The sequence below is a fragment of the Delftia lacustris genome, assembly GCF_040267515.1.
GTDB classification, from domain to species: Bacteria; Pseudomonadota; Gammaproteobacteria; order Burkholderiales; family Burkholderiaceae_C; genus Comamonas; species Comamonas tsuruhatensis.
Window position 1 is genome coordinate 5,709,347 of sequence record NZ_CP141274.1, and the last position, 222,862, is coordinate 5,932,208.

The 222,862-nt window shown below is 67.6% G+C and carries 211 protein-coding genes and 1 tRNA gene (2 of these 212 cut by a window edge); 109 read left to right on the plus strand and 103 right to left on the minus strand.

The features are described 5' to 3' along the window. A protein-coding gene (locus U6958_RS27635) for a tripartite tricarboxylate transporter substrate binding protein (protein WP_074923081.1) crosses the window boundary here: on the plus strand, positions 1-539 show its 3' portion. Its footprint begins 457 nt before the window's first position; the window shows 539 of its 996 coding nt (coding positions 458-996); its start codon lies beyond the left edge, outside the window; it ends in the stop codon at positions 537-539. Between the two features lie 16 nt (positions 540-555). On the opposite strand, the gene U6958_RS27640 is transcribed toward U6958_RS27635, so the two are convergent. Then, positions 556-1,512, minus strand: coding sequence for a DMT family transporter (locus U6958_RS27640; RefSeq protein ID WP_074923080.1), 957 nt, complete (start codon positions 1,510-1,512; stop codon positions 556-558). A gap of 72 nt (positions 1,513-1,584) precedes the next feature. Here U6958_RS27640 and U6958_RS27645 point away from each other — a divergent pair, with 72 nt between their 5' ends. Continuing rightward, positions 1,585-2,469, plus strand: coding sequence for a LysR family transcriptional regulator (locus U6958_RS27645; RefSeq protein ID WP_017406361.1), 885 nt, complete (start codon positions 1,585-1,587; stop codon positions 2,467-2,469). Here the strand turns inward: U6958_RS27645 and U6958_RS27650 are convergent. Genes U6958_RS27650 through U6958_RS27660 form a run of 3 tightly spaced genes read right to left on the minus strand, consistent with a single transcriptional unit; the run spans position 2,466 to position 7,849 of the window. After that, complete coding sequence (locus tag U6958_RS27650) at positions 2,466-2,708, minus strand: formate dehydrogenase subunit delta (RefSeq protein WP_013803888.1); 243 nt, start codon at positions 2,706-2,708, stop codon at positions 2,466-2,468. The two genes, U6958_RS27645 and U6958_RS27650, sit on opposite strands and share 4 nt — an antisense overlap. Continuing rightward, a complete protein-coding gene (gene fdhF / locus U6958_RS27655) occupies positions 2,708-5,644 on the minus strand; it encodes a formate dehydrogenase subunit alpha (protein ID WP_074923079.1) in 2,937 nt (978 codons plus the stop codon). The genes U6958_RS27650 and fdhF overlap by 1 nt, the downstream gene beginning before the upstream one ends. 12 nt (positions 5,645-5,656) lie before the next feature. Continuing rightward, positions 5,657-7,849 (minus strand): formate dehydrogenase subunit gamma, encoded by a 2,193-nt coding sequence (locus U6958_RS27660; protein WP_074923078.1) that lies wholly within the window; start codon positions 7,847-7,849, stop codon positions 5,657-5,659. Positions 7,850-8,148: 299 nt separating this feature from the next. On the opposite strand from U6958_RS27660, the gene U6958_RS27665 reads away from it, so the two are divergent. Further along, positions 8,149-8,592 carry a MarR family winged helix-turn-helix transcriptional regulator gene (locus U6958_RS27665; protein ID WP_016449026.1) on the plus strand — a complete coding sequence of 148 codons (444 nt, stop codon included), beginning with the start codon at positions 8,149-8,151 and terminating at the stop codon, positions 8,590-8,592. Positions 8,593-8,653: 61 nt separating this feature from the next. Here U6958_RS27665 and U6958_RS27670 read toward each other — a convergent pair whose 3' ends face one another. The 6 genes from U6958_RS27670 to U6958_RS27695 form a co-directional block, all read right to left on the minus strand. Beyond that, complete coding sequence (locus U6958_RS27670; RefSeq protein WP_074923077.1) at positions 8,654-9,088, minus strand: hypothetical protein; 435 nt, start codon at positions 9,086-9,088, stop codon at positions 8,654-8,656. A 5-nt stretch (positions 9,089-9,093) separates the two neighbouring features. Further along, positions 9,094-9,726: a peptidoglycan recognition family protein gene (locus U6958_RS27675; protein ID WP_043790601.1), complete on the minus strand. Its 633-nt coding sequence runs from the start codon at positions 9,724-9,726 to the stop codon at positions 9,094-9,096. A 245-nt stretch (positions 9,727-9,971) separates the two neighbouring features. Beyond that, positions 9,972-11,288, minus strand: a complete 1,317-nt coding sequence (locus U6958_RS27680; RefSeq protein ID WP_026062635.1) for an MFS transporter — start codon at positions 11,286-11,288, stop codon at positions 9,972-9,974. Between the two features lie 353 nt (positions 11,289-11,641). Then, positions 11,642-14,650: a cytochrome c gene (locus tag U6958_RS27685; protein ID WP_074923076.1), complete on the minus strand. Its 3,009-nt coding sequence runs from the start codon at positions 14,648-14,650 to the stop codon at positions 11,642-11,644. Beyond that, a complete protein-coding gene (locus tag U6958_RS27690; RefSeq protein WP_047474625.1) occupies positions 14,647-15,204 on the minus strand; it encodes a (2Fe-2S)-binding protein in 558 nt (185 codons plus the stop codon). Before U6958_RS27690 ends, U6958_RS27685 begins: the two co-directional genes overlap by 4 nt. Before the next feature lie 108 nt (positions 15,205-15,312). Beyond that, a complete protein-coding gene (locus U6958_RS27695; RefSeq protein WP_016449030.1) occupies positions 15,313-16,470 on the minus strand; it encodes an FAD-dependent monooxygenase in 1,158 nt (385 codons plus the stop codon). Positions 16,471-16,793: 323 nt separating this feature from the next. On the opposite strand from U6958_RS27695, the gene U6958_RS27700 reads away from it, so the two are divergent. From U6958_RS27700 to U6958_RS27720, 5 genes are all read left to right on the plus strand, one after another. Then, positions 16,794-17,582: an Asp/Glu racemase gene (locus U6958_RS27700; protein WP_043824574.1), complete on the plus strand. Its 789-nt coding sequence runs from the start codon at positions 16,794-16,796 to the stop codon at positions 17,580-17,582. 11 nt (positions 17,583-17,593) lie between these two features. After that, the gene (locus U6958_RS27705) at positions 17,594-18,439 is read left to right on the plus strand and encodes an alpha/beta fold hydrolase (protein WP_074923075.1); all 846 of its coding nucleotides are present in this window, start codon (positions 17,594-17,596) and stop codon (positions 18,437-18,439) included. Positions 18,440-18,489: 50 nt separating this feature from the next. After that, entirely contained in the window at positions 18,490-19,575 is a 1,086-nt protein-coding gene (locus U6958_RS27710) for a hypothetical protein (protein WP_012203775.1), read from the plus strand. Further along, positions 19,572-20,249, plus strand: a complete 678-nt coding sequence (locus tag U6958_RS27715; protein WP_016454168.1) for an N-carbamoylsarcosine amidohydrolase — start codon at positions 19,572-19,574, stop codon at positions 20,247-20,249. The genes U6958_RS27710 and U6958_RS27715 overlap by 4 nt, the downstream gene beginning before the upstream one ends. Positions 20,250-20,356: 107 nt before the next feature. Continuing rightward, positions 20,357-22,681 (plus strand): molybdopterin cofactor-binding domain-containing protein, encoded by a 2,325-nt coding sequence (locus tag U6958_RS27720; protein WP_046238960.1) that lies wholly within the window; start codon positions 20,357-20,359, stop codon positions 22,679-22,681. Here the strand turns inward: U6958_RS27720 and U6958_RS27725 are convergent. Further along, positions 22,678-23,646: a LysR family transcriptional regulator gene (locus U6958_RS27725; RefSeq protein ID WP_016454166.1), complete on the minus strand. Its 969-nt coding sequence runs from the start codon at positions 23,644-23,646 to the stop codon at positions 22,678-22,680. The genes U6958_RS27720 and U6958_RS27725 overlap by 4 nt on opposite strands. 192 nt (positions 23,647-23,838) lie before the next feature. Next, a complete protein-coding gene (gene apbC, locus U6958_RS27730; protein WP_012203771.1) occupies positions 23,839-24,930 on the minus strand; it encodes an iron-sulfur cluster carrier protein ApbC in 1,092 nt (363 codons plus the stop codon). A gap of 138 nt (positions 24,931-25,068) precedes the next feature. On the opposite strand from apbC, the gene U6958_RS27735 reads away from it, so the two are divergent. From U6958_RS27735 to U6958_RS27750, 4 genes are all read left to right on the plus strand, one after another. Further along, a complete protein-coding gene (locus U6958_RS27735) occupies positions 25,069-25,629 on the plus strand; it encodes a restriction endonuclease (protein WP_016454165.1) in 561 nt (186 codons plus the stop codon). Positions 25,630-25,685: 56 nt separating this feature from the next. After that, a complete protein-coding gene (locus tag U6958_RS27740; RefSeq protein ID WP_070080626.1) occupies positions 25,686-26,924 on the plus strand; it encodes a patatin-like phospholipase family protein in 1,239 nt (412 codons plus the stop codon). Positions 26,925-27,062: 138 nt separating this feature from the next. Beyond that, positions 27,063-29,129 (plus strand): methionine--tRNA ligase, encoded by a 2,067-nt coding sequence (metG, locus tag U6958_RS27745; RefSeq protein WP_046238958.1) that lies wholly within the window; start codon positions 27,063-27,065, stop codon positions 29,127-29,129. A gap of 150 nt (positions 29,130-29,279) precedes the next feature. Then, positions 29,280-29,576 (plus strand): hypothetical protein, encoded by a 297-nt coding sequence (locus tag U6958_RS27750; protein WP_046238957.1) that lies wholly within the window; start codon positions 29,280-29,282, stop codon positions 29,574-29,576. 2 nt (positions 29,577-29,578) lie between these two features. Here U6958_RS27750 and U6958_RS27755 read toward each other — a convergent pair whose 3' ends face one another. Then, complete coding sequence (locus tag U6958_RS27755) at positions 29,579-30,229, minus strand: YitT family protein (protein WP_016449041.1); 651 nt, start codon at positions 30,227-30,229, stop codon at positions 29,579-29,581. A 173-nt stretch (positions 30,230-30,402) separates the two neighbouring features. Next, positions 30,403-30,900, minus strand: coding sequence for an outer membrane protein assembly factor BamE (bamE, locus tag U6958_RS27760; RefSeq protein ID WP_016449042.1), 498 nt, complete (start codon positions 30,898-30,900; stop codon positions 30,403-30,405). Positions 30,901-30,946: 46 nt separating this feature from the next. Between bamE and U6958_RS27765 the strand changes: the two genes are divergently transcribed. The 10 genes from U6958_RS27765 to U6958_RS27810 all read left to right on the plus strand — a co-directional run bounded on the left by U6958_RS27765 (position 30,947) and on the right by U6958_RS27810 (position 38,002). Next, a complete protein-coding gene (locus tag U6958_RS27765) occupies positions 30,947-31,150 on the plus strand; it encodes a DUF3460 family protein (protein ID WP_016449043.1) in 204 nt (67 codons plus the stop codon). Between the two features lie 75 nt (positions 31,151-31,225). Then, complete coding sequence (locus U6958_RS27770; protein WP_026062089.1) at positions 31,226-32,092, plus strand: segregation/condensation protein A; 867 nt, start codon at positions 31,226-31,228, stop codon at positions 32,090-32,092. Positions 32,093-32,151: 59 nt separating this feature from the next. Further along, positions 32,152-32,790, plus strand: coding sequence for a 7-carboxy-7-deazaguanine synthase (gene queE, locus U6958_RS27775; RefSeq protein WP_016454161.1), 639 nt, complete (start codon positions 32,152-32,154; stop codon positions 32,788-32,790). Positions 32,791-32,798: 8 nt separating this feature from the next. Beyond that, a complete protein-coding gene (locus U6958_RS27780) occupies positions 32,799-33,164 on the plus strand; it encodes a 6-carboxytetrahydropterin synthase (protein WP_016449046.1) in 366 nt (121 codons plus the stop codon). A 150-nt stretch (positions 33,165-33,314) separates the two neighbouring features. Beyond that, a complete protein-coding gene (panD, locus tag U6958_RS27785; RefSeq protein ID WP_016449047.1) occupies positions 33,315-33,695 on the plus strand; it encodes an aspartate 1-decarboxylase in 381 nt (126 codons plus the stop codon). Between the two features lie 27 nt (positions 33,696-33,722). Then, positions 33,723-35,045 carry an adenosylmethionine--8-amino-7-oxononanoate transaminase gene (gene bioA / locus U6958_RS27790; protein WP_074923074.1) on the plus strand — a complete coding sequence of 441 codons (1,323 nt, stop codon included), beginning with the start codon at positions 33,723-33,725 and terminating at the stop codon, positions 35,043-35,045. Further along, positions 35,042-35,743: a dethiobiotin synthase gene (gene bioD, locus U6958_RS27795; RefSeq protein WP_046984872.1), complete on the plus strand. Its 702-nt coding sequence runs from the start codon at positions 35,042-35,044 to the stop codon at positions 35,741-35,743. Before bioA ends, bioD begins: the two co-directional genes overlap by 4 nt. Then, the gene (gene bioF / locus U6958_RS27800; protein ID WP_017404246.1) at positions 35,740-36,957 is read left to right on the plus strand and encodes an 8-amino-7-oxononanoate synthase; all 1,218 of its coding nucleotides are present in this window, start codon (positions 35,740-35,742) and stop codon (positions 36,955-36,957) included. The genes bioD and bioF overlap by 4 nt, the downstream gene beginning before the upstream one ends. A 31-nt stretch (positions 36,958-36,988) precedes the next feature. Beyond that, positions 36,989-37,348: a 5-carboxymethyl-2-hydroxymuconate Delta-isomerase gene (locus U6958_RS27805; protein WP_012203756.1), complete on the plus strand. Its 360-nt coding sequence runs from the start codon at positions 36,989-36,991 to the stop codon at positions 37,346-37,348. A gap of 15 nt (positions 37,349-37,363) precedes the next feature. Beyond that, complete coding sequence (locus tag U6958_RS27810; RefSeq protein ID WP_046239506.1) at positions 37,364-38,002, plus strand: tRNA-uridine aminocarboxypropyltransferase; 639 nt, start codon at positions 37,364-37,366, stop codon at positions 38,000-38,002. A 48-nt stretch (positions 38,003-38,050) separates the two neighbouring features. Here U6958_RS27810 and U6958_RS27815 read toward each other — a convergent pair whose 3' ends face one another. From U6958_RS27815 to U6958_RS27835, 5 genes are all read right to left on the minus strand, one after another. Continuing rightward, positions 38,051-39,034, minus strand: a complete 984-nt coding sequence (locus U6958_RS27815) for a tripartite tricarboxylate transporter substrate binding protein (protein ID WP_017404244.1) — start codon at positions 39,032-39,034, stop codon at positions 38,051-38,053. Positions 39,035-39,172: 138 nt separating this feature from the next. Then, on the minus strand, positions 39,173-39,793 hold the full coding sequence (locus U6958_RS27820; protein ID WP_236884696.1) for an aminotransferase class IV: 621 nt from the start codon (positions 39,791-39,793) through the stop codon (positions 39,173-39,175). A 29-nt stretch (positions 39,794-39,822) separates the two neighbouring features. Beyond that, the gene (gene pabB, locus U6958_RS27825; RefSeq protein ID WP_074923073.1) at positions 39,823-40,980 is read right to left on the minus strand and encodes an aminodeoxychorismate synthase component I; all 1,158 of its coding nucleotides are present in this window, start codon (positions 40,978-40,980) and stop codon (positions 39,823-39,825) included. A 190-nt stretch (positions 40,981-41,170) separates the two neighbouring features. Then, on the minus strand, positions 41,171-41,482 hold the full coding sequence (locus tag U6958_RS27830; protein ID WP_016449055.1) for a DUF4148 domain-containing protein: 312 nt from the start codon (positions 41,480-41,482) through the stop codon (positions 41,171-41,173). Positions 41,483-41,703: 221 nt separating this feature from the next. Then, positions 41,704-42,432, minus strand: a complete 729-nt coding sequence (locus U6958_RS27835; protein ID WP_016449056.1) for a Crp/Fnr family transcriptional regulator — start codon at positions 42,430-42,432, stop codon at positions 41,704-41,706. 165 nt (positions 42,433-42,597) lie between these two features. Between U6958_RS27835 and U6958_RS27840 the strand changes: the two genes are divergently transcribed. From U6958_RS27840 to U6958_RS27860, 5 genes are all read left to right on the plus strand, one after another. Further along, positions 42,598-43,827, plus strand: a complete 1,230-nt coding sequence (locus tag U6958_RS27840) for an ABC transporter ATP-binding protein (RefSeq protein ID WP_074923072.1) — start codon at positions 42,598-42,600, stop codon at positions 43,825-43,827. Positions 43,828-43,830: 3 nt separating this feature from the next. After that, positions 43,831-45,393, plus strand: coding sequence for a hypothetical protein (locus tag U6958_RS27845; protein WP_074923071.1), 1,563 nt, complete (start codon positions 43,831-43,833; stop codon positions 45,391-45,393). 87 nt (positions 45,394-45,480) lie between these two features. Beyond that, positions 45,481-46,362 (plus strand): 3-methyl-2-oxobutanoate hydroxymethyltransferase, encoded by an 882-nt coding sequence (gene panB / locus U6958_RS27850; protein ID WP_012203749.1) that lies wholly within the window; start codon positions 45,481-45,483, stop codon positions 46,360-46,362. Positions 46,363-46,444: 82 nt separating this feature from the next. Continuing rightward, positions 46,445-47,296: a pantoate--beta-alanine ligase gene (panC, locus tag U6958_RS27855; protein WP_016449059.1), complete on the plus strand. Its 852-nt coding sequence runs from the start codon at positions 46,445-46,447 to the stop codon at positions 47,294-47,296. Positions 47,297-47,341: 45 nt separating this feature from the next. Then, on the plus strand, positions 47,342-47,554 hold the full coding sequence (locus tag U6958_RS27860; RefSeq protein WP_017404237.1) for a DUF3079 domain-containing protein: 213 nt from the start codon (positions 47,342-47,344) through the stop codon (positions 47,552-47,554). A gap of 16 nt (positions 47,555-47,570) precedes the next feature. On the opposite strand, the gene U6958_RS27865 is transcribed toward U6958_RS27860, so the two are convergent. Further along, positions 47,571-48,500 carry a LysR family transcriptional regulator gene (locus U6958_RS27865; protein ID WP_074923070.1) on the minus strand — a complete coding sequence of 310 codons (930 nt, stop codon included), beginning with the start codon at positions 48,498-48,500 and terminating at the stop codon, positions 47,571-47,573. Positions 48,501-48,602: 102 nt separating this feature from the next. On the opposite strand from U6958_RS27865, the gene lysA reads away from it, so the two are divergent. Continuing rightward, complete coding sequence (gene lysA / locus U6958_RS27870) at positions 48,603-49,856, plus strand: diaminopimelate decarboxylase (protein ID WP_016454154.1); 1,254 nt, start codon at positions 48,603-48,605, stop codon at positions 49,854-49,856. 190 nt (positions 49,857-50,046) lie between these two features. Here the strand turns inward: lysA and U6958_RS27875 are convergent, their stop codons facing one another. The 4 genes from U6958_RS27875 to U6958_RS27890 form a co-directional block, all read right to left on the minus strand. Beyond that, positions 50,047-51,057 carry an NAD(P)H-dependent glycerol-3-phosphate dehydrogenase gene (locus U6958_RS27875; protein ID WP_016454153.1) on the minus strand — a complete coding sequence of 337 codons (1,011 nt, stop codon included), beginning with the start codon at positions 51,055-51,057 and terminating at the stop codon, positions 50,047-50,049. A gap of 120 nt (positions 51,058-51,177) precedes the next feature. Continuing rightward, positions 51,178-51,633, minus strand: coding sequence for a protein-export chaperone SecB (secB, locus tag U6958_RS27880; protein ID WP_013803924.1), 456 nt, complete (start codon positions 51,631-51,633; stop codon positions 51,178-51,180). Between the two features lie 129 nt (positions 51,634-51,762). After that, positions 51,763-52,020 (minus strand): glutaredoxin 3, encoded by a 258-nt coding sequence (gene grxC, locus U6958_RS27885; RefSeq protein WP_016449064.1) that lies wholly within the window; start codon positions 52,018-52,020, stop codon positions 51,763-51,765. 88 nt (positions 52,021-52,108) lie between these two features. Continuing rightward, complete coding sequence (locus U6958_RS27890; protein WP_016449065.1) at positions 52,109-52,516, minus strand: rhodanese-like domain-containing protein; 408 nt, start codon at positions 52,514-52,516, stop codon at positions 52,109-52,111. 98 nt (positions 52,517-52,614) lie between these two features. Here U6958_RS27890 and gpmA point away from each other — a divergent pair, with 98 nt between their 5' ends. The 4 genes from gpmA (at position 52,615) to U6958_RS27910 (ending at position 56,258) form a co-directional block, all read left to right on the plus strand. Next, positions 52,615-53,358 carry a 2,3-diphosphoglycerate-dependent phosphoglycerate mutase gene (gene gpmA / locus U6958_RS27895; protein WP_016449066.1) on the plus strand — a complete coding sequence of 248 codons (744 nt, stop codon included), beginning with the start codon at positions 52,615-52,617 and terminating at the stop codon, positions 53,356-53,358. Positions 53,359-53,479: 121 nt separating this feature from the next. Further along, the gene (locus U6958_RS27900) at positions 53,480-54,916 is read left to right on the plus strand and encodes a S41 family peptidase (RefSeq protein WP_016449067.1); all 1,437 of its coding nucleotides are present in this window, start codon (positions 53,480-53,482) and stop codon (positions 54,914-54,916) included. Between the two features lie 71 nt (positions 54,917-54,987). Continuing rightward, entirely contained in the window at positions 54,988-55,740 is a 753-nt protein-coding gene (locus tag U6958_RS27905) for a HesA/MoeB/ThiF family protein (protein WP_074923069.1), read from the plus strand. A 119-nt stretch (positions 55,741-55,859) separates the two neighbouring features. Then, a complete protein-coding gene (locus U6958_RS27910; protein ID WP_013803928.1) occupies positions 55,860-56,258 on the plus strand; it encodes a response regulator in 399 nt (132 codons plus the stop codon). A gap of 89 nt (positions 56,259-56,347) precedes the next feature. Here U6958_RS27910 and U6958_RS27915 read toward each other — a convergent pair whose 3' ends face one another. Beyond that, positions 56,348-56,980, minus strand: coding sequence for a response regulator transcription factor (locus U6958_RS27915; RefSeq protein WP_012203736.1), 633 nt, complete (start codon positions 56,978-56,980; stop codon positions 56,348-56,350). 143 nt (positions 56,981-57,123) lie between these two features. Between U6958_RS27915 and U6958_RS27920 the strand changes: the two genes are divergently transcribed. The 5 genes from U6958_RS27920 to U6958_RS27940 all read left to right on the plus strand — a co-directional run bounded on the left by U6958_RS27920 (position 57,124) and on the right by U6958_RS27940 (position 61,057). Continuing rightward, positions 57,124-58,473, plus strand: a complete 1,350-nt coding sequence (locus U6958_RS27920; protein ID WP_074923068.1) for a CHASE3 domain-containing protein — start codon at positions 57,124-57,126, stop codon at positions 58,471-58,473. Positions 58,474-58,717: 244 nt separating this feature from the next. Next, positions 58,718-58,879, plus strand: a complete 162-nt coding sequence (locus tag U6958_RS27925) for a DUF1328 domain-containing protein (protein WP_013803930.1) — start codon at positions 58,718-58,720, stop codon at positions 58,877-58,879. Positions 58,880-58,991: 112 nt separating this feature from the next. Beyond that, positions 58,992-59,381 (plus strand): hypothetical protein, encoded by a 390-nt coding sequence (locus U6958_RS27930; RefSeq protein ID WP_016449070.1) that lies wholly within the window; start codon positions 58,992-58,994, stop codon positions 59,379-59,381. Positions 59,382-59,452: 71 nt separating this feature from the next. Then, positions 59,453-59,773, plus strand: a complete 321-nt coding sequence (locus tag U6958_RS27935; protein WP_012203732.1) for a BON domain-containing protein — start codon at positions 59,453-59,455, stop codon at positions 59,771-59,773. A 165-nt stretch (positions 59,774-59,938) separates the two neighbouring features. Then, positions 59,939-61,057: a putative zinc-binding metallopeptidase gene (locus tag U6958_RS27940; protein ID WP_047217964.1), complete on the plus strand. Its 1,119-nt coding sequence runs from the start codon at positions 59,939-59,941 to the stop codon at positions 61,055-61,057. A 53-nt stretch (positions 61,058-61,110) separates the two neighbouring features. On the opposite strand, the gene coaD is transcribed toward U6958_RS27940, so the two are convergent. From coaD to U6958_RS27960, 4 genes are all read right to left on the minus strand, one after another. Continuing rightward, on the minus strand, positions 61,111-61,611 hold the full coding sequence (gene coaD / locus U6958_RS27945) for a pantetheine-phosphate adenylyltransferase (protein WP_016449072.1): 501 nt from the start codon (positions 61,609-61,611) through the stop codon (positions 61,111-61,113). Positions 61,612-61,741: 130 nt separating this feature from the next. After that, on the minus strand, positions 61,742-62,449 hold the full coding sequence (rsmD, locus tag U6958_RS27950; RefSeq protein WP_016454148.1) for a 16S rRNA (guanine(966)-N(2))-methyltransferase RsmD: 708 nt from the start codon (positions 62,447-62,449) through the stop codon (positions 61,742-61,744). Further along, positions 62,446-63,807, minus strand: a complete 1,362-nt coding sequence (locus U6958_RS27955; protein WP_046985885.1) for a pitrilysin family protein — start codon at positions 63,805-63,807, stop codon at positions 62,446-62,448. Before U6958_RS27955 ends, rsmD begins: the two co-directional genes overlap by 4 nt. Before the next feature lie 26 nt (positions 63,808-63,833). Further along, positions 63,834-65,312, minus strand: a complete 1,479-nt coding sequence (locus U6958_RS27960) for a pitrilysin family protein (protein WP_016449075.1) — start codon at positions 65,310-65,312, stop codon at positions 63,834-63,836. Between the two features lie 28 nt (positions 65,313-65,340). Here U6958_RS27960 and ftsY point away from each other — a divergent pair, with 28 nt between their 5' ends. Next, positions 65,341-66,561 (plus strand): signal recognition particle-docking protein FtsY, encoded by a 1,221-nt coding sequence (ftsY, locus tag U6958_RS27965; protein WP_074923067.1) that lies wholly within the window; start codon positions 65,341-65,343, stop codon positions 66,559-66,561. 238 nt (positions 66,562-66,799) lie between these two features. Then, a complete protein-coding gene (locus U6958_RS27970; RefSeq protein ID WP_074923066.1) occupies positions 66,800-67,789 on the plus strand; it encodes a tripartite tricarboxylate transporter substrate binding protein in 990 nt (329 codons plus the stop codon). Here the strand turns inward: U6958_RS27970 and cutA are convergent. From cutA to U6958_RS28010, 8 genes are all read right to left on the minus strand, one after another. After that, positions 67,776-68,174 carry a divalent-cation tolerance protein CutA gene (gene cutA, locus U6958_RS27975; protein ID WP_074923065.1) on the minus strand — a complete coding sequence of 133 codons (399 nt, stop codon included), beginning with the start codon at positions 68,172-68,174 and terminating at the stop codon, positions 67,776-67,778. The two genes, U6958_RS27970 and cutA, sit on opposite strands and share 14 nt — an antisense overlap. Before the next feature lie 52 nt (positions 68,175-68,226). Further along, a complete protein-coding gene (locus U6958_RS27980) occupies positions 68,227-69,252 on the minus strand; it encodes a 2-dehydropantoate 2-reductase (RefSeq protein ID WP_074923064.1) in 1,026 nt (341 codons plus the stop codon). An 18-nt stretch (positions 69,253-69,270) separates the two neighbouring features. Then, positions 69,271-70,104 carry a class II aldolase/adducin family protein gene (locus U6958_RS27985; protein WP_277849470.1) on the minus strand — a complete coding sequence of 278 codons (834 nt, stop codon included), beginning with the start codon at positions 70,102-70,104 and terminating at the stop codon, positions 69,271-69,273. Next, positions 70,097-70,642 (minus strand): MarR family winged helix-turn-helix transcriptional regulator, encoded by a 546-nt coding sequence (locus U6958_RS27990; RefSeq protein WP_074923063.1) that lies wholly within the window; start codon positions 70,640-70,642, stop codon positions 70,097-70,099. Before U6958_RS27990 ends, U6958_RS27985 begins: the two co-directional genes overlap by 8 nt. 150 nt (positions 70,643-70,792) lie before the next feature. Then, positions 70,793-72,028: a dienelactone hydrolase family protein gene (locus U6958_RS27995; RefSeq protein ID WP_016449084.1), complete on the minus strand. Its 1,236-nt coding sequence runs from the start codon at positions 72,026-72,028 to the stop codon at positions 70,793-70,795. A 59-nt stretch (positions 72,029-72,087) separates the two neighbouring features. After that, a complete protein-coding gene (locus U6958_RS28000) occupies positions 72,088-72,615 on the minus strand; it encodes a flavin reductase family protein (RefSeq protein ID WP_074923062.1) in 528 nt (175 codons plus the stop codon). 14 nt (positions 72,616-72,629) lie between these two features. After that, the gene (locus tag U6958_RS28005; RefSeq protein ID WP_074923061.1) at positions 72,630-73,913 is read right to left on the minus strand and encodes a styrene monooxygenase/indole monooxygenase family protein; all 1,284 of its coding nucleotides are present in this window, start codon (positions 73,911-73,913) and stop codon (positions 72,630-72,632) included. 36 nt (positions 73,914-73,949) lie between these two features. Continuing rightward, on the minus strand, positions 73,950-74,741 hold the full coding sequence (locus U6958_RS28010) for an SDR family oxidoreductase (RefSeq protein WP_047326039.1): 792 nt from the start codon (positions 74,739-74,741) through the stop codon (positions 73,950-73,952). Positions 74,742-74,933: 192 nt separating this feature from the next. Here U6958_RS28010 and U6958_RS28015 point away from each other — a divergent pair, with 192 nt between their 5' ends. After that, positions 74,934-75,941 (plus strand): AraC family transcriptional regulator, encoded by a 1,008-nt coding sequence (locus tag U6958_RS28015; protein WP_016449087.1) that lies wholly within the window; start codon positions 74,934-74,936, stop codon positions 75,939-75,941. Positions 75,942-75,959: 18 nt separating this feature from the next. Here the strand turns inward: U6958_RS28015 and U6958_RS28020 are convergent, their stop codons facing one another. The 4 genes from U6958_RS28020 to U6958_RS28035 all read right to left on the minus strand — a co-directional run bounded on the left by U6958_RS28020 (position 75,960) and on the right by U6958_RS28035 (position 78,867). Then, on the minus strand, positions 75,960-76,730 hold the full coding sequence (locus tag U6958_RS28020; protein ID WP_013803947.1) for an SDR family oxidoreductase: 771 nt from the start codon (positions 76,728-76,730) through the stop codon (positions 75,960-75,962). Positions 76,731-76,868: 138 nt separating this feature from the next. Further along, positions 76,869-77,672, minus strand: coding sequence for a 2-oxo-hept-4-ene-1,7-dioate hydratase (gene hpaH / locus U6958_RS28025; protein ID WP_074923086.1), 804 nt, complete (start codon positions 77,670-77,672; stop codon positions 76,869-76,871). 10 nt (positions 77,673-77,682) lie between these two features. Continuing rightward, complete coding sequence (locus U6958_RS28030) at positions 77,683-78,369, minus strand: flavin reductase family protein (RefSeq protein ID WP_034390731.1); 687 nt, start codon at positions 78,367-78,369, stop codon at positions 77,683-77,685. Positions 78,370-78,408: 39 nt separating this feature from the next. Further along, positions 78,409-78,867: a VOC family protein gene (locus tag U6958_RS28035; protein ID WP_012203712.1), complete on the minus strand. Its 459-nt coding sequence runs from the start codon at positions 78,865-78,867 to the stop codon at positions 78,409-78,411. 151 nt (positions 78,868-79,018) lie between these two features. On the opposite strand from U6958_RS28035, the gene U6958_RS28040 reads away from it, so the two are divergent. The 14 genes from U6958_RS28040 to ssuD all read left to right on the plus strand — a co-directional run bounded on the left by U6958_RS28040 (position 79,019) and on the right by ssuD (position 94,077). Then, a complete protein-coding gene (locus U6958_RS28040) occupies positions 79,019-79,591 on the plus strand; it encodes a MarR family winged helix-turn-helix transcriptional regulator (protein ID WP_074923060.1) in 573 nt (190 codons plus the stop codon). A 267-nt stretch (positions 79,592-79,858) separates the two neighbouring features. Further along, entirely contained in the window at positions 79,859-80,674 is an 816-nt protein-coding gene (locus U6958_RS28045; protein WP_167368421.1) for a MetQ/NlpA family ABC transporter substrate-binding protein, read from the plus strand. 48 nt (positions 80,675-80,722) lie between these two features. Next, the gene (locus U6958_RS28050) at positions 80,723-81,529 is read left to right on the plus strand and encodes a MetQ/NlpA family ABC transporter substrate-binding protein (RefSeq protein ID WP_016454128.1); all 807 of its coding nucleotides are present in this window, start codon (positions 80,723-80,725) and stop codon (positions 81,527-81,529) included. A 23-nt stretch (positions 81,530-81,552) separates the two neighbouring features. Further along, complete coding sequence (locus U6958_RS28055; RefSeq protein ID WP_074923058.1) at positions 81,553-82,746, plus strand: methionine ABC transporter ATP-binding protein; 1,194 nt, start codon at positions 81,553-81,555, stop codon at positions 82,744-82,746. Then, positions 82,718-83,380, plus strand: a complete 663-nt coding sequence (locus tag U6958_RS28060) for a methionine ABC transporter permease (protein WP_012203707.1) — start codon at positions 82,718-82,720, stop codon at positions 83,378-83,380. The genes U6958_RS28055 and U6958_RS28060 overlap by 29 nt, the downstream gene beginning before the upstream one ends. A gap of 83 nt (positions 83,381-83,463) precedes the next feature. Continuing rightward, positions 83,464-84,756 (plus strand): SfnB family sulfur acquisition oxidoreductase, encoded by a 1,293-nt coding sequence (locus tag U6958_RS28065; protein ID WP_047217975.1) that lies wholly within the window; start codon positions 83,464-83,466, stop codon positions 84,754-84,756. Between the two features lie 5 nt (positions 84,757-84,761). After that, positions 84,762-86,039: an SfnB family sulfur acquisition oxidoreductase gene (locus U6958_RS28070; protein ID WP_046988047.1), complete on the plus strand. Its 1,278-nt coding sequence runs from the start codon at positions 84,762-84,764 to the stop codon at positions 86,037-86,039. A 25-nt stretch (positions 86,040-86,064) separates the two neighbouring features. Continuing rightward, positions 86,065-86,889 (plus strand): MetQ/NlpA family ABC transporter substrate-binding protein, encoded by an 825-nt coding sequence (locus U6958_RS28075; RefSeq protein WP_012203704.1) that lies wholly within the window; start codon positions 86,065-86,067, stop codon positions 86,887-86,889. Positions 86,890-86,914: 25 nt separating this feature from the next. Then, entirely contained in the window at positions 86,915-88,279 is a 1,365-nt protein-coding gene (locus U6958_RS28080; protein ID WP_074923057.1) for an LLM class flavin-dependent oxidoreductase, read from the plus strand. 87 nt (positions 88,280-88,366) lie between these two features. Then, on the plus strand, positions 88,367-89,677 hold the full coding sequence (locus U6958_RS28085; RefSeq protein ID WP_074923056.1) for an acyl-CoA dehydrogenase family protein: 1,311 nt from the start codon (positions 88,367-88,369) through the stop codon (positions 89,675-89,677). Between the two features lie 271 nt (positions 89,678-89,948). Then, positions 89,949-90,578, plus strand: coding sequence for an FMN reductase (gene msuE / locus U6958_RS28090; RefSeq protein WP_074923055.1), 630 nt, complete (start codon positions 89,949-89,951; stop codon positions 90,576-90,578). Further along, positions 90,575-91,756 (plus strand): acyl-CoA dehydrogenase family protein, encoded by a 1,182-nt coding sequence (locus U6958_RS28095; RefSeq protein ID WP_034390714.1) that lies wholly within the window; start codon positions 90,575-90,577, stop codon positions 91,754-91,756. Before msuE ends, U6958_RS28095 begins: the two co-directional genes overlap by 4 nt. Positions 91,757-91,765: 9 nt before the next feature. Further along, entirely contained in the window at positions 91,766-92,926 is a 1,161-nt protein-coding gene (locus U6958_RS28100; protein ID WP_016450171.1) for a sigma 54-interacting transcriptional regulator, read from the plus strand. After that, positions 92,923-94,077 (plus strand): FMNH2-dependent alkanesulfonate monooxygenase, encoded by a 1,155-nt coding sequence (gene ssuD, locus U6958_RS28105; RefSeq protein ID WP_046988041.1) that lies wholly within the window; start codon positions 92,923-92,925, stop codon positions 94,075-94,077. The genes U6958_RS28100 and ssuD overlap by 4 nt, the downstream gene beginning before the upstream one ends. 23 nt (positions 94,078-94,100) lie before the next feature. Here the strand turns inward: ssuD and U6958_RS28110 are convergent, their stop codons facing one another. From U6958_RS28110 to U6958_RS28125, 4 genes are all read right to left on the minus strand, one after another. Next, complete coding sequence (locus U6958_RS28110) at positions 94,101-95,438, minus strand: MmgE/PrpD family protein (RefSeq protein WP_047326045.1); 1,338 nt, start codon at positions 95,436-95,438, stop codon at positions 94,101-94,103. Positions 95,439-95,510: 72 nt separating this feature from the next. Beyond that, a complete protein-coding gene (locus U6958_RS28115; protein ID WP_074923054.1) occupies positions 95,511-97,613 on the minus strand; it encodes an acetate--CoA ligase family protein in 2,103 nt (700 codons plus the stop codon). 4 nt (positions 97,614-97,617) lie between these two features. Beyond that, positions 97,618-98,409 (minus strand): enoyl-CoA hydratase/isomerase family protein, encoded by a 792-nt coding sequence (locus U6958_RS28120; protein WP_074923053.1) that lies wholly within the window; start codon positions 98,407-98,409, stop codon positions 97,618-97,620. A 33-nt stretch (positions 98,410-98,442) separates the two neighbouring features. Next, entirely contained in the window at positions 98,443-99,420 is a 978-nt protein-coding gene (locus tag U6958_RS28125; protein WP_016453777.1) for a tripartite tricarboxylate transporter substrate binding protein, read from the minus strand. 274 nt (positions 99,421-99,694) lie between these two features. On the opposite strand from U6958_RS28125, the gene U6958_RS28130 reads away from it, so the two are divergent. From U6958_RS28130 to U6958_RS28140, 3 genes are all read left to right on the plus strand, one after another. Next, on the plus strand, positions 99,695-100,483 hold the full coding sequence (locus U6958_RS28130) for an IclR family transcriptional regulator (protein ID WP_074923052.1): 789 nt from the start codon (positions 99,695-99,697) through the stop codon (positions 100,481-100,483). Positions 100,484-100,598: 115 nt separating this feature from the next. Beyond that, on the plus strand, positions 100,599-101,441 hold the full coding sequence (locus U6958_RS28135; protein ID WP_189354077.1) for an alpha/beta fold hydrolase: 843 nt from the start codon (positions 100,599-100,601) through the stop codon (positions 101,439-101,441). A gap of 73 nt (positions 101,442-101,514) precedes the next feature. Then, on the plus strand, positions 101,515-102,507 hold the full coding sequence (locus U6958_RS28140) for a tripartite tricarboxylate transporter substrate binding protein (protein WP_017406504.1): 993 nt from the start codon (positions 101,515-101,517) through the stop codon (positions 102,505-102,507). A 29-nt stretch (positions 102,508-102,536) separates the two neighbouring features. Here the strand turns inward: U6958_RS28140 and U6958_RS28145 are convergent, their stop codons facing one another. Beyond that, positions 102,537-103,436, minus strand: coding sequence for a LysR family transcriptional regulator (locus tag U6958_RS28145; protein WP_016450162.1), 900 nt, complete (start codon positions 103,434-103,436; stop codon positions 102,537-102,539). Between the two features lie 118 nt (positions 103,437-103,554). Here U6958_RS28145 and U6958_RS28150 point away from each other — a divergent pair, with 118 nt between their 5' ends. Next, positions 103,555-104,352, plus strand: a complete 798-nt coding sequence (locus U6958_RS28150; protein WP_074923051.1) for an SDR family NAD(P)-dependent oxidoreductase — start codon at positions 103,555-103,557, stop codon at positions 104,350-104,352. A gap of 112 nt (positions 104,353-104,464) precedes the next feature. Here U6958_RS28150 and U6958_RS28155 read toward each other — a convergent pair whose 3' ends face one another. Further along, entirely contained in the window at positions 104,465-106,423 is a 1,959-nt protein-coding gene (locus U6958_RS28155; protein WP_074923050.1) for a sigma-54-dependent Fis family transcriptional regulator, read from the minus strand. 320 nt (positions 106,424-106,743) lie between these two features. On the opposite strand from U6958_RS28155, the gene U6958_RS28160 reads away from it, so the two are divergent. From U6958_RS28160 to U6958_RS28200, 9 genes are all read left to right on the plus strand, one after another. Beyond that, complete coding sequence (locus tag U6958_RS28160; RefSeq protein ID WP_074923049.1) at positions 106,744-108,546, plus strand: NAD(P)/FAD-dependent oxidoreductase; 1,803 nt, start codon at positions 106,744-106,746, stop codon at positions 108,544-108,546. 69 nt (positions 108,547-108,615) lie between these two features. Then, complete coding sequence (locus U6958_RS28165) at positions 108,616-109,683, plus strand: 2,3-butanediol dehydrogenase (RefSeq protein WP_074923048.1); 1,068 nt, start codon at positions 108,616-108,618, stop codon at positions 109,681-109,683. 272 nt (positions 109,684-109,955) lie between these two features. Next, positions 109,956-110,900 carry an RNA polymerase sigma factor RpoH gene (rpoH, locus tag U6958_RS28170; RefSeq protein ID WP_016450157.1) on the plus strand — a complete coding sequence of 315 codons (945 nt, stop codon included), beginning with the start codon at positions 109,956-109,958 and terminating at the stop codon, positions 110,898-110,900. 112 nt (positions 110,901-111,012) lie between these two features. Beyond that, positions 111,013-112,005, plus strand: coding sequence for a tripartite tricarboxylate transporter substrate binding protein (locus U6958_RS28175; protein WP_074923047.1), 993 nt, complete (start codon positions 111,013-111,015; stop codon positions 112,003-112,005). Positions 112,006-112,038: 33 nt separating this feature from the next. Continuing rightward, on the plus strand, positions 112,039-112,785 hold the full coding sequence (locus U6958_RS28180) for a sterol desaturase family protein (protein ID WP_016453752.1): 747 nt from the start codon (positions 112,039-112,041) through the stop codon (positions 112,783-112,785). Beyond that, positions 112,782-113,717 carry a fatty acid desaturase gene (locus U6958_RS28185; RefSeq protein ID WP_074923046.1) on the plus strand — a complete coding sequence of 312 codons (936 nt, stop codon included), beginning with the start codon at positions 112,782-112,784 and terminating at the stop codon, positions 113,715-113,717. Before U6958_RS28180 ends, U6958_RS28185 begins: the two co-directional genes overlap by 4 nt. 15 nt (positions 113,718-113,732) lie before the next feature. Next, complete coding sequence (locus U6958_RS28190; RefSeq protein WP_074923045.1) at positions 113,733-115,685, plus strand: StlD/DarB family beta-ketosynthase; 1,953 nt, start codon at positions 113,733-113,735, stop codon at positions 115,683-115,685. Then, positions 115,685-116,662 carry a DUF6999 family protein gene (locus tag U6958_RS28195; protein WP_016453749.1) on the plus strand — a complete coding sequence of 326 codons (978 nt, stop codon included), beginning with the start codon at positions 115,685-115,687 and terminating at the stop codon, positions 116,660-116,662. Before U6958_RS28190 ends, U6958_RS28195 begins: the two co-directional genes overlap by 1 nt. Positions 116,663-116,889: 227 nt before the next feature. Continuing rightward, positions 116,890-117,555 carry a Crp/Fnr family transcriptional regulator gene (locus tag U6958_RS28200; protein ID WP_016450151.1) on the plus strand — a complete coding sequence of 222 codons (666 nt, stop codon included), beginning with the start codon at positions 116,890-116,892 and terminating at the stop codon, positions 117,553-117,555. Between the two features lie 111 nt (positions 117,556-117,666). Here the strand turns inward: U6958_RS28200 and U6958_RS28205 are convergent, their stop codons facing one another. The 5 genes from U6958_RS28205 to U6958_RS28225 all read right to left on the minus strand — a co-directional run bounded on the left by U6958_RS28205 (position 117,667) and on the right by U6958_RS28225 (position 123,557). Further along, positions 117,667-119,532, minus strand: coding sequence for a bifunctional diguanylate cyclase/phosphodiesterase (locus U6958_RS28205; protein ID WP_074923044.1), 1,866 nt, complete (start codon positions 119,530-119,532; stop codon positions 117,667-117,669). Continuing rightward, the gene (locus tag U6958_RS28210) at positions 119,529-121,124 is read right to left on the minus strand and encodes a methyl-accepting chemotaxis protein (RefSeq protein WP_074923043.1); all 1,596 of its coding nucleotides are present in this window, start codon (positions 121,122-121,124) and stop codon (positions 119,529-119,531) included. Before U6958_RS28210 ends, U6958_RS28205 begins: the two co-directional genes overlap by 4 nt. A 160-nt stretch (positions 121,125-121,284) precedes the next feature. After that, complete coding sequence (locus U6958_RS28215) at positions 121,285-121,899, minus strand: SCO family protein (protein WP_016453745.1); 615 nt, start codon at positions 121,897-121,899, stop codon at positions 121,285-121,287. A 208-nt stretch (positions 121,900-122,107) separates the two neighbouring features. Further along, positions 122,108-122,797 carry a transmembrane protein gene (locus U6958_RS28220; RefSeq protein WP_047326130.1) on the minus strand — a complete coding sequence of 230 codons (690 nt, stop codon included), beginning with the start codon at positions 122,795-122,797 and terminating at the stop codon, positions 122,108-122,110. Continuing rightward, positions 122,784-123,557 (minus strand): SURF1 family protein, encoded by a 774-nt coding sequence (locus tag U6958_RS28225; protein ID WP_074923042.1) that lies wholly within the window; start codon positions 123,555-123,557, stop codon positions 122,784-122,786. Before U6958_RS28225 ends, U6958_RS28220 begins: the two co-directional genes overlap by 14 nt. 29 nt (positions 123,558-123,586) lie before the next feature. Here U6958_RS28225 and U6958_RS28230 point away from each other — a divergent pair, with 29 nt between their 5' ends. Continuing rightward, positions 123,587-123,829, plus strand: a complete 243-nt coding sequence (locus U6958_RS28230) for a twin transmembrane helix small protein (protein WP_016450145.1) — start codon at positions 123,587-123,589, stop codon at positions 123,827-123,829. A 70-nt stretch (positions 123,830-123,899) separates the two neighbouring features. Here U6958_RS28230 and U6958_RS28235 read toward each other — a convergent pair whose 3' ends face one another. The 7 genes from U6958_RS28235 to U6958_RS28265 form a co-directional block, all read right to left on the minus strand. After that, positions 123,900-124,781 carry a cytochrome c oxidase subunit 3 gene (locus U6958_RS28235; RefSeq protein WP_016450144.1) on the minus strand — a complete coding sequence of 294 codons (882 nt, stop codon included), beginning with the start codon at positions 124,779-124,781 and terminating at the stop codon, positions 123,900-123,902. Between the two features lie 70 nt (positions 124,782-124,851). Beyond that, complete coding sequence (locus U6958_RS28240; protein WP_016450143.1) at positions 124,852-125,064, minus strand: DUF2970 domain-containing protein; 213 nt, start codon at positions 125,062-125,064, stop codon at positions 124,852-124,854. Next, positions 125,061-125,681: a cytochrome c oxidase assembly protein gene (locus U6958_RS28245; protein WP_016453742.1), complete on the minus strand. Its 621-nt coding sequence runs from the start codon at positions 125,679-125,681 to the stop codon at positions 125,061-125,063. The genes U6958_RS28240 and U6958_RS28245 overlap by 4 nt, the downstream gene beginning before the upstream one ends. Positions 125,682-125,709: 28 nt before the next feature. Further along, complete coding sequence (locus U6958_RS28250) at positions 125,710-125,817, minus strand: cytochrome oxidase small assembly protein (RefSeq protein ID WP_016450141.1); 108 nt, start codon at positions 125,815-125,817, stop codon at positions 125,710-125,712. Positions 125,818-125,922: 105 nt separating this feature from the next. Then, positions 125,923-127,593, minus strand: a complete 1,671-nt coding sequence (gene ctaD, locus U6958_RS28255; RefSeq protein ID WP_016450140.1) for a cytochrome c oxidase subunit I — start codon at positions 127,591-127,593, stop codon at positions 125,923-125,925. A 35-nt stretch (positions 127,594-127,628) separates the two neighbouring features. Continuing rightward, positions 127,629-128,810 carry a cytochrome c oxidase subunit II gene (coxB, locus tag U6958_RS28260; RefSeq protein ID WP_016450139.1) on the minus strand — a complete coding sequence of 394 codons (1,182 nt, stop codon included), beginning with the start codon at positions 128,808-128,810 and terminating at the stop codon, positions 127,629-127,631. A 706-nt stretch (positions 128,811-129,516) separates the two neighbouring features. Then, positions 129,517-130,419, minus strand: coding sequence for a trans-aconitate 2-methyltransferase (locus U6958_RS28265; RefSeq protein ID WP_074923041.1), 903 nt, complete (start codon positions 130,417-130,419; stop codon positions 129,517-129,519). An 89-nt stretch (positions 130,420-130,508) separates the two neighbouring features. Here U6958_RS28265 and U6958_RS28270 point away from each other — a divergent pair, with 89 nt between their 5' ends. From U6958_RS28270 to U6958_RS28280, 3 genes are all read left to right on the plus strand, one after another. Further along, positions 130,509-131,252 (plus strand): ComF family protein, encoded by a 744-nt coding sequence (locus tag U6958_RS28270; RefSeq protein ID WP_074923040.1) that lies wholly within the window; start codon positions 130,509-130,511, stop codon positions 131,250-131,252. A gap of 52 nt (positions 131,253-131,304) precedes the next feature. Then, positions 131,305-131,802 (plus strand): tRNA (uridine(34)/cytosine(34)/5-carboxymethylaminomethyluridine(34)-2'-O)-methyltransferase TrmL, encoded by a 498-nt coding sequence (trmL, locus tag U6958_RS28275; protein WP_016450136.1) that lies wholly within the window; start codon positions 131,305-131,307, stop codon positions 131,800-131,802. A gap of 183 nt (positions 131,803-131,985) precedes the next feature. Then, positions 131,986-132,291 carry a DUF4148 domain-containing protein gene (locus U6958_RS28280; protein WP_016453737.1) on the plus strand — a complete coding sequence of 102 codons (306 nt, stop codon included), beginning with the start codon at positions 131,986-131,988 and terminating at the stop codon, positions 132,289-132,291. A gap of 154 nt (positions 132,292-132,445) precedes the next feature. Here U6958_RS28280 and U6958_RS28285 read toward each other — a convergent pair whose 3' ends face one another. Both U6958_RS28285 and U6958_RS28290 read right to left on the minus strand, forming a co-directional pair. Continuing rightward, positions 132,446-132,910 carry a MaoC family dehydratase gene (locus U6958_RS28285; RefSeq protein WP_074923039.1) on the minus strand — a complete coding sequence of 155 codons (465 nt, stop codon included), beginning with the start codon at positions 132,908-132,910 and terminating at the stop codon, positions 132,446-132,448. A 341-nt stretch (positions 132,911-133,251) separates the two neighbouring features. Continuing rightward, a complete protein-coding gene (locus U6958_RS28290) occupies positions 133,252-133,881 on the minus strand; it encodes a LysE family transporter (protein WP_012203595.1) in 630 nt (209 codons plus the stop codon). A 297-nt stretch (positions 133,882-134,178) separates the two neighbouring features. On the opposite strand from U6958_RS28290, the gene kefC reads away from it, so the two are divergent. Then, a complete protein-coding gene (gene kefC, locus U6958_RS28295; RefSeq protein ID WP_047217502.1) occupies positions 134,179-136,062 on the plus strand; it encodes a glutathione-regulated potassium-efflux system protein KefC in 1,884 nt (627 codons plus the stop codon). 10 nt (positions 136,063-136,072) lie between these two features. Here kefC and U6958_RS28300 read toward each other — a convergent pair whose 3' ends face one another. Further along, positions 136,073-136,963 carry a LysR family transcriptional regulator gene (locus tag U6958_RS28300; RefSeq protein WP_074923038.1) on the minus strand — a complete coding sequence of 297 codons (891 nt, stop codon included), beginning with the start codon at positions 136,961-136,963 and terminating at the stop codon, positions 136,073-136,075. A 107-nt stretch (positions 136,964-137,070) separates the two neighbouring features. Here U6958_RS28300 and U6958_RS28305 point away from each other — a divergent pair, with 107 nt between their 5' ends. Further along, a complete protein-coding gene (locus U6958_RS28305; protein ID WP_034347952.1) occupies positions 137,071-137,670 on the plus strand; it encodes a short chain dehydrogenase in 600 nt (199 codons plus the stop codon). A gap of 77 nt (positions 137,671-137,747) precedes the next feature. After that, entirely contained in the window at positions 137,748-138,206 is a 459-nt protein-coding gene (locus U6958_RS28310; protein ID WP_016453732.1) for a DUF1841 family protein, read from the plus strand. Between the two features lie 75 nt (positions 138,207-138,281). Here the strand turns inward: U6958_RS28310 and U6958_RS28315 are convergent, their stop codons facing one another. Continuing rightward, positions 138,282-138,956: a cytochrome c gene (locus U6958_RS28315; RefSeq protein WP_016450129.1), complete on the minus strand. Its 675-nt coding sequence runs from the start codon at positions 138,954-138,956 to the stop codon at positions 138,282-138,284. A gap of 116 nt (positions 138,957-139,072) precedes the next feature. Here U6958_RS28315 and U6958_RS28320 point away from each other — a divergent pair, with 116 nt between their 5' ends. From U6958_RS28320 to U6958_RS28345, 6 genes are all read left to right on the plus strand, one after another. Then, on the plus strand, positions 139,073-139,927 hold the full coding sequence (locus U6958_RS28320; RefSeq protein ID WP_016450128.1) for a MoxR family ATPase: 855 nt from the start codon (positions 139,073-139,075) through the stop codon (positions 139,925-139,927). A gap of 8 nt (positions 139,928-139,935) precedes the next feature. Next, on the plus strand, positions 139,936-140,670 hold the full coding sequence (locus tag U6958_RS28325) for a GNAT family N-acetyltransferase (RefSeq protein ID WP_046987466.1): 735 nt from the start codon (positions 139,936-139,938) through the stop codon (positions 140,668-140,670). Between the two features lie 31 nt (positions 140,671-140,701). Next, entirely contained in the window at positions 140,702-141,889 is a 1,188-nt protein-coding gene (locus U6958_RS28330) for a VWA domain-containing protein (protein ID WP_016453729.1), read from the plus strand. 4 nt (positions 141,890-141,893) lie between these two features. Next, on the plus strand, positions 141,894-143,816 hold the full coding sequence (locus U6958_RS28335) for an autotransporter assembly complex family protein (RefSeq protein WP_374725853.1): 1,923 nt from the start codon (positions 141,894-141,896) through the stop codon (positions 143,814-143,816). A 2-nt stretch (positions 143,817-143,818) separates the two neighbouring features. After that, a complete protein-coding gene (locus U6958_RS28340) occupies positions 143,819-148,138 on the plus strand; it encodes a translocation/assembly module TamB domain-containing protein (protein WP_074923037.1) in 4,320 nt (1,439 codons plus the stop codon). Between the two features lie 77 nt (positions 148,139-148,215). Beyond that, a tRNA-Arg gene (locus U6958_RS28345) sits at positions 148,216-148,290 on the plus strand. A 275-nt stretch (positions 148,291-148,565) separates the two neighbouring features. Here U6958_RS28345 and U6958_RS28350 read toward each other — a convergent pair. The 3 genes from U6958_RS28350 to U6958_RS28360 form a co-directional block, all read right to left on the minus strand. Beyond that, positions 148,566-149,374 (minus strand): IS5 family transposase gene (locus tag U6958_RS28350; protein WP_156815040.1). Its coding sequence is split into 2 segments (ribosomal slippage): positions 148,566-149,044 and positions 149,044-149,374, totalling 810 coding nucleotides; the frame shifts between segments, so codons are not numbered across the junction. A 168-nt stretch (positions 149,375-149,542) separates the two neighbouring features. Beyond that, entirely contained in the window at positions 149,543-149,839 is a 297-nt protein-coding gene (locus U6958_RS28355) for a YciI family protein (protein WP_017405392.1), read from the minus strand. Positions 149,840-149,873: 34 nt separating this feature from the next. Beyond that, positions 149,874-150,677 (minus strand): SDR family oxidoreductase, encoded by an 804-nt coding sequence (locus U6958_RS28360; protein ID WP_017405393.1) that lies wholly within the window; start codon positions 150,675-150,677, stop codon positions 149,874-149,876. Positions 150,678-150,694: 17 nt separating this feature from the next. Here U6958_RS28360 and U6958_RS28365 point away from each other — a divergent pair, with 17 nt between their 5' ends. From U6958_RS28365 to U6958_RS28375, 3 genes are all read left to right on the plus strand, one after another. Then, positions 150,695-150,838, plus strand: a complete 144-nt coding sequence (locus U6958_RS28365; protein ID WP_156815064.1) for a hypothetical protein — start codon at positions 150,695-150,697, stop codon at positions 150,836-150,838. A gap of 103 nt (positions 150,839-150,941) precedes the next feature. Beyond that, positions 150,942-151,379 (plus strand): helix-turn-helix domain-containing protein, encoded by a 438-nt coding sequence (locus U6958_RS28370; RefSeq protein ID WP_016454547.1) that lies wholly within the window; start codon positions 150,942-150,944, stop codon positions 151,377-151,379. Beyond that, positions 151,376-152,605, plus strand: a complete 1,230-nt coding sequence (locus tag U6958_RS28375) for a multidrug effflux MFS transporter (RefSeq protein WP_143044731.1) — start codon at positions 151,376-151,378, stop codon at positions 152,603-152,605. Before U6958_RS28370 ends, U6958_RS28375 begins: the two co-directional genes overlap by 4 nt. Positions 152,606-153,005: 400 nt before the next feature. Here the strand turns inward: U6958_RS28375 and U6958_RS28380 are convergent, their stop codons facing one another. Continuing rightward, positions 153,006-154,166 carry an IS30 family transposase gene (locus U6958_RS28380; RefSeq protein WP_016448150.1) on the minus strand — a complete coding sequence of 387 codons (1,161 nt, stop codon included), beginning with the start codon at positions 154,164-154,166 and terminating at the stop codon, positions 153,006-153,008. Between the two features lie 175 nt (positions 154,167-154,341). Continuing rightward, entirely contained in the window at positions 154,342-155,295 is a 954-nt protein-coding gene (locus U6958_RS28385) for an aromatic alcohol reductase (RefSeq protein WP_074922799.1), read from the minus strand. 94 nt (positions 155,296-155,389) lie between these two features. Here U6958_RS28385 and U6958_RS28390 point away from each other — a divergent pair, with 94 nt between their 5' ends. The 4 genes from U6958_RS28390 (at position 155,390) to U6958_RS28405 (ending at position 161,356) form a co-directional block, all read left to right on the plus strand. After that, positions 155,390-155,803 carry a helix-turn-helix domain-containing protein gene (locus U6958_RS28390; protein WP_034347780.1) on the plus strand — a complete coding sequence of 138 codons (414 nt, stop codon included), beginning with the start codon at positions 155,390-155,392 and terminating at the stop codon, positions 155,801-155,803. Between the two features lie 886 nt (positions 155,804-156,689). Further along, a complete protein-coding gene (locus U6958_RS28395; RefSeq protein WP_244160496.1) occupies positions 156,690-158,762 on the plus strand; it encodes an IPTL-CTERM sorting domain-containing protein in 2,073 nt (690 codons plus the stop codon). Between the two features lie 329 nt (positions 158,763-159,091). Continuing rightward, positions 159,092-160,588: a tyrosinase family protein gene (locus U6958_RS28400; RefSeq protein ID WP_227468446.1), complete on the plus strand. Its 1,497-nt coding sequence runs from the start codon at positions 159,092-159,094 to the stop codon at positions 160,586-160,588. A 9-nt stretch (positions 160,589-160,597) separates the two neighbouring features. Further along, positions 160,598-161,356 (plus strand): DUF2182 domain-containing protein, encoded by a 759-nt coding sequence (locus tag U6958_RS28405; RefSeq protein ID WP_074922798.1) that lies wholly within the window; start codon positions 160,598-160,600, stop codon positions 161,354-161,356. A gap of 19 nt (positions 161,357-161,375) precedes the next feature. Here U6958_RS28405 and U6958_RS28410 read toward each other — a convergent pair whose 3' ends face one another. Next, positions 161,376-161,948, minus strand: coding sequence for a helix-turn-helix domain-containing protein (locus tag U6958_RS28410; protein WP_225971056.1), 573 nt, complete (start codon positions 161,946-161,948; stop codon positions 161,376-161,378). A gap of 106 nt (positions 161,949-162,054) precedes the next feature. Here U6958_RS28410 and U6958_RS28415 point away from each other — a divergent pair, with 106 nt between their 5' ends. Then, positions 162,055-162,714: a hypothetical protein gene (locus tag U6958_RS28415; RefSeq protein WP_074922797.1), complete on the plus strand. Its 660-nt coding sequence runs from the start codon at positions 162,055-162,057 to the stop codon at positions 162,712-162,714. A gap of 407 nt (positions 162,715-163,121) precedes the next feature. Here U6958_RS28415 and U6958_RS28420 read toward each other — a convergent pair whose 3' ends face one another. Next, positions 163,122-163,760 (minus strand): hypothetical protein, encoded by a 639-nt coding sequence (locus U6958_RS28420; RefSeq protein WP_143044609.1) that lies wholly within the window; start codon positions 163,758-163,760, stop codon positions 163,122-163,124. 707 nt (positions 163,761-164,467) lie between these two features. On the opposite strand from U6958_RS28420, the gene yfcF reads away from it, so the two are divergent. Together yfcF and U6958_RS28430 are read left to right on the plus strand one after the other, a co-directional pair. Next, the gene (gene yfcF, locus U6958_RS28425; protein ID WP_074922796.1) at positions 164,468-165,091 is read left to right on the plus strand and encodes a glutathione transferase; all 624 of its coding nucleotides are present in this window, start codon (positions 164,468-164,470) and stop codon (positions 165,089-165,091) included. Positions 165,092-165,112: 21 nt separating this feature from the next. Beyond that, on the plus strand, positions 165,113-165,337 hold the full coding sequence (locus U6958_RS28430) for a hypothetical protein (RefSeq protein ID WP_016453212.1): 225 nt from the start codon (positions 165,113-165,115) through the stop codon (positions 165,335-165,337). 32 nt (positions 165,338-165,369) lie between these two features. Here U6958_RS28430 and U6958_RS28435 read toward each other — a convergent pair whose 3' ends face one another. Then, on the minus strand, positions 165,370-165,903 hold the full coding sequence (locus U6958_RS28435; protein ID WP_074922795.1) for a DUF2939 domain-containing protein: 534 nt from the start codon (positions 165,901-165,903) through the stop codon (positions 165,370-165,372). Positions 165,904-166,345: 442 nt separating this feature from the next. Between U6958_RS28435 and U6958_RS28440 the strand changes: the two genes are divergently transcribed. Continuing rightward, positions 166,346-167,953, plus strand: coding sequence for a methyl-accepting chemotaxis protein (locus U6958_RS28440; protein WP_016447912.1), 1,608 nt, complete (start codon positions 166,346-166,348; stop codon positions 167,951-167,953). A 103-nt stretch (positions 167,954-168,056) separates the two neighbouring features. Here the strand turns inward: U6958_RS28440 and U6958_RS28445 are convergent, their stop codons facing one another. From U6958_RS28445 to U6958_RS28475, 7 genes are all read right to left on the minus strand, one after another. Then, entirely contained in the window at positions 168,057-169,088 is a 1,032-nt protein-coding gene (locus U6958_RS28445; RefSeq protein WP_016453209.1) for a sensor domain-containing diguanylate cyclase, read from the minus strand. A gap of 168 nt (positions 169,089-169,256) precedes the next feature. Beyond that, a complete protein-coding gene (locus U6958_RS28450) occupies positions 169,257-170,717 on the minus strand; it encodes an ATP-binding protein (RefSeq protein WP_074922794.1) in 1,461 nt (486 codons plus the stop codon). Next, on the minus strand, positions 170,714-171,388 hold the full coding sequence (locus tag U6958_RS28455; protein ID WP_017405435.1) for a response regulator transcription factor: 675 nt from the start codon (positions 171,386-171,388) through the stop codon (positions 170,714-170,716). Before U6958_RS28455 ends, U6958_RS28450 begins: the two co-directional genes overlap by 4 nt. Before the next feature lie 197 nt (positions 171,389-171,585). Then, positions 171,586-171,990 (minus strand): hypothetical protein, encoded by a 405-nt coding sequence (locus tag U6958_RS28460; RefSeq protein WP_012203525.1) that lies wholly within the window; start codon positions 171,988-171,990, stop codon positions 171,586-171,588. A gap of 35 nt (positions 171,991-172,025) precedes the next feature. Continuing rightward, positions 172,026-173,567 carry an ATP-binding cassette domain-containing protein gene (locus tag U6958_RS28465; RefSeq protein WP_244160495.1) on the minus strand — a complete coding sequence of 514 codons (1,542 nt, stop codon included), beginning with the start codon at positions 173,565-173,567 and terminating at the stop codon, positions 172,026-172,028. Positions 173,568-173,854: 287 nt separating this feature from the next. Beyond that, positions 173,855-175,408 (minus strand): Do family serine endopeptidase, encoded by a 1,554-nt coding sequence (locus U6958_RS28470; RefSeq protein ID WP_016447917.1) that lies wholly within the window; start codon positions 175,406-175,408, stop codon positions 173,855-173,857. Between the two features lie 74 nt (positions 175,409-175,482). Continuing rightward, positions 175,483-176,406, minus strand: coding sequence for a LysR family transcriptional regulator (locus U6958_RS28475; protein ID WP_074922792.1), 924 nt, complete (start codon positions 176,404-176,406; stop codon positions 175,483-175,485). 202 nt (positions 176,407-176,608) lie between these two features. On the opposite strand from U6958_RS28475, the gene U6958_RS28480 reads away from it, so the two are divergent. From U6958_RS28480 to iaaH, 6 genes are all read left to right on the plus strand, one after another. Then, a complete protein-coding gene (locus tag U6958_RS28480; RefSeq protein ID WP_016453205.1) occupies positions 176,609-177,925 on the plus strand; it encodes an NAD(P)/FAD-dependent oxidoreductase in 1,317 nt (438 codons plus the stop codon). Then, positions 177,925-178,374 carry a RidA family protein gene (locus U6958_RS28485; RefSeq protein ID WP_074922791.1) on the plus strand — a complete coding sequence of 150 codons (450 nt, stop codon included), beginning with the start codon at positions 177,925-177,927 and terminating at the stop codon, positions 178,372-178,374. Before U6958_RS28480 ends, U6958_RS28485 begins: the two co-directional genes overlap by 1 nt. Before the next feature lie 10 nt (positions 178,375-178,384). Next, positions 178,385-179,062, plus strand: a complete 678-nt coding sequence (locus tag U6958_RS28490; RefSeq protein ID WP_074922790.1) for a DUF1028 domain-containing protein — start codon at positions 178,385-178,387, stop codon at positions 179,060-179,062. After that, positions 179,055-180,272, plus strand: coding sequence for an acetylornithine deacetylase (argE, locus tag U6958_RS28495; protein WP_016453202.1), 1,218 nt, complete (start codon positions 179,055-179,057; stop codon positions 180,270-180,272). The genes U6958_RS28490 and argE overlap by 8 nt, the downstream gene beginning before the upstream one ends. A 118-nt stretch (positions 180,273-180,390) precedes the next feature. Then, positions 180,391-181,782, plus strand: a complete 1,392-nt coding sequence (locus U6958_RS28500) for a cytosine permease (RefSeq protein ID WP_074922789.1) — start codon at positions 180,391-180,393, stop codon at positions 181,780-181,782. Positions 181,783-181,790: 8 nt separating this feature from the next. Beyond that, the gene (iaaH, locus tag U6958_RS28505) at positions 181,791-183,275 is read left to right on the plus strand and encodes an indoleacetamide hydrolase (protein ID WP_051139111.1); all 1,485 of its coding nucleotides are present in this window, start codon (positions 181,791-181,793) and stop codon (positions 183,273-183,275) included. Positions 183,276-183,304: 29 nt separating this feature from the next. On the opposite strand, the gene arsC is transcribed toward iaaH, so the two are convergent. From arsC to U6958_RS28530, 5 genes are all read right to left on the minus strand, one after another. Beyond that, positions 183,305-183,673 carry an arsenate reductase (glutaredoxin) gene (gene arsC / locus U6958_RS28510; RefSeq protein WP_016447918.1) on the minus strand — a complete coding sequence of 123 codons (369 nt, stop codon included), beginning with the start codon at positions 183,671-183,673 and terminating at the stop codon, positions 183,305-183,307. 31 nt (positions 183,674-183,704) lie between these two features. Further along, positions 183,705-185,021, minus strand: a complete 1,317-nt coding sequence (locus tag U6958_RS28515) for a nucleobase:cation symporter-2 family protein (protein ID WP_074922788.1) — start codon at positions 185,019-185,021, stop codon at positions 183,705-183,707. Positions 185,022-185,227: 206 nt separating this feature from the next. Continuing rightward, entirely contained in the window at positions 185,228-186,613 is a 1,386-nt protein-coding gene (locus tag U6958_RS28520) for an 8-oxoguanine deaminase (protein ID WP_074922787.1), read from the minus strand. Positions 186,614-186,725: 112 nt separating this feature from the next. Further along, entirely contained in the window at positions 186,726-187,634 is a 909-nt protein-coding gene (locus U6958_RS28525; protein WP_074922786.1) for a LysR family transcriptional regulator, read from the minus strand. Between the two features lie 57 nt (positions 187,635-187,691). Further along, the gene (locus tag U6958_RS28530; protein ID WP_074922785.1) at positions 187,692-189,338 is read right to left on the minus strand and encodes an iron ABC transporter permease; all 1,647 of its coding nucleotides are present in this window, start codon (positions 189,336-189,338) and stop codon (positions 187,692-187,694) included. Between the two features lie 212 nt (positions 189,339-189,550). On the opposite strand from U6958_RS28530, the gene U6958_RS28535 reads away from it, so the two are divergent. The 4 genes from U6958_RS28535 (at position 189,551) to U6958_RS28550 (ending at position 193,236) form a co-directional block, all read left to right on the plus strand. Further along, the gene (locus U6958_RS28535) at positions 189,551-190,648 is read left to right on the plus strand and encodes an ABC transporter ATP-binding protein (protein ID WP_061288097.1); all 1,098 of its coding nucleotides are present in this window, start codon (positions 189,551-189,553) and stop codon (positions 190,646-190,648) included. A gap of 97 nt (positions 190,649-190,745) precedes the next feature. Then, the gene (locus U6958_RS28540) at positions 190,746-192,185 is read left to right on the plus strand and encodes a SpoIIE family protein phosphatase (protein ID WP_074922784.1); all 1,440 of its coding nucleotides are present in this window, start codon (positions 190,746-190,748) and stop codon (positions 192,183-192,185) included. Then, entirely contained in the window at positions 192,182-192,814 is a 633-nt protein-coding gene (locus U6958_RS28545) for a DUF6272 family protein (protein ID WP_074922783.1), read from the plus strand. Before U6958_RS28540 ends, U6958_RS28545 begins: the two co-directional genes overlap by 4 nt. Before the next feature lie 35 nt (positions 192,815-192,849). Further along, complete coding sequence (locus U6958_RS28550) at positions 192,850-193,236, plus strand: DUF1987 domain-containing protein (protein ID WP_016447926.1); 387 nt, start codon at positions 192,850-192,852, stop codon at positions 193,234-193,236. A 25-nt stretch (positions 193,237-193,261) separates the two neighbouring features. On the opposite strand, the gene U6958_RS28555 is transcribed toward U6958_RS28550, so the two are convergent. From U6958_RS28555 to U6958_RS28585, 7 genes are all read right to left on the minus strand, one after another. Next, positions 193,262-193,738, minus strand: coding sequence for a GNAT family N-acetyltransferase (locus tag U6958_RS28555; RefSeq protein WP_017406130.1), 477 nt, complete (start codon positions 193,736-193,738; stop codon positions 193,262-193,264). A 14-nt stretch (positions 193,739-193,752) separates the two neighbouring features. Further along, positions 193,753-194,502, minus strand: a complete 750-nt coding sequence (locus U6958_RS28560) for a 1-acyl-sn-glycerol-3-phosphate acyltransferase (RefSeq protein ID WP_074922782.1) — start codon at positions 194,500-194,502, stop codon at positions 193,753-193,755. 178 nt (positions 194,503-194,680) lie between these two features. After that, positions 194,681-195,976: a dihydroorotase gene (locus U6958_RS28565; RefSeq protein WP_016447929.1), complete on the minus strand. Its 1,296-nt coding sequence runs from the start codon at positions 195,974-195,976 to the stop codon at positions 194,681-194,683. Between the two features lie 244 nt (positions 195,977-196,220). Further along, positions 196,221-197,183 carry an aspartate carbamoyltransferase catalytic subunit gene (locus U6958_RS28570; RefSeq protein ID WP_012203510.1) on the minus strand — a complete coding sequence of 321 codons (963 nt, stop codon included), beginning with the start codon at positions 197,181-197,183 and terminating at the stop codon, positions 196,221-196,223. Positions 197,184-197,185: 2 nt separating this feature from the next. After that, positions 197,186-197,704 (minus strand): bifunctional pyr operon transcriptional regulator/uracil phosphoribosyltransferase PyrR, encoded by a 519-nt coding sequence (gene pyrR, locus U6958_RS28575; RefSeq protein WP_013804027.1) that lies wholly within the window; start codon positions 197,702-197,704, stop codon positions 197,186-197,188. Further along, a complete protein-coding gene (ruvX, locus tag U6958_RS28580) occupies positions 197,701-198,159 on the minus strand; it encodes a Holliday junction resolvase RuvX (RefSeq protein ID WP_016447930.1) in 459 nt (152 codons plus the stop codon). Before ruvX ends, pyrR begins: the two co-directional genes overlap by 4 nt. Continuing rightward, a complete protein-coding gene (locus U6958_RS28585) occupies positions 198,156-198,755 on the minus strand; it encodes a YqgE/AlgH family protein (RefSeq protein ID WP_012203507.1) in 600 nt (199 codons plus the stop codon). The genes ruvX and U6958_RS28585 overlap by 4 nt, the downstream gene beginning before the upstream one ends. A gap of 24 nt (positions 198,756-198,779) precedes the next feature. Here U6958_RS28585 and U6958_RS28590 point away from each other — a divergent pair, with 24 nt between their 5' ends. Continuing rightward, entirely contained in the window at positions 198,780-200,261 is a 1,482-nt protein-coding gene (locus U6958_RS28590) for a deoxyribodipyrimidine photo-lyase (RefSeq protein WP_074922781.1), read from the plus strand. 89 nt (positions 200,262-200,350) lie between these two features. Here U6958_RS28590 and U6958_RS28595 read toward each other — a convergent pair whose 3' ends face one another. The 6 genes from U6958_RS28595 to U6958_RS28620 are packed head-to-tail and all read right to left on the minus strand — an operon-like array spanning position 200,351 to position 210,550. Then, positions 200,351-206,722: an Hpt domain-containing protein gene (locus U6958_RS28595; protein ID WP_074922780.1), complete on the minus strand. Its 6,372-nt coding sequence runs from the start codon at positions 206,720-206,722 to the stop codon at positions 200,351-200,353. 50 nt (positions 206,723-206,772) lie between these two features. Then, entirely contained in the window at positions 206,773-209,025 is a 2,253-nt protein-coding gene (locus tag U6958_RS28600) for a methyl-accepting chemotaxis protein (RefSeq protein WP_016447934.1), read from the minus strand. Positions 209,026-209,043: 18 nt separating this feature from the next. Next, the gene (locus tag U6958_RS28605) at positions 209,044-209,571 is read right to left on the minus strand and encodes a chemotaxis protein CheW (protein ID WP_016447935.1); all 528 of its coding nucleotides are present in this window, start codon (positions 209,569-209,571) and stop codon (positions 209,044-209,046) included. Between the two features lie 15 nt (positions 209,572-209,586). Next, a complete protein-coding gene (locus U6958_RS28610; protein WP_016447936.1) occupies positions 209,587-209,952 on the minus strand; it encodes a PleD family two-component system response regulator in 366 nt (121 codons plus the stop codon). Next, the gene (locus tag U6958_RS28615; RefSeq protein WP_016447937.1) at positions 209,952-210,350 is read right to left on the minus strand and encodes a PleD family two-component system response regulator; all 399 of its coding nucleotides are present in this window, start codon (positions 210,348-210,350) and stop codon (positions 209,952-209,954) included. The genes U6958_RS28610 and U6958_RS28615 overlap by 1 nt, the downstream gene beginning before the upstream one ends. Before the next feature lie 47 nt (positions 210,351-210,397). Further along, positions 210,398-210,550, minus strand: coding sequence for a rubredoxin (locus U6958_RS28620; RefSeq protein ID WP_017406135.1), 153 nt, complete (start codon positions 210,548-210,550; stop codon positions 210,398-210,400). A 115-nt stretch (positions 210,551-210,665) separates the two neighbouring features. Here U6958_RS28620 and U6958_RS28625 point away from each other — a divergent pair, with 115 nt between their 5' ends. Further along, positions 210,666-211,625, plus strand: coding sequence for a bifunctional hydroxymethylpyrimidine kinase/phosphomethylpyrimidine kinase (locus U6958_RS28625; protein ID WP_016453190.1), 960 nt, complete (start codon positions 210,666-210,668; stop codon positions 211,623-211,625). 74 nt (positions 211,626-211,699) lie between these two features. Beyond that, on the plus strand, positions 211,700-213,016 hold the full coding sequence (hemL, locus tag U6958_RS28630) for a glutamate-1-semialdehyde 2,1-aminomutase (RefSeq protein ID WP_373681038.1): 1,317 nt from the start codon (positions 211,700-211,702) through the stop codon (positions 213,014-213,016). A gap of 50 nt (positions 213,017-213,066) precedes the next feature. Here the strand turns inward: hemL and U6958_RS28635 are convergent, their stop codons facing one another. The 6 genes from U6958_RS28635 to U6958_RS28660 all read right to left on the minus strand — a co-directional run bounded on the left by U6958_RS28635 (position 213,067) and on the right by U6958_RS28660 (position 217,864). Next, positions 213,067-213,666, minus strand: coding sequence for a DNA-3-methyladenine glycosylase I (locus U6958_RS28635; protein WP_074922779.1), 600 nt, complete (start codon positions 213,664-213,666; stop codon positions 213,067-213,069). A 2-nt stretch (positions 213,667-213,668) separates the two neighbouring features. Then, entirely contained in the window at positions 213,669-214,145 is a 477-nt protein-coding gene (locus U6958_RS28640; protein WP_017406137.1) for a c-type cytochrome, read from the minus strand. Next, a complete protein-coding gene (purH, locus tag U6958_RS28645) occupies positions 214,145-215,743 on the minus strand; it encodes a bifunctional phosphoribosylaminoimidazolecarboxamide formyltransferase/IMP cyclohydrolase (RefSeq protein WP_016447942.1) in 1,599 nt (532 codons plus the stop codon). The genes U6958_RS28640 and purH overlap by 1 nt, the downstream gene beginning before the upstream one ends. A gap of 44 nt (positions 215,744-215,787) precedes the next feature. Beyond that, complete coding sequence (locus U6958_RS28650; protein ID WP_016447943.1) at positions 215,788-216,021, minus strand: Fis family transcriptional regulator; 234 nt, start codon at positions 216,019-216,021, stop codon at positions 215,788-215,790. Beyond that, positions 216,018-217,088: a tRNA dihydrouridine synthase DusB gene (gene dusB, locus U6958_RS28655; RefSeq protein WP_017406139.1), complete on the minus strand. Its 1,071-nt coding sequence runs from the start codon at positions 217,086-217,088 to the stop codon at positions 216,018-216,020. The genes U6958_RS28650 and dusB overlap by 4 nt, the downstream gene beginning before the upstream one ends. Before the next feature lie 143 nt (positions 217,089-217,231). Then, positions 217,232-217,864 (minus strand): hypothetical protein, encoded by a 633-nt coding sequence (locus U6958_RS28660; RefSeq protein WP_074922778.1) that lies wholly within the window; start codon positions 217,862-217,864, stop codon positions 217,232-217,234. 107 nt (positions 217,865-217,971) lie between these two features. Between U6958_RS28660 and U6958_RS28665 the strand changes: the two genes are divergently transcribed. Further along, a complete protein-coding gene (locus U6958_RS28665) occupies positions 217,972-218,493 on the plus strand; it encodes a YqaA family protein (protein ID WP_016447946.1) in 522 nt (173 codons plus the stop codon). 39 nt (positions 218,494-218,532) lie between these two features. Here U6958_RS28665 and U6958_RS28670 read toward each other — a convergent pair whose 3' ends face one another. Beyond that, on the minus strand, positions 218,533-219,456 hold the full coding sequence (locus U6958_RS28670) for a LysR family transcriptional regulator (RefSeq protein WP_034364263.1): 924 nt from the start codon (positions 219,454-219,456) through the stop codon (positions 218,533-218,535). Between the two features lie 102 nt (positions 219,457-219,558). Here U6958_RS28670 and U6958_RS28675 point away from each other — a divergent pair, with 102 nt between their 5' ends. From U6958_RS28675 to U6958_RS28690, 4 genes are all read left to right on the plus strand, one after another. Next, a complete protein-coding gene (locus U6958_RS28675) occupies positions 219,559-220,263 on the plus strand; it encodes a pirin family protein (protein ID WP_016447948.1) in 705 nt (234 codons plus the stop codon). Between the two features lie 108 nt (positions 220,264-220,371). Further along, the gene (locus U6958_RS28680; protein WP_016447949.1) at positions 220,372-221,070 is read left to right on the plus strand and encodes a hydrolase; all 699 of its coding nucleotides are present in this window, start codon (positions 220,372-220,374) and stop codon (positions 221,068-221,070) included. Positions 221,071-221,408: 338 nt separating this feature from the next. Then, positions 221,409-221,642, plus strand: coding sequence for a XapX domain-containing protein (locus U6958_RS28685; protein ID WP_074922777.1), 234 nt, complete (start codon positions 221,409-221,411; stop codon positions 221,640-221,642). Positions 221,643-221,766: 124 nt separating this feature from the next. Beyond that, a protein-coding gene (locus U6958_RS28690) for an amidohydrolase (RefSeq protein ID WP_074922776.1) crosses the window boundary here: on the plus strand, positions 221,767-222,862 show its 5' portion. It continues 803 nt past the right edge of the window; only the first 1,096 of its 1,899 coding nucleotides appear in the window; it begins with the start codon at positions 221,767-221,769; its stop codon lies beyond the right edge, outside the window.

The following is a 222,862-nucleotide window of genomic DNA, read 5'->3' on the forward strand; positions in this document are numbered from 1 at the left end:
AGGCAGGCAAGACCAAACCGCTGACCTATGGCTCATCGGGCGCGGGCGGCATCGTGCACCTGCCGCTGGCCATGTTCGCCAAGCAGGAAGGGCTGGAGATGGTGCACGTGCCCTACAAGGGCGCCGCACCGCTGATCCCCGAAGTCATCGCCGGCCAGATCGACGCAGCGGTGCTGGGCGTGTCGGTGATCGAGCAGCACATCAAGTCCGGCAAGCTCAAGGCCCTGGCCGTGTCCTCGGAGACACGCAGCATCGCCCTGCCGGATGTGCCCACCTTCAAGGAAGCCGGCGTGCGCGACATCCAGGCTGTCTTCAACATCGGCCTGCTGGCACCGGCTGGAACGCCGGCGCCCCAGGTGGAGAAGATCGCCGCCGATGTGCGCCGCGTGCTGCTGGAGCCCGAATTCCGCAAGACCCAGGTGGACGCGTTCTCCTACGTGGCCGTGGCCTCCAGCCCCGCCGAATACCGCGACTTCCTGGCGCGCGACTACCAGGTGCAGGGCGAGCGCGTGCGCACCTCGGGCGCCTCGCTGGATTGATCCGGACGGAGTCCGTTCAGCTCTGGACTGCGGTGCGCTTGGCAACCACGTGCACCCCAGCCGCAGGCCTGCGCCCCCAGTTCATCAGCGCCGTGCCGGCCACGGCCATGCCGCCGCCCAGCACGATGCTGGCATCGATGCTCTCGCCCAGCCACAGCGCCGACAGCGCCACGCCGATCACGGGCACCAGGGTGATGTAGCCCGAGGCCGCGCCCGCGCCCAGCGCCTTGACGCCGTCGAAGTACCAGGCATAGGCAAGCGCCGTGGCGCCGAAGGCCAGGAAGGCCAGCGCGCCCCAGGCAGTGCCGTTGCCAAGCACGGCAGCCTGTAGGCCGGCCGGCCCCTCGACCACCAGGCTGGCCACCAGCAGCATGGCCGCGCCCATGGTCGAGGTCACGGCCGTGGCCGACAGCGCATCCACGCCCGTGAGCAGCCAGCGGCCGATCAGGGTGTAGGTCACCCAGCACACCACGCAGCCCAGGATCAGCAGCTCTCCGGCGCCCACCGATCCCTGCAGCAGCGCCAGCGGCTGGCCATGCGAGATCACCACCACGGCGCCGCAGGCCGCCAGGGCCATGCCCAGGGCAATGGTGCGGTTGAGCCGCTCGCCGAACAGCCAGACCGCCAGCGCCAGCGTGAGCACGGGGTTGAGCGTGATCACCAGGGCCGCCTTGCCGGCCGGCACATGCTGCAGCCCCATGAGGAAGAAGGCCGCATAGCCGAACACGCCCGTGGCGCCGGCGGCCGCCATGCCCAGCCAGCGTTTGGCACTCCATTGCCGCAGGCCCGCCATGCCACCGGCCCAGTACAGCCAGGGCAGCAGCACGGCTGCGGCCAGCAGGAAGCGCAGGCTGGCGGCTGCCAGCGGCGGCATGTTCTGTGCCACCACGCGGCCCGCAGGCCAGGAAGCGCCCCACAGCAGGGCCATGCCGACAAGCCGCAGGTGGGGACCGAAGAAGCGTTGAAAATTCATGGCGCGTACTATGTGCTCATATCGATTCATAGACAAATGAGCGAATGCTCATGACCTGGACAACGTGATCCCATGACCTTCACCCAGCTCGAAGTGTTCGCGGCGCTGGCCCGCGCCGGCAGTTTCTCGCGCGCGGCCGCTCTGCTGGGCATTACCCAGAGCGCCGTCAGCCATGCCCTGCGCGCGCTGGAAGGCGAGCTGCAGGTTCAGCTGGTGCGGCGCGAAGGCCCCCACTCCCCGCTGACCGACGCAGGCACGCGGCTGCTGCAGCGCGCCAACGACATCCTCCAGCAAAAGGAGGCCTTGCGGCAGGAGGCCGATGCCGAGCGCGGCATGGCGCGCGGCACGCTGCGCGTGGCCTCGTTCGGCGCCACCTCTTCGCTGCGGCTGCTGCCCCCGCTGATCACCGAGTACCGGCGCCGCCAGCCCGCCGTGCTGGTGCAGATCGACGAGCAAAACGACGACACCGTGGTCAAGTGGCTGCTGGAGCGGCGCGTGGAGATCGGCTTCGTCGTGCTGCCCGACGAGCGCTTCGAGACCGTGCCCCTGGTGGAAGACGAACTGGTGGCGCTGCTGCCCGCCGCGCACCGGCTGGCGGCCCAGCGCAGCATCCGCGCCGCCGACCTGCAGGGCGAGGCCTTTGTGCGCACCTCGGCCGGGTCGGGCGCGCACATCGACCGCTTCCTGGCCGAGGCCGGCGCCCAGCCTGCGGCCATCTACCACTTCGAGCAGATGTCCTCCATGCAGGGCTTCGTGGCCCAGGGCCACGCCATCGCCATTGCCGCACGCCTGGCCGTGCCCGAGCAGGCGCCCGAAGGCATGGTCTACCGCAGCCTCTCGCCCCGCCAGCGCCGCGTCACCGGGCTGGCCGTGCGCAGCATGGAACGCCTGTCGCCGGCCGCTGCCGGCTTTGTGGAGCTGGCGCGGGAGATGGCGAAGAAGAAGCAGTTTGGCTAAGCCTGCGCCGCCGACGGCAAGGTCAGCGGATGCAGCACCAGCGCCTCACGCACGATGGGCTTGAGCGCCTGGGCCTCGTCGGGACTGGCCAGCACGCGGGCCAGTTCGGCGCGCATGCGGGGCTCCCAGAATTTGCGGATGTGTTCGGCAATGCCCTGCAGGGCCTCGTCGCGCTCGGGCATGGCCTCGAAGAACTCGCCGATGCGGTTGGCCATGCGGACCAGGTTCGCGCTGTCCATCACTTGCCTCCCGCCACGGCCATGCTGCCTGCCTGCGCGGCTTGCAACAGGCCGATCTGCTCTTCATGCATGCGCGCAAAGCCGCGCTGCCAGTCGGACGGCTGGGCGTGCTGGGGGACGGGCAGCACCTGCACGGCCGTGACCTTGTATTCGGGGCAGTTGGTGGCCCAGTCCGAGCTGTCGGTGGTGATGACGTTGGCGCCCGATTCGGGAAAGTGGAAGGTGGTGTAGACCACGCCGGGCTGTATGCGCTCGGTGACGGTGGCGCGCAGCACGGTCTCGCCCGCGCGGCTGGCGATGCCGACCCAGTCTCCGTCGCGTATGCCGCGGTCCTCGGCGTCATGCGGATGGATTTCCAGCCGATCCTCGCTGTGCCAGTGACTGTTGTGCGTGCGCCGGGTCTGGGCGCCCACGTTGTACTGCGACAGGATGCGGCCCGTGGTCAGCAGCAGCGGAAAGCGCTGGGTGACCTTCTCTTCGGTGGCCACGTACTGGGTGATGATGAAGCGGCCCTTGCCGCGCACGAAGCGGTCCCTGTGCATGATGGAAGTGCCGGCCTCTTCGGTGCTGTCATTGCAGGGCCATTGCACGCTGCCCAGCCGGTCGATCTTGTCGTAGTTCACGCCCGCGAAGCTGGGCGTGAGCGCGGCGATCTCGGCCATGATCTCGCTCGGGTGCGTGTAGTGCATGGCATAGCCCAGCGCATTGGCCAGCAGCTGGGTGACTTCCCAGTCGGCATGGCCGGCCAGCGGCGCCATGACCTTGCGCACGCGCGAGATGCGGCGCTCGGCATTGGTGAAGGTGCCGTCCTTTTCGAGGAAAGAGGCGCCCGGCAGGAAGACATGGGCGTACTTGGCGGTTTCGTTGAGGAAGATGTCCTGCACCACCACGCATTCCATGGCCGAGAGCGCGGCCGTCACATGCTGGGTGTTGGGGTCGGACTGCACGATGTCCTCGCCCTCGCAGTACAGGCCCATGAAGCTGCCGGCCAGGGCCGCCTCGAACATGTTGGGAATGCGCAGCCCGGGCTCGGGGCTGAGCGCCACGCCCCAGGCCCCCTCGAACTCGGCGCGCACCGTGCTGTCCGAGATGTGGCGGTAGCCGGGCAGCTCATGCGGGAAGGAGCCCATGTCGCAGGAGCCCTGCACGTTGTTCTGGCCGCGCAGCGGGTTCACGCCCACGCCCTCGCGGCCCACGTTGCCCGTGGCCATGGCCAGGTTGGCAATGCCCATGACCATGGTCGAGCCCTGCGCATGCTCGGTCACGCCCAGGCCGTAGTAGATGGCCGCGTTGACGGGGCGGCCCGCTGGGTGGTCCTCGGCGCCCAGCGCATACAGGCGCGCGGCGCCGCGCACGAGTTCGGGAGCGACCCCGGTGACCTCGGCCATGGCCTCGGGCGAGTTCTCGGGCCGGGCCACGAATTCCTTCCACTGCGCGAAGGACTTGGCATCGCAGCGCTCGGCGATGTAGTCCTCGGCCAGCCAGCCTTCGGTGACGATGACATGGGCCAGCGAGGTGATCATGGCCACGTTGGTGCCGGGCCGCAGTTGCAGGTGGTAGTCGGCGCGGATGTGGGGCGACTTGACGAGCTCGATCTCGCGCGGGTCGATGACGATGAGCTTGGCGCCCACACGCCGGCCGTCGCCGCGCAGGCGCTTTTTCATGCGCGAGCCGAACACCGGGTGCGCGGCCGTGGGATTGGCGCCGATGACCATGACCACGTCCGTGTGCTCGATGGACTTGAAGGTCTGCGTGCCGGCCGAGGTGCCATAGGTCTGGCCCAGGCCATAGCCCGTGGGCGAGTGGCACACGCGCGCGCAGGTATCGACGTTGTTGTTGCCGAAGGCCGTGCGCACCAGCTTTTGCACCAGGTAGGCCTCTTCGTTGGTGCAGCGCGAGGAGGTGATGCCGCCAATCGAATCCTTGCCGTGCTTGGCCTGGATGCGGCGGAACTCGCTGGCCGTGTGGGCAATGGCCTCTTCCCAGCTCACTTCGCGCCAGGGGTCGGTGATCTTCGCGCGGACCATGGGCCGGGTGATGCGGTCCTTGTGCGTGGCATAGCCCCAGGCAAAGCGGCCCTTGACGCAGGCATGGCCCTCGTTGGCCTGGCCGTCCTTCCAGGGCACCATGCGCACGACCTGCTCGCCCTTCATCTCGGCCTTGAAGCCGCAGCCCACGCCGCAGTAGGCGCAGGTGGTGATGGCGCTGTGCCCGGCCTGGCCCAGCTCGGTCACGGTCTTTTCCTGCAGCGTGGCCGTGGGGCAGGCCTGCACGCAGGCGCCGCAGCTGACGCAGTCGCTGTCCATGAAGCTGCCGCCCTGCCCCGCCGTGACGCGCGAGTCGAACCCTCGGCCCGAGATGGTCAGCGCAAAGGTGCCCTGCGTCTCCTCGCAGGCGCGCACGCAGCGGTTGCAGACGATGCACTTGCTGGGGTCGTAGCTGAAGTACGGGTTGGAGTCATCGACCTCGGCGCGCGCCTGGCCCTTGAAATGGTTGGCGCCATCGAAGCCGTAGCGCACCTCGCGCAGGCCCACCGTGCCGGCCATGTCCTGCAGTTCGCAGTCGCCGTTGGCGCTGCAGGTCAGGCAGTCCAGCGGATGGTCGGAGATGTACAGCTCCATCACGCCGCGGCGCAGCTCCTGCAGTTGCGGGCTTTGCGTGCGCACCTTCATGCCGGGCTCGGCCGGCGTGGTGCACGAGGCCGGAAAGCCCTTGCGGCCTTCGATCTGCACCAGGCACAGGCGGCAGGAGCCGAAGGGCTCCAGGCTGTCGGTGGCGCACAGCTTGGGCACGCTGACGCCGCCTTCCATGGCAGCGCGCATCAGCGAGGTGCCCTCGGGAACGCAGACCTCGCGTCCGTCGATCTCCAGGGTGATCAGGCGTTCGGACGGGCTGGCGGGCGTGCCCCAGTCGGCTTGCTTCAAATGGTCGAGCATGGTGTTCTCCGGTCAGGCAGCCGTTGCGGCCGTGGTGGACTCGATGCCGAAGTCCTGGGGGTAGTGGTTCAGCGCCGAGCGCACGGGATACGGCGTCATCCCGCCCATGGCGCACATGGAGCCGTGCTGCATGGTGTCGCACAGGTTCTCCAGCAGGGCCACCTGGCTGGCGTGGGCGGCAGGGTCGCCGCCGGCACGCACGATGCGGTCGATGACCTCCACGCCGCGCGTGGAGCCGATGCGGCAGGGCGTGCACTTGCCGCAGGACTCGATGGCGCAGAACTCCATGGCGTAGCGCGCCAGCTGCGCCATGTCGGCCGTGTCGTCATGCACGACGATGCCGCCGTGCCCCACCACGTTGCCCTTGGCGGCATAGGCCTCGTAGTCCAGCGGCGCATCCCAGTCGGCCGGCGCCACATAGCTGCCCAGCGGGCCGCCTACCTGTACGGCCTTGATGGCGCGGCCGGTGGCCGTGCCGCCGCCGAAGTCTTCCACCAGCTCGCGCAGGCTCAGGCCGAAGGCCTTTTCCACCAGGCCGCCGCGCGCAATGTTGCCGGCCAGCTGGAACGGCAGGGTGCCGCGCGAGCGGCCCATGCCGAAGCCCTGGTAGAAGGCCGCGCCGCGCGCCAGGATCAGCGGCACCGTGGCCAGCGTGATCACGTTGTTGATCACCGTGGGCCGGCCCCACAGCCCCGCTATGGCCGGCAGCGGCGGCTTGGCGCGCACAATGCCGCGCCGCCCCTCGATGCTCTCCAGCATGGCCGTTTCCTCGCCGCAGACATAGCTGCCCGCGCCCTTGCGCACCTCCATGTGGAAGGCCCGCCCGCTGCCGGCCACGTTGCGGCCCAGCCAGCCTGCGGCCTCGGCGCGCGCAATGGCTTCGCGCAGGGTGGCGATGGCATGCGGATACTCGCTGCGCACATAGACCAGGCCCTGCGTCGCGCCCACGGCCAGGCCAGCGATGGCCATGCCTTCGATCAGCGTGTAGGGATCGCCCTCCATCAGCAGCCGGTCGGCGAAGGTGCCCGAGTCGCCCTCGTCGGCGTTGCAGGCAATGTACTTTTGCGGCCCCGCTGCGGCGGCCACGGTCTTCCACTTGATGCCGGCCGGAAACGCCGCACCGCCACGGCCGCGCAGGCCCGAATCCAGCACCTCCTGCACGATGGCCGCGGGCTCCATGCGCGCCGCGCGCTCCAGCCCCTGCCAGCCGCCATGGGCTGCGTAGTCGGACAGGTCCAGCGGGTCGATGACGCCCACGCGCGCAAAGGTCAGGCGCTCCTGGCGCGCCAGGTAGGCAATGGCCTCGGTCAGTCCATGGCACAGCGCATGGCTGCCGCCCTGCAGCATTCCGGCATCGATCAGGCCCGGCACCGCATCGGCCGTGACCGGGCCGTAGGCCACGCGGCCTTCGGGCGTCTCGACCTCCACCAGGGTTTCCAGCCACAGCAGGCCGCGCGAGCCGTTGCGCACGATCTGCACCTGAAGGCCGCGCGCCGCGCACTCGCGCTGCAGGGCACCGGCCACGGCGTCAGCGCCCACGGCCAGCGCGGCGGCATCGCGGGGCACATAGACGCGCACGCCGGGGCCTGCCCCTGCTCCTGCCTCTGCCCCTGCCCCTGCATGCGCAGGCTGGGCCACCGGCTCGCCGGCCTGCTCCGGCTGGCGGCATTGCGCGATGAGTGCATCCAGGCCGTTGGCCGTGACATGCGCATGGGGCTGACCATCGAGCATCACGGCAGGCGATGACGCGCACAGGCCCAGGCAGTAGACCGGCTCCAGCGTGACGGCGCCATCGGCACTGGTTCCATGCCCATGCCCGTGCCCACTCGATCCGCAGCCCAGCGCCTGGCCTGCGTGGGCCAGCAGCGCGTCCGCACCGCGCGACTGGCAGGCCTCGGCGCGGCAGACCTGCAGCACATGGCGGCCCGCTGGCGTGCTGCGGAAATGGGGGTAGTAGGAGATGACGCCATGCACCTCGGCACGCGAGAGGTTCAGCGCATCGGCGATGCGCGGCACGGCGGCTTCGGGGATATGGCCCAGCATGTCCTGCACGGCGTGCAGCAACTCGATCAGGGGGCCGGGGCGCAGGGCGTGGACGGCAATGGCGTGCTCGACGGCCTCGCGCTCATGGGCGCCGAGTGCGCTGCCGGCAACAGCGGCATTGAGGACGGCAATGGGAATGATCTTCCCTTGTGTGGCTGGCATGGGTGTCCCTGCTGGCTTTCGTTGTGGGGAGCGGCGCGGTCCGGTCCGCTGGCGCTTTGTCTCTGATGCCCATTTCAAGCCTTGCCGGGCAAGCCGTCAAATTCAAACGGATGATTGCGCCATTCAATCGGCAAATGAGCCGCCGGGCAGTGCTGCGCCTGCTGCCCGGGCCTTGCGGATGCCGCAGCCAGCGCGGGTTTGCGCCACTTGGCAAATGCGCCCGGCTTGTCGCAAATCACACGGTATTTGGTGTGAATTTTGATAAGCTCACGCGCACCATGAACCACCCGCCATCAGCCATGACGCCACAGGATGGCTATCATTTTTCAGACCAGATCGGCCACCTGCTGCGGCGTGTCTATCAGCGCCACACTGCACTCTTCCAGCAATACATTCCCGACTCGCAGCTCACCGCTGCGCAATTCGTGGTGCTGTGCTCCGTGCGCGACAACAGCGGCAGCTCGCTGGCCGACATCGTCAAGGCCACCGTGATCGACCAGGCCACCATCCGCGGCGTGGTGGACCGGCTCAAGCAGCGCGAACTGGTGCAGGTGGACCATGACCGCATCGACCGCCGCAAGGTCGTCATCAACCTCACCGAGGCCGGCCAGGACCTGGTGCGCGACATGGAGCCCTTCGCCAAGCAGATCACCGAAAGCACCTACGGCAAGCTCAATCCGGCCGAGCGCCTGGCGCTGGATTTTTTGCTCAAGAAGATGCTGGAAGGTGGCGAGGCGGATTGAAGAGCCCCTGTTTTCATGAGGATGGCTGCCAGGCGATCTCAAAGGGCTTGGGCCCTCGCCGTCAAAGCCCCATCAACCCAGGCAGTGCCTTTGCGCACGACCTGTAGCAAAGAAAAAACAGATTCTCACGCCCATCTTCCGGATAGAGATACCCGGCGCCTGCTGCATTGATGCTCCACCCATAGACCACGCCATTGCGCCGCAGCTTCCCACTGAAGGCGCAAGGCAGAATGATCGATTCATAGTGGAAGGTGGAGAAGGAAACCTCGGTTGCCGTGGAGAAATAACGGATGACATCCTTGGGCCGCAGCGTAATTTTCTCGCAGCCCATTGTTTGCCCTTCTCCAATGGATCGCTGAATTCCACCGATCAGCGTCACAGAATTCTTCTGCCTTGATGCAGCACCGAAAGAGACGATCAACATGAGAAGCCCCAGAGCAACAATGAGCACTCTGATTGATTTCATTTTCATCCGTCGGCTATTTTTCAAGAACATATGAATCAGGCTCCACTGAATATATAGCGCAGCAACTGGCTTCCTTCTGCGGGCTGCTTTCTTGCAATGGCTCCGTGGGCGTAGACATCGCTCAGAATCCTCAACCCATAGATACCCACCAGCAGGCGTACCAGCCATTGCGTCTGGTACAACTGCGCCTGTGTCGGCACTTCGTAGTCCTGGGTATGGCGCTGAAACATGCCTACCACCTCAATCCCAAGCGACTCTGCATTGACAGGATACCTCAAAGGGTAGGGCTTTTGCTTTTCATGCTCCGAGACCTTCCTCACTCTTTGCCCGAATCCCATCCCCTTTTGATGCAGCAGGGCATTGATATTCTCAAAATCGGCAGTTTCGCAATTGCTTTCGTTGAGGCAGCGAACCTGCAATATTCCCACATGCCAGCAAACTCTCTTCAGATTGGCTGTCTGATGGATTTTTCCATCTTTCCCCACCAGAAAATGGGCTCCCGTCTTCTGGCCGGCCTTGTAGCTGTTCAACACACTGGCTGCCGTTGGTGAATTCGTCCTGTGAAGCACAATGGAATTCACCTTCAGCAAATCGCCATGCTGTATGGAAGGAAATATTTTCACCTCGACATTTCTATCGACAAGAAGTCCGTTCTCAATAACTTTCATGCATCCCTCCGAGTTTTCTGGCCCATGGCAAGGTCTCCAGCAATTCAAGCCGAATGACAGACAAGCATGGGATTTACAGAGCGGGCTTGGCGATTTTGACGTGATTGCCGGCCTCGATCCGGCTCATACCATAGAGGATAGAAACAGCCGCGTCTCTAGGAATGATCTGAATCTGGATTGGAATATTTGCCATGAAAAAAGGCCTGCTTGCGCAGGCCTTTTCCATTCGAAGTTCTTTCTCGGCGTCAATCCAGCGCCCGGTTGCGCGATTCCACATCCACGGCCCAGATCGACAGGGCGCCGCCCACCAGCATGGCGGACAGCACGGCCAGGGCCAGGGTGAAGTGGGTGGCCATGATGGGCGCAATGATGGCCGGGGCGAACAGGCCGCCGAAGCGCGCCACGGCGCCGGCCATGCCCATGCCGCTGGCACGCAGGTCGGTGGGGTAGACCTCGGGGGTGAACGCATACAGCGCGCCCCAGGTGCCCAGCAGCGAGAAGCTCATCAGCAGGGTGGAGCCGATGACCACGAAGGGCGACGAGCCCAGGCTGTAGAACATGCAGCCGACGGCGCTGAGCAGCAAAAAGCCGATCAGCGTGGGCTTGCGGCCCCAGCGCTCCACGCCATAGGCCGACAGCGCAAAGCCGGGCAGTTGCACCAGGGCCAGCACCACCAGGAAGACCTGGCCGCGCATGAAGGCGAAGCCCTCGCTGCTGAGCTTGACGGGCAGGTAGACGAAGACACCGTAGTAGGCGATGGAGATCAGCGCCCAGGCCAGGAACAGCGAGAGGCTGCGGCGGCGCAGGCCGCCGTTGAACAGCGCGAGGATGGACTTGCGCTCCTGCTTTTCAGGCTGCAGGGCGGGGATGTCCGCCGTGGTGCCGTTGACCTTGGCCACCCGCTGCAGCACCTTGCGCGCTTCCTCGGACTTGCCGTTGCGGTTGAGGAACATGGGCGACTCGGGGATGTAGAAGCGCAGCACCACGCCGATCAGCGCCGGCAGTCCGGTCACGAAGAAGATCACGCGCCAGGCATCGTCACCCCAGGACACGGCCACCAGCGCCAGGATGGCCAGGAAGATGGTGCCCACGGCCCAGAACGATTCCAGCAGCACCAGCCAGCGGCCGCGGCGGTCGCTGGGCAGGAACTCGGCCATCATGGTGTAGTCCACGGGCAGCGTGCCGCCCACGCCGATGCCGGTGATGAAGCGCAGCACCAGCAGCCAGGCGAACTCGGGCGCAAAGGCCGAGGCCACGCCCGCAAAGGCATCGATCACCACGGCCATCATCAGCACCGGGCGGCGCCCGATGCGGTCGGCCAGGCGGCCGAAGACGAAGGCACCGATCAGCATGCCGATGAAGAAGAAGGTGCCGGTCTGCAGCGCCTCGGGCACGGTCTTGCCGAAGGTCTTGGCAATGGACGGCGCGCTGAAGCCGATGGACAGCACCTGCATGGCGTCGGCCAGCCAGACCAGCCCGAAGATGACGAACAGCCGATATTGGAACTTGCCGACACCCGCTGTCTGGATGCCTTTTTCCACCGAAATGTATGTAGATGACATGCAGGGACTCCTTTTCTAGCCATCGCAATTGTTGAATCTGTCTTTTCCCAGGCAAGGCCGTTCAGCTTGTGTTGCCGTCTCCTGCCGTGCCTTCCACCCTTCACACATCCGGAGCGAACCGCTCCCTCGGCGCCATCTCCATGGCCCGATGAAAAAATTCAGGATGTCGGTCTCTGCATCCGGGCGATGGGCGCATTGCGGACAGGCTGCACATCGACAGCGCCGTCCGTTGTTGCCCATCACCCGTCCCCAGCATCAGATGTCAGGACCCAGGCCCTGGAGAGATTCCAGGGCAAGGTGTCCATATCCGCGGCATCGCCCATGCCGCCGCCCATTGCTGCCCATTGCCGCCCTCAGTGCGCATGCGCCTGTGCCTGCATGCGCAGCCGGTTAATCGTCTTCGTGTCGTCTGGCCAAGCTTTTTCCTCCGGTGCAAATCGTTCGCGCAAATATCCGAGCAGGTCCGCGATCTGCCTGTCGTCCAGGCTGTCCCCGAAGCCGGGCATGTAGCCCAGCGCATCGTCGGCCGGCGCCTGTATGCCGTTCAGGATCACCTGGACCAGGTTGTCGGGGCTGGCCGCGTGCAGGTTGGTGTTCAGGGCCAGCTGCGGCTTGACGCCGAACAATGTGGGACCGCTGCCCGCCTCATGGCAGACCGCGCAGGCGTTCTGGTAGATGCGCTCGCCATTGGCGTGGCGGTCCAGGACCCTGGCAGGTGGGGCCGCAGGCGCCGCCGCCTGCACGGCGGCCGGCGCCGGTGCCGGCATGGCCGGGGCGGCCTGGGCGGCCTGTGGTGCCTGTGGGACCTGGCCCGGCAACTCCATCAGATAGGTGGCCATGGCGCGCACATCGGCTTCGGGCAACTGGGCCAGGCCGTGGATGACGGGCGCCATGGGGCCGGCCGCCACGCCGTGGCGGGCCGAGAAGCCGGTGCGCAGGTACTGGTATAGCTCTTCGCGGCTCCAGGGCAGCTTGCCCCCGGCCAGTTGATTGAGCGCGGGCGCCGTCCAGCCTTCGGCCTCGCCGCCGCCCAGGTAGTGGATGCCGGTCTTTTCCGCACCCAGCGCATTGCGCGGCGAGTGGCAGGCCGCGCAGTGGCCCGCGCCTTCGACCAGGTAGGCGCCCCGGTTCCATTCGGCGCTGCGCGCGGGGTCGGCCTTGAAGGGCGTGGCGTCGTGGAACAGCAGGTTCCAGCCCGCCATGGCCGGGCGCAGGTTGTAGGGGAAGGCCAGCTGCGTCTCGGGCGCCTTGGCCTTCACGGCAGGCTGGGACATCAGGTAGCCGTAGAGGGCCTGCAGGTCGCCATCGCTGAGCTTGGCGAAGGCCGTATACGGGAAGGCCGGGTACAGCTGCCTGCCATCCTGGTGGATGCCGTGGCGCATGGCGCGCTCGAAGGCCGCGTAGGACCAGCGGCCGATGCCGGTTTCGTTGTCGGGCGTGATGTTGGTGGAGTAGATGGTGCCGAACGGCGTCTCCAGCCCGAAGCCGCCGGCATTGGCCGCGCCGCCCGGGGCGGTGTGGCAGACCACGCAGTCGCCCGCAGCCGCCACCAGGCGGCCGCGCTCCAGGGCCTGCGGCGAGTACAGGGACACATCGGGCCCGTCGGTCAGCGGCAGGGCCGGCTTCAGTGGCCAGGCCATGGCCGCCATGCCGGCAAGGCCTGCGGCGCCTGCGGCCAGCCAGCCCCAGCCACGGCCGGTCCGCGCCGCACCGGGCCTGCCGGCACCCTCGCCCGCCAGGGCCAGGCGCAGCTGCTCGGGCTGGAAGGGCACTTCGCGCAGGCGCACGCCTGTCGCATGGTGAATGGCGTTGGCAATGGCGGCGGCGGCGGGCAGCGTGGCCACGCCATCCAGCGCCAGATTGCCCTGGCGGACGACCGCGACATCGCCAGGCGCACGCTGCGCCAGGCCGGAGCCGGGCTTGGCGATCACATCGAAAGAAGCAGCGGAAGCTGTGGACCCTGCCCAGTCGTCAAAAGCGGGGGCCGCGCCCAGCAGCCGGCGCGCGTCGGCCAGCAGTTGCGGGTCCTGCTGGACGATCTCGGGCCGCGTGCTGGCGGCCTGCGCCGCCTGCATGCTGCGGCTGTCATGGCCGGCCACGACGCGGGTCACTTCGATCTCGCCCGTTTGCGGGTGCACGGCCACCTCGGCCACCCAGGCGCTCCAGGCATGGAGGTCGGCGCCCTGCGCATCCAGGGTCTGCAGCTGGGCGGTGGCAAAGCCCCGGCCCAGCAGGCGGCCGTCGGCCCCCTGGTGGGATGGCGCCTGCTGCGATGCCTGCGCACGCTCGGCCACCTGCCGGGCCAGATCGCGCACCGGGCCTTCGGGCAGGTGCTGCAGCCGCCATTGCAGCGGGTCACGGCCCTGGTCCAGCGCCTGCTCATGCCAGTGGCTTTCGCGTGCAAAGACCTGGGCGGCATTCAGATCATCGACGCCGGCATGCCGCAGGCTGGCGGCCAGCCTGCGCTCTTGCACTTCGCCGGCATCGAGCACGGTGGCCAGGGCTGCGGCGCGCGCCAGCTCGGGCTGGCTCAGCAGGCGCGCCATGCTGGGGCGCACGGCCCAGGGCGTGTCGGACAGCAGCAGGTCTGGCTGCGGCGATGCATTGCCCGGCTGAGGCTGCACCACCGTGTCGGCCTCAAGCCCTTGCGAAGGCCGCGCATCCACGCGCAGCACCAGCTCCCGGCTGTCTGCGCTGCCCGCAGCAGTCCAGGCCTCGCAGGCCACGCTGACGGGCCGGCCCACGGCCTGGGACAGCAGGGCCGCATCGGCCGCTGCGTCCATGAGATCCAGCACATGCGGGGTGCCGGCCGCCGTGGCCGGCAGGCTGAACAGCCGCAGCGCGGACTCGGGGCATTGCAGCAATGCGGCCAGTTCTCGGCCGATCATCTGCCGCACATCCGCGTCGCAGGGCGGCAGCCAGACGCTGGCATGGCCGTCCAGGCACCACACGGCTGCGCGTGCGGCACCCTCGCAAGACGCGGGCGCCGCCATGCGCCAGACATAGCGGCCGGCATCGGGCAGGTCGGCCTTGCCAGCCTTGTCGGCTCTGTCGGCTCTGTCGGCTCTGTCGGCAGCACGGGGCGCGCTGGCGGCCCTGGCTTCCTGCCGGTCATCCCAGGCAGGGGCCAGGCTGGCAGCGGCCTGCCGGGCATGGACAGGCGCCACGGCCACCACGCCCAGAAAATGCCCGCGCTGCACCGCGGCCACCACGCCAGCCATGGCCTGGGCGTCCTGCAGCCGTGCATGCAGGGGCACGCTGCCCCGGTAGCGCAGACCGTCCCAGGCCGCGACGGGCGGGCGCAGCGCCAGGCCGTGCAGCAGGTCGGAAGGCAGGGCGGGTGTGTTGCCGGCCGGGCTCATGGCTGGACCTCGCCCGCGCTGGAAGATGGAAAACCGGAGGGTGCCTGCAGCGCGGCGCGTTGCGCCCGCAGCTGCACGGCGCGCAGGGCGGCCTGCATGATTTCCACATGCGTGCCGCAGCGGCACAGGTTGTGGTGCAGCTCGTTGCGCAGCTCCTGCTCGGTGGGATTGGGGTTGCGGCGCAGCAGGGCCTCCACGGTCATGATCATGCCGTTGAGGCAGTAGCCGCACTGGGCCGCCTGGCAGTCGATGAAGGCCTGCTGCGTGGGGCCGGGGCACTGGCGCGAGCCCAGGCCTTCCAGCGTGGTGACCTCGCGGCCCACGGCCGCCCGCACGGGGATCACGCAGGAACGCGCGGCCACGCCATCGATCAGCACCGTGCAGGCGCCGCATTCGCCCAGGCCGCAGCCGTACTTGGGCCCGTTCAGCTCCAGGTCATTGCGCAGCACATGCAGCAGCGCCGTCCCGGGCGCTGCCGGCACCTCGCATGCGCGTGCATTGACCTGCAGGCGGATGGGGTGGGGGGTACTGCTTGGATGGACTGGGGTTCCCATGGGACGAGGCTCTTGCAACTTGGCTGCGGTTCAGGATGTCGGCGTTCTGCGGCCGGACAGGAGTGGGGGGATTCCCTCCCCTCCCCTCGTCCGGCAAGGCAGCGAGTATCAGGCCGCTGCCTTGACCTTGGGCTCGACCAGGGGCACGTTGAACACGTCGTAGCCGAAGCACCAGGACGGATCTTCGTTGGTGCGCAGCCAGGTGTTGTCGTGCGAGATGCGCTGCACCTTGCTGGCGCGCTCGGCACGGTTGGCTTCGTACAGGGCGAAGGCCAGCTCATGGTTGTGCGCGCCGACTTCCTTGAGGCAGCGCGCCAGCATGGCGCCGTCCTCGATGGCCATGGCGGCGCCCTGGGCCATGTGGGGCTTCATGGGGTGGCAGGCATCGCCCAGCAGCACCAGGCGGCCACGGCTCCACAGCGGCAGCGGATCGCGCTCGAGCAGCGACCACTTGGTCACTTCCACGGTGGCGTCGATCAGTGCCTGCACGGTGGGATGCCAGCCCGAGAAGGCCTCGCGCATCTCTTCCTTGCTGCTGGGCAGCCAGCGGTCGTTGAGGTCCCACTTCTCGACGGGCACGCCGGTCACGTAGTACAGCTCGTCGGCCTTGCCGGTGACGAAGTAGGTCATCATGTGGCGGTCATCGCTCCACCACTTCACGCAGGCGTCGAAGGGCAGCATGCCGGCCTTGACCTCGGGCGTGGGGAACACGGCGCGGTGGGCCAGGTAGCCCGCGTACTTGGGCAGCTCGGGGCCCAGCAGTTCCTCGCGGATGCGGGAGTTCACGCCATCGGCGCCGATGACGATGTCCGCCTCCTCGGTCGTGCCGTCGGCAAAGTGCATGACGACCACATTGCCGCGGTCCTCCACCTTGGTCAGGAACTTGCCGTAGGCCATCACGCTGTCGGGCAGGGCCTCGACCAGCAGCGCATGGAAGTCGCCACGGTGCACGGTCAGGTAGCTGGCGCCGTATTCCTTGACGGCGTAGTCGCCCAGCGGGATCTGGGCCAGCACGTCGCCCGTCTGCCAGTGGCGGCTGTACCAGTAGTCGGGATGCGAGCCCTGCTCGTTGAGCGCGTCCTCGATGCCGATGCGGCGCAGGATCTTCATCACATTGGGCCCGACGTGGATGCCGGCTCCCAGGCGCGAGAAGCTGGGCGCCTGCTCATAGACGCGGACATTGAAGCCTTCCTGGAGCAGCAGCTTGGCAGCTGCAGCCCCGCCGAGACCGGCGCCGACAACGGCGATTCGAGGGGATTGAGACACAGTTTTCTCCTTGCAGGAATGTTGAAAGCCAGACGGGGCAACCGTTGCTTCGGCGCGTCCTTGCAGGGTGTAGAGCAGGAAGCGTGCCAGGCAACAAAACACTTAATTCAGGTGTATGCGCTTGAATTTTTCAAATCGACGCATGCACCATAGGGCGGCAGAATAAATTGAAGTTCGCCATTTTTGGTGCAATTTCTGCACCAAATAAGTACAAACCCCGAGAAAATTCTCATTTGCAAGGCGGCACGTCTTTTGCAAGAATAAAGCGTACACACTCAGTTGATTCTGATCAGAAACCCTCGAAACTTCGCAAAGGCAAGTCCATGACCAAAACGTTCCGCATCGGCCAGATCGTCCCCAGCTCCAACACCACCATGGAGACCGAGGTGCCGGCCATGCTGCAGGCCCACTCCACGCTGCGCCCGCAGGACCGCTTCACCTTCCACTCCAGCCGCATGCGCATGAAGAAGGTCCAGAAGGAGGAACTGGCCGCCATGGACGCCGAAAGCGACCGCTGCGCGCTGGAGCTGAGCGACGCGCGCGTGGACGTGCTGGGCTATGCCTGCCTGGTGGCCATCATGGCCATGGGCAAGGGCTACCACCGCGTCTCGCAGCAGCGCCTGACCGAGCGCACGGCCAGCAATGGCGCCACCGCCCCGGTGATCACCAGCGCCGGCGCGCTGGTGGAAGCGCTCAAGGTCATGGGCGCCAAGAAGATCGCTCTGGTGGCGCCCTACATGATTCCGCTGACCCAGCTGGTCATGGACTACGTGGCCGCCGAAGGCTTCGAGATCGTGGACTGGCGCGCGCTGGAGATCCCCGACAACCTGGACGTGGGCCGCCACGACCCCGCCAAGCTGCCCGGCATCGTGGCCGGCATGAACTACGCCGACGCCGACGTGATCGTGCTGTCGGCCTGCGTGCAGATGCCCTCGCTGCCGGCCGTGGCCCAGGTCGAGGCCCAGACCGGCAAGCCCGTGCTGACCGCCTCCATCGCCACCACCTATGCCATCCTCAAGGAACTGGGGCTGGACCCCGTGGTGCCGGGCGCGGGTGCGCTGCTGTCGGGCGCCTACCCCTACGACACCGGCAACAGCGCAGCCAAGGCCTGAGGAACACACGCATGACCAGCACCTCCAGCACCCCCAGCACATTCCGCTACGGCGGCAACGTCCATGCCAACGGCATCCGCCAGCACTACCTGCGCTACGGCGGCGCCGAGGGCGAACGCGCGCAGCGCGACGCCGTCATCCTGATCCCCGGCATCACCAGCCCGGCCGTGACCTGGGGCTTCGTGGCCGAGCACCTGGGCCGCCAGTTCGACACCTATGTGCTGGACGTGCGCGGGCGCGGCCTGTCGTCCTCCGGCCCGGGCCTGGACTACAGCCTCGATGCCCAGGCCGCCGACGTGGCCGCCTTCGCCCAGGCCCTGGGCCTGCAGCGCTGGGCGCTGGTCGGCCACTCCATGGGCGGGCGCATCGCCGTGCGCGCCGCGCGCAGCCAGCCGGTGGGGCTCACGCGCCTGGTCATCGTCGATCCGCCGGTCTCCGGCCCCGGCCGCCGCGCCTACCCGGCCGCCCTGCCCTGGTATGTGGACTCCATCCGCCAGGCCACGTTGGGCATGGATGCCGAGGCCATGCGCGCCTTCTGCCCCACCTGGACCGAAGAGCAGCGCCAGCTGCGCGCCCAGTGGCTGCACACCTGCCACGAGCCGGCCATCGTGCAGAGCTTCGAGGACTTCGGCCGTGACGACATCCATGCCGACCTGCCCCGCATCCAGCACCCGCTGCTGCTGGTCACGGCCGAGCGCGGCGACGTGGTGCGCAGCGAGGACGTGGCCGAGTGGCAAGGCCTGGCACCCCAGACCGAGCATGTGCGCGTGCCCAACGCCGGCCACATGATCCCCTGGGACAACGAGGCCGGGTTCTACGTGGCCTTGGGCGATTTCCTCGGCGCGCGGGTGGACTGAATGTCCAACCGCAGCCCACTCCCATCCATCGCGACACCAAGGAGCCGACCATGTCCGTCAGCGATATCGATCTGATCCACGCCTGGAAGCAGGTGCTCACGCTGTCCCGGCTCGAAGCCGGCCAGACCGTCACCGTGCTCACGGGCGCCGACACGCACCCGCAGACGCTGCGCTGCGCCATTGCCGCCTCCAGCGAAATGGGTGCGCGCGTCAACCGCCTGGACCTGCCGCCCGTCAATGCCGAAAAATCACTGAGCCGCGACTCGCTGGCCTACCTGGGAACCACGCCACTGACCGGCAACCCCGCCGCCATCGCCGCGCTCAAGGCCAGCGACCTGGTGCTGGACCTGATGACGCTGCTGTTCTCGCCCGAGCAGCACGAGATCCTGCAGACCGGCACCAAGATCCTGCTGGCCGTGGAGCCGCCCGAGGTGCTGTGCCGCCTGGTGCCCACCGAGGGCGACCGCGCGCGCGTGCAGGCCGCATCCAAGCTGATCGAGGCGGCCGGGCAGATGCACATCACCTCGGCCGCGGGCACCGACCTGCGCTGCCGCCTGGGCAGCTTCCCGGCCATCTGCGAATACGGCTTCGTGGACCAGCCCGGCCGCTGGGACCACTGGCCCAGCGGCTTCGTGCTGACCTGGCCCGACGAGGGCGAGAGCAACGGCCGCGTGGTGCTGGACCGGGGCGACATCCTGCTGCCCATGAAAGACTACGTGACCGAGCCCATCGAACTCGTCATCGAAAAGGGCTACGTCACGCGCATCAGCGGCGGCCTGCAGGCCGACATCCTCAAGGAGTACATGGCCTCCTACGAGGACCCCGAGGCCTATGCCGTTTCCCACATCGGCTGGGGGCTGCAGCCGCGCGCCCACTGGTCCATGCTGGCCCACTACAACAAGGAAACCCACATCGGCATGGACGCCCGTGCCTTCGAGGGCAACTTCCTGTGGTCCATGGGCCCCAACAACGAGGCCGGGGGCAGCCGCACCACGGCCTGCCACATCGACATCCCCATGCGCCACTGCTCGGTGGCGCTGGATGGCAAGCCCACGGTCATCGACGGCGTGGTGCAGGACGAGGAAGGACTGGCGCGCGCCGCCAAAAGGTCCAAGCAAGGAAAGGACATCGCATGACAACCGCCACCACCAGCACGCAGAGCGTTCCCACCGAGGGCGTGCAGGGCGACATCTCTGCCTACGCACGCCAGGGCTTCGGCACACCGCTGCCGCTCAAGGCCCCGTTCGGCCTGCTCATCATCGACTTCGTCAACGGCTTTGCCGACCCGGCCGTCTTCGGCGGCGGCAACATTCCCGAAGCCATCGCGCAGACGCAGCACCTGCTGGCCCATGCGCGCGAGCGCGGCTGGCCCGTGGCGCACAGCCGCATCGTGTTCTCGGACGACGATGCCGACCACAACATCTTCTGCCTGAAGGTGCCCGGCATGCTGACCCTGAAGGAAGACAGCCCCAACAGCGCCATCGTGCCCCAGCTGGCCCCGGCCGCTGGCGAATACGTGGTGCGCAAGAGCACGCCCTCGGCCTTCTTCGGCACCATGCTCGCACCCTGGCTGGCCCAGCGCGGCGTGCAGACCCTGCTGGTGGCCGGCTGCGTGACCAGCGGCTGCGTGCGCGCCAGCGTGGTCGATGCCATGCAGTCGGGCTTTCGCCCGCTGGTGGTGGCCGACTGCTGCGGCGACCGCGCCCTGGGCCCGCACGAGGCCAACCTGTTCGACATGGCCCAGAAGTACGCGGCCGTGATGCCGCTGGGCCAGGCCATCGCCGACACCGACGCCCTCGCCGCAGGTTGATCCCACCGCGCCAACGCGCCTATGGAGCCGGCCCTGCGCAGCCGGCCCCGGAGTGCATAACATGCACAGGGCACGCCTGAAGGCGTGCCCGCGAAGAACACCGCCCCATGAACCTGCCCCAGCCCCAAGCCCTGCACGCACAGCTGCTCACGCGCGCCGACACCCTGCTCGTGGTGCGCCAGCCCGTGGCGCCGCCGCGCCCTGCGCCCGGCCAGCCCGGCACGGCCTCCGACTATGTGCAATCCACGCCCGAGGTCTTCGTGGCCGTGCTGGCCGACGAAGCCGCGCCCCAGGGCTGGCGCGCCCTGGCCTTCAACGGCCATGTGGACCTGGGCACGGGCATACGCACGGCGCTGGCGCAGATCGTGGCGGAAGAACTCGAAGTGCCTCTGGAGCGCCTGGACATGGTGCTGGGCCACACGGCCGCCGCACCCAACCAGGGCCCGACCATTGCCAGCGCCAGCATCCAGATCTCGGCCGTGCCGCTGCGCCGCGCCGCCGCCCAGGCGCGCGAGCAACTGCTGGCACTGGCCGCGCAGCAATGGAGCGTGGCGGCAGACCGGCTCCAGGCGCGCGAAGGCCTGGTGCGCTTTGCCGATGGCAGTGATGCCCGTGAACTCGGCTATGGCGATCTGCTGCGCGGCCAGCAACTGCAGCTGACGCTGGCCCCGCCCGATCAGGAGGTGAAGCTCAAGCCCGCCAGCGAATACCGGCTGGTCGGCCGTGGCGCGGCGCGCGTGGACATCCCCGCCAAGGCCACGGGCGAGCTGAGCTTTGTCCATGATGTGCGCGTGCCCGGCATGCGCCATGGCCGCGTCATCCGCCCTCCGCACCCGGGCCGCGACGGCGGCAGCTTCATCGGCCGCTGCCTGGTGGCCGTGGAGCGCGACTCCGTGGCCCACCTGCCCGGCAACGTGCAGGTGGTCACCGAAGGCGACTTCGTCGGTGTGGTCGCCGACCGCGAGGAACAGGCCATTGCCGCCATGCGCGCGCTGCGCGTGCAATGGCAGGCCGTGCCGCCGGCGCCTGACTTATCCGATCTGGCTGCGGCGATACGAGCCAATCCCGCCCAGCAACGCTCGCTGGTGGACCAGGGCACTGTGGACGATGCCTTCGCGGGCGTCGGCACGGGTGCGGCCACCGAACTGCGCCGCAGCTACGTCTGGCCCTACCAGATGCATGCCTCCATCGGCCCGTCCTGCGCCGTGGCCGATTTCAGCGAGGGCCGTCTCAAGCTCTGGGCCGGCACGCAGAACCCCCACATGCTGCGCACCGACCTGGACCGCCTGCTGCAACTGGGCGAGGACCGCATCGAGATCGTGCGCCTGGAGGCGGCCGGCTGCTACGGCCGCAACTGCGCCGACGATGTCTGCGCCGACGCCGCCCTGCTGTCCATGGCCGTGGGCGCGCCCGTGCGCGTGCAGCTCACGCGCGAGCAGGAACACCAGTGGGAGCCCAAGGGCACGGCCCAGCTCATGGACGTGAGCGCGGCCATCGATGCCCGGGGCGAACTGCTGGCCTATGACTTTGCCGTGCGCTACCCCTCCAACGACGCGCCGCTGCTGGCCCTGCTGCTCACGGGCCGCATCCCGGGCGAGCCGCGCACGCTGGAGATGGGCGACCGCACGGCCGTGCCGCCCTACCGCTATGCCAGCCAGCGCATCACCTGCCATGACATGGCGCCCATCGTGCGCTCGTCCTGGCTGCGCGGCGTCTCGGCCCTGCCCAACTCCTTTGCCCACGATTGCATGATCGACGAGCTGGCCCATGCGGCCGGCGCCGACCCCGTGGACTACCGTGTTCGCCACCTCGATGACCCGCGCGCCGTCGAGCTGATCGAGGCCACGGCACGCCACGCAGGCTGGCAGCCAAACCAGCCGGGAAGCCGGGGCCGCCCCGGCGCCGACGGTCTGCTGCACGGGCGCGGCGTGGCCTATGCGCGCTACATCCACAGCCGCTTTCCCGGCTTCGGCGCGGCCTGGGCCGCCTGGGTCATCGACATCGACGTGGACCCCGCCAGCGGCCGCATCGCCGTGCGGCGCCTGGTCGTGGGCCAGGACACGGGAATGATGGTCAACCCCGACGGCGTGCGCCACCAGATCCACGGCAACGTCATCCAGACCCTGAGCCGCAGCCTGATGGAGAAGGTCGCCTTCAACGAGCAAGGCGTGGCCAGCCGCGAATGGGGCAGCTACCCCATCATCGGCTTCCGCGACCTGCCCCCCATCGAAGTGGTGCTGATGCCACGCCAGGACGAGCCCCCCATGGGCGCAGGCGAATCAGCCTCGGTCCCCGGCCCGGCCGCGCTGGCCAATGCGCTGTTCGACGCCACCGGCCGGCGCTTCTATGCCGCGCCCTTCACGCCCGACGTGGTGCGCGCCGCACTGAATGCCGCGCCGAACGCCACGCCAGAGACTGCACAGCCCGCCTAGTCTTTCAGCGCCCCCGCATGCCGCAGGCACTGCGCACGCCAACCGGCGTCGTCCTGCAGTTGCAGCGCGGCCTGCAGCGCGCGCGTGGGCGCCACGCCCTGCTGGGCCATGAAGCCTATGGGGGTGACCAGTTCGGGCGAGCGCAGCGGCCGCGCCACCAGGCCCGGCATGTGGCGCACCGTGGCCACCATGGCGCCGGGCAGCACGGTGGTCATGCCATCCGTTCCTTGCGCCACGGCCATCACCAGGGTCAGCACGGAGTTGGTTTCCATGGCGGGCTGCACGGCCATGTCCACGGCGGCGAAGGCCTCGTCGATCACCGTGCGGTTGTGCATGTCGGGGGTGAGCAGGCACAGCGGCATGCCGGCCACTTCGCGCCAGGCGATGTCGGCGCCAAAGGCAAAGGGCCGGCCCTCGCCCTGCCCATCGCGGCACTCGCGACACTCGCGGCACAGCAGGTAGTAGTGCTCCTCGTACTGGGGCCAGGACTGCAGGCGCGGGCCGCGTGGCGGCATGCGCGCGCTGTAGCCCAGGGCCAGGTCCAGCGACAGGTCTTCGAGCCCGCTCTCGATCTCGGCCGAGCTCATGGACAGCACCACGGGCGTGATGCCCGGATGGTGCTCGCGCAGCAGGGCCGCAAAGCGCGTGAGCATGGGCATGGCCGTGGGCACGGCCGCCATGCGCAGTTGCCCCCGCAGCGCGCCGGCGGCGGCGCTCAGTTCCTGGCGCAGGCCTTCCTCGGCCCGCAGCATGGCCAGGGCGGTGGCCAGCACCTGATCGCCCTCGGGCGTGAAGCCCGCGAACGAGCGGCCCCGGCGCACGATGACCGTGCCGAACTCCTCCTCCAGCGCGCGCAACGCATTGGACAGCGCCGGCTGGGTGATGTGGCATGCCAGCGCCGCGCGGCCGAAATGGCGGTGCTCGTTGAGCGCCGCCAGATACCGCATCGAGGTCAGCAGGTTCATGCGCAATAACCTGAGTCGATTACCATGCCACCGATTTCGGCACAAATCAGATCGACATGGACAGTGCGAGAAAAACTGGCGTAATCCAACCCAGGGACGCCGAGGAAGGGCCGCCCCGCCCCGAGGGCGTCGTCCCCCTCCCGCGCAGCGAGAGAGGGGGAAGCGGCGCAGCCGCTCAGGGGGCGCAGCATTTCAGGTTCCCTGGCTCACCGTGATGGTGGGGAACTTGCTCGTGAAATCGCGCGCCTTGAGCGCCACCTTCACGGCCAGGTCGCGCGCCACCTTCTTGTAGATCTGCGCGGCTTCGCTGTCGGGCTCGGCCACCACGGTGGGCTTGCCGCTGTCGGCCTGCAGGCGGATCTGCAGCGACAGGGGCAGGGCGCCCAGGTAGTCGATGCCGTACTCGGCCGCCATCTGCTTGCCGCCCTCGGCGCCGAAGATGTGCTCCACATGGCCGCAGTTGGTGCAGACGTGGGCCGCCATGTTCTCCACCAGGCCCAGGATGGGCACGCCCACCTTCTCGAACATCTTCACGCCCTTCTTGGCGTCGATCAGGGCGATGTCCTGGGGCGTGGTGACGACCACGGCGCCCGTCATGGGCACGCGCTGGGCCAGCGTCAGCTGGATGTCGCCGGTGCCGGGCGGCATGTCCACCAGCAGGTAGTCCAGATCCTTCCAGTTGGTCTGGCGCAGCATCTGCTCCAGCGCCTGCGTGGCCATGGGGCCGCGCCAGATCATGGCCTGGTCGTTGTTGACCAGGAAGCCGATGGACATGACCTGCACGCCGTGGCTTTCCATGGGCTCCATGGTCTTGCCGTCGGGGCTTTCGGGGCGGCCCGAGATGCCCATCATCATGGGCTGGCTGGGGCCGTAGATGTCGGCGTCCAGGATGCCCACGCGCGCGCCCTCGGCGGCCAGCGCCAGCGCCAGGTTGGCCGTGGTCGTGCTCTTGCCCACGCCGCCCTTGCCGGACGAGATGGCGATGATGTTCTTGACGCCCGGCAGCAACTGCACGCCGCGCTGCACCGCATGCGCGGCGACCTTGGACGTGATGTTGACCGAGACATTGCCCACGCCCTCGACGGTCTTGGCCGCCGCGACGAACTGGCCGCGCAGCGCCGGCACCAGGCTTTGCGCCGGATAGCCCATCTCCACGTCGAAGGCCACGTCGGCCCCAGTGACCTGCAGGTTGCGCAGGGCGCGGGTGCTCACATAGTCCTTGCCGGTGTGGGGGTCGAGCACGCTGGAGAGCGCGGCCAAGAGCGCTTGTTCTGTGACTGCCATTGCTTTGATTACTCCTAGAGCCGGATAGTCTATCCAAGGCACCATCCCCTCGCTCACGCGAGACAATGCGGGCCTTGCTGCCTTTGCGGCCCCTGTTCCCGCCTTTTTCCGCGAAAGATCCGCCCCGTGAAATTCAAGATGGCCCACAACTCCCTGTTCGCGATCCTGCTGCGCTCGCGCTGGTGGATCAGCATCGCGCTGGCCGCGCTGGTGACCCTGGTGTCCACGGCGCTGCTGCCCAAGGACATCGCGCCGTTCGCCGCCATCACCGCCCTGCCCTTCTTCGGCATAGGCTGCGTTGCCGCCTGGCGCCAGCTGCGCGCGCCCAGCCCCGCCAAGGTGGAGCAGGCCCTGGAGATCGCCGCCCAGCAAAGCTGGCGCGAGTTCGCCGATCGGCTCGATCGCGCCTGGCAGGCCGAGGGCTACACCGTCACCCGCCTGTCCGACAAGGAGGGCGCCGACTTCGTGCTGGAACGCGAAGGCCGCACCACCGTGGCCAGCGCCAGGCGCTGGAAGGCCGGCGTGCACGGCATGGAGCCGCTGCGCGCCCTGCTGGCCGCAGGCCAGGCGCGCGATGCGGCCACGGTCTGCTACCTGTCGCTGCAGCCGCCGGCCGAGAATGCAGCCGCCTGGGCCAAGCAGCAGGGCATCGCCCTGATCTCCGGCAAGGACCTGGGCTCCCTGCTGGCCAAGGCCTGATCCCTTCGGGGTCATCCCCTGATCTGATGACGGCCGGCGCGCGGCACACTCCAGGCATGCCCGATGCCGCGCCCTCACCCGACTCCAGCCTCCCTCCCCCCAGCACCGGACTGCTGCTCAGCGGCGGGGGCGCCCGCGCCGCCTACCAGGCCGGCGTGCTGGAGGCCATTGCCGAAATACGCCGCGCCTGCGGCCAGCAGCATGGCCCCAATCCCTTCCCCATCCTGGTCGGCACCTCGGCCGGCGCCATCAACGCCGCGGCCCTGGCCTGCGGCAGCGACCATTTCGACCGGGCCGTGCGCCGCATGTCGCGCATCTGGCGCAACCTGCGGCCCGAGGACATCTACCTGTCCGACTCGCTGAGCGTGCTGCGCAGCGGCGCGCGCTGGCTGACCCTGCTGTCCCTGGGCTGGGCCCTGGCGCGCTGGGGCCGCATGCGCCCGCGCTCGCTGCTGGACAACCAGCCACTGTGCCGCCTGCTGTCGTGTGGCCTGGTTCCGCTGGAACGCCTGCCGCAATTGATCGCGGACGGCCACCTGCGCGCGCTGGCGGTCTCGGCCTCCAGCTACACCACCAGCGAGCATGTGACCTTCTGCCAGGCGCAGGACCGGCTCCAGCCCTGGGTGCGCAACCAGCGCAAGGCCGCCGCCGCCCAGATCACGCACGCGCACCTGCTGGCCTCCTCGGCCATTCCCTTCATCTTTCCGGCCACGCCGCTGCCGCTGGACGGCGCCACCGAATACTTCGGCGACGGCTCCATGCGCCAGACCGCACCGCTGGCGCCCGCCATCCACCTGGGCGCAGAGCGCATCCTCGTCGTGGGCGCGGGCCGGCGCACCGAGCCGCCGGCCAGGCCTCCGCCGGAAGGCGCAAGCTACCCGTCGCTGGCCCACATCGCGGGCCACACGCTGTCGAGCATCTTCCTGGACGCCCTGTCCCTGGACGTGGAGCGCGCCGAGCGCATCAACCAGACCCTGGCCCTGATCCCGCCCGCCGACCGCGAACGCAGCCGGCTGCGCCCGCTGCAGTTGCTGGTCATCTCGCCGTCCGAACGCATAGACGCCATCGCCGCGCGCCATGTGGGCCAGCTGCCGCTGCCCATGCGCACCCTGCTGGGCGCCCTGGGCGTGCGCCAGGACGCCAGCGACCCGCGCGGCGCCGCCCTGGCCAGCTACCTGCTGTTCGAGCGCAGCTTCACCCGCGAACTCATGGCCCTGGGCCGGCGCGACGCGCTGGCGCGGCGCAGCGATATCGAGCAGTTCCTGGGCTGGCAGCGCCCGCTGGTCGCCAACTGATGCCTGCAGCCAACAGGCCTGGCGCAGCGAAGGCCCTCAACAACTCCCCGTATGTCCGCCTGCACGGAAAAGCCATCGCCGCCCCACAACCGCCCAGCCCTTCTAGAATGTCAGGTTCCCCCGAGAAAGCCGCCATCCATGACCGCACGCAAACTCTTCGTCACCACCGCCCTGCCGTACGCCAACGGCAACTTCCACATCGGCCACATCATGGAATACATCCAGGCCGACACCTGGGTGCGTGCGCAGCGAATGCAGGGCAACGCGGTCAACTTCGTGGGTGCCGATGACGCCCACGGCGCGCCCATCATGATTGCGGCCGAGAAGGCCGGCAAGACGCCCCAGCAGTTCGTGGCCGACATCGCCGCAGGCCGCAAGCAGTACCTGGACGGCTTCCACATCGCCTTCGACAACTGGCACAACACCGATGCGCCCGAGAACCACGCGCTGGCCCAGCAGATCTACAGGGACCTGAAGGCTGCCGGCTTCATCGAGACGCGCACCATCGAGCAGTTCTTCGACCCCGAGAAGAACATGTTCCTGCCCGACCGCTTCATCAAGGGCGAATGCCCGCGCTGCCACGCCAAGGACCAGTACGGCGACAACTGCGAGGTCTGCAGCGCCGTCTACGCGCCCACCGACCTGATCAACCCCTACTCGGCGCTGTCCGGCGCCAAGCCCGTGCTCAAGAGCTCGGAGCATTTCTTCTTCAAGCTGTCGGACCCGCGCTGCGTGGAATTCCTGACCGAATGGACCCAGGACGGCCAGCACGTGCAGCCCGAGGTGGCCAACAAGATCAAGGAATGGTTCAGCGTGCGCACCAACCCGGACGGCACGACCAGCGAGGGCCTGGGCGACTGGGACATCTCGCGCGACGCGCCCTACTTCGGCATCGAGATCCCCGATGCGCCGGGCAAGTACTTCTACGTCTGGCTGGACGCGCCCGTGGGCTACCTGGCCTCGCTCAAGAACCTGCTGGACCGCCGTGGCGAGGACTACGAGGCCTACATGGCCGACCCCGCGCTGGAGCAGTACCACTTCATCGGCAAGGACATCATCACCTTCCACACGCTGTTCTGGCCCGCCATGCTCAAGTTCAGCGGCCGCAAGACGCCCACCAAGATCTGCGTGCACGGCTTCATGACCGTGAACAACGGCGAGAAGATGAGCAAGAGCCGCGGCACCGGCCTGGACCCGCTCAAGTACCTGGGCCTGCAGATGAACCCCGAGTGGCTGCGCTACTACCTGGGCGCCAAGCTCAACGGCAAGAATGAAGACATCGACTTCAACCCCGATGACTTCATGGCCCGCGTCAACTCCGACCTGATCGGCAAGTACGTGAACATCGCCTCGCGCGCGGCCGGCTTCATCGCCAAGCGCTTCGACGGCAAGCTGGGCACGGTCAGCGAAGACGGCCAGGCCCTGCTGGCCCAGCTGCGCGGCCAGAGCGAGGCCGTTGTCCAGGCCTTCGAGAACCGCGACACGGCCCGCGCCGTGCGCGAGATCATGCAGCTGTGCGACCGCGTCAACGAATACGTGGACGCCAACAAGCCCTGGGAGCTGGCCAAGCAGGAAGGCATGGACGCCCGCCTGCAGGACGTGTGCACCACCTGCATCGAGGCCTTCCGCCTGCTGACCATCTACCTGAAGCCCATCCTGCCGGCCGTGGCCGAACAGGTGGAAGGCTTCCTGAACGTGGCGCCGCTGCAGTTCGCCGACGCACAGAACCTGCTGGGCGCCGGCCATGCCATCGGCCTGTACAAGCACCTGATGCAGCGCGTGGACGTCAAGCAGCTGGAGGCCCTGTTCGAGGCCCCCGAGCCCGTGGTCGAGAAGGTCCTGCCCGGCGGCGAGGAAATTGCCGAAACCATCAGCATCGACGACTTCGCCAAGGTGGACCTGCGCATCGCCAAGATCGTGGAATGCAAGCCCGTGGAAGGCTCGACCAAGCTGCTGCAGCTCACGCTGGACGTGGGCGAAGGCAAGACACGCAACGTGTTCTCCGGCATCTCCAGCATGTACCAGCCCGAGCAGCTGCAGGGCAAGCTCACCGTGATGGTGGCCAACCTGGCACCGCGCAAGATGAAGTTCGGCATCTCCGAAGGCATGGTGCTGGCCGCCAGCCACGCCGATGAGAAGGCCAACCCCGGCATCTACGTGCTGGAGCCCTTCCCCGGTGCCACACCTGGCATGCGTATACATTGAAATGCCCCCTGAGTCGCTTCGCGCCTTCCCCCTGAAGGGGGGCATACGGGCACCCGGCGACACCCTCGGTGCGGGGCGGCCCTTCCTCGGCGTCCCTGACTTGGGCTCTGCCGGTTTCAAAGATTGCGCACAGTGTGTTGGACGACAATCATGAAGTCTGCAAAGTCCCGCAAGCCCTCACGGTCCCCGGCCCTGGGGGCTTTTCTTTGCCTCTGCGCCACCGCCCTGCTGTCCGGCTGCACCGTGGTGGCCGTGACGGCCACGGCGGTCAGCGTCACGGCCTCGGCCGTGGGGCTGGCCGCGGATGCGGCCGTGGGCACGGCAAAAATCGTCGGCAAGGGAGTGGGCAAGGCCGTCGATGCGATGAGCGATGACGGGGCAGCCGCAGACAACAGCGGCATCACGGTCCGCTACCGCACGCCCGATGGGCAGCCCCTGACGCCCTGAGGCTACTGCCCGGCGTAGCGCCCGGGCCGGTGGCTCACGGCCAGGAACACGCCCATGATCACGGCCGCCAGCACCGACCAGGCCACGCGCTCGAAGGGCACGACCCACAGCGCCAGCAGCACCACGCAGCAGTCGATGGCCATCTGCACCTTGCCGGCGCGGATGCCGTACCGGTCCTGCAGGTAGAGCGAGGCGATGGTGGCGCCGCCCAGGCTGGAGCGGTGGCGCGCCAGGAACAGCAGGCCCGAGCCCATGAGCAGGCCGCCCGCAATGGCGGCAAAGGCCGGGTGCAGGTAGTCTATGTGGATGAGGCGCGGCCCCATTTCTGTGATCAGCGACAGCGCGCCCACGCAGATGAAGGTCTTGACCGTGAAGGTGCGGCCCACGCGCGTCCAGGCAAACCAGTAGAACGGGATATTGATCGCGAAGAAGATGAGGCCGAACGGCCAGCCCGTGGCGTAGTGCAACACGAAGGCCAGGCCCGCCGTGCTGCCCGTCAAAAGCCCCGCCTGGGCGAACATCATCATGGCGATGCCCACGAACAGGGTTCCGGTGAAGAGGGCCTGGACATCCTCGAAGAGGCCATGGCGCAGCGAAGCGGTGGCCGAAACAGGCGCAGCGGGCGCGGCAGCGGGTAGGGAGGGCGTGGACATTGTCGGGGTGATGACAGATCTATCGTCGCAAAGGCCCCGGTTCGGGGCCTTCACCGTACCCATGGGGTGTCATAGGTACAAACCCGGATTCTAGAGACTGTTGCCCCGGCGCGCTGTGGCGTGCAGGGTACAGCGCGCCGCAGGGGCTTGCAGGAGCTTGCAAGGGCCTGTTGTCAGGCTCCGCCGTGCAGTTTCTCGCGGCCGGCGCTGCGCAGCACGCGGCCGTCGGGGCCGAAGGTCACGGTGAACTCCATGTCGCGCGTGGGGGGATCGATGTAGTTCCAGTCCCAGTCGGTTTCCTGCTTGAGCTGGTAGGTGGTGACCTTGGCAGGCTTGCCCAGCATGCGGCGCACCTGCTCCTCGTCCATGCCGGGGCGGATTTTCTCGAAGTTGTGCGGCGCCAGCACCTGGCGCAGCGCGCTCATGCGGCCATCGGTGCCGATGGTGATCATGTAGTTGCGGCTGCCGGCGGGCTGGCGGTTGTACTCGAAGGTGCGCGAGCCGTCCGGCTCGGTCCAGATGCGTTCGGGCTCGCCAAAGCGGGCGCGGACGTCGGCCTCGGTGGACAGGCCTTCTTCGAGTTCCTTGATGTTTTGGGGATCGCAGCCGGGCAGCCCAAGCATGCCCATCACGGCCACGGCAACGCCCAGAAGACGGGAGACTAGGTTCATCGGCGGTGTCCCGGTAAAATCACGCGATTCAAGAGGTTATCAGACTATGTCATTCTTTCGCCGCCCCGATTACCGTTCCGACGCCACGAACTTCATCAACGAGCTGAAGAAGCAAAAGCCCGAGCTGCCCAGCCAGCAGCTGGCCGGCCGCTCGCTGCTGTGGGACAAGGACGTGAACCACGAAGTCTGGGAAGACCTGCGCGCCGGCCGCGTGGACCAGAAGCCCTACGTCTACCAGACGAACTCCTGATTTCGGCTGCAATGACACATCAGCCTGTTTCGCTGTGGCACCGTGCGCATGCAGCTGATGCCTGCGCAGCAAGGCATGGCCGAGGCTGAGTCCGCACTGGCGCCTGCGGGCGCCGGCGCCGCATCCCCCGCTCCTGGCGACGATTCACCGGTCGTGATCGACCAGGTGGCTTTGGCGCGCCTGTACGGCGAGCCGCTGTTCGCCCTGCCGCAGGACCTGTACATCCCGCCCGATGCGCTGGAGGTCTTCCTCGAAGCCTTCGAAGGGCCGCTGGACCTGTTGCTGTACCTGATCCGCAAGCAGAACTTCAACATCCTCGACATTCCCATGCTGGACGTGACGCGCCAGTACATGCGCTATGTCGACGAAATCCGCAGCCGCAACCTCGAGCTGGCGGCCGAGTACCTGCTGATGGCGGCCATGCTTATCGAGATCAAGTCGCGCATGCTGCTGCCGCCCAAGAAGCAGGACGATGGCGAGGAAGCCGAGGACCCGCGCGCCGAACTGGTGCGCCGCCTGCTGGAGTACGAGCAGATCAAGCTCGCTGCCCAACAGCTGGGCCAGGTGCCGCACTACGGGCGCGACTTCCTCCGGGCCCAGGTCCATATCGAGCAGAACCTGCAGCCGCGTTTCCCCGATGTGGACGTGGCCGAGCTGCAATCGGCCTGGCGCGACATTCTCAAGCGTGCCAAGCTTGTGCAAAGCCACAAGATCACGCGCGAGGAACTCTCGGTGCGCGAATACATGAGTCAGGTGCTCAAGGCCCTGCAGGGCCGGCGCTTCGTCGAGTTCGAGACCCTGTTCCAGCCAGAGAAAGGCTCGACCGTGCTGGTCGTGACCTTCATCGCCCTGCTGGAGCTGGCCAAGGAAACGCTGATCGAGATCACCCAGGCCGAAGCCTTTGCGCCCATCTACGTGCGCCTGGCCTATACGCCCGTCTAGCGGGCACGGACACAGGCACGCGCACACCGACAGGCCGGCACCACCGGCCTCCATGCACCATGACTTACAGCGTCAAAGAAATCTTCTACACCCTGCAGGGCGAGGGCGGCCAGGCCGGCACGCCGGCCGTGTTCTGCCGCTTTGCAGGCTGCAACCTCTGGACCGGCCGCGAGCAGGACCGCGCCAGCGCCATCTGCCAGTTCTGCGACACCGACTTCGTGGGCACCGACGGCACGCTGGGCGGCAAGTTCGCCACGGCCGACGCCCTGGCAGAACGCATCCTGTCCCAGTGGCCGGCCGGCGACAGCCGGCACCGCATGGTGGTGCTGACCGGGGGAGAGCCCCTGCTGCAGGTGGACGCGCCCCTGATCGCGGCCCTACATGCGCGCGGCTTTCGCATTTCCGTGGAAAGCAACGGCACCGTGGCCGCGCCCGAGGGCATCGACTGGCTGTGCATCAGCCCCAAGGCGGGCGCCGACTGGGTGCAGCGCAGCGGCCAGGAGCTCAAGCTGGTCTGGCCGCAGCCCGGCTTCGATCTGCAGGCCATCGAGGCCGGCACCCGTTTCGACCACTATTTCCTGCAGCCCATGGACAACGTCCTGCAGGCCGACAACACGGCCGCCTGCATAGCGCAATGCCTGCAGCACCCGGCCTGGCGCCTGAGCCTGCAGACCCACAAGCTCACCGGCATCCGCTGATTTTTGCCATGCAGTTCACCGTTCACCAGCGCTTTTTCTTCGACGCCGCCCACACGCTGGAGCGCGCCATCGAGACCGAGAGCAGCCGCCGCATCCACGGCCACACCTACTACGCCGAAGTCAGCGTCACCGGCCCGCGCAACCCGGACAACGGCATGGTGATCGACCTGGGCTACCTGCGCTCGCGCCTGAAGACCCTGGGCGACGCGCTGGACCACCGCTTCCTCGACGAAATCCCCGGCCTGGGCAAGCCCACGCTGGAAAACCTGTGCCTGTTCATTGCCGATTCCCTGGCCGACCTGCAGCCCGCCCCCAGCCGCATCCGCGTATGGCGCGACAGCATCGGCGATGGCTGCGTGCTGGATCTGGGCTGACCTCAAGCCAGACCTGCCAGAGAGCCGCCCCCGAAGAGCAACTCCACGGCCATCATGGGTTTGGCGGTTCGCAGATAGACTTGGTGGCTTTTTTTGCCAGTATCCGCCACCGTCAAGATCGCGCCCAAGCGCCCCCTCGAGAGACAAAACATGTTCCGCACCCTGCTCAAATCCAAGATCCACCGCGTCAAGACCACGCAATGCGAGCTGCACTATGAAGGCTCCTGCGCGATCGACGAGGACCTGCTGGACGCCGCCAACATCGTCGAGAACGAGCAGGTGCACATCTGGAACATCGACAACGGCGAGCGCTTCGTCACCTATGCCATCAAGGGCCAGCGCGGCAGCGGCATGATCTCGGTCAACGGCTCGGCCGCGCGCCGTGCTGCCGTGGGTGATCTGCTGATCATTGCGTCCTTTGCCCAGGTGCATGAGACCGACGTGGCCGAGCACCGGCCCCAGCTGGTCTTCGTGGACGATGCCAACCGCCAGGTCGAGCTGCGCCACCACGTGCCCACGCAGCAGCTGTGAGCTGCGCTGCGGTGTGACAATCGCGCGATGACTCAATCGCTTGCCGCCCGCAGCCTTGCGGCTGTGTGGCACCCCTGCACCCAGATGAAGCGGCACGAGGCCGCGCCCCCCATCGCCATCGCGCGTGCCCAGGGCCCCTGGCTCCACGACACCGAAGGACGCCGCTACCTGGATGGCGTCAGCTCCTGGTGGGTCAACCTCTTCGGCCACAGCCATCCGCACATCCAGGCCGCGCTCACCGACCAGCTCGCCCGGCTGGACCATGTGATGCTGGCCGGCTTCACGCACGCGCCCGTGGTGGAGCTGTCCGAACGACTGGCCACGCTCACCGGCCTGGGCCATGCCTTCTACGGCAGCGACGGCGCATCGGCCACCGAGATCGCCCTCAAGATGAGCGCGCACTACTGGCGCAACCTGGGCCGCCCCGCCAAGAGCCGCTTTGCCGGCCTGGCCGGCGGCTACCACGGCGAAACCGTGGGCGCGCTGGCCGTGACCGATATTCCCATCTTCCGCGAAGCCTATGCCCCCCTGGTGCGCCTGGCCGACACCGTGCCCAGCCCCGATGCACGCGGCGCGCAAAGCGGCGAAAGCCCGGTCGATGTGGCACGGCGCGCCGCCGAAGGCCTGCGCCAGTGGCTGGAGCAGCACCACGAGACCACGGCCGCACTCATCGTCGAGCCGCTGGTGCAGTGCGCGGCCGGCATGGCCATGCACGACCCCGAATACCTGCGCCTGGCGCGCGCCCTGTGCGACCGCTACGAGGTGCACCTGGTGGTGGACGAGATCGCCGTGGGCTTCGGCCGCACGGGCAGCATGTTCGCCCACCAGCAGGCCGGCATACGGCCGGACTTCATCTGCCTGTCCAAGGGCCTGACGGGCGGCACGCTGGCCCTGTCGGCCGTGCTGACCACCGAGGCCGTCTACGCCGCCTTCTACGACGATTCCGTGGCGCGCGGCTTCCTGCACTCGCACTCGTACACCGGCAACCCGCTGGCCTGCCGTGCGGCCCTGGCCACGCTGGAGCTGTTCGAGCAGACCGATGCCATCAACGCCAACCTCGCGCTGGCGCAAACGCTGGACGGCGCCTTCGCCCCTTTGAACCAGCACGCCCGCGTGCGCCACGCACGGCGCCAGGGAATGATCTGGGCCTGGGATGTGCAGACCTCGCTGCCCGACTTCTCGCGCCGCTACAGCGCAGCCGCGCTGGAGCGCGGGCTGCTGCTGCGCCCTATCAGCAACACCCTCTACGCCATGCCTCCCTATTTGCTGGACGAAGAAGCCGTGCTGCACCTGGCGGCCAGCGCGCTGGCGGCCCTTGAAGACACCCTGGCCCAGGAGAACCATTCGTGAACGCCCACCGCACCATTGGCTGCTTTGTCACCGGCACCGACACGGGCGTGGGCAAGACCCTGGCCTCCTGCGGGCTGCTGCATGCGCTGGCCCGCCACCATGCCCGCGTGGTGGGCATGAAGGCCGTGGCCGCAGGCGCCGAGCCCGACGGCCAGGGCGGCTGGGCCAACGAGGACACGCTGGCGCTGCGCGCCGCCTCCACCCTGGCCGTGCCGCCCGAACTCGACAACCCCGTGCTGCTGCCCGATCCCATGTCGCCGCACATCGCCGCGCAGCGCGCGGGCCGCTCCATAGAGATCGCACACATCGTGGACAGCTACCGGCGCCTGGCCGAACAGGCCGACGCCGTGGTGGTGGAAGGCGCGGGCGGCTTTCTCGTGCCGCTGTCCGACCAGCTCTCGGGCGCCGACCTGGCCTGCGCGCTGGACCTGCCCGTGGTCATGGTCGTGGGCCTTCGGCTGGGCTGCCTGAACCACGCCGCCCTCACGGCCGAGGCCATCCGCGCGCGCGGCCTGCGCCTGGCCGGCTGGATTGCCAGCCGCGTGGACCCCGCCATGCTGGTGCCCGAGGAAAACATGGCCTGGCTGCGCCAGCACCTGGACCGGCAACTGCAGGCGCCGCTGCTGGCCGACATCCCCTTCCAGCAGCACCCCGACCCGCGCGCCACCACCTACACCCTGCCGGAGCAATGGCAATGAGCGGCTCCTGGCTGGACGACATCCCCGCGCGCATCGCCGAGCTCGACGCAGCCCACCTGCGCCGCCGCCGCCGCGCCACGGCGCCGCTGCAGGGCGCCGCCAGCGGCGCCCACATGGAGGTGGACGGCCACCCCATGCTGGCCTTTTGCAGCAACGACTACCTGGGCCTGGCCGGCCACCCCACCCTGGTGCGCGCCGCCTGCGCGGGCGCCCAGGCCTTTGGCGTGGGCTCGGGCGGCTCGCCCCTGGTCAGCGGCCACAGCACGGCCAACGCCGCGCTGGAGGAACAGCTGGCGCACTTCGTGCAGCTGCCGCGCGCGCTCTACTTCTATGCGGGCTACGCCACCAATGCCGGCATCGTGCCGGCCCTGGTGGGCGCGGGCGATGCCCTGTTCTCCGATGCGCTCAACCACGCCTGCCTGATCGACGGCGCACGCCTGTCGCGCGCCCAGGTCCACCGCTATGCCCATGCCGACCTGGGCGACCTGGCCGCGCAACTGGCCGCCAGCACGGCCCGGCGCAAGCTGGTCATCAGCGATGCCGTGTTCAGCATGGATGGCAACGTGGCCGACATCCGCGGCCTGCTGGCGCTGTGCGAGCAGTACGACGCGCTGCTGCTGCTCGACGACGCGCATGGCTTCGGCGTGCTCGGCCCACAAGGCCGGGGCAGCCTGGCCGAGGCGGGACTGACGGGCGCAAACGCCTCGCCGCGCGTGCTCTACATGGCCACGCTGGGCAAGGCCGCTGGCGTGGCCGGCGCCTTTGTCGCGGGCAGCGACATGCTGGTCGAGTGGCTGCTGCAAAAGACGCGCAGCTACATCTTCGCCACGGCCGCGCCGCCCATGCTGGCCAGCGCGCTGCAGGCCAGCGTGGCCCTGATCGAGGCCGAGGACGAGCGCCGCGAGTCCCTGGCCGAACGCATTGCCGAGCTGCGCGCCGGCCTCACGCCGCTGCTGGCGCGCACGGGCTGGCAGTTGCTGCCTTCGCGCACCGCCGTGCAGGCCCTGGTCATAGGCTCCAACGCCACGGCCCTGGCCGTGATGGAAGGCCTGCGCGAGCGCGGCCTGTGGGTGCCCGCCATCCGCCCGCCCACCGTGCCCGAAGGCACGGCGCGGCTGCGCATCGCGCTGTCGGCCTCCCACACGCGCATCGACGTGCAGCTGCTGCTGACGGCGCTGGACGAGGTCTCGCGCCTGGCCCCACCCCTGCCCTGAATCCCTCTTCACCACCGGAACGGAGACATCCATGCCCCATCTCTACGTCGAATACACCGACAACCTCGCCGGCCTGCCCGGCCAGCAACTGCTGACCGAACTCAACGCCTTCGTCTGCGGCCACCCCAGCATCCTGGACGAGGCCGACGTCAAGGCCCGCCTGCTGCCGGTCAGCCAGTTCGAGATCGGCTCGGCACCGGCCAATCGCGGCTTCGTCCACGTGCAGCTGCGCCTGCTGGCGGGCCGTACCGACACGGCCAAGAAGGAACTGTCCGAAGGCATTGCCGCGGTGCTGCGCCGCCTCACGCCCCAGCCGGCCGGCATGATGGTCCAGCTCAGCGTGGAAATCGCCGACATGGACAAGCCCAGCTACTACAAGGGTCGCCTGTAAGGCAGGCGCCAGGCCTTGTCCGCCGTGAGCACCCGCGCACGCTGCGCACAATGCCTGCGCCCTGAGCGCACCTGCCTGTGCCCCCTGGTGCAGCCGGTGCCGCATGCGGTGCAGCTGCTGGTGCTCCAGCATCCCGAGGAAGAACTGCAGGCCAAGGGCACGGGCCGGCTGCTGCACCTGTGCCTGCCCGCCAGCCGCCTGGCGGTGGGCGAGGCCTTCGAGCCAGCGCAGTTGCAGGCACTGCTGCACGCGCCCTGGCAGTCGGGCGACGCCCCGCGACAGGCCGTACTGCTCTATCCGGAAACACCGCACGGCGACCAGCTGGGCCTGGCCAGGCAAGCGCCCTGGCCGCAGCCCGCGCCATGCCCCGAGGACCTGCGCCTGGTGGTGCTGGACGCCACCTGGCGCAAGAGCCGCAAGATGCTCTACCTCAACCCCGGTCTGCAGGGCCTGCCGCGCCTGGCACTGCAGGGCGACCTGCCCGCCTCGCGCTACGGCGTCCTGCGCAAGGCCCATGCGCCGGGCCAGCTGTCCACGCTGGAGGCAGCGGCCTGCGCGCTGCAACGGCTGGCGCCTGCCGGCCCGTCTCTGCAGCCGCTGCGCGATGCGCTCGAGGGGCTGCTGGCCCTGCATGCCCGGCACAGGCCCGAATGAAAAAACGCCTCGGGGAACGAGGCGTTTTTCATGGCAGCCGGCCGTGCTTCAGTTTTCCGGCGTGATCCTGGCGAACTTGACCAGTTCGGCGTACTTGCCCATGTCAGTACGGATGATCTGGGCCAGGTTTTCGTCGCCCGTGGGGGCAATGATGCCCGCCCCTTCCAGGCGCGCGCGCATCGCAGGATCGGCCAGGCCCGCCTTCAAGGCCTTCTGCAGGCTGGCCACCACATCGGCAGGCAGGTCCTTGGGCCCCGCCAGCCCGAACCAGCCGCTCAGCGCGTAGCCCTTAAGCGCTGCGTTCTCGCCCAGTGCGGGCACGTCCTTCATCATGGCGATGCGGTGGGCCGTGGTCACGCCCAGGGCCTTGATCTTGCCGCTCTGGATGAACGGAGCCGCCACCGAGGGAGAGACGATGGCGAAGTCCAGGTTGCCGCCCGCCAGGTCGCTGGTCATCGCGGCCGAGCCCTTGTAGGGCACATGGACGATGTCCACCCCGGCCATCTTCTTGATCAGCTCGCCCGAGAAATGCGGCGTGGACCCGATGCCCGGGCTGCCGTAGCTGTACTTGCCGGGATGGGCCTTGGCCAGGGCGATGAACTCGTCGAGGGTCTTGGCCGGCATCTTGGTGCCGGCCACCCACAGGTTGGGCAGCACGCCGGTCAGCGCGATGCCGGTCAGGTCCGTGGCCGGGTCGTACTTCTGCGCGGCGTTGACGAACTTCGTGCCCGCCAATTCGTTGCTGGAGCCTGCGAGCAGGGTATAGCCGTCGGCCTTGGCACCGACCACGCGCTGCGCGGCCACCACGCCGGCGGCACCGGGCACGTTGTCGACCACGACGGTCGCATTGAGGTGCTTGGCCAGGATGTCACCCACCACGCGCCCCACCAGGTCGACCGAGCCGCCTGCCGCGTAGCCGACGACGACGCGAATGGGCTTGTTGGGATAGGTGGTCTGGGCGCACAGCGGGCCCGCCGCCAGGACAGCCGCGGCGCTGATCAGCGCGCGGCGGGAAATATGGAATTCATGCATGGATCGATCTCAGGGGAGGCAGGCATCAGCCAACAATCAAAATGATATTGCTCAACAATATGCAACGATTGTCTGACATTACCTTGTGGAATCCATCCCTGAAAACCATGAGTTCCACCCGTGGCCCTAGCCTGCAATTCAGCGCAGAACTGCCGGCAGCCAACCGCGCAGGCTGTTGACGAAGGCCCAGCCCTGCACGCGCGGCAGATCGTCCAGCCGCACCGGGTGCTCCACCACGCGGCCCTCGTCCAGCGCCACAGCGCGGCCCACGCCGGGCAGCAGGCCGCTGGACAGCGGCGGGGTCACCCAGCGGCCCGCCAGCAGCACGGCGATGTTGCCGCGCGTGCCCTCGGTGATCTCGCCGTCCTCGTTGTGGAGCACGGTGTCGAACACCGAGGCATCGGTGGGCTGCAGGCTGTCGTAGTGCGCGCGGCGCGAGGTCTTGAAGCGCACCCAGTCGCCATGCGCCACCGCATTGGCGATGGGCCGGTCGGCCAGCGCCAGCCGAACAGGCGTGGCGGAAGGCGGCAGCGGCGCCGCCTGGGTCTGTATCCGCCCCGCGGCATCCAGCGCCAGGCGCACGCGCCAGTGGCCGCTGGCATGCGCCTGGCGCAGCTGCTGCAATGCCTGCTCCAGCACGGCATCCGTGCAGGGCCGGCCGAAATGCCGCGCCGCGTCCTGCATGCGCGTCACATGGCGCTGCAGGTGGATGAAACCGCCATCCCGCAGGGCCAGGGTTTCCAGAATGTCGAAATCCAAGTCCGTATCCGCCATGGCTGCACGCCCTTTCACACCTTGTCCAGAAAAGCCCTCTTGTGGCGCCATTCCTGCCATTCGGCAGGCGCCTCGGCGCCCGAGGTGATGCCGCTGCCGATGCCGCAGCGCAGTTGCGTGCCACGCGCCACCACCGTGCGTATGGGCACATTGAAGGTGGCGTGCACGCGCCCCGCTGCGATGCCGGGCCGCACCACGCCCACGGCGCCGCAGTACACGCCGCGCGGACCCGATTCCAGCTCGTGGATGAGCCGCATGGCCTGGCGCTTGGGCGCGCCCGTGATGGAGCCGCAGGGAAACAGCGCCGCAAACACGTCCGCCAGGCCGGTGCCGGGCCGCGTGCGCGCCTGCACGTCGGACGTCATCTGCCACACGGTGGGCAGGGGTTCGGCATGGAACAGGCGCGGCACCTGGACGCTGAAAGGCTCGGCAATGCGCGAGACATCGTTGCGCAGCAGGTCCACGATCATCACGTTCTCGGCCCGCTCCTTGGGCGAGGACCGCATGGCCTGGACATTCGCCTCGTCCTGTGCAGGCGTGGCGCCACGGGGCGCCGTGCCCTTCATGGGGCGCGTGAGGATGCGCTCGCCATCCCAGTCGAAGAACAGCTCGGGCGAGACGGACAGCACCTGCTCGTCGCCGCTGTCCATGCAGGCCACGTAGCCGCCGGGCTGGGCGCGTCGCAGCGCGGCGAACAGCGATGGGATGTCGCCCAGCAGCCGGCCCATGAACTGGGCCGTGTAATTGATCTGATAGCAGTCACCGGCCGCAATCGCCTCGTGGATGCGCGCAATGGCGGCATCGAAATCGGCACGCTCCAGGCCGGACTGCCATTGCACCTGAGATTGCACCTGAGGGCCGGTCTCGACCGCGTCCGCGTCTTCAGGCCAGGGCCGGGGGCCGTCGAAGACGGCAAACCAGGCCAGCGGCTCGCCTGGCGGCGTGGCATGCAGGGCGCCGGCGTAGGCCGCGTCAAACGCCGCCGCCGCCTCGTAGCGCACCCAGCCCAGGCACCACAGGCCGGCCTGGGCGGCCTGCTGCACGGCGTCAAGCACACCGCGCACCTGCTCGGGCGCATGGGCTGCCAGGCTGCGCAGCGGCGGCCCGAAGCCATGGCGCAGCCGGGCGGCCGAGCCGTCATGGGGGTTGGGAAAATCGATCAGAAACTTCACAAAACGGCCGTCAACGCATTGCTGTACTTGCATCAGCAGCTTCGCTATCGATAGCAGCCACTGACACGGGGCCGCCCAGTGTAGAGCGAGGGAAACAAAAAAGCGCCCCGAAGGGCGCCAAACCAAGCGTCCCGAAAGGACGCTTTCCACCAACAGGCCCGGCACCATGCCGGACCCATATCCATTCACATCACTTCTGGGTGACGGTGTGCTGGCCTTCCAGGCGGGCCACGGCCTCGCGGTAGGCGGGGCCGCTGCGCAGTTGCTGGTAGCGGGCCAGGCCGCGCTGGTATTCGGCCGAGTTGTAGCCGATTTCGCGGTCAGCCGAGGGCGAGGGCAGGTAGGTCATGCCTGCCTGGTGCCACATCTCGAGGTCGGCCAGCACTTCGGCGCGGCTCAGGCCTGCGGTGGCGGAGGACGAGGGGGAAACGGCTTCTTGGGCCATTGCAGTGCCGGCGAGGCCCAGGGTCAGGGCGGCCAGTGCAGCGGAGAGGGTACGCATGTCAGATCCTTTCAAAAGGCCGCTCGGCATTCATTTCCTCACGGCATGGACGTTCTATGCGGCGCTGCAGCATTCTTCGTCTGTGCGTTTTCTCACGTGTTTTCGCATCCGGGCTGGCCAACGTGCCGCCTTTTCCCCCGTGTTCCCCTCGACAGAAGGCGAATTCACGCGTTCCTGAAACAGTGTTTTTCGCGGCTTGAAACAGCCGCGGCAGACAAGGCTCAGCGCGCTTCCTCGAGCAGCACGCGCAGGCCTTCGACATGGCAGATGCGCAGGTTGCGGCCTTCGCGCCGCAGCAGGCCCAGGCGCACCAGGCGCGACATCTCGCGCGCCACTTCCTCGCGGCTGGAGCCCAGCATCAGGGCCAGATCGGTCTGCCGGGGCGCGGGGGCGAGCAGGGCCTGCCCCTGCTCCTCCCCGGCCAGTTCGGCGCGCTCCAGCAGCAGGGCATGCAGTCGGCTGCGCACGCTGAGGGTTCCCAGATTGACCATGCGCCGCGCCAGCGTCACGGCCAGGCTGCTGAGCCGCACGATGAAGGCGCGCAGCACCAGGGGCTCGCTCATCAGCAGTGCTTCCACATCCTCGGGCGCGAGCGAGGCCACCAGGCTGGGTTCTCCCGCCTCGACGACCAGTGGTATGCCCCCGCATTCGTTTTGCTGCTGCTGCATCTGGCCGCCGACGAACATGCCTGTGGCAATTTCACCGAGCGTCAGCCCGCGTCCGTTCGCGGCATAGCTGCTGACGCGCAGGCTGCCGTGGACGAGCATGTACATGCGCTGGTCGGCATAGGCGCCCTCCAGCCTCTGGTGCGTGGCCAGTTGCTGCCAGCGGCATTGCGCCGCCAGTTCGGCCAGGCGCTCGTCGGACAGGCTTTGCAGCACATGGACCTGGCGCAGGCCCTGCCAGGCCACGGCGGGAAGAAGCGGAGATGTCTGTAAGGAACCGGACATGGTGCAACACCGTTGAAGCGCATCCGCAGGGCCTGTGCGGGCCCTGTCGTCCGTCGCGGGAAGTACAGCATAGCGGGATCGCATAGACTCGTCGCGCGCCGGGAATCGCACTGTCCGGCTCCCCGGATGGCCGCACCGCGCAGCACAGAAAAAAGGGAGGGCTTCATGGAATCGAGCATCGAATCGGCACGACCACCCGCGCGCCCGCAGGCCACCGTGGCGGCCTGGGCGCAATCCGTGGAACAGGCGATCGCCAGCCAGCAATGGCATGGCGCGTGGCGTGCACTCATAGACGCCGCCCTGCCGGCCGAAACCGCCGTGCAGCAGAGCCTGCTGACTGCGCTGGACGCCTGGGATGGCCTCGCGGCCGATTCCGGCGCAGAGCCCCGCCACGCGCTGGTGCAGCAGGTTTTCGACGCCCTGCATGCCGCCCATGCCCCGGGCCAGGCGCTGCAGGCCGATTCCGCACCTCCCAGCGCGCACCGTGCATACCGTGCGCACCGCATACTGGGACGGCAACTGGTCAAGCGCTACCGGCGCGGCGGCTTTGCGCTGGGGCCGGTGGATGTGGCCGTGGAGCCCGGCACCATCCTGGGACTGGTGGGCGAGAACGGCAACGGCAAGACCACCTTGCTGCGCCTGCTGGCCGCCGATCTGGCGCCCGACGCAGGGCAGCTGGACTGGGGTGTTCCTGCCGCCAATGCCTACCTGCTGCGCACCCAGCTCGCCTATATCCCCCAGCGCCCGGCCGTCTGGGGCGGGCGCCTGATGGACCATCTGCAATTCGCCGCGCGCAGCCATGGCGCCGTGGGCCCACGCAACATCTGCCTGGTACAGCTGGTCATCGCGCAGCTGGGGCTGCGCGCCTTCCGGGGCCACCAGTGGAAACAGCTGTCCTCGGGCTACAAGATGCGCTTCGAGCTGGCGCGCGCCCTGCTCTGCCGGCCGCGCGTGCTGCTGCTGGACGAGCCGCTGGCCAATCTGGACATCAACGCCCAGCAGACCCTGCTGACAGATCTGCAGTCGCTGGCGCGCTCGCCCTGGCAACCCATGGCCCTGGTGCTGAGTTCACAGCAGCTGTACGAGGTGGAAAAGGTGGCCGACCAGGTGCTGTTCCTGGAGCAAGGCCAGCCGCGCAGCGTTCAGCAGAGCTTTGCCGCCATGCAAGGCTGCGCCATCGAGTTCGAGACCGGCTGGGCCATGGCGCAACTGAAACCCTGGCTGGACCGGCTGCCATCCCATACGCACCAGCTCAGCGGCCAGACCCACATCGTGAGTTTTCACGTGCCCTTCACGGCAGCGCAGTTCCTGGCGCAGGCCGTGCAGGCACAGATGCCCGTGCGCTATTTCCGCGACATCACCGCATCCACCCGCCGCCTGTTCGTGAGGGACTGAGCCATGCCACGTTTTTCCGATATGACGAACCGCTGGGACCAATGGGTGCTGATGCGCTGCCCCCTGCTGTGGCAGTTGCGGCTGCACTGGTATCTGCCGCTGGCGCTGCTGTGGTGCGTGCTGGTGCTGGGCATCTGGATGCAATGGATGGCCGAACCCGCGCGCTGGATGGGCTCCCTGCCCGGCGTTGCGTCCACGGCACAGCAAACGCCCGAGCAATTGGCGCTGGACATCGGCTCCGTCGTGGCCTGGATCGTGGCGGTCGGCCTGGCGCTGTGGTGGTTGCTGCGCGTGCGCATCCACAACCGCTGGCGCGAACACGCCCCCGTGGGCCGCTGGGGCCTGTGGTGGGAGTACCTGTGGGGAGCCTTGTTCCTATCGCTATTGTTCGCGCCTGCGATCGCCTTTTCGCCCATCTATGAAATGCGGATGCAGCGCCAATGGTCGGACACGGATGTCAGTGCACAGATCCAGACTGTCGAGCAAGTCGCAGCCCTGGAGGCGCTTGCCGCGCCACGCCAGGCGGCCATGCTCGTGGAATGGATACGTGTGCTGCGCGAGGAAGAGGTCGATCCGGCGAAGTACCCGGGCATCCAGGCCCTGGTCTGGTTGATGCGCGGAGACCAGGGCGCGATTGCCCAGACGCTGGAGCGCTACGGCCAGCCATTGCAGGCCAGAGGCTATGTGCGCCAGTCTGCCAGCTCCGCCCAGGACCAGGCGGAGCACCTGCTGGCCAGCTACCGCAGCGCGCTGCAATCCCCCCTGGCCCAGGAATGGCGCGCCTACCTGGCAGCGAACCCGCAACCAGAGACTGGCGAGAAGGTATCCAGAGCGCAGAACTCCAACTGCAAACCACCCCTGGGTCGCAGCAGGCCTTTGGATCTGGAGCCGGATCCGCGCAAATGCTTCGGTACCTATCTGGCCCAGAGCAACCGTGAGTGGCTCATGCTGCTGGAGAGGTTCGACAGCCGGTGGAGCCCGCCGCAGCATGTGCAATGGCAGCACCCGCGCTACGGCCTGGCCCTGCCGGCCTACCAGGAAAGCCATCTGCGGCGCGCTGACAGGTCCCGCGACGACGAATGGCCAAGGATGTCCCAGTTGCTTGCGGCCGCCAGCGTTGGCTTTTTCCTCGCCTTGGCCCTGGTGCTGGTGCGCCTGATGCCCGCCATGCAGCTGGTGGCCTGGGGCGCATGCCTGGTCCTGACCTTGCTTGGCAGCGTGCTGGCCGGGATGCTGGGAATCACCAACCTCTATGTGCTGGGGCTGTTTCCGGCCGCGCTGATATCGGTCGCCTGGCTGCGCATCCGTGTGCTCAAGCGCCCCTGGGCCGGCGCGGTGCTGCTGGCCCTGGGCATGTCGCTGGCCCTGATATGGCTCGCCGCCGCCTGGTCTGAGTGGTCCAGACTGCTGTTGCCACGCCCCACCGGCAGCGCAGGCCCTTGGACGGATACCCAGCACTGGCTGGACCTGCTGATGGGCGCGCCTGCCGTGGCAGCCAGCACGGCCCTGCTCGTGGCCCTGCTGTCTCCGCTGTGGCGCCGATGGCGTGGCCTGCCCGAAAGGTGACGGAAAAGCAAAGGACAGCTCAGGGACAGGTGCCCCCGGCGCGCATCGCATAGACTCGCGGCAATTCCATCCCCCTCCGAGCGCCCCATGACCCAAGCCCCCGTCACCGCCGGCACGCCCTACGGCACCATCCCTCCCGCCTCGCCGCTGCCCCAGCGCCGCCCCGTGAGCCTTCCGCGCCTGGCGCAGATGCGCGAGGCCGGCGAGAAGATCACCATGGTCACCGCCTACGACGCCACCTTCGCGGCCGTGGCCGATGCGGCCGGCGTGGAGTGCATCCTGGTCGGCGATTCGCTGGGCATGGTCTGCCAGGGCCTGCACAGCACCGTGGGCGTGTCGCTGCAGGACATGTGCTACCACACGGCCAGCGTGGCGCGCGGCCTGCACCGCGTGCAGGGCACGGCCTGGCTGATCGCCGACATGCCCTATGGCAGCTATGCCGAAAGCCGCGAGCAGGCCATGCGCAGCGCCTGCGAGCTGATGCAGGCCGGCGCCCACATGGTCAAGCTCGAAGGCGGCGGCTGGACCGCGCCCACCGTGCAGTTCCTGGTCGAGCGCGGCGTGCCCGTCTGCGCCCACCTGGGCCTGACGCCGCAGACCGTGCATGCACTGGGCGGCTACCGCGTCCAGGGCAAGAGCGACGAGGGCGCGGCCACGCTGCGCCGCCATGCGCTGGAGCTGCAGGATGCAGGCGCCTCCATGCTGGTGCTGGAGATGGTGCCGGCACAGCTGTCGCGCGAACTCACGGCCGAGCTGCCGCACTGCCACACCATCGGCATCGGCGCGGGCAGCGGCACGGCCGGCCAGGTCCTGGTGCTGCACGACATGCTGGGCGTGAACCTGGGCAAGATGGCCCGCTTCGTGCACAACTTCATGGCCGATGCGGGCAGCGTCAAGGGCGCCTTCGAGGCCTATGTGCATGCCGTGAAGAACGGCAGCTTCCCCGACGACAGCAAGCACGCCTGGTAGTCCGGCAGGCTGCACGGTCCGTTTTTCCGCTTCCCGCTTCCCGTTCCCCCGTTCCCCCGTTTTCCCGCTTCCCCGCTTCCCCATGCAAATCGTCCACTCCATCGCCGACCTGCGCGCCATCCTGGCCAGCAAGGGCCGCCCTGCCTTCGTGCCCACCATGGGCAACCTGCACGATGGCCACCTGTCCCTGGTGCGCGCCGCGCGCCAGCACGGCGACATCGTCGTGGCCAGCATCTTCGTGAACCGCCTGCAGTTCCTGCCGCACGAGGATTTCGACAGCTATCCGCGCACCTGGGCGCAGGACTGCGCCAAGCTGGAGAGCGAAGGCTGCGACCTGCTGTTCGCCCCGCGCGAAGCCGATCTCTACCCCGAGCCGCAGACCTTCAAGATCCAGCCCGACGCGCAGCTGGCCGACATCCTCGAAGGCCATTTCCGCCCCGGCTTCTTCACGGGCGTGTGCACCGTGGTGATGAAGCTGTTCTCGGCCGTGTTCTTCGCCAGCGGCGGCGGCACGGCCGTGTTCGGCAAGAAGGACTACCAGCAGCTGCTGGTGATCCGCCGCATGGTCGAGCAGTTCGCCCTGCCCGTGAACATCGTGGCCGGCGACACGGCGCGCGCCGACGACGGCCTGGCGCTGAGTTCGCGCAACGGCTACCTGAGCCCCGATGAACGCCAGCAGGCCATGGCGCTGTCGCAGGCACTCAAGCAACTGGCCGACGCCACGCGCGCAGGCCAGGCGCCGCTGGCCGAACTGGAGGCATGGGCCATGCAGTCCCTGGCCGCACAGGGCTGGGAGCCCGATTACCTGACCGTGCGCCTGCGCCGTGACCTGCAGCCGCCGGCCGAGGGCGCGCAACTGGCCGGTGCACCATTGGTGGCCCTGGGCGCCGCGCGCCTGGGCAAGACGCGCCTGATCGACAACCTGGAATTCTGATCCAGCGCAAAACCCTGGCGGCCATGGCGGTCCAAGCTGGATGCCATGGCCAGGAAATTCCCCATCCACCCCGCCCATCCCGAGCGCACCTGCTGGGGTTGCGACCGCTACTGCGCCCGCGACGAGCTGGCCTGCGGCAACGGATCGGACCGCACACAGCACCCGGTGGAGGTCTTTGGCGACGACTGGATGGAGTGGGGCCTGCCGCCCGAGCCGGCGGCAGACAACGCAGCCAGCCTGAAGGACGCGGCGCGCTGAAGTCGCCCACCCCACTTCAAGCGACCGCGGCCACCTCGGCGGCGAGCGCGTCCACCAGCCACTTCACCTCGGCCACGGCAGGCCGGTGCAGCGGCAGCAGCGCATGGACCTGGAAGGGAATGGAAAACGCCAGCGGCCGCACCACCAGCTGCGGCCCGGCGCAGACTCGCGCCGTCAGCGGATTGACGATGGCCACGCCCAGACCATGCTGGACCATGGCGCAGACCGCCACGGCGCTGTGGGTCTCCAGGTGCAGCTGGCGCTGCACGCCGGCCTGCTCGAACACGGCATCGATCTGCTGGCGATAGGGGTCGTCTCGCGCCAGGCTGATGAAGCCCTCCCCCGCAAAGTCGCCCGCCTCCAGCACCGGGCGGGCCGCCAGCGCATGCCCTGCCGGCAGCACGGCCACCTCGTCCATGGCGGGCAAAGCCAGAGCACGCGTGCCGGGCGGCGCCTCGGCCAGTTCGGCCAGGCCCAGGTCGTAGCGCTGGGCGGCCATCCACTCCTGCAGCAGCGGCGCCTCCTGCGTGGCCACGCTGACGGCCACGGGGCCGTGCTCCGCATGCAGGCGCGCCAGCGCTGCAGGCAGCAGCGCATGGCTGAGGGCGGGCAGGCACAGCACGTTGATGCGCGCCTGGTGCGGACGCCCCAGGGCCAGCGCATGCTCCACCACCCGATCCAGCCCCTGCCAGCTGCGCTGCACCTCGGCCCACAGCGACAGGGCGCGTGCCGTGGGCCGCAGCCGGCCCTGGGCGCGCTCGAACAGCGCATAGCCCAGCAGGCTCTCCATCCGCGCCAATTCGCGGCTGACGGTGGGCTGGGAGCTGTACAGCATCTGCGCCGCGCCAGTGGCGCTGCCGCTGAGCATGAGCGCGCGAAACACCTCCAGGTGGCGATGGGAGATGCGGGGCTCGGGGGACGTGTGTGGCAGCGCGGGGTCTTGCATGGGCAGAGCATATCCAAATCAAATGGACACCATAAGAACAAGCATTGGACTGAATGACCCCCATCCGCCATGATGCGCGGCAGTTCCCCTGAAAGAGACACCATGTCCAATCCCTTCTCGCCCGCCCAGCTCTGGGCTCTGGCCGACCAGCACGGCACGCCGCTGTGGGTCTATGACGCCGCCACCATCCGCGCGCGCATCGCCCAGCTCAAGGCCTTCGACACCATCCGCTTTGCGCAGAAGGCCTGCTCCAACATCCACATCCTGCGGCTGATGCGCGAGCAGGGCGTGAAGGTGGATGCGGTCTCGCGCGGCGAAATCCTGCGCGCGCTGGCCGCCGGCTACGCGGCCGGCCATGGCGACGACCTGCACAGCGACATCGTGTTCACCGCCGACGTGATGGACGAGGCCACGCTGGCCTGCGTGGCCGAGCACAAGGTGCCCGTGAACGCCGGCTCCATCGACATGCTGCACCAGCTGGCCCAGGCCTCGCCCGGCCATCCCGTGTGGCTGCGCATCAACCCCGGCTTCGGCCACGGCCACAGCAACAAGACCAACACGGGCGGCGAGCACAGCAAGCACGGCATCTGGCACAGCGACCTGCTGGCGGCGCTGCAGGCCATCCGCGACGGCGGCCTGAAGCTGGCCGGCCTGCACATGCACATCGGCTCGGGCGTGGACTACGGCCACCTGCAGCAGGTCTGCGGCGCCATGGTCGAGCTGGTGCGCGCCACCCGCCAGGCAGGCCATGACCTGCAGGCCATCTCGGCCGGCGGCGGCCTGTCCATTCCCTACCGCGATGGCGACGCCACCATCGACACCGCCCACTACCACGGCCTGTGGGATGCGGCACGCAAGGACGCCGAGGCCATCGTGGGCCACGCGCTGGGCCTGGAGATCGAACCCGGCCGCTTCCTGGTGGCCGAGTCGGGCGTGCTGCTGGGCCAGGTGCGCGCCACCAAGAATGCGGGCAGCAACCATTTCGTGCTGGTCGATACGGGCTTCAACGAGCTGATGCGCCCCTCCATGTACGGCAGCTGGCACGGCATGGAAGTGCTGCGCCGCGACGGCCAGGCCATGCCCCTGCGCGATGCCGTGGTCGCCGGCCCGCTGTGCGAATCGGGCGACGTGTTCACCCAGGGCGACGGCGGCGTGGTGCTGCCGCGCGCGCTGGCAGGCGCCTCGGTGGGCGACCTGCTGGTCATCCATGACACGGGCGCCTATGGCAGCTCCATGTCCAGCAACTACAACACGCGCCCGCTGGCCGCCGAGGTGCTGGTCGATGGCGACAGCACCCGCCTCATCCGCCGCCGCCAGACGGTGGAGGAACTGCTGGGTCTGGAGCTGGGCCTGTAACTGGGCCTGTAACTGGGCATGTAGCGCGCCAGGCACCAGGATTTCTGACGCAAAAAAGCCCCGGGGCCTTCCAGCTCCGGGGCTTTTTCATCGCCGGGCCGCCCCAAGATGAAAAGCGGCCCCCTCGGGGGGCAGTGGACCTTGCGCAGCAAGGGGAGCGTGTGGGCCATTTTTCATGGACACCGAAGAATCACTCGCCGCGTGGATCGCGCGCCATCAGGTGCTGCACGGCCTCGGCCGCCTGCAGCCGGCCGTCCAGCAGCTCGACCACGGTTTCGGTGATCGGCATCTCCACATTCAACAGCCGCGCGCGCGCCAGCACGGTGCGTGCGCTGTACACGCCCTCGGCCACATGGCCCAGCGAGGCCACGGCCTGCTCCAGCGTGCGGCCCTGGGCCAGCAGCAGGCCCACCTTGCGATTGCGCGACAGGTCGCCCGTGGCCGTCAGCACCAGATCGCCCAGGCCGGACAGGCCCATGAAGGTCTCCACCCGTGCGCCCAGGGCCAGGCCCAGTCGCGTCATCTCGGCCAGGCCGCGCGTGATCAGCGCGGCGCGGGCGTTCAGGCCCAGCTGCAGGCCGTCGCACAGGCCGGTGGCAATGGCCAGCACGTTCTTCACGGCGCCGCCCACTTCCACGCCCACGATGTCGGCGTTGGCGTAGACGCGCATGGCATCGCCATGGAAGGCCGCGACCAGGGCGTCATTGACCTCGGCATGCCGGCTGGCCGCCACCAGGGCCGTGGGCTGGTGGCGCGCCACCTCGGCCGCAAAGCTGGGGCCGCTGAGCACGCCGCACAGCAGATCGGGCGCCACCTCGGCGCAGACCTCGTGCGCCATCAGTCCATGGGCGGCGGCCGACGCGCCTGCGGGCACGGCCTCGAAGCCCTTGCACAGCCACACCACGGGCGCCCGCACATTGCGCAGGCGGCCCAGCCATTCGCGCAAGGCCGCCATGGGCGTGCCGATCACGATCAGGTCTGCCGCAGCCAGATGGCCGTCGATCTCGCCATGCACCACCTGCAGCGCGGCAGGCAGCGCCACGCCCGGCAGGTAGCGCGCGTTCTCGCCGCTGTCCCGCATGGCCTGCGCCTGGGCAGCGTCGCGCGCCCACAGCGTCACGACACGTCCGTCATCGCGCGAGGCCGCGCTCATTGCCAGCGCCGTGCCCCAGGCGCCTGCACCAATCACCACAATGTTCATATCTGCCCGACGTTGAAGAAGCGACGTTGATGAAAAAAAGAGGCCCTCGGGCCTCTTTTCTTGTACCACAGCGATGCGACGCGCCTGGGCGCAAGTCTCATCGGCCGGGATGGGACCGGCTTACTGCGGCAGCGAGTTGCCGTCCGCCTGGGCGGCTGCCTGCTGCTGCTCGTACATGGCCTGGAAGTTGATCTCGGCCAGGTGCACGGGCGGGAAGCCGGCGCGTGTGACCACGTCGGCCACGTTGCCGCGCAGGTAGGGATAGATGATCTGGGGGCAGGCAATGCCGATCACGCCACCCATCTGGTCTTCGGGCACGTTGCGGATCTCGAAGATGCCGGCCTGCTTGGCCTCGACCAGGAACACGGTCTTGTCCTGGATCTTGGTCTGCACGGTGGCCGTCACGGCCACTTCGTAGATGCCTTCGGCCACGGGAGTCGCCTCGACGCCGAGCTGGATGTCCACGCTGGGCTGCTCCTGCTCCAGCAGGATGGCGGGCGAATTGGGCTGCTCCAGCGACAGGTCCTTGAGGTAGACGCGCTGGATCTGGAAGACGGGAGTGTCCTGTTCGGCCATGGAATCAGTCTTTCTGGGCAAAAAACCCTGGCACGGCGGCCAGGGCATCAAAAAAATCACCAACAAAATGCCCGCTGCCAATAGGTTGCGCAGCGGGCACCTGGGCCTGCATTATGCAGTGCCCGTGTTTCAGCTTTGCAGCATGGGCACCAGGCCACCGTCGGCGTCCAGCGCCATCAGGTCGTCGCAGCCGCCCACATGGTGGTCGCCGATGAAGATCTGGGGCACCGTACGGCGGCCCGTGCTCTGCATCATCACGTCACGCGCGGCAGGGTCGGTATCGATGCGGATCTCTTCGATCTGCTCCACGCCCTTGGACTTGAGGATCTGCTTGGCCCGGATGCAATAGGGGCAGACAGCGGTGGTGTACATCTTCACGGCTTGCATATGCGACTTTCTTCGAGTGGGCGGCTTGCCGGCTGCAGGCGCCGGGGACGCGGCGCAGCGGCTTCCATCGTGATCAACTGGAGGCGCTTCAGGCCTTTTCAACCGGCATGCCGGCATCACGCCAGGCCTTCAGGCCACCGGCCAGGGCCTGGGCCTTTTCGTAGCCCAGCTTCTTCGCAATGCCTTCGGCACGCGAGGCGCGGTTGCCCTTGGTGCAGATCAGCACCAGCGGCAGGGCCTTGTTCTTCACGGTGGCAGGCAGCTTTTCCTCGAACTGGCCCAGCGGCACATTCTTGGCGCCATTGGCATGGGCGGCCGCGTACTCCTCGGGCTCGGAGACATCGATGACCACGGCCTTTTGGCGGTTGATCAGTTGCACGGCCTGCGCCGCCGTCAGCGAGCCGCCGCCTGCGCCGCGCACCAGGGGCAGCAGCAGCATCACGCCGGAAGCCAGCGCGATCAGGATCAAATACCAGTTATCGATGATGAATTTCACGTCATTCCTTGGGTTGGCAAACCTGTCAATTCTAGAATGCTGGCTTTTGCCCCCGCGACAGCCCAGCTTTGTCGCATCGAGAGACTTAGAAAGCCGCCATGTACAAGCTCGTGCTGATCCGCCACGGTGAATCCACCTGGAACCTCGAAAACCGCTTCACCGGCTGGACCGATGTGGACCTGACCGCCACCGGCGTCGAACAGGCCAAGAACGCCGGCCGCCTGCTCAAGGCCGAAGGCTACGACTTCGACCTGGCCTTCACCAGCGTGCTCAAGCGCGCCACGCGCACGCTGTGGCACACGCTGGACGAAATGGACCGCACCTGGCTGCCCGTGCAGCACAGCTGGCGCCTGAACGAGCGCCACTACGGCGGCCTGCAGGGACTGAACAAGGCCGACATGGCCAAGCAATACGGCGACGCCCAGGTGCTGGTCTGGCGCCGCAGCTACGACACTCCCCCGCCGGCCCTGGAGCCCCAGGACCCGCGCAGCGAGCGCAGCGACGTGCGCTACGCCCAGCTGGACCCCAGCCAGGTGCCGCTGACCGAATGCCTGAAGGACACGGTCGCGCGCGTGCTGCCGTTCTGGAACGAGTCCATCGCGCCCGCCATCCTGTCCGGCAAGCGCGTCGTGGTTGCCGCGCATGGCAACTCCATCCGCGCGCTGATCAAGTACCTGGACGGCATCTCGGATGACGCCATCGTCGGCGTCAACGTGCCCAACGGCATTCCGCTGGTCTACGAGCTGGATGCCGATCTCAAGCCCATTCGCCACTACTACCTGGGCGATGCCGAGGCTGCCGCCAAGGCGGCTGCCGCCGTGGCCGCACAGGGCAAGGCTTGAGCCTGACCCGCCTGAGGTGAGCGCCTGCTACGGAAATTGCGCTTGCTGCGCCGTTTTTAGGGAACCACGCGGGCGCTTGCCTTTCCAAGCGGGTGTATATTGACGCGGTTAAAGGGGTGATATGGGCCAGAAAATCAAAATTGCCGGCTGGGTTTCCGTAGGCGTAATCGCCGGAGCACTGACCACGGTTTCCTTGCAGACCGTGGCCCGCGGTGCCATGACCCCGCTGCCGCTGGAAGAGATCCAGCAGCTGTCCGCCGTCTTCGGCCTGATCAAGACCGACTATGTCGAGTCGGTCGATGACAAGAAGCTGATCACCGATGCCATCTCCGGCATGGTGTCCAGCCTCGATCCGCATTCGCAGTACTTCGACAAGAAGTCCTACAAGGAATTCCGCGAAGGCACCTCGGGCCGCTTCGTCGGCGTAGGCATCGAGATCACGCAGGAAGACGGCCTGATCAAGGTTGTCTCGCCCATCGAAGGCTCCCCCGCCTTCCGCGCGGGCCTGAAGACCGGCGACCTGATCACCAAGATCGACGACACGGCCGTCAAGGGCCTGTCGCTCAACGACGCCGTCAAGCGCATGCGCGGCGAGCCCAACACCAAGGTGCAGTTGACCATCCTGCGCAAGGATGAAAGCCGCAGCTTCCCCGTGACCATCACGCGCGAGGAAATCAAGACGCAATCCGTCAAGGGCAAGGTCATCGAGCCCGGCTACGGCTGGATCCGCCTGAGCCAGTTCCAGGAACGCACGGTGGACGACTTCGTGCGCAAGGTCGAAGAGCTGTACAAGCAGGAACCCAACATGAAGGGCCTGGTTCTGGACCTGCGCAACGACCCGGGCGGCCTGCTGGACGCGGCCGTCGCCATCTCGGCAGCCTTCCTGCCGCCCGATGTGACCGTGGTGTCCACCAACGGCCAACTGGCAGAGAGCAAGGAAACCTACAAGGCCTCGCCCAGCTTCTATGCCCGCCGCGGCATGGGAGACCCGCTGCAGCGCCTGCCCGCCTCGCTCAAGAAGCTGCCGCTGGTGGTTCTGGTCAACGAAGGCTCGGCATCGGCCAGCGAAATCGTGGCCGGCGCCCTGCAGGACCACAAGCGTGCGGTCATCATGGGCAGCCAGACCTTCGGCAAGGGCTCGGTGCAGACCGTTCGCCCGCTGGGTCCCGACACGGGCCTGAAGCTGACCACGGCCCGCTACTACACGCCCAGCGGCAAATCCATCCAGGCCAAGGGCATCGTTCCTGACGTGATGGTGGACGAGACCCCTGAAGGCGATCTGTTCGCTGCCCTGCGCATGCGCGAGGCCGACCTGGAAAAGCACCTGTCCAGCGGACAGGGCGCCGAAGTCAAGGACGAAGTGCGCGAGAAGGCCCGCGAGGAAGCCCGCAAGCGCCTGGAGGAAGAGGCCAAGAAACCCCTGGCCGAGCGCCGCCTGCCCGAGTTCGGCACCGAAAAGGACTTCCAGCTGCAGCAGGCGCTCAACCGCCTCAAGGGCCAGCCCGTCATGGTCAGCAAGACCCTGACCGAGCGCGAGCCCGAAAAGAAGGAAAACTGAAGAGCGCGGACCGGGTCCGCGCTCCCACCAAGCCGGGCCCGCGCCCGGCTTTTTCACGTCTGGAGACGCGAATGAACGACGATCAACTGCTGCGCTACTCGCGCCACATCCTGCTGGACGAGATCGGCATCGAAGGCCAGGAGCGCATCCTGGCAGCGCATGTGCTCATCATCGGCGCAGGCGGCCTGGGCGCGCCTGCCTCGCTGTACCTGGGCTCGGCCGGCATCGGCCGCATCACCCTGGTGGACGACGATGCCGTGGACATGACCAACCTGCAGCGCCAGATCGCCCACACCACGGACCGCGTGGGCCAGCCCAAGGTGCAATCCATACGCACGGCCGTGCATGCCATCAACCCCGGCATCCGCATCGATTGCCGCCAGCAGCGCGCAGACGATGCCCTGCTCGACGAGCTCGTGCCCCAAGCCACGGTGGTGCTGGACTGCACGGACAACTACCGCACGCGCCACATGATCAACGCGGCCTGCGTGCGGCACAAGGTGCCCCTGGTGGCGGGGGCGGCCATCCGCCTGGATGGCCAGCTCATGGTGATGGACCCACGCGACGAGAACTGCGCCTGCTATGCCTGCGTATTCCCGCCGGAGGCGCAGTTCGAGGAAGTGCAGTGCTCGACCATGGGCGTCTTCGCCCCCGTGGTCGGCGTCATGGGCACGCTGCAGGCGGCCGAAGCCCTCAAGCTGATCGCGGGTTTTGGCACGCTTGCAACAAACCGCCTGACCATGTTCGACAGCCGCAGCCTCGATTGGAGTAGCATGCAAACCACCCGTGTGCCGGACTGTCCCGTTTGCGGCAACAAGGCGTAGGAATCGGCTGACTTCCAGGCCGATCCCCCACTGGCACAATCGCCCGCTGTCGCGCAGGACAATGAAGGCCGGGTTCCGCCGGACTCCGATTGCCATCCGCGTCCCTATTGGATACAGCCGTGAAATTGCGCACCTATCTTGTTGAAGACAACCCTACGATCCGCGAGAACCTGATCGCCACGCTCGAGGAACTCGCCGATGTCGAGGCCGTGGGCATCGCCGAGACGGAAAGCGCGGGGACGGACTGGCTTCAGCAGAACCCCGACGCATGGGATCTGGCCATCGTCGACCTGTTCCTGCGCCAGGGCAGCGGCCTGGGTGTGCTCACCGCCTGCCGCGAGCGCCAGCCGCACCAGAAGATCGTGGTGCTCAGCAACTACGCCACCCCTGACATTCGCAGCCGCTGCGCCCAGCTCGGCGTGGATGCGGTCTTCGACAAGTCCAATGAGATCGATGCACTCATGGACTATTGCATGAATATCGACGCCGCATCGCTCAATCAACTCAAAACAGCCTGAACCCAAAACACGGCATTTTTACTCTCCATCAAAGAAAAAGGCTGCACGACTTGATAATCGTGCAGCCCGTATTTTCTATTGACTGGAAATCAGTCGATCAGCCGGTTTTTCAGCGCGTAATACGTGAGATCGCTGTTGGATGACAATCCCATTTTCTCCATAAGCCGCGTGCGATAGGTACTGACCGTCTTCACGCTCAGCGAGAGCGATTTCGCAATATCACCTGCCGTTTCGCCGCGCGCGAGTTTGAGGAAGACCTGGAACTCACGCTCGGACAGCTGTTCATGCGCTGGCGCGTCATCCTTGCGGTTGAGCTGCTGGGCCAGCAGGTCGGCCACGGCGGGCGTCAGATAGCGGCGGCCCAGGGCCACGGTGCGGATGGCCTCGGCAATCTCCTGGGGATCGCATTCCTTGTTCAGGTAGCCGCTGGCGCCCTGGCGGATCAGGTTGATCGCGTAGTGCTCCTCGGGATATCCGCTCAGGATCAGGATGCCCATGTCCGGGGCCTTGGCCCGCAGCATGGCCAGCGCATCGATGCCGCTTTGCCCGGGCATGGACAGGTCCATCAGCAGCACGTCGATCTCGTGGGCTCGGACCAGGTCGATGGCCTCACGGCCATTGGCGGCCTCACCGACTACACGCAGGTCCACATGTTCCGAGAGAAACTGACGCAGACCCGAGCGCACAATTGCATGGTCGTCCACAATGCCGATTCTGATCATGAATACCTCTTTTTCGGGGGACCAGCAGGAACGCCGGTCGTGCAAACAATATATGGTAACGGCCGGGGCAGGAACTGCTCCGGCTGCCGATAACACGAATTATGCAGAATATCGGCGAAGATCTTGTAGGTGAGAGGATGCTTATGCGTTGGATAAATTTCCGAAGAATTGCGATCAGCCTGGCATTTGCCATCGTTGCGGCCGTGCTGCTTGTCAGCATTAACGAGGCCAGCTACAAGCGCTCGACCAAGGCGCTGGAGGCCATGACCCAGACCCAGGCGACCCGCTCGGAAATCAGCCAACTGCTGCGGTTGATGCTCGATGCCGAGACCGGCCTGCGCGGCTACCTGCTCACGGGGGAGGAGCGCTACCTGGAGCCCTACAGCAAGGCGATCACGGCCATCAACTACAACATGGACGAGTTGCGCCAGATCTTCATCTACGACCCCCAGGAACTGGCCATCTTCACGCCGCTGGCCCGCCAGGTCGAGCGCAAGATGAGCGAGATGGAGTTGAGCCTGCGCCTGTACCGCCAGGGCAACGAGGAAGCCTGGCGCTTCGTCATGTTCACGGACGTGGGCATGGAGAACATGGACGCCATCCGGGACTACACCGGCAAGCTGCTGTCAGGCATAGACGAGCGCTCGGCCAAGAACCTGCAGGATATCGAGCACACGCTGTCGCTGTCGCGCATAGGCATTGCCACGGTGACCGCGCTGGGCGTGCTGGGCTTTTTCATGTACCTGCGCCAGGCCCACGCGCTGCAGCAGGCCCATCAGCGCGAGCAGGAAATCCAGCGTGACGAGCGCAACCGCCTTGAAGCCCTGGTGCGCGAACGCACGGCCACGCTGACGGAGCTGGCCAACCACTTGCAGCAGGTGCGCGAGGATGAGCGCGGCCACCTGGCGCGCGAGCTGCACGATGAACTGGGCTCGCTGCTGACGGCGGCCAAGCTCGATGTGGCCCGGCTCAAATCCAAGATCGACCTCAGCGCCCCCGACGTGGGAGAGCGCGTCAGCCATCTGGTGGAGACGCTCAACAGCGGCATTGCCCTCAAGCGCCGCATCATCGAGGACCTGCGTCCTTCGTCACTGTCCAACCTGGGCCTGACCACGGCGCTGGAAATCCTGGCACGCGAATTCGGCGAACGCAGCGGCATCGAGGTCACAGCGAACCTGGAGCAGGTGGAACTGCCGGAGTCGACCCAGCTCACGGTCTACCGCATCGTGCAGGAGTCGCTGACCAATATCGGCAAATACGCCAAGGCCAGCCACGTACTGGTCTCCGTGCACAACTACCCGACCTATGTGACGGTGCAGATCCAGGACGATGGCGAGGGCTTCGAGACCTCGGCCATGCGCCCCAACTCCCACGGGCTGGCCGGCATGCGCCATCGCGTGGAGGCGGCAGGCGGGCGGCTGACCGTCTCCTCCGAACTGGGCAAGGGCACGGCCATCTCCGCCGTCATTCCGCTGAGCCCGGCATCCACCTGACCACGACGCATCGCCTGCACGCACAACCCCTGCCCGGCACCGCCCTGGCAGGGGTTTTTCTTGATGGGCACTGCGGGCCGGCGCTTTTCCTACACCCACCCCCTGCCTAACCCTGACGCCATGCCACGCCGGGCACCGTCAATCCGGCCTCGGGCGGCTCGGTACAGTCAATCGCATGGGAACAGCACTCGGCTCCTGACAGCCAGATGCCGTTTCTTGGCAACGAACAACCAAGGAGTTCTACATGCTGCACTACGCCATCGTGTTTTTCGTGATCGCTCTCGTCGCCGCCATCTTCGGCTTTGGCGGAATTGCGGCAGGTGCTGTAGGCATCGCCAAGATCCTGTTCTATATTTTCGTGATCATGGCTGTAGTCACCTTTGTGATGAGCCTGATCAAGAAGTAGCGGCGGCGCCGCCTTCAGCCACCTGCCAGCCCCAAGCCCGCCTCCGGCGGGCAGCCAGCCCGGCAGCCCCACCGCCTTTCCCATTCATGCAAGTTTTGAGGAGATAGAACCAATGAGCCAAGCCGAGAAAGCCGTGAACAAAGCCGCCGATACCGCCAAGGACGTTGCCCAGGACGTAGCAGACACTGCCAAGGAAGCCGTCAACACCACGCGCCGCACTGCAGCAAATGCTCTGGACAAGGCCGAGGAAGGCGTGAAGTCCATCGAGCGTGAACTGAATCCCGTCATCGACGACCTCGCGGCACGTGCCCAGGAACTGGCCACGCGCGGAATCAACTTCTGCGCCGACAGCTCCGACCGCGCCCGCCGCCAGCTGCAATCTGCCACGGAAGCCACCACGCGCTACGTCATCGAGCAGCCTGGCCGCTCCATGCTGCTGGCAGCAGCCACGGGCGCAGCCCTGGCCACCGCGTTCTTCATGAGTTCCCGCTCGCGCAAGTGAGCTGCAGCCCAGCCCCCCGAGTTCCCTCGACTACCGTTTCCCTCAATTTCTTGTCCAAGAAAGAACTGACCATGCAAAAGTACACCCGTGCCATCGCTTTCGCTCTCGTCGCCGGCGCCACCGTGCTCGGCACCACCGCCTGCTCCGTAGCCCGCGACCAGCAGACCGTGGGTTCGTATGTGGATGACGCCGGCATCACCACTGCCGTGAAGGCCAAGATGGCAGAGGACAAGAGCGTCTCGGCCACCTCCATCAGCGTCGAGACCCTGAACGGCACGGTGCAACTGTCGGGCTTTGCCAAGTCGGAGTCGGAAAAGGCCCGCGCTGCCGAGATCGCACGCACCACCAAGAACGTGCGCGAAGTGCGCAACAGCATCGTGGTTCGCCCCTGATGCAGGCCCCCATGGGGCCATCGAAAGGCCGGTGTCATCCGGCCTTTTTTCATTGCAGGGCCACCCCGGTGAAAACCACCGTTGGGGGAATCTGACCTTGCAGCGCCAGGGCGACATGGGAATCATTTTTCATGGCGCCAGGGCATACGGCGTAAAGTGACCGACATGCGAGTTTTCAACTGCGATGCCTGCGGCCACCCGGTTTTCTTCGACAGCGTTCAATGCGTGCACTGCGGCGCCACCCTGGCCTTCCTGCCAGAGCGACTGCATGTGGCCTGCCTGCGACCGGTTTCCGGCGCGCGGGACAGCGCGCTGTGGGAGAGCCTGTCCTCCCTGGGCGCAGGCAAGCCGCCAGGCCGCCTCTACAAGATGTGCAGCCACCGGGGACCTGTGGGCCAGTGCAACTTCGCCCTGCCCGCCGACGACCCCCACGCGCTGTGCGAATCCTGCCGCCAGACACGCTGGCTGCCCGATCTGTCAGACCCGGCCAATGCCTTGCGCTGGACCAAGATCGAGGCGGCCAAGCGCCAGCTGTTCTATACGCTGGCCCGCCTGGGCCTGGGCCCCAGGCCTGGAGAGGACGGGCCGCGCTTCGAGCTGCTGGCCGACCTGCCCGGGCAGGCGCCGGTGATGACCGGCCATGCCAACGGCACCATCACGCTGAACGTGGTGGAGGCCGACGATGCCGAGCGTGCCCGGCGCCGCCAGGCGCTGCATGAGCCCTACCGGACGCTGGTGGGCCATCTGCGCCATGAGTCCGGCCACTTCTTCTGGGACAGGCTGGTGGTGGGCGCGGGCCGTCTCGAGGAATTCCGCCGCCTGTTCGGCGACGAGCGCCAGGACTATGCCCAGGCCCTGCAGAACTACTACGCACGCAGCCCGCTGGATGGGCAGTGGCGCGACAACTTCGTCAGCGCCTATGCCACCTCCCACCCGTGGGAAGACTGGGCCGAAAGCTGGGCCCACTACCTTCACATGGTGGATCTGCTGGAGACTGCGGCCAGCTATGGCACCTGCATCACCTTGCCAGGAGGCGCAGGCACGGCGGCGGGCATGGGAACGCCGGCCGCGCTGTGCGTGCAGGACCCGTTCGCGGTCCCTGCCCGGCCGGACTTCGGCACCATGCTGGACCAGTGGGTGCCGCTGACGCTGCTGACCAACAGCCTCAACCGCAGCCTGGGCCACGGGGATGCCTATCCGTTCGCTCTTTCAATGGGCGCGCGGCGCAAGCTGGAATTCGTGCATGCGGCCGTGAATGCAAGTGCCGCCACGCAGAGCGCCTGATATCGTGAACTCGTCATGGGGGCGGGCCAAGGTGCCTGGCCGGCCTCCCTCTCTCAAGGAGCGCGATTGGCCTGCACCTTCTCAAGCAGTCGCGTGCGCACGTTGGGCGAGACGAACTTGTCGATCTCGCCATCCAGCGTGGCGATCTCGCGCACGAAGGTGCTGCTGATGAACTGGTAGCGGTCGCTGGGCGTGAGGAAGACGGTCTCCACCTCGGGCATCAGCGTGCGGTTCATGCCGGCAAGCTGAAACTCGTAGTCGAAGTCGGTGACCGCACGCAGGCCGCGCACCATGGCCTTGCCGCCGCGCTCGACCACGAAGTCGCGCAGCAGGCCATGAAAGCTCTCGACCTGGACATGGGGATAGATGGACACGGCCTCGCGCACCATCTCCATGCGTTCCTCGAGATTGAACATGGTCTTCTTGTGGTGGCCGGCCGCCACGGCCACGATGACGTGGCTGAACAGCTGGGTCGCACGGCGCACCACGTCTTCGTGGCCCAGCGTGATCGGATCGAAGGTTCCGGGGTAGACGGCAATCACGTCGTGGCTCATGGCGTTCACTTTCCTTGGCTGCGCGTGCCCTGGTCCGGCACGGATGGCGCATTATGCATTGCACTGCAGCATGGCCCGTCGGCTGCGCGACAGCCGCATTCCTGCGCTGGAACACGGCTGCGGCGCCAGCCTACTCGTCCTGCGCGGCCTTGCGCAGCAGATGGGCGTGGACGGCACCCGCCTTGAGATGGCGGAACAGCTGCAGGCCGCCAGCATCGGCCAGTTGCTCCTCGGTCCAGGCCTGGGGCGCCTCCAGATAGACATAGCCCTGGGCGGAGACGGCCAGCGCAGCGGCCTTCAGCGCAGGCTCGAAAAGTTCGGCATGGTCGAAGGGCGGATCGATCAGCACCAGGTCCAGCGTGCCCGGCGCCACCTGGCGCAGGCAGCCGATGCCATCGCCGCGCAGCACGCGCACGGACTGGGCGTCCAGGCGCTCGCGCAGGCGCTGCAACTGCAGCACCAGGGCGGCGTCCTGCTCGTTCATCAGCACGCTGGTCGCGCCGCGCGATGCGGCCTCGAAGCCCAGCGCACCCGTGCCCGCGAAGGCGTCCAGGCAGTGCCAGCCCGTCAGGTCCTGGCCCAGCCAGTTGAACAGGGTCTCGCGCACGCGGTCCGGCGTGGGGCGCAGGCCCGGGCGCTGCGCCACGGGCAGACGCGTGCGGCGCCACTGGCCGCCGATGATGCGGACCTCGCCCGCACCCGAGGGTGCCGGCTTGCCCGCCTTTGCCTTTGCGGCCGGTGCTGCGGCAGGCGCCTTGGGCGCCGCGGCCTCGGCCGTGGCCTTTTCCAGCCAGCGCTTGCCGGCAGGGGTATGCAGTTTGATGCTGTTGCGGCTCATTGCTTGCCTCCCACGACGACGGTCACCATGCGATCGGGCTGCAGCATGCGCTGCATGGCCTCGCGCACATCACGCACGGTCAGCGCCTGCACGCGCTCGGTCCAGTGCTCCAGATAGTCCAGCGGCAGGCCGTTCCACGCGATGTTGGCCACATTGCCCAGCAGCTTGCGGTTGCTGTCTATGCGCAGCGCAAAGCCGCCGATCAGATTGTCCTTGGCAGCCTTGAGCTCCTTCTCGGTCGGGCCGTCGGCGACAAAGCGGCGCAGCGTGTCCTGCGACACCTTCAAGGCCTCGGCCGCCTGGTCGGGGCGTGTCTGCAGGGCGATCGTGAAGGCCCCCGCGTCCAGGCCTGGCGAGAAGTCGCTGTAGACGCTGTAGCTCAGGCCGCGCTTTTCGCGCACTTCCTCGGTCAGCCGCGAGGTGAAGCCGCCGCCGCCCAGGATGTGGTTGCCCACGAGCACGGCCATGAAGTCCGGGCTGTTGCGTGCAATGCCGGGCTGGGCGATCAGCACCTGCGCCTGGGCCGAGGCGAAGGGGATGTTCTCGTTGACCGGCGCCTTGAGCGCCTGCACCTTGGGCACGTCGGGCAGCGGAGCGCAGGCACTGGCGTCCTGGCCCTGGGCCGCCTGCAGCGGAGCCAGCAATTGCTGCACCAGCTGGTCGGCCTGCTCGCGGCTGACGGCGCCGACGATGCTGACCTTGGCACGGCAGGCGGCGATCAGCCGGCGGTGGAAGGACTGCATGTCCGACAGGTCGATGCGCGACAGGCTCTCGGCCGTGGCACGCGCACCGTAGGGGTGGGTGCCGAACACGCCCTGGCTCAGGGCCTTGCCGGCCACCGTTCCGGGGCGCGTGTCCGATTCCTTGATGGCCGCAGTCCAGCGCTCGCGCTCGCGCAGCCACACATCCTGCGGCCAGCTGGGGCTGGCGATCTGGCGCGCGGCCAGGGCCACGGCGCGCTGCAGCAGCGCAGGCTCGGTCAGGGAGCGCAGCCCATAGCTGAAGCTGTCGCGGCCCGCCTGGGCGCCAAAGCTGGCACCCAGATCGGCCCAGGCCTGGCCCAGGCCGTTTTCATCGAGAGCAGGCGCGCTGCCCTGGGCCGTGACGCCCTTGGACGCCATCAGCGCCACGGCGCTGGCCAGGCCGACCTGGTTGGCGGGATCGCGCCGGCTGCCGGCGTCGAAATCCATCTGCACATCGACCATGGGAATGCCCGGGCTGTCCACCAGCCAGACCTGCGCCCCGCTGGGCTGGGTCCAGTGCTGGATGGGCAGCAAGGCCCATGCGGACGTGGCGCCAAAGCCCAGGCCCACGCTTGCCAGCACGGAGCTGGCCACCATCTTTTTCATGTTCTTCATCTTCACTCCAGCGTGCTTCGGGGGCATCAATGCAGGGGTCCGCCAATGCCTGCACCCGCGTCGGTGCGGCGGGGCTTGCCGCCTTCAGGCAGGGGCTGCGGCACCAGGGTGCCCACCGTGAGCTGGTCATCGCCAAAGTACTTGGCCGCCACGCGCTTGACGTCATCGGGCGTGATGGTGCGAAGCTGGGCCAGCAACTGGTCTTCCGCATCCAGCGGCATGCCCTGTATCCAGTAATTGCCCAGGCTCTGGGCCTGGCCCATGACCGAGTCGCGCTCATAGACATTGGAGGCCATCCATTGCGTCTTCACGCGCTCCAGCTCGGCGGGCTCCACACCATCCCTGGCGACCTTGGCCACTTCGGCGCGCAGCGCGGCCTCGACCTCGGCCGCAGTCTTGCCGGTGGCGGGCACGCCCGTCAGCATGAACAGGCCGGGGCCGCGGCTCATGAGCGACATGGAGCTGCCCGCGCCGTCGGCCACGCGGCCTTCGCCCTGGACCAGGGCCCGCTCCAGGCGGGCGCCGTCATAGCCGTCGAGCACGGCCGAGAGCACCAGCAGCGCCAGCGCATCGCGGTCATCGGCCTGCAGATCGCTGACACGCGTCAGCGAGGGCGCACGGAAGGCCAGGGCCACCAGGGCCTGCTCGGCCGGCTGCTTGACCTCGATGCGGCGGATGCCGATCTGCGCAGGCTCGGTGCGCGGCTTGCGCACCGGCACGGCGCGTGCGGGAATGCTGCCGTAGTACTTCTCTGCCCAGGCGCGGACCTTGGCAACGTCCACATCACCGGCAATGACGACGGTGGCATTGCCGGGCACATACCAGCGGCTGTGGAAATCGCGCACGTCGCCGGGCGTCAGGGCGTCCAGATCGCTCATCCAGCCGATCACGGGCCGGTGGTAGGGCGAGGCCATGAAGGTCGCCGCCATCAGTTGCTCCATGAGCACGGCGCGCGGCTGGTCCTCGGTGCGCATGCGGCGCTCTTCCTTGATGACCTCGATCTCCTTCTTGAACTCGCTGTCGGGCCAGTGGTTGTTGGCGAAGCGGTCGGATTCGAGCTTCATCACTTCCTCCAGCCGGCTGGACGGGATCTGCTGGTAGTAGCCCGTGTAGTCGCGGCTGGTGAAAGCGTTCTCCTGGCCGCCCAGGGCCGCCACCCGGCGTGAGAACTCGCCGGGCGCCACCTTGCGCGAGCCCTTGAACATCATGTGCTCGAGCGCGTGGGCCACGCCCGAGGTGCCGTCCACCTCGTCGATGGCGCCCACGCGCACCCAGACCATGTGCACGGCCGTGGGCGCGCGCCGGTCGGGCTGCACGATGAGCTGCATGCCGTTCTTCAGGGTGAATTGCTGCGCTGCTGTGGCGGACCGCTGGCCGCCTGCGGCCTGGCTGGCCACCGTCTGCAGCAGTGACGAAGGGGAGGAAGAGGATGCATCCGGGGCTGCCAAAGCAGCCCCGGTGCCCATGCAGGCCATTAAGCCCAGGAGGGTGAGTGCATGTTTCATAGAATGCTGTGATTCTAAGAACCTGCCGATGTTCAGTTTTTTCAAGAAAAAGCCCACCCCCTCCTCCGCCGAGATTTCCCCGGCGGACAGCAGCGCCGCGCCTGAAGAGGCCGGCATTCCCGCAACCCCGCCGCAGGACCGCGCCCCAGACCTGCCCCCTGGCACACCTGCCCCACCGGCCACAGCCGACACCGGCAGCGCCTGGTGGCGCAAGCCCTTCGGCGGCGGCAAGGGCGATGCCGCCCCGCCTGCCGCACCCACTGCACCCACTGCTGCTGCTTCCACGCTCGCGCCTGCCGACTTCATTGCCGCACCCGAGCCCACGGCCAAGCCCGAAGCCGAAGGCGCCAGCCGCCAGAACTGGATGCAGCGCCTCAAGGCCGGACTGCGCAAGACCGGCAGCAGCATCGCTACGGTCTTCACCGGCACGCAGATCAACGATGCGCTGTACGAAGAGCTGGAAGACGCCCTGCTGATGGCCGACACCGGCGTCAAGGCCACCGAGCACCTGCTCACCGACCTGCGCCGCCGCGTCAAGGAAGCCAAGGCCACCGACCCCGCCGCCGTCAAGGCGTTGCTGGCCGATGCACTGGCCGACCTGCTGCGCCCGCTGGAAAAGCCGCTGATCATCGGCGAGCACCAGCCTACCGTGGTCATGGTCGCTGGCGTCAACGGCGCAGGCAAGACCACCTCCATCGGCAAGCTGACCAAGCATCTGGCCGACGAAGGCCAGAGCGTGCTGCTGGCTGCCGCCGACACCTTCCGCGCCGCCGCGCGCGAGCAGCTCGGCGTCTGGGCCAACCGCAACACGGTGGAGATCGTCAGCCAGGAAGGCGGTGATCCTGCAGCCGTGAGCTTTGATGCCGTCACCGCCGGCCGCGCCCGCAAGAAGGATGTGGTGCTGGTGGACACGGCGGGCCGCCTGCCCACCCAGCTGCACCTGATGGAAGAGCTGCGCAAGATCCGCCGCGTGGTCACCAAGGCCGATGCCACGGCACCGCACGAGGTGCTGCTGGTCATCGACGGCAACACCGGCCAGAACGCGCTGGCCCAGGTGCGCGCCTTCGACGATGCACTGCAGCTCACGGGCCTGATCGTCACCAAGCTCGACGGCACGGCCAAGGGCGGCGTGCTGGCCGCCATTGCCCAGGAACGGCCGATCCCCGTGTACTTCATCGGCGTGGGCGAAAAGGTCGAGGACCTGGAGACCTTCAACGCCAGGGAATTCGCGCAGGCGCTGCTGTCCTGAGGCCACCCGGCACACCACCACCCAAAGGAGCGCTCTGCGCTCCTTTTTTCATGGGCATGCGAGCGCAGCGAAGGCCCAGGCATGCAGGCAAGGGTTTTCCCTTGATTCGAATCAAGCCGCAGGTTTTATGCTTTGCATTGATTTATAAGAAGAACGTTGTTTTATACAAGAAACAATCGATAGCCCTCAGGCATTTCTTTTGCTTGTACCTGCCTTGCCTTGTTTCCCGGAGTTCCCCATGAAAGCCCCCACCTTGCTCGGCGCTGCCGCCCTGCTGGCAGCAGCCGCATGCCAGAGCGCCCTGGCCCAGGATGCCGCCGCCCAGCAGCAGCTGGCTGCCAAGCCTTTCACCATCGTCGCGCCCTTCCCGCCCGGCGGCCCGGTCGATGCGCTGGCCCGCCTGCTGTCCACGGGATTGGCCGAGCGCTATAACCAGACCTCGGTGGTGGAGAACAAGCCCGGGGCCAACGGCAATATCGGCATCGACATGGTCAAGCGTGCCGCGCCGGACGGCCATACGCTGCTGGTCGTGCCCCAGGGCAACCTGACCATCAATCCCACGCTGCTGGCCAGGCCCGGCTACAGCGTGGAGACGGACTTCGCGCCCGTGGCCTCGCTGGCCAAGGCGGCCAATGTGATCGCCGTGCACCCCGGCGTGCCCGCCAAAACGGTGCAGGAGCTGGTGGCCCTGTCCAAGACCAGGCCGGCCACCATCAGCTATGCCTCGCCCGGCGTGGGCTCCAGCCTGCATCTGGCCGGCGAGCTGTTCAAGCAGCAGACCGGTGCCGACATCCTGCACGTGGCCTACAAGGGCACGGCGCCCGGCCTCAACGATGTGCTGGGCGGTACGGTGCCGATGATCGTGGGCAATGTGCCCGCGCTGCTGCCGCATGTGCAGTCGGGCAAGCTGCGCGCGCTGGCCGTGACCGACCCGGCGCGCAGCAAGTACCTGCCCGAGGTGCCCACGCTGGCCCAGGCGGGCGTGCCGGGCATTGCCATCTCGTCTTGGTACGGCGTGATGGCGCCAAAGAAGACGCCACCGGCCGTGCTCAAGCAGCTGGAAAAGGATATTCAGGAGATCTTCAACACGCCGGCCGTGGTCAGGCAGCTGGACCTGCAGGGGATCGAGCCCTGGGTGGTCACGGGCAGCGCCTTCGGCGAGCTGATCCGCAAGGAGACAGCGACCTGGGTGCCCGTGATCAAGGCCGCCAACGTCACGCCGCAGTGATGCGGGGCGCGGCGACCCTTTCTGCAGTGTTCGCCACGTCCCGGGTCGAGACCTGGGAACGCAGCCACTGCGCATAGTCGGCCATGCAGCGCTCGGTGCGCATGGTGATCTGCGGCACGCTGTAGCTGTGGCCGGCGCGCAGCAGCCGGGCCAGGCGCTCCAGCACGTCGGGCAGGGTCTTGCAGACCAGCCGCCACTCGGGCGTGGCGTGCATCTCGCCCTCCCACACGTAGTGCGAGGTGATGGGCTCCACCTGCACGCAGGCCGCGGCCTGCTGCTGCACCAGGCTGCGCGCCAGATGGGCGGCCTCCTCGGCGCTGGGGACGGTGGTGGCCACCACGCACAGCGTGGACCAGGGCGAGGCGGGGTTCTTGGCGGAAGTCATGGAGGCGTAGTCTACGGTTGCGCGCTGCAGGCCGGTACTGGCCCTTGCGGCGTCAGGCCATCAGCCCCTTTTGCCGTGCCTGCAACCGCGCCAGGCCCAGCAGCGCATCGGTGAACGGGGTGTCCACGCCGCACAGCTGGCCCATTTCGCGCACCGCGCCCACCAGGGCATCGAGCTCCACGGGCTTGCCGGCTTCCACGTCCTGCAGCATGGAGGTCTTGAAGGCGCCCAGCTTGAGCGTGACCGCATGGCGGTCCTCGGGCGATTCGTTGATGGGCAGGCCGATGCGCGCGCCGATCTCCTTGGCCTCCAGCATCACGCGCGTGATCAGGCCACGCACCAGGTCGTCGCCCAGGATGCGGTCCGAGGTGGCGCCCGTCAGCGCGCTGACGGGGTTGACGGTCATGTTGCCCCAGAGCTTGTACCAGGCGTCGCGCTGGATGTTGTCGGAGACCTTGGCCTCGGTGCCGCCACGCTGCAGCAGTTGGGCCAGTGCCGCCAGGCGCGGCGTGGGCGGCTGGCCGGGTCCTGTGGCCAGGGGCTCGCCCAGGATCAGGCTGTTGCCGAAGTGCCGGCGCACCACGCCGGGCGCATCGTTGGAGCAGCTGGCATGGACCACCGAACCCAGCACCTGGCCCAGCGGGATGGCTTGCGCAATGCGGCCTTCAGGGTCCACGGCTTTCAGCTGCCTGCCGCGCACGCTGGCATCGACACCGCCGTGCAGGAACCACCAGGGCACGCCGTTCATGGCCGTGAGCACCACGGTCTGCGGGCCGATCAGCGGGGCGATGCGCTCGGCCACATCGGGCATGCCCGGCGCCTTGACGGAGATGATGACCAGGTCCTGCACGCCCAGGGCGGCCGGGTCCTGTTCGGCACGCAGCGCGAAGTGCTCGCGCTGCTCGCCGTGCACGAGGGTCAGGCCCTGGGTGCGCAGGGCCTGCAGCGCGGCGCCGCGCGCCACGGCGCTGAGCTGGCAGCCGGCGCGGGCCAGGGCCGCGCCCATCCAGCCGCCGATGGCACCGGCGCCGAAGATGCAGGCCTTGTCGAATGAAATGCTTGTCTGTTCCATGGTCATGCGCGGGAAGCTCCGGGTTCAAAGATCGAGATAGCTGCTGTCGCGCCGGTTCACACGGCGCACCAGGTGGTCGAACACATCGCGGGCACCGCCGTGGCTGGCGTTGAAGGTCAGCGAGTCCTCGTTGCAGCGCTGGGCCATGGCGTCGGAGACCATGCGCGGCGCACCCATCGACAGGGTGGCCATCTGCACGTCGCAGGCGCGCTGCAGCGTCCACAGCACCACGAAGGCCTGGGGCAGGTCGCTGCCCCAGCTGAGCAGGCCATGGTTGCGCAGGATCACGGCCTTGCGGTGGCCGATGCTGGCCAGCAGGCGCGGCCCTTCGTCGGCATGGATGGTGATGCCCTCGAAGTCATGGTAGGCCACCATGCCGTGCAGTTGGGCACTGTAGAAGTTGCTTTGCGACAGGCCCTGCTCCAGGCAGGCCACGCCCATGCCCGAGGTGGTGTGCGTGTGCATCACGCAGTGGGCGCCCGGCAGTCCGTCGTGGATGGCCGCATGCACGACGAAGCCGGCCGGATTCACCGGATGCCGCGAGCCGTCCAGCACCTCGCCGCGCACATTGATGCGCACCAGGTTGCTGGCCGTGACCTCTTCGTAATGCAGGCCGAAGGGATTGATCAGGAACTGCTTTTCACCGCCCGTCACGCTGTCGGGCAGGCGCACCGTGATGTGGTTGTAGATCAGTTCGTCCCAGCCCAGCATGGCGAAGACGCGGTAGCAGGCGGCCAGTTCGATGCGGGCGGCCCGCTCATCAGGGTGCATGGAGCAATTCATGGTGTGGCTCGTGGGGTGGGTTCTGAGGTGGGTCTTGAGATGGGTTGTGCAGTGGCTTGTGGGTAAATCAGGCATCCAGCCCCTGGTCCAGCCCCTGGTCCAGCGCTTGGGAGGCACGGCCCAGCTTGTCCAGGATGCGCTCCAGCATGGCGCGCTCATCGGCCGTCAGGGCATTGAGCAGGGCCGCTTGGTAGGGGCGTGCGCGGGACAGCACCTCGTCGAAGAGCGCCTGCCCTGCTTCGCTCAGCTGCAGCAGGTGGCGCCGCGCGTGCTGCGGATCGGCGCGGCGCAGCACCCAGCCCCGGTCGATCAGCGGCTGCAGCGCGCGGCTGATCTGGGCCTTGTCCATCAGGCTCAGGCGCGACAGCGCGCTGGCATGCAGCTCGCCATGGCGCTGGATCTGGCCCATGAGCCGCCACTCGGTCAGCCCCACGGGCGATGCCGGCGCGATGTAGTGGCGCGTCACCTGGGTCTGCAGCGCATTGGACAGCGCGCCCAGGCGGAAGGTGATGAAGTCCTCCAGCGCCAGCGTCTGGCTGCAGACCTGCGTGTCCGGTGCAGGGCCGGTGGCGGCATCGGCGGCAGGGATCGTGGATGTGCGTGGGCGGGGCATTGGGCGGAGGGAATCGGGCGGCGATGGCGATTGCGATGGCCACATGATCCACCAATGTTGACATATCAACATTGGTGGCAACCCTGAGAGCCCTGGCGGCCTGCAGGCCGCCAGCGGGCGCAGGGTGAAACCCGTGCGCCCGCGCAGCGCTCAACGCTTGAGCAGTTCGTTGGAAGGCAGGGTCTCGTCCAGCAGCTTGCGGGCCGTCTCCACACCCGCCACGGGCAGCAGCGCCGGGTCCAGCAGGCCCACCTGCACCAGCACGCTGGCCTGGTCCCAGTAGATGTGCTCGTGGTAGAGCTTGTCGCCCCGGAACTTGACCACGGCCAGCAGCGGGATCTCCACGCGCCGCCCCGTGGGCCGCACGCCGGGCAGCATCCACGGGATCTCGGTGGTGTGCGTGAAGCAGAACAGCATCTCGTCCACCACCTGCGAGGCCCCCACGGTGCGTGAAATCGGGGTCAGCGACGTGTCGGGCGGATTGCTGTTGACGAAGTGGTTCGTATAGAACGCGTGCAGGTTGCTGAAGCCCACGCCGCCGGTCATGGTGGGGATGTGGTTCACATAGGGCTCGGCCACCATGGTGGCCATGGTGTCGTCCACGTTGCGCGTGGCGAATTCGTACTCGCAGTGCTTGTCCCACAGCGCGGCCAGGTCGAAATGCGGGCCGATGGCGGACTTGAGCGTGGCAATGCTGCGCTCGTGCGCCATCAGCGCCGAGGCCCGGTGGAAATGGTCGCCGCCCTTGCGCGCGAAGGCATGGTCCACGCCCGGATAGACATGCACGGCCACGCCGGGACGCCCGCCCAGCGCCTGGACGATGCGCTGGCGCGCCTCGGGCGGGCAGAAGGCGTCAAGCTCGGCCACATGCAGGGTGAGCGGGCAGCGGATGCGCTCGGCCTCGTCCAGCGCCGCCTCGATGCCCACGCCGTAGTAGCCGACCACCGCATCGGCATCGGTGCGGCAGGCGGCCAGGTAGGCCAGCTTGCCGCCCAGGCAAAAGCCCAGCACGCCGGCCTTGCCGTCCGTGACCTCGGGGCGCTGGCGCAAGGCGTTCAGGCAGGCCTGGATGTCCTGCACGCCCAGGGCCTCGTCGAATCCCTTGTAGAAGCCGAAGGCGCGCTCCCAGTCCGCCGGCGTGTAGCCCAGCTCCACATCGGGCTGCTGGCGCCAGAACAGGTCGGGCACCAGCACCACGTAGCCTTCTTCGGCGTAGTAGTCGGCCACCTCGCGCATGGTGGCGTTGACGCCGAAGATCTCCTGCGCCAGCACCAGGCCGGGGCCGCTGCCCGAGGCCGGCACGGCCAGGTAGGCGTTGAAGCTGCCGCTGCCGTCCAGCGCGTTGATGCGCACATGGCGGCTGGCCGGGGGTTCTTTCTGCTGCATGGGGTTGTCTCCGTTTCAAAGGGTGGGGAAAGCTGCGGTGCCGCTTTTTTCATGACCCGTCATACGCATTCGGGGTGCCGCACCGTCACCTGATAGTAGCCCGCGTGAAAGGCCAGGGGCTCGCCGTCGAAGCGTTCGCAGCGCTCGACCTGGCCGATGAAGATGAGGTGGTCGCCGCCATCGTATTGCCGGACGTTGCGGCAGACGAAGCGGGCCAGCACGCCATCGATCAGGGGCACGCCGGCCGGGCCTTCAGCGCAGTCCAGGCCGACGAACTTGTCTTGCTGCGGCGTGGAAAAGCGCCGCGACAGAAGGTGCTGGCCCGCAGCCAGCACGTGGATGGCGAAGTGGCTGGCACCCTGGAAATCGCAGACGCTGGGCGCCTGGCGCGCCAGGCTCCACAGCACCAGCGGCGGGTCCAGCGAGACCGAGGAGAACGAGTTGGCCGTCATGCCCACGCGCCGCCCGTCCGGCGCGCGCGTGGTGATGACGGTCACGCCCGTGGTGAACTGGCCGAAGGCCTTGCGCAGCTCGCGCGGATCGAAGGAGCAGGCCGTGGCGGGGGCCGGGGTTTCGCATGTGCTCATGGCGGCCTCTGCGGCTAGGCGGGGACGGCTGCCATGGCGGCGATGGCCGCGCAGCTGTCGATGTAGTGGTCTGCCTCGCCCGCGTCCGCGAACCAGGGGAAGAAGGTGCGCGGGTCATCGAAGCCGTTGGCAAAGGCGCTGGCCAGCGGTGCCAGCGTGCCCGCGCTGGCCAGCAGCTTGAGCACATGGGGTGGCGGTGGCGCCAGCAGCATGTTGGTCCACTGCGTGACCCATTGCGCATAGCCGAACCAGTAGCGGTCGAAGGTCTGCTGCATCCAGGCGGCGTCGAATGCGCCATTTCCGTCGCCATTGCCGCGCGCCAGGATGCTGCGCAGATAGGTGTCGGCGCACTTGGCCGCGTTGTTGGAGCCCTGGCCCGTGATGGGGTCGTTGAGCACCACCACGTCGCCCATGCCCAGCACCTTGCGCCCCGACGGCAGCGTGGCCACGGGCTTGCGCACCGTGGGGGCGAAGCGGCCCGCGAGGATACCGTTGTCATCGGTCAGCGCAATGTCGCGGCAGCGTTCGGCCTCCCAGGGCACGAAGGTGTCGAGGATCCAGCGGCTGCGCTCCAGGTGCTGCTCCGGTGTCTTCACATCGCCCCAGCAGTCCATGGGGCCGCCGGGCACGCCTTCGAACACCATGATCTCGCAGGGGCCCGTGGTCGTCAGCGCCGGGAACACGAAATACTCGCCCACGCCCGGCACAAGGTTGAAGGACACGGCGGAGAACGGCTCGCGCGGCTTCATGCCCGTCACATAGGTCAGCGCCAGCGCGCGCTGGGGCTGGTCGAAGCGCGAGCGGTGGGCATCGCGCTCGAACAGCCTCGATATCTCGCCCTTGCCGCTGGCAACCAGGGTCAGGTCATGGCTGCGCGTGCATTCCTCCAGCTCGGCGATGCCCGCGTCCTTGAGCACCAGCTCGCCGCCCTGGCGGCGGAAATCGTCCATCCATGCGGGGATCTTCAGGCGCTGGTCCACGGACTGCGCGCCCGCGTTCAGCCGCGCCGCCCAGTCGATGGCCTTGTCGGCCGCCTTCTCGCCGTGTTGCCCAGGGTGCGGCACGCACAGGCCGATGCCCTCGACCACCGGGCATTCGCGCGACCAGTGGTCCAGGCCCAGGCCGTGCTCTATCTGCAGCGCGCTGTCGAACATGCACTGGCTGGACATGACCCGACCCTGGGCGATGTCCTGCGCCGTGCGGTTGCTCAGTATCGTGACCTGATGGCCCGCGGCCAGCAGGCCCAGGCCCAGTTGCAGGCCCGACTGGCCGGCTCCGACGATGGCGATTTTCTTCATGGCTGTCTCCTTGCGGCTCCGTGTCCGTACTGCGTACTAGTCCATCAATTGGGGAATGGCGGCCACGGCGCGCTCGGGCCCCATGGCGCCGTAGCCGCCGTCCACCGCGTAGTCGGCGCCGGTCACGAAGCTGGCATGGTCCGAGCACAGGAACAGCACCACCTGCGCCACCTCGTGCGGATCGCCCACGCGGCCCAGCAGGTGAAAGGGCGCGGCCACGCGGTCGGTCTTGGCGCGATCGCCGCCACTGAGCCGGTCCATCACCGCCGACCAGGTCCAGCCCGGGCAGACGCTGTTGACGCGGATGCCATCGGCCGCCAGGTCCATGGCCATGCTGCGCGTGAGCTGCTTCATGGCCGCCTTGCTGGCCGGGTAGAGCCAGCGACCCGTCTGCGCCGCTTCCGAAGAGATGCTGGTGAAGTTCACCACGGCCCCGCCACCGGCGGCCGCCATGTGCGGGTGCACGGCCTGCAGCATGGCCACGGCGCTGGCCACGTTCACGTTGAACGAGGCCAGCCAGTCGGCGCGCGGCGACTGCAGGCCCTCATCCACATAGGAGCAGGCCAGGTTGACCAGGATGTGCACGCCGCCGTGCCGGCTGCATGCCTGCTGCACGCAGGCGGCGACCTGGGCGTCGTCGGTGATGTCGGTGCGCACGAAAAGCGCGCCCTCGCCCAGCGCATCGGCCAGCACCTGGCCGTTGTCGGCATCGATGTCGGCAATGACCACCTTCACGCCGGCCGCGTGCAGCGCACGCACCACGCCGGCGCCTATCAGGGTGGAGCCGCCGGTGACGATGGCGCTTTTGCCTTCGAGTCCCTTGAACATGACGCTTGTTCTCCCGTGTGGATGCCAGGCCGGGCTGGCCTGTGCAGCACACGTTACGGGGGGCCGGGCCGCGCAGGCATCCGGCAAGCGCAGGCACTGTCCCTGGCGCGCAGAAATCGGCTCCCGGGGAATGGTCCGAATTGTGGGAGCGGGTGGTTTTTGCTACGTTCTGCCCAGCCTATGGAACACGCCATGCACACACCGCTGCCGCTGCAGCGCTACCGGCTTTTCGAGAGCCACGACATGGACGAGGCCCGCGAAAGCGTGGCGCGCGTCTTCTGTCCGCATGGCCTGGGCATGCTGCGCCCGCGCGCCGAGCTGGACGCCTGCCACCACAGCGCGCCGCTTTCCCGCAACGTCAGCTTGAACTATGTGCAGTACGGTCCCGGCGTGCACATCGAGCCCGGCTACCTGCGGGACTTCTTCCTGCTGCAGATTCCCCTGCGCGGCAGTGCCGAGATCCGCTGCGGCGCGCAGCAGGTGGATGCCACGCCGCGCCTGGCCTCCCTGCCCTCGCCGACCGAGCCGCTGTCCATGCGCTGGGCCGACGACAGCCCGCACCTGATCGTGCGCATGGCCCGCCCGGCCCTGGTGGCGCGGCTGGAGGCGCTGCTGCAGGCGCCCGCAGGCCGGCCCCTGGTGTTCGATCTGGGCGTGCCGCTGGACCAGCCGGCGCTGGCACCGCTGGTGCATTTCATCGACTGCCTGCGGCACACGCTGGATGCGGGCAACGCCCTGCAGGCCACACAGGCGCTGGCCCGGCATGCGGAGGAATACCTGCTGACCAGCCTGCTGATGTCGGCCACGCACAGCCACAGCCGCGCACTGGCCGGGGACAGCCGGCGCAGCCTGCTGCCGCGCGGCGTGCGCAAGGCCCAGGAGTACATGCAGGCCCATGCCGACCAGCCCCTGTCGCTGGCCGATGTCTGCCGCGAGGCCGGCTGCAGCGCGCGCACGCTGCAGGCCGCCTTCCGCCAGCACGCAGGCATGGGGCCCATGGATTTCCTGCGCCAGCTGCGGCTGGACCGGGTGCGCGCCGAACTCCAGGCAGCCAAGGGCCCGGGCGCCGCAGCCGGCTCCGGCGTGCGCGACGTGGCGCAGAAATACGGCTTCCTGCACCTGGGCCACTTCGCGGCCCAGTACCGCAGCCGCTTCGGCGAGCTCCCGTCCGAGACGGCGAGCCGCCGCGTGCAGGCCTGAGGGCCTGCCTTTGCCGGTTCAGCCCCGGCCCACGAAGGGCATCTTGGTGGCCATCACCGTGTGGAACAGCACGTTGGCCTCCAGCGGCAGGCTGGCCATGTAGAGCACGGACTGGCCCACCACATCCGCGTCGATCAGCGGCTCCACCGCGATCTCGCCATTGGCCTGGGGCACGCCCTTGGCCATGCGCGATGCCAGCTCGGTCATGGCATTGCCGATGTCGATCTGGCCCACGGCGATGTCGTAGGCACGGCCGTCCAGCGCAGCCGTCTTGGTCAGGCCCATGACGGCATGCTTGGTGGCCGTGTAGGCGCTGGAATTGGGGCGCGGCGCATGCGCGGAGATGGAGCCGTTGTTGATGATGCGGCCGCCGCGCGGCGACTGGTCGCGCATGGTGCGAAACGCCTGCTGCAGGCAATAGAACATGCCGTTGAGGTTGACATCGACCACCTCGCGCCACTGCTCGGGCGTCCAGTCCAGGAAGGAGCCGGGCGGATTGCCCCGGCCCGCGTTGTTGAACAGCAGGTCCACGCGACCGAAGCGCTGCACCGTGCGCGCGAACAGCTGCTCCACGGCAGCCGGGTCGCTGACATCGGTGGCAATGCCCAGCATGCGCTCGCCCGCGCCGTACTTTGCCTGGGCCTCGGCGCAGGTCTCATCCAGCGGTGCCTGGCGGCGGCCCGCCACCACCACCTGGTAGCCGGCGCCCGCCAGGGCCAGCGCCACGGCCTTGCCCACGCCGGTTCCTCCGCCCGTGACCACGGCCGTCTTTGCGTTCTTCATCTCCATTGCTTGTCCATCCTGTAGTGCATGTGTTGCAGCCGCCGCCCGCGCACCGGTGGCGGGCGGCGCCGCTGCATTGTCGGCGACGCGCCGGGCCTGCGGACTGTGCCGCAGGCGACACCATCGCCACACTGCGGACGAAGCTCAGGCAAAGCGCCAGGCAATGGAGCCCAGCGGCCCGTAGTCCACATGGAAGCTGTCGCCGGCCTGGGCCGTGACGGGCCGCGTGAACGAGCCGGCCAGCACCACCTGGCCTGCGTCCAGCTGCTCATCCCATTGCGCGAGCCGGTTGGCCAGCCAGGCCACGCCCGTGGCCGGATGGTTGAGCACGGCGGCCGCCACGCCGGACTCCTCGATCACGCCGTTGCGCTGCAGCAGCGCCGACACCCAGCGCAGATCCACCGCGTCTGGGCGCACGGGCCGCCCGCCCATGACGATGCCGGCATTGGCCGCGTTGTCGGCGATGGTGTCGCGCACCGTGCGCATGGCCTGGGTATCGCGGTCCTTTTGCTCGATGCGGGCGTCGATGATTTCCACGGCGGGCACCACCCAGTCGGTGGCGGCCAGCACATCGCACAGGGTGACGCCCGGCCCCTTGAGCGTGCGGCCCAGCACGAAGGCCAGCTCCACCTCCACGCGCGGAGCGATGAAGCGCGCAAAGGGAATGTCGCCGCCGGGCTCGAAGAACATGTCGTCCAGCAGGGTGCCGTAGTCGGGCTCGGTGACCTGCACGGCCTGCTGCATGGCACGCGAGGTCAGGCCGATCTTGTGGCCCCTGACCGTGCGGCCCTCGGCGCGCTTGAGCCGCATCCAGGCGCGCGAGATGGCGTAGCCGTCCTGCACCGTCATGTCCGGATGGCGGCGGGAAAAGTGCCGGACCTGGACCCGGCTTTTTTCGCTGGCGTGCAGCTCGGCCGCCAGGCTGTCTATGGTGTGTTGCGCAAGCATGGGCGGCCCTTCAGCGCGCAGCGGCACCATCGTCGGCCCAGGCCAGGTAGCCGTCGGACACGCCCTGGCGCTGCATGGCATCCCACTGCGCCACCGAGGGCGTGGGCATCTGGAAGGCATCGCCCACGCGGCCATACCAGCCGGGGTTCTGCAGCCGCGCGATCAGCTCCATGGGCGCGGGGTCGAAGTACATGAGCTCGCCATCGACCACGGCCGCATCCATGACATGGGCGGCCAGCACGTCGGCCAGCACCAGGCTGCGCACGCCGTCGATATCGATGATCTGGCGCACGCGGCACTCGAAGGACGCAGGGCTGTCCACGATGCGCGGCGCCTTCACCCGCCGTGCATCGCCCAGGACCAGGCCGGCCTGGGCCGACTCGTCCACCTGCGCGCCGAACTCTATGGCCGTCACCGCCATGCGGCGCGCCAGCGGCTCGGACACCAGGTTCACCACGAACTCGCCCGTGGCCGCGATGTTGCGCGCCGTGTCCTTGAGCACGCCCTGGCGCGAGCCGATGCACACGCACAGCAGCGGCGGATCGCCCGACATGGCGTTGAAGAAGGAAAACGGCGCGACGTTGACCGTGCCGTCCCCGTCCACCGAGCTGATCCAGGCGATGGGACGGGGCAGAACCAGGGAGTGCAGGATGTTGCTGCGCTGCTCGCTGTTGAGCGATTGCATTTCAAAGTACATGGGATTCCGGAGGGGAAGGGAAAAAGGGAGGGCGTCGCGTCACTCGTTGCCGGCGCGCGCCGCGTCCTGCTCGGCCTGGGCGATGCCGGGGGCGCGCGCATTGGACTGGTGCAGTTCCACCAGGTTGCCGGCCGGGTCGCGCAGGAACAGCTGCTTGAGGCTGGGCGATGCCACGTTGTCCAGCGTGAAGTAATCGACGCCGCGCGCCTGCAGCTCCTGCTCGGCGCCGAGGATGTCGTCCACGGCCAGCGCGATGTGGTTGGACACGGGGTCCTTGCCCGGGCCCTGCGCATAGCGCGACGGCCCCTCGCTGCCGAGGATGTGCAACTGGCTGCCGTTGGGCAGGTTGATCCAGGAGCCGTAGATGCCGGGGATCTTCCAGCGCGCGGCGTCCTGGGGCAGGTTCAGCACTTCGCGGTAGAAGTCGAGCATGGCGTCGGCCTGGGCGTGGTTGACGCCGAATCCGACATGGTGGAGTTCCAGAACTTTGATGGGCATGGGATGTCCTTGCATATTTGTGTGCTGCCAAATAATACGCTTAACGTACTATACATAAAGCGTAATATATGAAAGCCGTAAAATCAACCGCCCTTTCTTCTCCCGGCTTCAACCCGGTTTCACCCGCCTTCACCCGCTTCCATCCACTCCCATGAGTCCGCGCAAGACCGCTGCCGCACCGGCCCCCGAATCCACCCCCCTCGCCAACGCCCCCGAAGCGCTGCGCCCGCACCTGGCCCTGATGGCCCAGACCGCGCAGCCCGGCACCGACACGCAGGCCGCCGGCCTGGGCCTGCTGCTGCTGTGGCTGGCCGACGATGTGGAGCAGCGCGCCAACGCATCGCTGCAGGCGTTCGGCCTGTCCGAGAGCAAGCTCGACGTGCTCATGATCTTCGGCCTGGCCGAGCGCGGGCTGCTGGGCGACACGGTGGTCACACCCTCCTACATCGCCAGCTACGTCGGCGTGACGCGCTCGTCGGTGACGGGCCTGCTGGACTGGCTGGAAAAGCGCTCGCTGCTGGCGCGCAGCCTGAGCCAGGAAGACCGCCGCAGCTTCGACCTGGCGCTCACCGACCAGGGCCGCGAGGTGCTGGCCCGCGCGCTGCCGGCCTTCTGGCGCATGTGCGAGTCGCTGGTCGACTACCTGGACGAGGGCGAGCGTGCCAGCCTGCAGTCCATCCTCTTCAAGGCCTGGACGAGGATGAAGGCGCAACAGGCCGCTTGAGCCTGGGAGCGCGGCAGGCCGCCCTGGCTGCCGCAAGCCTGCGCAGCCGGCACGGTGCCATATTTCGCGCGGGCATAAGCTCAATCTTGCTTGTGCAAAATTTCCTTTGCGATCAATGCCTTGCGCCGCGCATGGCTCGCTATAAGGAAATGTGAATTCCGTCGTGGTGCGCGCCGGGGCCGGGTGTTGCAATGCCTTCAGAGGCCATGCCGGCAGGCGCCATGTGGGCGCCGGCGCCGGGCCTGGCCGAGCTGGAGGAACCACGCCTTGCCCACGCGCAGAAACACATTGCTCTGGTCGCTCGCCGCCACGCTGGCGCTGCCCGGCCTTGCGGCGGCCGCCGCGCTGAAGATAGGCGTCACGCCCGGCTCGCTGGCCGACTCCGTGGAGGTCGCCGCCAAGGAGGCGCGCGCCCAGGGGCTGGACGTGCAGGTCATCGAGTTCACCGACTGGACCACGCCCAACACGGCGCTGGCGGCCGGCGACATCGACCTCAACTACTTCCAGCACCAGGCCTTCCTGGACAACGCCATCCGCGAGCGCGGCTATGCCTTCACCAGCGTGGCCACGGGCCTGCTGCCCAACATCGGCCTGTACTCGCTCAAGACCCAGCGCTTTGCCGACCTGAAGGAGGGAGCGCGCGTCGGCGTGGCCAACGACCCCGTCAACCAGGGGCGCGGCCTGCTGCTGCTGGAGAAGGCCGGCCTGATCCAGCTGCGCGAAGGCAAGGGCCCGCGCGCGGGGCTGGACGACATCGTGTCCAACACGCGCAGGCTGCGCTTTGTCGAGATCGAGGGGCCGCAGCTGGTGCGCGCGCTGGACGATGTGGACCTGGCCCAGGGCTACCCGGCCCACTTCGTCAACGCCGGGCGGCCGCAGGTGGCCGGCAATGCGCTGCTGTATTCGGGCATTGACGACCTGTACTACGCCATCCGCTTCGTCTCGCGCCAGGACAACGCCCGGGACCCGCGCATTGCGCAGTTCGTGCGCATCTACCAGACCTCGGGCGCCGTGCAGGCGCAGATCCACAAGTCATTCGCCGCCAACGACAGGCTGTACAGCCTGCCGTGGCGCAAGCCGTGACGCGGCCCCTTCCTGTCTTTTTCGAACCTTTTTTTTCCGGAGATCCCGATGAAGCTTTCCCGTGCCCTGATCGCCCCGCTGGCCGCCCTGGCCCTGTTCTCCGCCCATGCTGCCGACAAGCTGCGCATCGGCGTGGTGCCCGGCGCCTACGCCGACTCGGTGGCCGTGGCCGCCAGGGAGGCCAAGGCCCAGGGCATCGATGTGCAGGTGGTGGAGTTCACCGACTGGACCACGCCCAACGTGGCCGTGGACTCGGGCGACCTGGACATCAACTACTTCCAGCACCAGCCCTTCCTGGACAACGCCATCCAGAAGAACGGCTACAAGCTGGCCAGCGCGGGCACGGGCATCCTGGCCAACGTGGGCCTGTACTCGCTCAAGCACAAGGCCATCGCCCAGGTGCCGCAGGGCGGCAAGGTGGGCATTGCCAACGACCCCGTGAACCAGGGGCGCGGCCTGCTCTTGCTGCAGAAGGTGGGGCTGGTCAAGCTCAAGCCCGGCGTGGGCTACCTGGGCAGCCTGAATGACATCGTCGAGAACCCCAAGAAGCTCAGCTTCGTCGAGGTCGAGGGGCCGCAGCTGGTGCGCATCACGGGCGACGTGGACATCGCCCAGGGCTACCCGCACTTCATCGTGGCGGCCAAGGCCTTCGATCCGTCCAGCGGGCTTGCATATTCGGGCATCGAGGATGCGCGCTTTTCCATCCAGTTCGTGGTCAAGGCCAACCGCACGCAGGACCCCGTGGTGCAGAAGTTCATCCGCATCTACCAGAACTCCGATGCGGTGAAGGCCGAGGCCCAGCGCGCCTTCTCCAACGACAAGCGCCTGTACAACCTGGCCTGGGTCAAGCCCTGAGCGGCGCGGGGAGGACTTCAGCCATGTCAACCAGCATTGCAGCCAGGCAGCCCCTGGCGGACAGGCCGGCCCACGAGGCGGACAGGCCGGCCCATGACGCGGGCAGGCGCTCATCGGCAGCGGCCGGCACCACGCGGGAATCCATCCGTGGACCCGGCGCCGTGGCCTTCAGCGGCGTGGCCAAGACCTACCAGTCTTCGGCCGGGCCCGTACAGGCGCTGGACGCGATCAGCCTGGAGATCGCCCCGGGCAGCATCTTCGGCATCATCGGGCGCAGCGGCGCGGGCAAGTCCAGCCTGCTGCGCACCATCAACCGGCTGGAGCAGCCCAGCAGCGGCCAGGTGCGGGTCGATGGCGTGGACATCGGCACGCTGGACGAATCGCAACTGGTGCAGCTGCGCCGGCGCATCGGCATGATCTTCCAGCACTTCAACCTGCTGTCGGCCAAGACGGTGCATGACAACGTGGCCCTGCCCCTGCAGGTGGCGGGCCTGCCGCGCGCACGCATCGATGCGCGGGTGAAAGAGCTGCTGGCCCTGGTGGGCCTGCAGGAGAAGGCAGACACCTATCCGAGCCGGCTGTCGGGCGGGCAAAAGCAGCGCGTGGGCATTGCCCGCGCCCTGGCCACCGACCCCGAGATCCTGCTGTGCGACGAGGCCACCTCGGCCCTGGACCCCGAGACCACGCAGTCTATCCTGGAGCTGCTGCGCACCATCAACCGCAAGCTGGGCATCACCATCATCCTGATCACGCACGAGATGAGCGTGATCCGCGAGATCGCCGACCGCGTGCTGGTGCTGGAGCAGGGCCGCATCGCCGAGCTGGGCGAGGTCTGGAAGGTCTTCGGCAACCCGCAGCACCCGGCCACGCGCGCCCTGCTGGCACCGCTGCAGCATGGCCTGCCCGACGACCTGCGCCAGCGCCTGCTGAGCACCGCGCCCGCAGGCCGCCACGAACGCATCCTGCAGCTGGCCTACCGCGGCGAGGACGGGCTGGAGCCCGACTTCCCGCGCATCGCCCAGGCCCTGGGCGGCCGGGTGCGCCTGCTGCATGGCGGCGTGGACCGCATCCAGGGCCATGCCCAGGGGCAGCTGCTGATCGCGCTGGGCGGCGGCACGGCCGCGCATGACTGGCACACATTGACGCAGGGCCCGGCGGCCATTGCGCATGACATCAAGGATCTCGGATATGTCGCTGAATCTGTCCATTCCCATTGAGCGCTACGGCAACGCGCTGGCCGACACGCTGATGATGGTCGGCGTCTCGGGCGGCATCGCGCTGGCGGCGGGCATTCCGCTGGCGGTGCTGCTCATCGTCACCGCGCCCGGCGGCTTCCTGGCCTCGCCGCGCACGCACCGTGCGCTGGGCAGCGTGATCAACGGCTTCCGTGCCACGCCCTTCATCGTGCTGCTGGTGGCGCTGATCCCGTTCACGCGGCTGGTGACGGGCACCACCATCGGCGTGTGGGCGGCCATCGTGCCGCTGGCCATCAGCGCCACGCCGTTCTTCGCGCGCATCGTCGAGGTCAGCCTGCGCGAGGTCGATCCCGGCCTCATCGAAGCCGCCCAGGCCATGGGCTGCCGCAAGTGGGACATCGTGCGCCACGTCTACCTGCCCGAGGCCCTGCCCGGCATCGTGGGCGGCTTCACCATCACCCTGGTGGCGCTGATCAGCTCCTCGGCCATGGCCGGCGCCGTGGGCGCAGGCGGCCTGGGCGACCTGGCCATCCGCTACGGCTACCAGCGCTTTGACACCCAGGTGATGCTGCTGGTGATTGCCGTGCTGATCGCGCTGGTCACCGTGGTCCAGGTGCTGGGCGACCGCTACGTGCGCCGGCTGCGCAGCCGCTGACGCTGAAAACAGGCACCACGCCTTTCCCTCCGGGGCCGCCGCCTGGCGGCCCTCTCCCCACCGACTCAGCAACGAGGCACGGAATGACCACACCGGATGCCCTGGGCGCAGCCTTGCCCGGCAACACACACCACACCCCGGGCGGGGCGCTGCGGCGCCTGCCCCTGCCGCCCTCCACTCCGCACCGCATCGCCAGCGAGGCCGAGGCCCTGCAGGCCGCCCAGGCCCTGGCCGATGAATGGCGCGCGGACGCAGCCGCCCGCGACCATGAGCGGCGCCTGCCCTGGCAGGAAATCGAGCGCCACACGGCCAGCGGGCTGGGCGCCATCACCGTGCCCCGCGCCTACGGCGGCCTGGGCGCCTCGTACGAGACGCTGGCCCAGGTCTTCGTCACGCTGTGCGCGGCCGACCCTTCGCTGGGCCAGATTCCGCAGAACCATTTCGCCGTGCTGCAGAACCTGCGGGACATGGGCAGCGAGCCCCAGAAGCGCCGCTGGTTCGCCGACGTGCTGGCCGGCCACCGCCTGGGCAATGCCGGGCCGGAACGCAAGGGGCGCGCGGCCCATGTGCTGGAGGCCACGGCGCGCCTGTCACGCGATGCCGCAGGCGGCCTGCGCGTCAGCGGCACGCGCTTTTACTCCACGGGCTCGGCCTTCGCGCACTGGGTGCCCTTCCGTGCCCAGGACGAGGAGGGCCGCATCGTGCAGGTCTGGGTGCGGCGCGATGCGCCGGGCGTGACCGTGTTCGACGACTGGGACTCCTTCGGCCAGCGCACCACGGCCAGCGGCAGCGTGCAGCTGGACCAGGTGCAGGTACATCCCGAGGACGTGGTGCCTGCCTGGCAGTTCGAGGCCACGCCCTCGCTGTCCGGCCCGGTGTCGCAGCTGATCCAGGCCTCCATCGACGCGGGCATTGCCCAGGGCGCGCTGCGCGACGCGGTGGACTTCGTGCGCGACAAGAGCCGGCCCTGGATGGACTCGGGCGTGGCGCGCGCCAGCGACGATCCCCACCTCATCCACGAGGTCGGCCAGCTGCAGATCGAGGTGGATGCGGCCTATGCCGTGCTGCTGGAGGCCGCGCGCACGCTGGATGCGCTGGCTGCAGCGGCGGGTGGCGCGGTGGACGAGCAGGCCAGCGCCCAGGCCTCGGTGGCCGTGGCCGAGGCCAAGATCCTCACCACCGAGGCCGCGCTGCAGGCCGGCGAGCACCTGTTCGCGCTGGCCGGCTCCTCGGCCAGCCGCGCCGCCCACCACCTGGACCGCCACTGGCGCAACGCCCGCGTGCACACGCTGCACGACCCCGTGCGCTGGAAATACCACCTGCTGGGCAACTACCTGCTCAACGGCGCCCTGCCGCGCCGCCACCAGTGGAACTGACCGCCATGACACAGACATCGACCCAAGAGCTGCAGGCCCTGGCCTCCACGCCGGGCAGCCAGCCCGCTCCCGCAGCGCCTCCGGCCCGGCCCGCCCACATCATCGGCAGCGAGGCCGAGGCGCTGGAAGCGGCCCGCAGTTTTGCCGCCCTCATCGCCCCCGGCGCGCTGGCGCGCGACCGCGACCGCCTGCTGCCCTGGCAGGAGGTGGAGCAGTTCAGCCAGAGCGGCCTGTGGGGCATCACCATTCCCCGGGAGTACGGCGGCGCGGGCGTGTCCACGGCCACGCTGACGCGGGCCATTGCCCTGATTGCGGCGGCCGATGGCAACTTCGGCCACATTCCGCAGAACCACTACTACTCGCTGGAAGTGCTGCGCGTGGGCGGATCGCCCGCGCAAAAGGCCTTCTTCTATGACCGTGTGCTGCGCGGCGAACGCCTGGGCAATGCGCTGGCCGAGATCGGCCACCGCGACTTCCAGCGCCGCACCCGGCTGCTGCGCGACAGCGGCGGCTGGTTCGTGCAGGGGCGCAAGTTCTATTGCACGGGCGCCCTGTTCGCGCACTGGATTCCCACCCTGGTCAGCGCGCAGGAAGAGGCGCCGGGGCACGGCGAGCGCATGTATCTGGTCTTCATCCCGCGCGATGCGGCCGGCGTCACCGTCACCGACGACTGGGACGGCTTCGGCCAGCGCGTGACGGGCAGCGGCTCCGTGCAGTTCGACCGCGTGCGCGTGGAGCCCGAATGGGTGGTGCCCTTCACCAGTTCCTTCGAGCGGCCCACCACCATCGGCCCCTTCGCCCAGATCATCCATGCCGCCCTGGACGCGGGCATTGGCCACGGCGCGCTGCAGGCCGCCCTGCCCTTCATCCGCGAGCATGCGCGGCCCTGGGTGGACGCGGGCGTGGCCAGCGCCACGCAGGACCCGCTGCTGCTGCAGCAACTGGGCAATGTCCACGTGCGCCTGCGCGCCGCCGATGCCCTGGTGGCCCGCGCGGCCCTGGCCGTGGACGCCGCCCAGCGCGCGCCCACGGACGACAGCGTGGCCGCCGCCTCGGTGGCCGTGGCCCAGGCCAAGGCGCTGAGCACCAGCGCCAGCCTGCTGGCGGGCAGCAAGCTGTTCGAGCTGGCGGGCACGGCCTCCACCCTGGCGGGCCAGGGCCTGGACCGCTTCTGGCGCAACGCGCGCACCCACACCCTGCACGACCCCGTGCGCTGGAAATACCACGCCGTGGGCAACTACGTGCTCAACGGCATACGCCCGCCGCGCCATGGCGCGCTCTGACCTTTATCAACGACACAGGAATGCAATGATGACAACGACCTCCCCCACCCTCTGGCCCCGGCTGGCCGCCTTCCTGGGCGCTGCCCTGCTCGCGGGCAGCGCCCTGGCCGCGCCCCTGAAGATCGGCGTGGTGCCGGGCATCTTCGCGGACTCGGTGGAAGCCGCCGCCAAGGAGGCCAAGAAGCAGGGCCTGGACGTGCAGGTGGTGGAATTCACCGACTGGGCCACGCCCAACGTGGCGCTGGACGCGGGTGATATCGACCTCAACTACTACCAGAACAGCAACTACCTGGCCAATGCAGCGCGCAGCAAGGGCTTCAAGTTCACCAGCGTGCAGGCGGGCATCCTGTCCTATCTGGGCCTGTACTCCACGCGCCACAAATCCCTGGCCGACCTGCCCACGGGCGCCAAGGTGGCCATTGCCAGCGACCCCGTCAACGTGGGCCGCGGCCTGCGCCTGCTGCAGCACGCGGGCCTGATCACGCTGCGCCCCGACACCGGGCTGCTGGGCACCCAGGCGGACATAGTCTCCAACCCCAGGAAGCTGCAGTTCGTGGAGATCGAGGGCCCGCAGCTGGCCCGCACCACGCCCGACGTGGACCTGGCCCAGGGCTTTCCGTATTTCATCATCGCCTCCAAGGCCTTCGATGCCAGCAAGGGCCTGGCCTACACCAGCTACGAGGACGACTCCTGGGCCATCCAGTTCGTGGCCCGCAGTGACCGCGCGGCCGACCCGCGCATCGCCCGCTTCCTGGACATCTACAAAAACTCCGACGTGGTGCGCAAGACCATCCACGCCTTCTACCTGAACGACCAGAAGCTCTACCGCCTGGCCTGGTTGAAGAACTGACGCAACGGACTGCAGGACCCGCCCCATGACGCAAGCCAAGCGCCACATCCACGTCAACGCCTTCAACATGAACTGCGTGGGCCACATACACCACGGCCTGTGGACCCATCCGCGCGACCGCTCCACCGAGTACGGCACGCTGGCCTACTGGACCCACATCGCCAGGGTGCTGGAGGAAGGCCTGTTCGACGGCATCTTCATCGCCGACGTGGTCGGCTACTACGACGTCTACCAGGGCGGCGTGGACCTGACCCTGCGCGAAGGCATACAGCTGCCCGTCAACAACCCCTGGCTGCTGGTCTCGGCCATGGCGGCGGTGACGCGGCACATCGGTTTCGGCCTCACGGCCACCGTGGGCGCGCACCAGCCCTATACCTTCGCGCGCGACGTGACCACGCTGGACCAGCTGACCAATGGCCGCATCGGCTGGAACATCGTCACCGGCTATGTGGACAGCGGCGCGCGCGGACTGGGCCAGGACGGCCTGGCCGAGCACGACAGCCGCTACGACCGCGCCGACGACTTCCTGGAGCTTTCCTACAAGCTCTGGGAAGGCAGCTGGGAAGAGGGTGCCGTGATCGCCGACAAGGCGCGGCGCATCCACGCCCTGCCCGGCAAGGTGCACCCGGTGGTGCACGAGGGGCCGTTCTACCGTGCCAACGCCATCCACATGAGCGCGCCCTCGCCCCAGCGCACGCCCGTGCTGTTCCAGGCCGGCACCTCGCCGCGCGGGCTGCGCTTTGCAGGCCGGCATGCCGAGGGCATCTTCATCGGCGCGCGCACGCCCGAGGCCGCGCGCGAGGCCTCGCGCCAGCTGCGCCAGGCCGCCGTGGACGCGGGCCGGCGCCCCGAGGACATCAAGATCTACGCCGGCGTGGCCGTGGTGCCCGGCCGCACCGAGGCCGAGGCCCGCGAGAAATACGCCGACTACCTGGCCCACGCCAGCGCGGAAAGCGGGCTGGCCCACTTTGCCGCCAGCACCGGCGTGGACTTTGCGCAGTACGGGCTGGACGACCCCATCTCCTTCGGCAACACCAACGCCATCCAGTCGGCGGCCCAGGCCGCGCAGAAGCAGGGCTGGACCACGCGGCGCAAGCTGCTGGAGCAGTTCACGCTGGGCAGCCGCTACGCCACCATCGTGGGCGACCCGTCCCAGGTGGCCGACGAGCTGGAGCGCTGGATCGACGTGGGCGAGATCGACGGCTTCAACCTGACGCGCATCGTCGCGCCCGAGACCTGGGAAGACTTCGCCCGTCTGGTCGTGCCCGAGCTGCAGAACCGGGGCCGCTACCGCACCAGCTACGGCGACGACGCCACACTGCGCCAGCGCCTGTTCGGCCAGGGCGACCGCCTGCCCGCCAGCCACGCCGCCGCGCGCTGGCGGCGTTGAAGTCCTTAGCCACCCTCCCCACCGGCCCGTGGCCCGGCCCTGCCTTGCAGGCAGGCCGGGTTGGCGGGCCTTTGAATTTGCAAAGCCATGACCACCACCCTCCCCTGCGCCACCGAGCCTGCGGCCTACGCGGCGCCCGGCCCAACCACAGACGGCCCGGCCGATCCCGACGCGCCCTCGCTGCCATCCCTGCAGGCGCGCTTTCGCCCCGTGTTCGACCGCATCGCCCAGGGTGCGGCCGAGCGCGAACGCACGCGCAGCCTGGCCCATGAACCCATCGCCTGGCTGCGTGACAGCGGCTTCACCGCGCTGCGCGTGCCGCGTCGCCTTGGCGGGGCCGGCGCCAGCGTGGAGCAGCTGTTCGCGCTGTGGACCGAACTGGCCGAGGCCGACTCCAACGTCGCCCAGATCCTGCGCCCGCACTTCGGCTTTCTGGACCGCGTGCTCATCGACCGCGATGCCGCCACCCAGGCCCGCTGGCTGCCGCTGGCCGCGCGCGGCGCCGTGTTCGGCAATGCCACCACCGAGGTGGGCACGGGCGCCCTGGGCACGCTGCAGACCACCCTGGTGCCCGATGCGCAGCCCGGCTGGTGGCGGCTGGACGGGCGCAAGTTCTACAGCACGGGCACCCTGTATGCCGACTGGGTGACCGTGGTGGCGCGCGCGGTGGAGCCGGGCAAGGAAGACCAGACCGTGCACGCCGTCGTGCCCACCTCGGAGGCCGGCGTGCAGCGCTTCGATGACTGGCGCGGCTTTGGCCAGCGCCTGACCGGCTCGGGCACCACCGTGCTCAGCCAGGTGCGCGTGCCCGACGACGCCGTGATCCGCTTCCCGCGCGCCCAGCCCACGCCCCTGGTGGCCTATTTCCAGCTGGCCCACCTGGCCACCCTGGCCGGCATTGCCCGGGCCTTGCAGCGCGATGCCATCGCCTATGTGCAGGCGCGCCGCCGCGTGTTCAGCCACGGCAGCGCCACCCTGCCCAAGGACGATCCGCTGGTGCAGCACATCGTCGGCCAACTGGCCGGCACGGCCTACATCGCAGGCCTGGCCGTGGCCGACGTGGCCGCCGAGCTGGGCCGCATCGCGCGTGAGCGCGAGGCCGGGCGCGAGGTGCCGCTGCAGCAGCTGCATGCCCTGGAGCTGCGCACGGCCCAGGCCCAGGTGGCCGTGGTCGATCCCGTGCTGCAGGCGGCCGCGCGGCTGTTCGAGGTGGGCGGCTCCAGCGCCCTGTCCGAAGACCTGGCACTGGACCGCCACTGGCGCAATGCGCGCACCCTGGCCTCACACAACCCCGTGCTGTACAAGGCCCGCTCGGCGGGCGACATCCTGCTCAACGGCGCCGACCCCATCTACTACTGGCACGTGGGCGTGACGGGCGTGACGGGCGTGGCGGGCTGAAGGCCCTTGCGCGGCCGCGCTGCGCAGGGACGGGCGCAGCGGCCGTGCCCATATCGCCAGAACGCATTGGCACATGCCATGCGCCACAAAATCCCTTTCAGAAACAAGCACTTGCCAAGGCACCCAAACCGATAAGCAAATGCGTTAAGTTTCTTTCGCCATACCGGCGTTCGGCCCTGTAATGAAGACATCCATCCCACCTCGTCCGGGCTGGCAGTCTTCGCAAACCGCATGCCGCGCTGCCTCCTGGAACCCACGCCAAGGATTTTCCATGAGCCGATCGCTGAAGACTGTCATCGTCAATGGCAGCCTGAGCCGCCCCTCCCGCACCCGTGTCCTGCTGGACGCCCTGCATGCCCGCCTGGGCCAGGAGCTGCCGCTGCAGGCACACGTCATCGACCTGCTGGACCTGCAGCCCCACCTGGGCGCGGCCCTGTCCAAGAACGACCTGCCGCCGGCCACACTGCAGGCCATCGAAGCCATCGAGCAGGCCGACTTCCTCATCGTCGGCGCGCCGGTCTTCCGCGCCAGCCTGCCCGGCCTGCTCAAGCACCTGTTCGACCTCATCGACCTGGACGCGCTGCAGGGCACGCCCGTGCTGCTGGCCGCCACCGGCGGCAGCCCGCGCCACGCCCTCATCCTGGACCACCAGCTGCGCCCGCTGTTCGGCTTTTTCTCGGCCCTCACCCTGCCCATTGGCGTGTACTCCACGCCCGAGGACATCCAGGACGGCCAGGTCCACAGCGAATCGCTGCGCCAGCGCATCGAGCTGACCGTGCAGCTGTCGGCCCCGGTGCTGCGCGGTGCGCTGCAGCAGCTGGTGCAGGCCCAGGCCCAGGCCGAGGCACAGCCGCCCGTTCCCGAAGCCGCCGACCTGGCCCTGGCCGGGCAGCCCGCGTGAGCCAGGCACAGGCCGTCCCTGCGGACCCGATAGCCACTGCGCAGGATCTGGCGCAGCGCCTTGCCGCCACGGCGGCCCGGCGCGATGCCGCAGGCGGCACGCCCAAGGCCGAGCGCGATGCGCTGCGCGCCAGCGGCCTGCTGGCACTGAGCATTCCGCGCGAGCTGGGCGGCCTGGGCGCGGACTGGGTGCAGACGCTGGAGACGGTGCGCATCCTGGCCACGGCAGACGGCTCGCTGGCCCATGTCTACGGCTTCCAGCACCTGCACCTGGCCACCGTGCAGCTGTTCGGCCAGCCCGCCCAGTGGCGGCCCTGGCTGCTGCAGACGGCACGCCACCGCTGGTTCTGGGGCAATACGCTGAACCCTCTGGACCGCCGCACCACGGCCACGCGCCAGCCCGGCCACTGGGAGTTCTCGGGCAAGAAGAGCTTCACCTCGGGCGCGCTGGACTCGCAGATGCTGGTGGCCTCGGCCATCGATGCCGACAGCGGCCAGCTGCTGATCGGCGTGGTGCCCACGGAGCGCACGGGCATCACCTTGCTGCGCGACTGGGACAACATGGGGCAGCGCCAGACCGACAGCGGCTCGGCCCTGTTCGAGCGCGTGCGCGTGGAGGCGGCAGAGCTGCTGCTCGACCCCGGCCCGCTGTCCACGCCGCATGCCGCGCTGCGCCCGCTGCTGGCCCAGCTCATCCTGGCCCATCTGTTCCTGGGCATTGCCCAGGGTGCGCTGGAGCAGGCGCGCGGCTACACGCTGAACGAGGCGCGGCCCTGGTTCAAGTCCCCTGCCGATGCGGCCGGCGCAGACCCCCACATCCAGGCGCTGTATGGCGAGCTATGGGCCGCGCTGGAAGGCGCGCGCCTGCTGACCCTGCAGGCCGCGCAGCGCTTTGACGCCGCCTGGCGCCGGGGCCCGGCGCTGACCGCCCACGAGCGCGGCGAAGTCGCCGTGGCCGTGACGGCCGCCAAGATTGCCACCACGCGCTCGGGGCTGGACCTGTCCAGCCGCATCTTCGAGGCCACGGGCGCGCGCGCCACGCACGCGGCGCTGCGCTTTGACCGCTTCTGGCGCAACCTGCGCACGCAGACGCTGCACGACCCGCTGCACTACAAGCTGCAGGAGCTGGGCGACTGGGTGCTCAACGGAACCCATCCGCAGCCCAGCTTCTATTCGTGACGCCGCGCCATGAACACCCGTCTGCCCACCTGGCCGCCCGGCAAGTCCTCGGCAACACCTGCGCCCGTACCTGCGCCCGCGCCCGCAGCCTCTGCCGCGCACGATGACGGCGCCGCGCCCGCGCCGTGGATACTGCAAGACCCGGCCTCGCAGGCCCTGCTCAAGACCATGGGACAGGTGGCCGCCAGCGAGGCCGGCGTCCTCATCCTGGGCGACAGCGGCGCCGACAAGGAAATGGTGGCCCGCCACATCCACCGCCTGAGCCCGCGCCGCCACGGCCCCTTTGTCGCCGTCAACTGCGGCGCGCTGTCCGAGGCCCTGATCAACGCCGAGCTCTTCGGCCACGAAAGCGGTGCGCTGACGGGTGCCTTCGGCAACCTGCCCGGCCGCTTCGAGGACGCCCACGGCGGCACCCTGCTGCTGGACGAGATCGACGACCTGCCCCTGCACATCCAGAGCAAGCTGGTGCGCGTGCTGCAGGACAAGGCGGTCACCCGCATCGGCGCCAGCCAGCGCACGCCAGCCGATGTGCGCGTGCTCGCAGCCAGCAGCGCGCCGCTGCACACCAAGGTGGCGGCGCGGCGCTTTCGCGAAGACCTGTACTACCTGCTCGATGTCGTCACCCTCACCGTGCTGCCGCTGCGCCAGCGCCCGGCCGACATCCTGCCGCTGGCGCGCCACTTCATCGCAAGCTACTGCCAGCGCATGCGCTACGCGCCCATGGCACTGAGCCAGGACGCGCAGCGCAAGCTGCTGGAGCACGACTGGCCCGGCAACAGCCGCGAGCTGGAGAACGTCATCCACCGCAGCCTGCTGCTGACCCAGGGCATGCACATCGGCGCGGGCGACCTGCACATCGCCAGCAGCCAGGGCGAGCCCGATCCCGTCCCCACACGCGAGGCCGAACACGGCGCCCAGGCCGCCGCCGCCGAACTGGCCCTGGGCGAAGCGCTGGACAGCCTGTGCGACGTGCATGCCGAAGGCCTGGAGCAGCACGTGCTGGGCGCCCTGCTGCTCAAGGCCTGGCAGCGCAACCGCGGCAACCAGGTGCAGACCGCGCGCCAGCTGGGCATCAGCCGCAGCGTGGTGCGCGCGCGGCTGCAGCGCCTGGGCCAGGTGCCGGGCGAGGCCGCGCCACCGTCTTTTCCATCGTCCCCGGAGATCCCATGAGCCAAGACCCCCACGCATCGCCAGACATCTTCTGGTTCCTGCCCACCTCGGGCGACACGCGCTACCTCGGCACCTCCGACTTCGGCCGCGCCCCCACCAACGCCTACATGCGCCAGATCGCCGTCACGGCCGAGGAGCTGGGCTACGACGGCCTGCTGATCCCCACCGGCAGCTCCTGCCTGGACCCCTGGGTGGTCGCCTCCAGCCTGGTGCCCGTCACGCAGCGCATCAAGCTGCTGGTGGCCCTGCGCACCTCGCTGGGCGCGCCCGTGTCCAGCGCGCGCCAGGCCGCCACGCTGGACCAGGCCCTTGGCGGGCGCCTGCTGCTCAACGTGGTGCCCGGGGGCGATGCCACCGAGCTGGAGGCCGACGGCATCTTCCTGGCCCACGACGAACGCTATGCCTACGCCGATGAATTCCTGACCATCTGGCGCCGCCTGCTGGCCGGCGAGGCCGTGGATTTCGACGGCAAATACTTCAAGGTCAAGCAGGGCCGCAACTTCTTTCCCCCGGTGCAAAAGCCGCATCCGCCGCTGTACTTCGGCGGCTCCTCGGACGCCGCCCACGACCTGGCCTCGCGCCAGGTGGACGCCTACCTCACCTGGGGCGAGCCCCCCGCCGCCGTGGCCGAAAAGTTCGCCGACATCCGCCGCCGCGCCGCGCAGCAGGGCCGCCAGGTCCGCCTGGGCGTGCGGCTGCACGTCATCGTGCGCGAGACCAACGAGGAGGCCTGGGCCGATGCCGAGCGCCTGATCAGCAAGCTCACCGACGAGGACATCGCCCGCGCCCAGGCCGGCTATGCGCGCATGGACTCCGTGGGCCAGTCGCGCATGGCCGCGCTGCACGGCGGGCGGCGCGACCGGCTGGAGGTGGCGCCCAACCTCTGGGCCGGCGTGGGCCTGGTGCGCGGCGGCGCGGGCACGGCCCTGGTCGGCGACGCGGCCACCGTGGCCGAGCGCCTGCGCGAATACGCCGCGCTGGGTGCGGACAGCTTCGTGCTCTCGGGCTACCCGCACCTGGAGGAGTCCATCCGCTTTGCCGAGCTGGTCTTCCCCCTGCTCGGCAAGCGGGCCGTCACCACCAGCGACCAGGCCCAGACCGGCGGCGCCTTCGACATCCGCAGCATCCAGCGCCGGCAGTCTGCATCGTGAGCCGCCCCCGGGCTTGCGCCTTGTCAGACCGCAAGACCCCGCAGGCAGCTCGCCCGCTCAAGCCCCCAGATGTTTGACAGCAGCTGCCGGGCACGTCCCGCGCCGGCGACGGGAGCGGCAAGCTCCATGAACTTGTCCTCCAGCTCCCCATCCGACAACGGCAGTTCGGGATCGCCCTTGCGATCGGGCTGCAACCAGACATGGCGGCGTCCATCCCTGGCAACGATTTCCAGGCGCGCCGATCTCTTTCCCGGGAAGGCCCTATCGATTTGCGGGTCCACCGAGACCTGGACGCGCTCGAGCATCGCGCGCACGGCGGGATCGGCCAGGCGCTCGGGGGTGTAAGCGGACATTCGCACGCTGCCATGGACCAAGGCCGTCGCCACCACGAACCGGAGACTGAAGCGCGCTTCGTTTTCGGTCACGGGATCGGTGTAGCAGGCGATATCCAGGGCCGGGCCATAGGTGGCCACGGCCACGCTGCAGATGTCGTCCGCCCGCAGGGCATGCTGGCTGCGCAGAGCCAGCGCGGCGTCGATGGCCGCAAAGGTATGGCCGCAGCCGACATGGTTCTTGAAGGTGAGCCGGGTGATGTGGAAGTCCCTGCCCAGCGTGTCCCCGATGCCTGACCAGTCCGGTCCGTCGCTGACAGCGCGGCCCAGGCCCGACTCCCCCTCCAGCACATCCAGCGATCCCGTCACCCCCCTGTGCGCGAGTTGCGCAGCCAGCAGGCCGGCCTCCGCTGCGCGCCCGGCATGCAGGGGCTTGGACATCGAATCCATGCGAAATGCCTGCTGCAGACCCGCAGAGAAGGTGGCCGCCGTGGCCAGTGCATGGGCGAATGGCCCTGCATCCAGCCGCAGCGCATACCCTGCGGCCGCCGCTGCCCCGAAGACGCCCACGGTGCCGGTGTTGTGCCAGAAGCGGTAGTGGGCCCGGCCCAGGGTCACTCCGATGCGGGTGGAGACCTCATAGCCCAGCACCACGGCACGCAGGAATTCCAGGCCACTGGCCCCTGCCTGCTGGCTTGCCGCCAACGCCGCTGCAATGGTTGCTGCCCCGGGGTGGTACATGGCATCGCGGAAGCTGTCGTCCACCTCGGCGGCATGGGCCGCCGAGCCGTTGAAAAGTGCCGCCGCCCGCGCCGTGGCCATGCGGCCGTTTCCAAGCCGGCAGGACCCACGGTCCAGATCCTCGGCAAGCACCTGTTCCAACTGTGCAAGAGGCGCGCAGCCCAGGCCCGGGAACAAGGAGGCATACCAGTCGATCACGGCCCGCTTGGCGTGGTGGATGACGGTGTCGGGAAGCTCGGTGCGTTGGTATCGAGAGGCAAATTGTCCGAACACTTCGGTCGCATGCATGCGTGGTCTCCTGGATGAACACTGGCCGGGGCAGTCTCACTTTTTTGGCACAAATGTGCAGTGGCCGGCCCCTCAGGCCAGAACCAGCACACCATCCGCAGCGCACACGCCCTGGCCCTGCGGCAGCACGAACACCGGGTTGATCTCCGCCTCGATCACGCGGTCGCCCAGTTGGGCGGCCATCGCAGAGAACGCGACGATGGCATCGGCCAGGGCATCGACATCCGCCTTGGGGCGGCCGCGAAAGCCGTCCAGCAGCGGCCAGGTCTTGAGCTCCCTGGCCATGTCCAGCGCTTCTGAGCGGCTCAGCACACCCAGTTGTGTCCCATCGTCGGGCAGCAGGCGCAGCGTGGTGTCCTGGAACAATTCGGCCGCAACGCCCCCCATGCCCAGCATCACGGCGGTGCCCAGCGCATCCTTGTGCAGGCCCAGGATCAGCTCGGTGCCGCCGGCCACCATCTGCTGCACCAGGAACCGGTCCGGGCGCACGCCCGCCCTGGCCTGCACGTCGGCCACCATCGCACCCAACCGGGCACCTATGGTCTGCGTCGTCAGGCCGACGGCGACACCGCCCACATCGCTCTTGTGCGTGATCCGGGACGAAAGGATCTTGAGCACCACCCGGCCGCCCAGTTCTCGCGCGGCGGCTTCGGCCTCTTCGGCGGTATGCACCACGCGCTCGGCCGCGCATGGCACGCCGAAACGGCGGAAAACGGCCTTGGCCTGCGCTTCATCGAGGCAGCCGACGGGCAGGTCCAGTTCCTGCAGGGTGTGCTTGCCGACGACCAGCTCGGAAGGCGCACCCTGGAAGCCGTTGACGCGCAGCATGCCCGCCAGCGCGGCCGTGCAGCTTTCCGCCGCAGCGAAGGCCGGCACGCCGCGTTGCGTGAGCAGCGCGCCGATTTCCGGCGCATGCGGGCTGACGTAGGCCAGCACCGGCTTGTCGGAGTGGGGCAGGCAGTCCTGAATGGCACCGGCCAGCAGCTCGGGCATGGCCAGGCTGGAGGAGCCGACGATGATCACCAGCGCGTCGTAGCTGGGGCTTGCCAGCAGGGCATTGATGGCGCCGCGCAGCAGGTCGGGACGCAGGCCCGCCAGGGTCACGTCGATGGGATTGCGGTCCAGCACGGCTTCGCTGCCGGTCTGCAGCGCGCGCAGTGCATCGGCTGTCGCCTCGTCCGGCGCAGGCGTGTCGAATCCGGCCACGCCCAGATCGTCCGACACCAGGGTGCCCGCACCGCCGGTGGACGTCAGGATGGCGATACGCCTGCCGCGCAGCCTGCGGCCCGTGGCCAGCGCAGCGGGCACGTCCAGCAGGTCGGCAAAGCTGTGCGCACGGATCACGCCGACCTGGCGGAACAGCGCGTCGTACATGCGATCCGCCCCGGCCATGGCGCCCGTGTGCGATACGGCGGCCTTGGCGCCGGCCTCGGAGCGGCCGATCTTGAAGGCCACCACGGGCTTGCCGGCACGCGCGGCCTTCAGGCAGGCGGCACGGAACCTGGCGGGATGGCGCACCGTCTCCACATACAGCGCGATCACCTTGGTGGCCGGGTCATCGGCCAGGTGATCGATGAAGTCGGCCAGTTCCAGATCCACTTCATTGCTGGTGGAAATGAGCTTGGACAGCCCGATACCACGCGCGGCCGCGCGCGACAGCAGCGAGCCCAGGATGCCGCCGCTTTGCGAGACGACGCCAATGCCGCCCGCGGGGAACTCATCCATCTCCAGCGCCCCAGAAGGCGACAGCACGATCCGGTCGGTCAGGTTGACCAGCCCGATGGTGTTGGGTCCCAGCAGGCGCATGCTGCCCGCCGCCTCGATCAGTTGCCGCTGGCGGTGCGCCCCGTCCTCGCCCGTTTCCGTATAGCCGCTGGCCAGCACGATGGCTGCCGCGCAGCCCAGCGCCGACAGTTCCCTGACGGCCTGGTGCGCACGCTCGGCGCCCAGCAGCACCACGGCCACATCGGGCACTTCAGGCAACGAGGCCACATCGGGATAGCAAGGCAAATCGCCGATGCGCTCCACGCGCGGATTGACGGGAAGAATGCGGCCGGCAAACCCGTGCTTTTGCAGGTAGGCCACCGGGCGGCCCGTGGTCTTTTTCAGGTCGGCAGAGGCGCCTATGACGGCGACGCTGCGCGGCGACAGCAGCTTGGCAATGGCTTCGCTCATGGCATCACTCCTTGCCGGCCGTCTTGGCCAGGAAGGCCTCCACCGATGCGCGGTGTTCACTGCTGGTGTAGCAGATGCCCTGGGCCTGGCTTCCCTGTGCGAAGACATCGTGCGAAGACAGCTCGAAGCTCTGGTTCAGGATGGTCTTGGTCAATGCCAGCGCGGTGGAAGAAGCCGAGGACAGCTCGCGCGCCCAGGCCTGGGCGTCTGCCACCAAGGTCTCGGCGCTGGCCTGGCGGTCCACGATGCCCAGGGCCAGGGCTTCCGGCAGCTTGACCTGGCGGCCCGTGAAGATCAGCTCCTTGGCCTTGGCCAGGCCCACGCGGCGCGGCAGGAAGTACATGCCGCCGCCGTCGGGGATGATGCCGCGCAGCACATAGCTCCACGCGAAGCTGGCCCACTCGCTGGCAATGACGAAATCACAGGCCAGCGCCGTGTCCGCGCCCAGGCCAGACGCTGCGCCGTTGACGGCGGCGATCACGGGCTTGGGCATGGTGTGCAACAGGGCCTGGACGTGGTGCACGCGCTGCTGGCGCTGCCAGCCGTTGAAGCCCACCTCGCCCGCAGGCGCGTTCATGCGCCTTTGCATTCCGGCAATGTCCCCGCCGGCGCAAAAGCCCTTGCCCGCGCCTGTCAGCACCAGGGCCTTGATGGCCTTGTCTGCCGCCACGCGCTCCAGGGCATCGATGAACTCGGTGCGCATGTCATCGCTCATGGCGTTGCGCTTGTCAGGGCGGTTCAGGGTCACGGTCGCCACCGCATTGGCGACATTCAGTTGGATCAGTTCGTAGTTCATGGCGTGCTCTCAAGGTGATCGCGGGCAATGCGATCAATCGGGATGGATGTTGTTTTGCCTGACGATCTGGGCCCAGCGCTTTTCCTCGGCCTGCACATAGGTGTCCAGTTCCGCCGCCGGCCCGGCATTGACCACCAGGCCTTCGTGTTCCAGCTTGCGAACAAAGTCCGGCGAACGGGCCGCCTTGCGGGCCGCAGTGTTCAGGCGCTCGATCACGGCAGCGGGCGTGGCGGCCGGCACGTACAGGCCGTACCAGCTCTCGACGCGGTAGCCCGGGACGGTGACGGCGATGGGCGGCGCATCCTTGAAGGCCGCAGACGGCTCGGCCGTGGTCACACCCAGCACGCGCAGCTTGCCGTTGTCGATGAAGGTGGATACCGCCGCCGCGGTGGCAAACATCATGTCCACCTGGCCACCCATCAGATCGGTGAGTGCCGGGCCTGCGCCACGGTAGGGCACATGGGTGATCCTGACCTTGGCCAGGTTGGCAAACAGCTCACCCGCCAGATGCGCCGACGTTCCTGCGCCCTGCGAGGCATAGGTCAGCTTGTCGGGACTGGCCTTGGCGGCGGCCATCACGTCCGCCACCGTCTTGTACGGGCTGGCGGCGGGCACCACCAGCACGTTGGGGCCGCGGCCGATCAGGATCACCGGCGCGAAGGCCTTGTTGCTCCCGTACGGCAGCTTGGCCTGCAGCGCCGGATTGACGGCGTGCGCGAAGGAAGCCACGACCACGGAGTAGCCGTCCGGCGCGCTCTTGGCAACGTTGTCGGTGCCGATGATCGTGCCGGCACCGGGCTTGTTGTCCACGATGACGGGCTGGCCCAGGTCCTTGGCCATCTCGGCCCCCAGCGTGCGTGCGATCAGGTCGGTTCCGCCACCGGGCGCGAAGGGCACGACGAGGCGCACGGGCTTTTCCGGGAAGGCTGCAAAGACTGCGTTGCAGGCAGTCGCGAGCACGGCAATGAGCGCAATGGCCCTGGCGCAACGGCGGGCGGCGAAACGAAGCATGGTGTGTCTCCTGGTTCTATGGGCAGAGGTCCGTTCCATGCGCAAGCGTTGCGATGACGCTGGCGACGGATTGGTGAAAGCTTAGGGAAACGCACCGCAGTTGTGATCCCCCATGTTCCAACCAGTGAAACCGCACAGCGAGCGCGCCAGGACTTGCGTTTTCATCTGCCATCCTTTCGGTGGAATACTCCACGCCATCAGGCGCCCGCGCCTGTGCAGCAAGAACCAGGCTTTCAACCGAGGATGAACCGGTCCTCCCGCAGGCGGCAGCAACATGACCCACAGGCGATCCCCCATACTCCATGACAAGCCCGGTCAGTCCCCGAGCAACCGCTCCCTGGAAAGAGGCATCGAAATACTCCGTGCGTTCAGGCCCGGGTCGGAACTGCTGGGCAACGGCGACCTGGTGGAACGCACCGGACTGTCCAAGGCCACCGTGAGCCGGCTGACGCAGACCCTGGTGGGCTGCGGCATACTGCAGGCCGATCACCAAAGCCGCGCCTTTCGCCTGGCTCCCGCTGTCCTGAGCCTGGCGCACGCCATGCGTACCGGATCGACAGTGCTGTCGATGGCGGCCCCCCTGATGCGCACCCTCGCCGAGACACGCAGGATCAACGTGGGCCTGGCCTGTCCCGACAGGGACGAGATGGTCTATCTGGAATCGATCCGCTACAACCGCCGGATTGTGCTCAGGCATGTGGTGTCGGGTCAGCGCGTGCCCATGGAGCTGACGTCGCTGGGCCGTGCCTACCTTGCCGTGGCGCCGCCTGCCAGGCGCAAGGCACTGTTCGACAGCTTCAGGCTCAAGAGAGGCGCCCAATGGCGCGACCTGGAAAAACAGATCCAGGCGGCCATCAGGTCCGTGAAAAGCCAAGGCTTCTGCGCTGCATCGTGGCAGCCGGAAGTGGTTGCACTGGCCACGCCGCTGGTGACACCCGATGCCATCTATGTCCTGAACTGCAGCGTGTCCACGACGGAGCCTGTGCCAGCCATCGTGCAGGAGCTGCACCCGGCGTTGCTGCAGCTGGGCCGCCAGATTCAGAGCCTGCTGGAGAAACGGTGAGGTTTGCCCGCCGTTCCACGCACCTGCGGGCGGCCCGCTTTGCATAGGGAAAAAACATAGCTGATATAGGCTGCATTGCCTTATCGCAATGGCGCCCGAAACCCAGACTGGCGGCATGACAAACACCCATCTGGAGACAACCGGCGTCACTCGCCGGCTCGTGCGCTACCGCCCGCAGGCTGCGAAGGACGAGATTCAAATCGAGTATGCGGACCAGGGCGCAGGGCCGGTCGTCTGCATGCTGCCATCGCTGGCCCGTTCCGGCCGGGACTACGACGTCGTTGCCCGCCATCTGCAGGCGCAAGGGCTGCGGGTACTGCGCCCCGAGCCTCGGGGCATAGGCCAAAGCCGTGGCCCCATGCAGGGGCTGACGCTGCATGACTTCGCAGCCGACGTCGCGGCCGTCATCGACCACGAAGCCACCGGCCCTGTCGTGGTCGTGGGTCATGCCTGGGGCAGCCAGCCGGCGCGCATGCTGGCGGCCGACAGGCCGGACCTGGTGCGCGGCGTCGTCATGGCCGCCGCCTCGGCAGGCAAGCTGCCGCCGGGATCGGACGAAATGCCGTATGGCCGCCTGCGGGACGCAATCGACGGCGCGGGCGATGCACGGCTGTCCAGGGAGCAGCGCCTGGACTGCCTGCGCCGCGCCTTCTTTGCCCCGGGACATGACCCCAGCGCCTGGCTGGACGGGTGGAACGCCCAGGCCCATGAAGCGCAAGGCCATGCACGGCGCGTCACGCCCGTCGATGACTACTTCAGCGCAGGAACGACCGTTCCCATACTGGACCTTCGGGCCGAACATGACGCGGTCGTGATCCCCCATGTGATGAAGTCCTGCCTGGGCGAGCGGGTGACGGAACAGGTGATTGCCGACGCGGGCCACGCCCTGGCGCCCGAGCAGCCCCTTGCCATGGCAGACGCCATTGCGGCATTCACGCGCCGCGTGTACGCCGCCTAGGCCAGCCCTTGCCCGCAAGACACCCGGCCCCTTCGGGGATGCGCCGGACAGAAACAGTGCTCAGGAGACAACGATGACCATCCACACGCCCGCAGCCGCCATCAGGAAAACCTGGAAGATCGCCATGACCTGTGCTGCCTGGGCCACCTGCACCCTGGTGGGCGCGCAAGACTATCCGGGCAAGCCGATCCGCATGGTGATTCCGTACACGCCGGGTGGCTCGATCGACACCGTGGGCCGCCTGGTGGCCGACCAACTGCAAAGGCAGCTGGGCCAGGCCATCGTGATCGAGAACGTTCCGGGGGCTTCCGGCCTGTTGGGAACCCTGCAGGTCAAGAAGGCCAAGCCTGACGGATACACGCTCATCTTCAATGCCTCCAGCCATGCCTACCTGCCGCTGGTCAGTTCCAAGAAAACCTATGACGCCGAGCGTGACTTCACGCCCGTGGGGCAAATCGGGTACGTGCCGCTGATCGTGGCGGTCACCAACGAGTTGCCCGTCAGGACCGTGGCAGAGTTCGTGCAACTGGCCAGGGCCCATCCAGGCAAGTACACCTGGGCGACTTCCGGCCTGGGTACCACCAGCCACCTGAGCGAAGAGATGCTGAACCGGGCCCTTGGCCTGCAGATGGACATCGTCGCCTACAAGGGTGCCGTTCCCCAATTGACGGACGTGATCGGCGGCCATGTCTCCGCGGCCATCTCGCCCATGCCGGGTGTCATGCCCTTCGTGCAGGCCGGCCGTCTGCGGCCCCTTGCCGTCACCAGCAAGACCCGCGTCCCGTCGCTGCCCGATGTGCCGACGCTGGCGGAGGGCACCATTGCCGGGTTCGAGCTCCTGTCCTGGTACGGAATCTGGGGCCCGGCCGGCCTGCCCGCAGACATCACCCACAGGTTGAACACCGAAATTTCAAAGGCCGTGGAGGCGCCGTCGCTGAAATCCAGGTTCGCCGAACTGTCCTTTGTCCCCGCGAAGTCCAGTCCTGCGCAGTTCCGGAAATTGATCGCTGACGACCTGAACAAGATCGGCAAGGCCGTCAGGGAAGCGGGCATCCGCATCGACTGACCTGCCGCTTCCGATCCGGGAGGCATGCCCTACACGGCGCGGGCGCCCTTGCGAAAGTCAAGCTCGCGCAGCAACTTGGCGGTTTCCGCGATCAGCCGGTTCGCGGGACGCGCCCTGGGCATGGCCAGCACGAGCTGGTTGCGTATGGCCGGCGGGCCGATGGGCGCAGACTGTATGCCAGTGCGGGCACCGGCCAGATTCAACGCACTGTCCGGAAGAATGGAGCAAGCCAGTCCCTCCTCCACCACGGACAGCGCCGTGTGCACGGCCCCCACCTCGGCCACCACGTTCAGCCGGATCTTGCGCGGCAGCAGGACGGCGTCCACGAGGCTGCGTATCGGGTTATGGGTGCCCGGCAGCACCAGCGGAAAGTCCGCCAGGGCCGAAAGGCCGATGCGCGAAGGCAACCGGTAGCCCTTGGGAGCCACCAGCAGCATGGACTCGCGCATCAGGGGTTCGTAGGACAGCAGGGGCGTCGGAGCGGGGTCGAACATCAGACCCAGGTCGATGCGGCCCGCAATCATTCCCTCACGCAAGGACAGGCTCAGCCCCTCCACCACCGAAAGCAGTGCATGCGGCAGCCGGCGCCGGAACTCCCGTATCAGCGGCACGGCCAGGCTTGCCGCCACCCGGTGGGGCAGGCCCACGACCACGCTGCCGACGGGCTCGGCATGCATTTCCTTGAGATCGGACAGCGCCTGGCTGGCCGAGTTGAGCATCGTGCGTGCATGCGACAGCAGTGTCTCCCCGGCCGCGGTTGCTGCCACGCCGCGCCCTGTCCTGTCCAGCAGCCGCTGCCCCAGCTCCTCTTCCAGCAGTGCGATCTGGCGGCTCACGCTCGGCTGCGCCAAATTCAGCGCCACGGCCGCGCGGCTGATGCTGCCGTGCTCCACCACGGCGACGAAGTACTCCAGTTGGCGCAGATCCATAGGTATTCAACATAGCTGGTATAGGCGCCATCCAGTTTAACTTTGCCGGCATCGATCGCAAACTGGCCTGCATCGCCGCTTGCCACAGCGGCTCCACCGTGTCACATGAGGAAAGCCAATGAGCAGGTTCAAGTCCAAGATAGCCATCGTTACGGGGGCCGGATGCGTGGCAGCAGGCTGGGGCAACGGCAGGGCCATGGCCGTGCGCCTGGCGGAGGAAGGCGCGAAGGTGCTGGCGGTGGACCGTGACCAGGCGCGGCTTGACGAAACGCTGTCCCTGGCCGGCGAGGCGGCAGCGTCCATCACGACCTGCATCTGCGATGTCACCGACTCGTCCAGCGTCAAGGCCATGGTCCAGGCCTGCCTGCAGGCCTGGGGCGTCCCGGACATCCTGATCAACAACGTGGGCGGCTCCGCAGCCGGCGGCCCCATTCAGCTGAGCGAGCAGGACTGGGACAGCCAGATCGACATCAACCTCAAGAGCGTCTTTCTGACCTGCAAGCATGTGCTCCCGCACATGGTCGAACGCGGCAGCGGCGCCATCGTCAACGTGGCGTCCACCTCGGGCCTGCGCTGGACCGGCAGCGCGCAGGTCGCCTATGCGGCCAGCAAGGCCGGCGTGATCCACCTGTCCCGCGTGGTGGCCGTGCAGCATGCGCCTGACGGCATTCGCGTGAACACGGTGGTGCCGGGCCAGCTGCACACCCCCATGGTGGAAGCGCGGCTGGCCAGGCAGCGCACAGGCGGCGATGTGGAGACGCTGCTGGCCTCGCGGGTCAGGCGCATCCCGCTGGGCTTCATGGGCGATGGCCGCGATACCGCCAGTGCCGCCCTGTACCTGGCCAGCGACGAGGCCCGCTTCGTGACGGGAACCGATCTTGTCGTGGACGGCGGCATGACCGCACGCTGCGACTGAAATTGCACTGCGATTGGACTTGCACTGCGACTGACCTGGCGCTGCGACCGACGGGCCGATCGCCGCGGCCAGCCGCCATGGACATCGCATGGGCCCTGGGGCGAAGGCCGTGCTATGTCCCGCGCCAATGGGCATGCCGCACGCCCAGCTGCAGCTGCTGGATGCGCCGGTGGATGGTGGAGCGGCTGACGCCGAGCTGGCGCGCCGCCTCGGAGACATTGCCCTGGCATTGCGCAAGCAGCTGTTCCAGCGCCTGTGCGGCGGGCTCGCCGGCATTGCCAGCCAAGGCGGTGCGCGCTGGTGCGCGGTGCAGCGCATCGTGCAGATGGTCAGGCAGGTGGTCGGGCTCGATGGTGCCGTCGCCATCGTGGCCGCACAGGGCTGCGGCGTAGCGCAGCGCGTTGTGCAGCTCGCGCAGGTTGCCGGGCCAGGCGTGCGCGGCCAGCACGGCGCGGGCTGCGTCGCCCAGGTGCAGGTGGCTGCCCAGGGTGGCCAGCATCTGGTCGGCAATGGTCTGCAGGTCGCTGCGCTGGCGCAGCGCAGGCAGGCGAAGCTCGGCCGCGTTGAGGCGGTACAGCAGGTCTTCCCGGAAGCTGCCACGCCGCACCAGCTCGGCCAGCGGCTGGTGCGAGGCCGAGATGAAGCGCACCGCCACCGCCCGTGGCACGCGCGCCCCCAAGGGAGTGATTTCGGATTCGGACAGCACCCGCAGCAGCTTGGCCTGCAGGGCCAGGGGCATGTCGCCGATCTCGTCAAGGAACAGCGTGCCCTCGTGTGCCGCAGCAATCAGCCCTTCGCGGCCCTTGCTGGCGCCGCCGGTCCAGGTGCCGGGCAGGTAGCCGAACAGCTCGCTCTCCAGCAGTGCCTCGGGAATGGCTGCGCAGTTGATGGCAATGAAGGCGCCGCTGCGGCCGCTGGATGCATGCAGCGCGCGGGCCAGGTATTCCTTGCCCGCACCGGTCTCTCCCTGCACCAGCACGGGCAGCTCTTGAGGTGCGAGCCGCGCGGCCTTGCGCAGCAGCGTCTGCAGTGCGGCATCACCCGTGTCCAGCGCCTGCAGCGCAGCAGGCAGCGGGGGCTGCGCCGGCCTTGCCTGCGCTTGCAGGCGGCGTGTCCGGCGCTGCGGCTCCATGGCATGGGCGAAGAGGATGCTGCCGTCGCGGGCACGGATGATGCGCTCCTGCGCCGGGCGATTGCGGCGCAGCTCGGACAGGTGGCGCAGGTCCACGTCGAAGAAACGCTCCAGCGGCTGGCCGATGAGGCTCTTGCGCTGGCGCCAGTCCAGTTGCGCGGCCGCTGCCAACAGCCGCGCGCCCGCGTGGGTCATGGCGCGGATGCGGCCACGTGCATCGACGCTGATGGAGGCGTCGGGATCGACGTCGAGGAAATCGGGCGACTGGGCCAGGCGCACCACCCAGTCCTGGCCGGACTGCGCCATCAGGTTGGCCTGCTCCACGCGCCGCGCCGCGGCCATGACGAGGTTGAGCGCCAGGTTCTGGCTGGCCCGCTCGGCAGGTGAGCGCAGCAGCGACAGGTCCAGCACCGCCGCGAGTTCGCCGCGCATGTCGTAGATGGGCGCGGCCGTGCAGGACAGGCCGGTGTGGGTGAAGTCGAAATGGTCGCTCTGGTGCACCGTCAGCGCCTCGCCCGTCTCAAGGCAGGCACCCACGGCCGAGGTGCCCGAGTGGTCCTCGCGCCATTGCGCGCCCAGATACAGGCCCGCGCGGCGCAGGTCGCCCTTGTCGGCCTCATGCCCCAGAAAGTCCACGGCCACGCCATGCCGGTCCGCCAGCAGCAGCACGTAGTCCAGTCCCTTGAGCTGCTGGTACAGCCGCTCCAGCGCATGGCGGGCGATGTGGATCAGCGGCTCGGACTCCTCGCGGTGCGCGCGCAGCTGGCCTTCGGTGACGATGTGGGCTTCGCTGGTATGCGCCGGGTCGAGCCGGTGGGAGTCGATGCAGCGGCGCCAGCTGCGCAGCACGGCGCGGTCGCGCTCCTGCCCGCGGTGGGAGTAGCCCAGGCCGAAGGCTTCGATTTCCTGGATGTGCGAGGCGTAGGACTGCAGGGGCATGGCGTGGAGTCGATGCGGGCTTTGAACGTGCCGCAGACGATTCTGTGCCCTGTGCGGCGCGGCGCCAATCAAGACTTACCCACTGCCCCTGCTGCGCTGCAGCACGCCTGGTGCGACAGGTGTCGCAGGGCTGCCCCACCTGTCGCGGGCGGCAACGCCGGGCAGCGGGGTGCAAGGCGCAGGGTTTGTACCGGAGGCGCGCAGGCAACCCCTTGATTTGCCTGGCGCATCCTGCCGCCGGGCCTGCCTGGCATGGTGATTGCGTAAGAGCGCCTGCCCGAAGAAAAACCAGCGGGCATGACCGCATCAAGGAGACAACCATGACCGATACGACGCCCAACGCCCGCGCCAAGGCGATGCTTGACCAACTCAACCATGCCCTGGGAGACCGCGACTTCGCGGCCGCCAGCCGCCTGTTCGCCGACGAATGCTACTGGCGCGACCTGGTGCTGCTGACCTGGAACATCAAGACCATGGAAGGGCGCAGCCAGATCGCCGACATGCTGGCTGCGCAGCTGGACGCCGCGGCGCCCGTGCGCTTTTCGCTGGACGAGCGCGAGTCGGTGGAGGAGGCCGATGGCGTGGTGTCCGCCTGGATCGTGATCGACACGCGCCATGCGCGCGGCGGCGGCCATGTCCGCATCAGGGACGGGCGTATCTGGACGCTGCTGACGGCCGCCCAGGAGCTCAAGGGCCATGAGGAACCCATGGGCACGCGCCGCCCGATGGGGGCCGAGCACGGCATCCGGCGTGGCCGCCAGACCTGGCTGGAGCGCCGCCAGCAGGAGGCCCAGGAACTGGGCCGCGACAGGCAGCCTTTCGTGCTCGTCATCGGCGGCGGCCAGGGCGGCATTGCGCTGGGCGCGCGGCTGCGCCAGCTGGGGGTATCGCACATCGTCATCGACCGCCAGGCGCGCCCTGGCGACCAGTGGCGCAACCGCTATAAATCGCTGTGCCTGCACGACCCGGTCTGGTACGACCACCTGCCGTACATGCCTTTCCCGGACAACTGGCCCGTGTTCGCGCCCAAGGACAAGATCGGCGACTGGCTGGAGATGTACACCAAGGTGATGGAGGTCAACTACTGGCCGTCCACCAACTGCCTGAACGCCCGCTTCGATGAGGACCGGCAGGAATGGGAAGTCACCTTGGAGCGCAATGGCGAGACGCAGGTGCTGCGCCCCAGGCATGTGGTGTTCGCCACCGGCATGTCGGGCAAGGCGAATGTGCCCAAGATCAAGGGCCAGGACATCTTCAAGGGCGAGCAGCAGCACTCGTCCCAGCACCATGGCCCGGACGCCTACGCGGGCAAGAAGGTGGTGGTGATCGGCGCCAACAATTCCGCCCACGACATCTGCGCGGCCCTGTGGGAGCACGGCGCCGATGTGACCATGGTGCAGCGCTCGTCCACGCATATCGTGCGCTCCGATTCGCTGATGGACATCGGCCTGGGCGACCTTTACTCGGAGCGCGCCGTGGCCAGCGGCGTGACGACCAGGAAGGCGGACCTGATCTTTGCCTCGCTGCCCTACCGCATCATGGCCGACTTCCAGGTGCCGGTGTACAACCGCATCCGCGAGCGCGACGCTCAGTTCTACCGCCAGCTGGAGGCGACCGGCTTCATGCTGGACTTCGGGGATGACGACTCGGGCCTTTTCATGAAGTACCTGCGCCGCGCCTCGGGCTACTACATCGACGTGGGGGCCTGCGATCTGGTGATCGACGGCAGCATCAAGCTGCAGGCGGGCAAGCAGATCAGCCACCTGTCGGAAAACGCGGTGGTGCTGGCCGATGGCACTGAGCTGCCGGCGGACCTGGTGGTCTACGCGACCGGCTATGGCTCCATGAACGGCTGGGTGGCCGACCTGATCAGCCAGGAGGTGGCGGACAAGGTAGGCAAGGTCTGGGGCCTGGGCTCGGACACCACCAAGGACCCGGGACCGTGGGAGGGCGAGCAGCGCAACATGTGGAAGCCCACGCAGCAAGAGGCGCTGTGGTTCCACGGCGGCAACCTGCACCAGTCGCGCCACTACTCGCTGTACCTGGCGCTGCAGCTCAAGGCGCGGCAGGAAGGCCTGCCGGTGCGTGTCTATGACCTGCAGCAAGTTCATCACCTGCGGTAAGGCCGAATAATCGCCATGGGGCGGCTGTGCCGCCCGCCAACCCAGCCTTGCAAAACAGAAAGTTCAATCATGAAAGCAGCACGTTTCCACGACCGGGGCGACATCCGCATCGAGGACATCCCCGAACCCGTGGTGGAGCCCGGCACCGTGGGCATCGAAGTGGCCTGGTGCGGCATCTGCGGCACGGATCTGCATGAGTTCATGGAAGGGCCGATCTTCATCCCGCCCTGCGGCCACCCGCATCCCATCTCGGGCGAGTCCGCACCCATCACCATGGGGCATGAGTTCTCGGGCGTGGTGTACGCCGTGGGCGCAGGGGTGGACGATATCCAGGTCGGCCAGCATGTGGTGGTGGAGCCCTACATCGTGGCCGACGATGTGCCCACGGGGCCGGGCGACAACTACCACCTGTCCAAGGACATGAACTTCATCGGCCTGGGCGGGCGCGGTGGCGGGCTGTCCGAGCGGATTGCCGTCAAGCGCCGCTGGGTGCATCCCATCTCCGATGCCATTCCACTGGACCAGGCCGCGCTGATCGAGCCGCTGTCCGTGGGCCACCATGCCTACACCCGCAGCGGAGCGAAGGCCGGCGATGTGGCACTGGTGGGCGGCGCCGGCCCCATCGGTCTGCTGCTGTCGGCCATCCTCAAGGCCAAGGGCCTGACCGTCGTCATCACCGAGCTCAGTGCCAAGCGCAAGCAAAAGGCGCGTGAATCGGGCGTGGCCGATCACATCCTGGACCCCTCCGAGGTGGACGTGGTGGCCGAGGTGATGAAGCTCACCGGCGGCAAGGGCGTGGATGTGTCGTTCGAATGCTCCAGCGTGAACAAGGTGCTGGACACGCTGGTGGCCGCGACGAAGGCCACGGGCGTGGTGGTGATCGTGTCCATCTGGAGCCATCCGGCCACCATCAACGTGCACAGCGTGGTCATGAAGGAGCTGGACGTGCGCGGCACCATCGCCTACTGCAACGACCACCAGGAAACCATCAAGCTGGTCGAGGAGGGCAAGATCAACCTCGAGCCCTTCATCACCCAGCGCATCCAGCTCGATGACCTGGTGGCCCAGGGCTTTGACACGCTGATCCACAACAACGAGTCGGCGGTGAAGATCATCGTGCAGCCACGGTTCAAATAGCCGCTGGGCACCGCGACTGCACGAACCTGGATCTTTCGTGCCGTTCGCCCGGTCGCCGGCGGAGCCGGGCGCAAAGGGGTCAAAACCCGGCGGGGGCCGACACATGCCTCCCGCCGGCAAGCAGGGTTTCCAAAAATCGCTCAGACTAGCCAGAAGCGACTTTTGCAGTGCCGAAGATTTCTGCAACCGACTGAAAAACCCGCGGAACTTCGGCTTTAGCACTCAATCCTAACGAGTGCTAATATGAAGGAATGGAAGAAAGGAACTCTGCAATGACAAACGCCTCCGGCTCCATTGCGACCACCTTGGCGCCCGCTAACCCCTGGGCCCTGGTGCCGCCTCTGGGCAATCTGGATGCCTACATTTCCGCGGTCAACCGCCTGCCCATGCTCACCCTCGAGGAAGAGCAGGACTACGCCCGCAAGCTCAAGGAACACAGTGACCTGGACGCCGCAGGGCGTCTGGTGATGTCCCACCTGCGCCTGGTGGTGTCCATCTCGCGCCAGTACCTGGGTTATGGCCTGCCCCACGGCGACCTGATCCAGGAAGGCAATGTCGGCCTGATGAAGGCCGTCAAGCGCTTCGATCCCGATCAGAACGTGCGCCTGGTGAGCTACGCCATGCACTGGATCAAGGCCGAGATCCACGAGTACATCCTCAAGAACTGGCGCATGGTCAAGGTCGCCACGACCAAGGCCCAGCGCAAGCTGTTCTTCAACCTGCGCTCCATGAAGCAGGGCCTGAAGTCCGACGCCGCCATGGCCGAGGACGGCGCCATGCTGCGCGACACGCTGACCTCCGGCGAGATCGACGCCATGGCCGAGAAGCTCAACGTCAAGCGCGAAGAAGTCATGGAGATGGAAACGCGCCTGGCCGGTGGCGACGTGCTGCTGGACCCCTCGCCCAGCGATGATGGCGAGCAGGCCTTCGGCCCCATCGCCTATCTGGCCGACGGCGCACATGAGCCCACGGCCATGATCGAGTCGCGCCAGCGTGACCACCTGGCCACCGACGGCATTGCCATGGCGCTGGATTCGCTGGACGACCGCAGCCGCCGCATCGTCGAGGAGCGCTGGCTCAAGGTCAACGATGACGGCTCGGGCGGCATGACGCTGCATGAGCTGGCCGCCGTGTATGGCGTGAGCGCCGAGCGCATTCGCCAGATCGAGGTGGCTGCCATGAAGAAGATGAAGAAGGCCCTGGCCGAGTTCGCCTGATGGCCTGACGGCCTGACGGCCTGACGGCCTGGGCTGACAGGCTGCTTCAAGACAAACCCGGATAATCTCCGGGTTTTTTATTGCCCGCAGCCTTTGCGGCCCCCACGCACCCATGCCCGCCCGCGCCATCTCGCCACTACGCCGCCTCTTCGCCAATGCCTTGGCCACCGCCCTGGCTTCGGCCCTGCTGCCTTGCGCTGCCGTGGCGGGCGACAACTGGCCCAGCAAGCCGCTGCACCTGATCGTCGGCTTTCCCGCAGGATCTTCCCCGGACCTCACGGCGCGCGCACTGGCCGAGCCGCTGGAAAAGCGCCTGGGCCAGCCCGTCATCGTCGAGAACAAGGTGGGCGCAGGCGGCAACATTGCAGGCGAGCAGGTGGCCCGTGCGCGCGATGGCCATACCTTCAGCGTGATGATCAACGGCAACCTGACGATTGCCCGCCTGCTCAACCCCGCCGTGCGCTACGACCCCGTCAAGGACCTGCAGCCCGTCAGCCTGATCGGCGTGGCGCCCCTGGTGCTGGTGGCGCCGGCCGGCGCGCCCGAGGGTCGGGCCTTCCTGGAGGCCGCTGCCCAGGCCGGCAGCCGCTGGAGCTACGGCTCGCCCGGCGTGGGCACCGTGGGCCACCTGGGCATGGAGCTGCTCAAGAGCCGCTCCGCGCTCAGGCCCGAGCACATTCCCTATCCCGGCTACCCGCAGGTGTTCAACGCCATCCAGGGCGGCGACCTGCAGCTGTCCATGCTGCCGCCCGCGCTGGCCATGGCCCAGGTCCAGGCCGGCAAGCTGCGCGGCGTGGCCGTGACCTCGGCCACGCGCAGCCCGCTGGCGCCGGGCCTGCCCAGCCTCAAGGAGCTGGGCGTGGGCGATTTCGACCTGGAGATCTGGAACGCCGTGGCCGCGCCCAAGGCCATGCCCGCCGCCCATGTGCACAAGCTGGCCGAGGCCGTGAGCGAGATCGTGCGCTCGCCCGAGATGCGCGCGCGCCTGGCCGCCCAGGGCTGGCAGGCCGTGGGCAGCTCGCCCGAAGGCCTGGCCCTGCGCATGCGCCAGGACGTGGCGACGCTGGGCCGCATCATCCGCGAACAGGGCATACGCGCACAATGATGCGCCCAGTGACGTGCCCTCTTTGACACCCCCATGACCGCAGCCCAAGCCTTTACCGAACTCAATGCCTGGCAGGTCATGGCCTGGGGCCTGGCCTTCTTTGGCGTGCTCTACCTGGCCGGCGGCTGGGGCATGTCGGCGCTCACGCGCTGGCTGCAGCGGCGCGGCGTGGGCCGCGTGCTGGACACGCGCCCGCTCAAGCCCGACCAGTTGCAGCGCGAATGGCGCCAGTCGCTGCATTCGGTGCTGATCTTCGGCATCGGCATGATCGTGCCCTGGGGCCTTCTGCAATTGGGGTGGGCGCGGCTGGAGCCCGATGCAGGCCCCTGGCGCATTGCCATCGAAGTCGTGGTGCTGCTGATCTGGAACGATGTGCATTTCTGGATCAACCACCGCCTGCTGCACACGCGGCTGCTGGGGCGCTTTCATGGCGACCACCACCGCTCCATCGTCACCACGCCGTGGTCCACCTACAGCTTCCATCCCATCGAGGCGCTGATGCTGGGCAACGTCATCCTGCTGCCCATGGTGGTGCACGACTTCAGTTTCTGGTCGCTGGCCTCGGTGCCGGTGCTCAGCCTGCTGCTGAACGTCATAGGCCACTCCAACTACGACTTCTTTCCCGGGGTGTCCGACACGCATGCGCTGGCCGCCAGCCGGCGCCACCATCTGCACCATGCCCGGCCCAACGGCAACTATGGCTTTGCGCTGGCCTTCATGGACCGGCTGATGCGCACGCGCGTGGCCCTGCCCGCCACGGCCCGGCCCAGGACGGAATGAGCCGACCGCCTGCTCGCCACGTCCAGCCCCGGCTGCCCCGGCTGCGCCACTGGCGCGACCTGCAGTCGCTGGCCTATCTGGTGGCGCTGCCGCTGATCGTGTGGTGGCAGTGGCAGCACGGCTGGAACCTGTGGCTCTACGGGATCGAGCTGTTCCTCACGCTGGGCGTGGGCGTCATCCACCACAACCACACGCATTTGCGCATGTGGCGCGGGCGCTGGGCCAACCGCTTCACCGACTACTGGCTGACCCTGCTGCAAGGCCACCCGACCTTCGTGTTCTGGCCCGCCCATGTGGCCAACCACCACCGCTTCCGCCACGGCCCGCGCGACATGGCACGCACCTACCGCTTCGGCGGCGACCACAACCATCTGCTGGGCTACCTGCTCCACCCGCTGCAGGCCGGCTGGGTGCTGTACCCGCTGTTCCTGCGCTGGCTGGGCCAGCTGCGGCGGCATTGGCCCGGCGCCTTTCGCTACTGCATGGGCCAGTACCTGTTGTGGCTGGGCAGCTGGGCGCTGCTGCTGTCGCTGGATTGGCAAAAGGCCTTGCTGCTGGTGATCGTTCCCCAGCTGCATGGCCTGCACTGGCTGCTGGCCACCAACTACCTGCAGCACGCCCATGCCGATGGCCGGCCGCTGACGCGCGGCCAGCGGCTGGACAGCGCCACGCCACTGAACTACGCGCGCAATTTCGAGGGCTGGGTCAATCCGCTGCTGTTCAACATCGGCCTGCACACGGCCCACCACGAGCGGCCCCAGGCCCACTGGTCCGAGCTCACGCGCCTGCACAGCGAGCACTACCGCCAGCGCGTGGCCCCCGCGCTCAACGAGGGCGGACTGCTACCCTACATGGCCCGCGTCTTCGTGCTCGGCACGGTCTGGCCGCCGGCGCGCACGCGTGCGCAAATGCCTCCCGGAACATACGACTGATACGACCCTGAACCCATGCCCGTCGCCTATTCCAACGTCTATCTGCATGCCGCAGGCATGTTCCTGCCCGGTGAACCCGTGGACAACGCAGGCATGGATGCCTACGTGGCGCCGCTCAACCGCCTGTCCGAGCGCCTCAAGCGCCGCATCCTGGCCGAGAACGGCATTGTCCAGCGCCACTACGCCATCGACGCCGAAGGCCGCACCGTGCACAGCAACACGGCCATGGCCGCCCAGGCCATCCAGGACTGCCTGGCGCAGGCCGGGCGCGCGCTGGGCGATGTGGGCTTCCTGGCCAGCGGTTCCTCGGGCGGCGATGCGCTCATGCCAGGCTTTGCCAGCATGATCCAGGGAGAGATGGCCGCGCCGCCCATGGAGACCCTGTCCGTGCACGGCGTCTGCGCCGCCAGCGTGGGCGCGCTGCAGGCGGCGGCCCAGGCCGTGGACCGCGCGCCCGACTCGCTGGCCCTGGCCGTGGCCAGCGAAATGCCCTCGCGCCTGTTCAAGCGCTCGCGCTTCGCGGCACAGGGATACAACACGGATTTCGACGCCCACTTCCTGCGCTGGATGCTGTCCGATGGCGCAGGCGCCGTGCTGCTGGGCGGCCCGCAGGCCCTGCCCGACGCGCCCGGCCTGCGCCTGAAGCTGCGCTGGACGCACCTGCGCAGCTTTGCGGGCGACTACCCGGTCTGCATGCAGCTGGGCCTGACGCCCGACCGCGCCACCAGCCACCTGGACTTTGCCGCCTGGGGCGAGGCCGAGGCCGCAGGCGCGCTGTCGCTGCGCCAGGACATCCGCCTGCTGCCGCACCTGTTCGATGTCTGCATCCACGAATACGCCCACCTGGCGCACACGGGCTGGGTGCCCGGGCGCGGCATAGACCACTTCCTGTGCCACTACTCGTCGGAGCGCTTCATCCCCGTGGTGGACGAGTTGCTGGGAAAGGCCCAGCTCGGCATCCCGCGCGAACGCTGGTGGAGCAACCTGGCCTGGCGCGGCAACACGGGCGCGGCCTCCATCTTCGTGATGCTGTCCGAGTTCCTGCGCACGGAATCGGCACGCCTGAAGCACGGCGACACCGTGCTGTGCTTCATTCCCGAATCGGGCCGCTTCACGGCCGGCTACATGCTGCTGGAAGTGGAGGATGCGGCCCAGGCGCCCACCGCCACCCCGGCTACCGCCGCAGCACGCAGTGCCACCGCCGAAGCTCCCGCTGCCCCGGACCTGCTGCCCGATGTCTCCACCATCGCCCCGCCCCACGACCCGAACCAGGCCCCGGCCACGCTGGCGCCGCTGCTGACCGAGCTGGCCAGCCTCTGGCAGGACTACCGCTCGCGCGTGTGGCGCACGCCGCTGCTGCAGCGGATACGCACAGGCAGGCTGCAGACGGCGGACTACGTGCGCTGGATGAGCCACTGGGTTCCCCAGGTGCGCGAGGGCAGCCTGTGGATGCGCGAGGGCGCGGCCTCGCTGACCGGCGAGCACGCGGCGCTGGCCGCGCTGATCGACGTGCATGCGGGCGAGGAGCAGAACGACTTCCGCATCCTGCACGAGGACTACCTCAAGGCCGGCGGCACCGAGACCGACCTCACCCGCCTGCGCCGCAACCCCGGCGGCGAGGCGCTCAACGCCTATCTGCACGGCCTGGCAGCCACGCCCAATCCCGTGGGCCTGCTGGGCGCCATCTACATCATCGAAGGCACGGGCCAGCGCATCGTGCCCAGCCTGCTGCCGCTGCTGCGCGCCAGCCTGCCGCTGCCGCCCGATGCCTTCCGCTTCCTGGAATACCACGGAGCCAACGACGAACACCACCTGGAGCGCTGGCTCATGGCCGTGCAGATGGTGATGGCGCTGGACGGCACAGACGGCAGCGGGGGCACGGCGGCGCAGGCCATCGTGCGCACCGCGCGCCACACGGCGGCGCTGTACCTGATGCAGTTCGAGCATGTCCTGACCGAGGAGCACTGATGCCACCGCCAGACTTCATCGACCAGCCCCACGACGAGCGCGACCCCAGCCCCTGGCGTGCCCTGTACCTGGACCAGAGCACGCCGCTGCCCGACGACGTCAAGGCCGCCTGGCTGCGCGACTGCAGCAGCGGCTCGCGCCAGTACCTGCTGCCCTTTCTGCGGCCGCTGGCGCGCACCAGCATCGTCCTCATCCAGATCCTCAAGGTGCTGCTGCCGCGCAACTGGGCGCACTCCAGGCTGCTGCACCGGCTGCTGGCCTTCAGCATGAACCGCTTCGTCTCGCCCGAGGCCAACTGGCTCATCCTGCGCCACTTCCACCTGGGCTCGCAGATCCTGGCCTTTGTCGCGGCCAATGCGCCCACGCCCGTGTCCACCACACCGCTGGAGCCAGGCAGCATCGACGACATCAGGGACGACCTGTTCCTCAGGCACGACCTGAACCTGTTCAACTTCGTCATCCGCCTGAACAACGCGCTGCGCGCCGCAGGCCAGGAACTGCAGCCCGTGGCCGAGCCCGACTTCTCCATGCTGCGCAACCCGCCCCTGCGCCTGGAGGACATGCCGCGCGGGCGCCTGAACCTGCTGGACCTGCAAAGCGCCATCGAGGTCTACACGCCCGTCTACCAGCTGCTGCTGACCGACAACGACTTCTGGCGCGCCAGCAACTCGCTGCAGCTGGACGAGACCGTGGCCATCTATGCGGCCAAGATCCTCGCCTCGCCCGAGCACCTGGTCATGCTCAACAACAAGCACCCGCTGGTGCCCCTGTCCACCCTGCGCGCCGGCCACCGCCTGGTGCTGCACGGACTGTCCACCGAAATGCTGCACTGCCTGCTGATGAAGGTCGCCAGCGGCGACATCCCCCTGCCCGCACGCGAGCTGGCACGCATGCGCGAAGCCGCCCGCGCCCACGGCAGCGAAACGGCCAGCGGTGCCGACCATGCCAGCAGCGCCAGCAGCACGGCAGCCGTCTGACCCAGGTCAAGGAACAGCGGCGGATTGACGCCATCTGGCGCGAAAACGGTTACATCGCGTTGCATTCAGCCGCAGGGCCCGCTAGCCTGCACGGCTTCGCCCTGGCCGCACGCCCGGGTCCCTGCCAGCGCCAGGGCGCCTCCTGCCCTGGCTTGCGGCGCCTTCGAACCGTCCGTGCCATGCCATCGTCGTCCTTTGCGCCTTCAGCCGTACGCTGCAGCGAATGCATGCGTTCGTCGCACTGCCTGCTGGGGCAACTGCCCGAACCCGCCTTCCTGCAATGGCTGCCGCACATCCGCGAACGCGGCCTGGCCAAGGGCCAGAAGCTCCAGGCGCAAGGCTGCGTTGCCCATGAATTCCAGGTGATCAAGCTCGGTTTCGTCCTGGCTATCCGCCGTGGCGGCGACGGCGTGCAGCGGCCCGTGGCACTGTTCGGCAACGGCCACGCGCTGGGCAGCCCGGGCTGGCTGCAGCAGCCCTCGGCCATGCACTTCGAGGCCCTGGGCCCGGGGCGCATCTGCTGCGTGGACATCGCCACCATCACGCGCCGCGGCCTGGTCGATGCCGCCTTCGTGCGCGCGCTGGCCACCAGCTACACCTGCAACAACGCCCTGCTGGCGGAATGGGCCCACATCGTCCGCATCCCCGGCGTGCTGCGCCAGCTGGCCGCCACCCTGATGCAACTGGCCGCGCTGCAGTCAAGCCTGCTCGTGCGCCTGCCCAGCCAGGGCGCACTGGCCGCCCTGCTGGCCACCACGCGCGAAACCATCGCACGCAGCCTTGTGCGCCTGGTGCAACTGGGCGCGCTGGAGCGGCCGGATCGATGGCATTGCGTGCTGCAGCCTGCGGTGTTGTCGAGGATCAGTGGAGGTGGGGTGAGGGAGGTGGGGTGAGGGAGGTGGGGTGAGGGAGGTGGGGTGAGGGAGGTGGGGTGAGGGAGGTGGGGTGCGAGAGGCGTGGCGGTTGATCGGGCGGACCGGTAGGCTTGCCGACCTGTTGCAACATCAAGCGCCAGGTTTGGCAGAACCGCCGTCCCTGCTCACCATCGCTCCCTTCCCATCGCAACAGTCCGCAGTTTGATGCTCAAGCGCCTCTTCCTCCTGCTGCGCCAGCAAGGTCGCCACGGGCTTGTGAATCAGCGCGGGAATCTGCTCCGCCGGCATGGCGCGGGCGAAGAGCCAGCCCTGGTAGGCGTCGCAGTCCAGGATGCGCAGCAGGCGCAGCTGCTCGGCGGTTTCCACACCTTCGGCCACCACCTGCAGGCCCAGGGTGCGGGCCAGCGCGATCACGGCCTTGACGATCTTGGCGTCGGCCGGGCTGTCGAGCATGGGGCCGATGAAGGTGCGGTCTATCTTCACGCGCGAGACGGGCAGATCGCGCAGGTGGGCCAGCGAGGAGTAGCCGGTGCCGAAATCATCCAGCACCACGCAGACGCCTGCGGCAAGCAGGCTGCCCAGCAGTTCGCGCGCCTGCTGCGGGTCGGTCATGGCGGCGGACTCGGTGACTTCCAGCTCCAGCAGGTGCGGCGGCACGCCATGCCGGGCCAGGCTGCCCATGAGGCGCTGCTGCAGGTCGGCCTGGCGCAGTTGCTGGGCCGAGAGGTTGACCGCCACGCGCAGCGGCATGCCTGCGCGCAGCCAGTCGCCGGCCTGGCGGCAGGCCGCATCGATCACCCATTCGCCCAGAGCGAGGATCAGGCCCGTGGACTCGGCCACGGGCACGAAGCGCTCCGGCGAGACCCAGCCCATCTGCTCGTCGTTCCAGCGCAGCAGGGCCTCCACGCCCTGGACCTGGCCGCCCATCACCTGCACCTGGGGCTGGAAATGCAGGCTCAGCAGACCCCGGTCCAGGGCGCGCTTGAGGCGTTCGTGCAGCAGCACTTTCTCGGCCATGGCCTCGCCCATGGCGCTGGCATAGCAGGCGTAGGAGGCACGGCCGCGCTGCTTGGCGTCGTACATGGCCATGTCGGCATAGCGCATGAGGGTGGCCGCATCGCCCGCGTCCTGCGGGTAGAAGGCCACGCCCACGCTGGCGCCGAAGTTCAGCGCGTAGTGGCCAATGGCGCAGGGCCGGCACAGCTCGCCCAGCAGCGCGTCGACGCGCCGGCGCAGGTCCGGCCCGTTGCAGGGATGCAGCACGGCGGTGAACTCGTCACCGCCCATGCGCGCCAGCGTGGCCGAAGTGCCCAGCGCGGCCTGCAGGCGGCGCGCCACTTCCTTGAGCACCTGGTCGCCCACGTCGTGGCCATAGCCGTCGTTGATGGCCTTGAAGTTGTCGAGGTCGAGCAGCAGCAGCGCAAAGGACGCGAGCCCGGTGCCCGAGCCCGAGCCCGAACCCACTTGCGCCTGCGCCTGCGAGATCGCCTGCTCCAGCTGCAACCCGAACTGCCAGCGGTTGAGCAGGCCGGTGAGCGTGTCGTGCGTGGCGTGGTAGTGCATGCAGGCCTCCATCTGGCGCAGCTGCGACAGGTCGCGCACAAAGGCCACGGCCACGCCCCCGCCGTGCGGGGAATGGCCCAGGGCGATGTCCACGGACAGGCGCTTGCCGTCCTTGCGCAGCAGCCACAGGTCCCGCCCCTGCCCCATGGGCCGGCGCGCGGGCTGGGCGAAGTAGGACTGCAGCTGCGGCCCATGGGCCGCATGCGCCTCGGGCGGCAGCAGCATCTGCAGCGGACGGCCCAGCAGCTCGGAGGCGCCATAGCCGCTCATGGCCTGCATGGCGGGATTGGCCAGCAGGATGCGGCCCTTGCGATCCACGAGCACGATGCCGTCGGGCGCGGCCTCCATGGCCACGCGCTTGAGCTCCTCATCCAGCGCCTCGCACGGCCCGATCAGATGGCCGGCTTGCGCGCTCCAGGCCGACGCCATCATGCGGACGGCCCCTTGCCGTGGAAGACCGATGCCGCAGCCTCCAGCGCCTGAGCCTGCCCGGCCAGCTGCTGCGCGTGCCCGATGGTGTCGCGCGCCAGCGTGGCGTTGTGCTGGGTCATCTGTTCGAGCTGCTGCACGGCGGCCTGCACCTGTTGCACGCCACCGGCCTGGGCCTGGCTGGCGGCCTGCATGCCTTCGGCCAGCAGCAGTTGCTCGCGCATGTCGGCCTGCACGGCGAGCATGGCCTCGCCCATTTCGCGCGCCATGGCGCAGCTTTGCGCCACCTGCTGCTGCGATGCCTCGATCAATGCCTTGATCTGGCGCGCAGCGTGGGCGCTGCGCTGGGACAGGCCGCGCACCTCGTCGGCCACCACGGCAAAGCCCTTGCCGTGCTCGCCGGCGCGCGCGGCCTCCACGGCGGCGTTGAGCGCCAGCAGATTGGTCTGAAAGGCAATGCCGTCGATGAGCGAGCTGATCTCCCCGACCTGGTCGCTGGTCCGGGCCACGCCGCGCATGCCCTGGTCGAGTTGCGCGACCATGCGGCTGCTCTGCCCAGCCATGTCCACGCCATGCCGCGCGCGGCGGGCGGCCTCGCCGGCCTGGGCGCTGCTGCGCTCTATGGCGCAGGCCAGGGCCTGCATGGCCTGGGCCGATTGCTCCAGGCTGGCGGCGGCAGCCTCGGTGCGGTCGCTCAGTTCGGTGCTGCCCTTCTGCACGGCCAGCGCGCAGCGGCGCACCTGGTCGCTCTTGCCCTGGATGTCGTCCACCAGGGAGACCAGGTTGAGTCCGGTCTGTCGCACGGCGCCGCCGATGGCGCCGATCTCGTCCGTGCGCTGCGTGAACATTTCCCCCGTCTGCTGCCCGCTGGCCACGGCCTGGGCCTGTCCGCGCAGGGCAGCCAGGGGCATGAGCAGCCTGGTGCGCAGCCACTGCCCGGCCGCCACGCAAGCCAGGCTCCAGATCAGCCAGGCGGGCCAGATCTCGGCCAGCGTCAGGGACAGGGGCAAAGCCGAGGCCCAGGCCTGCAGCGACGGCAACCACAGCCCGGCCGATCCCAGCAGCCACAGTCCCGCCACCATGGCCTGCGCCCGCCAGGCCAGCGGCCTGAAGCGCCACCAGCGCTGCAGCGCGCCCGCGGCGCCGCGCCCCACCGGAAAGCCCCGGTGCAGGCCCAGCGAGCGCACGCCGGCATTGATCTGTTCATAGAGCGCCGCATGCTGCTGCACCTCGCACGGCTGCGGCCGGGTGCGCACGGACAGGTAGCCGACCACGGTGCCCGCATGCCGTATGGGACTGGCGTTGGCGCGCACCCAGTAGTGGTCGCCGTTCTTGCGCCGGTTCTTGACCAGGGCGCTCCAGGGCAGCCCTCGCTGGATGGTGGTCCACATGTCGGCAAAGGCGGCGGCCGGCATGTCCGGATGGCGCACGATGCTGTGGGCCTTGCCGTAGAGCTCGGCGGCCTCGAAGCCGCTGACGCGGATGAAGGCATCGTTGGCATAGACGATGCGCCCCTTCAGGTCGGTGACGGAAAGAAGCGTCTCTCCTTCGTTCAAAGGGTACTCACGCTGGGTGACGTACACGTTTCGCCGCATGGATCAGGTCTCTTGGAGATGGGCGGGGCGTCGGCATGACGCTCCAGGCGGGGCCCACTCTAAGCAGTCCTGCGGCGATGCACATCAGGGATGGTGTGCCGCATCGCGCCTAAACGCAGCCAATGTGACGGCGGTCACACTGGCTGCGGCGCGCGCAGGATCAGGAACGCTTTTCCTGCAGCAGGGCCTTGACGTCGGCGCCCAGCACCTGCGGGCCGCCGCCGTAGCGCTCGTACACGCGCAGGCGGCCGGCCGTGTCGTAGACATAGCTGCCGGCCGAATGGTCCAGCGTGTAGGTGCCTTCGGTCTTGCCGGGCACCTTCTTGTAGAAGAGCTTGAAATCCTTGGCCACGGCCGCCGTCTCCTCGGGCGTGCCGTGCAGGCCGACGAAGCCGGGGTCGAAGTTGCCCAGGTAGGCCTTGAGCACCTCGGGCGTGTCGCGCTCGGGGTCCAGGGTGACGAAGACGCCCTGCAGCCTGTCGCCATCGGCGCCCAGCTGCTGCTTGACCTCGACCAGCTCCTGCAGCGTGGTGGGGCAGACGTCGGGGCATTGCGTGTAGCCGAAGAAGACCACGACGACCTTGCCCGCAAAGTCCTTGATGCTGCGCTGCTTGCCGTCCACATCGCGCAGGGGAATGTCCTTGGCGTATTCGGCGCCCGTGACATCGACGCCCTGGAAACTGGTCTTGGCCTCGCGCGAGCATCCGCTCAGCGCCAGGGCGCCCCATGCCATGGCGGTCACGCCCAGAAAGCGCAGCGCTGTCCGTTTGTTCATGCTTCCTCAACAAGGTAGTTGCCGCAGGCTGCGTGGCCGCAAAGCCTGCGCGCCGCCCGGGCTGGAAAGGGAAAAGGCGAAAGCGTCTGCTGAAGGCGCTTTCGCACAGCCGCAAACCATAACCCATAACCGCAAGACCCCGGCGCTGCGGGGCCTGCCTGCCTCCATGAGACGGCCTGGCTGCCGGCTCGGTTCCTTGGCGCAGGCCTCAGTCGCCGTCGCCGGGGCGTCCCGCCGTGTCCCACGAGGCCGATGCTCGCAGCAGCCGGTCCAGGTCGCGCTTGGCCTTGCCGGCGTCGGCCATGCCCAGCCCGGCGGGCATGCGCATCATCCAGTGACCCTGCGGGTCCACCACGTACAGGTGGTCCTGCAGCGCATGGCCGGGCGCAGGCTGCAGCCAGCCGCGCAGCACGGCCTCGGGCACGCGCAGCACCGTGGCCTGGGCCAGCGCGGGGCGCAGGTGGGCAGGCACGGGAGCGTCGTCGGAGATGAGCCAGACCCGGTCCAGCCGGTCCTTTTCGCGGCCCAGGGTTTCGCGCAGCTGGCGCTGCAGATAGAGATGGCTTTCGCAGGCGCTGCCGCAAGCCCCGCCCGCCACGCTCAGCAGCAGCCATTGGCCCTTGAGCGACTGCAGCGGTACAGGGGCGCCGTCCAGCGTGGTGGCCGTGGCCGGTGGCAAGGCTGGCTGGTCCGCGATCAGCTCGCCAAAGCTGCGCTGCTGGCCAGGCCGCAGCACGTAGTAGGTGAAATAGGAGGCCACCACGGGCGCGGCGCAGACCGCGAACACGGCCAGCATCTTCCAGCGGCCGCTGCGCGTGCGTTGCGCGCCGGCAAGGCCCGGCTGCAAGGGTGGCAGGCCATGGACAGTCATCTCCAGGGGAGTCTCAGGAGCGGGCATGGCGCGGGCGGACAAAGCGTCGGACGATTTGGAACCAGACATACAAAAGCGTGATCAGGGCCGCAAGTCCAAACCATTGGAACGCATAGCCATGGTGTTTCTCGACACCGGCCGTCACAACGGGCCAGTCGCGCCGCAGGCCTTCGCTGGCTTCGCCGGTCTGCAGCAGGCTCCATTCGCGCAGCGGCAGCCCGGAGGCCACGGCCCATTCGGCAATGTCCACATTCTGTCGGATGCGCGACTTTTGCCCATCAGGGTCTGCCCCTGCACGGCCGAATTCGTAGAGCCGGGACGGCGCGGCCTCCATGCGCCCCTCAACGGTCACCAGCCCTTCGGGCGTCTGCACCTCGGGCAGGGCCGTGCGGTCCAGGAAGTTGCGCGGCACCCAGCCGCGCTGCACGGCAATCACCACGTCCTCATGCGGCGCAGCCAGCCGCAGCGGCGTGAGCACGAAGAAGCCCGGCTGGCCCTGCATCTGGCGGTTGTCCAGGTACAGCGTCTGCCCCGCAATCCAGTGGCCCTGCAATTGCACGGGACGGTGCAGCCAGGGCGCGGCTTCGGGGTTCGGCACCGCACCGGGCTGCACGGCTGCCAGCTGGGCGTTGCTCCACGGCGGCAGGCCCTGCTGGCGCTGCACGGCGTCGAACAGTTCCTGCTTGTAGGCCGCGCGCTGCAGCTGCCAGCGGCCCAGGGACAGCGTGACGGCCACGCCGATCAGCGCGGCCAAGGTGATCAGTACAAACCGCCAGCGCTCTGGCATTCTGGAAACACGCACCGGATAATCCACCCATGAAATTCGTGATCGTTCTCGCCCTGCTGGCCATTGTCGCCAGTCTGGGCAGCGCCCTGTTCTTCATGATGCGCCGCAATCCCGAAGACCAGCAGGGAGCGGGCGACGACAGGCGCCGCAGCCGCGCCATGTTCCGTGCACTGGCGCTGCGCGTGGGCCTGTCCATCGCGCTGTTCCTGTGCGTGCTGCTGGCGGCCAAGCTGGGCTACATCCATCCCACCGGCTGGACCGCCGGGCAATAGACAAGCCCCCTGCCCCCACAAACAAAAAGAAGCGCCCTGGCGCTTCTTTTTGCATGGGGCCGGATACAGATTACATCCAGTAGACCAGCACGTAGAGGAACAGCCACACCACGTCCACGAAGTGCCAGTACCATGCCGCGCCCTCGAAGCCGAAATGCCGCTCGGCCGTGAAGTGCCCGGCATGCAGGCGCATGGTGATGAAGAACAGCATCAGCATGCCCACGAAGACGTGGAAGCCGTGGAATCCCGTGAGCAGGAAGAAGGTCGAGCCGAACACGCCCGAGGACAGCTTGAGGTTCAGATCCGTGTACAGGTGGTAGTACTCGTAGCCCTGCACGCACAGGAAGACGAAGCCCAGGATCACCGTCATCCACATGAAGGCGATGGTGCGGGCGCGGTGGCCGGCCTGCAGCGCATGGTGGGCAATGGTCAGCGTCACGCCCGAAGTCAGCAGCAGCGCCGTGTTGATGGTGGGCAGCCAGAACGGGCCCACGGTCTGGAAAGGCTCGACACTGTTGGCCGGCGAGGCCGTGGCGCCGGCTGCCATGCTGGGCCAGACGGCCTTGAAGTCGGGCCACAGCAAGGCGTTGTCCAGGCTGCCCAGCGCGGGCACCGAGTGCGAGCGCGCCCACCACAGGGCGGTGAAGAAGGCGCCGAAGAACATCACCTCGGAGAAGATGAACCAGCTCATGCTCCAGCGGAAGGACAGGTCGATCTTGCGACCGTACTTGCCCGACTCGCTTTCATGCGCGGCCTCCCGGAACCAGAAAAAGAGCACGGCCAGCCACCAGACCAGGCCCAGGCCCAGGCTGTACATGCCCCATTCATGGCCGTTGATCCAGTTGCCCGCGCCCAGGATCACGAAGAACAGCCCCGCCGCCGCCATGACGGGATGGCTGGACTCTGCCGGCACGTAGTAGTAAGGCGTTTTGCCGTGGGTGGTTGCACTCATTGCTCAGCTCCTGACATTCTTGGTTCTGTGTTTCCCGTCTATCACTCTCTGTCCCCGATGGCCGCGCCGCTCAGACCACGAGCTTGACCAGCGCGATCAATCCCAGCACCAGCAGGAAGATGGCCGCCAGCCCCACTGCAATCACATGCAGCGGCGTGATGCGCTCCCCGTCCTGCTGGTACTCGCTAGCCCTGCGCACGCCGAACAGGGACCAGGCCACGGCGCGTACCGTGCGCCACACGCTGGGCGGGCGGCGCTTGTCCCCGGGTTGCGGCGCATTCATGAGGCCGGCTCCTGCTTCGGCCCTGCGGCCACCGGCGCATCGCCCGTGGGCGCGGCCGGCGTCCTGCCGCCCACCTCGAAGAAGGTATAGGACAGCGTGATCGTGGTCACGTCCTTGGAGATGCGCGGATCGATCACGAAGGCCACCGGCCACTCGCGCTTTTCCCCTGGCTCCAGCGTGTACTGCGAAAAGCAGAAGCACTCGAGCTTGTTGAAATGCGCAGCCGCCTGGCGTGGCGCATAGCTCGGTATCGCCTGGGCCGCCATGCGGCGGTTCTGCACATTCTGGAATTCGTACATGACCGTGGCCAGCTCGCCCGGATGGACCTGCATGGAGCGCTGCGCCGGCTTGAAGTCCCAGGGCCCGCGCGCATTGGCGTCGAACTCCACGGTGATGGTGCGGCTCTTGTCCACCTGCGAGTTGGCCGGCAGCTTCACATCGCGCCCGGCCGTGCCGTTGCCCGGCACCTGCCGCTCGGACAGCGACAGGATGTTGATGCCCGTGAGCTCGCAGATGTGCTTGTAGATGGGGATCAGCACGTAGCCGAATGCAAACATGCCCAGCGCCACCACGGCCAGCTTGCCCACCATCTTCGCGTTTTCACTGCGCACGCTCACGGATTGCCCTCCTGTTGCCTTCAAGCGCTCAATGGAGCACGGTGATCTTGATCACGAAGCCGGCCAGAAAGACCAGCGCCACCGATACCAGGATCAGCGCCAGCCGCACGTTGGCTTTTCGTTGCTGTGCATCCATTTTTCTGATCTCCATGACTACTGGCAATCTCTGAGACTGTCGCGCCCCACCCCAGGGGCACCGAGGAAGGGGGAAGGCGCGAAGCGACCCAGGCGGTGGTTCATTTCAGCCTATGACGCGGGTCGCTGTCGCATCCAGCTTGGGCGGCGTCTCGAAGGTATGGAACGGCGCCGGCGAGGGCACTTCCCACTCCAGGCCTTCGGCAGCCTCCCAGGGCTTTTGCGGCGCCTTCTCGCCCTTGCCGCGCATGGCGGGCACGACGACGAAGAGGAAGAAATACACCTGCATCAGGCCGAAGCCCAGCGCGCCCAGCGAGGCCACCATGTTGAAGTCGGCGAACTGCATGGGGTAGTCGGCATAGCGGCGCGGCATGCCCGCCAGGCCCAGGAAGTGCATGGGGAAGAAGGTGATGTTGAAGAAGATCAGCGAGCCCCAGAAGTGGATCTGGCCGCGCGTCTCCGAATACATCACGCCCGTCCACTTGGGCGCCCAGTAGTAGTAGGCCGCGAACATGGAGAACAGCGATCCGGCCACCAGCACGTAGTGGAAGTGGGCCACCACGTAGTAGGTGTCCTGCAGCTGGATGTCGATGGGCGCCATCGACAGGATCAGGCCCGTGAAGCCGCCCATGGTGAACACGAAGATGAAGCCCACCGAGAACAGCATGGGCGTCTCGAAGGTCATGGAGCCACGCCACATGGTGGCCACCCAGTTGAAGATCTTCACGGCCGTGGGCACCGAGATCAGCATGGTGGCGTACATGAAGAACAGCTGGCCCGTGACGGGCATGCCGGTCGTGAACATGTGGTGCGCCCACACGATGAAGGACAGGATGGCGATGGACGAGGTCGCATACACCATGGACGCATAGCCGAACAGCTTCTTGCGGCTGAAGGCCGGCACGATCTGGCTGATGATGCCGAAGGCCGGCAGGATCATGATGTAGACCTCGGGGTGGCCGAAGAACCAGAAGATGTGCTGGTACATCACCGGATCGCCGCCGCCTGCGGGGTTGAAGAAGCTGGTGCCGAAATGGCGGTCCGTCAGCGTCATGGTGATGGCGCCGGCCAGCACGGGCATGACGGCGATCAGCAGGTAGGCCGTGATCAGCCAGGTCCAGGCGAACATGGGCATCTTCATCAGCGTCATGCCGGGCGCGCGCATGTTGAGCACGGTGACGATGATGTTGATGGCGCCCATGATGGAGCTGGCGCCCATGATGTGCATGGCCAGGATGGAGGTGTCCATGGACGGCCCCATCTGCAGCGTCAGCGGCGCATACAGCGTCCAGCCTGCGGCGGGTGCGCCGCCGGGCATGAAGAACGAGCCCACCAGCATCAGGCCGGCCGGGATCAGCAGCCAGAAGCTGAAGTTGTTCATGCGCGCGAAGGCCATGTCGGAGGCGCCGATCTGCAGCGGCAGCATCCAGTTCGCAAAGCCCACGAAGGCCGGCATGATGGCGCCGAACACCATGATCAGGCCGTGCATGGTGGTCAGCTGGTTGAACAGCTCGGGGTTGACGATCTGCAGCCCGGGCTGGAACAGCTCGGCGCGGATCAGCAGCGCCAGCACCCCGCCCACCATCAGCATGGTGAACGAGAACAGCAGGTACAGCGTGCCGATGTCCTTGTGGTTGGTGGCGAACATCCAGCGCCGCCAGCCCGTGGGCGTGGCGTGGTGGTGATGGTCGTCATGCCCGTGTCCATGCTCGTGCTCATGCGCATGTTCGTGGCCCTCGCCCGCAGGGCTGTGGATGGGGGGAAGTACGGCGCTCATGCTGTTATCTCCAATCGCTCATCTGTCTTGCGTGCTCACTGCGCAGGGAACTTGCCTGTGCGGGCGGCCACGAACTCGGCCGGCTGCACCAGCTGGCCGGTCTTGTTGGACCAGTGGTTCTTGGCAAAGGTGACCACGGCGGCCAGCTCGGTATCGCTCAGCTGCTTCCAGGCGGGCATGGCGCCGTTGGCACGGCCTTCCAGCACCACATGCATCATCTCGGCCGTGGGACCCAGGACCACGGGGCTGCCGTCCAGCGCCTTGATGGGACCGGCGCCCTTGCCGTTGGCCTGGTGGCAGGCCGCGCAGTTGGCCGCATAGACCTTCTCGCCGCGTGCGATCAGGTCTTGCAGGGACCAGACCTTGCTGGGGTCGTCCTTCTTGGCGGCGGCGATCTTCTTTTGCTCGTCCACCCAGGCCTTGTAGCCGTCATTGGACAGCACCTTCACGTGGATGGGCATGTAGGCATGCTCCTTGCCGCACAGCTCGGCGCACTGGCCGTAGTAGTCGCCGGTCTTCTCGGCGCGGAACCAGGTGTCGCGCACGAAGCCCGGAATCGCATCCTGCTTGATGCCGAAGGACGGGACCATGAAGGAGTGGATCACGTCGTTGGCCGTGGTGATGATGCGCACCTTGCGGTCCACGGGCACGACCAGCGGGTTGTCCACCTTGAGCAGGTAGTCGTTGGGTGCCTTGGACACATCGCCGCTGTCGGACAGCACGCGGTGGCTGCTGTCCAGCGTGGAGATGAAGCTCAGGCCCTCGCCTTCGCCGTTGATGTAGTCGTAGCCCCATTTCCACTGGTAGCCCGTGGCCTTGATCGTGACATCGGCGTTGGTGGTGTCCTTCTGCGCCACCAGCACCTTGGTGGCAGGCAGCGCCATGAGCACGACGATGATGAAGGGCACGACGGTCCAGACCACCTCGACCGTGGCCGATTCGTGGAAGTTCGCGGCCTTGGCGCCGCGCGATTTGCGGTGCTTCCAGATCGAATAGAACATCACGGCGAACACGCCGATGAAGATCACCGTGCAGATGATCAGCATCATCCAGTGCAGGTAATGCTGCTCGTGCGCGATGCGCGTGACCGCCGGATGAAGGTTGAGCTGATTGACGGCCGGGCCGCCTGGCAGATCTGTCGCCGCATGTGCAAGGGAGCCTGCCCCTGCCACACTCATCAAGCCCCAGAGAACCAGCCTGGTGGAAATGCTTTTCATAGTTTTCACTTACATCTAAGCCTCGGGTTATCCACTCGCTCCGCTGCGCCGGCGTGGGGGCCGCGCAGCCAGACCGTTCAACGCCTGCCCAAAGGGCAACTCCCGGCCTCAACTGTCCGAGCATGCATGAAAGCGCCGCAGATGTGCCTGCGCGCAATCACCAATAGCGTGCCAGCCGGCATCAACGGCAGCTCGGACGTGGGACCAGGATGGGGGCGGGCCGCCATCCCCGCCTGCGCCTGCAGGCGCATGAACTCGGGGGACAGCAGCAAAGTGGATGGGAGGATGCGCGCGCGCCGGCCCTTCAGGGCATGTGTGCCGTGTGTGCCGTGTGTGCCGTGTGTGCCGTGTGTGCCGTGTGTGCCGTGCGGGCCGGGAGCGGATGGAAAGAGGCAGCGCATGCGGCCCAGCAGTGCGGGCAGCAGGGAACACAGTGACAGAAAGACCAGTGCCCGCTCCCAGAGGAGCAGGCACTGCTGCAGCCGGTGATGATCAAACTTGCGGGCGGGCCACTCTTGAATGCGCCGGCCCGTTCTCGTTCCCGTGGCAAAGCGAAACACCAAATCGTCTCCCCTTTCGGCCTGCGGACCGCTGGTCTTTTCCCGGCCCGGGAGAGCGAGCCCAGGGAAAAGCTGTTGTCTCTGTCAGCTCGGGAAAAGTGTAGACGTTTTTGTTTTCGATCAATGACCGGAAAGCGACATTCAGGCTATCGCAAACCCGTGTTGCGTGGCTGGCGCAGCATGCTGCGCATGTCCTCCAGCGACACGGCGCTGCTGGACTCCAGGCGCACGCGCGGCTGCGGCTTGTAGGCATGGCCGTAGACGATCTCGAAGGTCAGCGCCAGCTGTCCGTCGGGGCCGGCCAGCCGTTCGCGCAAGGCGTCGTGCAGGCGCTGCTGCCAGCGGCGGCCGCGCAGCGCGGCAAAGCGTTGCGGATGGAAGTTGCGGCCCAGCTCGCGCAGCTCCTGCAGCAGCCGCTCGGGCGTGGCAAAGGTCAGCGTGATGTGCTCCATGTCCATCACCGGCTCGCTGAAGCCTGCGTGCACCAGCATGTCGCCCCAGTCATGCATGTCGGTGAAGGCCTGGCCGGCGGGCGGCCAGCCGAGCTGGGCGTAGAGGGCATGCAGCTCGCGCAGCGTATCGGGCCCCAGGCAGGAGAACATCACATAGCCGTCCACGGACAGCGCCTGGTGCCAGCGCGTGATCAGCGCCTGCGGGTCGGCCTGCTGGTGCAGGGCCATGTTGGCCCACAGCATGTCCACGCCGGCGGGCTCGGGCTCGCCGAAGCGCGTGGCGCCCCCGGTCCAGCGCGCGGGCTGCCACCAGCGCGCGCCCAGCTGCTCGCGGGCGGCGGCCTCATGCAGCGGCGAGGCTTCATAGACCAGGCATTCGGACTGCGCATAGCGCTGGCGCAGCAGCGCATGGGCCTGCAGGCCGCCGCGCACGGGCTGCCAGTGGCACCAGCGCTGGGGCGGCTTGACGATCCAGTCCAGCCGCTCCTGCATGCGGCGCGCCACCTCCTCATGCAGCCACGGCGAGGCCGCAGGCGCGCCCTGCTGCCAGCGCAATGCGGCGGCCGGATCGATGGTGGGAGGCAATTCGTGGGACATGGCTGGGCGGGGAATCCGTGCTCCTCAAAAGACAGGCGCCCGGCCCCGGAGCAAAGGGGTGGCGGACGCGGCGCGAGTATATTGACTCCATGCCCAACCTGCCTGCGTCATGGCTTTCGCGCTGGCATGCCGGCCTGCCCGGCCTGCTGCCCAGCCAATGCGCCGTCTGCCACCGCTGGCCTGCGCGGCGCCTGTGCCAGGACTGCCGCGCACGCTGGGCCGGACCCATGGCGCGATGCGGGCGCTGCGCCATGCCGCTGCCGGCCCGCACCGGCGCCGATGGTCCCCGCACCTGCGGCGCCTGCCTGATCAAGCCGCCGCCGCTGACGCACTGCCTGGCCGCGCTGGACTATGCCTACCCGTGGCACACGGTGATCGGCGACTTCAAGTTCCGGGGAGATACCGGCCTGGCACGCAGCCTGGCCGATCTGCTGCTGGAGTTGCCTCAGGCGCGCGAGCAACTGCAGCAATGCGACCTGCTGCTGCCCATGCCGCTGTCGCCGCAGCGCCTGCGAGAGCGCGGCTTTCACCAGACCCTGGTGCTGGCCCGCGCGCTCTGCAGCGCATCCACCCGGGGCAAGCTGCGGCACCAGGCCGTGCAGCGCGCCCACACGGCACAGGCCCAGCATGACCTGCCGCGCGCCCTGCGCCTGCGCCAGCTGCGCACGGTCTTTGCCGTGCCACCTGCGCAGCTGGCCCACGTGTGCGGCCGCAAGATCCTGTTGATCGACGATGTGATGACCACGGGCGCCAGCCTGCACGCGCTGGCCACCTGCCTGCGCCGCGCAGGCGCGGCCGAGGTCAGCGCCCTGGTGCTGGCGCGCACGCCCTGACCGCAGGGGACCGGGGCCCGGGGGCATCTGCCGCCGCGAGACAATACGGGCCATGTTCCATATCGTTCTCGTCGCGCCGGAGATCCCGCCCAATACCGGCAATGTGATCCGTCTGGCCGCCAACACCGGCTGCAGCCTGCACCTGATCGAGCCGCTAGGCTTTTCCATGGAAGACCGCCTGATGCGCCGCGCCGGCCTCGACTACCACGAGTACGCGCCCGTGCGCCGCCACGCCGACTGGCAGGCCTTCCTGCAGGACTGCCGGCCGGACCGCCAGCGCATGTTCGCCATGACCACGCACAGCAGCAGCCCCGCCCACGCCATCGGCTTCCAGCCCGGCGACTGGCTGGTGTTCGGCTCCGAAAGCAAGGGCCTGCCCGCCGAGGTGCGCGAGCAGTTCCCGCCGCAGCAGCGCCTGCGCCTGCCCATGCTGCCGCAGCAGCGCAGCCTGAACCTGTCCAACGCCGTGGCCGTGACGGTGTTTGAAGCCTGGCGCCAGCAGCAGTTTGCCGGCGCCGCACTGGCCGAGGGCGCGCCCGGCGCGGCCTGAGCGACCGGCCTGGGTCGGCGGAAAGTTCCCCGCCGATTGTTTCAACCGCTGAAAAAGCGCATTGCCAATCCAAGGGTTTATCCCGATTCCACACCGTCCTACATTTGAGTCATGGGCTCTACGTTACCAAGCGATTTCCGCAAGGAACGCCCTGTCCCAGAAACAAAACAAAGGACTTGAATCATGAAGAACACCCGCCGTTTTGCCGTCCTGGCCGCCCTCACCGTTTCCGCCTTCGCCGCCCAGGCCGCCGGCTTCGACTACGCCGACAACAGCAGCTACCCGCCCGAAGTGAAGACCCAGAGCACGCTGACACGTGCCCAGGTCATGGCCGACCTGAAGGCCGCCCAGGCCAATGGCACCATGCCCTCCGTCGCCGAAGGCTACCTGCCCATCCAGAACACTGCCACCGCTGGCGTGAGCCGCGAGGAAGTGCGCCGCGAGGCCGCCGCTGCCGAGCGTTCGGGCCAGCTGAACTTCGGCGCCTGAGCCCCAGACCCCGCAACCGCTGCCACCACGCAGCCAGCCCGCAGGTGCCGCCTGCGGGCTTTTTTCATCGCCGGGCCGCCCCAAGATGAAAAGCGCCCCCTTGGGGGGGCAGCGGGCCTTGCGCAGCAAGGGTAGCGTGGGGGTCAGTTTTCATTCAGGCCTTGGCACCGTAGCTGCGGGCCACGGACTCGGCCACGCAGGCGGGCTTGTCGGCGCCTTCGCGCTCCACGGTCACCAGCCAGGTCATCTGCAGCCCGCCGGGCTCGATGGGCTCGGCGGCCTGCAGCGTCAGGCGCGCGCGCAGGCGGCTGCCCACGGGCACGGGAGAGGTGAAGCGCACGCGGTTGAGGCCGTAGTTCACGCCCATTTGCGCGCCTTCGATGTGAAAGCAGCTCTGGAAAAACTGGGGAATCAGCGACAGCGTCAGAAAGCCATGCGCGATCGGCGCGCCGAAGGGGCCCTTGGACGCACGCTCGGGGTCCACATGGATCCATTGCTGGTCGCCCGTGGCATCGGCGAACAGCTGCACCTGCTGCTGGGTGATGGTGATCCAGTCGCTGACGGCGACTTCCTGCCCCACGCAGGCACGCACTTCGGAATAGGAATGGAAGGTTTTCATGCCCCAAATGGTAGGGGCCGGTGCCGCGCGCTCCATGTCGGGCGCGCGACAGCTAGGGTCTGTTGACGTTAATTTGTGGGTCGCGTTGCGCGGTTGCGGGGTTGTATGCAAGGCGCTCATGCGCAGCAAGGCCCATGCCTTGCGAGTGTGAGCAACGCGGCAGACGGCCCCGCAACCGCGCAACCCGAAGGGAAGCAGCCTGCCAGCGCGCCACTCGGCGTTGCACTCCTTGTGCGTGTAGGCACACGCACGGCGTCGCGCGCCTTGATTGGCACGCTGGCAGGCTGCTTCGCGACCGCAAATTAACGTCAACAGACCCTTGGGTTAGCCCAGGGAGGGGCTCAGCGCGAGGCGCGCTGCACGAAGAACAGCCCCGTGCCCACGGCCATCAGCAGCGCGCCGAAGACCCGGTTCTGGCTGCGCACGGCACGCGCGCTGCGCATGAAGCCGCGCAGCGCGCTGGCGCTGGCCGCATAGCCGTGCATGACCATGGTGTCCACGGCCAGCATGGTGGCGGCCAGGATCAGCAACTGCAGCCACAGCGGGCGGCTGGTGGTCATGAACTGGGGCAGCACAGCCACCATGAAGATGATGCCCTTGGGGTTGGTGGCGTTGGTCAGGAAGCCCGTGAGCACGCGGCGGCGCACGCTGAGCTCGGGCATGGATTCCTGGGTGGCCAGGGGTGCGGCACCCGAGCGCCATTGGCTGATGCCCAGGTAGATCAGATAGCAGGCGCCGACGATCTTGACGGCGTTGAACGCCCATTCGGAGGCCAGCAGCAGCGAGCCCACGCCCGCGCCGGCGATCAGCAAGATGGTCAGCAGCCCCAGCTGCAGCCCGAAGATGGTGGCGCTGCTCTTGCGCACGCCATACGACAGGCCATGGCTCATGGACAGCACGGCGCCCGAGCCCGGGGAGACCGCAATGATCCAGCAGGCCACAAAGTAGGCGATCCAAGTGTGCCAATCCATGCCAAACACCTTAAAAATACGGAGCAGGCCGGCATCTTAAAACCGTGCAGCCGATCTGGCGCACTGCCGCGGCAAAGCCGGATGGGGCGGTGAAGCATTCGGTGGCATTTTTCATCGCCGGGCCGCCCCAAGATGAAAACGGCCCCCTCGGGGGGCGCCCGGCCAGGGGCAGCGGACCTAGCGCAGCAAAGGGAGCGTGGGGGGCATTTTCAACCCTGTCAAAAAGCTGACCCAGCTGTGAGAGTGACACAATCAATCACCCCAGGGTAAACACCAACTCCAAGATCCCTAGCTTCCATGGAACACAGCGCCCCCATCTGGCTGACCTACGGCTTTCTCTATCTCACCGCCGCCGTGCTGGCCGTGCCCATTGCGCGTGCCCTGGGCCTGGGCGCCATCATTGGCTACCTGGGTGCCGGCATTGCCATGGGCCCCTGGGGACTGTCGCTTGTCAGCAATGTGGATGACATTCTTCACTTTGCCGAGTTCGGCGTGGTGCTGATGCTGTTCGTGATCGGGCTGGAGCTGCAGCCCAGCCGCCTGTGGGAGCTGCGCCGGCCCATCCTGGGATGGGGGCTCGCGCAGATGCTGGCCTGCACGGGCGTGCTGTTCCTGGCGGCCTGGGCCTTCGGCTTTTCCTGGCGCGTGAGCCTGATCGCGGGCATGGGCCTGGCCCTGTCGTCCACGGCCATCTGCCTGCAGGTCATGGCCGAGCGCAACCTCATGCGCACGCCCAGCGGCCAGGCCGGCTTTTCCATCCTGCTGTTCCAGGACGTGGCCGCCATTCCCATCCTGGCGCTGATCCCCATCCTGGGCGCGGTCAAGGCCGCCAATGCCACGCACACAGACAGCCACCTGTGGCTGCAGGTGCTCAAGACCGTGGGCACCATCGCCGCCGTGGTGGTGGGCGGCCGCCTGCTGCTGCGCCCCCTGCTGCGCTGGATCGCCCGCAGCCGCACGCCCGAGATCTTCACGGCCACCTCGCTGCTGCTGGTGGTGGGCATTGCCATGCTGATGGTGCAGGTGGGCCTGTCCATGGCGCTGGGAGCCTTCCTGGCCGGCGTGCTGCTGGCAGACAGCGAGTACCGCAGCGAGCTGGAGACCAACATCGAGCCCTTCAAAGGCCTGCTGCTGGGCCTGTTCTTCATGGCCGTAGGCATGAGCATCGATTTCGGCGTGCTGCTGCGCGCGCCCTGGGCCATGGCGGCCATGGTGCTGGGCTTTCTGGCGCTCAAGGGCGCCGTGCTCTACACCCTGGCCCGCGTGCTGAAGCTGCCCTGGCGCGAGCGCCCGGTGTTCACCCTGCTGCTGGCCCAGGGCGGCGAGTTCGCCTTCGTGGTGTTCCAGACGGCGGCGCAGTACAAGGTGTTCCACCACAGCATCTCGTCCATGCTGGTGGCCGCCGTGGCCCTGTCCATGCTGATCGGCCCGCTGGTGCTGGTGCTGATGGACAAGCTGCTGCTCAAGCGCTTTGCCGACATGAAGGATTGCCAGGTCGACGGCGCGGGCCAGGCTGCCAGGGCCCATGAAATCTCGGAGCCGCAGGACGCGCAGATCATCATTGCGGGCTTTGGCCGCTACGGCCAGATCGTGGCGCGCGTGCTGCTGACCCAGGGCGTGCCGGCCACCATCCTCGACCACAGCGTGGAGATGCTGGAAGTGGCACACACCTTCGGCTACCGCGTGTTCTTCGGCGATGCCACCCGCATGGACCTGCTGCGCATTGCCGGCGCGGACAAGGCGCGGGTGCTGGTCATTGCCGTGGACTCTTCCGAGCAATCGCTGAAGATCGCCGCCCGCGTGCGCAAGCGCTTTCCGCACCTGGAGATCGTGGCCCGCGCGCGCGACATGGCCCACTGGTACCAGTTGCGCGACCTGGGCGTGCACCATGTCGAGCGCGAAGTCTTCGAGTCCAGCCTCGTCTCGGCGCGCACCGTGCTGGAGCTCGCTGGCCACAGCCCTGCCGAGGCCCGGCGCACCACCGCGCGCTTTCGGGAGCACAACCTGCAGCTGATCGAGCGCATGTACCCCCACCACAAGGACCAGGCCCAGCTCATTGCCGTGGCCAAGCAGGGCCGCCAGCAGCTGGTCGAGCAGATGGCCAAGGAGCGGCAGGAGGCCCAGGCGCAGCAGGAGAAGGACCAGGCGCCGCAGGAAACCCCGCCCCCGCCCGCCCCCTGAAAACCGGGCCTCAGGACGCGCCCAGCGCCTGCACCATGTGGTCCACGAACTGCGCCAGCTTGGGCAGTTGGCGGCGGTCCGGCAGATAGACCAGGTGCACCGGGCGCGGCAGTGGCACGCAGTCCTGCAGCACGGGCACCAGCCGGCCCGCGGCCATGTCGGCGGCCAGCAGCACCTCGGGCTGCAGGATCAGGCCCAGGCCGCGCAGCGCCGCATGGCGCAGCCCGTCGCCGCTGTTGCAGCGCAGGCGGGCGTCTTCGGGCCACTGCACCGGCGCCGAGCCGTCGCCGCGCAGAATCCATTCCGAGCGGCGCTGCCAGACCGCGTAGCTCAGGCAGTCATGGCGCGCCAGATCGCCCACGCCACGCGGATGACCGCGCCGCCGCAGGTACGAAGGCGCCGCCGCGATCACCATGCGATAGGGCTGCAGCGGCCGCGCCACCAGGCCTTCGCCGCCCACGGGGCCGATGCGCACGGCCACGTCGATGTTCTCGCCCACCAGGTCGGCCATGCTGTCGCTCAGCTGCAGGTCCACGCGCACCAGCGGATGGGCCAGCTGGTAGTCGGCCACCAGCGGCGCGATCACATGGTTGCCCAGCGTGGTCGGCGCGCTGATGCGCAGCAGGCCCTGGGGCGCGCTGCGGCTGCGCTCCACGGCCGACTCGGCCCAGCGCAACTGCTCGAAGACCTGGCGGCTGTCCTCGTAGAAGCTGCGCCCCACCTCGGTCAGGCTGTGGCGCCGCGTGGTGCGCTGCAGCAGGCGCGCGCCCAGATGGGCTTCCAGCTGCTGCACATGCTTGCCCACCATCACGGCCGAGATGTCCAGGCGCCGCGCGGCCTGGGCAAAGCTGCCGTCCTCGACCACGGCCATGAAGACCTCCATATTGCGCAGCTTGTCCATGGATTGCCAACCAATGCTTAGGAGTACAAAAAGATCCGGCTACTTTATGCCATCCATGATTTGCAAAACACTGGAGGCCTGTTCACCCCCCTCAGAAAGAAAACCGCATGAAGATCCTTCTCATCGGTGCCTCCGGCACCATCGGCCGCGCCGTACACGCCCTGCTGGCCCCGCGCCATGACATCGTCACCGTGGGCCGCAACAGCGGCGATCTGCGCGCCGACTTCACCCAGCCCGAGACGCTGCAGAAAATGTTCGAAGCCGCCGGTCAGGTGGACGCCATCGTCAGCACGGCCGGAAAGCTGCACTTCGGCCCGCTGTCCGAGATGACGGCCGAGCAGTTCAACTCCGGCCTGCAGGACAAGCTGCTGGGCCAGGTGCGGCTCGCCCTGCTGGGCCAGCGCTGGCTGCGCGACGGCGGCTCCATCACGCTGACCAGCGGCGTCGCCGCCACCGAGCCCATCCGCCACGGCGCCAATGCATCGACGGTGAATGCCGCGCTGCACGGCTTCGTCACCGGCGCCGCGGTCGAACTGCAGCGCGGCCTGCGCATCAACGCCGTGAGCCCCACCCTGCTGACCGAATCGGCCGATGCCTATGGCTCGGTCTTCCCCGGCTTCGAGACCGTGCCCGCCGCCCGCGTGGCCCTGGCCTACCAGCGCAGCGTGGAAGGCGCCCAGACCGGCAGGGTCTTCGAGGTGCTCTGACCTCTTCTTGCGGCGGGCCCTGGGCAAAGTCCTTGCGTGCCCGCCCAAAAGGGCCGCGTGCTACGCTGCGCGCCACCATGTTCAACCCCACCCAAGCCGATGTGCGGCGCTTTTTCTGCGGCGTGCGCACCAAGATGCTGAGCGGCGCGCCGATGGAGGCCATAGAGACGCTGGCCAGCCTCTGGATCGCCGAGCATCCCGAGTATTTCGATGACCTTGCCGACGTGGACGCCGCCCTGCTGCGCGACTACGATGCCACGCCCGGCGTGACCAATCCGTTTTTGCATCTGTCCATGCATCTGTCCATCAGCGAGCAGTGCAGCATCGACCAGCCGCGCGGCATACGCCAGGCCGTGGAGCTGCTCAGCCGCCGCCTGGACTCGCTGCACGACGCCCACCACGCCACCATGGAATGCCTGGGGCAGATGCTCTGGGAAAGCCAGCGTTCGGGCCGCCCGCCCGATGGCGAAGCCTATATCGCCGCAGTCCAGCGCCGCGCCACGAGTGACGGCGCCAAGGCCACGGGCGGCGCATAGCGCCTCTGTGCATCACCCTCAAGACAAAGCCCGCGATTGCGGGCTTTTGCTATGGGGTATGGGGCTGCGCGCGATTCACTGCGATTTGTGGCCCAGGCGGAAATGGGGCTGGGGCAGGGTCTGCAGCTCGCCATCGAGGCTGCCGATGTAGTTGGCCAGCGCCTTGAGTTCGCTGTTGGTGAACTGCTTGGCAATGCCGGCCATCACGCCGTTGCTGCGGCCGATATGGGGGTTGCCTTCGGTCTTGTAGGACTTGAGGGCGGAGTACAGATAGTCCGCGTACTGGCCGGCCACCTTGGGGTAGCTGGGATCGATGGGTTTGGAAAAGCCCTGGCCGTGGCAGGATACGCAGGCGCCCTTTTGCAGCAGCGCGGCGACCTGGGTGCTGGGCTCGCGGACCTTGGCGTCGGCGGCCTTGGCCACGCCATGCTCGGCGTAGTAGGCCGCCACGTCGGCCATGTCCTGCTCGGTCAGCGGATCGGCAATGCCGCGCATGGTGGGATGCTTGCGTTCGCCCTTCTGGTAGGCCTGCAGCGCGGCCACGATGTAGGGTGCGCCCTGGCCGGAAATCTTGGGGACCTTGTACACCTCGGGGAAGCTGGCCTGGTAGCCCTGGATGCCATGGCAGCCAATGCACATGGCGATCTTCCCCTCCCCTGCCTTTGCGTCACCTTTGCTTTGCTGGGCCTGTGCCACAGAGGTCACAGATGCGACAGCCAGCGCCAATACCGTGGTCAAAGTTTTTATCATTTTGCGCGCACAATCCTTCAAGAGTTCTGACGGATGCCTACTGCTGAGCGGGTAGCGCGAACGATTATGGCAGTCACCGTCAAGCGTCCCCATCAATACTTACGCTGATACCGCCCATGAAATTTCAAGGTTCCGAGAACTACGTCGCCACCCAAGATTTGATGCTCGCGGTGAATGCCGCAGCCACCTTGCAGCGCCCGCTGCTGGTCAAGGGAGAGCCCGGCACGGGCAAGACCATGCTGGCCGAGGAAGTGGCCGCCGCGCTGGACATGCCGCTGCTGCAGTGGCACATCAAGTCCACCACCAAGGCCCAGCAGGGCCTGTATGAATACGACGCCGTCAGCCGCCTGCGCGACTCGCAACTGTCCGACATCGACGGCGGCGAGCGCGTCAAGGACATCCACAACTACATCGTCAAGGGCGTGCTGTGGCAGGCCTTCACGGCAGACCGGCCCGTGGCCCTGCTGATCGACGAGATCGACAAGGCCGACATCGAATTCCCGAACGACCTGCTGCGCGAGATCGACCGCATGGAGTTCTACTGCTACGAGACGCGCGAGATGATCCGCGCCAAGCACCGGCCGCTGGTGTTCATCACCTCCAACAACGAAAAGGAGCTGCCCGACGCCTTCCTGCGCCGCTGCTTCTTCCACTACATCAAGTTCCCCGACGCCGACACCATGCGCCAGATCGTGGCCGTGCACTTCCCCAAGCTGCAGGGCGAGCTGCTGGCCGCCGCGATGAAGGTGTTCTACGACGTGCGCAACCTGCCCGGCCTCAAGAAGAAGCCCTCCACCAGCGAGCTGATCGACTGGCTCAAGCTGCTGGTGGCCGAGGACATTCCCGTGGAATCGCTGCAGACCGCCGAGGGCAAGGTCTCCGTGCCGCCGCTGGTGGGCGCCCTGCTCAAGAACGAGCAGGATGTGAGCCTGTTCGAGAAGCTGGTCTTCATGAACCAGCGCAACCGCTGAGGCCAGCCATGCCGGATTCCAAGCCCGACACCGAAGGCCCCGACCACGCCGGCGCAGAATCGCGCGTGCCGGCCATCACCGGCCAGGTCACCACCATCCCCGTGGCTGGCGCCGTGGCGCACCAGGGCTTCGTGCAGCCCGTGGTCATGCGCTTCAACGGCGTGCGGCTGGAGCCCCTGGCCCTCGCCCATGAAGCCGGGCTGCGCGAGGCCGTGCAGGACGGCCAGCTGTGGCGCATCCGCGTGACCTCCGCGCCCGAGCCCGACGACGTGCGCGCCTATATCGAGGCCGCGCTGGAGCAGCGCAGCCAGGGCAAGCGCTTCGCGTTTGCCGTGCTCGACGACGACAGCGGCCGCGTGCTGGGCACCAGCAGCTACCACGACATCCTGCCCGAGGTGCGCCGCGTGGAGATCGGCTACACCTGGTACGCGCGCAGCGTGCAGCGCACCCATGTCAACACCTCGGCCAAGCTCATGCTCATGGGCCATGCCTTCGACACGCTGGCCTGCCATGTGGTGGGCTGGCGCACGGACTGCTTCAACTTCGCCAGCCAGCGCGCCATCGAGCGCCTGGGTGCCAGGAAGGACGGCGTGATCCGCGGCCACGCGCTGCGCCGCGACGGCACCATCCGCGACACCGTGATGTACAGCCTGCGCAGCGGCGAATGGCCCGAGTCGCGCGCCCAGTTGCTGGACCAGTTGCAGCGCCATTCGGACGGCAGCACCGCCGTGGCGCGCACATGAGGGCGCGTACGCCGGGCCCCCGGGAGATGCCATGCTGATCGACTTCTTCTACACCATGCGCGCGGCCAAGCTGCCCGTCTCGGTCAAGGAGTTCCTGACCCTGCTGGAGGCGCTGCAGGCCGGCGTGGTCGGCCCCAGGAGCGAGGACGCCTGGAGCCTGGACGACTTCTACCACCTGGGCCGCACCGTGCTGGTCAAGGACGAGAAGCACTACGACAAGTACGACCGCGCCTTCGCCGCCTACTTCAAGGGCGTGGAGATGGTGGCCGACCTCACGCGCGAAATTCCCCAGGACTGGCTGAAGAAGCTGCTGGAGCGCGAACTCTCGCCCGAGCAGAAGGCCGCCATCGAAGCCATGGGCTGGGACGAGCTGATGGACACGCTCAAGAAGCGCCTGGAGGAGCAAAAGGAGCGCCACGAAGGCGGCAACAAGTGGATAGGCACGGGCGGCACCAGCCCCTTCGGCCACGGCGGCTACAACCCGGCCGGCGTGCGCATCGGCGGGCCGGGCCGCAACAAGAGCGCCGTCAAGGTCTGGGAGCAGCGTGCCTACCGCGACTACGACGACACGCAGGAGCTGGGCACGCGCAACATCAAGGTGGCGCTGCGCCGGCTGCGCAAGTTCGCACGCGAAGGCAGCGACCTGGAGCTGGACCTGCCCGACACCATCCGCAGCACGGCCGCCAACGCGGGCTACCTGGACATCAAGATGATCCCGGAGCGCCACAACAACGTGAAGGTGCTGCTGCTCATGGACGTGGGCGGCACCATGGACGAGCACGTGCAGCGCGTGGAGGAGCTGTTCTCCGCCGTCAAGAGCGAGTTCAAGCACCTGGAGTTCTACTACTTCCACAACTGCGTCTACGACTTCATGTGGAAGAACAACCGCCGCCGCTTCGCCGAGAAGTTTCCGACCTGGGACATCATCCGCAAGTACAACAAGGACTACAAGCTGATCTTCGTGGGCGACGCCACCATGAGCCCCTACGAGATCCTGCAGCCCGGCGGCAGCGTGGAGTACATGAACGAGGAGCCCGGCGCCGAATGGCTGCAGCGCCTGACGCATGCCTTCCCGCGCTTTGCCTGGATCAACCCCGAGCCGCCCGGCGTCTGGCAGTACCGCCAGAGCATCAGCATCATCCAGCAGCTCACGGGCAACCGCATGTACCCTTTGACACTCAAAGGTCTGGAAGACGCCATGCGCCTGCTGTCAAAATAGGCCGATGCCCAAGCTCCCCCCCGCGACAGCGCCGGCCCGAGGGCCGGCGTTTTTGTTTCTGTTGAGTGCAGCCCTGATGCTCGGCGGCTGCAGCCTCCTGCCGTCCAAGAATGATGACAAGGACACGGACCCGTCGCTGATTGCAGCGACCGGCGACCCGGCCTTCTCCCTTGTCGTCGATGCGCCCAAGGAAGTGCGCGAGCTGCTGGAAAAGCACCTCGAACTGCGCCGCTACCGCTACCAGAGCGACCTGCAGCGGCGCGAACTCACGCGGCTGCTGGGCGCCACCGACGCCAACGTGCGCGACCTGATCGGCACGCTGGGCTACTTCAGCCCCACGGTCACGGTGGAGATCAAGGAAACGCCCGAATCCGACGAGGCCCCGCTGGAGGTCACCGTCAAGGTGGACCCGGGCGAGCCCGCCACCATTGCGCGCAGCCAGGTGCGTTTTGCGGGCGTCAACGCCGACGATCCCGAAGGCGCCTCGCAGCGCGCCACCATCGAAAGCCAATGGCCGCTGCAGCCCGGCCAGCGCTTCAGCCAGGCCAGCTGGAGCCAGGCCAAGAGCCAGGGCCTGCGCACGCTGCAGTCGCGCCGCTACCCGCTGGCGCGCATCGACTCCAGCCTGGCCGACGTCGACGCCGACACGCACGAGGCCGACGTCAGCGTGGCCTATGCGCCCGGCCCGGCCTACACCTTCGGCCCGCTGCGCATCGAAGGCGCCCAGCGCTACGACCCCGTGGGGACAGCCCGCATCGCACGCCTGCCCGAGGGCGAGGAATACGACCAGACCGCCCTGGTCGATGCCCAGCTGCGCCTGGCCAGCAGCGGCTACTACGACTCCGTCTTCCTCACGCTGGCCAACGTGCCCCAGCAGGGAGACAGCGCCGCCGAGGACGAGGAAGCCATCAAGCGCAAGGGCGCCCAGGTCACCACGCCCGTCATCGCCCAGGTGCGCGAGGCCCAGATGCAGAAATGGGTCTTCGGCGTGGGCATGAGCACCGACACCGGCCCGCGCCTGAGCGTGGACCACATCCACAACCGCCTGCCCTGGCTGGGCTGGCGCGCCGTCACGCGCATGCGCTTCGACCGCAAGAACCCGCTGATCTCCACGCAGTGGACCGCCCTGCCCGATGAAACCCTGTGGCGCTGGTTCACCACGGCCAAGGCCGAGCGCGCGCCCTCGGGCGACTTCGATGTCAACAGCCTGCAGCTGCGCGCCGGCCGCACCAAGTCCGAAGACCACATCGACCGCAACTACTACCTGCAGTACGACTACGCCAAGACCCAGGGCGAGGGCGCGCCCCCGTCCAGCTCGTCGGTCACGGCCAACTACGGCTGGACGGGCCGCTACTTCGACAGCACGCTGGCGCCCTCCTCGGGCTTCGGCTTCGCCTGGGAAGTCGGCGCGGGCACCACGCTCACGCCCCAGCGCACACCGTTCGGCCGTGTCTCGGGCCGCTGGCTCAGCCTGATTCCCATCGGCGAGGTCGATCCCGAGACCAAGCGCCGCAGCCGCCTGGCGCTGCGCGCCTCCGGCGGTGCCCTGCTGGCCCGCAAGGATGCCGACCTGCCCGTCACCCAGCTGTTCATCACCGGCGGCGACAACACCGTGCGCGGCTACGGGTACCAGAGCATCGGTGCGCGCACCGACAGCGGCAAGGTCATCGGCGGGCGCTACATGGCCGTGGGCAGCATCGAGTGGCAGCGGCCCATCGTCATCAAGGGCAACACGCAGGACTGGGAGCATGCCGTCTTCCTGGACGCCGGCACCGTGGGCGATGCGCCCGACTCCATGTACATGCGCGTGGGCGTGGGCACCGGCCTGCGCTGGCGCAGCCCCGTGGGCCCCGTGCAGGCCGACATCGCCTGGGGCGCCCAGGAAAAGCAGCTGCGCCTGCACCTGCGCCTGGGCTTCAACTTCTGACCATGGTGGATTCCCGCTTGAATACCCCTGCCTCCTCCGCCGCGCCAGACCAAAGCCCCCAGGCGTCCCCTCCGTCGCCTGCGCCCCGCCGCCGCTGGCTGCGCTACCTGCTCTGGTTCTTCCTGGTCCTGGTCCTGCTGCTGGCCGCCCTGCTGGGTTCCGCCTGGTGGTGGAGCGGCCGTGCCGATTCGCTGGCCTACACCCTGCAGCGCGTGGCCGGCTGGCTGCCCGCAGGCCAGAGCCTGCAGGCCAAGGAAGTCACCGGCACCCTGCGCCAGGGCGGGCGCATCGGCTGGCTGCAATGGCAAAACCCCACCATGAAGGTGGAGCTGCGCGACGCCACCATCGGCTGGCAATTGCGTCCCCTGCTGTCGCGCACCGTGCGCCTGGGCGAAGTGCGCATCGCCGAGCTGAACATTGCCAGCACGCCCGACCCCGAGGACAAGAAACCCGTCGAGCCGCTGCAGCAGCTCGTGCTGCCCGTGAAGATCGACGTGCCCTTCCATGTGGAGCGCATCGTCTGGCAAGGCCCGCCCCAGGCCGAAGTACTGGGCCTGCAAGGCCACTACGCCTACGACGGTAGCGAGCACCAGCTGGACGTGCGCGACCTGCAATGGGCCGATGGCAGCTACCAGGCCAGGCTGCGCCTGCAGGCCCGCGCGCCCATGGCCATCCAGGCCGAGCTGCAGGGCGACCTGCAGGCGCCTGCCCTGGCTTCGGACGACGAGGCCTCCGCAGCCAAGGCCCCCAAACCTGCACCGCTGGCCGTGCAGGCCAAGGCACAGATCGACGGCACCCTGGCCACCGCCGCTGCGCAACTGGGCATCAAGCTCCAGGTTGATGCCAAGCCCGGGACGGTGTCCGAGGAAACGCCTGCCCCTGCCGCCGTACAGAAATCCGCCAGGGCCGATGGCAAGAACGGCAAGGCCAGGGAGCGCAAGGAAGCCGCCCCCGTGTCCGAACCCATGCATGCGGACATCGAGGCCAGCATCCGGCCCTGGCAGCCCCAGCCGCTGCAGACCGCGCGCGCCCAGCTCAGCCAGATCGACATCGCCGCCTTCTGGCCCCAGGGACCGCGCACCCGCATCAGCGGCGAATTGCAGGCCGGGCCGGATGGCAAGGCAGCTGATACAGCCCAGGCACCCGCCACGGAACAGCCATCGGACCAGGCACCAGGCTCGGCCATCGCCACCACCGCCTGGCAGCTGACGACACGCCTGAACAACGCCATGCCCGGCCCCTGGGACCGCCAGCGTCTGCCGCTGGACCAGATCGAGGCCGCAGTGCGCTATGACGGCCAGCAGTGGCTGCTGGAGCAGGCGCAGATCGCCATAGGCTCGGGCAGCATCGACGCCCAGGGCCGCTTCGAGCCCGCCACCAAGGTCTTCGAAGGCCAGGCCAAGGTCCAGCGCCTGGACCCCGCCGCGCTCTACAGCCTCCTGGAAGCCGCACCGCTGCAGGGCGAGCTGCGCGCCAGCACCACGGCAGAGCAGCAGGTGGACTTCAGCGTGGACATCCAGGCCGCAGCAGCGCCCGCAGGCGCCAAGCGCCAGCCCCTGCGCATAGAAAAACTCGCCACCAAAGGCCGCTGGGCCCAGCCCGTGCTGTCGCTGGAGAACCTGCAGCTTGATGCGCTGCAGGCCTCGGTGCGCAGCCGCAGCCTGCAGTTCGACACCGAACAGCAAAAGCTGCAGACCGTGCTGAAGGCCCAGCTGCCCGGCGCCGAACTCTCGCTGGACGGCCACATCAGCCCTGCCGCAGGCCAGGGCAGCAGCCAGCTCAAGCTGTCGTCACTCACCGCCCTCACGCAGTGGCTGCGCAAGCTGCCCGGCATGAAGGACCCGCTGGCCGGCGCCCTGATCGAAGGCCAGGCCCAGCTGGACGCCAGCTGGCGCGGCGGATGGGGCGCACTGCAAAAGCGCATGAAGGCCGCCGTGGGCGACCCCCTGCCCGCCAGCGGCCTGCAGCTGCAGGCCGACCTGCAGGCCGCCAAGCTGCGCTACCTGCCCGCCAACACGCCGCCCGAGCAGGCGCTGGAGCTGCCCGAGCTGCGCCTGGCCCTTAAGGGCTCGCCCGAGCAGGCCAGCCTCACCCTGGCCGGCCAGGCGAAGCGCGGCACGCAGACCGCGCAGATCGACACGGCCCTGCAGGCAGGCCTTGCCACGGCGCGCGGTGCCGCACCCCTGGACTGGCAGGCCAGCATCGACAAGCTGCAGGCCCGGCTGAGTCCGGGCCAGGACCTGCCCGGCCCATGGCAGCTGCAACTGGCAGGCAACCAGCCCGTACGGATCGCCCAGCGCACCACGGGCCGCACCGTGCTGTCCACTGCCTTCACGGCATCGGCCGGCAGCCTGCAGGTCACGCCGCCCACCCTGCCCCAGCGCCGCACCAATGCCCAAGCGCCCCAGCCCGTGCTGCTGGCCTGGGACGACACCCGCGCCAGCCAGGGCGGCGACGGCCGCTGGGCCCTGCGCAGCACAGGCCGCGCCCAGGCATTGCCGCTGGCCTGGGTCGATGCCCTGTCCATGGCCGAGGAGCCCCCGCTGGCCGCCATGGGCCTGAGCGGCGACCTGAGCTTCAACGCCCGCTGGGACATCGACACGACGGGCCCCGCGCTCAAGGCCGAACTGCTGGTCGAGCGTGCAGCCGGCGACCTGCGCCTGGCCGTGGAAGACGGCTCGGGCACCACCGTCATCCACACCACGGGGCCGCGCTCCAGCAAGCCCGGCGAAGTGCGCACGCATACCGTGCGCGGCGCCGGCATGCGCGCCCACATCAAGCAGGCCCGCCTGAGCGTGCGCGCCCAGGGCGACGACGTGCAGGCCAAGCTCGACTGGGACAGCGAACGCGCCGGCACCCTGACCGCGCAGCTGGGCACGCGCCTGGCCCAGCAGGACGGCACCTGGACCTGGCCCGAGAAGGCCCCTCTGTCCGGCCAGATCGACGCCCGCATGCCCGACATCGGCATCTGGGCGCTGTTCGCCCCGCCCGGCTGGCGCGTCACCGGCTCGCTGCAGGCCAAGGCCGAGATCAGCGGCGACCGCCAGAACCCGCAGTGGCAGGGCAATCTCTCGGCCGACGGCCTGAGCATCCTGTCCGCGCTGGACGGCATCGACCTGCAAAACGGCGTGCTGCGCGCGCGCCTGCAAGGCAACCGCCTGGACCTGACCGAGCTGCGCATGCAGGGCGGGCGCGGCAGCAATGCGCGCATCCTGGGCTACAGCGGCAACCTCACCACGGCACCGCGCGAAGGCGGCGAACTCACGGGCTCGGGCTTCGTGCGCTGGGACCCGCCCAACGCCGATGGCAGCAACTCCGGCCTGAGCATGGACCTGCGCGCCCAGGCCACCAGGCTGCAGGTGCTGGTGCGCGCGGACCGCCAGGTCAGCGTCTCGGGCGGCCTGCAGGCCAGGCTGGAGCAAGGCCAGTTCACGCTGCGCGGCGACCTCACCACCGACCGCGCCACCATCATCCTGCCCGAGGAATCCGCGCCCTCGCTGGACTCCGACGTGGTCGTGCACTCGGCCGCCTCGCGCAAGGCCGAGCAGGAAGCGGCGCGCAAGCAGCAGCAGGCCGACCGCAAGGCCCAGGCCCGCGCGGAAACCATCAAGCTGCCCGACATCCTCGTCAAGCTTGACCTGGGCCGCGACTTCGCGCTGCAGGGCTACGGCATCACCACCCGCCTGGAAGGCGCGCTGGAAGTGCAAGGCCCCACCGTGGCGGGCGGCCCGCCGCGCATTACCGGCGAGATCCGCACCGTGCAGGGCCGCTACCGCGCCTGGGGCCAGTCGCTGGACGTGGAGACCGGCCTCATCCGCTTCAACGGCCCCTACGCCAACCCCTCGCTGGACATCCTGGCGCTGCGCCCGAACATCGCCGTGCGCGCAGGCGTGCAGGTGCAGGGCACGGCCAACGCCCCGCGCGTGCGCCTGTACTCCGACCCCGAAATGCCCGATGCCGAAAAGCTCTCCTGGGTGGTCATGGGCCGCGACCCCGCCACGGGCGGCGCCGAAAGCGCCCTGCTCCAGCAGGCCGCGCTGTCCCTGCTCAGCGGCGGGCGCAACAACAGCGGCAAGATCGCCAGCAACCTGGGCCTGGACGAGATCGGCTTCAAGGGACCGGGCGGCGAAGGCTCCACCGGCGCCGCCCTCACCCTGGGCAAGCGCCTGTCCAGCGACCTCTATGTCACCTACGAGCAAAGCCTCTCGGGCGCCATGGGCACGCTGTACATCTTCTACGACCTCTCGCGCCGCCTCACCCTGCGCGGCCAGACCGGGGAAACCAGCGCGCTGGACCTGATCTACACCGTGCGCAAGGACTGACGCCCCACCCCTGCGCAGCCGCCCTGCCGGCGCTGCGCGGGGCGGACCCGCCATGGGTTTACAATCGCCGTTTGCTCCTCTCCGTAGTTCAATGGATAGAACGGGCGCCTCCTAAGCGCCAGATACAGGTTCGATTCCTGTCGGAGGGACCATCAATTTTCCAATGGCGACAACCACTTACAGCTCATTGAGTGGGTGTCTGGGCCATAAGTGGGACATGAATACGGTCTCAAGAGCTGGATTGCATGCCCGCGCAGTGGGCTCTCAACACGGAAACGACGACAGCCCCCTCGGCGCCCTTATGGGAATCGAAGGGGCCGTTTTCGTTTCGTTTGGCCCGAGCTAAGCGCGCGTACCCGCATCAGCGCCGAACCTTCTCCAGCGCCACCGCAGGGCCTGCTCAGGCAGGGCAAATCACTTAGAGTGGCTAACACCACCGATCCACGAAGCGTGCACAGATGATCGCCGCTGCCAGTTTTAGCAGCGCTTCGTGGATATCCAGTCGTCTTTCAAAGCGGATTCGCAACTTGCCAAAGCCTGCAAACCATCCATGGGTCCGCTCCACCACCCAGCGATGCTTGCCCAGTCGCTCGCTACTCTCAACGCCTCGCCTGGCAATGCGGCTGGCGATGCCCCGTTGTCTCAAGTGCGCACGGCAACGCTTGTAGTCATAGCCCTTGTCGGCGTGCAACTTCGATGGTCTTTTGCGGGGGCGCCCTCCCAAGCCTGCAATCGCAGGAATCGCGTCCACGCACCTCTCGAACATCTTGGAGTCGTGCCGGTTCGCGCCGCTGACCAAGATCACCAGCGGGATGCCTCTGGCATCTACGACGATGTGCCGCTTGGAGCCGAGCTTGCCTCTGTCCGTGGGGTTGGGGCCCGTTTCCTGGCCCCCCGGGGGCTTGGTACCGAGGAGCCATCAATGCTAGCCCGGCTCCAATCAATCTGGTCATGTTCACGCAAGCGAGTCAACATGGCCTGGTGCAGCTGCTCCCAGACACCAGCAGCGTTCCAGTCGCGCAGGCGGCGCCAGCAAGTCATGCCGCTGCCGTACCCAAGGGATTGGGGAAGGTCTTCCCACGGAATGCCTGTTTGCAACACAAACAGGATGCCGTTGAGGGCGGCTTCATCGCTGACTGCGAGCTTGCGCGCACCGCCTTTGGCGGAAGGTACGAAGGCAGGGATGAGGGGTTGTAGCTGTCGCCACAGTTCTTTGCTTACAGGTCGTCGTGCCATGAGGGCAGCGAGCATAACTGCTCTGCGGGGGCCTGTGACGAAGTGGTGTTAGCCACTCTAAGAGAGCTAGTCATTTCAACTTCCCCAATTGATATCCACCATTTTTATGACAGCCTGGTTAATAAGACAAGTCAGCGCAGAGAGACGCTGCTGCGGAGAAAGATGCGTTCAGCTGCGGGAAGTCAAGCTGGCCATCGTGTAGTGCTCATAGTGGCCAATCCCATTCTTCACGATGGGATCTTCGGATGTAAACGAACCGATCTCTTGGTTGTCGGCGATCTGGTAAAGAGACACGCCGTAGCCATCACCATCGTCAATCACAGGCCCGTGCGCTACGATCACACCTTGCTCGAGAAGACCGTTCATATATTCGCCATGCTGCATCATCCATGTTTTTTCTTCGCCGGACATGGTGCCCAGGAAATTCGCGCGAGGCGGGACAAATTTGCACAGGTAGTATTTCATTTCGGCTCCTCTCAAAGATAAATGATGCTGAGATTCAAGCTGTTTTCACACTCTTCAATATTGCCCCTTCGAACATCTTGGGCGCATAGCTCTGCAGGAACAGGATCATTCCTGTCATCTTTCCAACGGGATTACTGAACTTTGGCTTCTTGGTATCGATCAGCTTGGTAATCGTTTTGACGACGGCGTCGGGCGCCTCCGCCTCATCGATCCCCTTCTGTGTCGCAGCATCTGCTTGCTTGCGGTAGGCGTTGTAATCAGCAATACGCCCGCTTGATTGAGACACGGAGTTATGAGCGAGGTTGGTCTTGAACCACACTGGCTCCACCATGCTGACTTGGATGTTGAACGGATCCAGCTCGAAGCGCAGAGATTTGAAATACCCCTGGACTGCGTGCTTTGAAGCCGTGTAGTACGAGAGATTCGGCGGGCCGATCAAGCCGACGATGGAGCTGATTGTGATGATCTGCCCATGCTTTTGCGCCCGCAGCCGGGGCAGCAAGGCATTCGTCACTTTGATCGTGCCCCAGAAGTTGGTTTCGAACTGCTGACGTCCCAATTCGACGGGAGTCTCTTCTGCCAGCCCCGTCACCATGTAGCCGGCATTGTTCACCAATACATCCAGCTGCCTGACGCTGCGGAACAGCTCTTCAGCGAACGCGTTGATGGAGTTGTCGTCGCTGATGTCCAGACGCAGCAGCTTGAAGGGAACCTTCCCTTCGTGCTTTTCAGGTTCACGGCTGGTGCCGATGACTTCGAAGCCCTGGTTGTGCAGGCTGTTGGCGAGCAGCAGGCCGAAGCCCGAGGATGCGCCGGTGATTAGGACTGTCTTCTTCATGGGTAGCTTCTCCGTAGATGATGGAAATTCTTGAAAACTTTGCCCGGCTGAACGTGCGTGCAGAAGGGCTTTGGGCTATTTGCTATCGGGGTTGGCAGCGCGACCATGAACAAGCCTTCATCAGCCAAGGCATGGCTCACAACCGTTACCTCTCAAGATGAGGCTGGGCTCTCTGCGCGCATGACTCCTTTCGGGCGTGGGTGCTGGACTGAACGATGGGCGCATGTTAGTATCGTTTCAGTACTTAGTCAATACTGAAATGATATGGACTCGAAAAAAACTTCTGAAAGCACTTGCCCCATCGCGCGCAGCCTGGCCTTCCTGGGCGATGCGTGGACTATGTTGATCCTGCGGGATGCGAACGCTGGGCTGACGCGCTTCGATCAGTTCAGGAAAAGCCTTGGCATCGCTCCCACGATGCTGACGAAGCGTTTGGCGACGCTCACGGATGAGCAACTGCTGGAAAAGCGGCAGTATTCGGAGCGGCCACCTCGCGAGGAATACGTCCTGACCGAAGCTGGGAGGGACTACTTGCCCGTTCTCTTCATGATTGCTGCCTGGGGCCGAAAGCACCGTGGCGAAGGCAAGCTGGTTCGGTTTCTGGATGCCGAGACGGGCAACGATCTGAAGCCGATTGCGATCGACGCAGAGACCGGCGCAGAGATCGGGACTCGCGAAATCCGCATGGTGATGCCGGAATGAAGCCAAGCAGTCGGGCTCCAGTGCCGGCGGAAAATCAAGCAGGCACAGCGAACCGTGGCGTAGTTCTTCTGTTGGCTGCGCTCGCGGCGATAGGCGCTTTGTCAACCAACATCATCCTGCCGTCGTTTCCGGCGATGTCTAAAACCCTGGGTGCGTCAGATGCCCAGCTCGGCCTGACACTCAGTGTCTTCTTCGTAGTTTTCGCGGCGGGGCAACTCTTCGTGGGACCTCTGTCTGATCGCTTCGGGCGTCGCAAACTGGTCATAGGGGGCTTGCTGGTCTTCGCGGCCGGCGGGGTGGTGTGTGCCCAGCCGGCGGCTCCAGCCGAACTGATTGTCGGCCGAGCAATACAGGCTGCAGGCGTATGCGCCGCGTCCGTACTTGCACGCGCGATCGCAAGAGATATGTATGAAGGCGAAACTCTGGCACGCGTTCTTGCGATGGTGATCGTGGCTATGGCCGCGGCCCCGGGGTTCTCTCCGCTGCTGGGCGGCATGACTGAGAAAATGATTGGCTGGCGCATGACCTTCCTGACGGTCAGTGCCTTCGGGCTTGCACTTTCAATGTGGTACGCCTTCCGACTTCCAGAAACACACGTCGCGTCGCGGCGGATGCCGCTTGCCGTTGGCCCCATACTCAGGATCTATGCCAGCCTTCTGATCGATCCACGCTTCCTCCGTCCAGTCGTCGCTGTCATGTGTCTCACAGGCGGGCTTTATGGATTCTTCGCTGCTGCTCCATCAGTGCTGATGGGCGCCATCAAGTTGAGCGCGCTGGAGATGGGGCTCTTTTTTGCAGCCACGGTGCCCGTTGTTTTTGCTGCAGGCCTCGCTGTACCAAGACTTTCACATCGCTGGGGTGCAGCTCGAGTCATCCAAGCCGGAATCGTCTTGGCCTTGGTTGGAGGCGTGATGATCTACCTGGCCTCGGTTCGATACCCATCCAGCCTCACAGCGTTCACGTTCGCGCTCTGTGTCTTCCTCATGGGAATGGGCGTTGCCAATCCTCTCAGTACAGCACAGGCGCTTTCTCCATTTGGAGCTCAAGCAGGTGCAGCCTCCGCCATGTTGGGCTTCATACAGATGTCCGGCGCAGCACTTGGCGCCATGCTGGTCAGCACGATGGCAGGGATCTCCCACATGGCGGCGGTAGGACTGCTTATCTCAGTCTTCGCACTTCTTGCTTTCATCACTTTCTGGAACCAGCCCAGGACGGCTGGTTTTTGACGAGATTCCAGTGGATACACGAGGCACACCTTCGCCAGCATGAATTGGATGGAGCCTTTGCCCGACTGCCGCAGCGTGAGGACTCAATGGCCGCAGGACCCTGCCCCTGTAGCACAAACACACAACTGGAAGAATTCTTGCGGAACGCCACTGAACACGCAGCGCGTCACGCAGATAACTCGTTGATTTCTCACGTCCTCGCAAGCCATGAGCCATCGATCTTTAGAGAGATGCGCCACTGGACTTTCGTCTGTACGGAAAACGCGCCACTGGACTTTAGTTTTTTAGACCAGTAAGGCTGAGGAGCGAGCTATCGGCCGAGGCGCAAGCGCTCAGGGCCGATGTGCGGCGGCGTAGCGGGTTGCCAGGGGCTCTCGTTTGGCAGCTACCGACGGTGGATTCAACCGGTCAACGCAACACACTCATCAAACATTTCAGCAGGTGTTCTGAACCCCAGCGTCTTCCTGGGACGCTGGTTCAACTGCCTTGCAATCGCATCCAAGCTCTCCTGTGAGTAGCCCGACAGATCCAGGCCTTTGGGAAGGTACTGCCTGAGTAACCCGTTCGTGTTCTCGTTGGTGCCCCGTTGCCATGGATGGTGCGGGTCGCAGAAGTAGACCTGGATGTCGGTCGCCAACGTGAAGCGCTTGTGCCCCGCCATTTCCGAGCCGCGATCCCAGGTCAAGGAGCGGTAGAGCTCATGCGGCAGGCTCCTGGCATGTCTGGCTAGGGCCGCAGCCACGGTGTACGAGTCTTTGTCCACCAGCTTGACCAGCATCACATAGCGCGTGTGTCGCTCCACCAAGGTCGCGATCTGGCTATGAGCATCGCCGAACAGCAAGTCTCCTTCCCAATGCCCTGGCACGGCCCGATCTTCTATACAGGCCGGACGTTCGCTGATGGGGACGGCACCGACGATTCGGCCATGGATACTGGTCTTTTGCGTGTAGTGCCGTGAACGACGCATGCCTCTGGTGCGCCGCAAATGCTCCAGAAGCTCCTTCTTCAAAGCGCCCCGCGTCTGGACAAAGAGCGTGCGATAGATGGCTTCGTGGGACACCTGCATGCTCCTTTGCTCTGGGTAGGTCCGTTTGAGCCAACCGGCGATCTGCTCAGGCGACCATCGATGCTGCAGTTTGCCAGCCACGATCTGCGCCAGGGCTGGATTGCTCGCCAGCTTGCAAGGCTTGGGGCGGTGCGCACGCTCCCAGGCTGCTTCATCGGCGCGCGCAGCCCTGTAGCAACTCTTGCCACCGTTGCGGTGAAGCTCACGGCTGACAGTGGATGCAGCTCGCCCCAAGCGCGCGGCAACGCAGTGGATGGATTCGCCCGCAGCCAATGCCCGCGAGATCTCCTCGCGCTCAGCGAGAGTCAGTGCCAATCGTGATCGATGGCGCGCTGGCGGGCGGATTCCGCCGGTTGCGGCCAGGATGTTCTGAATGGAGGTATGCGGCCGATCGAACAGCTTGCCGATCTGGTGCAGGGTATCGCCCTTGCTCCAGCGATCCCACATCATCGCCTTCTGTGCTTCGGTGTAGTAGATCCGAGGTCGTTGCTTCATGGCCAGCACTCCTTGCGCCAGGTGCAGTCATTGTGTTGCATCGACCGGTTGAATTCACAACCCGTTGCTGTCGCTCAGTTTCAGTTTGCGGGAGTCGGCTTTCGAGCAGTCGTCGCTGATTGCGGACAGATTCCGTTGCCAACTGAGAAGCCAGAAACGCTCGCCTTAAAACCCATCATTTGTCGCGGCGAGATGCCAGGTTTGCATTAATCCACGACGACACGTCCGTTACCGGAATGGAGCGGCGTTGGTTGAACGTGCCGCTCTTGGCCCACGACATGCCGCGCCCCTGGGCAAAGGCTGCACGGTACTTGCTCATCATGTTTTGCGGGTCGCGCGCCAGTTCATCCAGCAGGTACTGCTCGGTCCATACCGACCTGGTGAAAGAGCGGCCAAGGCCCGCCTCCAGCTTGTCCGCCACCTCGCCGTAAGTCACGGTGTCGCCTGCCAGATACACAATCTCGTTGCGGATGCGCGGTTGGGCGAACACCACTTCGGCCGTCAGCGCGCCGATGTCGTCGGGAGTGGTCAACGTCACTGCAGTATCAAGGCTTCCCAGGGCGTGGACCGCATCGTTGTGCAGGTCGACGACGCCGAACTCGGGCTCGAACAGGTAGCTCATGAACATGCCGGTGGAGATGATGACCCACTCCGTCTGAATCTGGCTGCGCAGCAGCTCACGCACGTCGAGCTGTGCGTCGAAGATGTCCTGCGGGCCGCCCCGGCCGATCACGTCGAAGTCGACCCCGAACTGCCAGGGGAAGTACCGGGGAATGCCTGACTGCAGCGCGGCCCGCGCCAGCTTCATCGGTGTGTTGATGCCGGCTGCATAGCCAGCGCACCCGATCACCGTGTCATAGCGTGCGAAAACCACGGCAAGCTCATCGATGGAGCTTTTCACCAGGTCGCCCAGGACGATCTCGATGCCGAGGCTACGAATCTCCGCGATATCCCGCTGCTTGGCAGACGCGGAGGAATCCACGGCGCTGGCGCGCAGCAGCACGCTGATCTTGCTACCAGCCACGCTCTTGGCGCGACGTGCGAGGTTGCGAAGCACCGGCAGGCCGAGTTCGCCGGCACCGAGGACGAGGATGCTTCGAGACGTCGCGCTAGGGTCTAATTGGTTCATCGTGTGGACAGGAGATTGAGAGAGTTCTGGCAGTCTAGCCACGCACCGAAGATGATGTAAGAAGGCACACGCGTGATACCGAGAGCAAACCACAGTGAACCGAGACGAAATTCTTCAATACGCGCAGAACGTTTGCGATGGCCTGCGAGACGATGACGATGGGGTGCGACGCGAGGTGCTTGCGCATGCCGGAAACCGCTGGTCGCTTGGCATTCTTCATACGCTGGGGGTGTATGGCAGGCTGCGCCACGCGGAGATTGGCAGGCGTATGCACGGCGTCACCCAGCGCATGCTGACGCTGACACTGCGGCAGTTGGAGCGTGATGGCTTAGTGCTGCGCCATGACTTCGAAGAGGTGCCGCCCAGGGTGGAATACGAGCTGTCGGAAACCGGCATGGAGTTGCTCCTGCGCATGGTGCCGCTGTGGACGTGGATCGTCGAGAATGCAGACCACTTTCGGGAAGCTAGGCAAACGTTTGACACTCTTCACCGCGATGCCGACTCATAGGCTGCTGCGGTGTTGACTAATAAAGCGGTCAGCCAAGCAGTCATTGCCAACGGCAGCTTCTGGCCGACAACTGTCCTTGTGCGAGGGCAAGCCTTTCTACGGAGCGCTAAGCGCCCCTGGTGTCTCGCATAAGCCTCCCTGTAGCGGGCGGCATGGTGGCCGCGAAGTCCCGGGGCGCGTCACTCAGGCTCGATTTGAGCCATCCAAAAGATGCTCACCCCTCATCGCGCCAGTGAGGCAGGTCGGCCGAGTACTCGAAACCACCCCGCACAGGTCATCGCCAGAGGCTTCGCTCCTCATCCGCGCCCGACCTGGTCAAGCTCCCCTCTAGGGCTGGCCCGCCATCGTGCCACGAAGGCGGAGCTTCCCTCCCTTCGACTCCACAGAGGTCACCAGCCGAGGCTTCGGTCTCGTTCGCGCCTGATCTAGGGCAGTCATTCTGCACGGCTGGCTGATTTTGGGTGCGCTCAGCCCCACGGCCAGGGGCGCCCTCAATGCGACGTTAGGACACAGCCCGCAAGGCTGCATGGTGATTCAGCGCCACCCTTTCGCCGAAAGTTCTGTGTGCTCCTGCAGGCCTCGCTTCGCCGCTGGGCAGCGCGGGCGCGCCCCGAAAAAACTAAAGATCAGTGGCGGAAGAACTAATGTGTAGTGGCGTTCCGCAACTCTCTCCTACCCCAGCACCTTCTGAAGACGCGCCTGGTAACGCGATCTGCTCAGACTTGCTCAGATTCAGAATGTTTCTTTTTGTTCTAATTTGTAGCAAAAGTCTCACTATGAGACCAAGGCCCAAACCTCCGGTCTAAGCAAGTCTTCTTTCCAGCCTCCCCAATCCTCAAGGCGTGCATTGCAAGCTTTCAGGGGTTTTCCTCAAAGGTGTCCACACATGATTCAGCGCCGTTCTTTGCAGCACGTCCTCGCCGCCGCTTCGCTCTCACTCATTGCCTGTGCCGTAAGCGCCGCCGATTACGCCTATATTCCCAATTCAAACAGCAGAACAATTTCGGTCATCAATACCGCGACTGGAGAACTCGCCACCACATTAAGTCCAGCAAGCATGGACGCAACGTTAAATGATAACATCTACACTCTTGCATTGCGACCAGGCGCCAACAATGAGTCGTGGTTCGGGCAATACAGATCCAACAACAAACTGGGAGTTATTGACACAACAAACAACTCCCTAAAAGCAGTTATCGACAACACTGGATCATCTGTCTCCATCACCTTTTCTGCAAATGGTGCCATCGCCTACGTCAGTGATTACGTCAATAGTAAGCTGCATATTATAGACGCCAACTCCAAACAAATCACTGCCAGCTTAAATACGGGATGCTGGACAATCTCCTCTGCACTAAGCCAAGACGGTGCCTCACTTTATGTGCGGTGTGGAGACACTGGTGAGATCAAAAAACTGGATACTGCCACCAACACGTTATCCACACTGGAAAACGTCTCAAATTCGGGATTTGGCTTGGCTTATGACCCGACAGGAGCCGGAAAACTATATACGTCGAGCAATGCTGGCAACACGGTTGGCCTCATCGATTTGGCAGACAACACGGTTACTCAGATCACAATAAGCGGTATTAATGGCCCCGCCAAGGCAGTAGCAGTTCGAAAGAATGGCAGCAAACTATATGTTGGCGGAAACAACAATGTACTGCACGTCGTTGACACTGCCAACACTTCAACACAGAAAACGCTCACACTGAGCGGTGAGGTCTCAGGTATCACGGGCCTTGGTATCTCGGCAAACGATGCGGCGCTGTATGCTGTAACAGCGAATGGCACAGTCCATGTCATTGATGTCGCCACCGATACGGAAACCAAGACGATATCTGCCGCAGCCGGCGCCTCTTCTTTATGGATCTGGGGTGACTTCCTCGGCAACGTCGTCGCCAGTGCCACGCCGGGTGGACCCTCGGTGGCATCGATTGCCCCGCAGGGCACACCATCAGCCAGCGCCACAAGCATCAATTTCGCAGTGACCTTCAGCGAAGCGGTCAACGGAGTGGATGGCACCGATTTCGCGCTGACCACTACAGGCACCGCCACCGGCACGATGGGCACGCCATCCAGTGCCGACAACGGCATCACATGGACTGTACCCGTCACTGCCATCAGCGGCACGGGCAGCCTGCGCCTGGACCTCAACAGCAGCGGCACCGGCATCGAGAGCACCGCAGCAGCCAAGCCCATTGCAGGGGGCTTCGCGACAGGAACCGTGCACAACGTTGATGTACAGGTGCCAGTCGCTGGCGCTTGTGGCACGGCGGCGGGCCAAGCCACGGCATTGGCCCCTGCAGCGGGGCTGTGCAGCGCGGGCACGGCTACGGCGATCTCCAGCGCCAGTGGCAAATACACCTGGCAGTGCCAGGGCTTGAACGGCGGCAGCGCCAACAGCTGCGAAGCCCCCTGGTCCACCGCTGGAGGCAGCAAGGCAATGGTCGCACTGCAGACAGCCAACGGTTGGCAGGTGAGCAACGCCAGCTTCAGCACCACGCCACCCGCGACCGCTCCGCAAGGCGTGACTTTCCCCTCTGGACTGCTCTCGCTGAATCTCAGCAGCGGCAACCTGGGCAGCGATGCAACCGTCACCCTGAACTTCAGCACACCGGTGCCTGCAGGCGCGGTATACATGAAGTACGGCCCCAGCCCTGATGGTTTCAACTGCCAAGGCGCAGCATGTGCTCAACCACACTGGTACCAACTGCCTGCCAACCGTGCTGTGCTGGCATCGGACCGGCTGAGCGCCACGTTGACGCTGACCGACGGCGGGCTCGGCGACAACGACGGCATAGCCAACCAATCCATCCAGGATCCGGGAGGCTTTGCACTGCTGGCAGCACCCGCCAGCACTGCGGCGATTCCCACCCTGTCTGAATGGGGCATCATCGCGCTGTCGTCCCTTCTGGCCATGTTCGGCATCGCAAGAATGCGCCGCCGCCAGGGCTGAAAACAAAAGCCACCTTCGGGTGGCTTTTTTCATTTCACCGACCGCGAAGCGAGCAACCGGGCTTACCGCTCTCTGCCGTCCCTCAATGCATTTCCTTGATAGCTCCATGGCAAGAACCCAGAACCCGGCTCCAACACAAAAAATCGTCGCCGTCAGCTGACTCAATGCCTACCATGGGTCAATACTGTAAATCCTCAATTCAATCCCATTGAGATGATCACAATGTGAATGCGATCTCAATATCAATTGGAATGCCCTACCCTACACAATAAAAAAACAATTCCTTGCAAAATAAAATCCGCCTTCATACACTCCAGTCTCCAACTTTCATGGAGGAGAACGCAATGACTGGAATTCGTCGTGATGTCAATCAAGGTGGAACTGTCTGGAATGAAACGCTAATCTGGTATTCCAAAGCCGTGGGGCACCTTTACTCTCTTCCCATTACGGACAGGACCAGCTGGAGATATCTTGCCGCCATTCATGGCATCAACAAGAGCGGCTGGATCAGTGCCGGCGTGCTTTCGGCCAAGGACCCCTTGCCACCCACCTCCGAAACCGAGGAGATGTGGGACCAATGCCAGCATGGCACCTGGTACTTTCTTCCCTGGCATCGCGGCTATCTCGCCGCATTCGAAGCCATTGTGGCGAAGACCGTCAAGGAGCTTGGCGGTCCTGCGGACTGGGCGCTTCCCTATTGGAACTACCTGAATTCCAGCAATCAGGCCGCACGCAACATACCCCAGGCTTTCCTGGAAGAGAAATTGCCGGATGGTTCTCCCAATTTCCTGGCCAAGGCCAGGCGCAATGGGTCAAAGCGCCTGGGACCAACGCCTGACATTCCCCGTGATATCACGCTGGGTTGCCAGGACTACCACCGCTTCACCAGCGCTCCCGGCACCTTGGAATACGGCGGTGGCATCACCGCCTTTTCCCATGACGGCAGCGACACTGGCGCCATTGAATCCAATCCGCACAATCTGGTTCACATCATGGTCGGCGGACTGCAGGAGCCCTATGGATTCATGTCAGACCCCGACTATGCCGCCCTGGACCCGATTTTCTGGGTGCACCATTGCAATGTGGACCGGCTTTGGGCCGCCTGGCTGACCCAGCCCGGCAACATCCAGGACAACAGCGCCGCCTGGAGCAACGGACCTGCCGGCCGCGGCTTCGTCATGCCGGACACCGAAGGAAAGCTGGCCTCCTATGATCCGGGTGAAACCCTGCCTGGCGGTGCGCTGGCCCCTGACTATGACAATCTGACCAGCGGCACGGGCGCCACCACGCTCACGGCCAGCACGGCAGGCCTCACACCGCAGGAGATCGACATGCCCGCAGAATTCTCGACGGTCCCGCCGCCCGCGCCGCGTGTACTGGGCTCCAATGCGGAGCGGGTCATCGTGGGCCGCACGCCGCGGCTGACCACCGTATCGATCGCGGACCCCGGTGCCGCAAAGGTCGAGTTGCTGCAGGCAGGCGCCGCGCTGCCGCGGCCACAGCGCTACTTTCTTCACCTGGAAGGCATTCGCGGCAATGCGCCCAGCGGCGTGCTGACGGTCTCCATCGGCTCGCCCGGGGCGGCGGCACGGCATGCAGACACCGTCGCCCTGTTCGGATTGGCCAAGGCCTCGGCCAGCGACGGACCGCATGGAGGCAACGGACTGGGCGCCACCATCGACATCACCGATGCCACGCAGGCCATCCTGGACGCAGGCGGCAGTCTGGACCAGTTGAACGTGGCCATCGAACAGCCCGAAGCCGATCCCGGGCGCGAAATCACCGTGGACCGCGTGAGCGTGGTCGCACAGGACGCCACCCGCTAAGGCTCGTGTATGGACGCGCTGCTGAGAGACCTGCGGACCGCTCCCGCGCCAGCACTGATGGCCGTGTCGGGGGCAGGCTTCATCAGCCTGGCCATCAGCCCGCCTGCCACGCCCGGCCTGTCGCTGTGCGGCTCGCTGTCCTCGGTCACGCTGGCCGACCTGTCGTCGCTGGTGCTGGACGGGCACACGCTCGGCATCCTCGGTGTGGCATGGCTGGCCATGGTCCTGGCCATGATGCCGCTGCTGGCACTGCGGCAGGTGCGCCACGCCATGCGATCGAGCGTGGCCCGCCGGCGCCTGCCGGCGGCGGGCCTGCTGCTTACGGGCTATGCGCTGGTGTGGATGGCAGCCGGGCTGGTCATGGTGCCGCTTGCCGCCCTCTTGCACGCAGCAGCGCATCCCGCGCTCATTCTTGCCTGCATTGCCGTGGCGGTCCTGTGGAGTTCATCGCCCGCAGGAACACGCGCCCACAATGCCTGCCACAGGCTGTACCCCGTGGCCGCCAGCGGCCCCACGGCCAACCGGGACAGCCTGCAGCACGGACTGCGAACCGGCGTGGCATGCGCCACGGCATGCTGGCCGTGGATGCTGGCGCCCTTTGCCTTTCCCGCGGCCTGGCACCTGCCGGCCATGGCTGTTGCTGCCGTTTTGCTTTTTGTCGAGCGCACAGGCCCATCGCTGCGGCCCGCCTGGCGCCTGCCCTATGTCCTGCGGCGCCTTCTGCACGGCAAGCCGCGCACGTCGCTGGGCCGGGCGACAAGACACTGAACCCTGTGGAGGGTGAGCCTCACCCCCGCCCGGCCAGCTCCGCCACCCCTCGCACCAGCGCGCGCCCAGCGTCCGTCGCCTTGCCGTAATGCGCCAGCAGTGCCTGTACATCGGCGTCGGGCGCATGGGAGCGCAGGGACAGCAGCACGTAGCCGATATCGACGCCGGCAAGGTGCAATTGCTGCAGTGCCGTGGCGTCGGGGACGAGGGCGCCGGACTCGAATTGCTGCAGGACCTGTTTGGCTTGGCCGGCCTTGCGGGCGAGTTCGGCTTCGCTGAGGTTCAGGCGCTGGCGTTCCTGTTGCAGGCGGGCGGCAAGGGTGGGTTCGGGGCGCTCATGCTGGATGGCGTTCGGATCAAACGAGCGGAGGCCGGTCAGCACAAAGGAAATGTCCAGGCCATGCGCAGAAATCCGTGCAAGAAACTCGGCGCTGACGGTTGCCACGTCACGCTCCCAGTCCTGATAAGTGCGCATTTTGGTGCCGCCCAGCTTGGCCATGTCCGCTTGAGACAGGCCGAGACGCTCGCGCTCCTGACGAAGGCGTTCACCAAAAATTACACGGATTTCTGCATTCATCTTGTTGACGACCACGGATTTCCGTGCAATAGTCGATGTACCTTGTAGACCTTGACTTCAAATACTACCTGACCCCTCAGGCGGCTCCTTTGCGCGCCTGTACGTTGCACGAAGGAGGTCCATGAAGCACTCCGCCGCCAAACCGTCGCGCAAGAAGCTCGCCAAGGCGGACCGCGCGCTGTTCCTGCAGGCCGCTGAAGCACTCACGCAGGCCGCGATGACCGACGAGAAGCACCGGCACAGCGGGGAGTCCGACCGCCTGCTGCGCATCGCCAGCGATGTGGCACGCCACGCGGCGCAGCCCGGCTCGACGTGCGATCTGCAGAACACGGCGTTTGACGTGGCCGCCTGCATCAATTCGGCGCGGCTGGTGCCCGGCGATGCGGAGTCAGGCCCACGCACCCGCCTGCTGGCAGTAGCGGCCCAGGCGCTGGCTCAGATATCAGAGACGCCGGTGGACGGGATCGTGTTTCCGCGCACCACGCTGTACGAATTGCAAGCGAGGCTGGACACCGGTGCAACGCCATCGCAGTGGCGCGAACTGGCCCGCGAGGCCAACTACGAGGTCCAGCAGTTGGCGCAGGTGCTGATGCAAATGGGCGACTACCAGAACACGGAGAGCCATATCGTGGCGCACGGCATGGCGGCACGCATCTCGCAGTTGTCGGAGATCGTTTACGTGGCGGCCGCCCTGCATGGCGAGCACCGTGATGAATGGGGCTCGCAGACCCTTCGTGACGTGCGCGATGTCTTTGAAGGCGGCATGGGCCGCCCGGGGTGAACCGGGTGCGGATCAGCCCTGAACGACCACGTTCTCCAGCCGCAGCACGGCCTCGCGCACTTCGCCCAGCCGCGTGTCCTGCGCCTGCGAGGCCTGCCACGCCACACCGACCCACAAAGGCCTCGCCACGCGCAAGCCGCGTCTGCACATCGGCGTCGGGCGTGGCGGAGCGCAGAGACAACAGCACCTAGCCAATATCGACTCCAGCAAGGTGCAGTTGCTGCAACGCCGTGGCGTCAGGGACAAGGTCGCCGGACTCGGACTGCTTCAGGGTCCGTTGGTCCTGGCCGGCTTTGTGGGCCATTCGGTGAAGTTCAAGCGCTGGAACTCTTGGTACAGGCGGGCGGCGAGGGTTGGTTCGGGGCGCTCGTGCTGGACGGTAAATGAGTTCCTTATGCTATCTTTGCTTAATATTGAGGTGGATAACAGCAGCAATCATGCGCAATATCATTTTGCCAAACTGGATAGCTATCGGGATCCCTGAGACAGCACATAATTACGCCACAACAGGTTCCATTAAGAGATTGGCAACGAATATCGCAGCAGCCATACGTTCCTGATGCACTCTGAGATTTCAGGACAATAGGACTTTCCAAGCTCAAATCGCAGGTTTTTCTAGGCATATTTTTCAAGTATCCCTCTTCGTCCTGGATGTCAGCTATGGTTACCTCCACCTGCATCTCGTCAGATGCTTCGTCAAGTCTGAAAAAGGCAGGAACTGATTTTTCCACAACTGCAAAAATATCGCGCTTGGACAACCAAGTTTCACCACCCTCTACACCAGAGTATAAAGTCGCAGATAAGCTATATTTCTTCAAATTATTCACTTGAATATTTTTTATCACATATTCTATAGCAACAATCATTCCTTCTTGACTGGATGTGAGCTTTATTGAATCACCCAAACCCACGACGGCACTCCTTTTAACCACCTCACCCTTGAAATGAGTGGATATTTTTACCTGCACGACCTCTTCATTCGCCAGGACGGTATCAGGAAAAATCGCACTCAATATTACAAAGAAAAAAACAAGTAAACTTTTCATAATTCTCCCCCAGAAATATTAAGAACCATAGAAATATCGCCTATTGATTTAATACAGGCGAGTTGCTCAACTTGCGCCAAGCAGCCTTCGAGAGGGAACGTGGTCCAATCAATTGAATCCTAAAACTCCAGCTTGGGAAAAGCTGAGAACTGGATAATCAAAAGCACCAAAAACCCAACTCCAAAGGTGGGCGGCATTGTTCTGGCGTGACCATCCGCCAAGAGCGGACCGGCGCAGCTGGAGTCAGCGTACGGCTACTGATTTTTAGGGGCTGGCCCAATGTTATAGGGAAATTCTATAGATGCAATAAATGCGTGTAAACAGGCTATCGATAGTTTAAGAATTTTCTTAGAAATCCTCTGCAAAAATCGACTTTTTCTGTGACAGCCAACTTCAGGCATGAACTATCTATCGTTGCAATCGCAACGACTTACAGGCGACTGGCTGTCTGGACAGTGTTGTGATGAATGGTGCGTAGCAGATCGTTTTTGATCTGTGCAGAGGACCCTTAACCTTCTGACCGATCCTGCCGATCCATGTACAGTGCCCACCGGTTGGCAAAGTTCATGGCGTGGGCCAGTCGGCGAGGCTGACTTGGACAATCGGAGTCACAAGGTGAGGCAGACTGCCTACTCGGGCCATAGGCCCCGAGTGCTCAGCTACCATCAGTGCCCCAATCACCGATGCAGTCCCCCTGGAAGGCCCTCATGCTGCTGTACGCCGATTCGCAATTCGCCTCTCCCTATGCTCTGTCCGTGTTCGTGTCGCTGAAGGTCAAGGGGATTGACTTCGAGCTGCGCACGCTGGACCTTTCGGCGGGACAGAACACCGGGGCGGACTATGTGGCGGCATCGCTCACGGCACGGGTGCCCACGCTGGTGGACGGCGATTTCAGCCTGTCGGAGTCTTCGGCGATTTGCGAGTACTTGCAGGACCGCTTTGGCGGCGCACCGCTCTACCCCCAGGATGCGCAGGCGCGCGCCCGTGTGCGCCAGGTCCAGGCCTGGCTGCGCAGCGATCTGATGGCCTTGCGCTCGGAGCGCAGCACCGAGGTGGTGTTCTACCGCCCCACGCCCACGCCGCTGTCGGATGCGGGTCAGGCGGCGGCGCGCAAGCTGTTTTCGGTGGCCGGTGCCTTCATCCGCGCGGAAGATGACCACATCGCCGGCCCATGGTCGATTGCCGATGTGGATCTGGCGCTGATGCTCAATCGCCTGGTGCTCAACGGCGATGCCGTGCCCGCGCCGCTGGCCGCCTATGCGCGCCGGCAGTGGCAGCACCCCGCCGTCCAGCAGTGGCTGGCCCTGCCCCGCCCGCCCCTGGCAGGCTGATCCGAACGGATACGGCAGGCCATGGACAGCCTTCTCTACATGGGCGTGCGGATCACGCCCGCGTCACTTCCCAGCGATGCCTCGCCAGGCGCCTGGCTGCCGCGCGCCACCTTGCTGGAGGTGGCCAGCGGCAAGGCCCTGGAGGCCATCACAGATGACCAGCCCTGCGACACGCAGCCAGAGGCCGATGCCCGCGCGCTGCGACTGGGCAAGCGCCATGTGATGAAGGTGCTGCATCAAGGCTGAGGCGCCAGGGTGCTGGCGCCTGCCCGCGCCCCTCAATCCATCTTCACGGCCACCAGCTTCCATCCCATCAGGCCTTCCCGCCTGAAAATGAAGCCGCCCGGCTCGCCGCGCGGGTGCACGAAGACCTTGGACCAGCCCTGGTACTCCACGGAGTAGTCCTTGCGCGGCGGCCCGCCCTGGGTGTCCACGCCCACGCCTGCGGCGGCCACGTCCGTGGGTTTGCCGGGCTTGCCTTTTTCCAGCATGAGCATGACGCCGTCGGGCGAGACCAGCGCCTCGGTGAACTGGCTGACCAGGCCCTGGGCCAGTTGCTGGCCAAAGCCGGCCAGGGGGTTGGAGGCTCTGTCGCCCGAGCCGCCCATCTGGGATTGCAGCCTGGCCATCATCTGGCCCTTGATGCTTTCGCGCAGCGCAGGGAAGTCCACGTAGCCGGAAAGGGCCTGGGCGTCGCGGCGCTCCACGGCCTTGCCGATCTGGTGCAGGGCGATATAGGGCGATGCATAGAGCAGTCCGGCCGCAGCCACGCAGAGGGCGGCCAGCGCACCGGCCAGTGTTTTGGGTTTCATGGATCTCTTTCGTGAAAGCGTGCCAGCGGCCACGCGCAAACGCGGATTCTAGGCGGGCCCGTCCGGCGCGCGGCGCCGGCCAGGGACGGCCCCGGGCACAGGCCGTCTCTTCCTGCCGCAGCAATGGGCAGAGAACCCCTATCAGGCCAGGGCGAATACCTGAAAAGCTGGTATTGCCTGTCCCATCCGATTCATACTATAGTTTGTAACAAATAGTTTACAAACTAATACAACATGGATCGCCATTGGCCACGCAGGCCATCGGCAAGCCAGCATCGCCGTTTCCGGGTGCCTGTGAGCCTTTGTGCAGACCGGGCATTTACCGTGAATGAAATCTCATTTTCACGACCGAGTTCTTTTTGCGAGAAATGTGAGCCATCACGGGGCGGCCTGACAACGCGAGTACCCACCAACCATCCGCAATGCATGCAAAGGACGCAGTATGAATAATTTCAAGTTATCGACTCGCCTGACCGCCTTGATTGGTTTTCTCTCACTGCTCATGATCGTGATCGGCGCTTTCGGGCTTTATGGAATCAGCGAGTCCAACCGCCGATTCAAGGTGGTCTATGAAGAGCGCCTGGTCGCACTGGGCGATCTGCTGGAAGTGCAGCGCCTGCTGCTGCGCAACCGCAATGCGGTCTCGGGCGCCATTGCCGTGCACCTGCCCGAATACACGCAGCAAAAGCAGCAGGAGATACAGACCAACATCAACGACGTGAACAAGGCCTGGGCCTCGTTCCGCCAGACCCGGATGACAGAGGAAGAGGCGCAGCTGGCCGACCGCTTCGAGGCCGTGCGCGCGCTGTTCCTGCAGGGCTTTCTGAAGCCGGCCCAGCAGGCGCTGCTGTCCGGTGACCTGGAGCTGGCCCGGCAGCTGCTGATCGACAAGGACGAGGCGCTGTACGCGCCGCTGCGTGATGTGATCGTGCAGCTGACCGCGCTGCAGACCCGCGTCGCCAAGGAGGAATACGAGGCCGCGCAATCGCTGTACCAGGTGATTTTTGCGGTGGCCGTGGGCTCCATCATCGGGGGCGTGCTGCTGGGAGTGCTGCTGGGCTGGTCCATCATCCGCAACATGGCGCGGTCGCTGCGACAGGCCATCCATACGGCCGATGCCGTGGCGGCGGGAGACCTGACGCGGCACATCGATGTGCGCGGCAAGGACGAGGTGTCCATGCTGCTGCGCGCGCTGCAGACCATGCAGGAGGGGCTGCGCGGCGTGGTGCGCCAGGTGCACCAGGGATCGGTCAGCGTGGCGGCGGCCAGCGGGCAGATCGCGCAGGCCAACCAGGACCTGTCCTCGCGCACCGAAAGCCAGGCCAGCGCGCTGCAGCAGACGGCAGCCTCCATGGAGCAGCTCAGCTCCACCGTGCGCCAGAACGCCGACAACGCGCAGATGGCCAACCAGCTGGCCCTGGGCGCCTCCACCGTGGCCGAGCAGGGCGGCGAAGTCGTGCGGCAGGTGGTCGATACCATGCGCGGCATCAGCGAGTCGAGCCGGCAGATCGCCGACATCATCAACGTGATCGATGGCATTGCCTTCCAGACCAACATCCTGGCGCTGAACGCGGCCGTGGAAGCGGCACGCGCCGGCGAACAGGGCCGGGGCTTTGCCGTGGTGGCCACCGAGGTGCGCGGCCTGGCCAGCCGCAGCGCCGAGGCCGCCAAGCAGATCAAGCAGCTCATCACCGACAGCACCAGCCGCGTGCACAACGGCAGCGCGCTGGCCGACCAGGCCGGCACGACCATGGCCGAGGTGGTGGACGCCATACGCCGCGTGACGGACCTGATGGGCGAGATCAGCGCCGCCAGTTCCGAGCAAAGCTCGGGCGTGGCCCAGATCGGCCAGGCGGTCACGCAGATGGACCAGGCCACCCAGCAGAACTCGGCACTGGTGGAGGAGATGGCCGCCGCGGCCTCCAGCCTGCGCGGCCAGGCCGGCGATCTGGTGCGCACGGTGGGCGCCTTCAAGCTGGAGGCGGCAAGCGGCCATCAGCATGCCGCCGTGGAGCTGCAGCGCAGGCAGCCCATGCTGGCAGCAGGCTGAGACGGAAAGAAACAAGAGCGAAGAGCGCGCGCGAGAAGCCGCCAGACAGGCCAGAGCAAGGCAGCAACAGGCCCTGGCCGCCGGGCCAGTGCCTGCGGCTGGCTCAATGCAGCGCGGTGCCCCTGGCGCCGCGGCTGCGCGCCATCTTGACGCGGTACATGGCCGCATCGGCCTTTTGCAGCGCGTCGTCGGCGTCAATGGAGTCCGGCCGCAGGCAGACCACGCCCACGCTGGCGCCGCCGTAGTCCAGCGTCTTGCCATCGGGCAGCTCGACCTTCATGACCGAGGCCTCCGACAGGCGCTGCTGCAGGTCGCGCGATACGGCGTCGGCCTCGCTGCCGAACAGCGGGCCCACGCCGATGAAGACGAACTCGTCACCGCCGAAGCGCGCCAGCATGTCGGCGCTGCGCAGATGGGAGGACAGGCGCTCTCCCATGGCGCGCAGCAGTGCGTCGCCGGCCTCGTGGCCGTGCTCGTCGTTCACGTTCTTGAAGCGGTCCAGGTCGATGAAGCCCACCACCACGCATTCCTGGCTGCGTGCGCAGCGTGCAATCAGCCGGCCCAGCTCGTCGGTGAGGCAGCGCCGGTTGGGCAGGCCGGTCAGCGGGTCCAGCAAGGCCAGTGCCGCCAGCTCCTGGTTGGCCTTGCTCAGGCTGGTGATGAGCTGCTCGCGCTCCACGCGCTCGGCGATGAGGTTGGCGAACAGGCGCAGCAGGCCCTGGGCCTCGGTGCTCAACGCCTGGGAGGTCTTGCTGGCCGCGCACAGCGTGCCGTAGAGCTGGCCGTCGGAAAAGCGTACCGGGGCGCTGGCGTAGGTGCGAATGCCCAGTTCACGCGCGGCCTCGGAGTCGCCCCAGCAGGCACCGACATCGGGCGTGTACATGCGGCCTTCGTCCAGGGCGCGCTTGCACAGCGTGTCGCCCCAGGGGACGACCAGGCCTTCGGGAATCTGCATCTCGCTCGCGTTGCGCGCGTACAGCACGCGCTGCTGGCCCTGTTCTTCGTTGATGGTGGTGAGATAGGTGGACTCCAGATGCGTACTCTCTTCGAGCATTTGCAGCAGGGGCCGCGTCAACTCTTCCAGAGAATGCGCCTGGGTCACGGACTGGGACAGGCGCTGGACAAGGGACTCCATGAAATACCTCTCGAAATGACGACGGAAGCAGACTGCCCGCGCGCCTGATGAGGGAATGGGAAGGCAGGCGGGCCGGCACCAATTTGGGGATTGTGACCCGGCCAGACGCAGGCGGGAAGCATCCCGGCCGCGCTGCAGGCCGACAAGCCTGCGCGCCACGCGCCGCTGTCAGCAGGCCGACACAGGCGGCCATATCACCTGCACGCGCAGGCCGCCCAGCGTGGGCGAGCGGTCGAGCAGCAGGCGTGCTCCATGCCGCTGGGCAATGGTCTGCACGATGGCCAGGCCCAGTCCGCTGCCCTGCGCCTGCTGGCCCGCAGAAGCCGCTGAAGCCGCAGAGGGCCCACGCACAAAGCGCCGCAGCACCAGTTCGCGCTCGCTTTCGGCAATGCCGGGGCCCGAGTCCTCGACCACCAGCGCGCGGCTCTGGGCATCGCTGCGCCAGCCCACATCGACGCGGCCGCCTTGCGGCACGTACTTGATGGCGTTGTCCAGCAGGTTGCGCACCAGCATCTGCAAGGCCTGTGCGTCGCCCGCCACGGCAAAGGACTGCCGCAGATGCGGGGACTCGCTCAGGCCCATGTCCAGGCCGTGCTGCTGGGCCGCCACGGCCTGGTCCGCCAGGGCCTGCTCCACCACCTCGCGCAGGTCCACGTCCGCAGGTGCGGCCGTGGCAGCGCCGTGCTGTCCCTGCATGCCTTGCGGGCCTGGGGCCGCGCCTTGTACCGTGCCTTGGGCTTCCTGCCGCGCCAATGTCAACAATTGTTCGACGAGCCGTGTGGCCCGGTCTATGCCGGCCGAAAGACGCTGCACGGCCTCGTCATGCGCGGCCGCATCGGGCGCGCGCTGCAAGGCCACCAGTTGCAGCTTGAGCGCGGCCAGCGGAGAGCGCAGCTCGTGCGCGGCGTCGGCCACGAAGTGCTGCTGCGCCTCGAAGGCCTGGCCCACGCGCTGCAGCAGCGCGTTGAGCTCGGCCACCAGGGGCCGCACCTCGTCGGGCAGGCCCTCGGCAGGCACGGGGGCCAGGTCCTGCGGGCGGCGCGCGGCCAGCTCGCGGCGCACGCGCTGCACGGGCGCCAGCGAACTGCGCACCACCCACCACACGGCCAGCGCCAGCACGGGCGCCAGCAAGGCGATGGGCAGCAGGCTTTGCCAGGCGGCATCGCGCGCCAGCGTGCGGCGCACGCGCATGTCCTGCGCCACCTGGATCACCTGCGAGCGCGTCTGCAGCGAGAACACGCGGTAGACGGTGCCGCGCGCGGGCACATCGGCAAAGCCCAGCACGGCCATCTGCGGCAATGCCGCACCCAGCGCGGACTCGAAAATGCGCAGGCCCTCGTTGGTCCAGACCTGGACGATGAATTCGTGGTTCTCATCCTCGGGCGGCGTGCCCTGGGGCCTGCCGCGCGCATCCACCGGCAGGCCGGCGCGCAGCGCAAAGGCGGTCTGCTGCATCTGGTAGTCGAACAGGGTGTCGGTCTGCAGCAGCGCGTTGCGGTAGGCCAGCAGGCCCTGCAGCAGCGCCGTGAGCACGATGGCCGCGCCCAGGAACAGGAGCAGCCGCGTGCCCAGTGCGCCGGGCAGGCGGCCGCGCAGCCGGGCGATGACAGAGGAAGCCGGCGCCGTCATGGCTTGGGCACCATGTAGCCCACGCCGCGCACATTGAGGATCAGCCCCGCGCCCAGCTTCTTGCGCAGGCCGTGGATGTAGACCTCGATGGCGTTGCTGCTGACCTCGTCGCCCCAGCCGTAGAGCTTGTCCTCGATCTGCTGGCGCGACAGCGTGCTGCCCGGGCGCGCCAGCAGCGTCTCCAGCACCGCCCATTCGCGGCCCGAGAGCACCACGTCGCGCCCCTCGACACTGGCCTCGCGCGTGGCGGGATTGAGCCGCACGCCTTCGCGCTCGTACAGCGGATCCATTGCGCCCGACGCCCGGCGCGCCAGCGCACGCAGCCGCGCGAGCAGCTCGTCCAGGTCATAGGGTTTGACCACGTAGTCGTCGGCCCCCGCATCCAGCCCGGCAATGCGGTCGCGCACGGCATCGCGCGCCGTGGCCACCAGCACCGGCGTGCGGTCGCGGCGCCCGCGCAGGCGGCGCAGCACCTGCAAACCGTCCTGCCCCGGCAGGCCCAGGTCCAGCAGCACCATGTCATAGCCATGGCCGCCACCCGGGCCGGGGCACAGGGCCGCATCGGCCTGCAGGCCGTCACGGACCCAGTCCACCGCATGGCCCTCGCCGCGCAGCAGGGTCTGCACGGCCTCGCCGATCATGGCGTCATCTTCGACAAGCAGTAAGCGCATGGCAGAAGAATAGCTCCCTGGACGGCTGGCTCAGTTCTGAGGCACATGCCGCCCGAAACTGGCGCGCTCAAACGTCAGGGACAGCGAGCAAGGGCCTAAGCCGGCCGCGCCGCCCCGCCGCGAGGCTGTCGTCCCCCTCCTTCGCGAAGCGATTAGAGAGGGGGAAGGCGCGCAGCGACTCAGGGGGTGAGCGGCGGTCACACCGCCGCTTCAATCTTCGGCATGGCCATGCGGGCCTTGGTCAGCGCCATGCCCAGGTTGGCCGTGCGCCGGCAGACGAAGACGGCCACGTAGTCGGGCATGAGCTTGCCGCGCAGGAAGACGTGGATGAGGTTGTCGCTGTTGACGATGAGTTCCTGGAAGTAGTGGTGGCCGTCGTCCTTGAGGCCGCGCGATTTCTTGAACAGGCTCTCGATCATCGAGACGTTGGGGCCGTTGAACAGGTCGGCCGTGGCAGCGGCCACGAGATCGATGACTTCGCGCGGATGCGAGTCCACCGTGCGGATGGCCAGCAGCATGCCGGAGGCGGCATCCACATAGCCGATGGCCAGACATTCGGGCACCGAACCGGCCACCTCGCTCAAAACGTTATCCAGGCTCATTGCAGCTTTCCTTTTTTGTGAATGGATGTGATCGGTCAGCCCATCTTCAGCAGCAGTGCCACTTCGTACGCATACAGCAGGTCCTCCTGGGCCTGGGACTGCACGTACTGGGCATCGATGAGGCGCACGCGGCGCAGCGCCTCGTCGGCGGTGAGGCCCTCGCGCACCAGCCATGCGGCCAGCACCGTGCCCGTGCGGCCCAGGCCGGCCAGGCAGTGCACGGCCAGCACCTCGCCCGCGCGCAGCATGGCCGACATGCGCGCCAGCAGCATCTGGATCTGGGCCACCGACGGTGATTCGTGGTCCCGCACCGGCAGGTGCAGGTTGCGCAGGCCATGGCGCTGCAGCGGCTCCTGCGGCAGGTCGTTTTCGGTCAGCGTGATCAGCACGGTGACGCCGCAGCCGCGCAGGGCCTTCAGGTCGAAGTCCATGGACTGCACCACGCCCGGTTGCGGCGCGCCCGCCAACCGGCCCGGCACCAGCCAGGCAAAGCCGCTGGGGCCACGGCTGGCCGGCACGGCCTGCGGGTCGGCCACCAGCGGCTGCCAGTCCACCAGCACGGAGGGATTGACGGCGCGCGGCCGGGCTGCTGCAGCGGCAGCGGGTGTCGGTGCGGGTGCGGGTACCGGCGCAGGCACGGGTACGGGCTCAGGTGCAGGCGCGGGCGCAGATGCAGGCATGGGTTCGGATGCAGGCTCGGCGGCCACTGCGTCCGACAGGAATTCGGAGATCGCGGCCACGGCCGCTGCAGGCAGCGGAGGAGGCAGGGGCACGCCCTCCTCCAGGTCTTCGGCCCGCGCATCGGGCGAGGCCACGGCACAGCTGCCGGTGCGCAGGAACTGCTGGCCCGCCAGCGACAGCGGCGCACGCTGGAAGGCTTCCATGGATTGCGCCTCGGCAATGCGGCCGCCGGCCAGCAGCAGCATGTCCTGCGCCACGGCCTGTGCGTGCTGCTGGTGGTGCGTGCTCATCAGCACGGCCGTGCGCTGGGCCACCTGGCGCAGCAGCTCCAGCAGCACGAAGGCCTCGTAGCCCTCAAGCTCTGCCGTGGGCTCGTCCACCATCAGCAGGGCCGGCTCGGCCAGCGCCTCGCGCAGGATGGCCACGGCACGCTGCTGCACGGGGGACAGCTGCAGCGCCGGCTGGTCGAACATCAGCGCAAGCTCGGGAAAGCCGAAGGCCTGCACCTGCGCGCGGCACCAGTCGCGCAGCGCATGCGGCACGAGCTTGAGGCGGGGCCGGGCCAGCTCGACGATGGCGTCGAAGGTGCTGGCCATCATCAGCCGGGCCTGCTGCTGCACCAGGCGCGGCGCCTGCATGGCGCCGGTCCACTCCTGGCCCGCGTAGCGCACGCTGCCCCAGCGGCGAAAGCGCGGATTGGCGGCATTGAGATCGGCCAGCGTGCGCAGCAGCGTGGACTTGCCCGAGCCGCTGGGGCCCAGCAGGGCCGTGATGCCGTGGGTGGGCAGCGTGAAGTCCACCTCAGCCAGGATGACGCGCGCGCCGAACGATGCGCCCAAACCCGCCGCCTGCAAGCTGTAGTCCTGCTTCAAAGCATGCCCTTCCTGTTTTGCCATGGGCCCTTGCGGGCGCTTCTTCCTGAAACCAGAACGGTGCACGCCCGCCTGGATGGGCCGGCAGTCTAAGCGTATTCGCTCTATCTCAAATCGTCACAATTTGAAACACCGCTAACGCAAAAGGACGCGAATTCACAGAATACAACCATCACATTGCCGCACGAATGCAGGAATCGCCAGCCACTGGCCGGTTGAATTCCCCATGCAATAAGCCCCGGCACATTCGTGCCGGGGCTGTGCGATCAATTCAGTGTGCAGGTGCTTTTCAGTCCCTTACCTCCTTTCGCTTACCCGAGACGTACGGGAACAAATATCCTGTTGCCATCGCGCCAAATCAGCACGGCCACGGTCTTGCCGGCCTTGGCCATGGCGGCGCGCACGGCCTCGATATCTCCGGCAGGCGAGCCATTGATGGACAGCAGCACATCGCCCTGCGTGATGCCGGCCTCGGCCGCCGGGCCTGCGGCGTCGGCAACGACCAGGCCGTCCTTCACGCCGATCTGCTGCTTTTCCTCGGGCTGCAGCGGGCGCAGGGCCAGGCCCAGCTTGCCCTTGCCGGCGTCGGGCTTGTCCTTGGCCACCTTGGCAGCCTTGTCGCTGGCATCGCCCAGCACGGCGCTGAGCGTGCGGGCCTCGCCGTTGCGCCATATCTCCAGCGTGACCTTCTGGCCCGGCAGCGCCTGGCCCACAAAGGCCGGCAGATCACCCGAGCCCACGATGGGCTGGCCATCGATCTTGCGCACCACGTCGCCGGGCTCCAGTCCCGCCTTGGCGGCAGGGCCGTTCTTGTCCACGCTGGACACCAGGGCGCCTTCGGGACGGTCGAGCTTGAAGGAATCGGCAAAGGCCTGGTTCACCTCCTGCACGGCCACGCCCAGCCGCGCATGCTGCACCTTGCCCGTGGCCACGATCTGCTGCTGCACGCGCGTGGCCACCTCGATGGGAATGGCGAAGGACACGCCCTGGTAGCCGCCCGAACGCGAGTAGATCTGGCTGTTGATGCCCACCACCTCGCCGCGCGCATTGAACAGCGGGCCGCCCGAGTTGCCGGGGTTGATGGCCACGTCGGTCTGCAGGAAAGGCACGAAGCTGTCGTCCGGCAGGGTGCGGCCCTTGGCGCTGACCACACCGGCCGTCACGCTGCTCTCGAAGCCGAAGGGCGAGCCGATGGCCAGCACCCAGTCGCCCACGCGCAGATCGGCCGTCTTGCCCAGCGATACCGTGGGCAGGTTCTTCGCCTCGATGCGCAGCACGGCCACGTCGGTCTTGGGATCGGCGCCCAGCACCTTGGCGCTGAACTCGCGCCGGTCGGTCAGCTTGACGGTCACTTCCTTGGCGCCGCGCACCACGTGGGCGTTGGTCAGGATCAGGCCGTCGCTGGAGACGATGAAGCCCGAGCCTTCGCCGCGCGTGGGCACATCGCGCTGGGGCTGGCCCTGGCCCATGCCCGGCATGCCGGGCACGCCGAAGCGGCGGAAGAATTCAAAGAACGGATCGTTGGGGTCCATGCCCGGCACGCCCTGCTGCCCCTGGCGCGCTGCGGCCTCGTCGCCGTCCTCGCCCATGGCACGCGAGCTGCCGACCACGCTGATGTTGACCACGGCCGCGCCATTGCGCGCCGTGATGTCGGCAAAGTTGGGCGCCGCCACGGCGCCGGCGGGAGAAGCAGGAGAAGCGGCAGAAGCAGGCTGTGCTGCAGGCGCAAACAGCGACGTGGCGGCACGCGCATCGCCATGCACCACACCAACCAGACCGGCGCCTGTGGCGCCCAGGGCGCCGATGGCACCTGCGGCCACCAGGGCCAGCACCAGACGGCGGGGAGTCGACAGAATCTTGTTCATGGCAGACCTTTCCTCAAAAGCAGCGTTCCTTGCTGCGTTGGTGAGAAGTCTGAAGGGGCAGACTTAGGCGAGGCTTAGAAGCGCTGGCCCTCACCCATCCATTCTGCGCAAAACCCAGCAAAGCGCTGCACGACCTGCCTGGGCTTGAGGCTGCGGGACTGAGCAATGCCCAGGGTGACAACCGCCACCTCGTCCTTGAAGGGTCGGATGATGAAATCCGCTCCATCCACCGTGCGCGTGGACTGCAGGGGAAAGTTCAGGATGCTGAATCCCAGTCCATTGGCCACCATGCCGCGCACGACCTCGGGCTGGGCGGAGCGGAAGGCAGGCACGGGCCGCTCGCCCACGGCGTCGAACAGCCGCGCGAAATACTCCCGGCTGTGGGGCAGGTCGAGCATGACATAGGGCTCTGCAAGCAGGCTCTTGAGCGTGACGGCGCGCTGGCGGGCCAGTCGGTGCCGCGCCGGCAGGATGGCGTAGGGAGGCAGCGTGCGCAGCGGCTGGAAGGCGATGTCGTCGGTGAGGTCTATGTCATAGGTGAGGGCCAGGTCCAGCGTGCCGTCGCGCAGGCTGGTGAACAAGTCCTCCTGGTGGGCTTCGGCCGTGCGGAAGGTGATGCCCGCATGCTCCGCCACGAAACGGCTGATGAGCCCGGCCAGCAGCGGCGGGGCCAGCGAAGTGAGGCAGCCCAGCGCAATGCTGCCCGACATACCCGAATCTAGGCTGCGCGCAACGCCTTGCAATTCTTCCGCGTTCTTGAGCAGGCTTCGGGCCATGCCCAGTATTTCGCGCCCAGCCTGGGTCAAGGACAGCCCGGCCGCATGGTGGCGAATGAACAGCTGCACACCAAAGGATTCCTCCAGCTCGGCGATCGCCGTGGAGATCGACGGCTGCGAGACATGCAGCATCCGCGATGCGGCAGTGAAAGACAGCGCCTGGGCCGTGGCGACGAAGTAGCGCAGCTGGCGAAGCGAGTACCGCAGCGATAGGTTTTCCACGGGCTTGGCTCCAGCGGCAACGAAGGCTCTACATAAAACAAAACTATGCAATGCATCTTATTAATATTCTTTATAAATAACCACTTTCTCCCTAAATTTCCTCCCCAGACAGACCCATCTGACCCACGGAGGACGACATGCAGACAGCAGACCAGGGGCACTTTGCCCAGGCCCCGAACAAGGCACGGGGAGACAGCGCCCCATGACAGCCAATCCCATTTCCATCGACACGCTGGTGGTCGGCGCGGGCCAGGCCGGCGTGGCCATGAGCGAGCATCTGGGCCGCATCGGCGTGCCCCACCTGGTCTTGGAGCGCGAGCGCATTGCCGAACGCTGGCGCACGGGCCGCTGGGATTCGCTGGTGGCCAACGGCCCCGCCTGGCATGACCGCTTTCCCGGCTTGGAGTTCGACGATCTGGACGCGGATGCCTTCGCACCCAAGGACCGGGTGGCCAAGTATTTCGAGGCCTATGCCAGAAAGTTCGGCGCCCCCATACGCACCGGCGTGGAAGTGACCCGGGTGGTACGCAATACGGGCATCGAAGGTTTTACCGCAGAGACCTCCGAGGGCCTGGTCCACGCTCGCCGCGTGGTAGTGGCAACCGGGCCGTTCCAGCGCCCGGTGATCCCCGCGATAGCCCGTGAAGACAAGCGGTTCACACAAATCCATTCCGCGCACTATCGCCACCCCGGGCAATTGCCCGAAGGCGCCGTGCTGGTGGTGGGAGCTGGTTCATCGGGCGTGCAGATCGCCGATGAACTGCAGCGCGCCGGCCGCAAGGTCTATCTGTCGGTGGGCCCGCATGACCGGCCACCGCGCTCTTACCGCAACCGCGATTTCTGCTGGTGGCTGGGCGTGCTCGGCGAATGGGACAAGGAGACGGCCGCACCGGGCAAGGAGCATGTGACTATTGCCGTCAGCGGGGCGCGCGGCGGCCAGACCATCGATTTTCGCCGCCTCGCCCATGAAGGGATCACGCTGGTGGGCGTGACCCGGGTCTTCGATGATGGTGTCGTGTCCTTCGCGCCAGACCTGATCACCCATCTGACGCGCGGCGACGAGAACTACCTGTCGCTGCTGGACGCAGCGGACGCCTATGTGGCACGCAACGGCCTGGACCTTCCAGAGGAGCCAGAGGCCCGGCGCATGCTGCCCGATCCGCCCTGCGTCACGCAGCCGCTGGCGTCGCTGGACCTGGTGCAGGCCGGCGTGTCCTCCATCGTCTGGGCGACCGGCTACGCGGTGGACTACCGCTGGCTGCAGGTCGATGCCTTCGATGCCAACGGCAAGCCGCGACACCAGCGCGGGGTTTCGTCCGAGCCCGGCATCTATTTCCTGGGCCTGCCCTGGCTGTCGCGGCGCGGCTCCAGCTTCATCTGGGGCGTCTGGCACGACGCCCGGCATATCGCAGACCACATCGCCATACAGCGCCAGTACCTCGCCTACCGCGATGCAGCCCATCGCACGCCCTTGCACGGGGCGCCCACCCAGACCGCCCATCCCACTGGAGCGCAATGATGCCCGCCCACACACAGCCCCCTACCCACACGCGCATCCGGATGTTCAACACCAAGGACACCTATCCCAACCAGTCGCTGGACAACGACCTGTGCCAGGCCGTGCGCGCCGGCAACACCGTCTATGTGCGCGGCCAGATCGGCACCGATTTCGAGGGCAACCTGGTCGGCCTGGGCGATCCGCAAAAGCAGGCCGAGCAGGCGATGAAGAACGTCAAGCAGCTGCTGGAGGAAGCGGGCAGCGACCTGTCGCACATCGTCAAGACCACCACCTACATCATCGACCCGCGCTACCGCGAGCCCGTCTACCGGGAAGTGGGCAAGTGGCTCAAGGGCGTGTTTCCCATCTCCACGGGGCTGTGCATCTCGGCCCTGGGACAGCCGCAGTGGCTGATGGAGATCGACGTGATCGCGGTCATCCCCGAGGGCTGGCAGCCCGGCGCGCAGTGAGGAGCAGGACATGACCTTCTCCATCATCGGGCGCTGCGCGCAAAGCGGCCAATTGGGCATCGCCATCAGTTCGTCCAGCATCGCGGTGGGTGCACGCTGCCCCTGGGTCCAGGCCGGGACAGGAGCCGTTTCCACCCAGAACATCACCCTGCCCGCACTGGGTCCACGCATCCTGGCTTTTCTCGAAGATGGCGCGTGCGAGCCCGCACAGGCACTGGGCCAGGCACTTGGCACGGACCCGGGTAGCGAATACCGGCAGGTGACGGTCATCGACCGGCAGGGCCGCACGGCGTTTTTCAGCGGCGGGCAGGCACTGGGCCTGCACAGGGCCGTGGCCGGCGATCAATGCGTGGCCGCAGGCAACCTGCTGGCCCGCGAGGCGGTGATCGACGCGATGGTCCACGCCTTCGAACACGCGCAGGGCGTACTGGCCGACCGTCTGCTGGCAGCCATGCATGCCGCCATGGCTGCGGGGGGTGAAGCCGGCCCTGTGCATTCGGCCGCGCTCAAGGTGGCCGGCGAAGCCAGTTGGCCCAGCATCGACCTGCGGGTGGATTGGGCGGACGAAGACCCCATAGCCCGGCTCGACGCGCTCTGGCAGGCGTATCGGCCGCAGATGCAGGACTACCTGACGCGCGCTCTGGACCCCACGGCCGCACCCCGCTATGGAGTGCCTGGCGATGAATAAGCCGACAAGCCGCGACCTGCTCAGGTCACTGGTCGGATTTCCGACCGTCAGCCGGGACTCCAATCTGGCACTGATCGGCTTCATCCAGCGCTACCTGGCCGACCTGGGGGTGCAAAGCGAGCTGCTGCACAACGCCGAGGGCACCAAGGCCAATCTGTTCGCCACCATCGGCCCACGTGACCGTGGCGGCATCGTCCTGTCCGGGCATACGGACGTGGTTCCCGTGGACGGGCAGGCCTGGACCATGGAGCCTTTCCGCCTCACCGAGGCCCATGGCCGCCTGTATGGCCGGGGCACGGCCGACATGAAGGGGTTCATCGCCTCGGTGCTGGCCGCAGTGCCGCTTTTCCTGCGCCAGCCCCTTTCCATGCCCGTGCACCTGGCTTTTTCCTACGACGAGGAGGTGGGCTGCCTGGGCGTGCGGTCCCTGCTGTCGGAACTGCAAAACCGCCCCCACAGGCCACGCCTGTGCCTGATCGGCGAGCCTACGGAACTGCAGCCGGTGCTGGGACACAAGGGCAAGCTGGCGATGCGATGCCGCATCCAGGGCGCGGCCTGCCATTCGGCCCATGCGCCGCGCGGCGTCAATGCCATCGGATACGCGGCGCGCGTGATCCGCAAGCTGGACGAGATCGCCGCAAGGCTGTCGCGGCCCGAGCACCACGACCCGCGCTTCGATCCGCCGTTCTCGACGGTGCAGGTCGGCGTCATCCAGGGCGGCCGCGCGCTGAACATCGTGCCTGCCGAGTGCGAGTTCGATTTCGAGGTTCGCGCCCTGCCGGGCTTCGACGCGCATGAAGTGGCGTACGAACTGCAGGACTATGCCGAGACCGATCTGCAACCACTCATGCAAGCGGTGCAGCCCGGCACCGGCATCCGCTTGCAGCCGCTGAGCGCCTACCCGGGACTGGCCACACCGCCCGAGAGCGAGGCTGCGCAACTGCTGACCCTGCTGAGCGGGCGCAGGGATTTCGGCACGGTGGCCTTCGGTACGGAAGGCGGACTGTTCGACCAGGCGGGCATCCCCACGGTGGTGTGCGGGCCGGCCAGCATGGACCAGGGGCACAAGCCCGATGAGTTCATCACCGTGGAACAACTGCAGGCCTGTGACGCCATGCTGGCCCGCCTGACGGCCCACCTGACGCACGTTGACGGTGCCACCCAGGACCCGGCCCGGCCACAAGCGGAGGACAGCCGCCATCCACAGTGACCGCAGCGGCAGATGCCGCGATTTTCCACCTACATAAAACATCGGACGCACCCAACGTGCCAATGCACAGGCACACGGACGTCACGCAACCGCAACTCCACTATCTGGAGGAGACACCATGGAACACAACGACAACACCCTGCGGCTGGAAGACAGCACCATCCAACCCATTCCCGCCCATGAACGGCATGGCAAGGCCAGCGACCTGTTCACCATCTGGTTCGGCACCAACGTCATGCTGCTGACCGTGGTCACCGGGGCGCTGGTCGTCACGGTGTTCAAGCAGCCGTTCTGGTGGGGCACGCTGGCCATAGTCGTCGGCAATCTGGTCGGCGCGGTATTCATGGCGCTGCATGCGGCGCAGGGCCCTCAGCTGGGGGTGCCCCAGATGGTGCAGACGCGCGGGCAGTTCGGCTCGCTGGGCTCTTTGCTGGTGGTGGGCCTGGTGGTGGTCATGTATGTGGGCTTCTTCGCCTCCAACCTCGTGCTGGGCGGACAGTCGCTGCACAGTCTGAGCAGTGCCGTGACGGTCAACCAGGGCGTGGTCGCGGTGGGCCTGCTGAGCCTGGTGGCCACCATCTTTGGCTACCGGCTGATCCACGTCTACACGCGGCTGCTGACCTGGTGCGCAGGCGCGGTGTTGGTGCTGGCCTTCGCCTGGATCATCTTCGTGCACGGGCTGCCGGCCGATCTGCTGTCGAAGAACGCACCCAGCCTGACGGGATTTCTGGGCAGCATGTCCATCGCCGCGCTGTGGCAGATCGCCTATGCGCCCTATGTGTCCGACTACTCGCGCTACCTGCCGGCGGACACCGGCCCGCGCGTGGCCTTCTGGGCCAGCTATGGCGGCTGCACCCTGGGCTCGATCTTTCCGATGGTGCTGGGCGCGCTCGTGGGCCTGACGGTGGAGGGCGATGACATCGTAAAAAGCCTGAGCACGCTGACGCAGGGCATCAGTCCGCTGGTGATCAGCGTGCTGACGCTGGGCATCGCGGCCACCAACGCCATGAACCTGTACTGCGGCGCGCTGTCCACGATCACCATCGTGCAGACGCTGCGGCCTTCCTGGTCGGCCAAGGCGGCGGCGCGCGCGGCCTGTGCCTGCCTGCTGTTCGGCATCGCCTTGACGATTGCGCTGGCCGGCCAGGACAACTTCCTGGCCACCTACACCCACTTCATTTTGTTGCTGTTGTGCGTAATGGTGCCCTGGACTGCGGTGAATCTGGTGGACTACTACCTCGTCCGCCACGGCCAGTACGACGTGGATTCCTTCTTCCGCCAGGACGGCGGCATCTATGGGCGCTTCAACGGCGTGGCCATCTTTTCGTACGCCTTTGGCATTGCCGTGCAACTGCCTTTTGTTGCCACCGATCTGTACACCGGCCCCGTTGCGAAGATGCTGGACGGCGCGGACATTTCCTGGATCGTCGGGCTGATACTGACATCGGTGGTGTACTACGCGTGCCAGAAGCGCTTTGCGCCAATCCCCGCCCCCATGGCCCTGCCATGACATCCGCCATGACCAGGACAACCCTGCAGCAGCCGTACCTGCCCCCGAGCGCCCAGACACAGCGTGCCCTCACGTCCATCGAAGCCATTGCGGCCATACAGCAGGGCCGGCTTGCGGCGAGCGACTATTTGGCCACACTGCTCGCGCATGCGCAGGCCATGTCGGGGCTCAATGCGCTGACGGCGCTGGATGTGCAGGGCGCGCTGGCGGCTGCGCGGCGCATCGACGCACTGCCCGCCGACGCCCGGGCGCAATTGCCGCTGGCTGGCCTTCCCATCGTAGTGAAGGACAACATCAACACGCGAGGCCTGCCGAACACGGCAGGAACACCGGCGCTGGAACACTTCATCCCCCGGGACAACGCGCCCTCTGTGCAGCGCCTGCTGGATGCGGGGGCCATCGTCCTGGGCAAGGCCAACATGCATGAGCTGGCCTTCGGCATCACCAGCACGAATCTCGCGCCGCATGCGGGGCCTGTGCGCAACCCCTACGACCCGTCCCGCATTCCGGGCGGCTCGTCGGGCGGCACGGCCGCCGCCATTGCCGCGCGCATCGTGCCTGCAGGGCTGGGCACGGATACCGGAGGCTCTACGCGCATTCCTGCGGCGCTGACCGGCATTGCGGGCTTTCGCCCCTCGGTGGGCAACGGCGGCGCCAGCCGGCGCTACCACGACCCGAATGCGGTCGTCCCCATCAGCCACACGCGCGATACCGTGGGTCCCATGGCGCGCAGCGTGGCCGACATCGCCCTGCTGGACCAGGTGATCACGGACAGCGCCCCCCTGGTGACCCTGGACCTGCGGGGCCTGCGCGTTGGCCTGCCCTCCCCCCTGTGGGAAGGCCTGGAGCCGGAGGTCGAGGCCGTGGCGCGCGCAGCGCTGCTGCGGCTCCAGGCCGCTGGCGTGGACTGGGTGGATATAGCCATGCCCGACCTTCTGGACATCAACAGCCATATCGGCGCACCGCTGGCCCTGCATGAATCGGTGGACGACCTGCCCGCGTGGCTGGACGCCAACGAAGCGCCGGTCCGTACCGTGGCCGACATCGCCACGCGCATTGCCAGTCCCGATGTGCGTGACATGTACCAGGCCGTGCTCGCGGACGAGGCCGCAGACCAGTACGCAGAGGCCATGACGGTCTGGCGGCCCCGGCTGCAGCAGTACTACGCCACGGCCTTTGCCACTCACCGGGTCGATGCGTTGCTGTTCCCCACCACCCGGCTTGCGGCCGTGCCGCTGGACGAGGTGAACGGTTCTTCGACGGTGTCGATACGGGGCGGGGAGGCGGTCAGCACCTTCGAGGCCTTTCTGCGCAATACCGATCCGGCCAGCAATGCCGGTCTGCCTGGCCTTTCGCTGCCGGCCGGCCTGACGCCACAGGGGCTGCCGGTGGGCATCGAGCTGGACGGCCCCGAAGGCAGCGACCGCCGCCTGCTGGCGATAGGGGTGGCCTTCGAGCAGGTGCTGGGCCTGCTGGCCGCGCCGCGGCCCTGAGTCACAGGCACAGCCTGCGGCGCCGCCGCTCAGATCAGCGCCAGCACCTTCTCCGGCGGGCGGCACAGCGCCGCGCCCTTGGGCGTGACGACGATGGGGCGGTTGAGCAGCACCGGGTGCTCGGCCACGGCGGCGAGCAACTGCGCATCGCTGGCCAATGCATCGCCCAGGCCCAACTCGGCGAAGACGGCTTCCTTGCTGCGCAGCAGCTCGCGCACGGGCATGCCCAGCTGCCGGACCAGGGCCTGCAGTTGCTCAGCGTCCAGGGGCTGGGCGATGTAGTCGACGATGGTCGGCTCTATGCCGTTGTCGCGCAGCAGGGCCAGCGCGCCGCGCGAGTTGCTGCAGCGGTTGTTGTGGTAGATGGTGATGTCGGTGCGGGGGGCGGTGGTGTTCATGGGCCGCAGTGTAGGCCCATGAAAATGCGCCTCAGGCCACGGCTTCCTCGGGATGGGCATCGACCTCGCGGCCGGGCAGCAGCAGGTTCAGCCCCACCGCGACCAGGGCGCCGACGGTAATGCCCGAACCTAAGACTTCGCGCCCGAAGGCAGGCATGCGGGCCAGCAGGTCCGGGCGCACCGTGACCGCCAGGCCGCAGCCCAGCGAGACCGCGATGATCAGGCTGGCGCGCCGCGAGTGCTCGGCGCCGCTGAGCATGCGGATGCCGGCAGAAATGATCATGGCAAACATCATCAGCCCCGCGCCGCCGAGCACGGGCTGCGGAATCGTCACCACCAGTGCGCCCAGCACAGGAAAGAGGCCTGCCAGCAGCAGCATGACGCCCGTCAGCATGACCACGTGGCGGCTGGCCACGCCGGTCAGCGAGACCACGCCCACGTTCTGGGCGAAGGTGGACAGCGGAGGGCTGGACATCACGGCGGCGAAGGCCGAGCCCACGCCGTCGCACAGCATGCCGCTGGACAGGCGCTTGCCGTCGATGCGCGTCTGCGTGGCCGCGCCCAGGGCCATGAAGGTGCCCGTGGTCTCGACGATGGTCACCAGAAAAGCGATGGACATGGCGACGATGCCGGCCACCGGGAACGTCATGCCGAAGGTCAGCGGCTGCGGGATGGCGAAGACCGCGGCCTCGCTCACCTGGGTGAAGTCGATCAGGCCCAGCGCCAGGCACAGCACATAGCCGCAGGCGATGCCCAGCACCACGGCCGAGGCAGAGACGATGCCCCTGCCCCACTGCACGAAGCCGATCACCAGCACCAGCACGAAGCCGGCGATGGCCAGGTGGCCGATCGCGCCGTAGTCGCTGCGGCCCACGCCGCCCGCAGCCCAGTCCACGGCGACGGGGGTCAGCGACAGGCCGATCATGGTCACGACCACGCTGGTCACGGTGTGCGGGAAGAAGCGGCGGATCACGGGCATGAAGTAGCTGCCCACGATCATCACCAGCGACCCTACCAGCGAGGAGCCCAGGATGCCGGCCACACCATGCTCCAGCCCCACGCTGATGCCCGCGCCCACGAAGGCGAAGCTGGTGCCCATGACGCAGGGCAGCCGTATGCCCACGGGCCCCACCCCTCTGCACTGGACGATGGTGACCACGCCCGAGCCCAGCAGCGCTGCATTCACCAGCGCCACGATCTGGTCGGCCGGCAGCTTGAGCGCCCCGCCGAAGACCAGGGGCACGGCGATGATACCGCCCAGCGCCGCCAGCAGGTGCTGCAGCGACAGAAGGACCGTGGTGATGAGCATTGGCGGTCGGTCTTCCACCTTGTAAAGCAGTTGTTCCATTGTCTTGTCTCCTTGTGTCCTGGCCGTTGGCCTCTTCAGAGGCGCTTGTATGTATGTCGGGGCAGTGGTGCCGGAAAAGGGTGGGGGTCCTGAAAGTGCTGTCCGGGTCTTCGAGCCTCCTGGAGATGCTTCGGGGGAATGGCGCAGCGCGGCAGGTCGGCACCCGCGATGGCCTGGGTGCCGGCCTGCCGCGCTGCAGGGATATGTCAGTGGCCCGCTGCGCGCTCGAACAGCGTGCGGGCCAGCTCGCGGTGGCGGGTCAGCACGCGCGGCAGGTCGGCGGTGAGCAGCAGCCCGTCGCGGACCACGACACGGCCGTTGATGACGCTGGTGGACACGTCGGTGGGCGTGCAGAACACCAGCGCGGCCACGGGGTCATGGCCTGCGCCCGCGTAGCCCACGCCCGCCATGTCGAAGGCCACGAAGTCGGCCGACATGCCCGGCGCCAGCGCGCCGATGTCGTCGCGCCCCAGCACGCGCGCGCCGCCCAGCGTGGCGATCTCCAGCGCCTCGCGCGCGCCCATGGCGGCAGGGCCGTGGCCCACGCGCTGCAGCAGCAGGGCCTGGCGCGCCTCGCCCAGCATGTGGGCGCCGTCGTTGGAGGCGCTGCCGTCCACGCCCAGGCCCACGGGCACGCCCGCATCGCGCATGGTGCGCACGGGTGCGATGCCCGAGGCCAGGCGCATGTTGGAGCACGGGCAATGCGCCACGCCCGTGCCCGTGCGCGCGAACAGCGCAATGCCCTCGGCATCGAGCTTGACGCAGTGGGCATGCCAGACATCGGGGCCGACCCAGCCCAGGCTTTCGGCGTACTGCGCGGGGGTGAGGCCGAATTTCTCGCGCGAGAAGGCGACGTCGTTGTCGTTCTCGGCCAGGTGGGTGTGCAGCGACACGCCGTGCGCACGCGCCAGCACGGCGGACTCGCGCATCAGCTCGCGCGTCACCGAGAACGGCGAGCATGGCGCCAGCACCACGCGCAGCATGGAGTGGCGTGCGCTGTCGTGGTACTGCTGGATCAGGCGCAGGCTGTCGCGCAGGATGGCTTCCTCTTCCTCCACCACCGCGTCGGGCGGCAGGCCGCCCTTGCTGCGGCCCAGGCTCATGGAGCCGCGCGCCGCATGAAAGCGCATGCCCATCTGCTGCGCCGCGGCGATGGAGTCGTCCAGCCGAGCGCCATTCGGATACAGGTACAGGTGGTCGCTGGTGGTGGTGCAGCCCGACAGCATCAGCTCGGCCATGGCGGTCTGGGTGGAGACGTGGATCATCTCCGGCGTGAGGTGCGACCACAGCATGTACAGGTTGGTGAGCCACGAGAACAGCTCCGCATCCTGCGCGGCAGGCACGGCGCGCGTGAGGCTCTGGTACATGTGGTGGTGCGTGTTGACCAGGCCCGGCATCACCACGCGGCCGCGCATGTCCAGCACCTGAGCCGTGCCGTCGTCCACCATGCGGCGGTACTGCGGCGGCAGATCGGCCGTGGCGCCCACCCATTGCACGGCCGGGCCGTCGGCCACCAGGGCGCCGTCGCGGATCTCGCGGCGCTGCGCATCCATGGTGACGAGTACATCGGCGTTCAGTGCGATCAAGGTCATGGCGTTCTCTTCTTCGAAATGGAAAAGCCGCCAGTCTAGGAAGGACAAGCCATTGCCGATAGCGCTGAATTCCGCCCGATGTGTCCACAAAAAGTGGACAAGTGCCTAAGACTCACCGCCCCCCGGCAAACAGCCTTGCCAGCGCCTGGCCGATGGACTGGGCCATCAGCTCGCCCGCCGCGCTCAACTGCCCCCTGGCCCGGCCGGTCAGCACCAGCGTCTGCCGCCGCAGATGCGCATCGCGCAAAGGCACGAAGACCAGGGCATTGCGGCTGCGCTCCTCCATCACGTCCAGCGGGTTGAGCAGGGCGATGCCCTCGCCCAGCATGACCAGGCGCTGGATCAGCGCCATGGAGGTGGACTCGGCCACGGGCGTGACCTCGATGGCGTTGCGCGCAAAGGCTTCGTCCAGCAGGCTGCGGATGGACAGCGGCTGCGCGGGCAGGATGAGCGGATGGCCTATGCACTCGCTGAGCAGCACCGACGATTGGCGCGCCAGCGCATGCCGGGGCGGCACGATGGCGCCGATCTGCCATTCGCTGGTGGCCAGCGCGCGCAGCGCGGGGCGTTCGGACAGGTCGTAGGCCAGGCCCAGGTCGGCGTCGCCGCCTTCCACGGCGGCCGCGATGTCGCTCAGGGGCAGGTCGATGATGCGCACCACGATGCCCGGGTGGCGCTGGCGGAACTCATGCACCAGCGAGGGCAGCAGCGAGCCGGCCAGCCCCGTGGTCGCGGCCACGGTGATCTCGCCGCTGCGCGCGCCCTGCAGTTCGGCAATGCGCTCGCGCAGCGCCGCATGCTCGCGCAGCGTGGCGCGCACATGGGCCAGCACCATCTCGCCCGTCGGGGTGAGGCGCAGGCGCTTGTGGATGCGCTCGAACAGGGGCGTGCCCAGCTCGGCCTCCAGGTCGAGGATCTGGCGGTTGACGGCCGTGGGGGCCACGTGCAGATGTTCGGCCGCCTTGCGGATGGAACCGCGGCGGACTACTTCGTCGAGATAGCGCAGGACTCTGGCGTGCATGGCGCGAGCGTAGCGGGGTTTGCCGGGCCGCGCTTTGCAGCGCCCGGCAGCCCAGGCTCAGCGGGCCGTGCCCGGGCGCTCGGCGCGCAGCGTGCGGCTGAGCATGATCACGGGGATCAGGCCCACCAGCACCAGGGCCAGCGACGGCAGGGCGGCCTCGCCCAGGCGTTCGTCGCGCGCGAGCTGGTAGGCCACGACGGCCAGGGTGTCGCTGTTGAAGGGGCGCAGCACCATGGTGGCGGGCAGCTCCTTCATCACATCGACGAAGACCAGCAGCGCCGCCGCTGCCGTGGAGCGCCTGAGCAGCGGCCAGTGCACGCGCGACAGCATGCCCCAGGCGCCCGTGCCCAGCATGCGGGCCGAGTCGTCCAGGCTGGGCGCGATGCGCGCATAGCCGCTTTGCATGGACTGCAGGGCCACGGCGCAAAAGCGCACCAGGTAGGCCCAGACAATGCCCACGGCGGTGGCCGTGACCAGGCCGGCAAAGCCCCATTCGGGCCGCACCTGCTGCACCCAGCCCACGGGCAGCAGCAGGCCGACGACGACCACGGCGCCCGGCACCGCATAACCCAGGCTGGCCAGTTGCACCACGCCGCGCGTGACGGCCGACTCCTTGTGGCGGCGCACGGCAAACGCCAGGGCCACGGCGATGATGACGGCCAGCACCGAGGTGATGGCGCCCAGGCGCACGCTGTTGAGCGCCCAGTCGAGGAAGCGGTCCCAGGGCAGCACCGACCAGTCGGCCGCCAGCGGGCGCAGCATGAAGAACACGGGCGCCACAAAGCCCATGAGCACGGGCAGCAGGCACACCAGCCAGGCCAGCGCGCAGCGCCAGCCGCGCAGGCGCAGCGGCTGCGCCTCGGCCGAGCTGGCGCGGCCCGTGCTGCCGGTGACGAAGCGCATGCGCCGCTGGGCGCGCAGCTCCAGCTGCTGCAGCAGCACCACCAGCACCAGCAGGAAGGTGGCCAGCTGCGCAGCGGCAATGCGGTTGTCCATGGACAGCCAGGCCTTGTAGATGCCCGTGGTGAAGGTCTGTATGCCGAAATAGCTGACCACGCCGAAGTCGGCCAGCGTCTCCATCACCACCAGGGCCACGCCAGCGGCCACGGCCGGGCGCGCCAGCGGCAGCGCCACCGACCAGATGCGCCGCGACAGCGGCGCACCCATCAGGCGCGCGGCCTCCATCAGGTGCGCGGCGCGTTCGCCCAGCGCGGTGCGCGCCAGCAGGTAGACATACGGGTAGAGCGAGAAGATGAAGACCCAGACCGCGCCGCCCAGGCTGCGCACCTCGGGCAAGAGCCGGCCTTCCAGGCCATAGGTGTCGCGCAGCCAGGTCTGCAGCGGGCCGCTGAACTGCAGGAAGTCGGTATAGGCATAGGCCGTGACATAGGCCGGCATGGCCAGCGGCAGCAGCAGCAGCCATTCCAGTTGGCGCCGGCCGCGGAAGTCGAACAGCGTCACGGCCGCCGCCGTGCCCGTGCCCACGATGGCCGCGCCCAGCGCCACCAGCAGGCCCAGCCAGACCGTGGTCCACAGGTAGCCGGGCAGCACGGTGGCCGCCATCTCGCGCAGGATGGAGCCGGCCAGGGCATCGCCCTGCCCCAGAGGCAGCCAGGAGCCGAGCACGGCCAGCACGGGCAGCATCAGCACCAGGGCCAGCAGGAGCAGGGGAAGGGAGCGGAGTACGGACGACAGACGGCGCAAAGCGGAGGTCTCGGCTAGAGGATGAGGGGGAGGATCTGGCTGCCGGGCTATGGAACGGGCCGGGATCCGCGGCAGCCACCGGCCTGTGGGCCGAGGTGCCGCCGAGACCGGACGTGCCTGCGGGCTGCTGGAGTCGGCGGGCTCCGGGCATGCCCCTGGCCCGCCAATGCAAATGCGAATTCTATTCATTTGCGCGGTTCTACAATCGCCGCATGTTTTTGACCGTCTCCCAACTCGAGGTGCGCTACCCGGGCCGCGACAGGCCTGCCGTGCAGGGCGTCACGCTGAATCTGGCCGCTGGCGACATCGGCGTGCTCATCGGCCCCTCGGGCTGCGGCAAGACCACGCTGCTGCGTGCCGTGGCGGGCCTGGAGCCCGTGAGCGGCGGCGAGATCCGCATCGACGGCCAGCTCGTGGGCAGCGCGGATTTCTCGCTCCCTCCCGAGCAGCGGCGCATCGGCATGGTGTTCCAGGACTATGCGCTGTTCCCCCATCTGAACGTGGGACGCAACGTGGCCTTCGGCATCCACCATCTGCCCAAGGCGCGCCAGGCCGAGCGCGTGGCCGAGGTGCTGGAGCTGGTGGGCCTGGCCGGCAGTGCAGGAAGGTTTCCGCACGAGCTGTCAGGCGGCCAGCAGCAGCGCGTGGCGCTGGCCCGCGCGCTGGCGCCCAGCCCACAGCTGATGCTGCTGGACGAGCCGTTTTCCAACCTCGACGTGGACCTGCGCGAGCGCCTGGCGCATGAGGTGCGCGGCATCCTCAAGGCAGCAGGCGCCACGGCCCTGTTCGTCACGCACGACCAGCTGGAGGCGTTTGCCATCGGCGACATGATCGGCGTGGTCCACCAGGGGCAGCTGCAGCAGTGGGACGACGCCTATTCGCTGTACCACCGGCCGGCCACGCGCTTCGTGGCGGACTTCATCGGCCACGGCGTCTTCGTGCCGGCCACGCTGGCGCCCAGCGGTGCCGGCGGCGTGGTGGCGCGCACGGCGCTGGGCGATCTGGTCGATCCGGCCACCTGCCCGCTGCCTGCGCAGTTTGCGGACGGCGAGTGCGATGTGCTGCTGCGCGCCGACGATGTGGTGCACGACGATGCCTCGCCCGTGCAGGCGCGCATCCTGCGCAAGGCGTTTCGCGGCTCGGAGTTCCTCTACACGCTGGAGCTGGCCAGCGGCCACAGCGTGCTGGCCCATGTGCCCAGCCACCACGACCATGCGGTGGGCGAGTGGGTGGGCATACGGCTGGACATGAATCACGTGGTCGCCTTCCCGCGCGAGAGACAGGGCACTGCGCAGACCGCAGCGGCCTGAGCAGGCGGCCGCCGCCGCGCCGTCCAGGCCTTTGTCATCCGACGGTCATGGGTGAAACCCAGAATCTGTCACATCTTGTGACAATTCAAGGCCACCCATGTTTGCTCTGGACCCCTCCTCCACGCAGCACGCTGCATCTGCTCCGACACCGGTTCCGGCGCTTGCCCCTGCGCCCGCCGCGCCACGCCTGCTGGCCCGCGCAGGCCAGCTCAGCCAGCCCACGGCGCCGATTCCCCCCGACACCAGCAACGAGGACGTGCACCGGCTGTTCAGCGAGCAGCCCCTGCTCGAAACCCTGGCCGTGGTGGCCGACGACCGGCCGCTGGGCCTGATCAACCGCCAGCGCTTCATGGAGCAGTACGCGCGGCCCTTTGCGCGCGACGTGTTCGGCCGCCGCAGCTGCCTGGTATTCACCGACACCGCGCCCATGGTGGTGGCGGCCGGCCTGCCCATCGACCAGCTGGTGCAGCAGGCGCTGGCCAGCGGCAGCCGCGTGCTCAAGGACGGCTTCATCACCGTCGAGGAAGGCCGCTATGCAGGCATAGGCACGGGCCACGCGCTGATGGCCGCCATGTCCGACATCGAGGCCGACAAGACGCGCCAGCTCATGGCCAGCATCGACTACGCCAGCCTGATCCAGCGCTCGCACCTGGTCGAGTCCGACCGCGTGCTGGCCAGCCAGCTGGCCGACCACGGCCTGCTGTGGGAGCCGCGCGACGTGGTGGGCGGCGATGCGTATTTCTTCCGTGCCACACCGCAGGGCCTGCTGGGCTGCATGTTCGACTGCACGGGCCACGGCGTGCCGGGCGCCTTCATGACGCTGATTGCGCTGTCCTTCCTCGAACAGGCCGTGGCGCCTGCAGGTCTCGGCACTGGCACTGGCACTGGCACTGGCACTGGCACTGGCACCGGCACCGGCACCAGCACCGGCGCCGCCATCGACCCCGGCGCCCTGCTGGGCCAGATGAACCGCTACATCAAGCGCGTGCTGCAGCAGCGCACCCGCGACGCCCAGCCGGCCTGGGGCGCACCAGCGGCCCCCGCCGACGGCCTGCCGGCGGAGAAGACCTCCAGCGACGGCCTGGACGCCGCGCTGTTCCTGCAGTCGCCCTGCGGCACGCAACTGCGCTTTGCATCGGCCCGGCTGGACCTGCTGGTGGCGCCGCCCGGCGTGCAGGAGGCGGCCCAGGTCCAGATCCATGCCGGCGACAAGCTGGGCATAGGCTATGCGACCACGCCCGACGACGCGGCCTGGAGCACGCAGGTGCTGGAGGTCGCGCCCGGCTCGCTGCTGATGGTGGCCACCGATGGCGTCATCGACCAATTGGGCGGCCCGCGCCAGATCGCCCATGGCAGAAAGCGCCTGGCGCGCTTCCTGCACGAGCAGCAGGACCGCCCCGCCGCCCAGGCCTGCGCCGAGTTCCGGCAGGCCTTCGCCCAGTGGCAGGGCACGCAGCGCCGGCGCGACGATGTGTCTCTGCTGGTCTGGCGCAACCAGGCCCTGCAGCCCGCCACCTGCGTGCAAGGCCAGCCATGAGCCCGGCCGAATTCGCTCAGCTGCGCGCCCAGGCCGAGCACAACGGCCTGCTGCTGTACTACGCGGGCACCTTCAACCCCAATGTGATCCAGGCGGCGGCCGACACGCTCAAGAGCCGCCTGGCCAACGAGGACGGATCGAGCAGCGCCAAGCGCAAGCTGTTTTCCACCTTCATCGAGATGGCGCAGAACGTGCTGCACTACGCAGCGCCCCTGCCTGCGGCCGACACCGGCCCCCGCCAGGCGCTCAGCGCGCCCGTGCCACAGGGCGCCATCGGCGTGGGCCGCATCGATGCGCTGGCCTGCGCCCAGGAGGCGGGCGCCGAGCCGGCGCCGGCCCGCTTCTGGATCGCCTGCAGCAATGCCGTGCGCAGCGAGCATGTGCCGCGCCTGGCCGCCAAGCTGGATGCCGTGCGCGCCATGAGCCTGGCCGAGATCAAGGCCGCCTACAAGGCCCAGCTGCACAACACGGACCACGGCACCAGCGACGACATCAGCCGGGGCGCGGGCCTGGGCTGGCTGACCATTGCGCGCGATGCCTCGGCACCGCTGCAGTACCACATCGCCACGGGAGAGGACGCCGCCGAGACCGCGCCCCATGCCGTATTCCACGTCAAGGCGCTGATCTGAACGCCGGGCGTCCTTCAACGAACCGACCTGCCGCCATGCAAGCATTGAAATCCGAACGCACCTCCGTCACGCCCGAAGTGGTCTTCTCGCCGGCCGAGCAGCTTCTGCGCATCGAAGGCGAGTGCTATCCCGAAAACCCCCTGCCCTTCTTCAACCCCATCCTGTCCATGCTGGGCCGGTATTTCGAGGCCAGCCAGCCTCCTCGCTTCGTGGCCGAGATGAAGCTGCAGTACATCAACAGCGCCTCCACCATGGGCCTGCGCTCGTTGTTCGCGCTGCTGGACCAGGCCGGGCAAAAGGGCACGGACATCCGCGTGGTCTGGGCCTTTGACGAGGAGGACGACGCCATCGAGGAACTGGGCGCCGACCTGGTGGAGGACTTCGCCAACCTGGTGCTGGAGCGACAGCCCTACAGCAACTGAGGGCAGGCCTGCTCCGCCCTGGCCTTCAGGCCAGCGGCTTGCCCATAAGCACCGTGGTCAGGCCGCAGTCCCATTCCTCGTCGGGATAGGTGTCCAGCGTGGCATATCCCTGCGCCGTGTAAAAGCCCAGGGCCTGGGTGTTGAAGCTGTCGGTCTCCAGCCGCACCTGGGCGTGGCCGTCGGCGCGCATGGCCTGCTCCGCGTGGGCCAGCAGCGCACGGCCCACGCCGCGCCCCTGCCAGGCCGGCAGCACATGCAGGGCGCCGATGAAGTCATCCACGCGATCCACGAAGCCTGCCACCACGCCATCGCACTCGGCCACCCAGAACAGATGGCCGCGCGACTGCACGTACTGCGCGGTGCGGCCCGAGGCGCGGAACCGCGCATCCTTGTCCGCCGTCAGCTGGGGCTTCCAGGTGCTCTCGTAGGTGGCCCAGAGAACGGCGTTCAGGGCAGCGGTGTCATCAGGCCGCGCGGGCCGGAGCGTGAGAGTGTCAGTCATGTCGCTGGCAAGGTTCAGGCCTGGCGCAGCCGGTCCACCTCGGCATGCAGGTCCTGGGCCCAGACGCGGCGGTCGCGGCCATCGGCCGTCTGCGGTTGGCCATAGTGGACGGCGGCGACCAGATCGTCGGCACACAGCGTGCGCCAGATGGAGCCCAGCAGGGTTTCATCGCCCTCGTAGCTGGGCGCGTGGCTGATCTGCCCGGTGGCGCCGTCGATGAAGCGCAGGCCCACGGGCAGCACGGGCGCACCGATCTGCACGGCCGCCTGCAGCAAATTGGCATGGAAGGGCAGCAGCTTGCGGCCGTCGCCCGTCGTACCTTCGGGGAAGATGGCCAGGATCTCGCGGCGCTGCAGGGATTCCTCCATGCTCTGCACCATGCGCCGGGCATCGCGGCGCGAGGTGCGCTCGATGTACAGCGTGCCCGCCGCCGTGGCCAGCGTGCCGATCAGCGGCCAGCCCTTGACGTCGGACTTGGAGATGAAGCGGCAATGCCGCGCCGCATGCAGCACGGGAATGTCGAGCCAGGAAATATGGTTGCTGACCATGAGCACGGGGCCCTGGCTCGGCGGCTCGCCCTGGATCTCCAGGCGCACGCCCGCATGGGCCAGCAACTGCAGGGCCCAGGCCTGCACATGGGCGTGCTGGCGCTCCTCGGGCAGCTGCGGAAAGCGCAGGGCCACGATCCACAGCCCCTTGCACACATGGCCGAACAGGCGCGCTGCGCGCAGCGTGGCGCGCCCTCCATTACGCAAGCGTTTCATTTCAGCCATTCAGAGCGTTTGGCAACGCCCATGCCCGTGAAACAGGCACGCTCCATCTCAGGGACACCGAGGAAGGGCCTAAGCCGGCCGCGCCGCCCCGCACCGAGGGTGTCGCCCCCCTCCCTCGCGTAGCGAGTGAGAGGGGGAAGTCGCGAAGCGGCTCAGGGGGCGCTTCATTTCAGCGGCGTTCGTAAGCGATATGGCCGTCGACCAGCGTGCAGCGCACGCGGGCCGGCAGTTCGTAGCCGCCGAAGGGCGTGCTCTTGCCCTGGCTGGCCAGCTCCTGGGGCTTGACCGTCCAGGCCGCCTGCGGATCGACGATGCACAGGTCGGCCACGCCGCCCTCGGCCAGCCGGCCCAGCTGCCCCTGCAGCTCGCCCAGAGACGAGCCCAGCACCTGCACGGGCGATGCCGTGATGGCGGCCAGGGCACGGTTCAAAGGCACGCCACCGTCCTGCGACCACTTGACGGCCAGCGACAGCAGCAGCTCCACGCCCGTGGCGCCGGGCTCGGCCTCGGCAAAGGGCAGGACCTTGGCATCCTCATCGACGGGCGTGTGGTCGGAGACCAGGGCGTCGATGGTGCCATCGGCCAGCGCGGCAGACAGCGCATCGCGGTCGCGCTGCTGGCGCAGCGGCGGCGTGACGCGGGCGCTGCTGTCGAAGTAGCCGATGTCGGTATCGGTCAGGTGCAGCGAGTTGATGGACACGTCGGCCGTGACCTGCAGGCCTTCGGCCTTGGCACGGCGCACCAGTTCCACGCCTGCGGCGCTGGACAGGCGGCACAGGTGCACGCGCGCCTGGGTGCCGCGCATCAGCTCGAAGATGGTGTGCAGGGCAATCGTCTCGGCCGCCACGGGCACGCCGGACAGGCCCATGCGCGTGGCCAGCGGGCCGCTGGCGGCCACGCCCTTGCCCAGGTACAGCTCCTGCGGGCGCAGCCACACGGTGTAGCCGTAGGTGGCCGCATACGCCAGGGCGCGCTGCAGGGTCTGGGTGCTGGTCATGGGCACCTCGGCCTGGCCGAAGCCGATGCAGCCGGACTCGGTCAGCTCGGCCATTTCGGTCAGCACCTCGCCCTTGAGGCCCAGCGTCAGCGCGCCCAGCGGGAACAGGCGCGACTGGTGCAGCTTCTCGGCGCGGAACTTGAGCATCTCCACCAGGCCCTGCTCGTCGAGCACGGGATCGGTATCAGGCGGGCAGACCAGGCTGGTCACGCCACCGGCCACCGAGGCGGCCATCTCGGACTGCAGCATGCCTTCGTGCTCGTGGCCGGGCTCGCGCAGGCGCACGGCCAGATCGACCAGGCCCGGCAGCACCCAGCAGCCGGCGGCATCGATCTCGCGTTCTGCGGCAAATCCCTCGGGCGCCTTGCCGATGGCCAGCACCTTGCCGCCGTCGATGGCCACGTCGGCCTGCTGGTCCAGGCCCCGTGCCGGGTCCATCACTCGGCCGTTGCGGATGAGTATCTTCATGGTTTGCTACCCCGTAGACCGCAGGCGGCGCATGGGCTGCGGCCTGCGGCGATCAAAAACATTTGCATTCACAAAAAGCGCCTGGACTCAGTCCAGGACACCGGGCATGGAAAAAGCATGGCCCATCTCAGGGACGCCGAGCAAAGGCCGCCCTGCAGCGAGGGCGTCGCCGGCTGCCCGTACGCCCCCCTCCCGCGTAGCGAGAGAGGGGGAAGCGACGCAGTCGCTCAGGGGGTGCTTCATTTCAAGCCTCGTTGCCGGCGACGATGGACATGACGGCCATGCGGACCGCGATGCCGAAGGACACCTGCGACAGGATCACGGCCTGCGGGCCATCGACCACTTCGGAGTCGATCTCCACGCCGCGGTTGATGGGTCCCGGGTGCATGACGATGGCGTCCGGCTTGGCCAGGCGCAGCTTCTCGGCCGTGAGGCCGAAGCTCTTGAAGTATTCCTGGCTGGACGGCAGCAGGGCGCCGCTCATGCGCTCGTTCTGCAGGCGCAGCATGATGATCACGTCGCAGTCCCGGATGCCCTCTTCCAGCGTGTGGAAGACGCGCACGCCCATCTGCGCCAGGTCCGGCGGCACCAGGGTGCGCGGGCCGACGACGCGCACTTCGGCCGCGCCCAGCGTGGTCAGCGCATGGATGTCGGAGCGCGCCACCCGCGAATGCAGCACATCGCCCACGATGGCCACGCGCAGGTTGGCGAAGTCCTTCTTGTAGTGGCGGATGGTGTACATGTCCAGCAGCCCCTGCGTGGGGTGGGCGTGGCGGCCGTCGCCGGCATTGACCACGTGGACATGGGGCGCCACATGCTGGGCGATGAGGTAGGGCGCACCCGACTCGCTGTGGCGCACGACGAAGATGTCGGCGGCCATGGCCGAGAGGTTGGCGATGGTGTCCAGCAGCGACTCGCCCTTGCTGGCCGAGCTGCGCGCAATGTCCAGGTTGAACACGTCAGCCGACAGGCGCTTGGCCGCGATCTCGAACGTGGTGCGCGTGCGCGTGCTGTTCTCGAAGAACAGGTTGAACACGCTCTTGCCGCGCAGCAGCGGCACCTTCTTGACCTCGCGGTCATTGACGCTGACGAAGTTGGCCGCCGTGTCCAGGATGTGGGTCAGGATGTCCTTGGACAGTCCTTCGGTGGACAGCAGGTGGATCAGTTCGCCGTTCTTGTTGAGCTGGGGATTGCGCTTGTACAGCACGGTCAGGCCTCTTGGATGCGGAATTGGAAGACGCCGGCGTCATCGCGCGCCAGCGACAGCAGGCGGTCGGCCGGCAGCGCGATGCGCGCGGCGGCGAAGTCGGCCTGGAAGGGCAGCTCGCGCCCGCCCCGGTCCACCAGCACCGCCAGGCGCACGCAGGCCGGGCGGCCGTAGTCATAGAGTTCGTTGAGCACGGCGCGCACGGTGCGGCCGGTGTAGAGCACGTCGTCCAGCACCAGGATGTCGGCGCCGTTGACGTCAAAGTCGATCTGCGTCTGGGCGCTGGTGGCCATGCCGCGCTGCGCGAAGTCGTCGCGGTGCAGGGCCGAGGACAGCACGCTGGGGTTGCCGGGCAGGTTCAGGTCCTTGTGCAGCCGCTCCACCAGCCAGGCGCCGCCCGAGGTGATGCCGGCCAGGCGGGTTTCAGGCCCCATGAGGCTGCGCACGCCGCGCAGCAGTTCGCGGTACAGGGCCTCGGCGTCCAGCACCAGGCTGCCGGCTCCCGCAATGGATTCACTCATGGAAGACTCCTCAAAAACTGTTCAAGAATGATGCAGGCCGAGGCCGCATCGGCATCCCTTGCGCCACCGGCCAGGGCCTCGGTGGTGCTGTAGCGCTCGTCCACCTCGTAGACAGGCAGGCCGAAGCGGCTCTTGAGCTGGCGGCCGAACTTCTTCGCCCGCGCCGTGTTCTCATGCGCGTTGCCGTCGGGGTGGTAGGGCACGCCGATGACCAGGGCATCGGGCTGCCACTCCTTGATGCGCTCGCCGGCCTGGGCCAGGCGGGCCTCGCCGGCCTCGGCGCGGATGGTGGGCAGCGGGTTGGCCGAGCGCAGCAGGCGCGTGCCCACGGCGCAGCCCGTGCGCTTGGCCCCGAAATCGAAGGCCACGAAACTCTGGAAATGGGAGGGAACGGTGGGCGGCACGGCCGTGCCGGCTGCCGCTGCTGCCTGGGACTCGGGAGCGGGCAGGCTCATGCGCGCCCCGCTTCGGGCGAGATCATCCAGCGCTGCAGGCCCAGCAGGCCCAGGGCGCGGTCATAGCGGTCGTCGACCGGGGTATCGAAGATGACGTTGGCGTCGGCGCCCACCGTGAGCCAGGCGTTTTCGGCCAGCTCCGACTCCAGCTGGCCCTCGCCCCAGGACGCGTAGCCCAGGGTGACCAGCAGGCGCTTGGGGCCTGCGCCGTCGGACAGGGCTTCGAGCACGTCCTTGGAGGTGGTCATCTCCAGGCCGCCGGGGATGGTCATGGTCGAGGCGTAGGCGGACTCGTCGTCGGGCGCGCCTTCGATGACCATGGGGTCGTGCAGCACGAAGCCGCGATCGGTCTGCACGGGTCCGCCGTTGAAGACACGGTTGCCGCGAAGGTCCTCGCGGCCCAGGGCCAGATCCACCTTTTCCAGCAAGCCTTCCAGCGTAAGCTGCGAGGGCTTGTTGATAATCAGACCGAGCGCACCGCGCTCGCTGTGTTCGCACAGGTAGATCACACTGCGCGAGAACGCTTCGTCTTCCAGGCCAGGCATGGCAATCAGGAAGTGGTGCGTCAGATTGATAGGCGCAGTTTCAGCAGACATAACCACGGATTTTACCGGCGATCCATGCCACCTTCTTACCCTGTGGGCTTGGTCTGGCTGCGGCGCGACCTGCGCCTGGCTGACCATGCCGCCCTCTACCATGCGCTGCGCCAGTGCCGGCAGGTACATTGCGTGTTCATCTTCGACGACGACATCCTCGCCCCCCTGCCCCGTGCCGACCGGCGCGTGGAGTTCATCTGCCAGAGCCTGGCGGGCCTGGACGATGCGCTGCGCGAGGCCTCGGGCCGCGCCGACACCGGCCTCATCGTGCGCCGCGGCCGGCCCGCTGAGCAGATCCCGGCCCTGGCCCGGCAGCTCGGCGCCCAGGCCGTGTTCTGCAACTGGGACGACGAGCCCGACGCCCTGGCCCGCGACGCCCGCGTGCGCCAGGCCCTGGCCGCCGAGGGCGTGGCCCTGCACAGCTTCAAGGACCACATGGTCTTTGCGCGCGACGAGGTGCTGACCCAGGCCGGCGCGCCGTTCTCGGTGTTCACGCCGTACAAGAACGCCTGGCTGCGCCAGGTCACGCCGTTCTTCCTGTCCGCCTATCCCTGCGAGCGCGACCTGCCCGAGCGCCTGGCGCCACGCCCCGAAGGCGAGCGCCGCCCCGTGCCCACCGCAGCCGACCTGGGCTTCGAAGCCGGCACGCTGGACGGCCTGCGCCTGCCCACGGGCTGCGCCGGCGCCGAGGAACTGCTGGCCGACTTCCTGCCGCGCCTGCCGCGCTACAGGCAGGCGCGCGACTTTCCCGCCGTCAAGGGCCCCAGCTACCTGAGCGTGCACCTGCGCTTCGGCACGGTCTCCATCCGCCGCCTGGCAAGGCTGGCCTGGGAGCAGACGCAGAGCCAGCCCCATGATGCCGAGGGCGCCGCCACCTGGCTGTCCGAGCTGATCTGGCGCGACTTCTATTTCCAGATCCTGGCCCACCATCCGCACGTGGTGCACGCCAGCTTCAAGCCCGCCTACGACGCCATCGTGTGGGATACCGGCCCCGAGGCCGATGCGCTGTACGCCGCCTGGTGCGAGGGCCGCACCGGCTATCCGCTGGTCGATGCCGCCATGCGCCAGCTCAACACCACGGGCTACATGCACAACCGGCTGCGCATGGTGGCGGCCAGCTTCCTGGTCAAGGATCTGGGCATAGACTGGCGCCGGGGCGAAGCCTGGTTTGCTCGCCAGCTCAACGACTTCGACCTGGCGGCCAACAACGGCGGCTGGCAGTGGGCGGCCTCCACGGGCTGCGACGCCCAGCCCTGGTTCCGCATCTTCAACCCCATCACGCAAAGCCAGAAGTTCGATGCCGACGCGCGCTTCATCGAGCGCTACGTGCCCGAGCTGGCCCGCCTGCCCGCCGCGCTGCGCCACGCGCCCTGGCAGGCCCGGCCGCTGGAGCTGGCCGAGGCCGGCGTGGTGCTGGGCACGGACTATCCCCATCCCGTGGTGGACCACGCAGCCGCGCGCGAGCGCACGCTGGCCCGCTATAGCGTGGTCAAGCAGGCGGGCTGAAGGAAGCCGGTGCAAAGACACCGGAGCCAAGAAAAAAGGAGCAGCGCTGGCTGCTCCTTTTTTGCGGGGCGAGGGCTGGCCGCCGAGGCTCAGGCCTCTTCGCCCAGCACCTGCGTCTCCGTCTGCAGTGACAGCGGCGCAGGCTGGGTGCTGTTCCCTTGCAGGGAATAGTGCTGGATCAGGCCCAGCAGCTCCTCGTCCGAGTAGGGCTTGCCCAGGTAGTGGTTGGCGCCCAGCTGGCGCGCCATCTCGCGGTGCTTCTGGGCGATGCGCGAGGTGATCATGACCACGGGCAGGTCGCGCAGGGCCTCGTCGGCGCGGATGTTGCGCAGCAGGTCGAAACCGTCCATGCGCGGCATCTCGATGTCGGACAGCACCAGGGTCGGGCGCTCCTCGGCCAGGCGTTCCATGGCCTGCAGGCCGTCGGCCGCCAGGGCCACGCGGTAGCCTTCGCGCTGCAGCAGGCGCTGGGTGACGCGGCGCACGGTGATGGAGTCGTCCACCACCAGCACCAGCGGCACCGAGACCGGTCCCGCGCTGGCCGGCACGGCTTCGCCGTCGCCCTGGCCGGCGGCACGCTCGGCCTCTTCGGTCCGGGCGCGCACCTCGTCGCCATAGACGTTGGCCAACGCCACAGGGTTGTAGATCTGCACCACGGCGCCCGAGGCCAGCACCGACATGCCGGTCAGGCCGGGCAGGCGGGCCAGTTGGGGGCCGAGGTTCTTGATCACCACTTCCTGGTTGCCCAGCACTTCGTCCACGTGCAGCGCAATGCGCTGCGACGCGCTGCGCAGGATGACCACGGGCCGGGTGCGGCCCACGGTTTCCTCGCTGCGCAGGGAGGACTGCCACAGCGCGCCCGCCCAGTAGAAGGGCAAGGTCTCGCCGCCATCTTCAAAGCCGTGGCTGGCATAGGCCTGCTGCAGCAGATCCAAGGGCGCACGGCGCACGATTTCCACCAGGCTGGCCGGCACGCCGACCAGCAGCCTGCCCGCGCGCAGCATGACCACCTGGGTGACGGCCGTGGTCAGCGGCAGCACGAGGCGGAAGGCACTGCCCCGGCCCGCTTCGCTGTGGGTCTCGATGCGGCCGCCCAGCGCGTTGACCTCGGAGCGCACCACGTCCATGCCGATGCCCCGGCCGGCCACGCCGGTCACCTCGGTGGCGGTGGTGAAGCCGGGCTCGAAGATCAGGCGGCCGGCGTCCTGCTCGGTCAGCGTCTGGTCCTCGGGCCACAGGCCCTGGGCCACGGCCTTGTCGCGGATGCGCTGCAGGTTCAGGCCGGCGCCATCGTCCTCCACCGACAGCGCCACGTCGTTGCGCTCCTGGCTCAGGATGATTTCGATGGTGCCCATGGCCGGCTTGCCGGCAGCGGTGCGCTGCTCGGGCGGCTCGATGCCGTGGGCCACGCAGTTGCGCAGCAGGTGTTCGAAGGCCGGCATCATGCGGTCCAGCATGCCCCGGTCCATTTCAATGGTGCCGCCGAGGATGTTCAGCCGCACCTGCTTGCCCATTTCCTTGGAGGTCTGGCGGACCACGGCATACAGGCGCTCGGCCAGGGAGTCGAACTCCACCATGCGCGTGCGCAGCAGGTCGCGCTGCAGTTCGCGCGCCTGGCGGCCCTGGGCGACCAGGTCGTCCTCGGCGCCCGCCATGTCGCGCTGCAGGTTGCGCTGCACGGTGGCCACGTCGTTGACCGACTCGGCCATCATGCGCGTGAGTTCCTGCACCCGCGTGAAGCGGTCGAACTCCAGCGGGTCGAAGCCGGCCGCCGAGTCCTTGGACAGGGCCAGGCGCGACTGCATCTGGCTCTCGGCCTGGACCTCGATGTCGCGCAGCTGCATGCGCAGGCGCTCCAGGTTGCCGGCCAGCTCGTCCAGCGAGCCACGGGCCTGGGCCAGGCGCGCATCGACACGCGAGCGCGCAATCAGCACCTCGCCGGCCTGGCTGATCAGGCGGTCCAGCAACTGGGCGCGCACGCGCACCGTCTGGTGGGCGCCCGCACGCAGCGGCGCGGTGACAGGAGCCGGCTGTGCGTCGGCCGGCGCCGGGGATGCGCCAGCGCCCGAGGCGTCGGAGGCCGTGGCGTCAGAAGACACCGCAGAGGCGGCAGGCTCGGCCTGGTCCGGCCCATCGGCCAGGCCCAGCGGCCCATCCTGCACCTGTTCGCCCGCAACGCGCAGCACGTCGAAGCCGGCCTGCAATGCGTCGAAGTTGCCCAGCAAGGGCTCGATCTGCTCGGCCGTGGGAGATTCGCTGTCGACCCGCTCCACGGCGGATTCCAGCCGGTGGGCCATTTCGCCCAGGCGCATGGCGCCAGCCAGCCGGGCACTGCCCTTGAGGGTGTGCAGGGCGCGCAGCGTTTCGTGGCGCGCCTCGTCCAGGGAAGGCCGGCCATGCCAGCGACGCAGCGCAGCGCCCAGGCGGGGCAGCAGCTCGATGGCCTCTTCCTCGAAGATGGGGAACAGGTCGGGGTCCACCTCGTCCAGGGCGTCGATGTCGTCGTCCAGGTCGTTGCCCACGGCCACCGCATGGGCGATGGCCTCATCGATGCGGCGCTGCAGCTCGGCTTCCTGGCGTGCGTCGTTGACCAGGGGGCGCATGGAATAGGCCAGCGGCGCCACGTCCTGTGCCTGGGCCTGCGCATGGGCGCCGGCGTCGAGCACGGCATCCGTGCCAGGCTGCGGCAACGGCTCCGGCAGCAGCGCATCGAGCCGGCTGTCCGGAGCGTCCGCGACTTCGATATCCAGCGCCAGCAGTGCCTGCAGGGCTTCTTCCACGCCCGGCTGGGGTGTCTTGAGGAAGCCGGCCGCGAACTGGTGCAGCAGGCGCTGCACCTCGTCGGAGGCCGCAATGCAGGCGGCGACCTGCTCAGGCGTGCCGCAGCGCTGCGGCTGCAGATGGGCCAGCGCATGCTCCAGCAGGCGCGCCAGGTCCGACAAGGCCTTGAAGCCCACGGTGGCCGAGCTGCCGGCCAGCGAATGCGCGAAGGCGATGGCGTCATCGGGCACGGGCTCGCCGGGCTCGGTCGCCCATTGCTGCAGCGACAGGTCCAGGCGGCGCGACCATTCGTCGGCCTCGTTGAGATAGACGTTGTACAGCGGCGCGCTGATGCGCAGGCCGTCCACGACCTTGAAGCCATCGGCATCGACGCCGGACGGCTCCTGTGCGCCGGACTCCTCAGCCACCGCAGGCGCCTCATCGGCCACGGATTCGGCATGCAGCTCCTGCGGGGTTTCCGCCTCGGAAGCTTCTACGGCTTCGATGGCCTCGGCAGGTGCGGCTGCCGGAGTCAGGTCCAGATCCAGCCCCTCGAAAGGCGCCAGCGGCACGGCGGCGTGCGGAGCCTGCTCTTCGGCTTCAACTTCGGCTTCGGCTTCGGCTTCGGCTACAGCTTCTGCGCCTGCTTCTGCTTCTGCTTGCAGCTCGGGCAGCGCGTCGGCATGTGCCTCGGGCACGGTCTCTGTGCCGGGCAGCGCGGGCTGGTCGCCCGAGACAACGGCCAGGGCTTCCTGCTCGCTGTCGCGCATGGCCGCCTCGAAGGCGGCGAAGTCCAGCTCCTCCACCGCGTCGGTGGCCAGCGCGGCGGGTGCCTCGGCGGTCTCCGGCTGCGTTGAACCCTGCGACTGTTCGGGCACAGCCGCCGCAGGCTGGGGGTCCAGGTCCAGCAGACCGAAGTCCAGCGCAATGTCCAGGTCACCGGCGGTCCCGGTGGTCTCGGCGGGCACGGCCGGCTCGGGGGCTTCCCGCTGCTCGGCCTGCAGCTGCTGCTCCACTGCGGCGAAGGGCTCCACCGGCGCCTCGACCGCGGCAGGCTCGGCCTGCGTGCGGCGGTCGGCGCGCGGCACCAGGGCCACGTCGGCGCGCACGCCTTCCAGGCGCATGGCATCGGCTGCGGCGCGGAAGTGCGTGGCCAGCCAGGCATCGGCCTGCTGGCGCTCAATGGCCGAAGCCCAGGCGCCAAAGGCGCGCAGCGCGTCGCTGGCCAGCTCCTGCATGGGCTGGGGCATGGGCTTTTGCTCGGCCAGCCAGGCATTGAGCATTTGCTCCATGGCCCAGCCGGCTTCGCCGAATTCATCCAGGCCGACCATGCGCGAGCTGCCCTTGAGCGTATGGAAGGCGCGACGCAGCGTGGTCTGTTCGCTGAGGTTGCCGGGCTCATCGGCCAGGGTGCGCAGCGCCTGCAGGCCGTTGTCCACGACCTCGCGGGCCTCTTCCAGGAAGATGCTCAGGATTTCGTCGTCGGAATCATCTTCCGAGACGGTCAGACCGGCCAGCGGGGGAACGGGTTCAGGCAGGGGTTCGGGCTGAGCCGTGGCGGAAGCGGCAGCAGGGCCGGGCACCGGTTCGGCCGCTTCAGCCACGTCAGCTGCTTGGGCCGCTTCGGCGGGTATCTCGAGCGCCTTGGCGAATTGCGCCAGTTCGGCATCGTCGGCCAGCGCTTGCTGCCCGGCGGCAGTCGCCTGCGGCAGGGGCTCGGGCACAAGGTCCACGGAGGGTGGCGGCGGCGCCGGCACCGACGGTGCTGCCGCAGCGGGTTCGGCAGGCAGGTCCTGCGCAGTCTCGGCGGGCTGGATCTGGGGCACGGGCAGCGGCTGGGCCACGGCAACGGCTTCGCGCTGCGGCGGCACGGCGGCGGTGTCCAGGGCCGGCAGCTGCTCGGGCGCCTTGCCCGCGTCGTCGGCGCGGTGGCCACGGCGGCCCATCAGGATGCGCAGGCCGCCTTCGGCCTCGTCATAGACAAAGAGCTTGCGCGCCATGCTGCGCTGGTAGCTCAGCATGTCGATCAGGAAACCCATGGCGCCCAGGCTGTTGCCCAGCTTGTCGAAGACCTGGGCACGTTCTGACTCGGCGATCTCGCCCAATACCAGCCGCTCCACGGTTTCGCGCATGCGCTGCATGGCCTGGGTGGCCTGGTCCAGGCCCAGCACGGACAGCACGCCGCGCATCTGCGCCATCTGGCCAGACACCGGCGCCAGCACGGTGGCATCGGCGGGGTTGCGGAAATACTGGTCCAGGTGCCGCTCGGCCTCGGCCAGCGTGGCACGCAATTCGCCCACGACCGAGCCCATGGTCTGGTGGTCGCTGGCCTGGCGGTACAGCTCCTCCATCCACGGCTCCAGCGGCCGGGCGGGCGCGCCCTGCAGGGATTCCTCCAGGCGCTGTACCAGGTTGGCGGATTGCTCGGCCAGTTCCTCGTCGCCCATGTCCATGGTGGCAAAGGCCGCCTGCAGATAGAGCACGGAGGTGGCCACTTCCATGGCCAGTTCCGCCGGCGGCGGCTCGCCGATGCGGGCCACGGTTTCGGCCACCTTGATCAGCATGCGCGCCAGGCCATGGCTGGCCGGGTGCAGCTTGACCAGGGATTCGGCCACCTGGGCGAACTGGTCCACCACGATCTTGGTGCGCGCACGGTCGCCGCCTGCCAGGGCGGACCAGGTCTCCGCCGCCGTGGTGATGCGCTTGCGCGCCTGCACCAGCACGGCCGGGTCGTAGCGGCCAAAGCGGGTCTGCTGGTAGTCCACCTGCGGCTGGGCCTGCATGCCATAGGCCTGGCGCACGGCCTGCAGGGCGGCGCCGGCCTGCTCGGCCGGGCGCGCCTGGGCGCAGAAGAACAGCAGGTCCTGCAGCAGGCGCGCAGGCGGCGTGCGGTCGCCCTTGGCCATGGCAGCGTACTGCAGCAGCACGCGCGAGGCCATGCGTTTCACATAGAGGTCGACAACGATCAGGCCGCGCGACTGCGCGTCGAAGAAGCCAGCGGCCACCTTCCAGAAGCTGCGTGCAGTGACATCCTCGGTCTGGGCCACGGCAAAGCGCAGGCACAGGTCACGCATCTGGGCGGCGGCCTCGCGGTCATCGCTCTTGACCATGCGCAGCACCACGCCGTCGAGCAGGGCGCGGGCATCGGGCCCGTAGGCCAGCGGCTCGGCCTGGCGCGCCCATTCGGGCTCGCGCGCGCGGCGCTCGGCAGGCCACAGGTCGGCCGGATGCACCTTGTCGTTGCCGGCCAGCGCCTGGGTGTCACGGTATTGGGGAAACAGGGCCACGGCCGAGACGGTCTTGCCGGCCAGCACGGTTTCCAGGTATTCGATCAGGGCAAAGCTGGCGCGCTCCAGCGTGGCGGCGGCCTGGTCGGTGCACAGCTCGGGGCGCTGCACGAAGCGCTGCACGGCGCTTTCCATGCCGCGCAGCACCAGGGCCGGAGAGCCCAGGCCCACCATTTCGAGGGCGCCGCAGGCCTGGTGCAACTGCTGGCGGGCGATGCGCAGGGCCGAGGTGTCAAGCTCCTCAAGGTCCGAGGCGCGCGCCGCATCGGCATCGCGCACGAAACGCGCCACGGCCTTGCTCGCGCCTTCCAGCGACTTGCGCAGCTCATCGAGCACCCAGGCCAGCGGGCCCAGGTCCTGTTCGGTGTGCGCGGCCTGCGCCGCGCCCGTTTGCGATTCGTCAACCACTGACATGGACAGTTCCCCAAGCCCCTAGGGCCTGTGCATAGCTATGTTGGACCGGGTCAGGCAATCTTGAAACGCGCCACCGACTGGCGCAGTTCCTCGGCCATGTGCGAGAGTTCGCGCACCTGCTGCGCCGTGGTGCGCGTGCCTTCGCCCGTCTGCTCCGTCACCGCGAAAATGTGCTGGATGTTCTCGGCCACGTCGTTGGCCAGGACGGCCTCGCGCGAGGTGGACGAGGAGATCAGCTCGATCAGCTCGGCCAGGTGGCGCGACACGGTATCGATCTCGGTCAGCGCGGTACCTGCGGAGTCGGACAGTCGCGCCCCCTCGACCACACCCTGGGTGGAGCGCTCCATGGCGGCCACGGCATCCTGGGTGTCGGTCTGAATCGCCTTCACCAGCGCCGCGATCTGGCGCGTCGCATCTGCCGAGCGCTCAGCCAGGCGCTGCACTTCTTCGGCCACCACCGAGAAGCCGCGACCGGCTTCACCGGCCGATGCGGCCTGGATGGCGGCGTTCAGCGCCAGCACGTTGGTCTGCTCGGTAATGTCGGAAATCAGCTCGGTGATTTCACCGATCTCCTGCGAGGATTCGCCCAGCCGCTTGATGCGCTTGGAGGTTTCCTGGATCTGGTCGCGGATGGAGTTCATGCCGCCGATGGCGTTCTGCACGGCCTTCAGGCCCAGGTCCGCAGCTTCCAGCGACTGGCGCGCCACCTGGGCAGATTCCTGCGCCTGGGTCGAGACCTCGTTGATGCGGCCTGCCATGTCCAGCACGGAGCGGCCGGTTTCGCGGATCTCGCGCAGCTGTTCGGTCGACGCGGCCAGCAGCTCGGTGGAGTTGGCATCCACCTCGGCCGTGGTCTGTGCCACGCGCGTTGCCGTGTTCTGCACGCTGCCCACCAGGGCGCGCAGCTCTTCCACCGTGTAGTTCACCGAGTCGGCAATGGCGCCGGTGATGTCCTCGGTCACGGTCGCTTCCTGCGTCAGATCGCCTTCGGCCACCGATTGCAGTTCGTTCATCAAGCGCAAAATCGCGGCCTGGTTGGCATCGTTGATGCGCTTGGCTTCATGCTCCTGCACGCGGGACTCTTCCTGGCGGCGTTCGGCCGCTTCCTGGCGCAGACGGCTGTCGAGCAGCTGCACGCGGGACAGGCCCACGCCGCACAGCAGCACCAGCACGGTGGCCAGCGCCAGCAGGCCCATGGGCAGCGAGCCGATGCCGGCGCCGCTTTGCAGCTTGTTCTGCAGGTCTTCCAGATGGCGGCGCAGCGGTTCGCTGTCGGCGTTGATGGCGGTCTGGGCTTCGCGGGCGGACACCAGGCCCTGCAGGTTGCCCAAAATGGCGCTGGCCTCGCTGCGGGTCTCTTCGTAGAGCTTGATCAGCGCCTCGATCTGCTCGCGGGTCTGGGCGTCGCGCGTGGGAGGCAGGCGCAGCTCGCTGCTGCCGCTCAGCAGGCTTTCGGAGATTTCCTTGAACGAGTTCAAGTCCTTGCCCAGCAGGAACACGGCCTCGGGGCTCACGCCTTCGGCGGTCTGGAATTCGTTGGCCGACTTGCCGATACGCTGGGTCAGCATCACGAGCTGGCCGGCAGCGGAGATTTCCGCCGGGCTGGCGCCCTGCTGCAGCTTCAGCGAGGAGATGGTTTCGGCGATCTCCAGCAGGTCCGAGGACTGCCGGTTGATGGTGCGCAGCGCGTCGCCGACCTGGGTCAGGATCTGCTTTTGGTCCATCACCACCTTGGCGCTTTGCTCGGCGCGCTCCATCAGCGGCGTGATCTGGGCCAGTTCATCGGCATAGGCGCCGCCCAGCGGGCGCACGCCCATGGAGTCGTCGCCCGAGGCAATGGCGCGCACGTTGCGCGCCAGCACGCCGGAGCTGTCCTGCACGTCCACAAAGGAGGATGCCGCGCCCGTCAGCGCCTGCGAGACCGACTTGGCCAGACGCTGCGACTGCATCAGCGCCTGGCCGGTGGCGGCCAGCTGCTGCGCCGAGCCGTCGGCCTGGCGCAGGGCCCAGGCCGCCGCCAGCACCAGGGCCAGCACCGACACACCCAGCAAGGTGGACAGCGTGCGCTGGTGGCGCGCGGCAGGCGCGCGGCCCAGCAGCGGCAGGGCCACCATGTCGTGGTCAACGGCTGCGCCGCCGTCGCGGCCCGGCATGGCGTCGGGGGCGCCCTGCACGGTCAGTGACGCATCGAGTGCGTACATATCCTGGGAGACGGTGTCTCCGAGCATGCTGTTGTCCGCACCGGAGCCGGCGTCGGCCGGCTTGCGTTGGAAGCGATTTGCAAGACGTTGCAAGAATGACATGGGACGACCTTCAGAAACTCAGGCGCGAATGCTCAGAAACTCGGAGGTTTGGGACAGGCGCTGCAGTTGCAGCTCCTGCCAGCGGTGGCCCGCTTCATCGATATGCACGGGGCCGAAAAAGGCGGGAGAGTGCTCGGGCGCAGGCTCGGTGCGCACGAATGCGTCGGCGCTGCGCAGGCCCTGCAGGCGGTCCACGAGCAGGGCCGCATTCACTTCCAGCGCGGCATTGAACGCCAGCAGGCTGGACTCGGCCAGCGCCGGTTCGCTGCGTGTCACGCCGTGGCCCAGCAGGCTGGCCAGGTCGATCACGCCGGCCAGGGTGCCGCGCAGGTTGGCAATGCCCAGGAACCAGGGCTTTGTATAGGGCACAGGCTGCACGCCGGCCCAGGGAAAGATCTCGCCGGACTGGCCCAGCGGCATCAGGTAGTTGCGCCCGCCGGCCTGGACGGCCAGCCAGGCCGCCACCTTGACGCCTTCGCTGCGTGCGGCCTGAAGGCGGCCAGCCAGACGGGACTGCAGATCGCGCAGTGCTTCACGGTTCGCCATGGGCAGCGCACCAGATCAGTTCAGCGCCGCGATCTTGGCCTGCAGCTCATCGGCATCCACAGGCTTGGTGATGTAGTCCCGCGCACCCTGGCGCATGCCCCAGACCCGGTCGGTCTCCTGGTTCTTGCTGGTGCACATGATGATGGGCAGGTCGGCGTACAGCGGGTCGCGCGTGATGGCACGCGTCAGTTGAAAGCCGTTCTGGCCGGGCATGACCACGTCCATCAGGATCAGGTCGGGACGGTCTTCGGCCAGGCTGCGCATGGCCTCTTCGCCATTCTCGGCCGTGCGTACCTGCAGGCCCTGCTTTTGCAGCATGTCGGACAGAAACATCAGTTCGGTCTTGGAGTCGTCCACGACCAGGACTTTGCGGATGGGCATCAAAGTGCTCCTATGGTTTGCTTGCCGAACTGCTCCACGGCCTGCAGCAGCTGGTCTTTGGTGAAGGGTTTCGTGAGGTAGTCCTGGCAGCCCACCATGCGCCCGCGCGCCTTGTCGAATACGCCGTCCTTGGACGAGAGCATGACCACAGGCGTGTCAGCAAAGCGCGCGTTGCGCTTGATGATGGCGCAGGTCTGGTAGCCGTCCAGCTTGGGCATGAGGATGTCGCAGAAGATCAGCTGGGGCTGGTAGTCGTTGACCTTGGACAGTGCGTCGAAGCCGTCGTCGGCCAGGAGCACTTCGTGCCCGCCCTGCTTGAGGAAGATTTCTGCGCTGCGGCGGATGGTATTGCTGTCATCCACCACGAGTACGCGCAAGGGTGCGCCCGATGTCGTCACTGAGAAACCTCCCGGAAATGTATGAGTCGGCGCGGGTGGTCCCGCGCTCAGATTTCGACCATCTCAAAGTCTTCTTTACGTGCTCCGCACTCGGGACAGGTCCAGTTCATGGGCACGTCTTCCCAACGCGTCTGGGGTGCGATGCCATGCTCGGGGCAGCCTTGCGCCTCGTCATAGATCCACCCGCAGATCAAGCACATCCAAGTTTTGGGGTCGGTCACAGCTTAAAGGGCCTTCACATAGAATGCAACGATTGTATCTAGTCACAACCACCCGCCACGGCCTTCGCTGGCGGGGCGCACACTGGGCTGAGCCATGGCATTGAACCCCTCCAACTCCCCCAGTCCCGACACCGAGCCGATGGACGAAACCGCGCCCGTCTGCGTGCTGGTCTTCAACGCCAGCGACCCCAGCGGGGCGGGCGGCCTGTCGGCCGATATCGCCACCATCGCCTCGGTCGGCGGCCATCCGCTGCCCGTGGTCACGGGTGCCTACGCACGCGATTCGGCCAAGATCTTCGAGCATTTTCCCTTTGACGACGAGGCCGTGGCCGAGCAGGCGCGCGCCGTGCTGGAGGACATTCCCGTGTCCGCCATCAAGGTCGGTTTCGTGGGCAGCCCGGGCAACCTGGCAGCGATTGCCGAGATCGCCTCCGACTACCCCGACATCCCCATCGTCTGTTACATGCCCGACCTGTCGTGGTGGGAGGAAGACCCGCTCGACCAGTACATGGACGCCCTCAAGGAACTTGTTCTTCCGCAAACGTCTGTGTTGGTTGGAAGCCACAGTACGCTGTCGCGCTGGCTGCTGCCCGACTGGACCAACAGCCGCAGCCCCACGGCGCGCGACATCGCCATGGCGGCCGAGGCCCTGGAAGTGCCCTACGTGCTGGTCACCGGCATTCCCCTGCCCGACCAGTTCGTGGACAACGTGCTGGCCACGGCGCAGTCGGTGCTGGGCAACAGCAAGTACGAGATGTTCGACGCCACCTTCACCGGCTCGGGCGACACCCTGTCGGCCGCGCTGACGGCCCTGGTGGCCAGCGGCAACGACCTGGGGCTGGCCACGCAGGAGGCGCTGGAGTACCTGGACCGCAGCCTGGACAGCGGCTTTCGCCCCGGCATGGGCCACTACATCCCGGACCGCATGTTCTGGGCCCAGCCCGAGCCCGAGGATGAAGATGCCGAGGCCGCCGCCGAGCCCCTCGCCGAACTGGACCCCGACACCCAGGCCATCGAAGGCTTCGTGATGCCCCCTCATGACACCAAGCATTGAGGCAGGCCACCGCCTGAGCGGCTGCGCGGCCGGCACAGGCCCTTGGCTTGGCACCTCTGGCTTGTCCCCCGCACATGGCAGACTCCTGCACTATGACCACTGACCTGAATATTCCCCTGTTCGAACGCGCCAAGGCCGTGATCCCCGGCGGCGTGAATTCACCCGTGCGCGCCTTCAACGCCGTGGGCGGCACGCCGCGCTTCGTGCGCCGTGCCCAGGGCGCGCATTTCTGGGACGAGAACGCCCAGCAGTTCACCGACTACATCGGCTCCTGGGGTCCGATGATCCTGGGCCACGGCCACCCCGAGGTGATGGCCGCCGTGCAGGCCGCCGCGCTGGAAGGCTTCTCCTTCGGCGCCCCCACGGAGCGCGAGGTCGTGCTGGCCGAGAAGATCCTCTCGCTCATGCCCTCCATGGACATGGTGCGCATGGTCAGCTCGGGCACCGAGGCCGGCATGAGCGCGCTGCGCCTGGCGCGCGGCTTCACGGGCCGCAACAAGATCATCAAGTTCAACGGCTGCTACCACGGCCATGCCGACGCCCTGCTGGTCAAGGCCGGCTCGGGCCTGGCGACCTTTGGCGCCTCCTCCTCGGCCGGCGTGCCGCAGGACGTGGTCAAGGACACCGTGGTGCTGGAATACAACGACGTGGGCCAGCTCGAGGAGGCCTTCGCCCAGTTCGGCGACCAGATCGCCTGCGTGATCATGGAGCCCATTGCAGGCAACATGAACTTCGTGCGCGCCAGCGTGCCCTTCACGCGCCGCATCCGCGAACTCACGCGCGAGCATGGCGCGCTGATGGTCTACGACGAGGTGATGACCGGATTTCGCGTGGCCCTGGGCAGTGCCCAGAGCCTGTACGCCCAGCAGATCGAAGGCTTTGCGCCCGACATCACCGTGCTGGGCAAGGTCATCGGCGGCGGCATGCCCATGGCGGCCTTCGGCGCGCGCCGCGAGATCATGGAAAAGCTCTCGCCCCTGGGCCCGGTCTACCAGGCAGGCACCCTGTCGGGCAACCCCATTGCCACGGCCTGCGGCCTCAAGACGCTGGAGCTGATCAGCGAGCCGGGCTTCCACGACGCCCTGCACGCGAAGACCGGCCGCCTGATGGCCGGCTTCAAGGCCGAGGCCGACGCCGCCGGCGTGCCCTTCAGCGTGGACCACCAGGGCGGCCTGTTCGGCTTCTACCTGCTGCCCGAGCTGCCCAGCACCTGGACCGAGGTCATGAAGACCGATGGCGCACGCTTCAACCGCTTCTTCCACGGCATGCTGGAGCGCGGCCACTACTTCGCACCCGCCCTGTACGAGGCCGGCTTCGTGAGCGCCGCGCACACGGACGCGGACATCGACAAAACCATCGAAGCCGCGCGCGAAGTGTTCAAGACGCTCTGACGCTGGCCCGTACCTGCCGATCGAGCCCGCCCTTGCGGGCTCTTTTCGCGTCAGGGCCGAAGAAAAGCCTGGCGCGCCTGTTCGGCCTCATCGCGCACGGCACAGCCCTGCGCATGGTCGTTGACCAGGCCCATGGCCTGCATGAACGAGTAGACAGTCGTAGGCCCCACGAACTTCCAACCGAGCTTCTTCAGCTCCTTGGACAGCGCCCGGGACTCGGCCGTCTCGGACACGGGCCCGCCACCGGTCACGGGTGCAGGCGCATGGCGCCAGAAGAAGGCCGACAGCGAGCCTTGCGCCTCCACCATCTCCAGCGCCCGCTGCGCGTTGTTGATCACGGCCTCGATCTTGCCGCGATGCCGCACGATGCCCGCATCGCCCAGCAGCCGCAGCACGTCGTCCTCGGTGAAGCGCGCGACCTGGTGGAAGTCGAAGCCCGCAAAGGCCGCGCGGAAGTTCTCGCGCTTGTTGAGGATGGTCAGCCAGCTCAGGCCGGACTGGAAGCCTTCGAGGCTGAGCTTCTCGAACAGGCGCCGGTCGTCGGTGACGGGAAAGCCCCATTCACGGTCGTGGTAGGCCAGGTAGCTGTCCGTGGCCGCGCACCAGTGGCAGCGCGGCCGGCCGTCGGGGGCGGTGAACAGGCGGGACATGGTCAGGATTTCCCGGGTTCGGGAGAAGGGAGGGACAGCAGCCAGGCCGCCATCTGCAGGGATTGCGCCGTATCGATGTGCGGGTGGCGCGGCATGATGGCGCGGCCCCATTCGCCGGCCCCGCCCTCGCGGATCTTGCGCGCCAGGTAGTCGGCGGCATCTTCGCGGCCCCGGTAGCGGCCGGCGATCTGCTGGAAGGACGGGCCCACGTAGTGGCGCACCAGGCCGTGGCAGCGCAGGCAGTCATTGCCTTCCACCAGGGCCTTGCCGGCGGCCAGCTGCGCGTCGGCTGTCACGGCAGCTGCGGCCGCCGCCGTGGTGGCCCCGACAGCCGGCCCGCGCATGATGCGCCAGCCGATGTTGAAGACACCCAGCGCCACCAGCAGCATGAAGACCACGAGCGCCCAGCCCAGCCAGCGGGGCCGCTGGGGGGCGTCGTCGCCCTCGTCGTCTGCGCCAGGAGGCAGTTGGCCGGCCATCAGTGGCGGAAGTGGCGCACGCCGGTGAAGACCATGGCCACGCCGCGCTCGTTGGCGGCGTCAATGACTTCCTGGTCGCGCATGGAGCCGCCGGGCTGGGCCACGCAGGTGGCGCCTGCGTCAACGACCACGTCCAGGCCGTCGCGGAAGGGGAAGAAGGCATCGCTGGCCACGACCGTGCCCTGCAGGCTCAGCTTGGCGGCCTCGGCCTTGATGGAGGCGATGCGCGCCGAGTCCAGGCGGCTCATCTGGCCTGCGCCCACGCCCATGGTCATGCCGTTCTTGCAGAACACGATGGCATTGCTCTTGACGTACTTGGCGACCTTCCAGGCGAACAGCAGGTCCTGCAGTTCTTCGGGCGTAGGCTGCTTGACGGTGACGACCTTGAGGTCGGCCAGGGCCAGCTCATGGTTGTCGGCGGTCTGCAGCAGCAGGCCCGATCCGACGCGCTTGGCGTCCACGGCGTTGCGGCCCTGGTCCCAGGCGCGCTCGCCGCCGGCCGGCAGGGCGATCTTCATGAGGCGCACATTGACCTTGGGCTTGAAGATTTCCAGCGCCTCGGCCGTGAAGTCGGGGGCCATCAGCACCTCGACGAATTGCTTGACCACGGCCTCGGCCGCCGCCTTGTCCACCGTGCGGTTGAAGGCGATGATGCCGCCGAAGGCGCTGGTGGGGTCGGTCTGGAAGGCCTTGGCATAGGCTTCGTGCGCGTCCTTGCCCACGGCCACGCCGCAGGGGTTGGCGTGCTTGACGATCACGCAGGCAGGCTGCTCGAAGCTCTTGACGCATTCCCAGGCGGCATCGGCGTCGGCGATGTTGTTGTACGACAGCTCCTTGCCCTGCAGCTGCTCGCCCGTGACCAGGGAGCCGGGGGCCGGATACAGGTCGCGGTACAGAGCGGCCTGCTGGTGGCTGTTTTCGCCGTAGCGCAGGTCCTGCACCTTGGTGAAGTGGCCGTTGCTCTGGCCGGGGAAGGCGCTGCGCTCTGGCACGTAGGCTTCGGAGAGCTTGTCGTCCTCGAACTTCACGCTGGACAGGTAGTCGCTGATGGCGCCGTCGTACTGGGCGATGCGGTTGAAGGCGGCCACGGACAGCGCAAAGCGCAGCTTGTCGGAGAGCTTTCCGTTGGCCTTGAGTTCGGCCAGCACGGCCTCGTACTGGCCGGCATCGGTGATCACGCCCACGTCGGCCCAGTTCTTGGCGGCAGAGCGCACCATGGCAGGGCCGCCGATGTCGATGTTCTCGATGGCGTCGGCCAGCGTGCAGCCGGCCTTGGCCACGGTGGCCTCGAAGGGGTAGAGGTTCACCACCAGCAGGTCGATGGTGTCGATGCCGTGCTCCTTGAGGGCCGCCATGTGGGCGGGCAGCTCGCGGCGCGCCAGCAGGCCGCCGTGGACCTTGGGGTGCAGGGTCTTGACGCGGCCGTCCAGCATCTCGGGGAACTGGGTGACTTCGGCGACCTCGGTCACGGGCAGGCCGGCCTCGGCCAGCAGCTTGGCGGTGCCGCCGGTGGACAGCAGCTTGATGCCCAGGGCGTGCAGGCCTTGGGCGAATTCGACAATACCGGTCTTGTCAGAGACGGAGAGCAGGGCGTTCATGGGCGTCGGTGCAGGGAGTTTGAAAAAAGGGGAATTCGTGCCGCTCAGAGCATGTCGTGCTCAAGCAGCTTCTTGCGCAGCGTGTTGCGGTTCAGGCCCAGCCAGTCGGCGGCGCGGGACTGGTTGTTGTCGGCCTGGCTCATCACCACTTCCAGCAGCGGCTTTTCGACCAGGTGGATCAGCATGTCGTACATGCCATTGGGCTTTTCGCCGTCGAGATCGCGGAAGTACCCCTCCAGGCTTTCACGCACGCATTGTTCGATGTTCTGGTTGCTCATACTGTCATTCCTGCGGGCTCTGCGAATTCGGCGCTTGTGGCGCCGGCATCGATGGCGGCTGGTATCCGGTCCATCTGCGCGCCCAGGGCGTCCAGATAGTCGGCCACGGCCTGCCATTGCACCGCGCAGTCCTCGATGGTGTTGATGTGTTGTCTGAATGCCTCGCCGCCCGGCAGGCTGCGCAGGTACCAGGCGATGTGCTTGCGCGCACTGCGCACGCCGGTGCCTTCGCCGTACAGGCTGTAGTGGTCCTGCAGATGCTCCAGCAGCAGCCGGCGCAGCTCGGCCACCAGGGGCGGGGCCATGTGCTCGCCCGTGGCCAGGAAGTGCGCGATCTCGCGGAAGATCCATGGCCGGCCCTGGGCGGCGCGGCCGATCATCACGGCATCGGCGCCCGTGTAGGCGAGCACGTCGCGTGCCTTCTCGGGGCCGGTGATGTCGCCATTGGCCACCACGGGCACGCGCACCGCCGCCTTGACGGCAGCGATGGTGTCGTACTCGGCAAAGCCCTTGTAACCCTGCTCGCGCGTGCGGCCGTGCACGGTGAGCATCTGTATGCCCACCTCCTCGAAGCGGCGGGCCAGCACCACGGCGTTCCTGTGCGCGTCGCACCAGCCGGTGCGCATCTTCAGCGTGACGGGCACGCCGTGCGGGGCGCAGGCCTCTACCACAGCCTGGGCAATCTCCACGGCCAGGGCCTCGTTCTGCATCAGGGCCGAGCCGGCCCATTTGTTGCAGACCTTCTTGGCCGGGCAGCCCATGTTGATGTCGATGATCTGGGCGCCACGGTCCAGGTTGTAGCGCGCGGCCTCGGCCATCATCTCGGCGTCCGTGCCCGCGATCTGCACCGCGATGGGTCCGGGCTCGCCTTCATGGTTGGCGCGGCGCGAGGTCTTGAGGCTGTTCCACAGGTCCTTGCGCGAAGTCACCATCTCGCTGACCGCATAGCCCGCACCCAGGGCCTTGCACAGCTGGCGGAACGGCCGATCCGTCACCCCCGCCATGGGGGCGACGAACAGGCGGTTGGCCAGGGCATGGGGGCCTATGGACAGGGGAAGGGAGGACATCGGGAAAGCCGGAGAAAACGCGCGCGCCGATCACAAAACGGGCGGCAACAAAGGACCAAGATTGTACCTGCCCAAATTTTCAGCAGGGCTAAAACCGGGCCGTCAAGGCGGCCAAGCGGCGAAAACAAGACAGCGCAGCGGTTTCATGGTGTGGGAACGAAGGTGCGCACCTGGCCCGGAACGGCCTGCAGCCCGTAGGCGCCGAGCCGGCCCTGCCACCAGCGGCGGTTGAATTGCACGTCGGGAGAGACCTGGTCGTCGGGCATGGGACGCAGGCCGACCTTCTGCAGCCCGGCTTTCTGCGGCCCGGCTTTCTGCGGCCCGGCTGCCTGCAGCCCAGCTGTCTGCAGCCCAGCCTCAAGCCCCAGGTCCAGCGCCTCGCCGTCGGCCAGCGGGCCGCGCACCACGGCCATGGCCTTGCGCCCGTCGGTCACCCAGGCGTCCAGCACCAGGGCCGGGCGGGGCTCGGGACCGGCCAGGCTCACGCAGCCTTGCAGACGCGGCTTCAGGCCCAGAGGCTCCAGCTCGCGCTGCAGCTGCTCCAGCCTGTCGGCCACGGCCGGGTCCGGCAGGGTGCAGCCCTTGGCCTGCAGCGCCTTGCCCCAGGCCGAGGTCGGTGCGGCCTCCTGGGTCGGTGGCGCCTGGGCAGCGGCCTGTGCCACCACGGTGGTGTCCTTGCCTGGCGATGGCTGCAACGCGGCGCAGCCGGCCAGGCCGGCTGCTGCCATTCCCAATGCCGCCCATCCCGCCCATCCTGCAATCCGCCCTGTCTGCATGACGCCCCCTGTTCTTTGTGGTTCCGGACCAGGCCCCACGATAGCTTCAGGCCGACAAGGCGTCAGCCAGCGCAGACCTACACTTGGCAGCACCTATGGAAGTCTGGATGCATCAATTGCTGGGCTGGCTGGCGCTGCCGCAGTTCGGCCTCAGCACCGTGTTCATCGTGGCCCTGATCTCGGCCACGCTGCTGCCGCTGGGCTCGGAGCCTGCGGTGGTCGGCCTGCTCCAGCTCAATCCCGACCTGTTCTGGCAGACGGTTTTCGTGGCCACGGCCGGCAATACGCTGGGCGGGGCCATCAGCTGGTGGATGGGCCTGGGCGCGCACAAGGCCTGGCGCGCGGCACGCGAGCGGCGGCTGGCCGGGCTGCCGCCTGAACGGGCCAAGCCGCCGCGCAATCTGTCACGCCACGAGCGCCGCGCCCGCGTCTGGCTGCGCCGCCTGGGCGCCAAGGCCTGCCTGCTGAGCTGGCTGCCCGTGGTGGGCGATCCGCTGTGCGCCGTGGCCGGCTGGCTGCGCCTGCCGTTCTGGCCCTGCGTGTTCTACATGGCCATCGGCAAGTTCCTGCGCTATGTGGTGATGACGGTGGTGCTGCTGCAGCTGCTGCCGGCCTCCTGGGCCAGCTGAGGCCGAAGCCCCCCACCGAAGCCCTCCCCTTTTTGCGATCTACGCCTGCGGCTCACGCGCCCAGGGCGCCAGCGCGAAATGCGCGGCCAGGAAATCAATGAGCGCCTGCACGCGCGCCGGCCGGGCGCGCCCCGGCGGCGTGACGATGTGCAGGGCGATGGAGGGCACCTGCCAGTCGTCCATGCAGGTCTGCAGCGCACCCGATTGCAAATCTTCCCAGGCCAGGAATTCGGGCTGCAGGGCCAGGCCCAGCCCGGCGCGCAGGGCCGGCGCCAGGCCCTCGGCATTGTTCACGCGCATGGCCGTGGGCACGACCTGGGCGAACTCGCCGCGGCGCGCATGCACGAAGCGCCAGGCCTCGCCCAGGCGGCTGTGCACATAGCGCAGCGCCCGGTGCTGCGCCAGCTCGCGCGGATGGGTGGGGCGGCCGTGGCGCTCGAAGTATTCGGGTGATCCCACCAGCAGCAGGCGCACCGTGCACAGGCGCCGCGCCAGCAGGCTGGAGTCGGGCAGCGAGGAGATGCGCAGCGCGATGTCGAAGCCCTGGGCCACGACGTCGATCAGCTCGTCGCTGAAGTGCAGGTCCAGCGTGACCTCGGGATGCTCGGCCATGAAGGCGGGCACGGCCGGCGCCAGGTGCGAGATGCCGAACGACATGGGCGCCGCAATGCGGATGGGGCCGCGCAGGCTCTTGGACTGCTCGCTGATCTCGGCCTCCACGGCCTCGCCCTCGGCCAGGATGCGCGCGGCCCGCTCCAGAGAGGCCTGGCCGCCGGCCGTCAGCGACATGCGCCGCGAGGTGCGGTGCAACAGGCTGGTCCTGAGCCGCGTCTCCAGCCGCGTGATGGCCTTGGAGATGGTGGGCTGGGAGACGCCCAGCTCGGCGGCGGCCTTGGCGAAGGAGCCTGTCTCGGCCACCTTGGCGAAGACGGCCCAGGCTTCGAGGTCAGGAAGTCTTGGCATGAAAGTTTTGGAATAGATGTCTTTGCATATTTTCTATTCTCTTCTTGATCGGCAAAACATAAAGTTCATCCATCGCAACACACAACGCAGCAGGAGAACACCATGATCGAACGCCGTCCCTTCCAAGCCCTTGGCGGTGCCAACCACGGCTGGCTCGATGCCAAGCACCACTTTTCCTTCGCCGGCTACCACGATCCGGCCCGCATGGGCTGGGGCGCGCTGCGGGTGTGGAACGACGACACCATCGCCGCCGGCACGGGTTTCCCGCCCCATGCCCACGCCAACATGGAAATCATCACCTATGTCCGTGAAGGCGCCATCACCCACCAGGACAGCCTGGGCAACAAGGGCCGCACCGAAGCCGGCGATGTGCAGGTAATGAGCGCGGGCACCGGCATCCGCCACTCGGAATACAACCAGGAAAAGGGCACGACGCGGATCTTCCAGATCTGGATCATGCCCGACGAGCGCGGCCAGCAGCCCCCGTCCTGGGGTGCCAAGCCCTTCCCCAAGGGCGAGCGCTCGGGCAGCTTCGTGGCCCTGGCCAGCGGCCTGCCCGGTGACGAGGACGCCCTGCCCATCCGCACCGCCGCCCGGGTGCTGGGCGCCACGCTCAAGGCCGGCGAGAGCACGGAGTACCGCATCGGCCGCGACCGCCTGGGCTACCTGGTGCCGGCCAGCGGCTCGGTGCAGATCGACGGCGTGACGCTGCAGGAGCGCGACGGCGCCGCCATCAGCGACGTCGAGACCCTGCGCGTCACGGCCCTGACCGACGCCGAGCTGGTGCTCGTCGACACGGCGCGCTGAAGCGCCCTTGCCGCCCCGGCTCCGGCCGGGGCCCACCTGCCCCAACTGTCTTTCCGAATTTCCGCTGTCCCTTCCTTCACCCAACCCACTGCCTCACAGGAGATCACCATGACCGACCGCAAGTACCTCGAAGTCCTGACCCCCGCCAACAGCCAGATCATCTTCATCGACCAGCAGCCCCAGATGGCCTTCGGCGTGCAGTCCATCGACCGCCAGGTGCTCAAGAACAATGTGGTGGGCCTGGCCAAGGCGGCCAAGGCCTTCGACATTCCCGCCACCATCACCACGGTGGAGACGGGCAGCTTCTCCGGCCACACCTATCCCGAACTGCTGGCCGTGTTCCCCGAGCACAGGCTGCTGGAGCGCAGCTCCATGAATTCCTGGGACGACCAGAACGTGCGGGATGCGCTGGCCGCCAACGCCGCCCAGGGCCGCAAGAAGATCGTGGTCTCCGGCCTGTGGACCGAGGTGTGCAACACCACCTTCGCCCTGTCGGCCCTGCATGACACGGACTACGAGATCTACATGGTGGCCGACGCCTCGGGCGGCACGTCGCTGGACGCCCACAACTACGCCATGGACCGCATGGTGCAGGCCGGCGTGGTGCCCGTGACCTGGCAGCAGGTGCTGCTGGAATGGCAGCGCGACTGGGCCCGCCGCGAGACCTATGACGCGGTGATGGACATCGTGCGCGAGCATTCCGGCGCCTACGGCATGGGCGTGGACTATGCCTACACCATGGTGCACAAGGCCGCCGAGCGCGTGCAGCATGGCGAGACCGTGGGACCCAACCCCGCCAAGGCCTGAGCACCAGCGCCGCCGCCGGCCCGCCAAAGGAGTCTCGCCATGAAGCTCTATGCACTTTCCCTTGGGGCCGGCCTGCTGGTCGGCGTGGGCCAGGGCCTGTACGCCCTCATTTGGGGATCGCGTTGCCCGGCTCCAGGGTCGTATGCAAGGCGCACGTGCGCAGCAAGGCCCCTGCCTTGCAAGCACGTGCAACGCCGCAGACGGCCCTGGAGCCGGGCAACCCGAAGGGAAGCTGCATGCCGGCCCGCCACTCGGCGTTGCGCTCCTTGTGCGTGTGAGCACACGCACGGCGTCGCGCGCCTTGATTGGCGGGCCGGCATACAGCTTCGCGACCCCAAATGAGGACGTACAGGCCCTACAGCCTGCTGCAGGTGCGCTCGCCCGCACCGCCGCTGGTAGCCCTGGTCGGCCTGCTGGGCATCCTGGCCGGCGAGCAGATCGTGCCCGTGGGCCGGCACCTGCTGCAGGGCATGGACCTGCGCAGCGCCTGCAGCAAGACGCAGGCCACCGAGCATGTGCTGGGCGAGTTGCCCGGTCGCAAGAGCACCGATGCCGATCGGCAGCACGGCTGACCTCTCCCCAAACCTTCAAGAAAACTGCACCATGACCACGCGCAGAAAAGTCCTGGGCTCCGCAGCCACCCTTGCCATGGGTGGACTGCTGGGTTGCACCACCAACGCTCGCCAAGGAGCCTCCATGTCCGATTCCACGCCCGAAGTCGTCTTCCACAACGGCCGCTTCACCACCCTGAACAAGGCCCAGCCCACGGCCACCGCCGTGGCCGTGAAGGACGGCCGGTTCATCGCCGTGGGCACGGACGCCGAGGTGCTGGCCCTGGCCGGCAGCGGCACGCGCCGCATCGATCTGCAGCGCCGCAGCGTGCTGCCCGGCCTGTTCGACAACCATACGCACGTGATCCGTGGCGGCCTGAACTTCAACCTGGAGCTGCGCTGGGACGGCGTGCGCTCGCTGGCCGATGCGCTGGACATGCTCAAGCGCCAGGTGGCCAACACGCCCGCGCCGCAGTGGGTGCGCGTGGTCGGCGGTTTCACCGAACACCAGTTCGTGGAAAAGCGCCTGCCCACCATCGAGGAGATCAACGCCATCGCGCCCGACACGCCGGTGTTCCTGCTGCACCTGTATGACCGCGCCCTGCTCAACGCGGCCGCCCTGCGCGCCGTGGGCTACACCCGCGACACGCCCGAGCCCGCCGGCGGCGAGATCACGCGCGATGCCAACGGCAACCCCACGGGCCTGCTGCTGGCCAAGCCCAACGCCACCATCCTCTATGCCACGCTGGCCAAGGGTCCCAAGCTGCCGCTGGACTACCAGGTCAACTCCACGCGCCACTTCATGCGCGAACTCAACCGCCTGGGCGTGACCGGCGTCATCGATGCGGGCGGGGGCTTTCAGAACTACCCCGACGACTACGACGTGATCCAGAAGCTCAGCGACGCCAACCAGATCACCGTGCGCCTGGCCTACAACCTGTTCACGCAAAAGCCCAAGGAGGAGAAGGCCGACTTCCTCAACTGGACGCAGAGCGTGAAATACAAGCAGGGCAACGACTATTTCCGCCACAACGGCGCGGGCGAGATGCTGGTGTACTCGGCCGCCGACTTCGAGGACTTCCGCCAGCCGCGCCCCGACATGCCGCCCAGCATGGAGGGCGACCTGGAGGAAGTGGTGCGCGTGCTGGTGCAGAACCAATGGCCGTGGCGCCTGCACGCCACCTATGACGAGACCATCTCGCGCGCGCTCGATGTGTTCGAGAAGGTGCACCGCGACACGC

Excerpts from the sequence above, each read along its gene's own strand:
- U6958_RS27640 (WP_074923080.1), bottom strand. The coding sequence starts at position 1,512 with ATGAATTTTCAACGCTTCTTCGGTCCCCACCTGCGGCTTGTCGGCATG.
- U6958_RS27645 (WP_017406361.1), top strand. The coding sequence starts at position 1,585 with ATGACCTTCACCCAGCTCGAAGTGTTCGCGGCGCTGGCCCGCGCCGGC.
- U6958_RS27650 (WP_013803888.1), bottom strand. The coding sequence starts at position 2,708 with ATGGACAGCGCGAACCTGGTCCGCATGGCCAACCGCATCGGCGAGTTC.
- fdhF (WP_074923079.1), bottom strand. The coding sequence starts at position 5,644 with ATGCTCGACCATTTGAAGCAAGCCGACTGGGGCACGCCCGCCAGCCCG.
- U6958_RS27660 (WP_074923078.1), bottom strand. The coding sequence starts at position 7,849 with ATGCCAGCCACACAAGGGAAGATCATTCCCATTGCCGTCCTCAATGCC.
- U6958_RS27665 (WP_016449026.1), top strand. The coding sequence starts at position 8,149 with ATGACGCCACAGGATGGCTATCATTTTTCAGACCAGATCGGCCACCTG.
- U6958_RS27670 (WP_074923077.1), bottom strand. The coding sequence starts at position 9,088 with ATGTTCTTGAAAAATAGCCGACGGATGAAAATGAAATCAATCAGAGTG.
- U6958_RS27675 (WP_043790601.1), bottom strand. The coding sequence starts at position 9,726 with ATGAAAGTTATTGAGAACGGACTTCTTGTCGATAGAAATGTCGAGGTG.
- U6958_RS27680 (WP_026062635.1), bottom strand. The coding sequence starts at position 11,288 with ATGTCATCTACATACATTTCGGTGGAAAAAGGCATCCAGACAGCGGGT.
- U6958_RS27685 (WP_074923076.1), bottom strand. The coding sequence starts at position 14,650 with ATGAGCCCGGCCGGCAACACACCCGCCCTGCCTTCCGACCTGCTGCAC.
- U6958_RS27690 (WP_047474625.1), bottom strand. The coding sequence starts at position 15,204 with ATGGGAACCCCAGTCCATCCAAGCAGTACCCCCCACCCCATCCGCCTG.
- U6958_RS27700 (WP_043824574.1), top strand. The coding sequence starts at position 16,794 with ATGACCAAAACGTTCCGCATCGGCCAGATCGTCCCCAGCTCCAACACC.
- U6958_RS27705 (WP_074923075.1), top strand. The coding sequence starts at position 17,594 with ATGACCAGCACCTCCAGCACCCCCAGCACATTCCGCTACGGCGGCAAC.
- U6958_RS27710 (WP_012203775.1), top strand. The coding sequence starts at position 18,490 with ATGTCCGTCAGCGATATCGATCTGATCCACGCCTGGAAGCAGGTGCTC.
- U6958_RS27715 (WP_016454168.1), top strand. The coding sequence starts at position 19,572 with ATGACAACCGCCACCACCAGCACGCAGAGCGTTCCCACCGAGGGCGTG.
- U6958_RS27720 (WP_046238960.1), top strand. The coding sequence starts at position 20,357 with ATGAACCTGCCCCAGCCCCAAGCCCTGCACGCACAGCTGCTCACGCGC.
- U6958_RS27725 (WP_016454166.1), bottom strand. The coding sequence starts at position 23,646 with ATGAACCTGCTGACCTCGATGCGGTATCTGGCGGCGCTCAACGAGCAC.
- apbC (WP_012203771.1), bottom strand. The coding sequence starts at position 24,930 with ATGGCAGTCACAGAACAAGCGCTCTTGGCCGCGCTCTCCAGCGTGCTC.
- U6958_RS27735 (WP_016454165.1), top strand. The coding sequence starts at position 25,069 with ATGGCCCACAACTCCCTGTTCGCGATCCTGCTGCGCTCGCGCTGGTGG.
- U6958_RS27740 (WP_070080626.1), top strand. The coding sequence starts at position 25,686 with ATGCCCGATGCCGCGCCCTCACCCGACTCCAGCCTCCCTCCCCCCAGC.
- metG (WP_046238958.1), top strand. The coding sequence starts at position 27,063 with ATGACCGCACGCAAACTCTTCGTCACCACCGCCCTGCCGTACGCCAAC.
- U6958_RS27750 (WP_046238957.1), top strand. The coding sequence starts at position 29,280 with ATGAAGTCTGCAAAGTCCCGCAAGCCCTCACGGTCCCCGGCCCTGGGG.
- U6958_RS27755 (WP_016449041.1), bottom strand. The coding sequence starts at position 30,229 with ATGTCCACGCCCTCCCTACCCGCTGCCGCGCCCGCTGCGCCTGTTTCG.
- bamE (WP_016449042.1), bottom strand. The coding sequence starts at position 30,900 with ATGAACCTAGTCTCCCGTCTTCTGGGCGTTGCCGTGGCCGTGATGGGC.
- U6958_RS27765 (WP_016449043.1), top strand. The coding sequence starts at position 30,947 with ATGTCATTCTTTCGCCGCCCCGATTACCGTTCCGACGCCACGAACTTC.
- U6958_RS27770 (WP_026062089.1), top strand. The coding sequence starts at position 31,226 with ATGGCCGAGGCTGAGTCCGCACTGGCGCCTGCGGGCGCCGGCGCCGCA.
- queE (WP_016454161.1), top strand. The coding sequence starts at position 32,152 with ATGACTTACAGCGTCAAAGAAATCTTCTACACCCTGCAGGGCGAGGGC.
- U6958_RS27780 (WP_016449046.1), top strand. The coding sequence starts at position 32,799 with ATGCAGTTCACCGTTCACCAGCGCTTTTTCTTCGACGCCGCCCACACG.
- panD (WP_016449047.1), top strand. The coding sequence starts at position 33,315 with ATGTTCCGCACCCTGCTCAAATCCAAGATCCACCGCGTCAAGACCACG.
- bioA (WP_074923074.1), top strand. The coding sequence starts at position 33,723 with ATGACTCAATCGCTTGCCGCCCGCAGCCTTGCGGCTGTGTGGCACCCC.
- bioF (WP_017404246.1), top strand. The coding sequence starts at position 35,740 with ATGAGCGGCTCCTGGCTGGACGACATCCCCGCGCGCATCGCCGAGCTC.
- U6958_RS27805 (WP_012203756.1), top strand. The coding sequence starts at position 36,989 with ATGCCCCATCTCTACGTCGAATACACCGACAACCTCGCCGGCCTGCCC.
- U6958_RS27815 (WP_017404244.1), bottom strand. The coding sequence starts at position 39,034 with ATGCATGAATTCCATATTTCCCGCCGCGCGCTGATCAGCGCCGCGGCT.
- U6958_RS27830 (WP_016449055.1), bottom strand. The coding sequence starts at position 41,482 with ATGCGTACCCTCTCCGCTGCACTGGCCGCCCTGACCCTGGGCCTCGCC.
- U6958_RS27835 (WP_016449056.1), bottom strand. The coding sequence starts at position 42,432 with ATGTCCGGTTCCTTACAGACATCTCCGCTTCTTCCCGCCGTGGCCTGG.
- U6958_RS27840 (WP_074923072.1), top strand. The coding sequence starts at position 42,598 with ATGGAATCGAGCATCGAATCGGCACGACCACCCGCGCGCCCGCAGGCC.
- U6958_RS27845 (WP_074923071.1), top strand. The coding sequence starts at position 43,831 with ATGCCACGTTTTTCCGATATGACGAACCGCTGGGACCAATGGGTGCTG.
- panB (WP_012203749.1), top strand. The coding sequence starts at position 45,481 with ATGACCCAAGCCCCCGTCACCGCCGGCACGCCCTACGGCACCATCCCT.
- panC (WP_016449059.1), top strand. The coding sequence starts at position 46,445 with ATGCAAATCGTCCACTCCATCGCCGACCTGCGCGCCATCCTGGCCAGC.
- U6958_RS27860 (WP_017404237.1), top strand. The coding sequence starts at position 47,342 with ATGGCCAGGAAATTCCCCATCCACCCCGCCCATCCCGAGCGCACCTGC.
- U6958_RS27865 (WP_074923070.1), bottom strand. The coding sequence starts at position 48,500 with ATGCAAGACCCCGCGCTGCCACACACGTCCCCCGAGCCCCGCATCTCC.
- lysA (WP_016454154.1), top strand. The coding sequence starts at position 48,603 with ATGTCCAATCCCTTCTCGCCCGCCCAGCTCTGGGCTCTGGCCGACCAG.
- U6958_RS27875 (WP_016454153.1), bottom strand. The coding sequence starts at position 51,057 with ATGAACATTGTGGTGATTGGTGCAGGCGCCTGGGGCACGGCGCTGGCA.
- secB (WP_013803924.1), bottom strand. The coding sequence starts at position 51,633 with ATGGCCGAACAGGACACTCCCGTCTTCCAGATCCAGCGCGTCTACCTC.
- grxC (WP_016449064.1), bottom strand. The coding sequence starts at position 52,020 with ATGCAAGCCGTGAAGATGTACACCACCGCTGTCTGCCCCTATTGCATC.
- gpmA (WP_016449066.1), top strand. The coding sequence starts at position 52,615 with ATGTACAAGCTCGTGCTGATCCGCCACGGTGAATCCACCTGGAACCTC.
- U6958_RS27900 (WP_016449067.1), top strand. The coding sequence starts at position 53,480 with ATGGGCCAGAAAATCAAAATTGCCGGCTGGGTTTCCGTAGGCGTAATC.
- U6958_RS27905 (WP_074923069.1), top strand. The coding sequence starts at position 54,988 with ATGAACGACGATCAACTGCTGCGCTACTCGCGCCACATCCTGCTGGAC.
- U6958_RS27915 (WP_012203736.1), bottom strand. The coding sequence starts at position 56,980 with ATGATCAGAATCGGCATTGTGGACGACCATGCAATTGTGCGCTCGGGT.
- U6958_RS27920 (WP_074923068.1), top strand. The coding sequence starts at position 57,124 with ATGCGTTGGATAAATTTCCGAAGAATTGCGATCAGCCTGGCATTTGCC.
- U6958_RS27925 (WP_013803930.1), top strand. The coding sequence starts at position 58,718 with ATGCTGCACTACGCCATCGTGTTTTTCGTGATCGCTCTCGTCGCCGCC.
- U6958_RS27930 (WP_016449070.1), top strand. The coding sequence starts at position 58,992 with ATGAGCCAAGCCGAGAAAGCCGTGAACAAAGCCGCCGATACCGCCAAG.
- U6958_RS27935 (WP_012203732.1), top strand. The coding sequence starts at position 59,453 with ATGCAAAAGTACACCCGTGCCATCGCTTTCGCTCTCGTCGCCGGCGCC.
- U6958_RS27940 (WP_047217964.1), top strand. The coding sequence starts at position 59,939 with ATGCGAGTTTTCAACTGCGATGCCTGCGGCCACCCGGTTTTCTTCGAC.
- coaD (WP_016449072.1), bottom strand. The coding sequence starts at position 61,611 with ATGAGCCACGACGTGATTGCCGTCTACCCCGGAACCTTCGATCCGATC.
- rsmD (WP_016454148.1), bottom strand. The coding sequence starts at position 62,449 with ATGAGCCGCAACAGCATCAAACTGCATACCCCTGCCGGCAAGCGCTGG.
- U6958_RS27955 (WP_046985885.1), bottom strand. The coding sequence starts at position 63,807 with ATGAAGAACATGAAAAAGATGGTGGCCAGCTCCGTGCTGGCAAGCGTG.
- U6958_RS27960 (WP_016449075.1), bottom strand. The coding sequence starts at position 65,312 with ATGAAACATGCACTCACCCTCCTGGGCTTAATGGCCTGCATGGGCACC.
- ftsY (WP_074923067.1), top strand. The coding sequence starts at position 65,341 with ATGTTCAGTTTTTTCAAGAAAAAGCCCACCCCCTCCTCCGCCGAGATT.
- U6958_RS27970 (WP_074923066.1), top strand. The coding sequence starts at position 66,800 with ATGAAAGCCCCCACCTTGCTCGGCGCTGCCGCCCTGCTGGCAGCAGCC.
- cutA (WP_074923065.1), bottom strand. The coding sequence starts at position 68,174 with ATGACTTCCGCCAAGAACCCCGCCTCGCCCTGGTCCACGCTGTGCGTG.
- U6958_RS27980 (WP_074923064.1), bottom strand. The coding sequence starts at position 69,252 with ATGACCATGGAACAGACAAGCATTTCATTCGACAAGGCCTGCATCTTC.
- U6958_RS27985 (WP_277849470.1), bottom strand. The coding sequence starts at position 70,104 with ATGCCTGATTTACCCACAAGCCACTGCACAACCCATCTCAAGACCCAC.
- U6958_RS27990 (WP_074923063.1), bottom strand. The coding sequence starts at position 70,642 with ATGCCCCGCCCACGCACATCCACGATCCCTGCCGCCGATGCCGCCACC.
- U6958_RS27995 (WP_016449084.1), bottom strand. The coding sequence starts at position 72,028 with ATGCAGCAGAAAGAACCCCCGGCCAGCCGCCATGTGCGCATCAACGCG.
- U6958_RS28000 (WP_074923062.1), bottom strand. The coding sequence starts at position 72,615 with ATGAGCACATGCGAAACCCCGGCCCCCGCCACGGCCTGCTCCTTCGAT.
- U6958_RS28005 (WP_074923061.1), bottom strand. The coding sequence starts at position 73,913 with ATGAAGAAAATCGCCATCGTCGGAGCCGGCCAGTCGGGCCTGCAACTG.
- U6958_RS28010 (WP_047326039.1), bottom strand. The coding sequence starts at position 74,741 with ATGTTCAAGGGACTCGAAGGCAAAAGCGCCATCGTCACCGGCGGCTCC.
- U6958_RS28015 (WP_016449087.1), top strand. The coding sequence starts at position 74,934 with ATGCACACACCGCTGCCGCTGCAGCGCTACCGGCTTTTCGAGAGCCAC.
- U6958_RS28020 (WP_013803947.1), bottom strand. The coding sequence starts at position 76,730 with ATGGAGATGAAGAACGCAAAGACGGCCGTGGTCACGGGCGGAGGAACC.
- hpaH (WP_074923086.1), bottom strand. The coding sequence starts at position 77,672 with ATGCTTGCGCAACACACCATAGACAGCCTGGCGGCCGAGCTGCACGCC.
- U6958_RS28030 (WP_034390731.1), bottom strand. The coding sequence starts at position 78,369 with ATGTACTTTGAAATGCAATCGCTCAACAGCGAGCAGCGCAGCAACATC.
- U6958_RS28035 (WP_012203712.1), bottom strand. The coding sequence starts at position 78,867 with ATGCCCATCAAAGTTCTGGAACTCCACCATGTCGGATTCGGCGTCAAC.
- U6958_RS28040 (WP_074923060.1), top strand. The coding sequence starts at position 79,019 with ATGAGTCCGCGCAAGACCGCTGCCGCACCGGCCCCCGAATCCACCCCC.
- U6958_RS28050 (WP_016454128.1), top strand. The coding sequence starts at position 80,723 with ATGAAGCTTTCCCGTGCCCTGATCGCCCCGCTGGCCGCCCTGGCCCTG.
- U6958_RS28055 (WP_074923058.1), top strand. The coding sequence starts at position 81,553 with ATGTCAACCAGCATTGCAGCCAGGCAGCCCCTGGCGGACAGGCCGGCC.
- U6958_RS28060 (WP_012203707.1), top strand. The coding sequence starts at position 82,718 with ATGTCGCTGAATCTGTCCATTCCCATTGAGCGCTACGGCAACGCGCTG.
- U6958_RS28065 (WP_047217975.1), top strand. The coding sequence starts at position 83,464 with ATGACCACACCGGATGCCCTGGGCGCAGCCTTGCCCGGCAACACACAC.
- U6958_RS28070 (WP_046988047.1), top strand. The coding sequence starts at position 84,762 with ATGACACAGACATCGACCCAAGAGCTGCAGGCCCTGGCCTCCACGCCG.
- U6958_RS28075 (WP_012203704.1), top strand. The coding sequence starts at position 86,065 with ATGATGACAACGACCTCCCCCACCCTCTGGCCCCGGCTGGCCGCCTTC.
- U6958_RS28080 (WP_074923057.1), top strand. The coding sequence starts at position 86,915 with ATGACGCAAGCCAAGCGCCACATCCACGTCAACGCCTTCAACATGAAC.
- U6958_RS28085 (WP_074923056.1), top strand. The coding sequence starts at position 88,367 with ATGACCACCACCCTCCCCTGCGCCACCGAGCCTGCGGCCTACGCGGCG.
- msuE (WP_074923055.1), top strand. The coding sequence starts at position 89,949 with ATGAGCCGATCGCTGAAGACTGTCATCGTCAATGGCAGCCTGAGCCGC.
- U6958_RS28100 (WP_016450171.1), top strand. The coding sequence starts at position 91,766 with ATGAACACCCGTCTGCCCACCTGGCCGCCCGGCAAGTCCTCGGCAACA.
- ssuD (WP_046988041.1), top strand. The coding sequence starts at position 92,923 with ATGAGCCAAGACCCCCACGCATCGCCAGACATCTTCTGGTTCCTGCCC.
- U6958_RS28110 (WP_047326045.1), bottom strand. The coding sequence starts at position 95,438 with ATGCATGCGACCGAAGTGTTCGGACAATTTGCCTCTCGATACCAACGC.
- U6958_RS28115 (WP_074923054.1), bottom strand. The coding sequence starts at position 97,613 with ATGAGCGAAGCCATTGCCAAGCTGCTGTCGCCGCGCAGCGTCGCCGTC.
- U6958_RS28120 (WP_074923053.1), bottom strand. The coding sequence starts at position 98,409 with ATGAACTACGAACTGATCCAACTGAATGTCGCCAATGCGGTGGCGACC.
- U6958_RS28125 (WP_016453777.1), bottom strand. The coding sequence starts at position 99,420 with ATGCTTCGTTTCGCCGCCCGCCGTTGCGCCAGGGCCATTGCGCTCATT.
- U6958_RS28130 (WP_074923052.1), top strand. The coding sequence starts at position 99,695 with ATGACCCACAGGCGATCCCCCATACTCCATGACAAGCCCGGTCAGTCC.
- U6958_RS28135 (WP_189354077.1), top strand. The coding sequence starts at position 100,599 with ATGACAAACACCCATCTGGAGACAACCGGCGTCACTCGCCGGCTCGTG.
- U6958_RS28140 (WP_017406504.1), top strand. The coding sequence starts at position 101,515 with ATGACCATCCACACGCCCGCAGCCGCCATCAGGAAAACCTGGAAGATC.
- U6958_RS28145 (WP_016450162.1), bottom strand. The coding sequence starts at position 103,436 with ATGGATCTGCGCCAACTGGAGTACTTCGTCGCCGTGGTGGAGCACGGC.
- U6958_RS28150 (WP_074923051.1), top strand. The coding sequence starts at position 103,555 with ATGAGCAGGTTCAAGTCCAAGATAGCCATCGTTACGGGGGCCGGATGC.
- U6958_RS28155 (WP_074923050.1), bottom strand. The coding sequence starts at position 106,423 with ATGCCCCTGCAGTCCTACGCCTCGCACATCCAGGAAATCGAAGCCTTC.
- U6958_RS28160 (WP_074923049.1), top strand. The coding sequence starts at position 106,744 with ATGACCGATACGACGCCCAACGCCCGCGCCAAGGCGATGCTTGACCAA.
- U6958_RS28165 (WP_074923048.1), top strand. The coding sequence starts at position 108,616 with ATGAAAGCAGCACGTTTCCACGACCGGGGCGACATCCGCATCGAGGAC.
- rpoH (WP_016450157.1), top strand. The coding sequence starts at position 109,956 with ATGACAAACGCCTCCGGCTCCATTGCGACCACCTTGGCGCCCGCTAAC.
- U6958_RS28175 (WP_074923047.1), top strand. The coding sequence starts at position 111,013 with ATGCCCGCCCGCGCCATCTCGCCACTACGCCGCCTCTTCGCCAATGCC.
- U6958_RS28180 (WP_016453752.1), top strand. The coding sequence starts at position 112,039 with ATGACCGCAGCCCAAGCCTTTACCGAACTCAATGCCTGGCAGGTCATG.
- U6958_RS28185 (WP_074923046.1), top strand. The coding sequence starts at position 112,782 with ATGAGCCGACCGCCTGCTCGCCACGTCCAGCCCCGGCTGCCCCGGCTG.
- U6958_RS28190 (WP_074923045.1), top strand. The coding sequence starts at position 113,733 with ATGCCCGTCGCCTATTCCAACGTCTATCTGCATGCCGCAGGCATGTTC.
- U6958_RS28195 (WP_016453749.1), top strand. The coding sequence starts at position 115,685 with ATGCCACCGCCAGACTTCATCGACCAGCCCCACGACGAGCGCGACCCC.
- U6958_RS28200 (WP_016450151.1), top strand. The coding sequence starts at position 116,890 with ATGCGTTCGTCGCACTGCCTGCTGGGGCAACTGCCCGAACCCGCCTTC.
- U6958_RS28205 (WP_074923044.1), bottom strand. The coding sequence starts at position 119,532 with ATGATGGCGTCGGCCTGGAGCGCGCAAGCCGGCCATCTGATCGGGCCG.
- U6958_RS28210 (WP_074923043.1), bottom strand. The coding sequence starts at position 121,124 with ATGCGGCGAAACGTGTACGTCACCCAGCGTGAGTACCCTTTGAACGAA.
- U6958_RS28215 (WP_016453745.1), bottom strand. The coding sequence starts at position 121,899 with ATGAACAAACGGACAGCGCTGCGCTTTCTGGGCGTGACCGCCATGGCA.
- U6958_RS28220 (WP_047326130.1), bottom strand. The coding sequence starts at position 122,797 with ATGCCCGCTCCTGAGACTCCCCTGGAGATGACTGTCCATGGCCTGCCA.
- U6958_RS28225 (WP_074923042.1), bottom strand. The coding sequence starts at position 123,557 with ATGCCAGAGCGCTGGCGGTTTGTACTGATCACCTTGGCCGCGCTGATC.
- U6958_RS28230 (WP_016450145.1), top strand. The coding sequence starts at position 123,587 with ATGAAATTCGTGATCGTTCTCGCCCTGCTGGCCATTGTCGCCAGTCTG.
- U6958_RS28235 (WP_016450144.1), bottom strand. The coding sequence starts at position 124,781 with ATGAGTGCAACCACCCACGGCAAAACGCCTTACTACTACGTGCCGGCA.
- U6958_RS28240 (WP_016450143.1), bottom strand. The coding sequence starts at position 125,064 with ATGAATGCGCCGCAACCCGGGGACAAGCGCCGCCCGCCCAGCGTGTGG.
- U6958_RS28250 (WP_016450141.1), bottom strand. The coding sequence starts at position 125,817 with ATGGATGCACAGCAACGAAAAGCCAACGTGCGGCTGGCGCTGATCCTG.
- ctaD (WP_016450140.1), bottom strand. The coding sequence starts at position 127,593 with ATGAGCGCCGTACTTCCCCCCATCCACAGCCCTGCGGGCGAGGGCCAC.
- coxB (WP_016450139.1), bottom strand. The coding sequence starts at position 128,810 with ATGAAAAGCATTTCCACCAGGCTGGTTCTCTGGGGCTTGATGAGTGTG.
- U6958_RS28265 (WP_074923041.1), bottom strand. The coding sequence starts at position 130,419 with ATGTCCCACGAATTGCCTCCCACCATCGATCCGGCCGCCGCATTGCGC.
- U6958_RS28270 (WP_074923040.1), top strand. The coding sequence starts at position 130,509 with ATGCCCAACCTGCCTGCGTCATGGCTTTCGCGCTGGCATGCCGGCCTG.
- trmL (WP_016450136.1), top strand. The coding sequence starts at position 131,305 with ATGTTCCATATCGTTCTCGTCGCGCCGGAGATCCCGCCCAATACCGGC.
- U6958_RS28280 (WP_016453737.1), top strand. The coding sequence starts at position 131,986 with ATGAAGAACACCCGCCGTTTTGCCGTCCTGGCCGCCCTCACCGTTTCC.
- U6958_RS28285 (WP_074923039.1), bottom strand. The coding sequence starts at position 132,910 with ATGAAAACCTTCCATTCCTATTCCGAAGTGCGTGCCTGCGTGGGGCAG.
- U6958_RS28290 (WP_012203595.1), bottom strand. The coding sequence starts at position 133,881 with ATGGATTGGCACACTTGGATCGCCTACTTTGTGGCCTGCTGGATCATT.
- kefC (WP_047217502.1), top strand. The coding sequence starts at position 134,179 with ATGGAACACAGCGCCCCCATCTGGCTGACCTACGGCTTTCTCTATCTC.
- U6958_RS28300 (WP_074923038.1), bottom strand. The coding sequence starts at position 136,963 with ATGGACAAGCTGCGCAATATGGAGGTCTTCATGGCCGTGGTCGAGGAC.
- U6958_RS28305 (WP_034347952.1), top strand. The coding sequence starts at position 137,071 with ATGAAGATCCTTCTCATCGGTGCCTCCGGCACCATCGGCCGCGCCGTA.
- U6958_RS28310 (WP_016453732.1), top strand. The coding sequence starts at position 137,748 with ATGTTCAACCCCACCCAAGCCGATGTGCGGCGCTTTTTCTGCGGCGTG.
- U6958_RS28315 (WP_016450129.1), bottom strand. The coding sequence starts at position 138,956 with ATGATAAAAACTTTGACCACGGTATTGGCGCTGGCTGTCGCATCTGTG.
- U6958_RS28320 (WP_016450128.1), top strand. The coding sequence starts at position 139,073 with ATGAAATTTCAAGGTTCCGAGAACTACGTCGCCACCCAAGATTTGATG.
- U6958_RS28325 (WP_046987466.1), top strand. The coding sequence starts at position 139,936 with ATGCCGGATTCCAAGCCCGACACCGAAGGCCCCGACCACGCCGGCGCA.
- U6958_RS28330 (WP_016453729.1), top strand. The coding sequence starts at position 140,702 with ATGCTGATCGACTTCTTCTACACCATGCGCGCGGCCAAGCTGCCCGTC.
- U6958_RS28335 (WP_374725853.1), top strand. The coding sequence starts at position 141,894 with ATGCCCAAGCTCCCCCCCGCGACAGCGCCGGCCCGAGGGCCGGCGTTT.
- U6958_RS28340 (WP_074923037.1), top strand. The coding sequence starts at position 143,819 with ATGGTGGATTCCCGCTTGAATACCCCTGCCTCCTCCGCCGCGCCAGAC.
- U6958_RS28355 (WP_017405392.1), bottom strand. The coding sequence starts at position 149,839 with ATGAAATACTACCTGTGCAAATTTGTCCCGCCTCGCGCGAATTTCCTG.
- U6958_RS28360 (WP_017405393.1), bottom strand. The coding sequence starts at position 150,677 with ATGAAGAAGACAGTCCTAATCACCGGCGCATCCTCGGGCTTCGGCCTG.
- U6958_RS28365 (WP_156815064.1), top strand. The coding sequence starts at position 150,695 with ATGATGGAAATTCTTGAAAACTTTGCCCGGCTGAACGTGCGTGCAGAA.
- U6958_RS28370 (WP_016454547.1), top strand. The coding sequence starts at position 150,942 with ATGGACTCGAAAAAAACTTCTGAAAGCACTTGCCCCATCGCGCGCAGC.
- U6958_RS28375 (WP_143044731.1), top strand. The coding sequence starts at position 151,376 with ATGAAGCCAAGCAGTCGGGCTCCAGTGCCGGCGGAAAATCAAGCAGGC.
- U6958_RS28380 (WP_016448150.1), bottom strand. The coding sequence starts at position 154,166 with ATGAAGCAACGACCTCGGATCTACTACACCGAAGCACAGAAGGCGATG.
- U6958_RS28385 (WP_074922799.1), bottom strand. The coding sequence starts at position 155,295 with ATGAACCAATTAGACCCTAGCGCGACGTCTCGAAGCATCCTCGTCCTC.
- U6958_RS28395 (WP_244160496.1), top strand. The coding sequence starts at position 156,690 with ATGATTCAGCGCCGTTCTTTGCAGCACGTCCTCGCCGCCGCTTCGCTC.
- U6958_RS28400 (WP_227468446.1), top strand. The coding sequence starts at position 159,092 with ATGGAGGAGAACGCAATGACTGGAATTCGTCGTGATGTCAATCAAGGT.
- U6958_RS28405 (WP_074922798.1), top strand. The coding sequence starts at position 160,598 with ATGGACGCGCTGCTGAGAGACCTGCGGACCGCTCCCGCGCCAGCACTG.
- U6958_RS28415 (WP_074922797.1), top strand. The coding sequence starts at position 162,055 with ATGAAGCACTCCGCCGCCAAACCGTCGCGCAAGAAGCTCGCCAAGGCG.
- U6958_RS28420 (WP_143044609.1), bottom strand. The coding sequence starts at position 163,760 with ATGAAAAGTTTACTTGTTTTTTTCTTTGTAATATTGAGTGCGATTTTT.
- yfcF (WP_074922796.1), top strand. The coding sequence starts at position 164,468 with ATGCTGCTGTACGCCGATTCGCAATTCGCCTCTCCCTATGCTCTGTCC.
- U6958_RS28430 (WP_016453212.1), top strand. The coding sequence starts at position 165,113 with ATGGACAGCCTTCTCTACATGGGCGTGCGGATCACGCCCGCGTCACTT.
- U6958_RS28435 (WP_074922795.1), bottom strand. The coding sequence starts at position 165,903 with ATGAAACCCAAAACACTGGCCGGTGCGCTGGCCGCCCTCTGCGTGGCT.
- U6958_RS28440 (WP_016447912.1), top strand. The coding sequence starts at position 166,346 with ATGAATAATTTCAAGTTATCGACTCGCCTGACCGCCTTGATTGGTTTT.
- U6958_RS28445 (WP_016453209.1), bottom strand. The coding sequence starts at position 169,088 with ATGGAGTCCCTTGTCCAGCGCCTGTCCCAGTCCGTGACCCAGGCGCAT.
- U6958_RS28450 (WP_074922794.1), bottom strand. The coding sequence starts at position 170,717 with ATGACGGCGCCGGCTTCCTCTGTCATCGCCCGGCTGCGCGGCCGCCTG.
- U6958_RS28455 (WP_017405435.1), bottom strand. The coding sequence starts at position 171,388 with ATGCGCTTACTGCTTGTCGAAGATGACGCCATGATCGGCGAGGCCGTG.
- U6958_RS28460 (WP_012203525.1), bottom strand. The coding sequence starts at position 171,990 with ATGAGCCTGGATAACGTTTTGAGCGAGGTGGCCGGTTCGGTGCCCGAA.
- U6958_RS28465 (WP_244160495.1), bottom strand. The coding sequence starts at position 173,567 with ATGGCAAAACAGGAAGGGCATGCTTTGAAGCAGGACTACAGCTTGCAG.
- U6958_RS28470 (WP_016447917.1), bottom strand. The coding sequence starts at position 175,408 with ATGAACAAGATTCTGTCGACTCCCCGCCGTCTGGTGCTGGCCCTGGTG.
- U6958_RS28480 (WP_016453205.1), top strand. The coding sequence starts at position 176,609 with ATGACAGCCAATCCCATTTCCATCGACACGCTGGTGGTCGGCGCGGGC.
- U6958_RS28485 (WP_074922791.1), top strand. The coding sequence starts at position 177,925 with ATGCCCGCCCACACACAGCCCCCTACCCACACGCGCATCCGGATGTTC.
- U6958_RS28490 (WP_074922790.1), top strand. The coding sequence starts at position 178,385 with ATGACCTTCTCCATCATCGGGCGCTGCGCGCAAAGCGGCCAATTGGGC.
- argE (WP_016453202.1), top strand. The coding sequence starts at position 179,055 with ATGAATAAGCCGACAAGCCGCGACCTGCTCAGGTCACTGGTCGGATTT.
- U6958_RS28500 (WP_074922789.1), top strand. The coding sequence starts at position 180,391 with ATGGAACACAACGACAACACCCTGCGGCTGGAAGACAGCACCATCCAA.
- iaaH (WP_051139111.1), top strand. The coding sequence starts at position 181,791 with ATGACCAGGACAACCCTGCAGCAGCCGTACCTGCCCCCGAGCGCCCAG.
- arsC (WP_016447918.1), bottom strand. The coding sequence starts at position 183,673 with ATGAACACCACCGCCCCCCGCACCGACATCACCATCTACCACAACAAC.
- U6958_RS28515 (WP_074922788.1), bottom strand. The coding sequence starts at position 185,021 with ATGGAACAACTGCTTTACAAGGTGGAAGACCGACCGCCAATGCTCATC.
- U6958_RS28520 (WP_074922787.1), bottom strand. The coding sequence starts at position 186,613 with ATGACCTTGATCGCACTGAACGCCGATGTACTCGTCACCATGGATGCG.
- U6958_RS28525 (WP_074922786.1), bottom strand. The coding sequence starts at position 187,634 with ATGCACGCCAGAGTCCTGCGCTATCTCGACGAAGTAGTCCGCCGCGGT.
- U6958_RS28535 (WP_061288097.1), top strand. The coding sequence starts at position 189,551 with ATGTTTTTGACCGTCTCCCAACTCGAGGTGCGCTACCCGGGCCGCGAC.
- U6958_RS28540 (WP_074922784.1), top strand. The coding sequence starts at position 190,746 with ATGTTTGCTCTGGACCCCTCCTCCACGCAGCACGCTGCATCTGCTCCG.
- U6958_RS28545 (WP_074922783.1), top strand. The coding sequence starts at position 192,182 with ATGAGCCCGGCCGAATTCGCTCAGCTGCGCGCCCAGGCCGAGCACAAC.
- U6958_RS28550 (WP_016447926.1), top strand. The coding sequence starts at position 192,850 with ATGCAAGCATTGAAATCCGAACGCACCTCCGTCACGCCCGAAGTGGTC.
- U6958_RS28555 (WP_017406130.1), bottom strand. The coding sequence starts at position 193,738 with ATGACTGACACTCTCACGCTCCGGCCCGCGCGGCCTGATGACACCGCT.
- U6958_RS28560 (WP_074922782.1), bottom strand. The coding sequence starts at position 194,502 with ATGAAACGCTTGCGTAATGGAGGGCGCGCCACGCTGCGCGCAGCGCGC.
- U6958_RS28565 (WP_016447929.1), bottom strand. The coding sequence starts at position 195,976 with ATGAAGATACTCATCCGCAACGGCCGAGTGATGGACCCGGCACGGGGC.
- pyrR (WP_013804027.1), bottom strand. The coding sequence starts at position 197,704 with ATGAGTGAATCCATTGCGGGAGCCGGCAGCCTGGTGCTGGACGCCGAG.
- ruvX (WP_016447930.1), bottom strand. The coding sequence starts at position 198,159 with ATGAGCCTGCCCGCTCCCGAGTCCCAGGCAGCAGCGGCAGCCGGCACG.
- U6958_RS28585 (WP_012203507.1), bottom strand. The coding sequence starts at position 198,755 with ATGTCTGCTGAAACTGCGCCTATCAATCTGACGCACCACTTCCTGATT.
- U6958_RS28590 (WP_074922781.1), top strand. The coding sequence starts at position 198,780 with ATGCCACCTTCTTACCCTGTGGGCTTGGTCTGGCTGCGGCGCGACCTG.
- U6958_RS28595 (WP_074922780.1), bottom strand. The coding sequence starts at position 206,722 with ATGTCAGTGGTTGACGAATCGCAAACGGGCGCGGCGCAGGCCGCGCAC.
- U6958_RS28600 (WP_016447934.1), bottom strand. The coding sequence starts at position 209,025 with ATGTCATTCTTGCAACGTCTTGCAAATCGCTTCCAACGCAAGCCGGCC.
- U6958_RS28605 (WP_016447935.1), bottom strand. The coding sequence starts at position 209,571 with ATGGCGAACCGTGAAGCACTGCGCGATCTGCAGTCCCGTCTGGCTGGC.
- U6958_RS28610 (WP_016447936.1), bottom strand. The coding sequence starts at position 209,952 with ATGCCCATCCGCAAAGTCCTGGTCGTGGACGACTCCAAGACCGAACTG.
- U6958_RS28620 (WP_017406135.1), bottom strand. The coding sequence starts at position 210,550 with ATGTGCTTGATCTGCGGGTGGATCTATGACGAGGCGCAAGGCTGCCCC.
- U6958_RS28625 (WP_016453190.1), top strand. The coding sequence starts at position 210,666 with ATGGCATTGAACCCCTCCAACTCCCCCAGTCCCGACACCGAGCCGATG.
- hemL (WP_373681038.1), top strand. The coding sequence starts at position 211,700 with ATGGCAGACTCCTGCACTATGACCACTGACCTGAATATTCCCCTGTTC.
- U6958_RS28635 (WP_074922779.1), bottom strand. The coding sequence starts at position 213,666 with ATGTCCCGCCTGTTCACCGCCCCCGACGGCCGGCCGCGCTGCCACTGG.
- U6958_RS28640 (WP_017406137.1), bottom strand. The coding sequence starts at position 214,145 with ATGGCCGGCCAACTGCCTCCTGGCGCAGACGACGAGGGCGACGACGCC.
- purH (WP_016447942.1), bottom strand. The coding sequence starts at position 215,743 with ATGAACGCCCTGCTCTCCGTCTCTGACAAGACCGGTATTGTCGAATTC.
- U6958_RS28650 (WP_016447943.1), bottom strand. The coding sequence starts at position 216,021 with ATGAGCAACCAGAACATCGAACAATGCGTGCGTGAAAGCCTGGAGGGG.
- dusB (WP_017406139.1), bottom strand. The coding sequence starts at position 217,088 with ATGTCCTCCCTTCCCCTGTCCATAGGCCCCCATGCCCTGGCCAACCGC.
- U6958_RS28660 (WP_074922778.1), bottom strand. The coding sequence starts at position 217,864 with ATGCAGACAGGGCGGATTGCAGGATGGGCGGGATGGGCGGCATTGGGA.
- U6958_RS28665 (WP_016447946.1), top strand. The coding sequence starts at position 217,972 with ATGCATCAATTGCTGGGCTGGCTGGCGCTGCCGCAGTTCGGCCTCAGC.
- U6958_RS28670 (WP_034364263.1), bottom strand. The coding sequence starts at position 219,456 with ATGCCAAGACTTCCTGACCTCGAAGCCTGGGCCGTCTTCGCCAAGGTG.
- U6958_RS28675 (WP_016447948.1), top strand. The coding sequence starts at position 219,559 with ATGATCGAACGCCGTCCCTTCCAAGCCCTTGGCGGTGCCAACCACGGC.
- U6958_RS28680 (WP_016447949.1), top strand. The coding sequence starts at position 220,372 with ATGACCGACCGCAAGTACCTCGAAGTCCTGACCCCCGCCAACAGCCAG.
- U6958_RS28685 (WP_074922777.1), top strand. The coding sequence starts at position 221,409 with ATGAGGACGTACAGGCCCTACAGCCTGCTGCAGGTGCGCTCGCCCGCA.